Origin of the sequence: Streptomyces yunnanensis (genome assembly GCF_029011865.1) — a bacterium.
GTDB lineage: Bacteria > Actinomycetota > Actinomycetes > Streptomycetales > Streptomycetaceae > Streptomyces > Streptomyces yunnanensis.
This window is the reverse complement of record NZ_CP095749.1, coordinates 6,280,937-6,508,948: the sequence shown is the minus strand read 5'-3', so window position 1 is coordinate 6,508,948 and position 228,012 is coordinate 6,280,937. Positions and strand designations below refer to the sequence as shown.

192 protein-coding genes, 5 tRNA genes and 7 pseudogenes (1 of these 204 running past the window's edge) are annotated in these 228,012 nt (G+C 72.4%); 99 read left to right on the top strand and 105 right to left on the bottom strand.

Translation table 11 applies throughout. From position 1 onward, the window contains the following. From MOV08_RS28385 to MOV08_RS28355, 7 genes are all read left to right on the top strand, one after another. Positions 1-699 carry a TetR family transcriptional regulator gene (locus MOV08_RS28385; RefSeq protein WP_039636888.1) on the top strand — a complete coding sequence of 233 codons (699 nt, stop codon included), beginning with the start codon at positions 1-3 and terminating at the stop codon, positions 697-699. A 172-nt stretch (positions 700-871) separates the two neighbouring features. Continuing rightward, on the top strand, positions 872-2,086 hold the full coding sequence (locus MOV08_RS28380; RefSeq protein WP_275309390.1) for an alpha/beta hydrolase: 1,215 nt from the start codon (positions 872-874) through the stop codon (positions 2,084-2,086). A 200-nt stretch (positions 2,087-2,286) separates the two neighbouring features. After that, positions 2,287-3,165: a DUF4429 domain-containing protein gene (locus MOV08_RS28375; RefSeq protein WP_039636884.1), complete on the top strand. Its 879-nt coding sequence runs from the start codon at positions 2,287-2,289 to the stop codon at positions 3,163-3,165. Positions 3,166-3,292: 127 nt separating this feature from the next. Beyond that, positions 3,293-4,708, top strand: coding sequence for a sensor histidine kinase (locus tag MOV08_RS28370; protein WP_275309389.1), 1,416 nt, complete (start codon positions 3,293-3,295; stop codon positions 4,706-4,708). Continuing rightward, entirely contained in the window at positions 4,705-5,385 is a 681-nt protein-coding gene (locus MOV08_RS28365) for a response regulator (protein WP_067351978.1), read from the top strand. The genes MOV08_RS28370 and MOV08_RS28365 overlap by 4 nt, the downstream gene beginning before the upstream one ends. Before the next feature lie 218 nt (positions 5,386-5,603). Beyond that, positions 5,604-6,770 carry an alpha/beta hydrolase gene (locus tag MOV08_RS28360; protein ID WP_275309388.1) on the top strand — a complete coding sequence of 389 codons (1,167 nt, stop codon included), beginning with the start codon at positions 5,604-5,606 and terminating at the stop codon, positions 6,768-6,770. 46 nt (positions 6,771-6,816) lie between these two features. Then, positions 6,817-8,148, top strand: a complete 1,332-nt coding sequence (locus MOV08_RS28355) for an acyltransferase family protein (RefSeq protein WP_275309387.1) — start codon at positions 6,817-6,819, stop codon at positions 8,146-8,148. 78 nt (positions 8,149-8,226) lie between these two features. Here MOV08_RS28355 and MOV08_RS28350 read toward each other — a convergent pair whose 3' ends face one another. Then, the gene (locus MOV08_RS28350; RefSeq protein WP_275309386.1) at positions 8,227-9,249 is read right to left on the bottom strand and encodes an aldo/keto reductase; all 1,023 of its coding nucleotides are present in this window, start codon (positions 9,247-9,249) and stop codon (positions 8,227-8,229) included. A gap of 5 nt (positions 9,250-9,254) precedes the next feature. Continuing rightward, positions 9,255-9,770, bottom strand: coding sequence for a MerR family transcriptional regulator (locus tag MOV08_RS28345; protein ID WP_275309385.1), 516 nt, complete (start codon positions 9,768-9,770; stop codon positions 9,255-9,257). A 256-nt stretch (positions 9,771-10,026) separates the two neighbouring features. Here MOV08_RS28345 and MOV08_RS28340 point away from each other — a divergent pair, with 256 nt between their 5' ends. Then, positions 10,027-10,848 carry a serine hydrolase domain-containing protein gene (locus MOV08_RS28340; protein ID WP_039636869.1) on the top strand — a complete coding sequence of 274 codons (822 nt, stop codon included), beginning with the start codon at positions 10,027-10,029 and terminating at the stop codon, positions 10,846-10,848. A 43-nt stretch (positions 10,849-10,891) separates the two neighbouring features. On the opposite strand, the gene MOV08_RS28335 is transcribed toward MOV08_RS28340, so the two are convergent. Further along, entirely contained in the window at positions 10,892-11,563 is a 672-nt protein-coding gene (locus MOV08_RS28335; protein ID WP_275309384.1) for a pirin family protein, read from the bottom strand. Between the two features lie 58 nt (positions 11,564-11,621). Here MOV08_RS28335 and MOV08_RS28330 point away from each other — a divergent pair, with 58 nt between their 5' ends. The 5 genes from MOV08_RS28330 to MOV08_RS28310 all read left to right on the top strand — a co-directional run bounded on the left by MOV08_RS28330 (position 11,622) and on the right by MOV08_RS28310 (position 16,630). Next, positions 11,622-12,806: a PucR family transcriptional regulator gene (locus MOV08_RS28330; RefSeq protein WP_039636865.1), complete on the top strand. Its 1,185-nt coding sequence runs from the start codon at positions 11,622-11,624 to the stop codon at positions 12,804-12,806. A gap of 88 nt (positions 12,807-12,894) precedes the next feature. Continuing rightward, a complete protein-coding gene (locus tag MOV08_RS28325; RefSeq protein WP_039636863.1) occupies positions 12,895-13,851 on the top strand; it encodes an ACP S-malonyltransferase in 957 nt (318 codons plus the stop codon). 12 nt (positions 13,852-13,863) lie between these two features. Next, positions 13,864-14,910 (top strand): ketoacyl-ACP synthase III, encoded by a 1,047-nt coding sequence (locus tag MOV08_RS28320; protein WP_275309383.1) that lies wholly within the window; start codon positions 13,864-13,866, stop codon positions 14,908-14,910. A gap of 108 nt (positions 14,911-15,018) precedes the next feature. Then, positions 15,019-15,267 (top strand): acyl carrier protein, encoded by a 249-nt coding sequence (locus tag MOV08_RS28315; protein ID WP_039636859.1) that lies wholly within the window; start codon positions 15,019-15,021, stop codon positions 15,265-15,267. 76 nt (positions 15,268-15,343) lie between these two features. Continuing rightward, the gene (locus MOV08_RS28310; protein WP_039636856.1) at positions 15,344-16,630 is read left to right on the top strand and encodes a beta-ketoacyl-[acyl-carrier-protein] synthase family protein; all 1,287 of its coding nucleotides are present in this window, start codon (positions 15,344-15,346) and stop codon (positions 16,628-16,630) included. Between the two features lie 99 nt (positions 16,631-16,729). Here the strand turns inward: MOV08_RS28310 and MOV08_RS28305 are convergent, their stop codons facing one another. Then, positions 16,730-17,620 carry an NAD(P)-dependent oxidoreductase gene (locus MOV08_RS28305; protein ID WP_039636854.1) on the bottom strand — a complete coding sequence of 297 codons (891 nt, stop codon included), beginning with the start codon at positions 17,618-17,620 and terminating at the stop codon, positions 16,730-16,732. A gap of 143 nt (positions 17,621-17,763) precedes the next feature. Beyond that, a complete protein-coding gene (locus MOV08_RS28300) occupies positions 17,764-18,258 on the bottom strand; it encodes a DUF3145 domain-containing protein (RefSeq protein WP_018088059.1) in 495 nt (164 codons plus the stop codon). A 325-nt stretch (positions 18,259-18,583) separates the two neighbouring features. On the opposite strand from MOV08_RS28300, the gene MOV08_RS28295 reads away from it, so the two are divergent. Further along, on the top strand, positions 18,584-19,522 hold the full coding sequence (locus MOV08_RS28295) for an SGNH/GDSL hydrolase family protein (RefSeq protein ID WP_275309382.1): 939 nt from the start codon (positions 18,584-18,586) through the stop codon (positions 19,520-19,522). A 199-nt stretch (positions 19,523-19,721) separates the two neighbouring features. Further along, positions 19,722-20,423: a DUF4097 family beta strand repeat-containing protein gene (locus tag MOV08_RS28290; RefSeq protein WP_039636848.1), complete on the top strand. Its 702-nt coding sequence runs from the start codon at positions 19,722-19,724 to the stop codon at positions 20,421-20,423. Here the strand turns inward: MOV08_RS28290 and MOV08_RS28285 are convergent. Beyond that, the gene (locus MOV08_RS28285) at positions 20,410-22,965 is read right to left on the bottom strand and encodes a beta-glucosidase family protein (protein ID WP_275309381.1); all 2,556 of its coding nucleotides are present in this window, start codon (positions 22,963-22,965) and stop codon (positions 20,410-20,412) included. The two genes, MOV08_RS28290 and MOV08_RS28285, sit on opposite strands and share 14 nt — an antisense overlap. 157 nt (positions 22,966-23,122) lie before the next feature. On the opposite strand from MOV08_RS28285, the gene MOV08_RS28280 reads away from it, so the two are divergent. Continuing rightward, the gene (locus MOV08_RS28280; protein ID WP_039636843.1) at positions 23,123-23,788 is read left to right on the top strand and encodes a TetR/AcrR family transcriptional regulator; all 666 of its coding nucleotides are present in this window, start codon (positions 23,123-23,125) and stop codon (positions 23,786-23,788) included. A 105-nt stretch (positions 23,789-23,893) separates the two neighbouring features. Further along, entirely contained in the window at positions 23,894-25,315 is a 1,422-nt protein-coding gene (locus MOV08_RS28275; protein ID WP_275309380.1) for a nitrilase-related carbon-nitrogen hydrolase, read from the top strand. A gap of 266 nt (positions 25,316-25,581) precedes the next feature. Here the strand turns inward: MOV08_RS28275 and rbsK are convergent, their stop codons facing one another. From rbsK to MOV08_RS28240, 7 genes and pseudogenes are all read right to left on the bottom strand, one after another. Beyond that, on the bottom strand, positions 25,582-26,493 hold the full coding sequence (gene rbsK, locus MOV08_RS28270; RefSeq protein ID WP_039636841.1) for a ribokinase: 912 nt from the start codon (positions 26,491-26,493) through the stop codon (positions 25,582-25,584). Positions 26,494-26,624: 131 nt separating this feature from the next. Further along, positions 26,625-28,546 (bottom strand): annotated as a pseudogene (locus MOV08_RS28265) (ABC transporter permease/substrate-binding protein). Then, positions 28,536-30,173 carry a sugar ABC transporter ATP-binding protein gene (locus MOV08_RS28260; RefSeq protein WP_275309379.1) on the bottom strand — a complete coding sequence of 546 codons (1,638 nt, stop codon included), beginning with the start codon at positions 30,171-30,173 and terminating at the stop codon, positions 28,536-28,538. The pseudogene MOV08_RS28265 and the gene MOV08_RS28260 overlap by 11 nt, the downstream one beginning before the upstream one ends. 140 nt (positions 30,174-30,313) lie before the next feature. Beyond that, on the bottom strand, positions 30,314-31,315 hold the full coding sequence (locus MOV08_RS28255) for a LacI family DNA-binding transcriptional regulator (RefSeq protein ID WP_039636832.1): 1,002 nt from the start codon (positions 31,313-31,315) through the stop codon (positions 30,314-30,316). Positions 31,316-31,572: 257 nt separating this feature from the next. Further along, positions 31,573-32,001 (bottom strand): organic hydroperoxide resistance protein, encoded by a 429-nt coding sequence (locus tag MOV08_RS28250; RefSeq protein ID WP_039636830.1) that lies wholly within the window; start codon positions 31,999-32,001, stop codon positions 31,573-31,575. A gap of 98 nt (positions 32,002-32,099) precedes the next feature. Next, complete coding sequence (locus MOV08_RS28245) at positions 32,100-32,564, bottom strand: ankyrin repeat domain-containing protein (protein WP_039636828.1); 465 nt, start codon at positions 32,562-32,564, stop codon at positions 32,100-32,102. An 88-nt stretch (positions 32,565-32,652) separates the two neighbouring features. Continuing rightward, a complete protein-coding gene (locus MOV08_RS28240) occupies positions 32,653-33,675 on the bottom strand; it encodes an NADP-dependent oxidoreductase (protein ID WP_275309378.1) in 1,023 nt (340 codons plus the stop codon). An 88-nt stretch (positions 33,676-33,763) separates the two neighbouring features. Here MOV08_RS28240 and MOV08_RS28235 point away from each other — a divergent pair, with 88 nt between their 5' ends. Beyond that, positions 33,764-34,252, top strand: coding sequence for a MarR family winged helix-turn-helix transcriptional regulator (locus MOV08_RS28235; RefSeq protein WP_039636825.1), 489 nt, complete (start codon positions 33,764-33,766; stop codon positions 34,250-34,252). Between the two features lie 161 nt (positions 34,253-34,413). Next, positions 34,414-35,037 (top strand): mycothiol-dependent nitroreductase Rv2466c family protein, encoded by a 624-nt coding sequence (locus MOV08_RS28230; RefSeq protein WP_275309377.1) that lies wholly within the window; start codon positions 34,414-34,416, stop codon positions 35,035-35,037. Positions 35,038-35,039: 2 nt separating this feature from the next. Here the strand turns inward: MOV08_RS28230 and MOV08_RS28225 are convergent, their stop codons facing one another. Beyond that, positions 35,040-36,656: an MFS transporter gene (locus MOV08_RS28225; RefSeq protein ID WP_275309376.1), complete on the bottom strand. Its 1,617-nt coding sequence runs from the start codon at positions 36,654-36,656 to the stop codon at positions 35,040-35,042. A 180-nt stretch (positions 36,657-36,836) separates the two neighbouring features. On the opposite strand from MOV08_RS28225, the gene MOV08_RS28220 reads away from it, so the two are divergent. Beyond that, entirely contained in the window at positions 36,837-37,826 is a 990-nt protein-coding gene (locus tag MOV08_RS28220) for a TetR/AcrR family transcriptional regulator (RefSeq protein WP_039636818.1), read from the top strand. A gap of 148 nt (positions 37,827-37,974) precedes the next feature. Here MOV08_RS28220 and MOV08_RS28215 read toward each other — a convergent pair whose 3' ends face one another. Then, positions 37,975-39,279, bottom strand: coding sequence for a PucR-like N-terminal domain-containing protein (locus tag MOV08_RS28215; protein WP_275309375.1), 1,305 nt, complete (start codon positions 39,277-39,279; stop codon positions 37,975-37,977). 11 nt (positions 39,280-39,290) lie between these two features. Then, on the bottom strand, positions 39,291-39,437 hold the full coding sequence (locus MOV08_RS28210; RefSeq protein WP_203232583.1) for a hypothetical protein: 147 nt from the start codon (positions 39,435-39,437) through the stop codon (positions 39,291-39,293). Between the two features lie 386 nt (positions 39,438-39,823). On the opposite strand from MOV08_RS28210, the gene pgfA reads away from it, so the two are divergent. The 11 genes and pseudogenes from pgfA (at position 39,824) to mreB (ending at position 54,924) form a co-directional block, all read left to right on the top strand. Beyond that, on the top strand, positions 39,824-40,783 hold the full coding sequence (pgfA, locus tag MOV08_RS28205; RefSeq protein ID WP_275311917.1) for a cell envelope lipid trafficking protein PgfA: 960 nt from the start codon (positions 39,824-39,826) through the stop codon (positions 40,781-40,783). 266 nt (positions 40,784-41,049) lie between these two features. After that, positions 41,050-42,231 carry a glycosyltransferase family 4 protein gene (locus MOV08_RS28200; RefSeq protein WP_039636812.1) on the top strand — a complete coding sequence of 394 codons (1,182 nt, stop codon included), beginning with the start codon at positions 41,050-41,052 and terminating at the stop codon, positions 42,229-42,231. A gap of 7 nt (positions 42,232-42,238) precedes the next feature. Then, positions 42,239-42,964 (top strand): class I SAM-dependent methyltransferase, encoded by a 726-nt coding sequence (locus tag MOV08_RS28195; RefSeq protein WP_039636810.1) that lies wholly within the window; start codon positions 42,239-42,241, stop codon positions 42,962-42,964. Continuing rightward, positions 42,961-47,415: an alpha-(1->3)-arabinofuranosyltransferase domain-containing protein gene (locus MOV08_RS28190; protein WP_275309374.1), complete on the top strand. Its 4,455-nt coding sequence runs from the start codon at positions 42,961-42,963 to the stop codon at positions 47,413-47,415. Before MOV08_RS28195 ends, MOV08_RS28190 begins: the two co-directional genes overlap by 4 nt. Then, positions 47,412-49,162 (top strand): annotated as a pseudogene (locus MOV08_RS28185) (condensation protein). The gene MOV08_RS28190 and the pseudogene MOV08_RS28185 overlap by 4 nt, the downstream one beginning before the upstream one ends. Then, positions 49,159-49,968: a class I SAM-dependent methyltransferase gene (locus MOV08_RS28180; protein WP_275309373.1), complete on the top strand. Its 810-nt coding sequence runs from the start codon at positions 49,159-49,161 to the stop codon at positions 49,966-49,968. The pseudogene MOV08_RS28185 and the gene MOV08_RS28180 overlap by 4 nt, the downstream one beginning before the upstream one ends. Before the next feature lie 274 nt (positions 49,969-50,242). After that, positions 50,243-51,346, top strand: coding sequence for a DMT family transporter (locus MOV08_RS28175; protein WP_275309372.1), 1,104 nt, complete (start codon positions 50,243-50,245; stop codon positions 51,344-51,346). Between the two features lie 131 nt (positions 51,347-51,477). Continuing rightward, positions 51,478-51,672, top strand: a pseudogene (locus MOV08_RS28170) (Trm112 family protein); the annotation flags it as partial. A 299-nt stretch (positions 51,673-51,971) separates the two neighbouring features. Next, positions 51,972-52,829: an FkbM family methyltransferase gene (locus MOV08_RS28165; RefSeq protein ID WP_039636806.1), complete on the top strand. Its 858-nt coding sequence runs from the start codon at positions 51,972-51,974 to the stop codon at positions 52,827-52,829. Continuing rightward, the gene (locus tag MOV08_RS28160) at positions 52,813-53,427 is read left to right on the top strand and encodes a hypothetical protein (RefSeq protein WP_275309371.1); all 615 of its coding nucleotides are present in this window, start codon (positions 52,813-52,815) and stop codon (positions 53,425-53,427) included. The genes MOV08_RS28165 and MOV08_RS28160 overlap by 17 nt, the downstream gene beginning before the upstream one ends. 465 nt (positions 53,428-53,892) lie before the next feature. Next, a complete protein-coding gene (gene mreB, locus MOV08_RS28155) occupies positions 53,893-54,924 on the top strand; it encodes a rod shape-determining protein (RefSeq protein WP_039636803.1) in 1,032 nt (343 codons plus the stop codon). 79 nt (positions 54,925-55,003) lie between these two features. On the opposite strand, the gene MOV08_RS28150 is transcribed toward mreB, so the two are convergent. Both MOV08_RS28150 and trxA read right to left on the bottom strand, forming a co-directional pair. Further along, positions 55,004-55,600 (bottom strand): histidine phosphatase family protein, encoded by a 597-nt coding sequence (locus tag MOV08_RS28150; protein ID WP_073442134.1) that lies wholly within the window; start codon positions 55,598-55,600, stop codon positions 55,004-55,006. A gap of 22 nt (positions 55,601-55,622) precedes the next feature. Beyond that, positions 55,623-56,027, bottom strand: a complete 405-nt coding sequence (trxA, locus tag MOV08_RS28145) for a thioredoxin (RefSeq protein WP_275309370.1) — start codon at positions 56,025-56,027, stop codon at positions 55,623-55,625. A gap of 551 nt (positions 56,028-56,578) precedes the next feature. Here trxA and MOV08_RS28140 point away from each other — a divergent pair. The 6 genes from MOV08_RS28140 to MOV08_RS28115 all read left to right on the top strand — a co-directional run bounded on the left by MOV08_RS28140 (position 56,579) and on the right by MOV08_RS28115 (position 63,629). Next, a complete protein-coding gene (locus MOV08_RS28140) occupies positions 56,579-57,370 on the top strand; it encodes an MBL fold metallo-hydrolase (RefSeq protein WP_039636797.1) in 792 nt (263 codons plus the stop codon). A 168-nt stretch (positions 57,371-57,538) separates the two neighbouring features. Continuing rightward, the gene (locus tag MOV08_RS28135; RefSeq protein ID WP_073442137.1) at positions 57,539-58,414 is read left to right on the top strand and encodes a glycosyltransferase family 2 protein; all 876 of its coding nucleotides are present in this window, start codon (positions 57,539-57,541) and stop codon (positions 58,412-58,414) included. Between the two features lie 180 nt (positions 58,415-58,594). Beyond that, positions 58,595-60,277: a nucleic acid/nucleotide deaminase domain-containing protein gene (locus MOV08_RS28130; protein ID WP_275309369.1), complete on the top strand. Its 1,683-nt coding sequence runs from the start codon at positions 58,595-58,597 to the stop codon at positions 60,275-60,277. A gap of 68 nt (positions 60,278-60,345) precedes the next feature. Further along, the gene (locus MOV08_RS28125) at positions 60,346-60,975 is read left to right on the top strand and encodes an SUKH-4 family immunity protein (protein ID WP_275309368.1); all 630 of its coding nucleotides are present in this window, start codon (positions 60,346-60,348) and stop codon (positions 60,973-60,975) included. A gap of 12 nt (positions 60,976-60,987) precedes the next feature. Continuing rightward, a complete protein-coding gene (locus tag MOV08_RS28120) occupies positions 60,988-61,818 on the top strand; it encodes a nucleic acid/nucleotide deaminase domain-containing protein (protein WP_275309367.1) in 831 nt (276 codons plus the stop codon). Between the two features lie 23 nt (positions 61,819-61,841). Further along, entirely contained in the window at positions 61,842-63,629 is a 1,788-nt protein-coding gene (locus tag MOV08_RS28115; RefSeq protein WP_275309366.1) for a WD40 repeat domain-containing protein, read from the top strand. A gap of 374 nt (positions 63,630-64,003) precedes the next feature. On the opposite strand, the gene MOV08_RS28110 is transcribed toward MOV08_RS28115, so the two are convergent. From MOV08_RS28110 to MOV08_RS28100, 3 genes are all read right to left on the bottom strand, one after another. Next, positions 64,004-64,080: transfer RNA gene (locus tag MOV08_RS28110), tRNA-Ile, on the bottom strand. Between the two features lie 179 nt (positions 64,081-64,259). Beyond that, a tRNA-Asn gene (locus tag MOV08_RS28105) sits at positions 64,260-64,332 on the bottom strand. A 5-nt stretch (positions 64,333-64,337) separates the two neighbouring features. Continuing rightward, positions 64,338-64,410: transfer RNA gene (locus MOV08_RS28100), tRNA-Asn, on the bottom strand. Positions 64,411-64,624: 214 nt separating this feature from the next. On the opposite strand from MOV08_RS28100, the gene MOV08_RS28095 reads away from it, so the two are divergent. Both MOV08_RS28095 and MOV08_RS28090 read left to right on the top strand, forming a co-directional pair. Further along, on the top strand, positions 64,625-64,924 hold the full coding sequence (locus tag MOV08_RS28095) for a hypothetical protein (RefSeq protein WP_039636661.1): 300 nt from the start codon (positions 64,625-64,627) through the stop codon (positions 64,922-64,924). 67 nt (positions 64,925-64,991) lie between these two features. After that, a complete protein-coding gene (locus MOV08_RS28090; protein ID WP_275309365.1) occupies positions 64,992-66,461 on the top strand; it encodes an FGGY family carbohydrate kinase in 1,470 nt (489 codons plus the stop codon). A 23-nt stretch (positions 66,462-66,484) separates the two neighbouring features. On the opposite strand, the gene MOV08_RS28085 is transcribed toward MOV08_RS28090, so the two are convergent. From MOV08_RS28085 to MOV08_RS28060, 6 genes are all read right to left on the bottom strand, one after another. Continuing rightward, the gene (locus MOV08_RS28085) at positions 66,485-67,681 is read right to left on the bottom strand and encodes an RNA polymerase sigma factor (protein ID WP_420834305.1); all 1,197 of its coding nucleotides are present in this window, start codon (positions 67,679-67,681) and stop codon (positions 66,485-66,487) included. 298 nt (positions 67,682-67,979) lie between these two features. Continuing rightward, a complete protein-coding gene (gene dnaG / locus MOV08_RS28080) occupies positions 67,980-69,896 on the bottom strand; it encodes a DNA primase (RefSeq protein WP_275309363.1) in 1,917 nt (638 codons plus the stop codon). A 75-nt stretch (positions 69,897-69,971) separates the two neighbouring features. Then, entirely contained in the window at positions 69,972-71,024 is a 1,053-nt protein-coding gene (locus MOV08_RS28075; RefSeq protein WP_039636655.1) for a pyridoxal-phosphate dependent enzyme, read from the bottom strand. A gap of 9 nt (positions 71,025-71,033) precedes the next feature. Beyond that, on the bottom strand, positions 71,034-72,296 hold the full coding sequence (locus tag MOV08_RS28070; RefSeq protein WP_275309362.1) for an NAD(P)/FAD-dependent oxidoreductase: 1,263 nt from the start codon (positions 72,294-72,296) through the stop codon (positions 71,034-71,036). A gap of 224 nt (positions 72,297-72,520) precedes the next feature. Then, the gene (locus MOV08_RS28065) at positions 72,521-73,855 is read right to left on the bottom strand and encodes a deoxyguanosinetriphosphate triphosphohydrolase (protein WP_275309361.1); all 1,335 of its coding nucleotides are present in this window, start codon (positions 73,853-73,855) and stop codon (positions 72,521-72,523) included. Between the two features lie 99 nt (positions 73,856-73,954). Beyond that, positions 73,955-75,022: a sirohydrochlorin chelatase gene (locus MOV08_RS28060; protein WP_275309360.1), complete on the bottom strand. Its 1,068-nt coding sequence runs from the start codon at positions 75,020-75,022 to the stop codon at positions 73,955-73,957. Between the two features lie 161 nt (positions 75,023-75,183). Between MOV08_RS28060 and MOV08_RS28055 the strand changes: the two genes are divergently transcribed. Further along, the gene (locus MOV08_RS28055) at positions 75,184-77,436 is read left to right on the top strand and encodes a molybdopterin oxidoreductase family protein (RefSeq protein WP_275309359.1); all 2,253 of its coding nucleotides are present in this window, start codon (positions 75,184-75,186) and stop codon (positions 77,434-77,436) included. Positions 77,437-77,455: 19 nt separating this feature from the next. Here the strand turns inward: MOV08_RS28055 and MOV08_RS28050 are convergent, their stop codons facing one another. Next, on the bottom strand, positions 77,456-78,466 hold the full coding sequence (locus MOV08_RS28050) for an adenosine deaminase (protein ID WP_052286905.1): 1,011 nt from the start codon (positions 78,464-78,466) through the stop codon (positions 77,456-77,458). A gap of 108 nt (positions 78,467-78,574) precedes the next feature. Continuing rightward, positions 78,575-79,030 carry a gamma-glutamylcyclotransferase family protein gene (locus tag MOV08_RS28045; protein WP_275309358.1) on the bottom strand — a complete coding sequence of 152 codons (456 nt, stop codon included), beginning with the start codon at positions 79,028-79,030 and terminating at the stop codon, positions 78,575-78,577. A gap of 249 nt (positions 79,031-79,279) precedes the next feature. Between MOV08_RS28045 and MOV08_RS28040 the strand changes: the two genes are divergently transcribed. Then, a complete protein-coding gene (locus tag MOV08_RS28040) occupies positions 79,280-79,972 on the top strand; it encodes a SanA/YdcF family protein (RefSeq protein WP_275309357.1) in 693 nt (230 codons plus the stop codon). Positions 79,973-80,014: 42 nt separating this feature from the next. Here the strand turns inward: MOV08_RS28040 and MOV08_RS28035 are convergent, their stop codons facing one another. Together MOV08_RS28035 and cutA are read right to left on the bottom strand one after the other, a co-directional pair. After that, complete coding sequence (locus MOV08_RS28035) at positions 80,015-80,956, bottom strand: trypsin-like serine peptidase (protein WP_107080341.1); 942 nt, start codon at positions 80,954-80,956, stop codon at positions 80,015-80,017. A 226-nt stretch (positions 80,957-81,182) separates the two neighbouring features. Beyond that, complete coding sequence (cutA, locus tag MOV08_RS28030) at positions 81,183-81,557, bottom strand: divalent-cation tolerance protein CutA (RefSeq protein WP_203232580.1); 375 nt, start codon at positions 81,555-81,557, stop codon at positions 81,183-81,185. Between the two features lie 313 nt (positions 81,558-81,870). Between cutA and MOV08_RS28025 the strand changes: the two genes are divergently transcribed. After that, positions 81,871-82,236: a cupin domain-containing protein gene (locus MOV08_RS28025; protein WP_039636643.1), complete on the top strand. Its 366-nt coding sequence runs from the start codon at positions 81,871-81,873 to the stop codon at positions 82,234-82,236. 274 nt (positions 82,237-82,510) lie between these two features. Then, on the top strand, positions 82,511-83,308 hold the full coding sequence (locus tag MOV08_RS28020) for a class I SAM-dependent methyltransferase (RefSeq protein ID WP_275309356.1): 798 nt from the start codon (positions 82,511-82,513) through the stop codon (positions 83,306-83,308). Positions 83,309-83,372: 64 nt separating this feature from the next. Here the strand turns inward: MOV08_RS28020 and MOV08_RS28015 are convergent, their stop codons facing one another. Beyond that, positions 83,373-84,161, bottom strand: a complete 789-nt coding sequence (locus MOV08_RS28015; RefSeq protein ID WP_275309354.1) for a sulfite exporter TauE/SafE family protein — start codon at positions 84,159-84,161, stop codon at positions 83,373-83,375. Positions 84,162-84,267: 106 nt separating this feature from the next. Between MOV08_RS28015 and MOV08_RS28010 the strand changes: the two genes are divergently transcribed. Further along, positions 84,268-85,185 carry an aldo/keto reductase gene (locus MOV08_RS28010; RefSeq protein WP_275311916.1) on the top strand — a complete coding sequence of 306 codons (918 nt, stop codon included), beginning with the start codon at positions 84,268-84,270 and terminating at the stop codon, positions 85,183-85,185. Positions 85,186-85,318: 133 nt separating this feature from the next. Beyond that, positions 85,319-85,630, top strand: a complete 312-nt coding sequence (locus MOV08_RS28005) for a hypothetical protein (protein WP_275309352.1) — start codon at positions 85,319-85,321, stop codon at positions 85,628-85,630. A 38-nt stretch (positions 85,631-85,668) separates the two neighbouring features. Here the strand turns inward: MOV08_RS28005 and MOV08_RS28000 are convergent, their stop codons facing one another. Further along, the gene (locus MOV08_RS28000) at positions 85,669-85,971 is read right to left on the bottom strand and encodes a hypothetical protein (protein WP_039636633.1); all 303 of its coding nucleotides are present in this window, start codon (positions 85,969-85,971) and stop codon (positions 85,669-85,671) included. 211 nt (positions 85,972-86,182) lie between these two features. Between MOV08_RS28000 and MOV08_RS27995 the strand changes: the two genes are divergently transcribed. From MOV08_RS27995 to MOV08_RS27980, 4 genes are all read left to right on the top strand, one after another. Next, entirely contained in the window at positions 86,183-87,013 is an 831-nt protein-coding gene (locus MOV08_RS27995) for a helix-turn-helix domain-containing protein (protein WP_275309350.1), read from the top strand. Beyond that, positions 87,010-87,231, top strand: coding sequence for a DUF397 domain-containing protein (locus MOV08_RS27990; protein ID WP_275309348.1), 222 nt, complete (start codon positions 87,010-87,012; stop codon positions 87,229-87,231). Before MOV08_RS27995 ends, MOV08_RS27990 begins: the two co-directional genes overlap by 4 nt. Positions 87,232-87,243: 12 nt before the next feature. Continuing rightward, entirely contained in the window at positions 87,244-88,434 is a 1,191-nt protein-coding gene (locus MOV08_RS27985) for a M20 metallopeptidase family protein (protein ID WP_275309346.1), read from the top strand. 134 nt (positions 88,435-88,568) lie between these two features. After that, positions 88,569-89,288: a hypothetical protein gene (locus MOV08_RS27980; RefSeq protein WP_275309344.1), complete on the top strand. Its 720-nt coding sequence runs from the start codon at positions 88,569-88,571 to the stop codon at positions 89,286-89,288. Between the two features lie 103 nt (positions 89,289-89,391). Here the strand turns inward: MOV08_RS27980 and MOV08_RS27975 are convergent, their stop codons facing one another. Genes MOV08_RS27975 through MOV08_RS27965 form a run of 3 tightly spaced genes read right to left on the bottom strand, consistent with a single transcriptional unit; the run spans position 89,392 to position 91,524 of the window. Beyond that, the gene (locus MOV08_RS27975) at positions 89,392-89,883 is read right to left on the bottom strand and encodes a hypothetical protein (RefSeq protein ID WP_275309342.1); all 492 of its coding nucleotides are present in this window, start codon (positions 89,881-89,883) and stop codon (positions 89,392-89,394) included. A 40-nt stretch (positions 89,884-89,923) separates the two neighbouring features. Continuing rightward, positions 89,924-91,189 (bottom strand): putative T7SS-secreted protein, encoded by a 1,266-nt coding sequence (locus MOV08_RS27970; RefSeq protein ID WP_052286903.1) that lies wholly within the window; start codon positions 91,187-91,189, stop codon positions 89,924-89,926. A gap of 17 nt (positions 91,190-91,206) precedes the next feature. Further along, the gene (locus tag MOV08_RS27965) at positions 91,207-91,524 is read right to left on the bottom strand and encodes a hypothetical protein (protein WP_275309341.1); all 318 of its coding nucleotides are present in this window, start codon (positions 91,522-91,524) and stop codon (positions 91,207-91,209) included. A 365-nt stretch (positions 91,525-91,889) separates the two neighbouring features. On the opposite strand from MOV08_RS27965, the gene MOV08_RS27960 reads away from it, so the two are divergent. Beyond that, positions 91,890-93,878, top strand: a complete 1,989-nt coding sequence (locus MOV08_RS27960) for a glycoside hydrolase (protein ID WP_275309339.1) — start codon at positions 91,890-91,892, stop codon at positions 93,876-93,878. Between the two features lie 84 nt (positions 93,879-93,962). Here the strand turns inward: MOV08_RS27960 and MOV08_RS27955 are convergent, their stop codons facing one another. Continuing rightward, a complete protein-coding gene (locus MOV08_RS27955) occupies positions 93,963-94,628 on the bottom strand; it encodes a response regulator (protein WP_275309338.1) in 666 nt (221 codons plus the stop codon). A 35-nt stretch (positions 94,629-94,663) separates the two neighbouring features. Then, positions 94,664-96,046, bottom strand: coding sequence for a sensor histidine kinase (locus MOV08_RS27950; RefSeq protein ID WP_275309336.1), 1,383 nt, complete (start codon positions 96,044-96,046; stop codon positions 94,664-94,666). A 109-nt stretch (positions 96,047-96,155) separates the two neighbouring features. Between MOV08_RS27950 and MOV08_RS27945 the strand changes: the two genes are divergently transcribed. The 5 genes from MOV08_RS27945 to MOV08_RS27925 all read left to right on the top strand — a co-directional run bounded on the left by MOV08_RS27945 (position 96,156) and on the right by MOV08_RS27925 (position 103,550). Next, positions 96,156-97,496: an NAD(P)/FAD-dependent oxidoreductase gene (locus MOV08_RS27945; protein WP_275309335.1), complete on the top strand. Its 1,341-nt coding sequence runs from the start codon at positions 96,156-96,158 to the stop codon at positions 97,494-97,496. Further along, on the top strand, positions 97,496-100,126 hold the full coding sequence (gene nirB, locus MOV08_RS27940) for a nitrite reductase large subunit NirB (RefSeq protein ID WP_275309333.1): 2,631 nt from the start codon (positions 97,496-97,498) through the stop codon (positions 100,124-100,126). The genes MOV08_RS27945 and nirB overlap by 1 nt, the downstream gene beginning before the upstream one ends. Beyond that, a complete protein-coding gene (gene nirD, locus MOV08_RS27935; RefSeq protein ID WP_275309332.1) occupies positions 100,123-100,479 on the top strand; it encodes a nitrite reductase small subunit NirD in 357 nt (118 codons plus the stop codon). The genes nirB and nirD overlap by 4 nt, the downstream gene beginning before the upstream one ends. A gap of 40 nt (positions 100,480-100,519) precedes the next feature. Beyond that, the gene (locus tag MOV08_RS27930; RefSeq protein ID WP_275309330.1) at positions 100,520-101,458 is read left to right on the top strand and encodes an oxidoreductase; all 939 of its coding nucleotides are present in this window, start codon (positions 100,520-100,522) and stop codon (positions 101,456-101,458) included. Positions 101,459-101,660: 202 nt separating this feature from the next. After that, complete coding sequence (locus MOV08_RS27925) at positions 101,661-103,550, top strand: APC family permease (protein WP_275309329.1); 1,890 nt, start codon at positions 101,661-101,663, stop codon at positions 103,548-103,550. Positions 103,551-103,711: 161 nt separating this feature from the next. Here the strand turns inward: MOV08_RS27925 and MOV08_RS27920 are convergent, their stop codons facing one another. After that, positions 103,712-104,266: a DEAD/DEAH box helicase family protein gene (locus MOV08_RS27920; protein WP_275309327.1), complete on the bottom strand. Its 555-nt coding sequence runs from the start codon at positions 104,264-104,266 to the stop codon at positions 103,712-103,714. 341 nt (positions 104,267-104,607) lie between these two features. Between MOV08_RS27920 and MOV08_RS27915 the strand changes: the two genes are divergently transcribed. The 4 genes from MOV08_RS27915 to MOV08_RS27900 all read left to right on the top strand — a co-directional run bounded on the left by MOV08_RS27915 (position 104,608) and on the right by MOV08_RS27900 (position 108,880). Next, the gene (locus MOV08_RS27915; RefSeq protein WP_275309326.1) at positions 104,608-105,864 is read left to right on the top strand and encodes an ABC transporter substrate-binding protein; all 1,257 of its coding nucleotides are present in this window, start codon (positions 104,608-104,610) and stop codon (positions 105,862-105,864) included. Further along, positions 105,861-106,784, top strand: a complete 924-nt coding sequence (locus MOV08_RS27910) for a carbohydrate ABC transporter permease (protein ID WP_275309324.1) — start codon at positions 105,861-105,863, stop codon at positions 106,782-106,784. The genes MOV08_RS27915 and MOV08_RS27910 overlap by 4 nt, the downstream gene beginning before the upstream one ends. A 6-nt stretch (positions 106,785-106,790) precedes the next feature. Further along, the gene (locus MOV08_RS27905) at positions 106,791-107,627 is read left to right on the top strand and encodes a carbohydrate ABC transporter permease (RefSeq protein WP_275309322.1); all 837 of its coding nucleotides are present in this window, start codon (positions 106,791-106,793) and stop codon (positions 107,625-107,627) included. A 305-nt stretch (positions 107,628-107,932) separates the two neighbouring features. Then, positions 107,933-108,880 (top strand): TauD/TfdA dioxygenase family protein, encoded by a 948-nt coding sequence (locus MOV08_RS27900; protein WP_275309321.1) that lies wholly within the window; start codon positions 107,933-107,935, stop codon positions 108,878-108,880. Positions 108,881-108,901: 21 nt separating this feature from the next. On the opposite strand, the gene MOV08_RS27895 is transcribed toward MOV08_RS27900, so the two are convergent. The 6 genes and pseudogenes from MOV08_RS27895 to MOV08_RS27870 all read right to left on the bottom strand — a co-directional run bounded on the left by MOV08_RS27895 (position 108,902) and on the right by MOV08_RS27870 (position 115,519). Further along, on the bottom strand, positions 108,902-109,738 hold the full coding sequence (locus MOV08_RS27895) for an ArsR/SmtB family transcription factor (RefSeq protein WP_039636604.1): 837 nt from the start codon (positions 109,736-109,738) through the stop codon (positions 108,902-108,904). Between the two features lie 493 nt (positions 109,739-110,231). Further along, complete coding sequence (locus MOV08_RS27890) at positions 110,232-111,797, bottom strand: MFS transporter (RefSeq protein ID WP_275309319.1); 1,566 nt, start codon at positions 111,795-111,797, stop codon at positions 110,232-110,234. 71 nt (positions 111,798-111,868) lie between these two features. After that, a complete protein-coding gene (locus MOV08_RS27885) occupies positions 111,869-112,636 on the bottom strand; it encodes an SDR family NAD(P)-dependent oxidoreductase (RefSeq protein ID WP_275309317.1) in 768 nt (255 codons plus the stop codon). 111 nt (positions 112,637-112,747) lie between these two features. After that, positions 112,748-113,635, bottom strand: a complete 888-nt coding sequence (locus MOV08_RS27880) for a helix-turn-helix transcriptional regulator (RefSeq protein ID WP_275309315.1) — start codon at positions 113,633-113,635, stop codon at positions 112,748-112,750. Positions 113,636-113,818: 183 nt separating this feature from the next. After that, positions 113,819-114,927, bottom strand: a pseudogene (locus MOV08_RS27875) (radical SAM protein). A 55-nt stretch (positions 114,928-114,982) separates the two neighbouring features. Next, a complete protein-coding gene (locus MOV08_RS27870) occupies positions 114,983-115,519 on the bottom strand; it encodes a class IV adenylate cyclase (RefSeq protein WP_275309314.1) in 537 nt (178 codons plus the stop codon). A 621-nt stretch (positions 115,520-116,140) separates the two neighbouring features. On the opposite strand from MOV08_RS27870, the gene MOV08_RS27865 reads away from it, so the two are divergent. Continuing rightward, positions 116,141-117,403 carry an NsdA family TPR-like regulatory protein gene (locus tag MOV08_RS27865; RefSeq protein WP_275309313.1) on the top strand — a complete coding sequence of 421 codons (1,263 nt, stop codon included), beginning with the start codon at positions 116,141-116,143 and terminating at the stop codon, positions 117,401-117,403. A 10-nt stretch (positions 117,404-117,413) separates the two neighbouring features. Then, positions 117,414-117,992: a GNAT family N-acetyltransferase gene (locus MOV08_RS27860; protein ID WP_205364856.1), complete on the top strand. Its 579-nt coding sequence runs from the start codon at positions 117,414-117,416 to the stop codon at positions 117,990-117,992. Between the two features lie 231 nt (positions 117,993-118,223). Here the strand turns inward: MOV08_RS27860 and ppdK are convergent, their stop codons facing one another. The 3 genes from ppdK to MOV08_RS27845 form a co-directional block, all read right to left on the bottom strand. Continuing rightward, positions 118,224-120,959, bottom strand: coding sequence for a pyruvate, phosphate dikinase (gene ppdK / locus MOV08_RS27855; protein WP_275309312.1), 2,736 nt, complete (start codon positions 120,957-120,959; stop codon positions 118,224-118,226). A 774-nt stretch (positions 120,960-121,733) separates the two neighbouring features. Then, positions 121,734-121,904: a hypothetical protein gene (locus tag MOV08_RS27850; RefSeq protein ID WP_275309310.1), complete on the bottom strand. Its 171-nt coding sequence runs from the start codon at positions 121,902-121,904 to the stop codon at positions 121,734-121,736. 89 nt (positions 121,905-121,993) lie between these two features. After that, positions 121,994-123,538, bottom strand: coding sequence for an MFS transporter (locus tag MOV08_RS27845; protein WP_275309309.1), 1,545 nt, complete (start codon positions 123,536-123,538; stop codon positions 121,994-121,996). A gap of 30 nt (positions 123,539-123,568) precedes the next feature. Between MOV08_RS27845 and MOV08_RS27840 the strand changes: the two genes are divergently transcribed. Beyond that, entirely contained in the window at positions 123,569-124,582 is a 1,014-nt protein-coding gene (locus tag MOV08_RS27840; protein ID WP_275309307.1) for a helix-turn-helix transcriptional regulator, read from the top strand. Here MOV08_RS27840 and dusB read toward each other — a convergent pair. Further along, on the bottom strand, positions 124,528-125,664 hold the full coding sequence (dusB, locus tag MOV08_RS27835) for a tRNA dihydrouridine synthase DusB (protein WP_039636577.1): 1,137 nt from the start codon (positions 125,662-125,664) through the stop codon (positions 124,528-124,530). The genes MOV08_RS27840 and dusB overlap by 55 nt on opposite strands. 65 nt (positions 125,665-125,729) lie before the next feature. Here dusB and MOV08_RS27830 point away from each other — a divergent pair, with 65 nt between their 5' ends. Further along, the gene (locus MOV08_RS27830) at positions 125,730-127,187 is read left to right on the top strand and encodes an MFS transporter (protein ID WP_275309305.1); all 1,458 of its coding nucleotides are present in this window, start codon (positions 125,730-125,732) and stop codon (positions 127,185-127,187) included. Positions 127,188-127,197: 10 nt separating this feature from the next. On the opposite strand, the pseudogene MOV08_RS27825 reads toward MOV08_RS27830, so the two are convergent. Next, positions 127,198-127,869, bottom strand: a pseudogene (locus MOV08_RS27825) (MmyB family transcriptional regulator); the annotation flags it as partial. A 325-nt stretch (positions 127,870-128,194) separates the two neighbouring features. On the opposite strand from MOV08_RS27825, the gene MOV08_RS27820 reads away from it, so the two are divergent. The 4 genes from MOV08_RS27820 (at position 128,195) to MOV08_RS27805 (ending at position 133,579) form a co-directional block, all read left to right on the top strand. Next, positions 128,195-129,619 carry a recombinase family protein gene (locus MOV08_RS27820; protein ID WP_275309303.1) on the top strand — a complete coding sequence of 475 codons (1,425 nt, stop codon included), beginning with the start codon at positions 128,195-128,197 and terminating at the stop codon, positions 129,617-129,619. Between the two features lie 445 nt (positions 129,620-130,064). After that, positions 130,065-130,568, top strand: coding sequence for a hypothetical protein (locus tag MOV08_RS27815; protein ID WP_275309302.1), 504 nt, complete (start codon positions 130,065-130,067; stop codon positions 130,566-130,568). Beyond that, a complete protein-coding gene (locus MOV08_RS27810; protein WP_275309301.1) occupies positions 130,565-131,830 on the top strand; it encodes a DUF3631 domain-containing protein in 1,266 nt (421 codons plus the stop codon). The genes MOV08_RS27815 and MOV08_RS27810 overlap by 4 nt, the downstream gene beginning before the upstream one ends. A gap of 120 nt (positions 131,831-131,950) precedes the next feature. After that, positions 131,951-133,579: an HK97 family phage prohead protease gene (locus tag MOV08_RS27805; protein ID WP_275309299.1), complete on the top strand. Its 1,629-nt coding sequence runs from the start codon at positions 131,951-131,953 to the stop codon at positions 133,577-133,579. 683 nt (positions 133,580-134,262) lie between these two features. Here the strand turns inward: MOV08_RS27805 and MOV08_RS27800 are convergent. Then, positions 134,263-135,486, bottom strand: a complete 1,224-nt coding sequence (locus tag MOV08_RS27800) for a helix-turn-helix domain-containing protein (protein ID WP_275309298.1) — start codon at positions 135,484-135,486, stop codon at positions 134,263-134,265. A 166-nt stretch (positions 135,487-135,652) separates the two neighbouring features. On the opposite strand from MOV08_RS27800, the gene MOV08_RS27795 reads away from it, so the two are divergent. Both MOV08_RS27795 and MOV08_RS27790 read left to right on the top strand, forming a co-directional pair. Next, entirely contained in the window at positions 135,653-135,859 is a 207-nt protein-coding gene (locus tag MOV08_RS27795; RefSeq protein ID WP_275309297.1) for a hypothetical protein, read from the top strand. Between the two features lie 240 nt (positions 135,860-136,099). Further along, positions 136,100-136,681, top strand: a complete 582-nt coding sequence (locus MOV08_RS27790; protein WP_275309296.1) for a hypothetical protein — start codon at positions 136,100-136,102, stop codon at positions 136,679-136,681. Between the two features lie 3 nt (positions 136,682-136,684). Here MOV08_RS27790 and MOV08_RS27785 read toward each other — a convergent pair whose 3' ends face one another. Both MOV08_RS27785 and MOV08_RS27780 read right to left on the bottom strand, forming a co-directional pair. Then, positions 136,685-137,086 (bottom strand): hypothetical protein, encoded by a 402-nt coding sequence (locus MOV08_RS27785; protein WP_275309294.1) that lies wholly within the window; start codon positions 137,084-137,086, stop codon positions 136,685-136,687. A gap of 109 nt (positions 137,087-137,195) precedes the next feature. Further along, a pseudogene (locus MOV08_RS27780) lies at positions 137,196-137,462 on the bottom strand (XRE family transcriptional regulator); the annotation flags it as partial. 101 nt (positions 137,463-137,563) lie between these two features. Between MOV08_RS27780 and MOV08_RS27775 the strand changes: the two are divergent. From MOV08_RS27775 to MOV08_RS27765, 3 genes are all read left to right on the top strand, one after another. Further along, complete coding sequence (locus tag MOV08_RS27775; RefSeq protein WP_275309292.1) at positions 137,564-139,027, top strand: MFS transporter; 1,464 nt, start codon at positions 137,564-137,566, stop codon at positions 139,025-139,027. A 162-nt stretch (positions 139,028-139,189) separates the two neighbouring features. Then, a complete protein-coding gene (locus MOV08_RS27770) occupies positions 139,190-140,194 on the top strand; it encodes an aldo/keto reductase (RefSeq protein ID WP_039636570.1) in 1,005 nt (334 codons plus the stop codon). Positions 140,195-140,715: 521 nt separating this feature from the next. Then, positions 140,716-141,297, top strand: coding sequence for a TetR/AcrR family transcriptional regulator (locus MOV08_RS27765; RefSeq protein WP_039636568.1), 582 nt, complete (start codon positions 140,716-140,718; stop codon positions 141,295-141,297). Between the two features lie 162 nt (positions 141,298-141,459). Here the strand turns inward: MOV08_RS27765 and MOV08_RS27760 are convergent, their stop codons facing one another. Further along, positions 141,460-142,842: a glycine--tRNA ligase gene (locus MOV08_RS27760; RefSeq protein ID WP_039636567.1), complete on the bottom strand. Its 1,383-nt coding sequence runs from the start codon at positions 142,840-142,842 to the stop codon at positions 141,460-141,462. Between the two features lie 221 nt (positions 142,843-143,063). Here MOV08_RS27760 and MOV08_RS27755 point away from each other — a divergent pair, with 221 nt between their 5' ends. The 4 genes from MOV08_RS27755 to MOV08_RS27740 all read left to right on the top strand — a co-directional run bounded on the left by MOV08_RS27755 (position 143,064) and on the right by MOV08_RS27740 (position 146,495). Then, positions 143,064-144,026 (top strand): metal ABC transporter substrate-binding protein, encoded by a 963-nt coding sequence (locus MOV08_RS27755; protein ID WP_039636565.1) that lies wholly within the window; start codon positions 143,064-143,066, stop codon positions 144,024-144,026. A 103-nt stretch (positions 144,027-144,129) separates the two neighbouring features. Beyond that, a complete protein-coding gene (locus MOV08_RS27750) occupies positions 144,130-144,954 on the top strand; it encodes a metal ABC transporter ATP-binding protein (RefSeq protein WP_275309290.1) in 825 nt (274 codons plus the stop codon). A gap of 12 nt (positions 144,955-144,966) precedes the next feature. Then, a complete protein-coding gene (locus tag MOV08_RS27745; protein WP_102924073.1) occupies positions 144,967-145,851 on the top strand; it encodes a metal ABC transporter permease in 885 nt (294 codons plus the stop codon). Positions 145,852-146,051: 200 nt separating this feature from the next. Beyond that, the gene (locus tag MOV08_RS27740) at positions 146,052-146,495 is read left to right on the top strand and encodes a Fur family transcriptional regulator (protein WP_039636559.1); all 444 of its coding nucleotides are present in this window, start codon (positions 146,052-146,054) and stop codon (positions 146,493-146,495) included. A gap of 110 nt (positions 146,496-146,605) precedes the next feature. On the opposite strand, the gene MOV08_RS27735 is transcribed toward MOV08_RS27740, so the two are convergent. From MOV08_RS27735 to MOV08_RS27720, 4 genes are all read right to left on the bottom strand, one after another. Next, positions 146,606-147,424 (bottom strand): isoprenyl transferase, encoded by an 819-nt coding sequence (locus MOV08_RS27735; protein ID WP_039636557.1) that lies wholly within the window; start codon positions 147,422-147,424, stop codon positions 146,606-146,608. A 77-nt stretch (positions 147,425-147,501) separates the two neighbouring features. Further along, on the bottom strand, positions 147,502-148,248 hold the full coding sequence (gene recO, locus MOV08_RS27730) for a DNA repair protein RecO (RefSeq protein ID WP_039636555.1): 747 nt from the start codon (positions 148,246-148,248) through the stop codon (positions 147,502-147,504). Positions 148,249-148,300: 52 nt separating this feature from the next. Beyond that, on the bottom strand, positions 148,301-148,531 hold the full coding sequence (locus MOV08_RS27725) for a hypothetical protein (protein ID WP_052286898.1): 231 nt from the start codon (positions 148,529-148,531) through the stop codon (positions 148,301-148,303). Continuing rightward, a complete protein-coding gene (locus MOV08_RS27720; RefSeq protein ID WP_039636553.1) occupies positions 148,528-148,722 on the bottom strand; it encodes a hypothetical protein in 195 nt (64 codons plus the stop codon). The genes MOV08_RS27725 and MOV08_RS27720 overlap by 4 nt, the downstream gene beginning before the upstream one ends. Positions 148,723-148,826: 104 nt before the next feature. Between MOV08_RS27720 and MOV08_RS27715 the strand changes: the two genes are divergently transcribed. From MOV08_RS27715 to MOV08_RS27680, 8 genes are all read left to right on the top strand, one after another. After that, positions 148,827-149,660: a helix-turn-helix domain-containing protein gene (locus MOV08_RS27715; protein ID WP_039636551.1), complete on the top strand. Its 834-nt coding sequence runs from the start codon at positions 148,827-148,829 to the stop codon at positions 149,658-149,660. Next, positions 149,642-149,854 (top strand): DUF397 domain-containing protein, encoded by a 213-nt coding sequence (locus MOV08_RS27710; RefSeq protein ID WP_039636549.1) that lies wholly within the window; start codon positions 149,642-149,644, stop codon positions 149,852-149,854. Before MOV08_RS27715 ends, MOV08_RS27710 begins: the two co-directional genes overlap by 19 nt. Positions 149,855-150,108: 254 nt before the next feature. Beyond that, on the top strand, positions 150,109-151,602 hold the full coding sequence (locus tag MOV08_RS27705; RefSeq protein WP_275309288.1) for an ATP-binding protein: 1,494 nt from the start codon (positions 150,109-150,111) through the stop codon (positions 151,600-151,602). Continuing rightward, positions 151,599-152,027, top strand: coding sequence for a roadblock/LC7 domain-containing protein (locus tag MOV08_RS27700; protein ID WP_039636544.1), 429 nt, complete (start codon positions 151,599-151,601; stop codon positions 152,025-152,027). The genes MOV08_RS27705 and MOV08_RS27700 overlap by 4 nt, the downstream gene beginning before the upstream one ends. Continuing rightward, positions 152,024-152,386, top strand: coding sequence for a DUF742 domain-containing protein (locus tag MOV08_RS27695; protein WP_039636542.1), 363 nt, complete (start codon positions 152,024-152,026; stop codon positions 152,384-152,386). Before MOV08_RS27700 ends, MOV08_RS27695 begins: the two co-directional genes overlap by 4 nt. Positions 152,387-152,408: 22 nt before the next feature. Continuing rightward, complete coding sequence (locus MOV08_RS27690; protein ID WP_078875905.1) at positions 152,409-152,987, top strand: GTP-binding protein; 579 nt, start codon at positions 152,409-152,411, stop codon at positions 152,985-152,987. Continuing rightward, entirely contained in the window at positions 152,984-154,402 is a 1,419-nt protein-coding gene (locus tag MOV08_RS27685) for a cytochrome P450 (protein ID WP_275309287.1), read from the top strand. Before MOV08_RS27690 ends, MOV08_RS27685 begins: the two co-directional genes overlap by 4 nt. Continuing rightward, positions 154,324-155,550, top strand: a complete 1,227-nt coding sequence (locus MOV08_RS27680) for a cytochrome P450 family protein (RefSeq protein ID WP_275309286.1) — start codon at positions 154,324-154,326, stop codon at positions 155,548-155,550. Before MOV08_RS27685 ends, MOV08_RS27680 begins: the two co-directional genes overlap by 79 nt. A gap of 153 nt (positions 155,551-155,703) precedes the next feature. On the opposite strand, the gene MOV08_RS27675 is transcribed toward MOV08_RS27680, so the two are convergent. Beyond that, positions 155,704-156,423 carry a TerB family tellurite resistance protein gene (locus MOV08_RS27675; protein WP_039636535.1) on the bottom strand — a complete coding sequence of 240 codons (720 nt, stop codon included), beginning with the start codon at positions 156,421-156,423 and terminating at the stop codon, positions 155,704-155,706. 271 nt (positions 156,424-156,694) lie between these two features. Next, positions 156,695-158,452, bottom strand: coding sequence for a 2-isopropylmalate synthase (gene leuA / locus MOV08_RS27670; RefSeq protein ID WP_039636533.1), 1,758 nt, complete (start codon positions 158,450-158,452; stop codon positions 156,695-156,697). Between the two features lie 304 nt (positions 158,453-158,756). Between leuA and MOV08_RS27665 the strand changes: the two genes are divergently transcribed. The 3 genes and pseudogenes from MOV08_RS27665 to MOV08_RS27655 all read left to right on the top strand — a co-directional run bounded on the left by MOV08_RS27665 (position 158,757) and on the right by MOV08_RS27655 (position 161,806). Further along, on the top strand, positions 158,757-159,836 hold the full coding sequence (locus MOV08_RS27665; protein ID WP_275309285.1) for a M4 family metallopeptidase: 1,080 nt from the start codon (positions 158,757-158,759) through the stop codon (positions 159,834-159,836). Positions 159,837-159,903: 67 nt separating this feature from the next. Next, positions 159,904-160,170, top strand: coding sequence for a protealysin inhibitor emfourin (locus tag MOV08_RS27660; protein WP_275309283.1), 267 nt, complete (start codon positions 159,904-159,906; stop codon positions 160,168-160,170). A gap of 101 nt (positions 160,171-160,271) precedes the next feature. After that, positions 160,272-161,806 (top strand): annotated as a pseudogene (locus MOV08_RS27655) (glycoside hydrolase family 1 protein). A gap of 331 nt (positions 161,807-162,137) precedes the next feature. Here the strand turns inward: MOV08_RS27655 and era are convergent. From era to MOV08_RS27625, 6 genes are all read right to left on the bottom strand, one after another. Next, positions 162,138-163,076: a GTPase Era gene (era, locus tag MOV08_RS27650; RefSeq protein WP_039641660.1), complete on the bottom strand. Its 939-nt coding sequence runs from the start codon at positions 163,074-163,076 to the stop codon at positions 162,138-162,140. A gap of 108 nt (positions 163,077-163,184) precedes the next feature. Further along, complete coding sequence (locus MOV08_RS27645) at positions 163,185-163,547, bottom strand: cytidine deaminase (RefSeq protein WP_067358805.1); 363 nt, start codon at positions 163,545-163,547, stop codon at positions 163,185-163,187. Positions 163,548-164,296: 749 nt separating this feature from the next. Continuing rightward, positions 164,297-165,616 carry a hemolysin family protein gene (locus MOV08_RS27640; protein WP_275309281.1) on the bottom strand — a complete coding sequence of 440 codons (1,320 nt, stop codon included), beginning with the start codon at positions 165,614-165,616 and terminating at the stop codon, positions 164,297-164,299. An 11-nt stretch (positions 165,617-165,627) separates the two neighbouring features. Continuing rightward, positions 165,628-166,125, bottom strand: a complete 498-nt coding sequence (ybeY, locus tag MOV08_RS27635) for an rRNA maturation RNase YbeY (protein ID WP_073442199.1) — start codon at positions 166,123-166,125, stop codon at positions 165,628-165,630. A gap of 39 nt (positions 166,126-166,164) precedes the next feature. Continuing rightward, on the bottom strand, positions 166,165-167,166 hold the full coding sequence (locus MOV08_RS27630) for a PhoH family protein (protein WP_039636523.1): 1,002 nt from the start codon (positions 167,164-167,166) through the stop codon (positions 166,165-166,167). Positions 167,167-167,316: 150 nt separating this feature from the next. After that, positions 167,317-168,510 (bottom strand): carbohydrate kinase family protein, encoded by a 1,194-nt coding sequence (locus MOV08_RS27625; RefSeq protein ID WP_039636521.1) that lies wholly within the window; start codon positions 168,508-168,510, stop codon positions 167,317-167,319. Positions 168,511-168,577: 67 nt separating this feature from the next. Here MOV08_RS27625 and MOV08_RS27620 point away from each other — a divergent pair, with 67 nt between their 5' ends. Further along, complete coding sequence (locus tag MOV08_RS27620; RefSeq protein ID WP_275309279.1) at positions 168,578-169,927, top strand: family 4 glycosyl hydrolase; 1,350 nt, start codon at positions 168,578-168,580, stop codon at positions 169,925-169,927. Positions 169,928-170,031: 104 nt separating this feature from the next. Here MOV08_RS27620 and MOV08_RS27615 read toward each other — a convergent pair whose 3' ends face one another. The 3 genes from MOV08_RS27615 to MOV08_RS27605 form a co-directional block, all read right to left on the bottom strand. Continuing rightward, complete coding sequence (locus MOV08_RS27615; protein WP_039636517.1) at positions 170,032-170,661, bottom strand: MBL fold metallo-hydrolase; 630 nt, start codon at positions 170,659-170,661, stop codon at positions 170,032-170,034. Further along, positions 170,661-171,746: an S-(hydroxymethyl)mycothiol dehydrogenase gene (locus MOV08_RS27610; RefSeq protein ID WP_275309278.1), complete on the bottom strand. Its 1,086-nt coding sequence runs from the start codon at positions 171,744-171,746 to the stop codon at positions 170,661-170,663. The genes MOV08_RS27615 and MOV08_RS27610 overlap by 1 nt, the downstream gene beginning before the upstream one ends. 120 nt (positions 171,747-171,866) lie before the next feature. Beyond that, on the bottom strand, positions 171,867-173,174 hold the full coding sequence (locus MOV08_RS27605) for an enolase C-terminal domain-like protein (RefSeq protein WP_275309276.1): 1,308 nt from the start codon (positions 173,172-173,174) through the stop codon (positions 171,867-171,869). Positions 173,175-173,389: 215 nt separating this feature from the next. Here MOV08_RS27605 and MOV08_RS27600 point away from each other — a divergent pair, with 215 nt between their 5' ends. Then, positions 173,390-174,184, top strand: coding sequence for an HAD family acid phosphatase (locus tag MOV08_RS27600; protein ID WP_275309275.1), 795 nt, complete (start codon positions 173,390-173,392; stop codon positions 174,182-174,184). Between the two features lie 41 nt (positions 174,185-174,225). Here the strand turns inward: MOV08_RS27600 and MOV08_RS27595 are convergent, their stop codons facing one another. Then, positions 174,226-175,131, bottom strand: a complete 906-nt coding sequence (locus MOV08_RS27595) for a ribonuclease Z (RefSeq protein WP_275309274.1) — start codon at positions 175,129-175,131, stop codon at positions 174,226-174,228. A 6-nt stretch (positions 175,132-175,137) separates the two neighbouring features. Next, positions 175,138-175,497 (bottom strand): histidine triad nucleotide-binding protein, encoded by a 360-nt coding sequence (locus tag MOV08_RS27590; protein ID WP_039636506.1) that lies wholly within the window; start codon positions 175,495-175,497, stop codon positions 175,138-175,140. 210 nt (positions 175,498-175,707) lie between these two features. Between MOV08_RS27590 and MOV08_RS27585 the strand changes: the two genes are divergently transcribed. Then, positions 175,708-176,139 carry an OsmC family protein gene (locus MOV08_RS27585; RefSeq protein ID WP_275309273.1) on the top strand — a complete coding sequence of 144 codons (432 nt, stop codon included), beginning with the start codon at positions 175,708-175,710 and terminating at the stop codon, positions 176,137-176,139. Positions 176,140-176,239: 100 nt separating this feature from the next. Here the strand turns inward: MOV08_RS27585 and MOV08_RS27580 are convergent, their stop codons facing one another. The 4 genes from MOV08_RS27580 to hrcA all read right to left on the bottom strand — a co-directional run bounded on the left by MOV08_RS27580 (position 176,240) and on the right by hrcA (position 180,479). Then, complete coding sequence (locus MOV08_RS27580; protein ID WP_039636502.1) at positions 176,240-176,983, bottom strand: 16S rRNA (uracil(1498)-N(3))-methyltransferase; 744 nt, start codon at positions 176,981-176,983, stop codon at positions 176,240-176,242. Beyond that, positions 176,980-178,080: a nitronate monooxygenase gene (locus MOV08_RS27575; protein ID WP_275309271.1), complete on the bottom strand. Its 1,101-nt coding sequence runs from the start codon at positions 178,078-178,080 to the stop codon at positions 176,980-176,982. Before MOV08_RS27575 ends, MOV08_RS27580 begins: the two co-directional genes overlap by 4 nt. 245 nt (positions 178,081-178,325) lie before the next feature. After that, entirely contained in the window at positions 178,326-179,462 is a 1,137-nt protein-coding gene (gene dnaJ, locus MOV08_RS27570; protein WP_039636497.1) for a molecular chaperone DnaJ, read from the bottom strand. Next, entirely contained in the window at positions 179,463-180,479 is a 1,017-nt protein-coding gene (gene hrcA / locus MOV08_RS27565) for a heat-inducible transcriptional repressor HrcA (RefSeq protein WP_039636495.1), read from the bottom strand. Positions 180,480-180,798: 319 nt separating this feature from the next. On the opposite strand from hrcA, the gene MOV08_RS27560 reads away from it, so the two are divergent. The 3 genes from MOV08_RS27560 (at position 180,799) to MOV08_RS27550 (ending at position 182,828) form a co-directional block, all read left to right on the top strand. After that, a complete protein-coding gene (locus tag MOV08_RS27560) occupies positions 180,799-181,533 on the top strand; it encodes an MBL fold metallo-hydrolase (RefSeq protein WP_039636493.1) in 735 nt (244 codons plus the stop codon). Positions 181,534-181,614: 81 nt separating this feature from the next. After that, on the top strand, positions 181,615-182,457 hold the full coding sequence (locus MOV08_RS27555; RefSeq protein WP_275309269.1) for a DUF3097 domain-containing protein: 843 nt from the start codon (positions 181,615-181,617) through the stop codon (positions 182,455-182,457). Positions 182,458-182,552: 95 nt separating this feature from the next. Beyond that, on the top strand, positions 182,553-182,828 hold the full coding sequence (locus MOV08_RS27550; RefSeq protein WP_180990171.1) for a DUF1876 domain-containing protein: 276 nt from the start codon (positions 182,553-182,555) through the stop codon (positions 182,826-182,828). Between the two features lie 85 nt (positions 182,829-182,913). Here the strand turns inward: MOV08_RS27550 and hemW are convergent, their stop codons facing one another. The 4 genes from hemW to lepA form a co-directional block, all read right to left on the bottom strand. Continuing rightward, entirely contained in the window at positions 182,914-184,146 is a 1,233-nt protein-coding gene (gene hemW / locus MOV08_RS27545; protein ID WP_039636489.1) for a radical SAM family heme chaperone HemW, read from the bottom strand. 215 nt (positions 184,147-184,361) lie between these two features. Beyond that, positions 184,362-186,488: an ATP-binding SpoIIE family protein phosphatase gene (locus tag MOV08_RS27540; RefSeq protein WP_275311915.1), complete on the bottom strand. Its 2,127-nt coding sequence runs from the start codon at positions 186,486-186,488 to the stop codon at positions 184,362-184,364. A 275-nt stretch (positions 186,489-186,763) separates the two neighbouring features. Continuing rightward, entirely contained in the window at positions 186,764-188,653 is a 1,890-nt protein-coding gene (locus MOV08_RS27535) for an AMP-dependent synthetase/ligase (RefSeq protein ID WP_275309268.1), read from the bottom strand. Between the two features lie 303 nt (positions 188,654-188,956). Then, on the bottom strand, positions 188,957-190,831 hold the full coding sequence (gene lepA, locus MOV08_RS27530) for a translation elongation factor 4 (RefSeq protein ID WP_039636483.1): 1,875 nt from the start codon (positions 190,829-190,831) through the stop codon (positions 188,957-188,959). A 339-nt stretch (positions 190,832-191,170) separates the two neighbouring features. On the opposite strand from lepA, the gene rpsT reads away from it, so the two are divergent. After that, complete coding sequence (gene rpsT / locus MOV08_RS27525) at positions 191,171-191,437, top strand: 30S ribosomal protein S20 (protein ID WP_039636481.1); 267 nt, start codon at positions 191,171-191,173, stop codon at positions 191,435-191,437. A gap of 382 nt (positions 191,438-191,819) precedes the next feature. After that, the gene (locus MOV08_RS27520) at positions 191,820-192,785 is read left to right on the top strand and encodes a hypothetical protein (RefSeq protein ID WP_275309267.1); all 966 of its coding nucleotides are present in this window, start codon (positions 191,820-191,822) and stop codon (positions 192,783-192,785) included. A gap of 97 nt (positions 192,786-192,882) precedes the next feature. Here the strand turns inward: MOV08_RS27520 and holA are convergent, their stop codons facing one another. Beyond that, positions 192,883-193,866, bottom strand: coding sequence for a DNA polymerase III subunit delta (holA, locus tag MOV08_RS27515; RefSeq protein WP_275309266.1), 984 nt, complete (start codon positions 193,864-193,866; stop codon positions 192,883-192,885). 252 nt (positions 193,867-194,118) lie between these two features. Between holA and MOV08_RS27510 the strand changes: the two genes are divergently transcribed. Continuing rightward, complete coding sequence (locus tag MOV08_RS27510) at positions 194,119-194,373, top strand: hypothetical protein (protein ID WP_275309264.1); 255 nt, start codon at positions 194,119-194,121, stop codon at positions 194,371-194,373. A gap of 60 nt (positions 194,374-194,433) precedes the next feature. On the opposite strand, the gene MOV08_RS27505 is transcribed toward MOV08_RS27510, so the two are convergent. The 8 genes from MOV08_RS27505 to MOV08_RS27470 all read right to left on the bottom strand — a co-directional run bounded on the left by MOV08_RS27505 (position 194,434) and on the right by MOV08_RS27470 (position 207,351). Then, the gene (locus tag MOV08_RS27505; protein ID WP_039636479.1) at positions 194,434-195,204 is read right to left on the bottom strand and encodes an arylamine N-acetyltransferase family protein; all 771 of its coding nucleotides are present in this window, start codon (positions 195,202-195,204) and stop codon (positions 194,434-194,436) included. Positions 195,205-195,232: 28 nt separating this feature from the next. Continuing rightward, positions 195,233-198,007: a ComEC/Rec2 family competence protein gene (locus MOV08_RS27500; protein ID WP_275309262.1), complete on the bottom strand. Its 2,775-nt coding sequence runs from the start codon at positions 198,005-198,007 to the stop codon at positions 195,233-195,235. After that, positions 198,004-199,035 carry a ComEA family DNA-binding protein gene (locus MOV08_RS27495; RefSeq protein WP_275309261.1) on the bottom strand — a complete coding sequence of 344 codons (1,032 nt, stop codon included), beginning with the start codon at positions 199,033-199,035 and terminating at the stop codon, positions 198,004-198,006. Before MOV08_RS27495 ends, MOV08_RS27500 begins: the two co-directional genes overlap by 4 nt. A 415-nt stretch (positions 199,036-199,450) precedes the next feature. Further along, the gene (locus MOV08_RS27490; protein WP_275309259.1) at positions 199,451-200,296 is read right to left on the bottom strand and encodes a DegV family protein; all 846 of its coding nucleotides are present in this window, start codon (positions 200,294-200,296) and stop codon (positions 199,451-199,453) included. 399 nt (positions 200,297-200,695) lie between these two features. Next, the gene (locus MOV08_RS27485; protein WP_275309257.1) at positions 200,696-201,481 is read right to left on the bottom strand and encodes a hypothetical protein; all 786 of its coding nucleotides are present in this window, start codon (positions 201,479-201,481) and stop codon (positions 200,696-200,698) included. A 273-nt stretch (positions 201,482-201,754) separates the two neighbouring features. Then, positions 201,755-204,652 (bottom strand): leucine--tRNA ligase, encoded by a 2,898-nt coding sequence (locus MOV08_RS27480; protein ID WP_275309255.1) that lies wholly within the window; start codon positions 204,650-204,652, stop codon positions 201,755-201,757. 321 nt (positions 204,653-204,973) lie between these two features. Continuing rightward, a complete protein-coding gene (locus MOV08_RS27475) occupies positions 204,974-206,932 on the bottom strand; it encodes a S53 family peptidase (protein WP_275309253.1) in 1,959 nt (652 codons plus the stop codon). A gap of 346 nt (positions 206,933-207,278) precedes the next feature. Next, positions 207,279-207,351: transfer RNA gene (locus MOV08_RS27470), tRNA-Ala, on the bottom strand. 216 nt (positions 207,352-207,567) lie between these two features. Between MOV08_RS27470 and MOV08_RS27465 the strand changes: the two genes are divergently transcribed. Beyond that, on the top strand, positions 207,568-208,905 hold the full coding sequence (locus MOV08_RS27465; RefSeq protein WP_275309252.1) for a glycosyltransferase 87 family protein: 1,338 nt from the start codon (positions 207,568-207,570) through the stop codon (positions 208,903-208,905). Positions 208,906-209,217: 312 nt separating this feature from the next. Here MOV08_RS27465 and MOV08_RS27460 read toward each other — a convergent pair whose 3' ends face one another. The 8 genes from MOV08_RS27460 to MOV08_RS27425 form a co-directional block, all read right to left on the bottom strand. Then, entirely contained in the window at positions 209,218-209,451 is a 234-nt protein-coding gene (locus tag MOV08_RS27460) for a hypothetical protein (RefSeq protein ID WP_018538025.1), read from the bottom strand. 979 nt (positions 209,452-210,430) lie between these two features. Then, positions 210,431-210,503 (bottom strand) — tRNA-Ala (locus MOV08_RS27455). Between the two features lie 114 nt (positions 210,504-210,617). Continuing rightward, entirely contained in the window at positions 210,618-211,271 is a 654-nt protein-coding gene (locus MOV08_RS27450; RefSeq protein WP_039641645.1) for a histidine phosphatase family protein, read from the bottom strand. Continuing rightward, complete coding sequence (rsfS, locus tag MOV08_RS27445) at positions 211,268-211,702, bottom strand: ribosome silencing factor (RefSeq protein WP_039636466.1); 435 nt, start codon at positions 211,700-211,702, stop codon at positions 211,268-211,270. The genes MOV08_RS27450 and rsfS overlap by 4 nt, the downstream gene beginning before the upstream one ends. A 207-nt stretch (positions 211,703-211,909) precedes the next feature. Then, the gene (locus MOV08_RS27440; protein WP_275309250.1) at positions 211,910-213,742 is read right to left on the bottom strand and encodes an LCP family protein; all 1,833 of its coding nucleotides are present in this window, start codon (positions 213,740-213,742) and stop codon (positions 211,910-211,912) included. Between the two features lie 24 nt (positions 213,743-213,766). Continuing rightward, positions 213,767-214,378: a nicotinate-nucleotide adenylyltransferase gene (gene nadD / locus MOV08_RS27435; protein WP_275309248.1), complete on the bottom strand. Its 612-nt coding sequence runs from the start codon at positions 214,376-214,378 to the stop codon at positions 213,767-213,769. 52 nt (positions 214,379-214,430) lie between these two features. Then, positions 214,431-214,592 (bottom strand): hypothetical protein, encoded by a 162-nt coding sequence (locus MOV08_RS27430; protein WP_039636459.1) that lies wholly within the window; start codon positions 214,590-214,592, stop codon positions 214,431-214,433. Between the two features lie 131 nt (positions 214,593-214,723). Next, on the bottom strand, positions 214,724-214,873 hold the full coding sequence (locus MOV08_RS27425; RefSeq protein ID WP_203232577.1) for a hypothetical protein: 150 nt from the start codon (positions 214,871-214,873) through the stop codon (positions 214,724-214,726). A 130-nt stretch (positions 214,874-215,003) separates the two neighbouring features. Between MOV08_RS27425 and MOV08_RS27420 the strand changes: the two genes are divergently transcribed. Continuing rightward, the gene (locus MOV08_RS27420; RefSeq protein WP_039636457.1) at positions 215,004-216,098 is read left to right on the top strand and encodes a M48 family metallopeptidase; all 1,095 of its coding nucleotides are present in this window, start codon (positions 215,004-215,006) and stop codon (positions 216,096-216,098) included. Here the strand turns inward: MOV08_RS27420 and MOV08_RS27415 are convergent. From MOV08_RS27415 to proB, 5 genes are all read right to left on the bottom strand, one after another. Beyond that, positions 216,061-217,185, bottom strand: coding sequence for an SCO2583 family membrane protein (locus MOV08_RS27415; protein ID WP_039636455.1), 1,125 nt, complete (start codon positions 217,183-217,185; stop codon positions 216,061-216,063). The genes MOV08_RS27420 and MOV08_RS27415 overlap by 38 nt on opposite strands. Positions 217,186-217,244: 59 nt before the next feature. Next, a complete protein-coding gene (locus MOV08_RS27410; protein WP_275309247.1) occupies positions 217,245-217,874 on the bottom strand; it encodes an SCO2584 family spore wall biosynthesis protein in 630 nt (209 codons plus the stop codon). An 86-nt stretch (positions 217,875-217,960) separates the two neighbouring features. Further along, positions 217,961-219,229 (bottom strand): glutamate-5-semialdehyde dehydrogenase, encoded by a 1,269-nt coding sequence (locus tag MOV08_RS27405; protein ID WP_039636451.1) that lies wholly within the window; start codon positions 219,227-219,229, stop codon positions 217,961-217,963. Between the two features lie 134 nt (positions 219,230-219,363). Further along, positions 219,364-219,852: a hypothetical protein gene (locus tag MOV08_RS27400; RefSeq protein ID WP_039636449.1), complete on the bottom strand. Its 489-nt coding sequence runs from the start codon at positions 219,850-219,852 to the stop codon at positions 219,364-219,366. 234 nt (positions 219,853-220,086) lie between these two features. After that, positions 220,087-221,211, bottom strand: coding sequence for a glutamate 5-kinase (gene proB / locus MOV08_RS27395; RefSeq protein WP_420834221.1), 1,125 nt, complete (start codon positions 221,209-221,211; stop codon positions 220,087-220,089). A gap of 387 nt (positions 221,212-221,598) precedes the next feature. Here proB and MOV08_RS27390 point away from each other — a divergent pair, with 387 nt between their 5' ends. Further along, positions 221,599-223,686: a membrane protein gene (locus MOV08_RS27390; protein ID WP_039636447.1), complete on the top strand. Its 2,088-nt coding sequence runs from the start codon at positions 221,599-221,601 to the stop codon at positions 223,684-223,686. A 124-nt stretch (positions 223,687-223,810) separates the two neighbouring features. Here MOV08_RS27390 and obgE read toward each other — a convergent pair whose 3' ends face one another. From obgE to MOV08_RS27370, 4 genes are all read right to left on the bottom strand, one after another. After that, complete coding sequence (gene obgE, locus MOV08_RS27385) at positions 223,811-225,247, bottom strand: GTPase ObgE (RefSeq protein WP_039636445.1); 1,437 nt, start codon at positions 225,245-225,247, stop codon at positions 223,811-223,813. A gap of 181 nt (positions 225,248-225,428) precedes the next feature. Then, entirely contained in the window at positions 225,429-225,686 is a 258-nt protein-coding gene (rpmA, locus tag MOV08_RS27380) for a 50S ribosomal protein L27 (protein WP_039636444.1), read from the bottom strand. A gap of 14 nt (positions 225,687-225,700) precedes the next feature. Then, positions 225,701-226,021 (bottom strand): 50S ribosomal protein L21, encoded by a 321-nt coding sequence (rplU, locus tag MOV08_RS27375; protein ID WP_039636442.1) that lies wholly within the window; start codon positions 226,019-226,021, stop codon positions 225,701-225,703. Between the two features lie 245 nt (positions 226,022-226,266). After that, positions 226,267-228,012, bottom strand: partial view of an Rne/Rng family ribonuclease gene (locus tag MOV08_RS27370; protein ID WP_275309245.1) — the end only. 2,019 nt of this gene lie beyond the right edge of the window; 1,746 of the gene's 3,765 nt are visible here — the last part of the coding sequence; its start codon lies beyond the right edge, outside the window — the gene reads right to left on this strand; it ends in the stop codon at positions 226,267-226,269.

Here is a 228,012-nt window from a genome sequence, read left to right as displayed (position 1 = left end):
ATGGCGGACCCGACGCCGCAGACAACTCCCCCCGGCGGGCTGCGCGAACGCAAGAAGCAGCGCACCCGCGACGCCCTGATCCGCGCGGCGCTGGAGCTGTTCACGGAGCAGGGCTACGAGGCCACGACGATCGACGAGATCGCCGAGGCCGTGGACGTCTCGCAGCGCACCTTCTTCCGGTACTTCAGCAACAAGCAGGAAGTGACCTTCGCCGTCCAGGACATGGTCGAGGCGCGCTTCCTGGAGGAGCTTCGGGCCCGGCCGGCGGACGAGCCGCCGCTGCCCGCCCTGCGCGGCGCGGTACTGACCGCCTGGGACGAGATCGGCAACGCCATCGCGTCGGTGATCCCGGTGGATCTGTACATGCGCACGTTCCAGATGATCGAGTCGACTCCGGCGCTGGTCGCCGCGCACCTGCGGCGCTTCACCGAACTGGAGGAGCAGATCGCCCAGTTGATCGCCCGGCGGGAGGGGCTGGACGTGGACGTCGACCCGCGCCCGCGGGTGCTGGTCGCGGCGTTCAGCGGCGTGATGCGGGTGGCCGGGAAGGTGTGGGGCGAGGGCCACGACTGCAGCGTGGCGGCGATCCGCGACGTGACCCAGTCCTATCTGGACCACATCGGACCGGCGATCGAGACCGACTGGCGGGGGAAGGGGACCCCTCGCGCCGGGCATGAACACGCCCGCGACCAGGCGTAACGCCCCCCGCCCGGTGCGTGATCGGTTCACGCCTCAATGAGACCGGGCCTGCACAACCGAGCATCGAACGACGATGCAATGTGTCCGTTTTGACACAAATACCCTGCACGAAACGTGAGATGCCTCACGGGGACCCGCGGGCACCCTCCCTCGTCTCCTAGGGTGGCCCGCGGTGACTTCTTTCCCGGGCCTCGCTCCCTCCTCCGGTTTCCTGCAGTCCACTGTCTGGCGTACCGCGCTCGCCCTGCTGGTGGTGTTCGTGATGCTCGCCATCACGGGCTGGACGGCCATCAGAAGCACCAAGGAGGACGCCAACCCCCTGGCCACCGCGAAGAACGCCTGGCGGCACGCCACGTTCCACGGACGGCCGCTGCCCGACCCCGACGCCGCACCGGCCACCGTCCGCGCCTTCTTCGCCTCCCTCGACCGGGCCGAGCGCGCGCAGCTGGCGCACCGCTACCCGCTGGTCGTCGGCAACATGGGTGGCGCCCCCGTCACGCTCCGGTACCGCGCCAACCAGATGGCGATCGACGACGCCCGCGTGATCGAGAAGCGGCGCATGGACGATCACCGGCTCACGCCCGTCGGCCGCCAGGAGGCGAGCCGGCTGATGCACCGCCTCGAATCCCTGATGAGCCCGGGCCGGCAGATCCTGGCGTTCGACCCGGCGGGCGACGGACGGGCCGCGGAGGTCTTCGGCAACCTCGCCACCGCCGACCGGGTCTCCGTGGTGGTACCCGGCGTGGACACCAACCTCTCGACCTTCGAGCGCACCGCCAAGGCGACCGCCGCCCCCGTGGGCATGGCGAAGTCCCTGTACGAAGCCGAGCGGGCGGCCCGCCCCGGCGCCCGTACAGCGGTGATCGCCTGGGCCGACTACACCACGCCGTCCGGACTGGGCGTCGAGGCGGCCACCGGGCAGCTCGCCCGGGCCGGGGCCGTCCGCCTGCGGTCCCTGGTGGACGCGCTGCCGTCCACCGACTCCGTCTCGCTGTTCTGCCACAGCTACGGTTCCGTGGTGTGCGGGGTCGCGGCCCGGGACCTCCCTGCCGACGTCACCGACATCGCGGTGGCCGGCAGCCCCGGCATGCGGGCCGGGAACCTGTCGGGCCTGGGCACGCGCGCCCGGGTCTGGGCGATGCGGGACGCCGACGACTGGATCCAGGACGTGCCGTACCTGGAGGTCGGCGGGCTCGGCCACGGTGCCGACCCGGTCGATCCGTCCTTCGGCGCCCGGATCCTCTCCGCCCAGGGCGCGGCCGGCCACGCCGGCTACTTCGCGCCCGGCACCCAGAGCCTGCGCAACTTCGCCCTCGTCGGGGTGGGCGACCTCGGGTCGGTGGACTGCGCCGCCAGCGACCCCCGCTGCAGCGCGGACCTGGCCTGACGGCCGGCCGCGCCACCGCCGGCGCCCGCGGGTACGGCCCGGCGCCCGGGGACGGGCCGTACCCGCGGGAACCGCGCCCGCGCCGGGTGACGTGAACAGGGCAAGGGCGACGACCGGGCGACCGGGAGCCCTTTTGACACGCGTAGCGCTGGTGTCCGGAAGGGGGACGGGCGGGCAACCACCCGCATACGATGAGCCGCATGGGTGATGTGCTAGTCGGTTTTCACGCCGCCTGGGAGTTCGACTCGGACTCCGTACTCATCCGCTTCGAACGGGGGATCCGCAGGCCGAGGCTGTTCCAGGCGCTCGGCGAGCGACGCATTCCGTACGAGGCGCTGAGATCCGTCGAGGTCTCCGCGGGCAGGCGCGGCACGGTGGTGCTGCACGCCGTGCCGCGGCAGGGCGCCGACCCCCTGATGGAGGCGGCGAACGGACAGCTCAAGGAGGACGCCGACCCCTACCGGCTGGTGCTGCCGGCCGACCGCGAGACGCTGGCCTCGTACTACGCCGACGAGCTGCGCGCGGCGCTGGGCCCCGCCGCCAAGGAACCGGCCGAGCGGCACCTGGTGGCCGCGCCCCCGCCCCCGCTGCACTTCAAGGCGTACGACGGCAAGGCGTCCTTCGACGGCCGGTCGGTGGTCTTCCGCTGGTTCTGGACGGGCGCGTCGTCGGCGAAGTGGAAGAGCGGCGACCAGACCTTCGCGATCGGCGAGCTGGCCGGGGTGGAGTGGCGCTCGCCGGAGATCCTCAACGGCTACTTGCGGCTGCTGGAGCGGGACGCCCCCGAGCGGCCCTCGGGCGAGGCGGACCAGGACCCGGCCGCGGTGGTCTTCGGGCTCGGCTACGGGCCGGTCCACGAGTCCCTGCCGTTCGCGGCCTCCGTCCTCCAGGCCGTGCGGGCCGCCGGGCCCGCGCCGGACGGGCCGGAGCGGGCGACGGTGCGGCGCGCCGGCAGCACCGGCCGGGACCCGGCCGACATCGCCGACCGGATCCGGCACCTCGGCGAGCTGCACGAGGCGGGACTGCTGACGGACGTCGAATTCAGCACGAAGAAGGCGGAGTTGCTGGCGGAGCTGTGAGCGGCGGGTGCTCCCCCGGCGGCCGGCCCGCGGCACCGACGCCCGGTGTCATACCGTGGTACGGGGCCGAAGCCCGCACCACGGTATGACGCCCGGCCGCGTGCGGTCCGCTTACATTGATCCCGCGATGTCCAAACGATCTCTCCTCTCCGAAGACGGGCCGACCGGCGGCGACGGGCGCCGGCCGACCCGCGAGTCCGCGCTGCGCGTCGCCCGCCGGGTGGCCGGGGCCGCGCGGCCCGCGCTGCGGGTGCTCGCCACCGAGCTCGGCACCCCGAACCGCCCCGGCACCCCGCTGTTCGGCAACGTCCAGCGCCGCTGGGTGCGCAACCTGCCGTACGCGGTGGCGTTCGCGTTCGCGGTGTCCCTGCTGCCGTCGGGGGTCAATGTCCTCCACAACGACTACGGCATGGCCGGCAGCCTCGCCGGCGCGCTGGCGACCGCGCAGAGCGTGCCGCTGCTGCTCGCGGTGACCCGGCCGCTGCAGGCGTGGTGGGTGATGTTCGGGGCGAACGTCGTGTGCGCGGTGGTGCTGACCGGCGTCGACGGTGTCGCGGGCCGCCCGTGGCCGTGGCCGCCCACGGTGATCGTCGGCTATCTCGCGCTGATGCTGGCGCTGTCGGTGCGCGAGCGGCGGCGCACCCTGATCGCGGTCTGGCTCACGACCGGGGTGACGGGGATCCTCTTCGAGGCGGTCGCGCCCGACCGCAGCGAGAGCTCCTGGGTGCTGATGTTCGTGCTGTCCGGCGTGGTGCTGCTGCTCGGCGCCGCCCTGCGGGAACGAGGCGACGCCCAGCGGAAGTTGCTGGAACAGGAGACCATCAGCGAAGCCGAGCGGGCCCGCCGCACCCTGCTGGAGGAGCGCGCCCGCATCGCCCGCGAGCTGCACGACGTCGTCGCCCACCACATGTCGGTGATCACGGTCCAGGCCGACAGCGCCCCGTACCGCATCAGCGGGATACCCCAGGAGGCCCAGGAGGAGTTCGGGGCGATCGCGGCGAGCGCCCGCGAGTCGCTGGCCGAGATGCGCCGTCTGCTCGGGGTGCTGCGCAGCGAGGAGACCGAGCGGCAGGACGCCCCGGAGAAGGCCCCGCAGCCCGGGGTCGGCCAGCTGCCGAAGCTGGTCGAGGCGACCGTACGGGCCGGTGTGCCGGTCGAGTTGGCGCTGCCCGGGGAGCCGGTGGCGCTCGAACCGGCGGTGGACCTGTCGGCGTACCGCATCGTCCAGGAGGCGCTGGCCAACGTGGTGCGGCACGCTCCGGGCGCGTCGACCCGGGTGTCGGTGACGGTGACCGCCGACCGCGCGCGGCTGACGGTGCTGGTGGTCAACGAACCGCCCGCCCCGCCGGTGACCGCGCCGCTGGAGACCAGCGGCACCGGACACGGCCTGGTGGGAATGCGGGAGCGGGTGCGCCTGGTGGATGGCACGCTGGACACCGGCCCGCTGCCCGACGGCGGCTTCCGGGTCGCCGCCCAACTCCCGCTCTCCGCACCGCGCACCCCGCCCGACCCCCTCTCCCCGAAGGACTCCGACGCCCCATGACGACCCGCGTGATCATCGTCGACGACCAGGCCATGGTGCGGGCGGGTTTCGCCGCGCTGCTCGCCGCGCAGAGCGACATCGACGTGGTGGGCGACGCTGCGGACGGCGCCGAGGGCGTCCGGCTGAGCCGGCAGGTGCACCCCGACGTGGTGCTGATGGACGTCCGGATGCCGGAGATGGACGGGCTGGAGGCGGCCCGTCAGCTGCTCCACCCGCCGATCGGGGTCACCCACCGCCCGAAGGTGCTGATGCTGACCACCTTCGACGTCGACGACTACGTCTACGAGGCACTGCGGGCGGGCGCGTCCGGTTTCCTGCTCAAGGACGCACCGCCGGCCGACCTGATCTCCGCGGTCCGGGTGGTGGCGGCCGGGGAGGCGCTGCTCGCGCCGTCGGTGACCCGCCGGCTGATCGCCGACTTCGCCCGCCAGCGGCCGGCGCCCCGTACGGACCGCACCGCGCTGCGGCTCAACGGCCTCACCCCGCGCGAGACGGAGGTGCTGGAGCTGATCGCCCGCGGTCTGTCCAATCAGGAGATCGCCGAGCGGCTGATCCTCGCCGAGCAGACCGTGAAGACCCATATCGGCCGGGTGCTAGCCAAGTTGGAGCTGCGCGACCGCGCCCAGGCGGTGATCTTCGCCTATGAGTCGGGGCTGGTCTCACCCGGCGAGCGGTGAGCGGATACCGCCGTTTCGGGTTGTCCCCACCCGGTCTTCGGGGTAGCCCCACCACCCCTGAGGGGGCAGCCCCCGGCTCCTCCTCCCGGGGTACGACCGCCGGTCGGGACCCCCTACCCCGGTATCACCCGGGAGTTGGCTCCGCGGTGTGACGCCGCGTCACGCAGCGGCTTTCTACCTTTCCCTCCGCCACACCGCTGGAAGAGGGAGAGACCACCATGACCGTGCTGCGGAACGCCGCCCGACGCGGCAAGCGGACGCTCGCCGCCGCCGTCCTCGCGCTGGCCGTCGTCGCGGGGACCGGCGGCTGGGCGGCCGGTTCCGCGCAGACCGCGGTCACCGGCCCGGCCCCCGGCGCCGCCGCCTGGCGCGCCGACCACTCGCTCGGGGTGCGCCTGCCGGACCCGGCGAGCGCCTCCCCCGCCGACGTCGCCCGGTTCTTCGCCGGCCTGACCGACGCCCAGCGGCAGGCGCTCGCCGCCCGGCACCCGCTGACCGTCGGCAACCTCGACGGCGCGCCGGTCGCCCTGCGCTACGAGGCCAACGCCCGCGCCCTGCGCGCGGAACGGGACCGCGAGCTGGCCCGCGCCACCGACCCGGCGGGCACCCTCCAGGACCACCGGCAGGCCAGGAAGACGGCCGAGCGCTACACCGCGCTGCTCGCGCCCGGCCGCCGGATCCTCGCCTTCGACCCGCGCGGACGAGGCCAAGTGGCGGAAGTGCACGGCGACTTGGCGACCGCGCAGCGCGTCGCGGTGATCGTGCCGGGCTCGGACATCGACCTGACCACGTTCGACCGCGCCACCGACCCGTACGGCACGCCGACCGGGATGGCCACCTCGCTGCGCCGGCAGATGGCCGCCGAGGCGCCCGGCGTGCGGACGGCGGTGATCGCCTGGGTGGGGTACACCACCCCGGCCGGCCTCGGCCCGGACGCCGTCACCGGACGGCTCGCCGAGGCCGGCGCGCCCCGGCTGACCCGCTTCCTGGCCGGCCTGGCCGCCACCGGGACCCCCGCCCCGGCCGTGCTGTGCCACAGCTACGGGTCGGTGGTCTGCGGACTGGCCGTCCCGCACACCGGCCGCGGCCGGCTCGCCGACCTCGTCGTCTTCGGCTCGCCCGGGATGCGCCGGGACAGCACCGCGGAGCTGCACACCACGGCCCGGATCTGGGCGGCGCGGGACGCCTCGGACTGGATCGGCGACGTCCCGAACGTCGAGCTGTTCGGCCTGGGGCACGGCACGGACCCGACCGATCCGGCGTTCGGCGCCCGCCGGGTGCCCGCCGAGCGGGCCCAGGGCCACACCGGCTATCTCGCCCCCGGCACCGACTCCCTCCGCAACTTCGCCGCGATCGCGCTGGGGCGCTACGCCGACGTGCGCTAGGGCCTGTCGTCAAACTCCCGTCGTTCGCCCGAAGGACCTCCCTCACATGACCACCAAGAGCCACCTCACTCGCACCAGCCCCACCGCCAGCGCGCACCGGCCGCCCGCCGGACGGGCCGCCGGCCCCGCCGCCCCGGTCCGCGCCGTCCGCTCCGTCCGCTCCGTCCGCGCCAGGGCCGGCGCCGCCGTGCGCGCCGTCGACGCCCGCACCCCGGCCGACCGGGACCGGGCCATCGACGGACTGCGCGCCCTCGCCCTGCTCGCCGTCCCCACCGGGCACTGGCTGCTCGGCGGCTTCACCCGGGACGCCGACGGCGCGCTGCACAACGCCAGCCCGCTGACCGCGCTCGGCTTCCTCGCCCCGGCGAGCTGGCTGCTGCAGATGCTCGGCATCTTCTTCCTGGTGGGCGGCCATGCCTCGGTGCTGTCCCTGCGGCGGACCGCCGCACGCGGCGGCTCGACCACCCGGTGGCTGGGCGGCCGGATCGCCCGCCTGGGCCGCCCGGTGCTGGGCGTGACCGCCGTCTGGGCCACGCTGATCCCGCTGCTGCACGGCCTGGGCGTGCCCACCGCGACGCTGCGCACGGGGGCGACGCTGGTCATCCAACCGCTGTGGTTCGTCGGCATCTACGCGGTGGTCACCGCGCTCACCCCGTACTGCGCCGCCGCCGCGCGGCGACTGGGCCTGTGGAGCGCGGCGCCGCTGCTGGCGTCGGTCGCCGCCGTGGACTTCCTGCGCTACGGGCCGTTCGCCGCGGCCATGCCGTCCTGGCTGAGCCTGCTCAACCTGCTGCCCGGCTGGCTGTTCGCCTACCAACTCGGCGTCTGCTGGGGCGAACGGCGGCTCGGCCGGCGCGCCGCCTGGGGCCTGCTGCTGGGCGGCACCGCGCTGTTCGCCACGCTGCTGGTGTTCTTCCACTACCCGGCGAGCATGGTGGGCGTCCCCGGCCAGGACCGCACCAACTCCCATCCGCCGTCGCTGCTGGTCCTGGCGCTGGCCGCGGCCCAGTCCGGGGCGGCGGTGCTGCTCCGGAACAAGCTGGCCGGGCTGCTGCGCCGGCCCGCCCTGTGGGCGCCGGTGGTCGTGATCAACCTGTCCGCGATGACGATCCTGTGCTGGCACCAGACGGCGATGTTCGCGGCGGCCGTGCCGGCGTCGATCGTGGGCGCCGTACCGGGTCTGACGACCGCGCCGGACGCGGTCGCCTGGATCCCGGAGCGGCTGGCCTGGATGCCGGTCCTCGCCGTCCTGCTGGTCCTCATCGGGGCGGTCACCCGCCGCTTCGAGGCGCCCTGGGCGGGCGTCGGGCGGACCCTGCGGACGAGTGCCGCGGTGCTGGCGGCGGCCTTCGCGGTGTTCGCGCTGGGCTATGCGTAGCCGGTGCGGGCGCCGGGGCGCCACGGCGGGTGGACGACACCTGCCCCGGCGCCCCGCGGCGCACCCGCCGGCCGGCGGCTACTCCCGCCCGGCCGAGGTGAACCGCATGTCGGCGTAGCGGTCGCCGGCCACCTTGCCCGCGATCGGCTCCAGCAGCGCCAGTTCCTCCGCGGTCAGCCGGATCCGGGTCGCGCCGACGTTCTCCTCGACCCGCCCGCGCCTGCGGGTGCCGGGGATCGGGACGACCGCCAGCCCGCGCGCGTCGGCCTGCTGCTGCACCCAGGCGAGCGCGATCTGGCCGAGCGTCGCGCCGTGTGCGTCGGCGACCGTGCGGACCGGCTCCAGGAGAGCCGCGTTGGCCGCCGCGTTGTCGCCGGTGAAGCGGGGCTGCTGGCGGCGGAAGTCGTCGGCGGCCAGTTCCTGGTCGGCGTGGACGAAGGAGCCGGTCAGGAAGCCGCGGCCGAGCGGCGAGTACGGGACGAGGGCGACGCCGAGGTCGGCGGCGACCGGGACCACGCCCGACTCGATGTCGCGGCTGAAGAGCGACCACTCGGACTGGACCGCGGCGATCGGGTGCACGGCCTGGGCGGCGCGGAGCTCGGAACCGGTCACCTCGCTCAGGCCCAGGTACTTCACCTTGCCCTCGGCGACCAGCTCGGCCATCGCGCCGACCGTCTCCTCGACGGGGACGTCCACGGCGCGGCGGTGCATGTAGTAGAGGTCGATCTGCTCGACGCCGAGGCGCCGGAGGCTGGCCTCGACGGCCTGGCGGATGTAGGGGCGGTCGTTGCGGATGACGCGCCTGGTGGGGTCCTTCGGATCCTGGCCCAGCGCGAACTTGGTGGCCAGGACGACCTCGTCGCGGTGCGCCTGGACGAAGGGGGCGATGAACTTCTCGTTCTCCCCGTCGCCGTAGACGTCGGCGGTGTCGTAGAGCGTGATGCCCAGTTCCAGGGCGCGCTCCAGGGTGGCCCGCGCCTCGCCGACGTCCTCGGTGGGTCCGTAGGCCCAGCTCATCCCCATGCAGCCCAGGCCCTGGACGCCGACCCGCGGGCCGCCGGTGCCCAGCTGGACGGTGCCGATCTTCGTGTCGTTCGCCATGGAATTCAGAACCTCTCGGACGCCCGCCGGGCGTCGGCGTAGATATCGATCTTGTAGTCGAGAACGTCCAGCGTGCTCTGCAGGTCGGCGATCCGCTGCCGCACGTCCTCGCGGTGCCGGGTGAGCAGTTCCTCACGCTCGGGGAAGGTGCTCTCGCCCTCCCGCACCAGCTCCGCGTACCGGACCATGTCCGCCACCGGCATGCCGGTCAGCCGCAGCCTGGAGACCAGCTCCAGCCAGTCCAGATCGCGGTTGGTGAAGCGCCGCTGGCCGGTGTGCGTCCGGTCCACGTGCGGCATCAGGCCGATCCGCTCGTACCAGCGCAGGGTGTGGGCGCTGAGGCCGGTGTGCTCGGCCACCTCGCTGATCGTGTACCGGTCCTGGCCGGCCGGCCGCGGGTGGGGGGCGCGCGGGGTCGCGCAGCCCGCGGCCGTGGCCGGCCGCGGCCGGGTGCGCACCACCTTCGGCAGTCCCTCCACGACCGTGCCGCCGGTCACCGGTTCGCTCTGCGTCACCGTCATGCCGCGTCCTACCCCCACTCGCTTCCCGGGCGCGCGCCCGGGACGTCATCGCGCCGCCGGTCGTTCCGCCGGGCGCCTGCCGACTTCCTCAACGCTAGAGAGTTGGAGTGCACTCCAAGCAAGCACCGACCGCGGTCGGTCTTGACCGGAATTTGAAGGCCCAGCGCCCTGTCGTCACGCTCCCGCCGTTCGCCCGGACCGCGAGGCAGGCGGGAGGGTGACGACGGGGCCCTGGGCACCCCGTAGGCTCGGGACCATGCAGAGCCTGGGGATGATCGAGAACTGGCCGGTGCCCACCGCCGCGGCCGCCGTCGTACGCGCCGACGGCTCGGTCGCCGGATCGTACGGCCCGCTGGAGCACCGCTTCCCGCTGGCGTCCGTCACCAAGCCGCTGGCCGCCTACGCCGCACTGGTCGCCATCGAGGAGGGCGCCGTCGAGCTGGACGAGCCGGCCGGACCGGAGGGGTCGACGGTCCGTCATCTGCTCGCCCACACCTCGGGCCTGGCGTTCGACGAGGCGCGCCCGATGGCCGTCCCGGGCACCCGCCGGATCTACTCCAACGCCGGCTTCGAGGTGCTCGGCGACCACCTCGCCAAGGCCACCGATATCCCGTTCCCGCAGTATCTGCACGAGGCGGTGCTGGCCCCGCTGGGGATGACGTCGACCGAGCTGGCCGGCTCACCGGCCAAGGACGGCGTCTCCACCGTCGCGGACCTGGTCCGCTTCGCGGCCGAGCTCCAGGCGCCGCGGCTGCTGGCGTCGGGGACCCTCGCCGAGGCGACGCGGGTGGTCTTCCCGGGCCTGGCCGGGGTGCTGCCGGGCTACGGCCACCAGAAGCCCAACGACTGGGGGCTGGGCTTCGAGATCCGCGACGGGAAGGCGCCGCACTGGACGGGCGCGGCCTCCTCGCCGGACACGTTCGGACACTTCGGGCAGTCCGGGACGTTCCTGTGGGTGGACCCGGCGGCCGGGGCGGCCTGTGTCGCACTGACCGACCGGGACTTCGGCCCGTGGGCCGTCGAGGCGTGGCCGGCGCTGACCGACGCGGTCCTGGCCGAGCTGGCCGGGCAGCGCTGAGTCCCGGCCGCCGACCACCGGTGCCCGGAGCCGGCACGCGGGCTCACCCGTACACCGGCTCCGTCCCCATCTCCCACACCAGGCACTCGGCCCCCTCCGGCGCCACCAGCTCCAGCCCGTGCTCCTCACCGATCCGCGCCGCGTCCCCGGCCACCAGGTGCTCGGCGCCCAGCCACACCTCGCCCCGTACGACATGGACGTAGACCCGCGCGGCATCCGGGACGGCGGTGCGCCCGCCCGCCCCGAGGCGGCACACCCGCAGCGCGGCGCCGGCCCGCGGCAGACGGTGGGGCACGCCGTCGGCGACCTCCCGCACCACCTCGTACTCCGGCTCACCGCCGGGGGCGAGCGGCGTCAGCCACATCTGGACGAAGCGCAGCGGCGCCGTGCCGTCGTTGCGCTCGACGTGCCGGACGCCGCCGGCGGAGCTGAGCCGCGCCAGGTCCCCGGGGCGTACGGTCGTGGCATGCCCGGTCGAATCGCCGTGGGTCAACTCGCCCTCGACGACCCAGGTGACGATCTCGGTGTCCCGGTGGGGGTGCTCGTCGAACCCGGCGCCGGGCGCCAGGCGCTCCTCGTTGCAGGCGACCAGCGCGCCGAAGCGCAGGTTGTCCGGGTCGAAGTGGGGCCCGAAGGAGAACGCGTGCCGCGACTCGATCCCGGCGTCCGCGTCGCCGCCCCGATAGCGTTCCTCGCCCCTGCGCACCTGAATCATCGGGCCACCGTAGCCCCACCGCTCCACCCCCTCATCCCGATAGGGCAGGCTTGGTCCCGTGTCTGAACCCGCATCGCGCGACGCGCACCCGCACTCCGCGACCCTCCGACGGCTGGAGAACTCCTCCGGCAAGCTGGCCGCCGCGGCGATCTCCCGCATGGACGCCACGCTGCCGTGGTACCGCGCGATGCCTCCGGAGAACCGTTCCTGGATCGGCCTGGTGGCGCAGGCCGGCATCGCCGCGTTCACCGAGTGGTTCCGGCATCCGGAGACACCGCAGGCGATCAGCACCGACGTCTTCGGCACGGCGCCGCGCGAGCTGACCCGGGCGATCACCCTGCGGCAGACGGTGGAGATGGTCCGCACCACGATCGAGGTGATGGAGTCCGCGATCGACGACGTCGCGGCACCGGGCGACGAGTCCGTGCTGCGCGAGGCGCTCCTGGTCTACGCCCGGGAGATCGCCTTCGCCACCGCCCAGGTCTACGCGCAGGCCGCCGAGGCGCGCGGCGCCTGGGACGCCCGCCTGGAGTCCCTGGTGGTCAACGCGGTGCTCTCCGGGGAGGCCGACGAGGGCGCGGTCTCCCGGGCCGCGGCCCTCGGCTGGAACGCGCCGGAGCATGTGTGCGTGGTGCTGGGCACCGCCCCGGACGGCGACAGCGAGCTGACCGTCGAGGCGATCCGGCGGGCCGCCCGGCACGCCAAGCTCCAGGTGCTGACCGGTGTGCTGGGCAGCCGGCTGGTGGTGATCGCGGGCGGTTCGGACAATCCGCTCAAGGCCGCCAAGGCGCTGATCGGGCCGTTCGCCGCCGGTCCCGTGGTGGCCGGCCCGGTGGTCTCCGACCTGCTCGCCGCGACCCGCTCGGCGCAGGCCGCGGCGGCCGGCCTGCGGGCCTGCGCGGCCTGGCCGGACGCCCCCCGGCCGGTGCTCGCGGACGACCTGCTGCCGGAGCGCGCGATGGCCTCGGACCCGGTCGCGCGGGAGCAGCTGGTGGAGGAGATCTACAGACCGCTCGAAGAAGCGGGGTCGGCGCTGCTGGAGACGCTGAGCGTCTATCTGGAGCAGGCGAGCAGTCTGGAGGGCGCCGCCCGGATGCTGTTCGTCCACCCCAACACCGTGCGCTATCGGCTCCGTCGTGTGACGGACGTCACCGGATGGTCACCGTCCGATGTGCGCTCCGCATTCACGCTGCGTATCGCCCTGATTCTGGGGCGTCTCGCTGACGGTGAGGCGCAACCCTAGACTTTGTCGAACACCAACAATTCCCCCGATGGTTCTTCGTCCCTGTCCCCACGGGCGGGCGGGACCTCCCGCAAGAGAGAGTGTGAGGGTGCTCGTACTCGTCGCTCCCGGCCAAGGCGCTCAGACGCCCGGCTTCCTGATCCCCTGGCTCGACCTCCCCGGAGTCGAGGACCGGCTCCGCGAATGGTCCGAGGCCATCGACCTGGACCTCGTCCACTACGGCACCAAGGCAACCGAAGACGAGATCCGCGACACCGCGGTGGCGCAGCCCCTGCTGGTGGCATCGGCCCTGATCTCCGCGCGGCAGCTGTTCCCGACGCCCGAGGCGCTCGCCGGGCAGGTCGGCGCGGCGGCCGGCCACAGCGTCGGTGAGCTCGCCGCCGCGGCCCTGACCGGCACCCTCACGGACGCCGAGGCGATGGCCCTGGTGCGCCGTCGCGGGCTGGCGATGGCCGAGGCCGCCGCCGTCACCGAGACCGGTATGGCCGCGCTGCTGGGCGGCGACGAGGACGTCGTCCTGCCGCACCTGGAGAAGCTCGGCCTGACCCCGGCGAACGTGAACGGCGCCGGGCAGATCGTCGCCGCGGGCACCGCCGAGCAGATCGCCGCGCTGGTCGCCGACAAGCCTGAGGGCACCCGACGGGTCGTGCCGCTGAAGGTGGCCGGCGCGTTCCATACTCACCACATGGCACCTGCCGTCTCGGCCCTGGAGGCCGCGGTCACCGAGCTGTCCCCGGCCGACCCGTGCACCCGGTACGTCTCCAACAAGGACGGCCAGGTGGTCACTTCCGGCCAGGACGTGGTGCAGCGGCTCGTCGGCCAGGTGGCCAACCCGGTGCGCTGGGACCGCTGCACGGAGACCTTCAAGGAGCTCGGTGCCACCGCGCTCGTCGAGGCCGCGCCCGGCGGCACCCTCACGGGTCTGGCCAAGCGCGCCCTGCCCGGGGTGAAGACGCTCGCCCTCAAGACGCCCGACGACCTCGACGCGGCCCGTGAACTGATCGCCACCGCAGCGGACGCCGCTCCCGCAGCACCGGCCGAATAGGAGTCGTAGCGCATGACCTCGAAGATCAAGCCCTCCAAGGGCGCCCCGTACGCGCGGATCATGGGCGTCGGCGGCTACCGCCCGACCCGTGTCGTGCCCAACGAGGAGATCCTCAAGCACATCGACTCGTCCGACGAGTGGATCCGCTCCCGGTCGGGCATCGCCACGCGCCACTGGGCGGGCCCGGAGGAGACCGTCGCGACCATGGCGGTCGAGGCGTCCGGCAAGGCCATCGCCGACGCCGGGATCGCGCCCGAGCAGATCGGCGCGGTGGTCGTCTCCACCGTCTCGCACTTCAAGCAGACCCCGGCCATCGCGACCGAGATCGCGCACCTCGTCGGCGCGGGCAAGCCGGCCGCGTTCGACATCTCCGCGGGCTGCGCCGGCTTCGGCTACGGGCTGACCCTGGCCAAGGGGATGGTCGTCGAGGGCTCGGCGGAGTACGTCCTGGTGATCGGCGTCGAGCGGCTCTCGGACCTGACGGACCTTGAGGACCGCGCGACGGCCTTCCTGTTCGGCGACGGCGCCGGCGCGGTCATCGTCGGCCCGGCCAAGGAGCCGGCGATCGGCCCGACGGTGTGGGGCTCGGAGGGCGACAAGTCCGAGACCATCAAGCAGACCCTCTCCTGGGACGTGTACCGCACCACCCCGACGCCCGGCGGCGACGGGCCGAAGGAGCGTCCCGCGCCCGAGGCGATCCGCTATCCCGCGATCACCCAGGAGGGCCAGGCGGTCTTCCGATGGGCGGTGTTCGAGATGGCGAAGGTCGCCCAGCAGGCGCTGGACGAGGCCGGAGTCAGCCCGGACGACCTGGACGTCTTCATTCCGCACCAGGCCAACATGCGGATCATCGACTCGATGGTGAAGACTCTGAAGCTGCCGGAGAGCGTCACGGTCGCCCGTGACGTGGAGACCACCGGCAACACCTCGGCCGCCTCGATTCCGCTCGCCATGGAGCGGCTGTTGGCGACCGGGCAGGCCAAGAGCGGGGACACCGCGCTGGTCATCGGCTTCGGGGCGGGTCTCGTGTACGCCGCGACGGTCGTTACTCTCCCCTAGGCAAGATCTGCGCAGTCCGGCACCGAGCACGACGTGCCGGCCACTGCGCGGGCCTTCACCGCTTCACCGTAAAACAAGCATTTTCCCGCTATTCGAAGGAGCGCCATCATGGCCGCCACGAAGGAAGAGATCGTCAAGGGTCTCGCCGAGATCGTCAACGAGATCGCTGGCATCCCCACCGAGGACGTCCAGGTGGACAAGTCCTTCACCGACGACCTGGACGTCGACTCGCTGTCCATGGTCGAGGTCGTCGTCGCCGCCGAGGAGCGCTTCGACGTGAAGATCCCGGACGACGACGTCAAGAACCTCAAGACCGTCGGCGACGCGACCGACTACATCCTCAAGCACCAGTCCTGATCTGGCGCAGCGCATGTCGCCACCCCGCGGTGGCGCCGTCGATTCAGACACCTCTACCCGTGGAGTAAGAATTCCCGTGAACGCGACCAATCGCACCGTGGTCGTCACCGGTATCGGCGCAACCACACCGCTGGGTGGCGACAGCGCTTCGACCTGGGAGGGCATGCTCGCCGGCCGGTCCGGCGTGAGCCCCCTGGAGCAGGAATGGGCAGCCGACCTGCCGGTCAAGATCGCCGCGCAGGCGGCGGTGGACCCCGGCGAGATCCTGCCCCGCCCGCAGGCCCGCCGACTGGACCGCTCGGCGCAGTTCGCGCTGATCGCGGCCCGTGAGGCATGGGCGGACGCCGGCTTCACGGCCAAGGCCGGCGAGCCGGACACCGCCGCCGGGCCGGCCGGTTCGGTCAACCCCGACCGCCTGGGCACCGTCATCGCCTCCGGCATCGGCGGCGTGACCACGCTCCTGGGCCAGTACGACGTCCTGCGCGAGAAGGGCGTCCGGCGGGTCTCCCCGCACACCGTCCCGATGCTGATGCCCAACGGCCCGTCGGCCAACGTCGGCCTGGACGTCAACGCCCGCGCCGGTGTGCACACCCCGGTGAGCGCCTGCGCCTCCGGCTCCGAGGCCATCGGCTACGCCATCGAGATGATCCGTACGGGCCGCGCCGACATCGTCGTCGCGGGCGGCACGGAGGCGGCCATCCACCCGCTGCCGATCGCGGCGTTCGGCAACATGATGGCGATGTCGAAGAACAACGAGGACCCGCAGGGCGCCTCCCGTCCGTTCGACACCGAGCGCAACGGCTTCGTCCTCGGTGAGGGCGCCGGCGTGATCGTCCTGGAGTCGGCCGAGCACGCCGCCAAGCGCGGCGCGCGGGTCTACGCCGAGGCGGTCGGCCAGGGCATCTCCGCCGACAGCCACGACATCGTGCAGCCGGAGCCGTCCGGCAACGGCATCGCGCACGCGCTGCAGAACCTCCTCGACAACAGCGACCTCGCCCCGTCCGAGATCGTGCACGTCAACGCGCACGCCACCTCGACCCCGCAGGGCGACCTGGCGGAGCTGAAGGCGCTGCACAAGGTCTTCGGCGACGACGTGCGGCACATGGCGGTCTCCGCCACCAAGTCGATGACCGGCCACCTCCTGGGCGGCGCGGGCGGCGTGGAGACGGTCGCCACGATCCTGGCGCTGTACCACCGGACGGCCCCGCCGACCATCAACGTCGAGAACCTCGACCCCGAGGTGGACGCGGACATCGTCCGCGACGAGTCCCGCGCGCTGCCGGCCGAGGGCCGGATCGCGGCGCTGAACGACTCGTTCGGCTTCGGCGGCCACAACGTGGTCCTCGCCTTCCGCACGGTCTGAGGCACCGCCGGCGGCCGACGGCCGCCGCGCAGCGGTCACCACGAGGGCCCGCCCGGTCAGGACGACCGGGCGGGCCCTCGTGCTGCCGCCGCCGGCCGGTCAGTCGTCGAAACTGGCGAAGTACGCGGCCGCGCCGTCCTCGCCGCCGTGGCCCTGCTTCTCGGCGCGGCGGAACCGCTCCGCGGCGGCGGCCGCCAGGTCCGTGTGGACGCCGGCCGCCTCGGCGGCCTCGGTGATCAGCCGGATGTCCTTGCGCGCCGCGGAGACCGTGAAGCTGGGCGCGAGGTCACCGGTCAGGATCAGCTCCGACTTCATCCGCAGATACGGCATGTCGAGCGAGCCGCCGGCGACCGCGTCCAGGAATTCCCGCGGGTCGACGCCCAGCCCCTTGGCGAGCCCCAGGGTTTCACCGGTACCGCTGATGACGGTCATCACCCAGCTGTTGACGACGAGCTTGAGTCGGCTGGCGGCCCCGCCCGCGGCATCGTCACCGACCCACTGGGTGCGGCCGCCGACGATGTCGAAGTACCGCCCGGCGCGTTCGCGCAGGTCCCGGTCCCCGGCGGCGAGAACGATCAACTTCCCTTTCTCGGCGGGCGCCTTGGTGCCCAGTACGGGGGCGTCCACGATCCGCAGGTCCCGTTCGGCGGCGAAGCGGACGAGCGGTTCGAGCGCCTCGGGCCCGACGGTGCTCATCTGGAGCCAGAGGGCACCGGGCGCGAGGTCGGGGGCTGCCCGGCGCATGGCGTCGAGGACGGCGGGGCCGTCGAGCAGCATGGTGAGGACCGCGTCGGCGCCGTCCACCGCCTCGCCCGGGGTGTCGGTGACCCGGACCCCGTCGGCGGCCAACGGCTCGGCCTTGGCGCGGGTGCGGTTCCAGGCCCGGACGTCCAGCCCGGCGCGGGCGAGGTTGCGGGCCATCGCCGTGCCCATGATCCCGGTGCCGAGGACGGCGACCGAAGGGGTGTCAGAGGTGTTGTTGTCAGCCATGGCGGCACGCTAGGGCTTGGAGTGGACTCCAGGTCAAGCGTGCGCCGTGTGTCGCACGACGGACCCCGCACAAGGCTCCGTACGGGCGCGTGCGGGGCGTCGGACGACGGCCTGGGGGAGCCGGCAGACCGGCGCCCCACTCCTCATACGACCTGGTGCAGCCAGCGCACCGGGGCACCCTCGCCGGCGTACCGGAAGGGCTCCAGCTCGTCGTCCCAGGGCTTGCCGAGCAGCTTGGCCACCTCGGCGGCGAGTTCGGTCTCGCCGCGCGCGGAGCGGGCGACGGCGGCGCGCAGCCGGTCCTCGGGGATGAGGATGTCGCCGTGGATGCCGGTGACGGCGTGGAAGATGCCCAGGTCCGGGGTGGAGCTGTAGCGCTCGCCCTCGGCGGTGGAGCAGGGCTCGGCGGTCACCTCGAAGCGGAGCAGGTGCCAGCCGCGCAGCGCGGAGGCGAGCTTGGAGGCGGTGCCGGCCTCGCCCTGCCAGGAGAACTCCGCTCTCCAGGTGCCGGGCGACGCCGGCTGGCGGATCCAGTCGAGGTTGACGCGCACCCCGAGGACGCCCGCCACCGCCCATTCGACGTGCGGGCACAGCGCTCGTGGAGCGGAGTGGACGTACAGGACTCCACGTGTCGTCACCGGGACCTCCCGTGCGGATCGAGGTTCGCCTTCCCCAGCGGCCTCGTGCCCGTTCCGGTCGCGGCCGGGACAGCTGTCGACATTCTGCCCCAGTGATCACTTCGGCACCAGCATGCGAGGTGACCTACAGTAAACACCACTAGGCGGAATTTGCCGCAAAAGGGACAGGAAATGACGTGTTGTAATTTGTCTGTGCCGACTGCACATGCCACTTCGGGTCACCGCCCGGCAGGCACGGGGCCAAGCTACCGCGCGGTGCCGGACCGGAAGTGACGTACCGTCGGTACCCGAAGAGATATCACTCGCACGCCGGAGGGGACAGGGTATGACGTCGACCGATCGGCCCGTTCGCCCTCGGCGTCACCGCCTCACGGCCCGGGCCGCCTTGGCCCTCACCACCACTTCGGCGCTGCTGACCACCCTCACCGCCTGTGGTGCCGACTCCGCCCCGCACGGCCGCGGCGCCGCCAGACCCACCGTGAAGCCCGCCCCTGCCTGGCGGACGGACCCCGCCTCGATCGCGGCGCTCGGCGACTCCATCACCGTCGGCTTCGACGCCTGCACGGTGCTCTCCGACTGCCCCGAGGTCTCCTGGTCCACCGGCACCAGCCCCAAGGTCGACAGCCTGGCCCACCGGCTGTTGAAGAAGAACCCGGCCGCGCACAGCTGGAACTACGCCCGGACCGGCGCCCTGATGAGCGACCTGCCGCAGCAGATCACCGCTGCGGCGGCCCGCAGGCCGGAGTTGGTCACGGTCCTGATCGGCGCCAACGACGCCTGCCGCAGCGACGTGGGGGCGATGACCTCCGCGGCGGACTTCCGGGCCGGCTTCGAGCGGTCCATGAAGACCCTGCGGCACAGCCTGCCGCGCACCCAGGTGTATGTCGCGGCCGTGCCGGACCTGCTGCGGCTGTGGTCCGAGGGGCGCAAGAACCCGCTCGGGAAGCAGGTCTGGAAGCTGGGCATCTGCGGTTCGATGCTGCGGGACCCGGACGACCTGACGAAGCCGGCACAGGACCGGCGGGCCCTGGTACGGGACCGGGTGATGGCGTACAACGAGGCGCTGGCGGAGGTCTGCGCCAAGGACACGCTGTGCCGCTTCGACCGCTCCGTCTTCGACTACCGCTTCACCGGGCAGCAGTTGAGCACCTGGGACTGGTTCCATCCGGGGCTGCACGGCCAGCAGCAGCTGGCGGAGCTGGCGTTCCGGACGATCACGCGCAAGGAAAACCCCCTGAAGGGTGAGGCCGCTTCCGGCAACTGAGGCGACCGGGTCCCGGATGCGACGTCAGGGAACCCCCTAAGGGCACGGCGGTGCGGGTCATACCGTGCGGGGACCTGGAACGTCATACCGTGCGGCGACGTCCGCGGGCCGCGGGGCGGGGATGATGATGACCAAGCGGTTCGGCCGGGTACGGCCGTTCCGTACCGCACCGTCACCACTGCCTCGGGGGAATCTCGCCATGGCCCGTCTCCGTGCCGCCCATCTCGTCCTGCCCTGCGTGGCATTGACCCTGCTGACGACCGGCTGCTCCCTGGTCTGGACCGGCTCGCTCAAGTCCGCCCAGCGGACGTACGGCGTCGACGGCACGATCAGCGCGCTCTCGGCGACGACCCACGGCGGCAACATCGAGATCGTGCCGGTGGAGGCCGGCGTCCCGGTCAAGGTGACGGAGAAGTACAAGTACGACGACGCCAAGCCGCAGACCACACACACCGTCAAGGACGGCCGGCTGACGCTGGACTCCGAGGACTGCTCCTCGGGCCACCACTGCGAGGTGGGCTACCGCGTCCTGCTGCCGCGCAACGCCTCGGTGGATCTGCACACCAGCGGCGGCGACGTCACCGTCCGCGGCGCCTCCGGCGGGATCACCGCGGAAACCAGCGGCGGCGACATCACCATCGAGGACACCAAGACCCGTACGGCGAAGGTGAAGACCAGCGGCGGCGACGTGGAGATGTCACTCGGCGCGGTGCCCGACGAGGTGTCCGGCCGGACCAGCGGGGGCAATGTCACGATCCGGGTGCCCAAGGGCACCTACGCCGTCGACGCGGGCACCAGCGGCGGCAGCCGCAAGGTGTCCGTCACGACGGACGAGGGCTCGGCCCACAAAATATCCGCGCGGTCGAGCGGCGGCGACGTCTCGGTGCTCAGCCAGCAGTGATCCGCGCGGTCAGCCGGATGTCGGCGCTGCTGTGGGCCGCCTCGACGGTGTAGGTGCCCGGGATCCGGCGCCAGCCGCCGTCCGGTTCCGACCAGACCTCGAAGGCGCGCCCCGGCAGCGGGATCTCGGTCTCCGCGCTCTCGCCGGGGCCCGCCTCGACGGTGCCGAAGCCCGCCAGCCAGTGGGCCGGGCGCTCCGGTGCGCCGGAGGTGTCACCGGCCGGCGCGAGGTAGATCTGGACGACCTCGCGTCCGGGGCGGTCGCCGGCGTTGCGCAGCCGGACCCGTACGGAGTCGGGGGTGGTGTCCAGCGACTCGTACTCCCAGCGGGTGTAGCCGAGGCCGTGGCCGAAGGGGTAGGCGGGGGCAGTGCTGCCGCGTTGCCAGGCGCGGTAGCCGATGAACACCCCCTCCGTGTAGGGGAGCGCGCCGTCGGTGGGGGTGACGGTGGTGACCGGGGCGTCGGCGAGGCGGGCCGGCCAGGTGGTGGGGAGCCGGCCGCCCGGTTCATGGTCGCCGAGCAGGACGTCGGCCAGCGCGGTCCCGGCCTCCTGGCCGGGGAACCAGCTCAGCAGCACCGCCGGGACCTGGTCGCGCCAGGGCAGTTCCACCGGGGAGCCGGAGTTGACCACCACGACGGTGCGGGGGTTGGCGGCGGCGACCCGGGCGACCAGTTCGTCCTGCCGGCCCGGCAGCCGGAGGTCGGTGCGGTCGAACCCCTCCGATTCGACCTCCTCGGTGGTCGCGACGACGACGATCGCGGCATCCGCGCCGGTCGCCGCGCGGACCGCCTCCGCGATCTCGGCATCCCCGTCCAGCTGCGGCTCCAGGTGGCCGAGGACGACGTTCAGGGCGTCCAGGCCCCCGCCCAGGCCGAGGCTGTGCGGGACGAACCGCAGGGTGAGCGCGAGTTCCTGATCGGCGGCCAGGTCGGTGGTGACCCGGTGCTCGGGGGGATTCAGGAATGCCTCGAAGGGGTCGGTGCCCTCCGGCGCGGCGCCGTCGCCGTCGAAGAGGACGCTCTCCCCGAGGGTCAGCCGGAGCCGTCCGGCGCCGACCAGCGCCAGGGTGTGCGGGCCGGTGATCCGCGGGACGAAGCTGCCGGTGAGTTCGACGGCGTGCAGTTCCTGGCGGGTCACGCCGTCGGGGAAGCTGTCGAGCACCTGGACCTTGCCGTCGAACTGCGGTGTCTCGGCGAGCAGTCGGCCGTCGGCGGCGAGGTAGCGGGCGCGCAGGGTGAAACCCTCGCGCGCGTGCGGGGTGCGGGTGCGCGGGTCGGCGCCGGTCGCGAAGACGACCTCGACGTCGTCGGGGAGCGCGGCGCGCAGACCCGCGAGCGGCGAGACGACCGTTGCGGGGAAGACGGTGGCGGAACCGCCGCCCAGCACCCGGGCGTCGCGGGCGGCCGCGCCGATGACGGCGACCCGGCGCAGCGCGGCGGGGTCAAGCGGCAGGACCGGGCGTGCGCCGCCGGCGGACGCCTCGCCCACCGGTTCGTTGCGCAGCAGGACGACGGCGCGGCGGGCCAGCTCGCGGGCGACGGCCCGGCCGTCGATGCGCTGGGGAGCGTCGGCCGGGGCGGCGGGCGGCACCCCGTCCAGACAGCCGGTCCGGGCGGCCAGCAGCAGCACCCGGCGGACCGCGGTGTCCACCTCCGACTCGGCGATCTCCCCCGCGCGCACGGCCGCCGCCAGCGGGGCGCCGAAGACCGTGCGGGGCCCCGGCATCGCCACGTCCAGGCCACCGCGCAGGGCCCGGACGGTGTTCCGGGCCGCGGTCCAGTCGGAGACGTTGCAGCCGTCGAAGCCCCATGCGCCGCGCAGGACTTCGGTGACGAGGTGGTGGTGTTCGGTCATCGTCGAGCCGTTGACCTGGTTGTAGGCGGTCATGATCCCCCAGGGGCGGGCCTGGGTGACGATGTGCTCGAAGGGCGCGAGATAGAGCTCGTGCAGCGGGCGCGGCGCGATGCGGTTGTCGACCGTGAAGCGGTCGGTCTCGGCGTCGTTGGCCACGAAGTGCTTGACGGTGGTGCCGACGCCGCCCTCCTGCACGCCCCGTACATAGCCCGCGCCCATCAGGCCGGTCAGCAGCGGGTCCTCGGAGTAGCACTCGAAGTGCCGGCCGCCCAGCGGCGAGCGGTGCAGGTTGACGGTCGGCGCCAGCAGGACGTGCACGCCCTTGCGGCGGGCCTCCTGGGCGAGCAACCGGCCGGCCCGGCGGGCCAGTTCGGGGTCCCAGGTGGCGGCCAGGGCGGTGGGGCTGGGCAGCGCCACCGACGGGTCCGCCGCGCTCCAGTGCCGACCCCGGACGCCGATCGGCCCGTCCGACATCACCAGCGACCGCAGTCCGATCGCGGGCACCGCCGGCAGGCTCCACATGTCCTGCCCCGAGAGCAGCCGGACCTTGGTGTCCAGGTCGAGCGCGCCGAGCGCCCGCTCCACCGCGTCGGTGTAGTCGTGGGGGGCCGCTCCGGTGCCGGCGTTCGCGCCGGGGGCGGTGCGGGGGCCGGGCTCGGCGGGGCGGGCGTGCGGCTGATCGGTCATGTGCGGCGCTCCCTCGTGTGGACGTGCGGCCCCCCTGGCCGAATTCTCACCCTCATACCGGACGGAAGGTAGGTATCGTTACTTCTCCGTTATCCACCTTCGCCGACGGTGCGTCGGGGGCGCCGGCGGAGCGGGCCGGGAGGGTTACGCTCGGCCGGTGAGTGCGGAAGAGCGGAGCGCGGCCCGGGGTTCCCGGCGGGCCGGCCACGGCCGGGAGACGCAGCGCGCGGAGCGGCGGGCGGTGATCCTGGAGGCCGCCATGCAGCTCATCGCCGAGCGCGGCTACCGCCGGACCTCGCTCGCCGCCGTCGCCGAGCGGGCCGGGCTGACGCAACAGGGGCTGCTGCACCACTTCCCGACGAAGGAGCTGCTGCTGATCGGCGTGCTGGAGGCGCGCGACCGCTGGGACGCCGCCGCGGCGGCCTCCGGCTCCTGGCGCACCGGCACCCTCGCCCAGCTCGTCGAGTACAACGCCGCCCGCCCCGGCATCGTCCAGGCGTACACCGTGCTCTCTGCCGACAGTGTCACCGAGGAGCACCCCGCGCGCGACTTCTTCGAGGCCCGCTTCCGCGCCGTGCGCGAGGCGCTGGCCGCGGCGCTGCGGGCCGAGTTCGGCGACGCCCTGCCCGGCGGCCTGACCCCGGAGCGGGCGGCCCCGCTCCTGGTCGCGGTGATGGACGGGCTCCAACTGCAGTGGCTGCTGGACCCCGAAGAGGTGGACATGCCCGCGTCGTTCCGCGACTTCCTGACCCTGCTCGGAACCGGGGCGGCGGGGGAAGCGGAGCCGGGCCCGGGGGCGGGCGAAGGGGACCGTGAGGAGTAGGGGGCTGCGCGCGGGCCGGGGCTACGCGGAGCGTCGGGAGCCGGCGGGGTGGGAGTTGTCCACAGGCCGGCACGGGCCGGCTGCGGGAGCGGGCATCATGGGGCAATGATCATTGCTGCCGCACAATTCCCCTCCGTCCCGGGCGATATCGCCGGCAACGCCGCGCGGATGGCCGGGCTGGTCACCGAGGCCGCCGAGCGCGGCGCCGGGCTGGTGGTCTTCGCCGAGCTGGCACTGACCCACTACGACCTCTCCGCGATAGCCGCCGACCCGGCGGGGCTCTCCGTGCTGCCGGACGACCCCCGGCTGACGCCGATACGGGAGGCGTGCCGCGCGACCGGCGTCGCCGCGGTGGTCAACGGTCCCGGGCGCGGCACCGGGGACGACGCACGGCCCACCATCGCCAGCTTCGTGTACGGACCCGACGGTGACCTGCTCACCCGCTACGACAAGCGGCACCTGTTCGAGACGGAGAACGCGGTGTTCGCGCCGGGCAGCGCGCACGGCCGGTTCACCCTCGGCGGGATCCGCTTCGCGCTCGCCACCTGCTTCGACAACTCCTTCCCCGAGGTGCCGAAGCAGGCCGCGGCGGACGGCTGCCGGGTGTACCTGTCCAGTGCCTTCCACGGCGACGCCGAGCGGGTGGCGCGGTACGGCGAGTTGGCCCGCGCGAACGGGCTGCACGTCCTGCTGGCCAACGGCATCGGGGTCGGCAGCCCCGGCCCGGCCGCCGGGCTCAGCGGCTGCTGGCTGCCGTCCGGCGAGCCGGTGGCGGCGGCGTCCGCCGGGCCGGACGGGGCCGGTGCCGAGCTGGCGCTGAGCGACGTCCGGGACGCGATCACGCTGATGGCCGACCCCGCGGTGGCCGCGGTGCCGGTCCGGGAGTGCGGGGAGCCGCTGGTGGACGTGCGCACCGCGGCGCCCGGTCTGCTGGCGGACGGGAGCGCGGCCACGGACGGGGCGGGCCCGGACGGGGCGGGCCCGGACGGCGCATCGGCCCATCTGCGGGAGGGGGTGCTGCGGCGGCTGCTGGCCGCACAGGAGGCGCTGCCGGAGGGGTTGCGGCTCCGGTTCGTGGAGGGGTACCGCCCGCCGGCCCTCCAGCGCCGCTACTTCACGCGGTACGGGGACGAACTGCGCGCCGCCCACCCCGACTGGGACGACGCCCGGGTCCACCGCGCCGCCAGCCGCTTCGTGTCCCCGCCGGAGATCGCCCCGCACAGCGCCGGCGGTGCGGTGGACCTCACACTGGTCACCGCGGACGGCGGAAATGTCGACATGGGGACACCGCTCGACGCGTCCCCGGAGGAGAGCGGCGGCGCCTGCTACACCTCAGCTCCGGACCTGACGCCCAAGGCCCGCGCCAACCGTCGGATCCTGTCCGCCGCGCTGTGCGGGGCGGGCCTGGTCAACTACCCGACCGAGTGGTGGCACTGGTCCTACGGCGACCGCTACTGGGCGCTGGCGACCGGTGCGGAGCACGCGCTGTACGGGCCCCGGGAGCTCGCCGCGGGGGCCGAGCGGTGAGCCGCGGACGGGGCCGACCGGGCGGGGCGGGGCGGCGGGCAACTGCCGTACCGCGCCGGCCTGTTGGTCCCGTCCGCCCCCGCTCGGCCGGCGCGGTCCCGCGGCCGGCGCGGCAGCCCGGCCCGTGCGGCCCGTGCGGCCCGTGCGGCCCGTGCGGCCCGTGCGGCCCGTGCGGCCCGTGCGGCCCGTGCGGCCCGTGCGGCCCGTGCGCACCGTACAGACCGCGCAGACCGTTCGGCTCGTTCGGGCCGTTCGTGCTCCGCCGGTTACGGCAGCTGCGGCAGCTGTGCCAGTTCCTCGGCGGTGGGGTACGACGGCTGGGCGCCCGGCTTGGTGACGGCCGCGGCGCCGACGCGTACCGCGAAGCGGGCCGCCTCGGGGAGGGTGGCGCCACCCGCCAGTCGGGTGGCCAGGGCGCCGGTGAAGGCGTCGCCGGCGCCGGTGGTGTCCACCGCCTCGACCCGCACGCCCGGCACGGCCGTCGTCCCGGAGTCGTCCAGCACCAGCGCCCCGTCGCCGCCGAGCGTCACCACGACCGAGCGGGCGCCCCGCTCGCGCAGTGCCGCCGCCCAGTCGGTGGGGGTGCCGTCGGCGCGGCCGGAGAGCGCTCGGGCCTCGTGCTCGTTGACCACCAGCGGGTCGGCCACGGCCAGCAGTTCACGGTCGAGGTCCTCGGGCGCCGGGGAGGGGTTGAGGACGACACGGGTGCCGGCCTCCTCGGCCGCGGCCGCGGCCGCCCGCACGGTCTCCAGCGGAATCTCCAACTGGAGGGAGACCACCGCGGAGGCCGCGATGACGCCCTTGGCGGCGGCCACGTCGTCCGGGGTGAGGGCGGCGTTGGCGCCCGGCGAGACGACGATGCTGTTGTCGCCGTCCGGGTCGACGATGATCATCGCGGTGCCGGTGCGGGCGTGCTCGTCCACGATGACGGGCGCGACGTCGGTGCCCGCCGCGCGCTGGGCGGCCAGCAGCAGCTCGCCGTAGGCGTCGCCGCCGACCCGGGCCAGCAGGGCGGTGCGCCCCCCGATCCGGGCCGCCGCGGCGGCCTGGTTGGCGCCCTTGCCGCCGGCCGACTCCATCAGGTCCGTGCCGAGCACGGTCTCCCCCGCGCCGGGCCGCCGGGCCACCCGCACGGTCAGGTCCGCGTTGGCCGAGCCGACCACCAGGACGTCGTACATGCGCCGTTCCTCTTCTCTGTCCGGGCGTCGTTCTCTCGTGTCCATACGCCGCGTTGCCTTCTCTTCCTGCTTGTCGCCGCCCGGCGGGCACCGGTGGCGGTGGTCCGCCCCGGTGCCGCCCGGCGGCGCCGTCAGCCGCCGAACGCGGCGGCGTTGGCCGCCGTCACCAGCACCACCGGCACCTTGACCGTCCGCGGCAGCTTCTCCCCGCGGACCGCCTTCAGCGCCCATTCCACGGCCTGCTTGCCGAGCAGTTCGGGTTGCTGGGCGACGGTGGCGGTGAGGGTGCCGGCGCGGACGGCCCGGACCCCGTCCGGGGTCCCGTCGAACGCCACCACCTTCACGTCCTTGCCGGAGCGGGCGCCCAGCGCCTTGGAGGCGCCGAGTGCCATCTCGTCGTTGGCGGCGAACACCCCGGCGATGTCGCGGTGCGCCTGGAGCATATTGGACATCACGTCCATGCCCTTGGTCCGGTCGAAGTCGGCGGGCTGCCGGGCGACGACCTCGATGCCGGGGTACTGCCCGATGCCCTCCTCGAAGCCCCGGCCGCGTTCGCGGGCGGCGGAGGTACCGGGCTGGCCTTCGAGGAAGGCCACCTTGCCCTTGCCGCCGAGCGCCTCGGCGAGGGTCCTGGCGGCGAGCCGGCCGCCGGCGACGTTGTCGGAGGCGATGGTCGAGCCGACCCGCCCGCCGTTGACGCCGCGGTCGATGGAGATCACCGGCACCTTGGCCCGGTTGGCGACGCCGACGGCGGGGACTGCGGCGTCGGCGTCGACCGGGTTGATGATGGCCGCCTTCACCTGCTGGCTGGTGAAGGTCTCCATCTGGTTGATCTGCTGCATGGGGTCGTTCTGCGCGTCGGTGATGTTGATGTGCAGCCCGCGGGCGTCCGCCTCGGCCTGCGCGCCCTTCTTGATACCGACGAAGAACGGGTTGTTCATCGTGGACAGGGCCAGACCGAGGTCGGTGTTGCCCCCGCGGTCGCAGCCGGCCAGGGCGAGGGCGCCGACCGCGAGGGCCGCGCCGAGCAGTGCCGTGCGCCGCCTCATCGCGCGCTCCTGCGCCGCAGGGTGTCCAGGAGGACGGCGAGCGCGATCACCAGACCGGTGGCGACCTGCTGCCAGAAGGCCGAGACGCTCAGCAGGTTGAGGCCGTTGCGCAGCACGGCGAGGATCAGCGCGCCGATCAGCGTGCCGGACGCCTTGCCGGAGCCGCCGGAGAGGCTGGCCCCGCCGATGACGACGGCGGCGATGGCGTCGAGTTCGTAACCACTGGCGGCCTGCGGCTGCGCGGAGGTGAGCCGGGCCGCCAGCACGATGCCGGCGACGGCGGCGAACAGCCCGGACAGCGCGTAGATCACGAGCTTGCGGCGCTTGACGTCGATGCCGGAGAGGCGGGCCGCCTCCTCGTTGCCGCCGATCGCGAACATCGCGCGGCCGGAGTACGTCCGGGCCAGGATCAGCGCGGCGATCAGCCCCATCGCGATCATGACGAGGACGGGGACCGGCAGCCAGTCGCCCAGGGTGTCGCCGAGCCCGTTGACCGCACCGGGGAAGGGGATCGGCGAGCCGCCGGAGACGACCAGGGCCAGGCCGCGGCCGACGGACAGCATCGCCAGCGTGGCGATGAAGGCCGGCAGCCGTCCGTAGGCGACCAGGGCGCCGGAGAGCAGGCCGGCGAGCGCGCCGACCGCGAGGCCCAGCGGCACCGCGAGCCAGACCGGCAGTCCCTGATCGGTGGCGGCCCAGGCGACGACGGTGGCCGAGAGCGCGGCGACCGAGCCGACGGACAGATCGATGCCGGCCGAGACGATCACGAAGGTGACGCCGAAGGCCAGGATCGCGGTGACCGACGCCTGGACGCCGACATTGAGGAGGTTCTGGCCGTTGAGGAAGTCCCGGGAGAGCACGGCCATCACCACGACCAGGGCGATCAGGCCGCCGAGCGGGCCGTTGCGCAGCACGGCCCGGGAGAACCACGCCCCGAAGCCGTCCGGGGCCGTGCCCCCGCCCGCCGCCCGTGGGGCGGCTGCCGTCTTCACCTCAGCGGACATCGGAGCCCTCCATCGCGCTCTCGTCGGTGTGCGTGCCATCGGAGGCGGCGCGCGGGGACTGCAGCGCCAGCTCCATCACGGCGTCCTGGGTGGCCTGCCCGGCCGGCAGTTCGCCGGTCAGCCGGCCCTGTGCCATCACCAGCACCCGGTCGCTCATGCCGAGCACCTCGGGCAGATCGCTGGAGATCATCAGCACCCCGCAGCCGGCGGCCGTCAGCTCGTTGACGAGCTGGTAGATCTCGACCTTGGCGCCGACGTCGATGCCGCGCGTCGGTTCGTCCAGGATCAGCAGCCGGGTCTTCGCCAGCAGCCACTTGCCGATGACGATCTTCTGCTGGTTGCCGCCGGAGAGGGTGCGGGCGTGCTGCCCCAGACCACTCATCCGGACCTTCAACCGCCCGGCGACGTCGGCCGCTTCGCGCCGCTGGCCGCGCCGGTCGACCAGCCCGCCGCGGGTGTCCCGGTCGAGCCGGGCCAGCGTCAGGTTGTCCTGGAGCGAGGCGTCCAGGACCAGGCCCTGGCCCTTGCGGTCCTCGGGCACCAGCCCCAGCCCGGCCCGCATCGCGGCCCGGACGTCGCCGCGGGCCAGCCGCTCGCCGGCCACCTCGACGGTGCCGGCGTCGTAGCGGTCCACGCCGAAGACCGCCCGGGCGACCTCGGTGCGGCCGGCGCCGACCAGTCCGGCCAGGCCCACCACCTCGCCGGCCCGGACGTCGAAGTCGATGCCCTCGAAGACCGGTCGGGCCGGGGCGCCGCCGGTACCCTTGGCGCCGTGCCGGGTCAGGCCCCGTACGCGCAGCAGCGGCGCGCCCGGCTCGTCGGGGCGGCGGCGCGGGTACTGCTCGGCGATGTCCCGGCCGACCATCAGCCGGATGAGTTCCTCCTCGCCGGTGGAGGCGGGCACCTGGTCGACCGAACGGCCGTCGCGCAGGACGGTGACCCGGTCGCCGAGGGCGCCGATCTCGTCGAGGTGGTGGGTGATGAAGATGATGCCGACGCCGGCTTCGCGCAGTTCGCGGACGATGCCGAAGAGGGTCTCCACCTCTTCGGAGGTGAGCACCGCGGTCGGCTCGTCCATGATCAGCACGCGGGCGTCCAGGCTGAGCGCCTTGGCGATCTCCACCATCTGGAGCCGGGCGATGCCGAGTTCGGCGACCGGGGTGTTCGGGGAGACGTCGAGGCGCACCCGGCGCAGCAGGTCGGCGGCGCGGGCGCGCATGGTCTTCCGGTCGATCAGGCCGAGCGCGGTGCGCGGTTGGCGGCCCAGGAAGATGTTCTCGGCGACGGTCAGCCCGGGGACGAGGTTGAACTCCTGGTAGATGGTGGCGATGCCGAGCCGTTCGGCGTCCTGCGCGGAGCGGATCCGCACCTCGCGGAGCCCGTCGGGCGCACCGTCCGGGCCGCCGCGGACGAGGATGCGGCCGGCGTCCGGGCGGTGGGCGCCGGAGAGCATCTTGATCAGGGTGCTCTTGCCCGCGCCGTTCTCGCCGAGCAGCACGTGCACCTCGCCGGCGCGCAGGCTCAGCTCGACGCCGTCCAGCGCACGGACGCCGGGGAACGCCTTGGTCACCCCCTCGACGCGCAGCAGTTCGCGGCCGTCCGGTACGTCGTCGTTGACGCCGGTCATGCGCTGCCCCTCTCTCCTCGGTGTCTTCCTCGGCTGGCGGGTGGTCTGCGGGCGGTGCGCCCGTGCCGGGTCCCGACGGGCGGGCCGGGCCGGGCGGATCGGGCCGGTCCGGGCGGGTCCGGTGCGGCGGGCGGGTGCGGTCAGCGGGCCGGCGCCTCGCCGCAGGAGCGGCGCGGCACCAACCGGGCGGGCAGCAGCACGGAGGCGGCGGGGCGGCCCTCGATCCGCTCCAGCAGGGTCCGCACGGCGGCCCGCCCGAGGTCGCGGGTGGGCTGGGCGATGGCGGTCAGCGGCGGGTCGGTGTGCGCGAACCACGGCACGTCGTCGTAGACCACCAGCGCCATGTCGTCGGGGACCCGCAGGCCGCGGGCGCGGAGTTCGTCCATCGCGCCGAGCGCCATCAGGTTGTCGGTGGCCAGCACGGCGTCCGGCGGTTCGGGGAGGTCCAGGAAGTCGCTCATCATCCGGCGTCCGCCGCTGGGTTGGAGGTCGGGGGTGGCGCCGACCCGCTCGTCGGGGAGCGCGATGCCGTGCCCGGCCAGGGCGTCGCGGAAGAGTTCCAGGCGTTCGTCGCCGGTGGGGGTGCCGGCCGGGGCGACGATGATCGCGGGGCGGCGGCGGCCGAGCGCGGCGAGGTGGGCGGCGAGGTCGGTGAGCGCGGCCCGGCCGTCGGCGCGGACGCAGGGCGCGTCGATGCCGGGGACGGCGCGGTCCAGCAGGACGAGCGGGGTGCCGGAGGCGACCACCTCGCGGAGCATCGCCGAACCGGTGCCGGCCGAGCTGACCAGCAGGCCGTCGATCCGGCGGTCGAGCAGGGTGCGGATGTAGTCGTCCTGCTGGGCGGGGCGTTCGCCGGCGTTGCCGATGACGAGGCTGTAGCCGAGGCCGCGGGCGGCGTCCTCGACGGCGTCGGCCAGCTCGGTGAAGAACGGGTTGGTGAGGTCGCTGATCACCAGGCCGAGCGCGCCGGTCCGGGCGGTGCGCAGGGCGCGGGCGACGCTGTTGGGGCGGTAGCCCAGTTCCCGTACGGCGGCGAGGACCCGTTCGCGGGTCTCGGCGACCGGGCTGTTGCCGTTGAGGACCCGGGAGACGGTGGCGACGGAGACCCCCGCCCGCTCCGCCACATCCTTGATGTTCGCCATGGCTCCGTTGCCACCCCGCCTTGTGTAATCGATTACGTGTGCCGCGCGAGGGCTACGAAATCGATTACACGGGTGATGCGTCAAGACTCCGCGCACGAATGTTGCCTGCGTCACAGCGGGCGCCGGGCGGGGCCGCTGCCGGTGGCGCGGGAACGGCGGAGGGCCGCACCCCGGGGTGGGATGCGGCCCCGGGGCGTGCCCGGGTGCCGGGCGCGGCCCGTCAGGCCGCCCCGGCTCCTTCGGCCGTCCCGGCCGGGTCAGGCGACGGTCAGCGTGACCTCGATGTTGCCGCGGGTGGCGTGGGAGTACGGGCACACCTGGTGCGCCTTCTCCACGAGCTCCTTGGCGGTGGCCGCGTCGACGGTGGGGATCGACGCGATGATCTCGACCGCGAGGCCGAAGGCGCCGTCCGGGGTCTTGCCGATGCCGACCTTGGCGGTCACCCGGGAGCCGGTGACGTCGGCGTTCTCCCGGCGGGCGACGACGCTGAGCGCGCCCTGGAAGCAGGCGCTGTAGCCCGCCGCGAAGAGCTGCTCCGGGTTGGTGCCGGCGCCGCTGCCGCCCTGCTCCTTGGGCGGGTTGACGACGACGTCGAGCTTGCCGTCGTCGCTGGCGACGCGGCCGTCGCGGCCGTTCTCGGCGGTGGCGACGGCGGTGTAGACGACGTCGACGGTCTGGATGGACATACCGGATCCTCCTGTGGTTCGCCGCGACTCGCGCCCACGCATCGCGACGGCTTGCCGCCGAGCCTAACGGGCCGGGGCACGAGGGCGGGAGGCGAGTCTCACACTGCGGAGCCCTCCGTCGCGGCGACCGGGCCGGACGGAGCCCGGGTGGGAACGGCGCCGGCCGCCCGGAGCAGGGCGACCGTTTCCGGGTGCGGACCGGCCAGCGCCCAGTCCAGGGGCGCGAGGCCCGTGCCGTGGTCCTCCCGGAGCCGGGGATCGGCGCCGTGCGCGAGGAGTTCGCGCACCGCCGCCGCGTGGCCCCAGCAGGACGCGGCGCACAGCGGCGTGCCCTCGCTACCGTGTCCGCTCTCGGCGTCGGGCGGCGCACCCGCCGCCAGCAGCACGCGGACGGTGTCGGCGGCGCCGTGCACGGATGCCGCGTACAGCGGGGTGGTGCCGTCGGCGTCGGCCGCCGCCGGATCGGCTCCGGCCCGCAGCAGCGCCGCCACCTGGGCGGCCCCGCGCAACGCCGCTGCCGCGACAAGGCGGTTGGCGAGCTTCTTGCGCTTCCGGTTGTTCATGGACGCGACGCTACGGCCACGGGCCGGTGGGCGGGCGCCCGTGGGGGGGCGGGGCGGCCGGCCGCCCCGCTCCCCCGCGGTGCGGGCCTCAGTCCGCCAGGCTCACGATCATCTTCCCGGTGTTGGCGCCGCGGAGCATGCCGAGGAACGCCTCGACGCCGTTCTCGATGCCGGAGACCTTGGTCTCGGAGTACTTCAGCTCGCCGGAACGGATCCAGCCGGAGACCTCCTCGACGAACTGCGGCTGGAGCGCCTGGTGATCGCTCACCAGCAGGCCCTCCAGCCGGAGGCGCTTGCCGATCACCAGGGCCAGATTGCGCGGGGCGGGGCTCGGCTCGGTGGCGTTGTACATCGAGATCATGCCGCAGATGGCCGCCCGGCCATGGACGTTGAGCGTGCTGATGGCGGCTTCGAGGTGGTCGCCGCCGACGTTGTCGAAGTAGACGTCGATGCCGTCGGGGGCGGCGGCCTTGAGCTGCTCGGTGACGTCGCCGTTCTTGTAGTTGAAGGCGGCGTCGAAGCCGTACTCCTCGGTGAGCAGGCGGACCTTCTCGTCGGAGCCGGCGGAGCCGATGACCCGGGAGGCGCCCTTGAGGCGGGCGATCTGCCCGACCTGGCTGCCCACCGCGCCGGCCGCGCCGGAGACGAAGACGGCGTCGCCCTCCTTGAACCCGGCGACCGCCAGCAGGCCCGCGTACGCGGTCAGGCCCGGCATGCCGAGGACGCCGAGGTAGGCGGTGAGCGGGGCGAGCGAGGCGTCCACCTTGGCGACCCGGTCGGCGCCGAGGACGGCGTGCGAGCGCCAGCCGAGGCCGTGCAGGACGTGGTCGCCGACGGCGAAGCCCTCGTCGCGCGAGGCGAGGACCTCGCCGACCGCGCCGCCGTCCATCGGCTGGTCCAGCTGGAAGGGCGGGACGTAGGACTTCACGTCGTTCATCCGACCGCGCATGTACGGGTCGACGGAGAAGTGGAGGTTCTTGACGAGGATCTGGCCGTCGGCGAGCTCGGGCAGCGCGGCCTCGCGCAGCGCGAAGTCGTCGGGGGTGGGCCAGCCCTGCGGGCGGGCGACGAGATGCCATTCGCGACTGGTCGTCGGCAGCGGTGCGGACATGAGCGTGAACCTCCAAATGCTTCAGTTACTGAAACAATAATGCGCCTGAATATTTCATGCTGTCAAGCAATTGGGTATCCTGGTGTGTATGACAGCGCGCCCAGACCCTCTGACCGTCGAGGTGGTCGACCTCATCGGCACCGTCGTCGCCCGCTACCACGAGGAGTACGAGCGCGCCGCGGCCGAGCACTCCCTCACGGGCGCCCAGGCCCGGCTGCTGCGCCTGCTGGCGATGGAGCCGATGCCGATGCGCAAGCTCGCGCAGTGCCTGAAGTGCGAGCCGTCCAACGTCACCGGCATCGTGGACCGCCTGGAGTCCCGCGGCCTGGTGGAGCGCCGCCCCGACCCGGCCGACCGCCGGGTCAAGCTGGCCGTCCCCACCGACGAGGGCCGGGCGACGGCCGACCGGCTGCGCACGTCGTTGGACTTCGCCCGCCAGCCGCTCGGCCGGTTGACGGTCGCCGAGCGCACCCTGCTCAAGCAGCTGCTCCAGCGGATGCTGGGCGTCGAACCGGAGGTGCCCAAGGCGCCCGGGACGGGCCGGGAAGCCGGGGAGCGCCGCCGAAGCGAGGGGTGAGGAGCCGGCCGGGGTCGAGGGGCGGGCAGGGCCGGGGGAACGGGCCGGCGGAGTGCGCGCGGGCACCGGCCGGCGCCCGCGGCAGGCGACCGAATTGGCCCAGGCCCAGCACGGCCGAGTGTCCCAGATGGCCGGGCCGGTGACGCCTTAACCTGGTCGGCATGACGCACCAGAACCCCAGCCGCCCCACCGTCGACTTCTACTTCGACCCCATCTGCCCGTTCGCCTGGATCACCTCCCGCTGGATCCTGGAGGTGGAGAGCCTCCGGGACATCGATCTGCGGTTCCGGGTGATGAGCCTGTCCGTGCTCAACGAGGGCCGCGAGGACCTCCCCGAGAAGTACCGCGAACTGCTGGACGCCGGCTGGGGCCCGGTGCGGGTGTGCATCGCCGCCGCCCAGGAGCACGGGGACGAGGTGCTGCGCGACCTGTACACAGCGCTCGGCACCCGGATCCACAAGGAGGGCCGGGAGGACACCGCGGCCGTCATCGAGGAGGCGCTCGCCGAGGTCGGGCTGCCCACCGAGCTGGCCCGCGCCGCCGAGCGGGACACCTACGACGACGCGCTGCGCAAGAGCCACCACGAGGGCATGGACCCGGTCGGCGAGGAGGTCGGCACGCCCACGATCCACATCGACGGGGTGGCGTTCTTCGGCCCCGTCCTGATGGCGATCCCCCGGGGCGAGGACGCGGTGCGGATCTTCGACGGGGCCCGCCTGCTCGCCGGCTACGACCGGTTCTTCGAACTCAAGCGGACCCGTACCGGGGAATTCGACTTCAGCTGACGTCAGTTGACAGCGGCGGGTGCGGTGGCCTCATGGGCGCCGTCCGCCGCCGCACCCGCCGTACCGCCCTCGTCCGTCGGCGTGCGCAGGCCGCGCAGCAGCACCACCGCCAGGACCGCGGCCGCGGCCATCACGCCCGCGGCGCACAGGACGGCGGCGTGCAGCCCGTCCATGAAGGCGTCCCGGGCGGCGGACACCAGGGCGTGGCCGACCCGGTCCGGGAGGTGGGCGGCGACCTGAAGGGCGCCGGCCAGGGTCTCGTGCGCCGCGTCGGCGGCCCCCTTCGGGAGGCCGGCGGGCAGCGCGCCCCCGATGTCGTCGCCGTAGACCGCGCTCCCGATGGTGCCGAGGATCGCCATGCCCAGGGCGCCGCCCAGTTCGGTGCCCGACTCCAGGACCGCCGAGGCGGAACCGGCGCGCTCGGGCGGGGCGGCGCCGAGGGCCAGTTCGTTGCCGAGCGACATCACCGCCACCAGGCCGCTGGCGTAGACCGCGGCGCCGCCCAGGACGAACCACAGCGGCGAGGACGCCTCCAGCCGGGACAGCCAGAGGAAGCCGCCGGCCGCGAAGACGAAGCCGGCGGCGACCAGGTGGGCGCGGTCCAGGCGCCGGGCGAGCGCGGCGGACAGCGGCGCGATCGCACCGACGGCGAGGGACGGCACCATGTGCCACAGCGCGGCCCGCAACGGGCTCATGCTCCGTATGGTCTGGAGGTACTGGGTCAGGAACACGGCACAGCCGACGACCGTGAACATCGCCAGCAGGTTCATCAGGACCGAGCCGCTGAACCCACGGTGCCGCAGGAGCTCCAGGTCGAGCATCGGATGGCGGGCGGTGCGCTGCCGCAGGACGAAGGCCGCGGCCGCCAGCACGCCGACGACCAGGGCGGCGACCGGCAGCACGGCCGCGCCGTTCCGGGCGATCTCCTTGATGCCGTAGACGACCGGCAGCATCGCCGCCAGGGAGAGCACCGACCCCAGGAGGTCGAAGCGGCCGGCGGCCGGGTTCTTGAACTCCGGGAGCAGCAGCGGCCCGCAGATCAGCAGCAGCGCCATCGCGGGGGTGTTGACCAGGAAGACCGCGCCCCACCAGAAGTGCTCCAGCAGCGCCCCGCTGAGCACCGGGCCGATGGCGATGCCGCCGGTCACCGCCGCCGACCAGATGGCGACGGCCTTGCCGCGCTGCCGCTCGTCGGGGAAGAGGTTGCGGATCATGGCGAGGGTGGACGGCATCAGGGTGGCGCCGCCGACGCCGAGCAACGCCCGTGCGGCGATGAGCATTTCGGCGCTCTGCGCGTATGCGGCCAGGCAGGAGGCGAGGCCGAAGAGCACGGCGCCGGTCAGCAGCAGCCGGCGGCGGCCGATGCGGTCGCCGAGCGCGCCCATGGTGATCAGCAGGCCGGCGAGGACGAAGCCGTAGACGTCGAGGATCCACAGCTGTTGGACGGCGCTGGGCTCCAGTTGGGCGGACAGGAACGGCACGGCGAAATAGAGGACCGAGACGTCCATCGAGACGAGCAGGCAGGGCAGCAGGAGGACGACCAGGGCGATCCACTCCCGGCGGCCCGCCTTCGGCGCGGGCGCACCCGGCACCTTGGAGGTATACGCAGTAAACGACATGGCGGACAGCGTAAGCACCCGGGGTTTACGGCACAAACACCTTGCCGCAGTTGGGATTTAGGGGTTCGTCACACTAGTGCACCTCGGTGAGGACGGGGGCGCCCGCGGCGCCGCTGCTACGCTCGGCGGCGCGGAAAACCCGGGGAGAACCCCTCGGTGCACTAGTACGGAGGTCGTCGCGTGAACCAGTCCGCACCACCGCCCTACCGACAGATCGCGGACGCCGTCCGGGCCCGCGTCGACGCCGGTGAACTGGCCCCCGGCGACCGGGTGCCGTCGACCCGGCGGATCACCCAGGAGTGGGGCGTGGCGATGGCGACCGCCACCAAGGCGCTCGCCGCGCTGCGCCAGGAGGGCGTCGTCCGGGTCGTACCGGGAGTGGGGACGGTGGTCGCCGCACGGGGCAACCAGGGCAGTGCTCCTGACGGCCGGTCATCCGGGACGGAGGCGGCCCCCGGGGGCGCGTCGCGGGGACGGTCCGCGCGGGAGGGCGACGGCGCGCTGACGCGCGAGCGGATCGTCCGGGCCGGGATCGAGGTCGCCGACGGGGAGGGGCTGCGGGCGCTGTCCATGCGCCGGGTGGCGGCGGAGTTCGGGGTCTCCTCGATGGCGCTCTACCGCCATGTGGGCGGCAAGGACGAGCTGGTGATGCAGATGGCGGACGCCGCGTTCGCCGAGGTGCGGCTGCCGGAACCGGCGCCGACCGGCTGGCGGGACCGGATGGAGGCGGGCGCCCGGCTCCAGTGGGCGCTCTACCGGCGGCACCCCTGGCTCGCCCAGTATCTGTCGATCAGCCGGCCGCAGCCGATGCCGCGGGCGATGGCGGTCATCGAGTGGACCATGGCGCGGGTCGAGGGCATGGACCCGACGACGCTGCTGCACATGTCGGTGACGCTGCTGAACCATGTGCGCGCCACCGCCGCGGTGTTCGAGGACGACCTGGAGGCCGAGCAGCACACCGGGATGGACCGGGACCAGTGGATGGCCGCCATGGAACCGGCCTACGAGCGCATCCTGCGATCCGGCGGGTATCCGATGTACGCGGGGGTGGACGGGCTGGAATCGGACGCGGTGACCCTGGACACCCTCTTCGAGTTCGGGCTCGCGCGACTGCTGGACGGGATGGGGCTGCTGGTGGAGGGGCGGGCGCGAGGGGCGGCGGGAGTTTGACGACAGGCCCTAGGGGGTGGGCGAACACATCCCGTAGGGGACGCGGACGCCCCCTGCGGGGCCACAACGCGGCGCGGCGGGGAGGTATTCCGGCGGAACGCGACGCGGCGGGAAGGTGCGCCGGCAATCCCCCTTCCCCGGGACGCCGTCAGCCGAGTTCGCCGCGTAACCGCTGGGCGCGCAGGACCAGTTCGAGTTCGAACCGGCGGTCGGGGTCCTCGACGTCGTCGCCCCACAGTTCGCGGATCTGGCGGAGGCGGTAGCGGACGGTCTGCGGATGGACGCCGAGGCGGGCGGCGATCTCGGGGGCGCCGCCGCGGGTCTCCAGCCAGGCGAGCAGGGTCTCGGCGAGCCGCCGGCCGTGGGTGGGACCGCAGTGCTCCAGCGGGGCGAGGCGGCGGCGGGTGAGGTCCTCGATCAGTTCGCCGGGCGGCAGCAGCACCAGCGCCTCGGTGTGCTCGGTGCACCGCAGCAGCTCGCCGGCGGGCAGCAGTCCGCGCTCCATCAGGTCGACCGCGGAGGCCGCCCAGCGCAGCGACTTCCCGGCGTCCAGCAGCGGCACGGCGGGCCCGATGGCGCCCGACCAGCCGGCCGCGGCGCGGGACAGCAGCTCGCTGCGGCCGGGGGCGTCCGGGTCCGGCACCACCAGGCGGGGCCGTTCGCACTCCATGTCGAGCAGGATGCCGTCCGCCACCGCGGGCGCCACCGCCTCCCGGTCCGGGCGCAACAGCACCGCCACCGCGACCCGTTCGGGCAGCGGCCAGCCGACCAGCCGGGCCCGTTCGGCGAGCAGCGGACGGGGGTCCCCCGGTTCCGCCGCGGGGGCGGGGAGGGGAGGCTCGCCGGGATCCGGGACGCTCGGCAGGGCGCCGTCCCGGTGGCGGCGACGGCCGTCCCGGGTCGCCGGATCCGGGTCCGCGAACAGCTGGTCCATCAGGCGGCGCTGCATCCGCAGCCGCTCGCCGGCCTGGCGGGCCGCGGCCTCCGCGTAGCCGCGGACGGATTCGGCGACCAGCCCGTCGAGGTACTCGAAGCCGGACTCGGCCAGTTCGTACATGGCGGGCGCGGGGATGGCGACCTCCTGGCCGATCTCCGCCAGCCGCCGCCAGGCCAGGCGCACGCCCAGCCGGTAGATCGCCTGGAGGACGTCCAGGCTGCGGCCCTGGATCACCTCGCCACGGCCGAACTCCTGGAAGACGCGCGGGTGGACGTGCGGCCGGTCCAGGCCGGCGGTGAGGTGCCCGAGGAACTGCTCCAGGGACTGCCGGATGCCGACCAGGGCCCGCGGCTCCCCCGACTCGTCGGGGATCAACGGGAGTCGGGGGTACTCCCGACGGATCTCCCGGAAGATCTCCTGCGCCAGCGCGGGCACTTCCTCCAGTGCCAGGGCGGCGAACCGGTGCACCTGATAGGGCGGCACCTCCCGCCACGCCGAGCGGACCGCGGTCACCACTGCGGCGGCCCTTACGCGCCGGGCCGGCCGAAGGTCACCAGGGGTACGTTCGGCTGCTCGGGCGTGGTCTCCAGGGCGGCGACGATGCCCAGTGCGGCGCCCACGGCCAGGGCGGCGGCGGCCAGTGCGGTCAGCGCGGCGGCGAGCGTGCGGTGCATGGCGCGGCGATCCCTTCGTCGGCAGCCGGTACCGGGAGAGCGGCGCGAGCGGTACCGGGAGAGCGGAACACAGGAGCACGTCGGCAGGCGTACGGGCGCGGGGCGGACGGTCCTGCGGCCCCGCGGCCCGCAGGGACGGGCGGCTCGGAAGACCGGCGGCGGTGCCGCGTTCCCACCGCGCGGCGCCGCTTCGGTCGTGGTGCCTGCCGAGTGTGGAAGGGCATTGACGCGCTGTCAAGGGTTCGCTTACGTTCCCGGCCCATGGCGCCGCGTCGCGGCGCCGCACGTGCACCAGGGCGTGTTCCCCCACCGCTTCCAGGAGTGCTCGTATGCGTCCATCCAGACATCCCGGCTCTTCCACCGCCGACTCCGCTCCCCCCTCCCCCGTGCCCCGCACCGCCTCGCCGCTCTCCCTGGCGCTCCTCGGCGCCGGCGTGTTCCTGCTGGTGCTGGCCCCGCTGCTGATCTGGTACGTGACGCCGCGGGCCGCGGTCACCCCCGTCGACGTGGACGTCACCACGGTCTTCACCGGCACCGGCAGCTACTTCGACACCGACGCGCTGACCACCCGGGACGGGCAGCGGATCACCATCACCCGGCACGTGCTGGGCGACGTCGCGGCGAGCGAGCAGAGCGGGCGGGCGGTCTGGGACGTGTCCACGACGGTCGACACCCCGCGGACGCTGCCCCTGAAGGACCCGCGCAGGGCGTTCCAGTGGACCACCGGCCGCTGGGTCACCGACCGGCGCAGCAACGCCCCCGTGCACTGCTGCGGGGAGAGTCCCACCCGCTTCGACGGGGACGCCTACCTGAAGTTCCCCTTCGCGGTGGAGAAGAAGACCTACCGCTGGTGGGACGACACCCTCGGCGCGGCCGTCCCGCTCCACTTCGCCGGCACCACGCAGCGGCAGGGGATCACCGGCTACCGCTTCACCGGGACCGTGCCGGCCACCCGGACCGGCACCCGGCAGGTCCCCGGGCGGCTGGTCGGTCGCCCGGGGCAGGGCCAGATCCAGGCCGAGGAGTGGTACGCCAACACCGGGATCGACCTGGTCGTCGAGGAGCGCACCGGGCGGATCGTCGACGCGTCGATCTCGCCGGTCAAGACGCTGCGGGCACCCGGCGCCCGGCGGGACGCGGTCGTGCTGCTGCGGGCCCGGAACCTGGCGTTCACGCCCGCCACCCGCCGGGCGCAGATCGCCCTGGCGCGGGCCGACAGCGGGAAGTTGGCCCTGGTCGGGCGGACGCTGCCGACCGCCGCCGGCGCGGCCGGCGGGGTGCTCGCGGTGGCCGGCGGGGTGCTGGTGGCCCGCGGGCGGCGCGGTGGCCGATTCTCAGCGGCGTGAGGACGCAACGGGCGGGAGCGGAGCGGATTTTGTCACCCCGGTGAGTAGCCGCGGGCCCGCCCCGGCGCGAACACTGTGCCTCCCACCGGGAACACGCCCCTGCACGCCCCCGTACCAACCGTCCCCGTACGACCCCGTGACCGACCGACCGTCCCCCGCCCGCTCGCACACCCACCGTCCCCGCACGACCCGCACGACCCGCACGACTCAGCACGCAGTACGTCCCCCACCGCAGGTACCGCACCCTGAGACGAGTTGGATCGCACATGCCCCAGCATGTACCCCCCTCCCCTCCGCTGCCCGTCGCGTCCCCGGCACCGCCGGCACCCCGCGCACCGTCCACGGCCGCCGCTCCGGCCGGGGGCGCCACCCCGCTCCCCCGCCGGATCGTGTTCCTGGCCCGCCGCGACCTGGGCAACCCCGCCGCCGGCGGCTCCGAACTGCTGGTGGACCGGATCGCCGACGGACTCACCGGCCACGGCCACCAGGTCACCCTGCTGTGCGGCGGACCGGCCTCCGACCGCGACTACCGGGTCGTCTCGGCGGGCGGCGACGCCGGCCACTTCCTGCGCGTCCCCCGCCAGGTGGCGCGCCGGGCCGGCGGCTGCGACCTGCTGGTCGAGGTCTGCAACGGCATGCCCTACCTCGCGCCGCTGTGGCACCGCGGCCCGACGCTGTGCCTGGTCAACCACGTCCACACCGACCTGTGGCGGATGCGCTACCCGGCGCCCGCCGCCCGGCTCGGCCGCCGCCTGGAGCACTGGGCGCTGGCCGGCACCCACCGCGGCAACCTGATGGTCGCGGTGTCCGACTCGACCGCCGCCGCCCTCCAGGAACTCGGCGTCGCGCCCGACCGGATCCGGCTCGTCCACAACGGCGTGGAGGAACCCGGTCCGCTCGTCCCCGAGGCCCCCGAGCCGCTGTTCCTGGCCATGGGCCGGCTCGTCGAGTACAAGCGGATCGACCTGCTGCTACGGCTGTGGGAACGGGTCCGTCCGGTCACCGGCGGCCGGCTGGTGATCGTCGGCGACGGCCCGGAGCGCGCCCGGCTGACCGCGCTGGCCGGCCCCGGCGTCACCTTCACCGGCCGGATCTCCGAACAGCGCAAACACCAACTCCTGTGCTCGGCCTGGCTGTTGCTGCACCCCTCCCTCGTCGAGGGCTGGGGCCTGGTGGTGATGGAGGCCGCCGCGCGCCGCACCCCCACCATCGGCTTCGACATCCCCGGCCTGCGGGACTCCGTCGAGGACGGCACCACCGGGCTGCTGGCCCGCGGCGAGAGCGCCTTCGCCGCGCACTGGTGCACCCTGGGCCTGAGCGCCCGCCGGCGGCACGCGCTGGGCGCCGCGGCGGCCGACCGCGCCGCCCGCTTCAGATGGAGCCGGACCGTCCGCAGCTTCCGGGCAGTCGCCGCGGAGGCGTACCTGCGGCCGCTCCCCGGGCGGTGACCGCCCCGTGCGCGACCCCTCGCTGCGCAGGTCCCTGGCCCTCTTCCGGGCCTTCCTGAACGAACCGACCGACCCCGAACACTGCTACCGGCTGCTCGCCCGGGACGCCGCCGACCAGGTCGAACGCCATGTCCCACTGCACGGAGCGGTGGTCGCCGACGTCGGCGGCGGCAGCGGCCACTTCACCGAGGAGTTCCGCCGCCGCGGCGCCCACGGCTACCTCTTCGAACCCGACCCGGCCGAACTCACCGCCCGCGGCCGGACCCCCGACGGCGCGGTGCTCGCCGACGGCTACCTGCTGCCGCTCGCCGACGGCACCGCCGACGTCTGCTTCTCCTCCAACGTCCTGGAGCACGTCGCCGACCCGCAGACCTTCCTCAGCGAACTGGTGCGGGTCACTCGCCCCGGCGGCCTGATCTACGTGGCGTTCACCAACTGGCTCTCCCCCTGGGGCGGCCACGAGACGGCCCCCTGGCACTACCTCGGCGCCGAACGGGCCCGCCGCCGCTACCACCGGCGCACCGGCCGCCCCGCCAAGCACACCCTGGGCGAGAACCTCTTCGCCGTGCACATCGGCCGCACCCTGCGGCAGGTCCGGGCCCGGGACGACGTCGCGGTGGTCACCGCCCGCTCCCGCTACGCGCCGTTCCTCGCCGAGACCATCCCCCGCCTCCCCGGCGTCCGCGAGATCGCCACCTGGAACCTCCTCCTCATCCTCCGGCGGTTGCCATGACCCAGACGCTGAAGATGTCCCCGTCCCCCGGAGCGCCCGACGCCGGCGGCACCCCGGCCACCGCCCCCGCGCCACCGCCCGACGCGCCCCGGCGCCGGCGCTGGCTGCTGGCGTTCTGGGCCGCCGTGCTGGTCGCGTTCCTGGCGCCCTCGCCGGGGAAGATGACGTTCGAGACCAAGCTGGGGGTGGCCGCCGACCCCGGGCGGTTCCTCGCCGACCTCGGCCACATGTGGCACGACCGGGCCGGCTTCGGCGGCCTCGCCGACCAGTACATCGGCTACGCCTTCCCCTCCCTCCCGTATTACGGCGCGGCCCACGTCGTCCACCTGCCCGTCTGGCTCGCCGAACGGCTGTGGATGTCGCTGATCGTCACCACCGCCTTCTGGGGCGCCCTGCGGCTCGCCGAACGGTTCCGCGCCGGCACCCCGCCGACCCGGCTCCTGGGCGCCGCCTGCTACGCCCTGTGGCCCGCCTTCACCCTCGTCATCGGCTCCACGTCGGCCGCCGCGCTGCCCGGCGCGGTGCTGCCCTGGGTGCTGCTGCCGCTCACCGACCCGCGACTCAACCCCCGTACCGCGGCGACCCGTTCGGCCCTGCTGATCCCCTGCATGGGCGGCGTCAACGCGGCCTCCACCCTGGCCTCCCTGCTGCCCGCCCTGCTGTATCTGCTCTCCCGTACGGGACCGCGCCGCCGCGCCCTGCTCACCTGGTGGCTGCCGGGCGTCGTCCTGGCCACCGCCTGGTGGGCGATCCCACTGCTCCTCCTGGGCCTGCACGGCGAGAACTTCATGCCGTTCATCGAACAGGCCGACACCACCACCGGCACCATGTCCGCCACCGAACTGCTGCGCGGCGCCGGCAACTGGGTCGGCTACCTCAACTTCGGCAAACCCTGGCTGCCCGCCGGCTGGACCCTGACCGGCAACGCCGTCGCCGTCGCCGGCTCGGCCCTGGCCGCCGCCCTGGGCCTGGCCGGCCTGGCCCGCCGCGACCTGCCCGAACGCCGCTGGCTGCTGCTCACCGTGCTGACCGTCGCCCTGATCACCCTGGCCGGCTACGGCGGCACCCTCGGCGGCCCCCTGCACGGCCCGTGGCAGGACTGGCTGAACGGCTGGCTGCGCCCGTTCCGCAACATCTACAAGTTCACCCCCGGCCTCGGGCTGGCCCACGCCCTCGGCCTGACCCACCTGCTGGCCGCCGTCCGGTGGACGGGCACCGGGCGGCGCGCCACCCGCCCGGCCGCCCGCCGACTGCCCGCCGCCGTCGCCGCGCTGCTGGTCCTGCCGGCCCTCGCCCTGCCGTACCTCAACGGCAACGTCCTCCAGCCCGGCGCCTTCACCCAACTCCCCACCTACTGGCGGCAGACCGCCGACTGGCTCAAGGACCACACCCACGGCAGCCGCTCCCTGGTCGTCCCCGCCACCGCACACGGCCTGTTCACCTGGGGCTCCCCCATCGACGACCCCCTGGACGTACTCGCCCGATCCCCCTGGGCGCAGCGCGACTTCGTGCCCTTCGGGACCCCCGGCTCGCGCCGCGCCCTGGACGCCGTCGAACAGGCGCTGCTCACCGGTGCCGAGGTCCCCGGCCTGCGCGACTACCTGCACCGGGCCGGCATCCACGACGTCGTCGTCCGCAACGACCTCGACCCCGACCAGATCGGCTACGTCCCCCCGCAGACCGTCGAACGCACCCTGGAGGCGTCCGGCTACCGCAAGGCCGCCGCCTTCGGCCCGCTCACCACCGGCGGCCGGATCCCCGCCGAAGCCCCCCTCCAGGTCCAGGGCCTCTACCCGCGCCAACGCTCCGTCGAGGTCTACCGGCCGCAGGGCGTCCCCGAACCGGGCCCCGTCACCGCCCCCGCCACCGCGGACACCGCCCAGCTCAGCGGCGGGCCGGAAGCCCTCCTCCAGCTCTCCGCCGACCCCGCGCTGCGCCACCGTGCCACCGTCCTGTCCGGCGACCGCCACCCCGGCCTCGGCACCCCGCCGCTCCAGCTCACCGCCGACGGGCTGCGCCGCGCCGACACCCGCTTCGGCCTGGTCAACAGCAACACCTCGTACACCTACACCGCCGACGAGACCAACCTCCCCGGCAGCCTCCAGGACCCCGGCCGCCCACCCCGGCAGATCCTCCCGACCTCCGGCATCGACCACCAGACCACCGCGGTCCTCCGCGGCGCCGCCTCCGTCACCGCCTCCTCCAGCGGCAACTGGCTCTTCCACCTGCCGCAGTACGACCCGGTCAACGCCTTCGACGGCAATCCCGACACCGCCTGGGCGGAGGGCAGCGCCGGCAACCCCGTCGGCCAGTGGATCCGCATCGCCTTCACCCGCCCCACCACCCTTCCCGCGCGCCTCTCCGTCACCCCGCTGCGCGGCGACGGACTCCGCGCCGCCCCCACCGCCGTCCGCGTCCAGACCGACCGCGGCAGCGCCGACAGCACCCTCCGCCCCGACGGCTCCCGCCAGCAGATCAAGGCGCCCCCGGGCAGGGCGACCTGGCTCCAACTCACCATCCGCGGCTCGCAGAACCCGCGCGCCGGCCTCTCCGGCGCCGGCTTCACCGAGATCTCCATCCCCGGCGTCCAGGTCACCCGGCTGCTCCAACTCCCCACCGACGCCACCCGATCCGACTCCCCCTCCCAGGTCATCTCCCTCCACCGCGGCAGCGACCTCGGCGGCCTCTCCCCCGTCTCCGCCGAGATCGGCCTGCACCGCCAGTTCACCACCGGCCGCACCGCCCCCTACACCGTCTCCGGCACCGCGCTGGCCGTCCCCGGCACCGCCCTCGACCGACTCCTGGACAGGATCGCCCCCGAGCAGAAGGACCGCATCACCGCCACCGCCGACTCCACCAGCTTCGGCTTCGGCCAGTCCCTCAGCCCCCGCAACCTCGTCGACGGCGACCTGACGACGGCCTGGATCGCCGGCGACAAACCCACCCTCCACCTGCGCTGGCCCGGCAAGAAGAAGATCGACCAGATCGTGCTGGCCGCCGCCGGCGGCATCTCCACCCGCCCCGAACAGATCCAGCTCAACTCCCCCTACGGCGCGGCCACCGCCGGCGTCGACGAGAACGGCCTGGCCCGCTTCGACCCGATCACCACCGACCGCCTCGACATCACCATCAGCAAGGTCAAGGAACTCACCCTCAGCAACCCCGTCGCCGGCCAGGCCCTGCAACTCCCCGTCGGCCTCAGCGAGGTCTACCTCCCCGCCCTCGACGCCTACCGCACCCCGCGCCCGGCCCCCGACAAGCGCTTCGCCCTCCCCTGCGGCCAGGGCCCGATGCTCGCCGTCGACGGCATCCTGTACGCCAGCCGGGCCAGCGGCTCGATCCGCGACCTCACCGACCGCCGCCCCATCGACGTCCAGCTCTGCGGCCCGGCCGTCACCGACGGTCGGCTGCTCCTGCGCGCCGGCCAGCACCGCGTGGAGGCCGGCGACCAGGGCCCGTTGGCGATCACGGACGTGACATTGGGCCGAGGACCGGCGGCCGAGGCCATGTCACCCTCGGTGAACACCCGGTCGTCCGCCGACGCGCGGTCCTCCACCGGATCGCCGTCCTCCACCGACTTACGGCATCCTGCCGACGCACGGTCCGCCGACGCCCCCGGCACGGCACGGACCCCCGACACCGCACGGACTCCCGACAGCGCACGCGCCGTCGCCGCCAAAGACTGGACCGGCGACCACCGCACCGTCACCATCGGCACCGGCCCGGCCGCCTACCTCCAACTCCACGAGAACGCCAACGACGGCTGGCACGCCACCCTCAACGGCCGGGAACTCACCCCGCTCCGCGTGGACGGCTGGCAACAGGCGTTCCTCGTCCCGGCCGGCGCCGGCGGCACCGTCACGCTCTCCTACGCCCCGGCCACCTCCTACGACGTGGGCCTCGTCGCCGGCGCGCTGGGCATCGTCGCGCTCCTCGCCTCCGCCCTGATCCGCCGCACCCGCCGGACCCCGGGCACCCCGCCCGCCGCACCGCCGCAACCGCCCGCCCCGTCCTGGGTCCTGGGCACGCTGGCCCTGACCGCGGTGGTGGCCCTGGCGGCCGGGCCGTACGCGCTGATCGTCGCGCCGCTGGCCCTGGTGGCCCGCCTCCGGCCGCGGGCACTGGTACCGCTGGCCGGCACCGCGATGCTCGCGGCCGGCATCACCGCCGCCGTCGGCGCTGGCCACCCCGTCGCCGACCACGAGGGCGCCTTCAGCGGGCTCGCCCAGGCCCTGGCCCTGCTGGCACTCGCGTCGGCCGTCGTCACCCTGCCGACGCCCGCGACCGACACCTCGGCCGCGATCGGCGCCCGACCGCCGGACGCTGTCGCCCCACCGCCCGACGCTGTCGCCCCGCCACCGGACGCTGCCGTCCCACGGCCGGACGCCGGCACGGCACCCCCGGCCAGCGGCCGGCCCCCGGCCACCAGCCAGGAGGACACCTCACGATGACCGCCCTGGAACCAGCCCGACCAGCCCGACCGGTCCAACCGGTCCAACCGGTCCAACCGGTCCAACCGGTCCAACCGGTCCAACCGGTCCAACCGGTCCAACCGGTCCAAGACGACCCGCCGGGGAGCCGGGACGTCCACCCCCGCGCCACCGCCCCCACCCGTCCCCACCACCCCGCGCGCATCCCGTTCCCCCTGGTGGACGAGATCTCCCGGCACTGCCTGGAGGACGACGAACCGGAGACCGTCCACATAGAGGTGCACCTCCCCGGCCGACTCGACCACGAACGGCTGCGCACCGCGTTCCACCAGGCCCTCGCCCGCCATCCGCGCGTCCTGATGCGCCAGGTGCCGACCCGCTGGTGGCACCGCCACTACACCTGGCAGCTCACCCCGGCCCCGGATGTGGACCCGGTCGTCTTCCCGCCCCCGGGCCCCGACGCCCTCGCCCACGCCCGGGCCCGCGCGCTCACCGACTGCCCTCCCCTGGACGCCTCGCCCCCCGTCCGCCTGGAGGTCATCGAGCCCGCGCACGCCGCCCCCGTGGACGACCGTCGACCAGCGGTCCCCTCCACCGGCACCGTGCTGCTGCTCACCCTCCACCACACCGCCCTGGACGGCCCGGCCTGCCTCCGCATCCTGGCCACCGCCGCCGAACTGTACGCCGGGTCCACGGGCCCGACCGGGTCAACAGAACCGGCGGGCTGCACAAGCCCATCCGGGTCGGCAGATCCGACCGAGCCGCCCACCCATCCACCTCATCTACCCCACTCACCTCATCCGCCCTATACACCCCATCCGCCGCAACTGCCTGGCCGCTCACCCCTCCCCCACCACTCCCGCCCAGGACTCCTCACCCGCCCGGCCCGCCTCGCCCCCGACCACTCCACGCCAACCACCAACCCGACGACCAGCAATGCCAGCACCAGCGGCAGTAGCAGTAGCAACGGCAACGGCATGCTCCTCGCCGAACTCTCCGTCCCCACCCGCCCCCACACCCCATCGGCGAACGGCCCCCCTACACCGTCAACGACCAACTCCTGGTCGCCACCTACCTGATGGCCGCCCGCTGGAACCAGCTCCACGACCGCCCCGCCGCCCCCGTCGTCATCACCATGCCCATCGACGACCGGTCACGAGGCCCTCACATGCCCATCGGCAACGGCACCCGCCTCGCCGCCGTCCCCTTCCCGTCCACCACACCACCCCTCACGCCACACACCAGCCCGGGCGGTGCTCCCCACACCACCCCGGCCCCCACCCCCCTCACCCCTCTCCTGCACCGGACCTCCGCCCGTACCCGGGCCCGGAAGTCGACCACTCCCCGTTCCCCGCTCGGCCTGCCCGCCGCCGTGCTGACCTCCCTCCCCCTCCCCGTCGGGCCCCGCCGCGCCCTCACCCGTGCCCTCCGCTCCCTCGCCGCCCCCTGGACGCCCACCACCCTCCTCTCCAACATCGGCCGTGTCCCGTATCCCCTGGATTTCGGCGAAACGGGCGGCCGGGCGACCGCGGTGTGGTTCTCCGCGCCGGCCCGGATGCCCCGCGGCCTGAGCATCACCACCGCCGCCACCTGCGACGGGGACCGCATCCACCTCGCCCTCCGCTGGTCCCGCGCCCTCCTCGACGAGGCCGCCGCCGGCCGCCTGCTCGACCTCTTCCGCTCCTCCCTCGCCGCCACCGCCTGGTCCCCGGGAACCGCCCCCGCACCAGGACCCGTCCGCTCGGCGGAAGAAGGCGGCGCCCCATGACCACCACCCCCCTTCGGAGCTTCTACGAGAACCCCGCGGTGCCGGTCGCTTCCGGCGACGCCCGCAGCCGACGGCAGGCCCGGCTCCTGGCGCGCGCCCTCGGCCCCGTACACGCCGGCGCGCCACCCGCCACCGTCCTGGACATCGGCTGCGGCGACGGCACCGCGGCCGCCACCGCCGCCGACGTCCTCACGGGTCACCGCGTCATCGGCGTCGACTGGTCCCAGGACGCCCTCCGCCGCGCCGCCGCCCACATCGGACACGTCGTACGCGGCGAACTCACCGACGGCGGACTCCCGTTCGCCACCGGATCGGCCGACGCCGTCCTCTTCAGCGAGGTCATCGAGCACCTCGTCGACCCCGACGCCGCCCTCGACGAACTCCGCCGCGTGCTACGCCCGGGCGGCCATCTGCTGCTCTCCACCCCGAACCTCGCCGCCTGGTACAACCGCGGCCTCCTGCTGGCCGGTGTCCAGCCCGTCTTCTCAGAGGTCAGCCTGCGCGCCATCCACGGCCGCCCCGGCAGCCAGGTCGTCGGCCACCTGCGTCTCTACACCGCCCGCGCGCTCCGCGCCTTCCTCACCGCGTCCGGCTTCGACGTCATCCGCATCGCCGGCGCCCCGTACCACGACGTCCCCCGCCCGCTCCGCCCCTTCGACCGCGCCGCCTGCCACGCCCCGTCCCTGGCCTCCATCCTCCTGGCCCACGCCCGCCCCCACCCCACTCACCACAACCACCCCGCCCATCCCACCCACCCCACCCGTCACAATCTGCAACGAACCCGGGAACAAAACTACGCTCCGTAATCGTTGCCGAAACAGCAAGGAAGGAGGCCCCCGCAAGGCACACCCACCGGCCCCACCCCGGAACCACCACCACCCAGACCGAACCCCACCCGAGCCACCAAAGAACAGCCCCGAAGGACACCGGACCCGCCCGAGCCGCCAAAGACCGTCCGAGCCACCCGAGCAAGCGAGCCACCCGAGCGAGCGAGTCAAAAGCGAGCCCTCCGAAAAAGCGAGTCACCCGAGCAGGCCAGTCACCCCAGTCACGCGAGTCCCCCGAGAAGGAGGTAGGCCCATGCTCTGGTGGGGCGTGGCGTCCGCACTGCTCGCCAACGTCCTCTACAGCACCGGCTTCGTCCTGGAGAAACGCGCACTCGCCACCCTCCCCGCCCTCAGCACCCGCCGCCCCGCCCGCCTCATACGCCACCTCCTCAGCAGCCCCCTGTGGCTGGGCGGCTCACTCGCCCTGGCCGCGGGCTTCGCCGCCCAACTCGCCGTCTACCGCACCCTCCCCATAGCCGCCGCCCAGGGCATCTTCATCTCGGGGCTGGTCCTGCTCCTGCTCATGTCCTCGGCGCTGCTCGGCGAGCGCACCAGCGGCCGGGAGCGGCAGGGCATAGCGGCGATCCTGATGGCACTCGTACTGGTCGTCGCCTCCCTCCGGAACGACGACGCCCGGGCCATCGCCCGCACCGCCCCGCCCGCGACGCTGCTCGCGATCGCCGTACCGTCCCTGGCCGCGGGGCTGCTGCTGTACCGCTCGGCGGAGCTGCGCGCCCGCCGCCGCCACCGCCGGCCAACCGCCGGCGTCCCCTACGGGGTGGCCGTCGGGCTCCTCTACGGCGTCAGCTCGCTGGCCATCAAGGGCGTCTCCGGCCTGCTCGACTTCCACGACCTCCGGGCCACCGCGTGGGCCGTCCTCCGCTCGCCCTACCCGTACCTGCTTCTCTTCACCGGGGCCACCGGCCTGGTCCTGTCCCAAACCGCCCTGCAACGCTGCCGAGCCTCGGTGATCGTTCCCGTGTGCACCACGGTGACCTGCGTCTTCACCGTCGCCTGCGGCACCGTGGCGTTCGGCGAACCACTGCCCGGCGACCCCCTGCGCCTGGCACTGCGCCTGGGCGGCACGGCCGTGGCCCTCACGGTCCTCCTGGCACTCCCGCGCCACGAAGCACCCCCGCCGTCCCACCGCGACGCGCCCACCCCGCGGCAATACCACCCACCCGCACTTCCACGCGGGGAGACACCCGCACCCTCCGCACCGGGAGCCCCCCTCACACCCGAGCCGGCGGCGACGACCGCCCTCCCGCCGACAGCCCCAAGGGCTGCGACCACAGCTCACCGAACCCCTCAACCACCCGTGACCACAAGCAACGTGACCACCCGACGAAGGGATTGATCAATGGCGAGGCCGAGCGATGAGCCGAGCGAAGCGAGCGAAGCAAGGAGCCATGCGATGAGCCACGCGCGATGCGCGGTGACGAAGTCGAGCGTGAGGGAGTCGAGTGCCGTGCGTGGAGGGAGTGGATCGTGAAGCCTGACGATGCGCTGTTGAAGATTCTGGCGTGCCCGATCGACAAGGGGCCCCTGGTGCTCTTGACCTCCGAGGAGGCGCTCTACAACCCGCGGCTGCGCCGGCGCTATCCGATCCTCGACGGGATTCCGCAGCTGCTCCCGTCCTCCGGGGAGCAGGTCTCGGAAGCCGAACACGAACGCGCAGTACGCGAGAGCAAGGACAGGAACGAGAGCGGGAGCGAGAACAGGACCGAGAACGGGCGCGAGAACGGGCGCGAGAGCGGGAGCGAGAACGGGAGCGAAATCAGCGGCGCGATCGGCGGAACGATCGGGAAACCGGACGAGATCGAGGACGAGATCGAGGAGGTGGGGACGGCGGAGTCAGGAACGGAGGCAGGAACGGAAATGGGAGGCGCGCCAGGTGGAGCCGCGGGAGGAGCGGCAGGAGTCACGGGGCCGGGGCCGGAGAGGGTGGCGTCCGGGTCGGGGCCCGGGGCGGGGGCCGGGTCATGACGTTCGCGGCGCGGGTGGGGCCCTGGTTGCCGGGGCGCATGGTGTCGGCGCTGGCGGCCGGGCTCTACCCGCGGTTCGAACCGGAACTAGCGCGCCTGCCCGACTTCTGTCCGGCAGGCGGTACGGCCGTGGACGTCGGAGGGTGGTACGGCCCATGGACCCGGCGCCTGGCACGCCGCGCGGACCGGGTCGTCACCGTCGAGCCCGTCCCCCATCTGGCTCGCCTGCTCGCCTCGACCACGCCGGCGCACGTGGACGTCGTATCCGCCGCGGCCACCGACCACGCCGGTTGCGCCACGCTCTGGCTCCCTCCGGACGGCCGCGGCGACCGCGGGGTCTCCTCACTCGTACGCCGTGAGGTGCACTCCGCCACCCTGGACGTCCCCTGTCTCCCCCTGGACGCGCTGCGCCTCACCGCCGTCACCCTCATCAAGATCGATGTGGATGGCGGCGAGCTTGCGGTACTACGCGGCGCGGCACGCACCATCGAGCGCGAACTCCCGGCCCTCTTCGTGGAGTTGGAGACCCGCATCCAACCGCTGGCGCCCGTCCTGGAGTGGACGGCCGCCCGTGGATATCGCGGCTGGGTCCTGCCACACGACCACTGGCTGCCGCTGGCCGACTTCGATCTGTCCGCCCATCAGTCCCGTACCTCCCACGTCGCCGAACACGGTCTGCTGCGCCGCTCCCTCGCCCCGCACCGCCGCTACGTCAATTCCGTGCTCTTCCTCCCCGACGGCGTCCGCCCCGGTCCCGCGCACACCGCGGGTCCCGCGCACACCGCGCCGACTGCCGCCTCCGCACCTCCCACGGCCGTCATCCACGACCATGTCCATCATGAGCCCCGCCACTGACAATGCCCCGCCCGCCGGCTCCGGCACCCCCTCCGACCTGCCCGGCCCCCTCGCCTTCCAGCTCGTACTGCTGCGTCGCATGGCCGACCACCAGCCCGTCCTCGTCGAGAACGCCCTCCGCCAACTACGCGTCACCCGCGCCCAGATGCGCGAGGCCAACCGCCGCTGGCAGGCCCGGATGCACAGCCCGCGGGCGCGCGCCGGCGTCCAGCCGTACCGTGCACTGCTCGGTACGCCGGAGACCGTCGCCACCCGCCGCATCGGCGACCTGACCTGCGAGGCGCTGACCTGGCCGATCCTCCTCTGGCCGGACCTGCGGTTCGAGATGCTCACCGCGCCCGGGGGCGGCGTCTGGAACGCCTGGCTCGTACGCGCACCCGGCGCCCCCGGACCCGACCTCCGGACGACCGCGGACCTCGCCCCCTGGTCGTGCACGGTCGACGAGGTCGCCCGCGCCTTTCCCCCGGCCCACCCGATGGAGGGCAGCGCCCCCACCCGCTGGCGCCTGGCCTGCACCGCCCCCGGACCGGACGGCGCGCCCCAGGACGTCGTCACGGAGTTCACCTGGGGCCTTTTCCAGCGGCGAGTGGAGGGGTGAGCGAAAGCGAGGAGGACGAGCGAGGAGGACGAGAAAGAGCAGCGGGAGGATCAACGAGATGAAGTCGACGGCTCACCAAGGGCCCGAACTGACACCTCGTAGAGGACCGGCCGCAACCCCCGCCCCTGAAGTCTGACATTCAGTCAGCCCCCCTCGGAGTCGGCCTCGGAGTCGGCCTCGGAGTCGGCCCCAGACTCGACCCTGGCCTCGGGATCGGGCTGGGACTCGGGATCGGGATCGGAATCGGCCCCGAATGCTCCGAGCCAAGCCTGACTGACGGTCAATCCCCCTCCCCTCACCCCAACGCCGCCCCTCCCACGCCCTCGTCCCCCGAGCGGACGCGCTCAGCGGGCGGGGCCCAGTGGGGGCTCGGAGGATGGCGCACGAGCGCTCACGTGCGGGCGCTCGTGCCCAGTACCGGCCCGCCGGAGACGTTCGCACCGGCCCATCGGGGAGGAATCCACCATGACCATCAGCCTCGCCCAACTGCGCCGCTGCTCGGCCGCCGTCGACCTCGGAGCGGCCCGGACCAGGGTGTACGTCAAGAACCAGGGGCTGGTCGTCGACGAACCGACCGTCGCCGCGGTCAACACCCGCACCGGGTCGATGCTGGCCGTGGGCGCCCAGGCCGAGGTGATGGACGGCCGCACGCCGGACTACATCCGCGTGGTCCGGCCGGTCTCCAACGGGACGGTCGTGGACATCGACCTGGCCCAGCGCCTGCTGCGCCACCTGGTCGGCGACAAGCTGCGCAAGACATGGCGGCGGCGGCCCTCGATGCGGGCCGCGGTCTGCCTCCCGTACGGCAGTGAGCCGCTGGCGCAGCGGGCCGCCGTGGAGACGCTGACCGGGTTGGGCGCCCGTCGGGTCGAGCTGGTCGACACGCTGGTCGCCGCGGCCGTCGGTTGCGGGCTCCCGGTGGAGCAGCCGGAAGCGACCATGATCGTGGTGTGCGGTGCGGGGACCACGCAGGTCGCGGTGCTCTCGCTCGGCTCGATCGTGGCCGCCGAGACCGTCCCCGTGGGCGGCAACGCCATCGACCACGCGGTGATCCAGCACCTTCGGCTGCACCACGAGCTGATGCTGCCGAACCAGTCGGTGCGTCCGCTGCACCTGATGCTGTCCGGGGACGGGGAGCTCACGCCCGGCTCCACCGAGGTGCACGGGCGGGACGTGGTCAGCGGGCTGGCCCGGTCCGTGCATGTGGACACCGAGCGGGTGCGGCGCGCCATCATCACCCCGCTGACGGCGATTCTCGACGGCATCAGTGCGGTGCTCCGCCGCTGCCCGCCGGACCTCGTGGCCGACCTCGGCGAGCGCGGCATCATGCTGGCGGGCGGCAGCGCGCTGATCCCGGGCCTGGAGCCGATGATCCACGAGGCCACGTCGATGCCGGTGCACATCGCGGACCAGCCCAGCACCTGTGCGGTGCAGGGGCTGGGCGCGATGATCGAGGGCAAGGTACAGCCCCTGCACCTCGACCCGATGGCCCCCTGACCCCGGTGGCCTCCTGACCAGGTGCCCTGTCGGCCCGGTGACCCGGTCGGCCCGATGGCCCCCAGGCGTGCCCGGCCGCCTACAGGCTCCGGGCGTTCCAGGCGATCACCGCGGGCCGGTCGTGCTCGGTGCCCAGGACGCCGATCGTGCCGGTGCCGAAGGTGAACAGGCCGCCCGAGGCGGCCGGGAGTCCCAGCCGGCGGGCGGTCAGTACGCGCAGAAAGTGCGCATGCGCCACCAGCGCCACATCGCCCTCGTCGACCTCAAGGTGGGGCGCGATCAGTGCCAGTACGCGGTCGGCGCGCGCCCCGACCTCCTCGGGTGACTCCCCGGGGTGCTCGGCCGGCCCCGGCGCGACGCCGTCGTCGAAGAGGTACCAGTCGGGTCTGCTGCGGTGGATCTCGGCGGTGGTGATCCCCTCGTCCCCGCCGTAGTCCCATTCCCGCAGGTCATCGAGGATGTGCGGGGAGGGGAGCCCGGCCAGTTCGGCGGTGCGCAGTGCGCGCGTCATCGGGCTGGCGTAGACCCGCGCGATCTTCCGCGCCGACAGCAGCGGCCGGAGGGCGCGGGCCTGCTCCTCGCCGTTGGCGGTGAGGGGGAGGTCGGTCCAGCTGGTGTGCCGGCCGTCCCGGCTCCACTCGGTCTCGCCGTGCCGGACCAGCAGGAGCTCGCTCATGCCGCGATCTCGCTTCGCTCGCTCACGCGCCCTGCGCCTGCTCTCCGCCGCCGTTCTGCGCCTGCTGCTCCTGGGCCTCGGCGACCGAGGCGCGGACCTCGCCCATGTCGAGGGTGCGGGCCTGGCCGATGACGTCCTCCAGAGCGGCCTCGGGGAGCGCCCCGGGCTGGGCGAACACCGCGATGTTCTGCCGGACGATCATCAGGGTGGGGATGGAGCGGATGTCGAAGGCGGCGGCGAGTTCGGGCTGCTTCTCCGTGTTGACCTTGGCGAAGAGCAGGTCGCCGTGCTTCTCGGACGACCGCTCGAAGACCGGCCCGAACTGCTTGCAGGGGCCGCACCATTCGGCCCAGAAGTCGATCAGGACGAAATCGTTGCCGGAGACGATCTCGTCGAAGTTTTCCTTGGTGAGCTCCACGGTGCTCATACGCGCTTCCCTGCTTCCGGTTCGTCGAGGCTTCGGCGGCTTGACGCTTCGGCCTCCGGGGCGGCTGTGGTGTGCGGCTGGTTTCCGCTGTTCGGTCGGTGTCCGCTGTTCGGTTGGGTTCGGTGTTTCGGTTGGGTTCGGTGTTTGGTTGGGTTCGGCGTGCGGCGCACCGACGGCCTGCCGGGCGCCGGCGGACGGCCCGCCCGGTGCCCGACTCCCGTCACAGCTTCCCTCACGGCTTCCGTAACAGGACCAACCCGCACGGTATTCCGCATTTCCGCGATTCCGCGCACCGGACCGCCCGGCTCCCCTGCCCACACCGCGCCGTCCTAGACATGCCGTGGCCCAGATCACCCCCTACGGGGAGCGGGGCCGGGCAGCCCATGACGGCTGCCTCAACCTGCGCGGCCGTGAGGGCTGCTGTCGCACCCCGACCGTCGTGGCCGTGACGGCTGCCGTGTCGACCGCCGGCACCGCGAACCGTGCCGCGCCCCGTCCACCCGCCCGCCCTACGATGGACGGGGGGCCGCCCGGAAGGAGGCGTCGGCCCTATGGAGACACGCGTCGACGAGATCGCCGATGGGATCTACCGGATCTCCACCTACGTTCCCGACGTGGCCGCGCCGGCCGGCTTCACGTTCAACCAGTTCCTCATCGACGCGGAGGAACCGCTGCTCTTCCACACGGGCATGCGGCATCTCTTCCCCGCGGTCTCGGAGGCCGTGGGAAGGGTGGTTCCGGTGGCGGAGCTGCGCTGGCTGGCGTTCGGGCACGTGGAGGCCGACGAGTGCGGGGCGATGAACGAGTTCCTGGCCGCGGCCCCGCACGCCGAGGTGGCCCACGGGCTCCAGGGGTGTCTGGTCTCGCTCAACGATCTCGCCGACCGGCCGCCGCGCCCGTTGGCGCACGGCGAGACGCTGGACCTGGGTGGCAAGGAGCTGTTGCGCCGCCGGGTGATGCACCTCAACACCCCGCATGTGCCGCACAACTGGGAGGCGCGGGTGCTGTTCGAGGAGACCACCGGCACGCTGCTGTGCGGTGATCTGTTCACTCATCTGGGCAACGGCCCGCCGATCACCGAACGCGACCTGGTCGGGCCGGCGCTGGACGCGGAGGAGATGTTCCGCCAGACGTCCTGCCTGACGGCGGCGGTGGAGACCATGCGTTCCCTGGCCCGGCTCTCGCCCCGGACGCTGGCCGTGATGCACGGGTCGTCGTACGACGGGGACGGCGCGGCAGCGCTGCGCGCGCTGGCCGACGGCTATCAGGAGCGGTTCGGCCCGGAACTGGCGTTCGCCGCCCGGCCGAGTGCCCTGGCCGGCGCCAACGCCCCACAGGGCTGACCGCGTCCGCGCCGCCGAACCGGGGGCGCGGCCCGCCGATCGGGCCGTTCGCCGGCGCCCCGGGTCGGGTTCCGACGGGATGTCGCGGGGCCTGCGTCGTGGTGCGCAGTGGTCTGCAGCGGCGGCTAGCATCGCTTAAGGAGACCGCCAAGAACGGAGTGTTCATCTGTGCGTCAGCTGCGCCTGGGCGTCGCCATCCTGACCATGGGAAACCGCCCCACCGAGCTGCAGGACCTGCTGGATTCGGTGGCGAAGCAGGATCTGCCCGCGACGCACATCGTGGTCGTCGGCAACGGCTCGCCGCTGCCCCCGCTGCCCGACGGCGTCACCGGTGTGTCGCTGACCGAGAACCTGGGTGTCTCCGGTGGCCGGAACGTCGCCCTGGACGAGCTGCGCAAGCTCGGCGACCTGGACCTGGTGGTCGATCTGGACGACGACGGGCTGCTGATCAGCACGGACGTCTTCAGCCGGCTCGCCGAACTCTACGCGGACGACCCGAAGTTGGGGATCGTCAGCTTCCGCATCGCCGACGAACTGGGCCGCACCCAGCGCCGCCACGTGCCGCGCCTGCGGGTCGGCGATCCGCAGCAGGGCGGGCTGGTCACGACGTTCCTCGGCGGCGGGCACGCACTGTCCGTGCCGATGCTGGACCGGATCGGCGGCTGGCCGGACGAGTTCTTCTACGCCCACGAGGAGACCGACCTGGCCTGGCGGGCGCTGGACGACGGCTGGCGCATCCGTTACGCCCCGGAGGTCGTGTTGCAGCACCCGTACACCTCGCCGACCCGGCACGCGGTGTACCACCGGATGGTCGCCCGGAACCGCGTCTGGCTCGCGAAGCGTCATCTGCCGGCCGTGCTGGTCCCCGTCTATCTGGGGGTGTGGGCGGCGCTGACGGCCGTCCGCGGCCGCTCGGCGGCGGGCATGCGGGCCTGGGCCGCGGGCTTCGCCGAGGGGGTGCGCACCCCGTGCGGCCGACGCCGGCCGATGCGCTGGCGCACGGTGTGGCGGATGACCCGGCTGGGGCGTCCGCCGGTCATCTAAGGGTTGTCCCCCGCCGGCCCACCGCCCGGTCGCTGCGGAAGCGGAACGCTCTCCGGCGTCTTTGCCGCCCTCTTTAAGGAACCGTCAACTTTCTGAGAGCGTCTTCGCGTACGAACTTTACGAACCGGTGGGGAACTGCTCGATCCGGCGAGTGGGGACGGCAGTTAGGGGCGTGTTCGCGTGGGCGTGGTACTTCCGGGTTGGGCCGACGAGATCCTCGACATCATCGGCGTCTCGTGGCCGAATGTGGACGAGGACGACTATCGCGCGATGGCGGATTCCTTGAGGGGATTCGCGAACGACATCGAACACGGGGCGAACCAGGCGCATCAGGTGATCGAGAGCCTGGTGGGCACGGCGGGGGGTTCGCTGGGGGTGGCGGCCCTCAACGCCCACTGGGGCAAGGTCAACGGCAAGCACCTGAAGGGGCTCGCGGAGTGCGGGCGCATGGCGGGGACCGCCATGGACGTCGTCGCCGGCCTCGTCGAGGGCGCCAAGATCGCGGCCATCGCCCAACTCGCCATCCTGGCCGCGGAGGTGATCGCGGCCCAGGCGGCGGCGCCGTTCACCTTCGGCCTGTCCGAAGTGGGGGCGCTGGCGGGTACGCAGGCGACCCGGATCGCCGTGAAAAAGATCATCAAGGAGGTCTGCGAGCAGGTCGTCGAGCAGGTCGTCAGCGTCGCGCTGTCGCCGATCGAGGAGGCGCTCGGGGCGATGGTCGGCGACCTGGTGGTCCAGGTGGGGGCCAACGCCCTCGGGGTGCAGAAGGGCATCGACGTCGGCCATGCGGCCCAGGCCGGCAAGGAGGCGGGGAAGTCCGCGGCCGGTGCGATGCAGTTGCTCAGCGCCGGCGGGGAGGGCGGCAGCGGGGGCGGTGGGGGCGGCGGCTTCACCTTTGATCCGGACGCCCACGACAGTGTGGTCACCGGCCTGCAGAGCGCCGGCGGCACCTTCCGCAGCGGGGCCGGCGGCAAGCTCGGGCGGGCCAAGAGCCATCACGGTCGGACCCGCGGCAAGGACGCCATCGCCAACGCCGCCGCCCCGATGATCGACAAGGCGCTGGAGGGGCTGGAGACCGGCGTCAAGCGGACGGCGGACCATCTCGACGACAAGATGGTCAACGGCGTCAAGAAGATGAAGCTGAACCATCGTGAGAACGACGAAGGTATCGCGTCCGACCTCAAGAACATCGGCAAGAATTCGCACGGCAATGCGCCGATGTACAACGTCAGTGACAAGGGGAAGGTCACCCGTCTCACCACCGAAGGACACAAGGACCTCACCGCCGAGGACCGGAAGCGGCTCACGCCGATAGGACTTCTGAGCGACGACCACGTCCCGCGGCGGGAGGCCGGCAAATATCCGCTGCCACCGGCGGACGAGCGCAAGCGGAAACCCTCCCAGCAGGTTGCGTTCGGGAGTACGGACCTGTCACAGGCCACCCAGCTGGCGCGGCACGCCAACACCGGCGCGGGCAGCAAGCAGGGAGATTACGGGCGGGTCAGCAAGGGGAAATTCTCCAGTCGGAACTACGCCGCGGCACGGTATGGCGAACGTGGCGCCGATGATGAATTCGTGCTCGTCGGCCGCAGTAAATGGCCGGGAATGCACTCCGAACGTCAGGTCGGCATCCCGTTCCTGGACTCCGGAAAATCGAAAGGCATGTCCGAGCTCTATACCGAGCGTGAGCCCTGTACCACCGGGCCCGGCACCAGGGACTGCAGCGCCTGGATGTCGCACCATCTCCCGGGCGACGTCAAGGTTTCGCACACCGTCGAGTACGGCGACACCGCGGAGTCCAAGAAGAAGGGAAACGACGAAATGGAGAAGTATCTCAACGGCATTAATCGGCGCAAGAAGTAGCGATTGACGCGGAGAAGTCACCTCCGATAAGATCACCGGATTCCCGCACCTTACCGACAGGACAGAAGATGCCCCAGCTCACCGACCGGTCGATGATGGAGTCGGTATTCCCTCCGGAAAAGCTCGTCACGCTGGAGGAAGCGAAGCTGCCGGCGGAAATCGATGCGGCGACATGTGCGCTACTGACCGCCACGGGCCTGCCGGACGACCGGAGTTCCTTTTTCGTGCTCGACGGCGGCCTCTTCGTCGGGGAAACTCCCGACCGGTTCCGCCGGTGCGCGCAACTCAGCCATTTCTCCGAGTACCACGACATGCCGGAGGGCTGGGCGGAGTGGCTGGTGCTGGGCGAGATCCACTACGACGTGGTGGTGCTGGACCCGGTCTCCGGTGCCGTCCACGCCCTGCCGGACGGGGAGTTCACGGCCCGTCCGCTGAATCAGAGCCTGGACTCCTTCCTCTATTTCCTCTACCTCCTCGAACTGGAACGCCCCGGCTACGACGCCACGGTGTCGGAGGACCTGCCCGACCCCGAGGCGCTGGCGGAGTCCCTCCGGGAGCGCATGCGCAACGCCGATCCGCTGCCGTTCGAAGGGGTGGAGCCCGTCTGGTCGGAGGAGGCCGACTGGGAGGCCGAGGACGCCGCGCCCGTTCCGACGTGGGACGGTGTCCTCTCAGACGTGTACGAGACGGTGGGTTAGGCGGAGTCGTCCATGACAGTGCCCGAGGGTGAACTGCGGAAGTTCGGACCGGAGGCGGCGGGCGAGCCGTTCGCGGTCCCGGAGAGCGTCCACCGGCTGGCGCAGGTCGCCGTCCCCTGGACGGTCGGCCCCTATTTCTCCACCTCCCCCGACGACCCCGTCGTGCTGGACGCCTATGCGGAGTCCGTCGGGACGGAGGTGGCCCGCGAGGAGCAGCGGCAGTGGGCGCGCCTGGGCACCGACCGCGGCTACGAGCTCTGCGCCGCCCCCGGGGGCGAGGTGCGGGCGGTACTGCTCGGATACCAGGAGCCGTCCCGGTTCGTGAGCTCCTCGCCCGAGCAGTTCGCCCAGTCCCTGCGCGAACTGGACCGGGCGCTGCGCGTCATCCTCGGCACCGACCGGCCGGAGGCCGCCGCGGAGGCGTTCGCCGCGGCGGAGCGGCAGCTGCGCGCCACGGACCCGGCCGCCTTCGCCGACCGGGAGAACTGGTGGCCGCTGGTCCTCGACGACATCCGGGACACCGCCGGCACGGAGTGGTACGCGGCCTTCGAGTACGTCGGCGACGACGGCGAGAAGCAGGTGGTGACCCGCGCCGGGGGCATCGCCCTGCACCCCGAGGAGAGCCTGTGGTCCGCGCTGCGCGGCGCGGGCGTCGAGCCGGCCCAGGTGACGCGGATCCACACGGAGTTGGAGGCGTGCTTCCTGCCCGGCCACTACTGCTCGCTGTGGCTGGCCCAGATGTTCCCGGACGCCGAGTTGACCCACAACTTCCCCTACGGCGAGAGCGCCGAATCCCGGGCAGAGGGGATCCGCCTCCTTCGCGAGGCGGCCGCCCAGCAGTGACAGCGGCAGGGGGAGAACCGCCGATGACGACCACCGCACACCCTGAGAAGGCGCCCGGGACGGCGGCCTGGCCGGCACTGGACGACCGCCACGCGGCGGCCGGTCGGGCCCTGCTCGACTGGGCCGCCGCGGCCGACGGCGAGCTGTCGCGGCTCTGCCTGGTCCGCGGCGGCCGGGCGAGCGGCAAGAGCCATCTGCTCGCCTGGTTCCTCGCCGGGGCGGGCACCGACCAGCGGACCACCGTCCACGCCACGGTCCCCGCCGCCGGGCTCATCGCCGACTCCGTCGCCTGGGAGCTGGGCCGCCAGCTCGGCTACGGCCCGCTGCCCCCGCACCGCCTCCTGGCCCGCGTCGCCGCCGACTCCCGGCCGCTGCTGCTCCTCCTGCCCGATCTGCACCTCGCCGGCCGCGGACCGGCCGACCACGCCCCGGCGGACCCCGGCACGCTCGTCGACGAGCTCCTCGTCCCGCTCCTGGGGCTGCCGCACGTGCGCGCCGTCGCGGAGACCGGCACGACCGCCCTCCTCGACGACACGGAGCCCCACGTCATCGACCTCGGCGAGGCCCCCTGGCCCGACGCCGCGCCCCCGCCCGCCCCGTCCGAGGAGGCCCCGGACGCGGACGCCGCGGCCCTGCTCGCCGCCGTCCCGCGCACCGCCGACGGCAGGGCGCGGTGGGACGAGGCGCCGCCGGCCGCCCGCGAGCACGTCCTCGACGCCGTTCTCGGCACCGAGGACGGCGGCACCGCGGCGGGCTCCCTGCTCGCCGACCCCGGCTTCCTCCTCCACGGCTCCGCCACGGCCATCACCGCGGCACTCCGCGATCCGGCCACCGTCGCCCCCGCGGGCCTACGTGCCATCTGGGACCGCGCCGCGCCCCACCTGTCCGGTTCCGCGGACGACGACCTGGCCCGCGCCGCCGTCCTGCACGCCGCCGCCCTGACCACCAGCGCCACCCTCACCGAATACCTGCGCCCGCTGGCCGAACGGCACCTGTGGACCGCGGTCCGGGCGCACCACGACGTGCCGGCGGCCGCCCACTGCCACCTCCCGCACCAGGACGGCACCCTGCTCGTCGCGGACGCCCTGGGCCGGCTGCACCGCCACGACGCGGGCACCGGCGAACGCACCGGCGTGGTGCCCACCCCCGCGGGGCTCCGTCCCTTCGGCCTGGCCGCCGCCGGCCCGGAGGCGGTGCTGCTGTTCGACGGCAGCGGGCCGCTCTTCCCCCTCACCCCCGACGAGGAGGGCCCGGCCGGCACCGTACTGGGGCACATCGCCGCCCACCACGGCACCGCGGCGCTCGGCTCCGCGCCCTCCCGGCCCACCGCGCTCGGCGCCGACGGCCAGTCGCCGACGGCCGTCGTCGGCGACGCCGGCGGAGCCGTCCACGTGTGGTCCCTGACCTCCTACCGGCCCCTGCCGCACTCCCGCCGTCTGCACAGCGTCCCCGTCACCGCCGTCACCTGCCTGCGGCTGCCCGACGACGTCACCCTCGTCTTCAGCGCCGCGCTCGACGGCTCGATCCGTCTGTGGGAGACCTCCGGGGAACCGATGGCGGGCCCCGTGGAGCAGCGCCCGGCCCTCGTCACGGCCCTCGCCGCCGCCGACACCCCCGCCGGCCCGCTCCTGGCCGCCGCCTGGAACGACGCCGAGCTGCACCTCTGGCACCTCACCAGCGGGGCCGTCCGCACCCTGCCGCTGTTGTACCGCTGCAACGCCCTGACGCTCTCCCCCACCGGCCGTCTGACCCTCAGCGGCCCCGACGGCCTGCACACCCTGCAACTCGCCCTCGACCGCCTCCGGAACTGATCGCACCCGCCCCACGGGTCGGCCGGGGACGGCCATCGGCCCACCCCCGGACCCCAGTTCCCGCGCGGCAGGTCGACGAGCCGTGCAACTCCGGGCCCCCGGCGACCAGTTCCCGCGCCGGCACCGGCGGCTCCTCGCGGGACGACGCCACGCACGAGGTTTCCGGGCCCGTCGGCCGGCCCCGGCGTCGCCGCACACGCTCCGCGACCGCCCCGTGGGCTCCGCGCCCCGGTGCGACCCCGTGTGTGTCCCCCGTATGGCCCTGTGCGGCCCGTGGACCGTTTTCGGGGCCGAAACGACGAGGGCCGCCACCCGGAGGTGGCGGCCCTGCTGCCGTGATGTGGCTGGTCAGACGATCTTGCACTGGCCTGCCGTGGTGGGGCGGGTGGGACTCGAACCCACGGCCGACGGATTATGAGTCCGCTGCTCTAACCGGCTGAGCTACCGCCCCTCACGGCGCGTCGCGCACATTTGTGCGCGCCGTCTGCCGCAGCATAGCCGCTCATACGATCTGCTGCCCGTGCGGGCTGCCGTGCGGCGACCTTGCACGCCCAAGAGGACTTCGACCACCCCGGGTTCGGTTCCCGGACATAAGAAAAAGGACCCCTTCCGGGGTCCTCGTTCCCTCTGCTCCCCCGACTGGACTCGAACCAGTAACCCTCCGGTTAACAGCCGAATGCTCTGCCAATTGAGCTACAGGGGATTGAGCTCCCCCGACTGGACTCGAACCAGTAACCTGCCGGTTAACAGCCGGCTGCTCTGCCAATTGAGCTACAGGGGATTGCTCTGCTTGCCTCGAATGCATCGCTGTCCGGGGCTCCGGACGGCGGGCGCTCGCTGCGACACATACATTAGCGCAAGCAGGGGGGTGCTCCGCCAATCGGTATCCCCGGAGATCGCCACGGCCGGCTCCGGGGCCGGTGGGCAGGTGCCCGCCCGGCGTCCGGTGCCGGCCGGCACCGGACGGGATCGAGCGGCAAGGGAAAGGTGGAGCGATGCGCTACCGGCTCACGTTCATCGCGGGACTGGCGGTGGGATACGTGCTCGGCACCCGGGCCGGGCGGGAGCGGTACGAGCAGCTCCGCAAGAGTGCCCAGCGGATCGCGCAGAATCCCGCCGTCCGCAACACCGCGGAGTCGGCCGCGCTGGGCGGGCGGCAGGCCGCGTCGAAGGCGTTCGCCGCGGTGTCCGACAAGGTCGGGGACCGGCTGCCGGGCCCGGTGGCCGAGCGGGTGCGGTCGCTGCGGGAGCAGCGCGCGGCCGACGAGGACGACTGGGGCACCAGCAATACGTGAGCCCGGAGGCCCGGTGGGCAAACCCTGACTCTCTCCCCATGGCGTGCATGGGGCATCATCTGGGGCCATGGGGATAGTCGCCGGGTTGGACAGTTCGTCCGCGAGCACACGGATCGTCGTCTGCGATGCGGACACGGGTGCCGTCATCAGGCAGGGGTACGCGCCGCACCCCGTCGAGAAGGGGCCCGAGGTCGATCCTCAGGCGTGGCTGATGTCGCTCGGCGAGGCCGCCGGGAACGGGCTGCTGGAGGGCGTCCAGGCGATCGGTGTGGCGGCGCAGCAGCACGGGCTGGTGGCGCTGGACGCCGACGGGAATCCGGTGCGGCCGGCGCTGGTGGGCAACGACAAGCGGGCGCAGAGCGCGGCGGCGGACCTGGTGGACGCGCTGGGCGGGCGGGCGGCCTGGGTGCAGGCCGTCGGGTCGGTGCCGCAGGCGCAGCACGCGGTGACCAAGCTGCGGTGGCTGGCGCGCACCGAGCCGGCGAACGCGGCCCGGGTCGCGGAGGTCATGACGCCGCACGACTGGCTGGCCTGGCAGTTGCTGGGCCGGCCGGCGCGGCGCACGACGGACCGGGGCGGGGCCTCGGCGACCGGCTACTGGTCGGCGGCGACCGGCGCGTACCGGCCGGACCTGGTGGAGCTGGCGCTGGGGCACCAGGTGCGGCTGCCGGAGGTGCTGGGGCCGTCGGGGACGGCGGGTTTCACGCCGGAGGGGCTGCTGATCTCGGCCGGGACCGGCGAGACCATGGCCGCCGCCTTCGGGCTGGGTGTCGGGGTCGGCGACGCGGTGGTGTCGCTGGGTGCCTCGGGGTCGGTGTTCGCCATCCACGACGAGGCGCCGGCGGACCCGTCCGGGACGATCACGTCGTTCGCCGACGCGACCGGGCGGCATCTGCCGGTGGTGCACACCACCAATGCGGTGCGGGTGCTGCGCGGTACCGCGGAGATGCTGGGGACGGATCTGGCGGGGCTCTCGGAGCTGGCGCTGCAGTCGTCGCCGGGCGCGTACGGGATGGTGCTGCTGCCGTATCTGGAGGGCGAGCGGACGCCGCATCTGCCGCACACCGCGGGGTCGTTGCACGGGATGCGGCGCGAGAGCATGAAGCCGGAGCATCTGGCGCGGGCGGCCGTGGAGGGCATGCTGTGCGGGCTCGCGGACGCGCTGGACGTGCTGCGGGCCCGGGGGGTGGCGGTGCGCCGGGTGTTCCTGCTGGGGGCCGCGGCGGAGCTGGGTGCGGTGCAGGCGGCCGCGCCGGGGCTGTTCGGGGCGCAGGTCGTGGTGCCGCAGCCGGCCGAGTACGCGGCGCTGGGCGCGGCCCGGCAGGCGGCGTGGGCGTGGCAGGTGGCGCACGGGACGGCCGTCCCGGCCGCCGGTGGGGACAGCGGTGCGAGGTATCCGGAGCCGCCGCGGTGGCCGGCCGCGGCGAGCCAGGTCTTCGAACCGGGCGAGGAACTGCCGGTGTGGCAGGCCGTGCGGCAGCAGTACGCGGCGGTGCGGGACGAGGCCCATCCGGGGGCGTTCCAGCGGGAGGGCTAAAGTCGCGGGCGACCGGTTCGGCCTCAGTCGAGGTAGCCGCGGAGCTGGTCGGCGAAGGCGTGGTCGCGGAGTTTTCCGAGGGTCTTGGATTCGATCTGCCGGATGCGTTCGCGGGTGACGCCGAAGATCCGGCCTATCTCCTCCAGGGTGCGGGGGCGGCCGTCGGCGAGGCCGTAGCGGAGCTGGACGACCTTGCGTTCGCGTTCGCCGAGGGTGGACAGGACCGCGTCGAGGTGTTCGCGGAGCAGCAGGAACGCGGCGGATTCCACGGGTGAGGCGGCGTCGCCGTCCTCGATGAGGTCGCCGAGGGCGACGTCGTCCTCCTCGCCGACGGGGGCGTGCAGGGAGACCGGTTCCTGGGCCAGCCGCAGGACGTCGGTGACGCGTTCGGGGGTGAGGCCGAGGTGGGCGGCCACCTCCTCGGGGGTGGGTTCGTAGCCGCGTTCCTGGAGCATCCTGCGCTGGACCCGGACGACGCGGTTGATCAGTTCGACGACGTGGACCGGGACGCGGATGGTGCGGGCCTGGTCGGCGAGGGCGCGGGACATCGCCTGGCGGATCCACCAGGTCGCGTAGGTGGAGAACTTGTAGCCGCGGGCGTAGTCGAACTTCTCGACGGCGCGGATCAGTCCGAGGTTGCCCTCCTGGACGAGGTCGAGCATGGTCAGGCCGCGGCCGACGTAGCGTTTGGCGACGGAGACCACCAGCCGCAGGTTGGACTCGATCAGGCGGCGTTTGGCGATCCGGCCGCGGACCACCAACGTGTCGAGGTCGTGGGCGAGTTGGGAGTCGAGGTCGGGGGTGCGGGTGAGTTTCTCCTCGGCGAAGAGGCCGGCTTCGACGCGGCGGGCCAGGTCGACTTCCTCGGCGGCGGTGAGCAGCGGGATCCGGCCGATCTCGCGGAGGTACTGGCGGAAGAGGTCGGAGGAGGGGCCGCCGGTGTCCGGGCGGGGCGCGGGGTCCGCGGTGTCCGTGGGGTCCACGGTGTCCGTGGCGTCCGTCGTGTCGGTCGCGTCGGCCGGGTCCGCTGCGTCGGCCGGGTCCGGGGCGTCGGGGTGCTCCGGGGGGATCTCCGCGGCGAGGAGTTCGACGGCGGGGGGTTCGGCCTGCTGCGGCACCGCGACCGGCGCGGGCAGCAGGCCGGTATCGGGCGGGGCGGCCGGTGCGCCGCCGGCAGGTGCGGCGGGGAGGGTCCGGGTCTGCACGGGGGCGACCTCCAGGTGATCGCGGCTGGGGCGGCACGAGGACCGGGCGGAGGCGGCCGAGCCGCCGGGGCCGCCGCACGGTCACACGCGGCGGCGCGGGGGCTCACGGCCCGCACGGCGGCGCGTACGGGCGGATGTGCCGCGCTCCGGGGACTTACGGCACCGCTCCTCAGTGTGGAGTACGACACATGTCCGCCACGAGGGGCGTGCGAGCACTTTTTGAGTCCGGTCCGTGACCGAATGGCTACCCGGAGGTGGCGGAGGGGGGCGGCGGGGTTCCCGGGGCGGGTGGGGCGGTCGTACGGAGTGGGGCTCAGAGGGCGGCGGCGCCGCGTTCGCGGAGGGACTGGCCGTACTGCTGGAGGACCCAGAGTTCGTTCTGGACGGCGGCGAGTTGCTGGGGGTCGGCGCGCGGGCCCAGCCGCTGGAGGGTGCCGCGGATCTCCGTGACGCGTTGGTTGACGGCGGCGAGGCGGACGGCGACCAACTGGACGCCGGCGTACGCCTCGTCGGGGTCGCGGCGGGTGTGCAGCGGTTCCACGGCCAGCTCGGTGACCATGGCGCGGACGGTGTCGTCGGGGGCGGCGTCGCGCACCCGGGCCAGATAGTCGCCGTCGGCGGATCCGGCGGAGGCGCCGCCGGCCTCCTCGATGCACTGGCGGACGACGGCGTACGGGGGTGCGGTGAACTCGTCGGCGCCGTAGGCGTCGAAGGCCGGGGAGACCAGGTCGGGGCGCTGGAGGGCGAGCTTGAGGAGTTCGCGTTCGACGCGGTGGGCGGGGCTGCGGAGGTTGAGGGCGGGGCCGCCGGCGCCGGGCGCGGGGCGCTGCGGCTCGGCGGCGGGGGGTGCGTCGTGGCGCTGCGGGCGGCCCTGGCCGGGGCCGCCGTCGCGGCCGCGCTCGCGGGCCCAGCGGGCGAGCTGGGAGACCCGGCGGACGACGAACTGGGTGTCCAGGATGCCGAGCATGCCGGCCAGCTGGACGGCCGACTCGTGCTGGATGGCGCTGTTCTTGATGCGGGCGACGATGGGGGCGGCCTCGTCGAGGGCGGCGGCCCGGCCGACGGGGGTGTCGAGGTTGTGCCGGGAGACGACCTGGCGGAGCGCGAACTCGAAGAGCGGGGTGCGGGACTCGACGAGGTCGGCGACGGCCTGGTCGCCCTTGGCGAGCCGCAGGTCGCAGGGGTCCATGCCGCCGGGGGTGATGGCGATGGAGGTCTCGGCGGCGAACTTCTGGTCGTCCTCGAAGGCGCGCAGGGCGGCCTTCTGGCCGGCGGCGTCGCCGTCGAAGGTGAAGACCACCTCGGAGCCGGAGTTGTCCATCAGCAGCCGGCGGAGGATCTTGATGTGGCCCTCGCCGAAGGCGGTGCCGCAGGTGGCGATGGCGGTGGTGATCCCGGCGAGGTGGCAGGCCATGACGTCGGTGTAGCCCTCGACGACCACCGCGCGGCTGCTCTTGGCGATCTCCTTCTTGGCGAGGTCGATGCCGTAGAGGACCTGGGACTTGCGGTAGAGGGGGGTCTCGGGGGTGTTGAGGTACTTGGGGCCGTTGTCGTCGTCGCGGAGCTTGCGGGCGCCGAAGCCGACGACCTCGCCGGCGATGTCGCGGATGGGCCACATCAGGCGGCCGCGGAAGCGGTCGATGGGGCCGCGGCGGCCCTCCTGGGAGAGGCCGGAGAGGACCAGTTCCTTGTCGGTGAAGCCACGGCCGCGGAGGTAGCGGGTGAGGTGGTCCCAGCCGGCGGGGCTGTAGCCGACGCCGAAGTGCTGGGCGGCGTCCTGGGCGAAGCCGCGCTCGGCGAGGAACCGCCGGGCGATCTCCGCCTCGGGGCTCTCCAGCTGGTCGGTGTAGTACTGGGCGGCGGCCTTGTGGGCCTCGACGAGGCGGGTGCGCTCGCCCTGCTGGCGGCCGGGGGTGTAGCCGCCCTCCTCGTAGCGGAGGGTGATGCCGGCCTGGGCGGCGAGGCGCTCGATGGTCTCGGCGAAGGAGAGGTGGTCGATCTTCATGACGAAGTCGACGGTGTCGCCGCCCTCTTGGCAGCCGAAGCAGTGGTAGAGGCCCTTGGCGGGACTCACGTGGAAGGACGGGGACTTCTCGTCGTGGAAGGGGCACAGGCCCTTGAGGTTGCCACCGCCGGCGTTGCGGAGCTGGAGGTACTCGGACACGACGGCGTCGATCGGGACCGCGTCCCGTACCGCCTTCACATCGTCATCGTTGATCCTGCCTGCCACGGGTGAATTCTACGGTGGGGGTCGGACAGTCCCCGGCGGGCGAGTCCCGCCGGGGGCGGGGCGGGGCTGCCGGGCTCAGCCGAGCAGGTCCCGGAAGCGGTCCACGCCGATGTTGCCGCCGGAGACGATCACGCCGGTGCGGGCCGGTCGAGGGTCCCCCGCGGGCCGTCCGGGCGCCGGTGGTGGGCCCAGGCGGCCGGCGAGCAGGGCGGCGAGGGCGCTGGCGCCGCTGGGCTCGATGACGATCTTGAGGCGTTCGAAGGCGAAGGCCATGGCGGCGCGGATCTCGTCGTCGGTGACCAGGACCACGGAGTCGACCAGGCGTCGGTTGATCGCGAAGGTCAGCTCGCCGGGGGTCTCGACGGCCTGGCCGTCGGCGATGGTGCGGGGCACGGGGACGGCGACGCGGTGGCCGGCGGCCAGGGAGCGGCGGGTGTCGTCGCCGGCCTCGGGCTCGACGCCGATCATGCGGATACCGGGGGCCAGGGCGGTCGCGGCGGTGGCGGCGCCGGCCATCAGTCCGCCGCCGCCGACGGGCACCAGGAGGACGTCGAGCGGGCCGGTCTCCTCCAGGAGCTCCAGGGCGGTGGTGCCCTGTCCGGCGATGACGTGCGGGTGGTCGTACGGGGGGACGACGGTCAGGCCGCGCTCCTCGGAGATCCGGCGGCTGATGGCCTCGCGGTCCTCGGTGTAGCGGTCGTAGGTGACGATCTCGGCGCCGTAGCCGGCAGTGGCGTCCCGTTTGGAGCGCGGCGCGTCGGCGGGCATCACGATGACGGCGTGGGTGCCGCGTTCCCGGGCGGCGAGGGCGAGGGCCTGGGCGTGGTTGCCGGAGGAGTGGGCGACGACCCCACGGGCGAGCTGCTCGGGGGTGAGGTGGGAGAGGGCGTGGTAGGCGCCGCGGAACTTGAAGGCGCCGGCCCGCTGGAAGTTCTCGCACTTGAGGAACGCCCGGGTGCCGGTCCGCGCGTCGAGGGTGCGGGAGCGCAGCACGGGGGTGCGGTGGGCCACGCCGGAGAGCCGGCGGGCGGCGTCCCGGACGTCGTCGAGGGTGACGCCCGGGGTGCCGCTTCCGTCGGGGACGGCGCTGCCCTCGGAGCTGGTGGGGCTCGTGTGGCCAGGGGTCATACCTGCACGTTACGGGAGCAACGAGGCCAGCGGAATGGTGGGATCGGCCAGCCGCTCGGGTGCCAACGGGGCACCGGCGCGGATGAGTTGCTGGATCTGTTCGGCGACGTCCCAGACGTTGACGTTCATGCCGGCCAGGACGCGCCCCTCGCGGAGCCAGAAGGCGATGAACTCCCGCTTGCCGACGTCGCCGCGGCAGACGACCTGGTCGTAGGAGCCGGGCGGGGCGTAGCCGGAGTACTCCATGCCGAGGTCGTACTGGTCGGAGAAGAAGTACGGGAGGCGGTCGTAGCTGACGTCCTGGCCGAGCATCGCGCGGGCGGCTGCCGGGCCGCCGTTGAGGGCGTTGGCCCAGTGCTCGACGCGCAGGCGGGTGTCCAGGAGGGGGTGGTCGGCGGCGGCCGCGTCGCCGGCGGCGTAGATGTACGGGTCGGAGGTGCGCAGCGCGGCGTCCACGGCGATCCCGCCGCCGTCGGCGCGGTCGACGACGTCCAGGCCGGCCTGTTCGGCGAGGGCGGTGCGGGGGGCGGCACCGATGGCGGCGAGCACGTCGTGGGCGGGGTGCTCCTCGCCGTCGTCGGTGCGGACCGAGATCACCATGCCGTCCTGGCCGACGATCTCGGTGAGGCGGGCGCCGAAGTGGAAGCGGACGCCGTGGTCGCGGTGCAGGTCGGCGAAGAGGGCGCCGAGTTCGGGCCCGAGGATGCCGTGCAGGGGGGTCGGGCCGGGCGCGACGATGGTGACCTCGGCGCCGTAGGAGCGGGCCGCGGCGGCGACTTCGAGGCCGATCCAGCCCGCGCCGGCGATGACCAGGTGGCCGTTCTCGCGCCCCAGGGAGGCGAGGACGCCGCGCAGTCGTTCGGCGTGGGCGAGGCGGCGCAGGTGGTGCACGCCGGCCAGGCCGGTGCCGGGGATGTCCAGGCGGCGGGGTTCGGCGCCGGTGGCCAGCAGCAGCTTGTCGTAGGCGATGAGGGTGCCGTCGCCCAGGCGGACGGTGCGGCCCGCGGGGTCCAGGTGGACGGCGGGCTGGCCCAGGTGGAGCTCGATCCGGGCCTGGGCGTAGAAGGCGGGTTCGTGGACGAAGACGCTGTCCCGTTCTTCCTTGCCGAGCAGGTACCCCTTGGAGAGCGGGGGGCGCTCGTAGGGGTGGTCGCGTTCGTCACAGATGAGGATCACCCGGCCGGTGAACCCTTCCCCGCGGAGCGTCTCCGCGGCCTTCGCTCCGGCCAGGCCACCCCCGACGATGACGAACGTCTGGTGCGTGTCGACCACTTGCTTCCTCCTCGTTGCGGTGCCGTACGTCCGCGTCCGCGTCCGTGAACGCCCCCGTTGGTGCCCCCCGTTGGTACCCCCGTTTCCGGTGCCCCCGTTTCCCCTCGCTCCCTTGATGTGTTCGACGGATTTCGGGTTCCCGTGCGTTCGTGCGGGGACGAGCGTCCCGCACGGAGCGTGAGGGGGGAAGAGGGGCCGCCCCCCTAGGGTCACCCTGGGTTGCCCTAACCGTTACCAGGGGGACGTGTGAGGCGAGCGTGAAGAGTACGCGCGGAGGCGTCGGTGAGCGCGGCGATCTGGTCGATCACGGCGCGCATCCGGGCCCCGTCGTCGGGGGCCGTATCGAACAGCGAACGGAACTGCGGATCAAGGCCGTCAGGGGCGCGGGCGAGCAGCGCCTCGGCGAGTTCGGCGATCACCACGCGCTGGTCGGCGCGGAGCGCCTCCTGGTCCGGGCGCTGTATCACGTAGCGGTCGGCGACGGCCTTGAGAACGGCGCATTCCAGGCGGGTTTCGGCCGGAACCACCAGCTCCGCCGCGTACCGTGTGAGCCGCCCGCTGCCGTGGCGGGCCCGCGTCGCGCCCTCGGCGGCCAGGCAGAAACGGCCGATGAGTTGGCTGGTGGCGTCCTTGAGGCGGGCCTGGGCGAGCGCCGAGCCGTCGTAGCCGTGCGGCCACCACACCTGCTCCAGGAGGCGGTCCAGGGCGGCGGCGAGGTCCGCCTCGCCGGCGCCGGGGGCGTAGCGCTCCGCGGCGACCGCGAAGATCTCGGCGCGTTCGGGGTCGGCGAGCAGGACGTTGGGGTCCAGGTGGCCGGCGTGCAGCCCGTCCTCGACGTCGTGCACCGAGTAGGCGACGTCGTCGGCCCAGTCCATGACCTGCGCCTCGAAGCTGCGCCGGCCGGACGGGGCGCCCTGTCGGAACCACGCGAACACCGGCAGGTCGTCGGCGTAGACACCGAATTTCACGGCGGCCGGTCCGTCGGGGTGCGCGCCGCGCGGCCAGGGGTACTTGGTGGCGGCGTCCAGGGCGGCGCGGGTGAGGTTGAGGCCGACGCTGACCGGGGCGCCGTCCGGGGCGGGCACGAACCGTTTGGGCTCCAGGCGGGCCAGGAGGCGCAGCGACTGGGCGTTGCCCTCGAAGCCGCCGCAGGGCGCGGCGACCTCGTTGAGGGCCTGTTCGCCGTTGTGCCCGAAGGGCGGGTGGCCGAGGTCGTGCGCCAGGCAGGCGGCCTCGACCAGGTCCGGGTCGCAGCCGAGGGCGGCGCCCAGCTCGCGGCCCACCTGGGCGCACTCCAGGGAGTGCGTCAACCGGGTGCGGGGGCTGGCGTCCCACGCCTGGGTGGCACTGCCGGGGGTGACGACCTGGGTCTTGCCGGCGAGCCGGCGCAGTGCGGCGGAGTGCAGGACCCGGGCGCGGTCGCGTTGGAAGGCGGTGCGCCCGGGGCGTTTGTCCGGTTCGGGGACCCAGCGCTCGGTGTCCGCCGCGGTGTAACCGGGGAGCGCCGCGTGCGGATCCTGGCCGGGGCTGGGAGGAGTTGCCCGTGTTGTGCCCGTCATACCGCGACGGTAGCCGCCCTCGGGGCCTGTCCGGTGGATCAGGGTCGGGGCACGGGCTCCTCGCCTGCCCTTCGGCCGCGGGAGGAGCCGCGAGGGGAGCTATCGGGACGGTGCGGCAACGCGGCGAGGCGCCGTACCGGACGCCGCGGTCCCGGCCGTGATCCGCGGCCGCCGGGCAGGCCATGGGCCCTCGGTGCGGGATCCGGTGCGGGCGCGCAGCGCCTGGTCGTAGCGGTGCAGTACGAGGCGGGCCAGCGCGGGGTGGTCGCCCAGGGGGGCGGCGGCGGGGCCGGGGGCGAGCGCCGCGCACCGGTCGGCGAAGCGGCCGGGGGCGGCGAAGCAGGCGGCGACGGCGATGTCGCGGGGGTGGTGACCGCGGTCGGCCAGCGCGCGGACGGCGTCGGGGACGGTCAGGGCGGCGGCAATCCGGGAGGGGCGACGCGAAGCGTCTCCGTCCGGGGCGGTGGCGGGCGACGGGTGGGCAAAGGCGGGCAGGACGGGGACGCCGCCGAGGCGGGCGGAGAGCAGGTCGGCGGTACGGGCGGTGTCCAGGGCGGAGCGGGGGGCGCGGGAGCCGGCGGCGGCCAGGACGACGGCGGGGCGGCCGGTGTCGTGGGGGCGGGCGGGGAAGCCGGCCTCCAGGAGGCGGTCGTGCAGTGCCTCCGCCAGGAGGGCGTGCGGGCCCAGCGGGGCCGCTATCAGGCCGCTGAGGTGCGGGGCGGCGGCGAGCGCGGCGGGCAGGTCGTGGGTGACGTGGTGGCCTCGGCCGAAGAGCAGCGGCACCAGGACGACCTCGCCGATGCCCTCGTCGCGCAGCCCGGCGAGGGTGTCGGCGAGCAGCGGCCGGTCGAGCTCGATGTGGCCGAGGCGGACGGGGAGGTCGGGGCGGAGCGCGCGGATCTCGGCGAGGAGGGCCCGCACGGTGGGGGCGGCCCCGGGGTGGCGGCTGCCGTGCGCGACGGCCACGAGGGCGGGGGGTGGTGCGGCGGGGCGGCGGCGGGCGTGCAGCCGGACGGTGCGGAGCCGGTTGCTGAGTTCGGCGGTGATCTCGGCGGCGAGGCCGGCGGCGCCCACGGGTACGCAGGGCGCGGGGTGCGGGCCGGGTGCCTGCGGGGAGGTGGCGGGGCTCGGTTCCGGTGCGGGCTGGTTCGCTGTCGACGCCGTCATGGGCCGAGGCTGGCAGCCGGTCGTTGCGGTTCGGTTTCCCGCCGGGGAACTCCGTGTACCGCGGCCCTGCTGCCGGCCTCCCGGCCCGTGGGAGGACTCCGCCGCGCGCCGGAAACCGGGGCGACGCGCCGGCGTAACACGCCCGTTCCACGCTGACCGGCATGACTGCCGCCGACACCGCCACGGTCGAGACCCACTGCCCCTACTGCGCCCTTCAGTGCGGCATGGGACTGCGGCCCACCACCGGGGTGGACGGTCCGGCCGTGGAGGTCGTGGAGCGCCCTGACTTCCCCGTCAACCGGGGCGCGCTGTGCGGCAAGGGGCGGACCGCGTCCGAACTGCTCGCCCCCGGGGCGCGGTTGGTCTCCCCGCTGGTGCGCGACCCGGACACCGGGGAGCTGGTGCCGGCCGGTTGGGACACCGCCCTGGACCGGGTCGCGGAGGGGCTGCGGCGGGCCGGGGCGGTGTACGGGCGGGACGCGGTCGGGGTGTTCGGCGGTGGCGGGCTGACCAACGAGAAGGCATATGCGCTGGGGAAGTTCGCCCGGGTGGTGCTGGGCACCTCGCAGATCGACTACAACGGCCGGTTCTGCATGTCGTCGGCCGCGGCGGCGCAGGGCCGGGCGTTCGGGCTGGACCGGGGGCTGCCGTTCCCGCTGGCCGATGTGGCGCGTACCGGGTGCGTGCTGCTGGTCGGCTCCAACCTGGCGGAGACCATGCCGCCGGCGTTGCGCTACCTGACCGAGCTGAAGGAGAACGGCGGTCGGCTGATCGTCGTCGATCCGCGCCGGACCCGCACCGCCGAGCAGGCCGATCTGCATCTGGCGCCGCGTCCGGGCACGGACCTGGCGCTGGCGTTGGGGCTGCTGCACCTGGTGGTCGCCGAGGGGCGCGTGGACGAGGAGTTCGTCGCCGGGCGCACCCGCGGCTGGCCGGCGGCGCGGGCCGCCGCGATGGCGCACTGGCCGGAACAGGTCGAGCGCCTCACGGGCATACCGGTGCCGCAACTCCGCGAGGCCGTGCGGATGTTCTGCGACGCGCCGTCCTCGATGGTGCTGACCGCGCGCGGCCCGGAACAGCAGGCGAAGGGCACCGACACCGTGGGGGCGTGGATCAACCTGTGCCTGGCCACCGGGCGGGCGGGCCGGGAGCTGTCCGGATACGGCTGCCTGACCGGTCAGGGCAACGGTCAGGGCGGCCGGGAACACGGCCAGAAGGCTGACCAGTTGCCCGGCTACCGGCGGCTGGACGATCCGGCGGCCCGCCGCCATGTGGCGGCGGTGTGGGGAGTGGACCCCGACGCGCTCCCCGGGCCGGGCCGCAGCGCCTACGAGCTCCTGGACGCGCTGGGCGGGGACGTCCGGGCGCTGCTGCTGATGGGGTCCAACCCGGTGGTGTCGGCGCCGCACGCCGCCCATGTGGAGGAGCGGATCCGGGCGCTGGACTTCCTGGCGGTGGCGGACGTGGTGCTGTCCGAGACGGCGGCGCTGGCGGACGTGGTGCTGCCCGTCGCCCAGTGGGCGGAGGAGACCGGGACGACGACCAACCTGGAGGGCCGGGTGCTGCTGCGCCGCCGGGCCCTGGACCCGCCGCCCGGGGTCCGCACGGACCTGGCGGTGCTCGGCGGGCTGGCGGCGCGCCTGGGGCACCCGGTGGGCTTCCCGACCGAGCCGGCGGAGGTCTTCGAGGAGCTGCGGCGCGCGTCGGCGGGCGGTCCGGCGGACTACTCGGGCATCACCTACGCCCGACTCGCGGCGGGGGACGGGGTGTTCTGGCCGTGCCCGGCGGAACGGGCGGACGCGGCGGGGACGGCGCCCGCGCCGGAGGCCGCGGCGCGGGCCGGCGCGCAGGTCGCGTCAGCGGCCACCGCGGCGGCCGCCCCGGAGGCCGCGGCGCGGGCCGTGACGGGGGCACAGGCGGTCGGCGGGGACCCGGTCGGACTCCCGGTCCACCCCGGCACGCCCCGGCTCTTCCTGGAGCGGTTCGCGACGCCCGACGGCCGGGCCCGGTTCGTGCCCGTCACGCACCGCCCGGCGGACGAGGAGGCCGACGCCGGGTATCCGGTGGTGCTGACGACGGGGCGGGTGCTGGCCCAGTACCAGTCGGGGGCGCAGACCCGCCGGGTGGCCGCGCTGAACGCCGCCGAGCCCGGCCCCTACGTCGAGCTCCACCCGCGGCTGGCGGACCGGCTCGGCGTCGCCGACGGCGAGCCGGTCGCGGTGGTCTCCCGGCGCGGCCGGGCGGTGGCGCCGGCCCGGGTGAGCCCGGCGATCCGCCCGGACACGGTGTTCATGCCGTTCCACTGGCCGGGCGAGGGCCGTGCCAACAGCCTCACCAACCCGGCGCTCGACCCGGTGTCCCGGATGCCGGAGTTCAAGGTGTGCGCCGTACGGATCGAGCGGCTGGAGCGGTAGCGGCGTACGGGTGCGCCGGTCAGCAGGCGTCCAGTTCCTTCAGGTAGGCGGCGCGGGTCTCCTCGTCGAGGAAGGACGCCAGGAAGGAGTTGCGGGCGAGCGTCCGCAGCGTCGCGTCGTCCAGGCCGAGGGCGTCCCGCACGGCGGTGAAGTTGTCGTCGGCGTACCCGCCGAAGTAGGCCGGGTCGTCGGAGTTGACGGTGACGAGCAGCCCGGCGTCCAGCATGGCGGGCAGCGGGTGGTCGGCGAGGTCGTCGACCACCCGGAGCCGGACGTTGGACAGCGGGCAGACGGTGAGCGGGATCCGGTCCGCCACCAGGCGGGCGACCAGGCGCTCGTCCTCCATGCAGCGCACCCCGTGGTCGACCCGGTCCACGCCCAGGAGGTCCAGCGCCTCCCACACGTATGCCGCCGGGCCCTCCTCGCCCGCGTGGGCCACGCACTTGAGGCCGGCCTCCCGGGCCAGCGCGAAGACCTCCTGGAACTTCGACGGCGGGTGGCCGACCTCGGCCGAGTCCAGGCCGACGGCAGTGATCCGGTCCAGGTAGGGGCGGGCCGCCTCGAAGGTCGCCAGGGCCGACTCGGCGCTCTCGTCGCGCAGGAAGCACATGATCAGCCGGGTGGTGATGCCGTACGCCTCCGGGGCGGCGTCCAGGGCCCGGGCCAGGCCGCGGATGACCGTGCCGAGGGGGACGCCGCGGGAGGTGTGCGCCTGCGGGTCGAAGAAGATCTCGGCGTGCCGTACACCCTGCTCCTTGGCGCGCGCCAGGTAGGCGTGCGCGAGGTCGGCGAAGTCGTCCTCGGTGCGCAGCACCTCCATCAGCGCGTAGTAGAGGTTCAGGAAGGACTGGAGGTCGCTGAAGGAGTAGGCGCGGCGGAGCTCGTCCTCGGTGGCGTAGGGCAGCGTGACGCCGTTGCGTTCGGCGAGCGTGAAGGCCAGGCCGGGCTCCAGGGTGCCCTCGATGTGGAGGTGCAGTTCGGCCTTGGGGAGGGGGCGGTGGGCGGGGGCGCTCGCGGGGGTGGAGGGCACGGGGTCACACCTGTTCTGCTGTGCTGCCGGACGGGGTTCCTGCTCGGGCCGTGCGAAGCGACGTGCGCCTCACTGGACGAGTCGCCCGTACGGGACGAGTCGTCCAGGTTATCCGGGGGACCTGCGGGCGGCGCGGCCGGTCCACTCTCCGCAGGCGATCGGCGTGCCGGCGGCCCGCAGGCGGGTGGCGAGGGGTTCGGCCGCCAGGTAGACCCAGGCCCGGACGGTCCTGCCGTCCGGGCAGACCGCCTCGGTGGCCACCCGCTCGTAGAGGTTGCCGGCGCCCGCCGGGGAACCCGGGGTGTAGCCCTCCAGCCGGTCCAGCGCGGCGCGGACGGCGTCGTACTCGGCGTCGCGGGGGCGGACCAGCACGCCGTGCACCACCGCGTCGGCGGGCCCGGCGGTGGCGTACGGGTATCCGGGGCCCTCGTAGAGCAGCGCGCCGGCGATCCGGGCCGGTTCCTCGGTGGCGGTCCGGCCGCGCAGGGTGCGGGCGTGGTTGGCCTCGCCCGGGCGCAGCGTTCCGTAGACGAAGAACGGCAGGCGCTCGGCCTCGGTGGCCATCGCGGGCCCTCCACGGGTGGTGTGGGTGTGGTGTCGCCGACGTGGACGTCGGCGCGGGCGGTGTCGTCGACCGGGGTGTCGTCGGAGGCGGTGCGTCCCGCTGTGGCGGCATGTCCCGCTGTGACGTTGTCCACGGCGCTCCCCCACTGCAACCATGCCAGCCCGCGCCACGTCGGAGCTTGCGACATCGATCACGTGAACGGTTTCCGGCGCGCCGGGCGACGGGCACCAGGGGAACGGGGGCACGACATGCGGGGGCTGTGGGCGCGTCTCGGGTGGATACGGCGCGTGCGGCTGCCGCGGAGCCGGCGCGGGCAGCGGCGGGCGTTCCAGGTGCTCGTGGCGCTGACGGTGCTCGCGCTGCTGCCGGCGACCTGGCTGAACGCCACCGCCGGCCCGCGCGTCCGCACGGTCGCCGATGTGCCGGCCGCCCCGGTGGCGGTGGTGTTCGGCGCGGGCCTGTGGAACGGCGAACCGTCGCCGTACCTGGCCCATCGGCTGGACGCCGCCATCCGGCTCTACCAGGGCGGCCGGGTGCGCGCCGTCCTGGTCACCGGCGACAACAGCCGCCATGACTACGACGAGCCGGACGCGATGCGCGGCTATCTGGTGCGGCACGGCGTCCCGGCCCACAAGATCGTCAGCGACTACGCGGGCTTCGACACCTGGGACTCCTGCACGCGCGCCCATCGGATCTTCGGGGTGGACCGGGCGGTGCTGGTCAGCCAGGGATTCCACATCCGGCGGGCGCTGGCGCTGTGCACGGCGGCCGGGATCGACGCGTACGGCGTGGGGGTCGCCGCCGACCACGACGTGACCTGGGCGTACGGCGGGATGCGGGAGATCTTCGCGGCGGGCAAGGCGACCGCGGAGGCGGTGCTGCGGCCCGATCCGCACTTCCTCGGCCCCAAGGAGAAGGGCCTGACGGCGGCGCTCCGTTAGGGCGTCGCCACCCGGCCCTCCTCAGTGGCGGGGGGGAGGCCGCTATCCGCTCGTCCCGCTCGCCCCTTCCTGCTGGGCCTGGGTGGCGCGGTCGTAGAGGTCGAGGATCTCCTTCCCGAAGTACGGGCTGTAGGAGGTCCGGTCGCTGTGCGGGCCGCTGGGGCCGCCGCCGTTGACGCCGCCGATGACGCCGATGACCTGGCCGGTGTGGGTTTGCGGGTCGATGTTGGTCAGCCAGGGGCCGCCCGAGGTGCCGCCGTAGAACCCGTTGCACTCCATGCGGAGTTGGCGGGTGCCCGCCAGGCGCGCGGTGGTGGCGGAGCAGCGCACGGCCCGGTCCTGCGGGTCGCTGTGGACGCTGGGGTAGCCGATGACGCTCACCTGGTTGCGGTAACCGGGCGTCGCGGTCAGGACGTTGCCACCGGTGACGTCCTCGATGCGCCGGCCGGAGTCGTCCGGGGCGACGGTGGCGAAGGCGAAGTCGAGGTCGGCACCGCTGCCGCTGGTGCCGCGGTCGGCGTAGGCGAAGCTGTCCTCGATGGCCCACACCCCGTAAGGCTGGGTGTCCACCCCCGACTGGTACTGGGGGACGAACGCGGCGCGCGCTCCCGGGTTGCAGTGCCCGGCGGTGAGGAGCAGGTTGCCGCGCGGGCTGTGCACCACACTGGCGGTGCAGTGGTGCTCGCGGGCCTCCCCGTCCACGGAGAACAGCACACCGACGGACGGGAGGCCGTCGAAGTGCTCGGCGGTCGGCGCGAGTTGGTTGGACGCGGCGGGCCGCCCGGTGCCCCGCACGGGCGGGGCGGCCTCGGCCATCCGCCGCGGGGTCCAGAACGCCTTGGCGTCCTTGTTGGTCCAGGTGGCACGGGGTTGGGACTCGTGGGTGAAGGTGGACTGGGTGCCGTGGGCACCGGGATCGGTCTCGGCCGCGTGGCTCACCGGGGAGGTGGCGAGGCCGAAGGCCATGCCCAGGGCGATGGTCACCGCCCTGCTCCGCCGGCGCGTCCGGACGTCGGCCCGGTGCCGCCCGCGGGGCGGTCTCGGCGCACCGGCCGCATCCGGCCCGTCAGTTGCCCGCGGCCCGTCAGTTGTCCTCGACACGTCGGTTGCCCTCCGCGGATCGGCCGCCTTCAACTCGCCGGCCGTCCTGGACACGTCGGCCGTCCTCGACACGTCGACCGCCCTCGGCACGTCAGTTGTCCTCGGCACGTCAGCTCGTCTCCTCTGCGACCCAGGCGAGGTATCCGGCTCCACCGTGGGTGACCGGGGTCGCGATGATCTCCGGGGTCTCGTAGTCGTGCGCGTCGAGGAGGTACGCCTCCAGCGCCGCGTAGCGCGCGCTCGCCGTCTTGAACAGCACCTGCCACTCCTGGTTGGTCTCCACGGCGCCGTCCCAGCGGAACACCGAGGTCACCGGCGCGCTGATCTGGGCGCAGGCGGCGAGCCGGCCCTCGATGGCCCCGCGTGCCAGCCGCTCCGCCTTCTGCTCGCTGTCGGTGGTCGTCATCACGGTCAGGAACCGCGCCGCGGGCCCGTCCGGGGCGGATGCGGCGGAGGGTTCGTTCAACGCGGTGGGGTCGGCCACGGTTACACAGCCTTCGCGGTCGGTGTGGGGGTGGGACTGGTGGGTCGCACGATTCGGCCTCCGGCCCGTCGATCTATCAATCTTTCGATCAAGGGATCGCCTCGCATCGTACGGACCGTGGAGATCAACTAGCGCACGGCGGGCCGCCTGTTGCCGGCAAGCACCCGGACGTCCCATTGCGTCCCGGATCCACCGACACCGCCATGGAACGTCCCGGTTGCGCCGTGCGGGGCACAGAGAACGATGGGAGGGGAAGCCCGGCCGTCGGTACAGGCGCGAAAGCCGGCCGGTCCGCATCCGAAAGGCGAGCGCGATGGTGAACCTCGAAACCCTCGTCCGCGACCAGCTCGACGACGCCAGGGCCTCCGCACACGGGCGCAGCGCCCATCTGTTCGTCCACGACGGGCCGCTGCGGCAGACCGTGATCGCGCTGCTCGCGGGCAACTCGCTGGACGAGCACAACACGCCGCCGGCGGCGAGCCTTCAGATCCTGCGCGGCCGGGTCCGGCTGACCGGCCAGGGCGGCGGCCAGGAGCTGATCGCCGGCGATGTCACGGCGATCCCGCACGCGCGACACGGCCTGCAGGCGATCGAGGACTCCGTGGTGCTGCTGACCGCCGTCACGGAGGTGCGCGAGCAGGCACAGGGCGTCACGGTGGGCACGGCGGTCCGCACCTGACAGCGACAGCGACCTCCACGACGACCTACAGGACGTTCTCCGCGACGTTCTCCACAGCAAGATTTTGACCCTTCACGTTTTTCCGAATGTTCCGTACCATCGATTCATGAGCAGCCCGAAGCGACCCGTCCCACCGAACCGACCGGACCCGCCGAACCGGCCGGATCCACCGAGCAGGCCCGATCCACCGAACCGGCCGGATCCGCCAAGTCCGCAGCAGCCACCTAGTCCGCAGCATCGGCACGGGCCGCCGGCGCCCCGCGCCCGGCGCGCCGTGCAGTTGACCGGAGCCAGGGAGACCCTGCTCGCGACGCTCTACGGCCGCGCCCTCGACTGCCGCACGCCGCGGCCGATCCTCGGGGACCGGTTGGCCGTGGACGCAGTGCGGCAGCTCGACTACGACTTCGGGAAACTGCGGGTGGGGCCCGGCGCCGCGGCCGCAGTCGCCCTCCGCGCCCGGCAGTTGGACCGCTGGACGGCCCGCTTCCTCACCGAACACCCGGACGCGACGGTGCTGCACCTCGGCTGCGGCCTCGACACCCGGGTCCAGCGCCTCACCCCCGGCCCCGGGGTGCGGTGGTTCGACGTCGACTTCCCCGAGGTCATCGACCTCAGGGCGCAGCTCTTCACCGCGCCGCCGGGATACACCGCCGTTCCCTCGTCCGTCACCGACCCGGCCTGGGTGGCCGACGTCCCCGCGGACCGACCCGCCCTCGTCGTGGCCGAGGGACTGCTGATGTACCTCACCGAGCGGGACGGCACCGCGCTGCTCCGCCGGCTGATGGCGCACGCACCCGGCGGCGGGCTGGCGTTCGACTTCCTCAGCCGCTTCGCGGTCCGCGCGGCGCGCCTCAACACCGTCATCGCCCGGACCGGAGCGACGCTCCACTGGGGCGGCGGCCCCGCGGACATCGCCCGGCTGCGCCCCGGGCTGGAGATCGTCGAGACCTTCAGCTCCCTGGAAATACCGGACATCGCCGGGATCCCCGCGCGCTATCGGACCGTGGCCCGGCTCGCGGCCCTCATACCCGGCGTGCGGGAGATGTCCCGGCTCTACAACTGCCGCTTCTGAACGCCTCGTTGCCCTGCGCCTCGGGCTGCGGGCCGCCGAGCCGGCTGCGGGCCTCCGCGCCCTCTCAGGCGGCGAGCCACTGGTCGTAGGCCAGCTTGCACAGGAGGACGATGACGACGAGGACGAGCACCCCGCGGACGAAGCCGGTGCCCCGCTTGAGGGCCATCCTGGCGCCGACCATGCCGCCGACGAGGTTGAAGAGGCCGAGCAACGCCCCCAGTTGCCACAGGATCGTGCCCTGGAGGGCGAACATCGTCAGGGCACCGATGTTGGTACAGACGTTGACGACCTTGGCGGTGGCGGACGAGGTGACCAGGTCCATGTGGAGCACCGCGGCGAGCGCGATGACGAGGAAGGCGCCGGTACCGGGGCCGATCAGGCCGTCGTAGAAGCCGATGCCCAGCCCCGCGACGAGGATCGCCGCCAGCACACGGCGCCGGGAGACCGGGCCCGACGGCGCAACGGCGGCCCCGAAGGTCGGGCGGACGAGGACGAAGACGAGCACGCCGAGCAGGACGGCCATGATCAGCGGTCGCAGCACCTGGCTGTTGATCCCGGCCGCGAAGAACGCTCCGCCCAACGAACCGGCCATCGCCGCGACACCGATGCGCAGTGCGGTGCCGATGTCGATCGGCGCCTTGCGGACATAGGTGATGGCGGCCGCGGTGGTGCCGACCACGGCGGTCGATTTGTTGGTGCCGAGGACGAACACGGTCGGCACCTGCGGAAGGCCCACCAGGAGAGCCGGGAGCAACAACAGCCCGCCGCCGCCCACCACCGCGTCGATCCATCCCGCGGCGAGAGCGGCCAGAGCGAGCAGGGCGAGTGTGAACAGCGATATGTCAGTGGGCACCAGGTGATCTTATGAAGGAGTCCCGGTGTCCGTCGGCGTGCTGTCTATGCTCCGGTGCATGGATACGCAGCCGAGCCCCGACGTCCCCACGGGCCCCGAGGCGCCCATGAGCTCCGAGCCGCACGGGGAGCCCGCAGCGGCCGAGAGGGCCCGGGCGGCCTTCTCCCTCGGGGGGACGCTGACCGTGGGGCGGTTGGGGTTCGGGACCGGCGGTCTGGTCGGCCCCGGGTACTGGGGGCCGCGGCACGACGACCCGGAGCGGTCGCTTGCGGTGCTGCGACGAGCCGTGGACCGCGGCGTGACGCTGATCGACACCGCCGACAACTACGGCCCGGACGTGGCCGAGGAGTTGGTGGCCCGCGCCCTGCATCCGTATCCGGCCGGGCTGGTGATCGCGACGAAGGGCGGAGTCGTCCGCACCGGCCCGAACATCTGGCACCTCGCCGGCCGCCCCGAACAGCTGCGCGCCATGTGCGAGGCGAGCCTGCGGCGGCTCAGGACGGACACCATCGACCTCTACCAGCTGCACCGGCTGGACCCCGACGTCCCGATGGCGGACCAGCTGGGCGCCCTGCTGGAGCTCCAACAGGCCGGAAAGATCCGCCACATCGGCCTGGACAGCATCAGCGCAGCCGAGCTGACCCGGGCCCGGGAGCTGGCCCCGATCGCCTCCGTGCAGAACCGCTACAACCTGCTGGACCGCGCCTCCGAGGACGTACTGCGGCTCTGCGAGCGGACCGGGACGGCGTTCCTGCCGTGGTTCCCGCTGGGCAACGGCACACTGACCGGCGGGAACCCCGGCCACCCCGCCACCGACACCCTGGCCTCGATCGCCGCGGCACACGGCGCGACGACCGGCCAGATCGCCCTGGCCTGGCTCCTCCACCACTCCCCCGCCCTGCTCCCGACCCCCGGCACCAGCTCCCCCGCCCACCTCGACGAGAACCTGTCGGCGGCCCGGATCACCCTCACGGCGCACCAGTTGGCACAACTGGACGCGCTGGGCGACGCATCGAATGCATAAGGCGAACAGGATGAAGCCGACTTAACGGGACACCGGGGCAAGGGCGGGCGCCTTACGGTGGACGAGTCCTCCGAGCAACCGGACACCATGCCCGTACGCCCGCACACACCGCACCCACCAGGAGAGACCGACCGTGTCGCAGGAAAACCCGACCCCGCCGAGCACCCCCGAGGAAGCAGTCGCCATCGTCCGGAGCCGCTATGCGGAACCCAAGCTCGCGGACGGCTCCCCGGCGCCGCTGCACGTCCACGAGTTCGACGCCGGCTACCTGGTGTACCCCTCGTACCCCGCGACCGCCGACGCGTCGGGGCAGCCGCAGCCCGCGCCGCCCGGCGGCTCGAAGGTCATCGTCGTGAAGGACACCGGCGAGACGGTCACCGTGCCCAACCTGCCCACCGAATCGGCCATCGCCCTCTTCCGCAGGCAGCGCGAGGCACAGGCGTAGCGGGCCCCGCGGCGACGGTCTCGATTTCGGCGTCGGCGTCAGGTCGGCCGTTCCGCCGGGGCGAGGGCCCGTAGGCGGGCACCGCGGCTCTTGGCGACGCGGCGGACCTCCGTCAGGGACTCGGTCAACTCCACGGTGAGGAGGTGGAGCTCGCCGGAGGTCCAGCTGCGGGCATCGAGCAGCCGCCGGGCGTCCGCGATCAGCCCGCCGGCGAGGACGAGTTGGGCCTCCTCGATGTCGTCGGCCATACGGGACACGCGGCCGGTCCCGTCGCCGACGACGAAGCAGGGCTTGCCGTCGGGGCTCGTCCACGGCAGAAGCCGCGGGACGGCGTCGGTCATGTCGTCAACCTCCAGGGGGTCGGTGGCCACGCCCCGGGCCGACGCACATCGGTTACGGGGTTTCGCTCGTGGCGAGATGAGTACCGGGTGTAGTCAATTGGTCACCCTGGCAACGCAACCGGCAATAGAATTGGTGTGGTTGAAGGGCAGAGTTCAATGTTGCGACCTGCCGTGATGCCGACGTGCGCCCACATGACGAGAGGTCATAGCGTTGGACGAGACGACCGCACCTGAACACTTGAATCCACTCCAGCGCTTCGGCCGTGACATCAAACAGGTCCGCCTGGCGCGCAAGCTCACGCAGAAGCATCTGGCCAAGGCGACGGGCTACACCGACGGCTACGTCAGCAAGGTCGAGTCGGGGACGTTGCTGCCCAGGCCGAGTCAAAGGTTCGCCGAGGGATGCGACAACGCGTTCGGGACCGGCGAGTTGTTCGCGGGGCTGCTGCGGAGGATCGACGAGGGGGACCACCCGTCGTGGTTCGTGCCGTACCTGAATCTGGAGCGCAAGGCGTCGCGGATCCTGAACTATGAGACCAACCTCGTGGCAGGAATGGTCCAGACGGACGACTACGCTCGGGCCGTCTTCCGCGCATCCAACCCCCTGGCAACGGCGGAGGGGATCGAAGACAAGGTTGCGGCGCGACTACGGCGGCGTGAGATGTTCGAGCAGAAAGCTCCACCGCGCCTGTGGGTCATCCTCCATGAAGCCTGCATGCGAACCGTCGTCGGCGGTGCAGAGGTGATGGCCGGGCAGCTTGACCACCTGCTGAAGGTAGCCGCGTCACCACATGTCGAGATCCAGGTCATGCCGTTCTCAGCCGGCATCCCCGCCACGTCGACAATGCCCTTCACTGTGTTGCGTTTCATGCACGCCCCCACGGTGCTCTACACGGAGACACGGGTAGGAGGCAGGATGCATGAATCCGAACAAATGGTCGGCGCCGCCCTGGATGACTACGACCTGCTCAGGGCGCATGCGTTGTCCCCAGATGAATCACTACCCCTGATCAAGACCTTGCTGAAGGAGTACCGCGCATGAGTCCCGCCTTGGACCTCACCAGAGTGCAGTGGATCAAGTCGTCCTACAGCGAAGGAAACGGAGGGATGTGCCTCGAATTCTCCCCCGCCCACACCACCACCCACGGCATAGTCCCCCTCCGCGACAGCAAACTCCCCCGCGGCCCCGTGATCACCGTCCCCGTGGCGGGGTGGTCCTCCTTCATCTCGGCGGTCAAGAATGGGGAGTTCGCCGTCTGAGGAGGAGCACCCGTGGATCTGCGTGACGATGCCCGTGCCCTGTCCGACGAGTTGGTCCGGCTGCGGCGGGCGCTGCACCGGATCCCGGAGACCGGGCTCGATCTGCCCCGGACGCAGGAGGCGGTGCTGGCCGAGTTGGACGGGCTGCCGCTGGAGGTGAGCACGGGCGCGGGGCTGAGTTCGGTGACGGCGGTGCTGCGGGGTGCCGGGTCCGGGCCCGTGGTGCTGTTGCGCGGTGACATGGACGCGCTGCCGGTCGCCGAGCGCACCGGTCTGGACTTCGCCGCGGACAACGGGCGGATGCACGCCTGCGGCCACGATCTGCACACCAGCATGCTCACGGGGGCGGCGAAGCTGCTGTCCGCGCACCGGGACCGGCTCGCGGGCGATGTGGTGTTCATGTTCCAGCCCGGCGAGGAGGGCTTCGACGGCGCCCGGCACATGCTCGCGGAAGGGCTGCTGGAGGCGGCCGGGCGGCGGCCGGTGGCCGCGTACGCGCTGCACGTGCTGTCGGCGGGGCAGGACCGCGGGGTGTTCGGGGCGCGCGGCGGGCCGATGATGTCGGCGTCCAATGTGCTGCGGGTGACGGTGCGCGGGGCGGGCGGGCACGGCTCGATGCCGCACCGCGCCAAGGACCCGGTGCAGGCGGGCTGCGCGATGGTGACGGCGTTGCAGGCGTGGATCACGCGGTCGTTCGACGTCTTCGACCCGGTGATCCTGTCGGTGGGCACGTTCCACGCGGGCACGCAGCAGAACGTGATCCCGGAGACCGCGGTCTTCGAGGCGACGGTGCGGAGTTTCTCGGCCGCGGCCCAGGCCCGGGTCAAGGACGGCACGGTGGAGGTGTGCCGGGGCGTCGCGGCGGCCCACGAGGTGGCGGTGGACGCGGAGTTCGTGGAGACGTATCCGGTGACCGTGAACGACGCGGCGGAGGCGGAGTTCGCGGCGCACACGGTCCGTGAGGCGCTGGGCGAGGAGCGGTTCGCGCCGCGGCCGAATCCGCTGCCGGCGTCGGAGGACTTCTCGCGGGTGCTGAACGAGGTGCCGGGTGCGCTGATGATGCTGGGGGCGCCGCCGGTCGGGGCGGATCCGGAGCGGAGCGCCAACAACCACTCGCCGCTGGCCGAGTTCGACGACGCGGTGCTGGCGGACGGGGCCGCGGTGTACGCGGAGTTGGCGGTGCGGAGGTTGACGAAGGGGTAGCGAAGGCATCCCCGCGGGCGGGTGAAGTGCCGGTAATTGTCGGCTTATTCAGCGTGTTTTCCTGCCGGCTGCACGACCTGGAGAGCAACTCGACAATGTGCGCTGCCTGCTGGCGTACGCCATACTCGTGCGGCATGGACAACGGTGTGTGGGACGTGTTGCTTCCACTCTTCTTTTTTCTGTTCATCGCCGGGTTCTTCGGCCTTGTCGGCTGGATCTGGTGGCACGGACACAAGAGGGACGATCGGAGCGACAAACAGCTTCAGGAACTCATCCGCTTCGCGGAGCAGCGGGGGTGGAGCTATACCGCCTCCGTGCCGGGAGGAGCGGACCGTTACGCCGGCGGGCCGCCGTTTCCGCTCGAAAGCTTCAATATCCCCCTGACGGACTGCATAACCGGCGAGTTCCGGGGGCGTACCTTCTCGTGCTTCGAGTACCACGCACGCGAGATGAATACGGACGGTGCGGACACCTACCGGCACTGGGCGGTGTTCGCGGTGACCATGCCGATGTCCGGTCCCCGCCTGATCGTCACGGGCCAGGGCAAGGTGGCCAAGTTCAACGCGCGCCTGAATGCCCGGGTGTTCGGCGGTGGTGAGGTGCTGAAGCTGGGTGATTCCGCTTTCGACGAGGCGTTTCTGGTCACCGCCCACGACGAGCGGTATGCGCGGCAGGTGCTGACCGGCGAGGTGGCACAGCTGCTCACCTCCGATCCGCGCGCCCAGAAGGCCCCTCTGCGGTTCGACGGGAACGAGCTGATCTCCTGGTATTGGGGGCGACTGCGTCCGGAGCAGATCGACGCGAAGCTGAACTATCTGTGCGACCTGCTCGACCGCCAACAGGCACGGGCCTGACGTCCCACGGCCCGGATGGTGCCGGTCCATGGGTGAGCCCCTCGCGATGACGGAATCGCGAGGGGCTCACCCATGAGCACCGGGGCGCCGAGGCGCATAGGGCTCAATCCGCGGACGGGTCCGCGGGACGCAGCGAGCGGACGAAATCCTTGAAGTCCTCCACGACCAGATCGAGCTGGGTCGGCTTGGCCGTCAGTGCGAGCTCGATCACCGCGCGTCGGGTCGGGTCGTGCACGTCCTGCATGAGCAAGTAGACCTGGCTCTGGACGAGTTCCAGGAGCCGTCCGTGCAGCGAGGTGGAAATGCGCAGCGTCTGGGCCAGCGCGGGCGCTTCCGGATTTCCCACCTCTTTGCGCTCGGCGACGCGCACCGTCGCCGCCTCGCCCAGCCGCTGGACCGACGCGTCGGCCATCGACACCAGATCCGTTTCCTCGTGCAGCTTTCCGGCGATCGTGATATTCGCGGTGAATCCGTCCCGCGACTCGGGGTGGAGCGCGATGAAAGCCACTCCGGGGGCACCCACCTCATCGGGGGGCGCCGGCTGCCAGCCCTCCGGCAGTGAAAACTCGATCTTCACCGGCAGCGTGGTCGCCATGGTGGTTCAACTCCCTAGTGTGCGGAATTCGAGGCTAGTGTCATCCGAAGGGGTTGAGCGATTTCAACCCGTCACCGACCGCGTCGATGCCGTCACCGACCGCGTCCGCGACATCGCCGACGGTCTCCACGACCTTGTGCGGGTCGATCTCGATCTGTGCGCCGACCTTGCCACCGACGCCGAGTCCGACGCCCACCGAGCCGCCGATGACGAACTTGCCGTCCTTCATGCCGGCGTCCAGCTTGGCCTCGGCTCCGGCGCCGGCCCACGCCTCGCCGGTGATACCGGCCCCGATGCCGCCGACGTCGGCGTGCCCGCTGGCGGTCGCCTTGGCGCCCGCGAACGCCTCGGCGCCCAGGTGTGCGCCGTCCTTGCCCACGGAGGCGGTGGCTTTCCCCTCCACACCGGCGAACGCGGAGGCGTCGCCCTTGGCCTCGAAGGCGCCGTACTCGACGCCGCCCTCCGCCGATGCCTTGGCGAGATAGGCCGAACCGCTCACTCCGGCCTGGAGTTTGCCGTCGGTGACGGACGCCCCTATCGAGCCCTCGGCGCCGAGGAGTGTGAGGCCGGCCTTTCCGGAAGCCTTGCCGCCGCCGGCGAGTTGCGTCTCCCCCTTGGCCTCGGCGTTCCACACACTGGCTTCGCCCTTCCGCTCCCAGAGTTTGGCCTCGTAGGAGCGGGGTTTCTTGGCGCCGGGGTCCTCTTCGGGGCCCGTTTCACCGAATTTCCTGTTCTTCGCCTTCTTCCAGCGCTCGCCTTCCTTCTTCTCGGTCAGCGGGCTGGATTCGTAGAGCTTCTTGAGCTCGGCGGTGGTCTTGCCGGATTCCTTCTGCTGTTCGGCGGTCTTTCCCGCTCGGACCAGCCAGTCCGGCGCGTCGGAGGCGCCGCCGGCCAGCTCCTCCAGCTTCTTCGCCGCCGACTCGCCTTCCTCCCGCACCAACTGACGGGCGTTCTGCAAAGTCGTCCGGGCCTGGGCCTCGTTGCCGCCGTCCCACAGCTCGACGGCCTCCGCCGCCTGCTGCTGCGCCCCGCTCAGCGCCGAGGCGTATCTGCTGACCGCCGAGGCCGCGTCGGACATCGCGTCGGACGCGTAGAGCCAGTTCTTCTTCTCGCCGGAGAAGTTCTCCCAGAACTCGTCGCTGGCCTTCCCGGACCAGCCGGGGACGCGGACGGCGCCCAGCCTGCCCCCGACGTCCTCGAAGGTGCCGGAGTGCTTCCGCAGCGCCCCCGCGACCCCTTCCAGGACCCCCGCGTTCCCAGGGATGAGTTCCTTGGGGTCTTTGGTGTCACCAAGCTCCGCTGCCATGTCTCTTCCCCCCGGTCCTACCGGCCCGCGCCGTACGGATGCATGCGCCCGTTCACATAGGCGTCCGTCTGCTCGTAGTTGTGCGCGAACGTCTTGAGCTTCCCCGCCGCGTCGTCCGAGCGGTCACCGAGGACCAGATAGGCCACGTCCCAGGTGTCGCAGAACTTTTCGAACTTGCCGTCGAGGATCACGTCCTCCTGTTCGGAGGATCCAAAATCCTCGTTCAGCGCCCCGAATTCGATGCCTTTGGCCGGCTCCAGACATTTCAGAATGTCCGATGCGCCACCCCTGAGCTCTTCCGGATCGGCCTGAAAGCCGTCGCCATTGATGCTCATGCCTGTGCCACTGCCCCCTGAACGCGCGTTAAGAGCGCGTAAGTTGAAACTCCGTCGGCGGACTTTATCAGCATCTGTTGAGTCGTCAGAACGCGTGGGGCGATTCGACCTCTCCGCCCGCAACTCGCCGCATAAATCCCGGCATTTATGCAGGTGAACCCATCCGACTTCATCGATTGCGCAACAGAAAGACAGTGAAAAGGCGACGCAAAGCAGACGCAAAGGGGATTTCACGACCGAGGCTGCGGGCGCGCGAGCAGGCGGGCGACCCCGCGGCACGGACGGTGCGGACGGTGCGGACCGCACGGAGCCGCGTGCGCCGGGCTCTTAGAAGGTTCTTAAGCCGCCCCACTATCTACAGGGACATGACATCGAAGCTCACACGAGTAATCGCCGCCTCGTTGGCGCTGACGGCCGCGTCCGTCGGGCTCTCCGGGTGCGGGACGGCCGAGGCGGGGACCCTCGACGGCGGCCGGCTGACGCTCCCGGTCGCCGGCGGGACCGCCACCGTCGACACCGCCACGCTGGCGGTCAGCGCACGGGCCGGGGACGGCACACCGCTGGTGCTGTCGGAGGCGGCCGGGAGCGGCCTGGGCGCGCCCGGTCCGGTGACGCGTACCGCCGACGGGGCGAGCTGGACGTATCCGGCCAAGGGCCTGACGGTGACGGCGCGTTCGGACCGGGGACGGCTGCGGATCGGGATCCGGGCGGACCGGGACCAGTCGGTGAGCTGGCCGGTGACCGGGACCGACCGGGCGGCGTCGTCCGTGCAGCTGCCGCGCGGGGAGGGGCTGGACATCCCGGTGCGGGACGCGTTCTGGAACTCCGGGCCGGGCGGGCTGGCCGGGAGCACGGTGGACGTGGGGGCGGATCTGTCGCTGCCGCTGTGGGGGTATGCGATGGGCGGCGGCGGGAGCGGCCCGAAGGGCGGCACCGCGCGGCACGGGGTGAGCTATCTGACGCCCACGGACATCGGGACGTCGTTGGCGTTCGCCACGAAGGGCGGAGCGCTGCGGGCGACGGCCGCGCACGACTTCAACGGCGGGGACCGGACGCGGGACTACGAGGTGTCGTTCGCGCTGACGGACGGCGATCCGGTCGCGCCGGCGGCCGACTACCGGTCGTACCTCGCGCAGCACGGGCAGTTGAGCAGCCTGCGGGCGAAGATCGCGAAGAACCCGGAGACCGGGAAGCTGCTCGGGGCGTTCCACGCCTATCTGTGGGGCGAGGCGCGGACCGCGGCCGGGGTCGAGAAGCTGAAGAAGCTGGGCGTGGACCGGATGTGGCTCGGCTACGACTCGGGGCCGGACCCGATGAAGGCCGATGCCGTCCGGGCCGCGAAGAAGGCGGGGTACCTCGTCGGGCCGTACGACACGTTCGCCAACGGGCAGGATCCGAAGACGGCGGACAGCCCCACCTCGGCGTGGCCGGGGAAGGTCTACCCGGACTTCTGCGTGCGGAAGGCGGACGGGACGCCGCAGACCGGGTTCGGCAACCGGGGCTGCTACCTGAGCTCGCGGGCGTTCGAGAAGGCCGAGCCGGGCAAGCACTACCTCGCGGACCGCACCCGGGCGATGACCTCCAACGGGGCGAACAGCTACTTCCTGGACGTGGACGCGACCGGTGAGGTGTTCCGCGACCACGGCGCGGGCCACCAGATGACCAAGGCGGGGGACCGGGAGAACCGGCTCGCCCGGATGCGGCGGATCGCCGAGCGCTTCGTCCTGGGATCGGAGTCGGCGCAGCCGTGGGCGAACTCGGCGCTCGCCTTCGACCACGGCTCGGGCACGCCGGTCGCCGACGGGCTGTGGAAGCTGGAGCGGGACAAGGAGAAGTGGGGCGGCTACTTCCCGCAGAACGCCCCGAAGAACGCCTTCCAGCCGGTGTCGCTGCCGGCGGACCTGGCCACCGCGATGTACGACCCGAAGTACCGGGTGCCGCTGTACGAGACGGCGCTGCACGAGTCGCTGGTCAACGTGGAGCGGTGGGAGCTGTCCTACGACAAGCTGCCGGACCAGAAGACCACCCGGGCGCTGCTGGCGATGCTGTACAACACCCCGCTGAACTTCGCGCTCAACGGGCCGTCGCTGGAGAAGGACGGCAGGGAACTCGCCGCGCTGCAACGGTACTTCGCGCCGCTGCACCGCGCCGCCGGAACCGAGCGGATGACGTCGTTCCGGTGGCTGACCGAGGACCGGAGCGTGCAGCGGACGGTGTTCGGGGACGGGGTGCTGACCGTCACCGCGAACTTCGGCAGCACGGCGCACGACGGACTGCCGGGCGGCTGTGTGGACGCCCGACTGCGGGGGGAGACGCAGCCGCGGCGGCTGTGCCCGGCGCACGTCAACAACTGAAACAGCTGAAACAGCTGAAACAGCAACAACTGAAACAGCAACAGCTGATCTCCGCACGGAGGTCAGGGGGCGGCGGTCCGGTGGTCAGGACGGCCGGCGGGCCGCCTCCAGGTAGCGCAGGACGGCCAGGACGCGGCGGTGGCCGGCGTCCGAGGGCGGCAGGTCGAGCTTGCCGAAGAGGTTGGCGATGTGCTTCTCGACGGCCCGCTCGGTGACGGTCAGCGCGCCGGCGATGGAGCGGTTGGTGCGGCCCTGGGCCATCAGGGCCAGCACCTCCCGCTCGCGCGGGGTCAGGACGTCCAGGGCGGTGGCGCGGCGGACCGCGCCGAACAGCTGGGTGACCACGTCCGGGTCGAGGGCGGTGCCGCCGGCGGCCACCCGGTGCAGCGCGTCGACGAACTCGGCGATGTCCACCACCCGTTCCTTGAGGAGGTAGCCGACGCCCGCGAAGCCGGCGCCGGAACCGAACAGCCGGTCCGCGTAGGCGGTCTCCACGTACTGGGAGAAGATCAGCACCCCGGTGCCGGGGTGCCGCTGCCGCAGGGTGACGGCGGCGCGCAGGCCCTCGTCGCGGTGGCCGGGCGGCAGCCGGATGTCGATCACGGCGACGTCCGGCCGGTGCTCGTCCACGGCCGCGAGCAGCGCCTCGGCGTCGGCGACCGCGGCCACCACCCGCACCTCGCGCAGCTCCAGCAGCTGGACCAGGCCCTCGCGCAGGATCGCGGAGTCCTCGGCGATGACGACACGCATGGTTCCTGCCTGTGGGGAGGGGGCGGGGCGAGCGGTCACCCGGCCGGGTGGGCCTCGTACGCGGTCGGGTACGGGAGGTGGACCACCGCCACGGTAGGCCCTCCGGGCGGGCTGTCGCAGGTCAGGGTGCCGTCCACGGTGCGGATCCGGCCGAGCAGGCCGGTCAGGCCGCTGCCCGCGCCGATCACCGCGCCGCCGCGCCCGTCGTCCCGCACGGAGAGCCGCAGGGCGCGGTCGTCGCCGCGCACCTCGACGGCGGCTTCGGCGGCGCCGCTGTGCTTGACGGCGTTGGCGAGGAGTTCGGCGGCGCAGAAGTAGGCGAGGGACTCCAGGGCGGGGCTGGGGCGGTGGGAGATCCGGGCGCGCAGGGCGACCGGGAGCGGGGCGTCGGCGGCGAGGGTGGCCAGGGCGGTCTCCAGGCCCTCGTCGAGCGCGGGCGGGTGGATGCCACGGACCAGGTGGCGCAGGTCGGCGATGGCCCGGGTGGCGTTGTCCTGGGCGTGGGTCACGGTCGCCAGCAGACGGTCCCGGTCGGCGTCCCGGGTGAGGAGTTCGCGGATCAGGGTGAGTTGCATGCCCAGGCCGACCAGGCGGGCCTGGGTGCCGTCGTGCAGATCGCGTTCGATCCGGCGGAGGGTGGCGGCGGCGTCCTCGACGGCGTGCGCCCGGGTCTCCTCCAGGGTGCGGATCCGGGCGTCGGCGGCGCTCGGGCCGAGCAGGGCGCGCAGCAGCAGCCGGTGCGGGGCGCCGGCCCACCGCACCAGCCGCGGCGCGAGCAGCACCAGCAGCGCGCCGGCCGCGACCACGGCCGTCCAGCGCGGCCAGCTGTCGAACTCGACGCCGTGGATCAGCAGCCCCACGTGGCGGACGGTGCCGTCCCGGTCGTGGACGGTGAAGTAGTTCCAGTGGCGCAGCACGGGATGGGCCAGTGCCAGCACGCCGTAGACGTAGCCGAGGGTGACGGCGAGCAGCGGCGGGAGGGCGGTGAACGGGGCGAGCAGTGCGGCGGCCACCGCCCGCCAGCCGGCCGGGTCGCCGAGCAGCGCCCGCCGCCAGCCGAAGACGCCGGGCGCGCTGCGCCGCCCGGCCGCCTCCACCGGCTCCCCCGACAGGCGCCCCGCCAGGGCCCGTTGGAGGTCGCCGAGGGCCAGTGCGCCGCGTACCGTCAAGGCCAGCAGCCAGGGGCCGAGCGCCGTCCAGGACAGCACCGCGCCGACGCCCAGCCCGACCAGCACCAGGACGGCGCCCGGCAGCGCGAGCACCGGTGCGACCAGGGCGTGCAGCAGGGCGGCGAGGGCCCGGGGCGCGAAGGGGGCGGCCAGCGCGGCGCGGGCCCGGCGGACCGGGCGGGTGGCGGTCCGGGCCGCCGTGGCGGGCGGGGCGGGCGGGGCTGCCGTGGTGCGGGTGGGGCGGGGCATGCCCCCAGCATTCCCTCACAGTGCGGCCGGCGGGTCGCTGAGGGCCGCGTTCCGCCGGGGAAACGCGGGCGATGCGGGCGGGTAACAGCGGCGACGCAGGCTGTCGGGCATGACGCTGACGGGCATACCGCTCCCGGGCACCGCGCCCCGGGACACCACGCGCACCGGTCCCGCGCCGGCGCCCCCGGCGGCGCGGGTCGTGGTGGTCGGCGGCGGGATGGCCGCCGCCCGGCTCGTCCACCAACTGGCCGCGGCGGCGGACGGGGCGGGGTCGCCGGCTTCCGCCCGCCCGGCCCGCCGTCCGCTCCGGGTGACCGTCCTCGCCGAGGAGCCGCACCCGCCGTACAACCGGGTGCTGCTCGCCGAGGTCCTCGCCGGCCGCTATCCGACGCCGGTGATCGCACTGCCGGCGCCGGCCGCCGGGGTGGCCTGGCACGGCGGCGCCCGGGTGGTGCACATCGACCGGGCCGCGCGGCGGGTGCGGTGCGCGGACGGGCGGGAGTTCGGCTACGACACGCTGGTGCTGGCGACCGGCGCCAATCCGGTGCTGCCGCCGCTGCGCGGCCTGTTCACGCCGGACCGCCGGCTCCCCGAGGGCGTGCACGCGTTCCGCACGATGGACGACTGCCTGGGCCTGTCCCGGGCGGTGCGGCCGGGCGTGCGGGCGGTCGTCATCGGCGGCGGGCTGCTCGGGGTCTCCGCGGCCCGTGCGCTCGCCGCACGCGGCGCGCAGGTGGTACTCGCCCAGCAGGCCGAGCGGCTCATGGAGCGCCAGCTCGACCCGAACGCCTCCCGGCTGGTGCTGCGGCACCTGGCGGACCTCGGCGTGGAGGTGCACACCGAGTGCCGGGTGCGGGACGTGCGGGCGGTCGGCGGCGCGGTCCGCTCGGTGGAACTGGCCGACGGGTACGCCCTCGACGCCGACCTGGTGGTGCTCGCCTGCGGCGTGCGACCGCGCACCGGACCGGCGGCGCAGGCGGGACTCGCCGTGGACAAGGGCGTCCTCGTCGACGACGCGCTGCGCACCTCGGACCCGCACATCCACGCCATCGGCGACTGCGCCCAGCACGACGGCACCGTCTACGGCCTCGCCGCCCCGGCCCTCGAACAGGCCGACGCCCTCGCCGGGTTCCTCGCGGGCGACGACGGCGCCCGCTACACCGGCACCCGTTCCCTGACCCGGCTGACCCTCACCGGCCCCGGGTCGCCCTTCGACCTCGCCGCGTTCGGCGAGACCGAGGCCCGCCCCGGCGACGACGTCGTGCAACTCGCCGACGCCACCCGGGGCACCTACCGCAAGGTCGTCGTCCGCGACGACCGCCTGGTCGGCGGGGTCCTCGTCGGCGAACTCGGCACCGTCGGCGCGCTCGCCCGCGCCTGGGAGGGAGCAGAGCCGCTCCCCGACGACGGCCCCCTGCTCCATCTGCTCACCCACGACGGAGGCTCCTGATGTCCACGACCGCACCTGTCGGGGAGCGGCCCCGCCCCACGATCGTGCTCGTCGGCCACGGCATGGTCGGACAGCGTTTCCTGGAGGCGCTCGCCGAGCGCGGCCTGACCGCCACGCACCGCGTGGTCGTCCTGTGCGAGGAGCCGCGCCCGGCCTACGACCGGGTCCAGCTCACCTCGTACTTCGCGGGCCGGACGCCCGAGGAACTCTCGCTGACCGACCGGGAGTTCCTCGCCGAGCACGGCATCGAGCTGTACGTCGGCGACGCGGCGGAGACGATCGACCGTGCGGCACGGACGGTCACGGCCGCGTCCGGCCGGGTCTTCGCGTACGACGCCCTGGTGCTCGCCACCGGCTCCTACCCCTTCGTGCCGCCGGTCCCCCACAAGGACGCCGAGGGCTGCTTCGTCTACCGCACGATCGAGGACCTGCTCGCGATCGAGGCGTACGCGAAGTCGCGGGCGACGACGGGTGCGGTGGTCGGCGGCGGCCTGCTCGGCCTGGAGGCCGCGGGCGCCCTGAAGGGCCTCGGGCTGCGCGCCCACATCGTGGAGTTCGCGCCCCGGCTGATGCCCGTGCAGGTCGACGACGGAGGCGGCGCCGCGCTGCTGCGCACCATCGAGGAGATGGGCCTGACCGTGCATACCGGCGTGGGCACGCAGGAGATCGTGATCGGCGCGGACGGCGCGGTCAGCGGGATGAAGCTCTCCGACGGCTCCGAACTCGCCACCGACATGGTGGTGTTCAGCGCCGGCGTGCGCCCCCGCGACCAGCTGGCCCGCGACTGCGGCCTGGCGGTCGGCGAGCGCGGCGGCATCACCGTCGACGAGCGGTGCCGCACGGTCACCGACCCGCACGTGTTCGCGATCGGCGAGTGCGCGCTGGCGGCGGACGGCCGGGTTTACGGCCTGGTGGCCCCCGGCTACGAGCAGGCGCAGACCGCCGCGGCCGCCCTCGCCGCCGACGGGACGGAGCGGTTGGCCTTCACCGGCGCCGACCTGTCCACCAAGCTGAAGCTGCTCGGCGTCGACGTCGCGTCCTTCGGCGACGCGCACGGCGCCACCGAGGACTGCCTGGACGTCGTCTACTCCGACTCCCGCGCCGGCCTGTACAAGAAACTGGTCGTCGGCCGCGACGGCACGCTGCTCGGCGGCATCCTGGTCGGCGACGCGGAGGCGTACGGCACGCTGCGGGCGCTGACGGGGTCGGTGCCCCCGGTCTCCGCCGAGTCCCTCGTCCTGCCCGCCGGCGCGGACCCGGGGGCCCAGCTCGGCCCCTCCGCCCTCCCGGACGACGCGACCGTCTGCTCCTGCCACAACGTCAGCAAGGGCACCATCCGGGGCGCGGTCACCGAGCACCGGTGCACCACCGTGCCCGAGGTGAAGAAGTGCACCAAGGCCGGTACCGGCTGCGGCAGTTGCGTGAAGGTGCTCGGCCAGCTGGTCACCGCGGAGCTGGAGGCGTCCGGCGTCGAGGTCGACAAGGGCCTGTGCGGCTGCTTCACGCAGACCCGCGAGGAGCTGTATGAGATCGTCCTCGCCCTGCGCGTCACCTCGTACCGGGAGCTGCTGGACGGCCACGGCCGCGAGGGCGCCCGGGGCGGTGACGGCTGCGAGGTGTGCAAGCCGGCCGTCGGCTCGATCATCGCCTCCCTCGCCCCGACGATCGGCGCGAGCGGCTACGTCCTGGACGGCGAGCAGGCAGCCCTCCAGGACACCAACGACCACTTCCTCGCCAACCTCCAGAAGAACGGCTCGTACTCGGTCGTGCCGCGCATCCCCGGCGGGGAGATCGCACCCGAGAAGCTGATCGTGATCGGCGAGATCGCCCGGGACTTCGGCCTCTACACGAAGATCACCGGCGGCCAGCGGATCGACATGTTCGGCGCCCGTGTCGAACAACTCCCGGTGATCTGGGCGCGGTTGGTGGCGGCGGGCTTCGAGTCCGGGCACGCGTACGGCAAGTCGCTGCGCACGGTGAAGTCCTGCGTGGGCCGGACCTGGTGCCGCTACGGCGTGCAGGACTCGGTCCGTATGGCGATCGACCTGGAGCTGCGCTACCGGGGGCTGCGGTCCCCGCACAAGCTCAAGTCCGCCGTCTCCGGCTGTGCCCGCGAGTGCGCGGAGGCCCAGTCCAAGGACTTCGGCGTCATCGCCACGTCCAACGGCTGGAACCTCTACGTCGGCGGCAACGGCGGCGCGACCCCGCGCCACGCGGACCTGCTCGCCCAGGACCTCTCCGACGCCGAGCTGATCCGCCTGATCGACCGCTTCCTGATGTTCTACATCCGCACCGCGGACCGGCTGGAGCGCACCTCGACCTGGCTGGAGCGGATCCCGGGCGGCCTGGACCACGTGCGGGACGTGGTGGTGCACGACGCGCTCGGCATCTGCGCGGAGTTGGAGGAGCTGATGGCGGCCCACGTCGCGCACTACCGGGACGAGTGGGCCGAGACCCTCGACGACCCCGAGAAGCTCGCCCGCTTCGTGTCCTTCGTGAACGCCCCGGACACCCCCGACCCGGTCGTCGCGTTCGTCCCCGAGCGCGACCAGATGAAGCCGGACCTGCCGCTGCTCGCCATCGGCCGCCGTCCTCTGGAAGACGCACTGGAAGGAAGCACCCCGCGATGACCACGGCACCCGAGACCACCGACCTCCAGGTCCAGCTCCGGCTGGCGGAGGGCTGGTTCACGGTCTGCGACCTGCACCGGCTGGCCCCCGGCCGCGGGGTCGCCGCCCTACTGCCGGACGGCCGCCAGGTGGCGCTGTTCCGGGACCGGGAGGACCGCCTGTACGGCATCGACAACCGCGACCCGTTCACCGGCGCCCCGGTCCTCGCCCGGGGGCTGACCGGCACCGCCGACGGCCGCCCGTTCGTGGCGTCGCCGCTGCTCAAGCAGCGGTTCGACCTGGAGACCGGGGGCTGCCTGGACGATCCGTCGGTGTCCGTCCCGGCCTACCGGGTGCGCCAGCGGGCGGCGTGAGGCGGGCGTACGCTGGATCTCCCCTACCGAGGAGTACGACGTGACCCGGTGGAACACCAGCCACATCCCCGATCAGACCGGCCGCGCGGTCGTCGTCACCGGCGCCAACAGCGGCCTGGGCTACGTCACCGCCCGTGAGTTGGCGCGGCGCGGCGCCCGCGTGGTGCTGGCCTGCCGCAGCGCCGAGCGGGGCGGGGCCGCGCTGGCCCGGCTGCGGTCCGAAGTCCCGGCCGCCGAGGCGGAGTTCCGACCGCTGGACCTGGCCGACCTGGCGTCGGTGCGGCAGTTCGCCGACGACCTGGACGACTTCTGCGGCGACCGGCTCGACCTGCTGATCAACAACGCGGGCGTGATGGCGCTGCCGCAGCGCACCACCGCGGACGGCTTCGAGATGCAGTTCGGCACCAACCACCTGGGGCACTTCGCGCTCACCGGGATGCTGCTGCCCAAGCTCCTGGCGACGCCCGGCGCGCGGATCGTGACGGTCTCCAGCATGCTGCACGCCCTGGCCAACGTGGACCTCGACGACCTCAACAGCACCCGCTCCTACCACCGCTGGATCGCCTACGGCCGGTCCAAGAGCGCCAATCTGCTCTTCACCCACGAGCTGACCCGGCGGCTGGCCGCGGCCGGCTCGCAGATCGTCGCCTCCGCCGCGCACCCCGGCTACGCGCACACCAACCTCCAGACCGCGGGCGTGCGGATGGAGGGCCGCCGGTCCGTCGAGCGCGTGGTGGAGCTGGGCAACCGCCTGATCGCCCAGTCCGCGGACGGCGGGGCGCTGGGCACGCTGTGCGCGGCCACCGCCCCGCACATGCGGCCGGACGCCTTCATCGGCCCGCGCAACGGGCTCCGCGGCGCCCCGGCCCGCTCCTTCCGCGCCCCCTGGACGCTGAAGGACGACACCGCCGCGCGCCTGTGGACGGCCTCGGAGGAGCTCACCAAGGTCACGTACGACTTCACCGTCCCGGGGGCGTGAGACCGGGCGCGGCGGGCGCTCCCGCGGCATGCGCGGGGCGCCCGCGGGCCTGGTGGGGCGCGTGTTCCCGGGGGCGCCGTCAAAATCGCGTGAAGATCGCCCCACCGCCCGCCAAGGGCGCGCCAAGGCCGCTCGCCGTCCGCCGCGACGGCCCCCACGCTGGGCTGGTCCCACCCAGTGCCGCACGGAGGTACGACGAACCATGTCGACGGTGTCGCAGCCCGCAAACCGGCCCGAGCAGCCGCCCCCGGCGACCGACCCCGGCGCCGCCCCGGGCGCGGCCGCCGGTCCCGCCCCCGCCCGTGACCGGCACCGCCTGACCGCCCTCCAGGGCCTGGCCGCCCTCTCCCTCGACGCGATGGCCTCCGTCGCGTACGGGCCGGAGTCGATCGTGCTGGTGCTGGCCGCGGCCGGCGCCTACGGCCTGGGGTTCACCCTCCCCGTCACGCTCGCCATCGCCGCGCTGCTGGCCGTCCTGGTGGCGTCCTACCGCCAGGTCATCGCCGCCTTCCCCAACGGCGGCGGCTCCTACGCGGTGGCCAAGACCCACCTCGGGAGCCGCTCGGCCCTGGTCGCCGCGGCCTCCCTGGTCCTGGACTACATCCTCAACGTCGCGGTGTCGGTGACCGCCGGTGTCGCCGCCCTCACCTCCGCCTTCCCCGGGCTCTATGCCGACCGGGTGTGGATCTGCCTGGCCGTGCTGGTCCTGGTGACCGCGATCAACCTGCGCGGGATCGCCGACTCGGCGCGGGCGTTCCTGCTGCCCACCGCCGTCTTCGTCGCCTCGATCATGGCGATGATCGTGGTCGGGCTGTTCCGCGACGCACCGGCGTCCACCGTCACCGCCGCCGGGCACGCCTCCGTCCTCGGCCAGAACGCCACCTCCGTCGGCGCGCTGCTGCTCCTGAAGGCGTTCGCGTCCGGCTGCTCGGCGCTGACCGGCGTGGAGGCGGTCGCCAACGCCGTCCCGTCCTTCCGCGCCCCCGCCACCCGGCGCGCCCAGCGCACCGAGGTCGCGCTCGGCGCCCTGCTCGGCGTCATGCTGATCGGCCTGTCGCTGCTCATCGGCCGCTTCCACCTCCAGCCGGTCGAGGGCGTCACCGTCCTCGCCCAGCTGGCGGACGCCTCGCTCGGCCACAACTGGGCCTTCTACGTCGTCCAGTTCGCCACCATGGTGCTGCTCGCGCTGGCCGCCAACACCTCCTTCGGCGGGCTGCCGGTGCTGATGGGCCTGCTGGCCCGCGACAACTACCTGCCGCACGTCTTCGGCCTGAAGGCCGACCGCCAGGTGCACCGGCACGGCGTGCTGGCGCTGGCCGCGGTCTCCGCCGCGCTGCTGGTCTTCTCCGGCGGCGACGTCAACACCCTGGTGCCGCTGTTCGCCATCGGCGTCTTCGTCGGCTTCACGCTCTGCCAGGCCGGGATGGTCCGCCACTGGCACTTGGAGCGGTCCGCCGGCTGGCTCGGCAAGGCGCTGCTCAACGGCTTCGGCGCGGTGCTCACCGCCGCCGCCGCGGTGGTCGTCACCGCCACCAAGTTCACCGAGGGCGCCTGGCTGATCGTGGTCGCGCTGCCGCTGCTGGTGCTCGCCTTCGAGGCGGTGCACCGGGCGTACGGGCGGATCGGCGACCGGCTCGGCCTGGGCCGGGTGCCCGAGCCGCCGCGGCGCGCCCGCTCGCTCGTCGTCGTCCCGGTCTCGCACCTGTCCCGGCTGACCGGCGAGGCGCTCAACGCGGCGGTGTCGATGGGCGACGAGGTGATCGCCGTGACCGTCACCTACGGCACCGAGGAGCGCCCGGGCGTCGAGGCGCTGCGCCGCGACTGGGAACTGTGGAACCCGGGCGTGGACCTGCTGGAACTGCCCTCCCCCACCCGTTCCCTGGGCCGCCCGATCGCCTCCTACGTCCGGGACCTGACGGACCGTCGGCCGGACGCCCGGGTCACCGTGCTGATCCCCGAGGCCGAGCCCGCCCACCTGTGGCAGCGGGTGCTCCAGAACCAGCGCGGCGCGGTGGTCGCGCACGCGATCCGGCGCGATACGGATGCGGTGATCTGCCGGCTTCGGTTCCGGCTGGCGCCGACGCGGCCCTGAGGGCCGCGGTGGCCCCCACGTTGTCGGCCGGTCCCGCCGTAGGCGGGCCTTCCCCACGTTGTCGGCCGTCCCGCCGTGGTGGGGGTTCCGCCTTCGGCGGGGGTTTGTGGGGCGGGGCGCCTGTTGTTCGGTGGGTGCCGGGTGTGGGGCTCTTGGGGTCATCAGGTTCGTGGTACCCAGCCCGTCTTGGCGACTACTTCGGCGGCGATGTCCGGTACGGAACGGCCGTCGGTCGCCACCCGTAGCGTGTCGGCCCCCACGCGGCTGTCCAGCATCCGGGCCTTGCGGGCGCTGCTCGCCAACTCCTGGGCCAGTTCGGAGCCACGCTCCCGGCCGGTGAGCCGCTCGGTGGCGGTGGCGTCGGTGGCGGTGAGCAGCACCCGCACGATCCGCACGCCGGACCCCAGGGCCGTTTCGAAGATCCCGGTGCTTTCCGGCAGCACGCTGACGGTGTTGGTGTACACCAGCCGCCGGCAGCCGACCCGGGCGTAGTTCGCCCACACCGCGGCCAGGTTCCGGGTGACGATCCCGGCCCGCGTCGGATCGCCCTGCGGGGCCGGATGGACCTGCCCCATGAAGTCCCCGTCCATGACGGCGTGCCCGACCTCCGCGGCCCGCAACAGGGCCGAGACCTCCCACCCCACCGTCGTCTTGCCGACCCCGGCCCGCCCACCGATCAGCAACACCTCGGCCGCCCCGTCACCGTTCGCCGTCACGTACTGCCCTCCCTGTCGATTCACCCCGACAGGTTGGCAGGACCCGCCGCATACGGGCGACCGGTTTCCCCGCCCGGACCGCCCGTCCCTCTTTCCCCACCGGGGCGGGAGCCGCCGCGGACGACGACGGCGGGGAGGGTGCGGGGCCTCCGGGGTGGGTGGTTCGGACGTAAAGCGCAGCAGTCCGAACCACCCACCCCGGAGGCCCCGCACCCGGCACCCACCACGCACCTGCGGCGACCCCGCCCCACAAACCCCCTCCCGCCGAAGGCGGAGGAAACCACGGCGGGAATGCCGACAACGTGGTGCGCGACCCCGCTAGTTACGGCAAAGTACCGTCCATGACGGTGATCGGCAGAAGACGGCTCCTCGCCGCCGGAGGCGGCATCGCACTCGCGGGCGCGCTGGCGGCGTGCGGCTCCAACACCGGCCGGGGCGGCAGCGGTTCGGGGCCGGCGCTGGCGCAGTGGTACCACCAGTACGGCGAACCGGGCACACAGCAGGCGGTGAAACGCTACGCCGCCGCGTACAAGAAGGCGCACGTCACCGTCCAGTGGCGGCCGGGCGACTACGACCGGCAGACCGCGGCGGCGCTGCTGACCGACTCCGGGCCGGACGTCTTCGAGGTCAACGGGCCGCTGCTGGATCAGATCCAGAGCGGTCAGGTGGTCGATCTGACCGACCTCGTCGCGCCGGTCAAGGACGACTTCAACCAGGCGGTGCTGGCGCCGAAGATCTGGCAGGACAGGATCTGGGGCATCCCGCAGGCCGTCGACACCCAGCTGCTCTACTACCGCAAGAGCCTGCTCAAGGACGCCGGGGTGCAACCGCCGCAGAGCGTCGACGCGTTGGTGGACGCCGCGAAGAAGCTCACCACCGGCAAGGTCAAGGGGCTCTTCCTCGGCAACGACGGCGGGGTCGGGGTGCTCGGCGGGACGCCGCTGTTCGCCGCCGGGCTGAGCCTGATCACCGAGGACGGCAAGGCCGGTTTCGACGACCCGGCCGCCGCCCGGGTGCTGGCGAAGATCCGCCAGCTGTACGTCGATGAGTCGCTGCTGCTGGGGGCGCCCACGGACTGGTCCGACCCGGCGGCCTTCGTCCAGGGGCTGACCGCGATGCAGTGGTCGGGGCTGTGGGCGCTGCCGCAGATCGCGAAGGCGCTGGGGGACGACTTCGGGGTGCTGCCGTTCCCGAAGGACGGGGCGGGCGGGAAGCCGACGGTGCCGGTGGGGGCGTACGCCTGCGCGGTGAGCGGGCGCAGTAAGCAGACCGCGGCGGCGAAGGAATTCGCCAAGTGGCTGTGGATCGACCGGACCGATTTCCAGCAGGACTTCGCACTGTCGTACGGATTCCACATCCCGGCCCGGATTTCGCTGGCGAAGAAGGCCGAGCGACTCCAACAGGGGCCGGCCGCGGACGCCGTGCGGTTCGCCACCGAACACGGATATGCCGAACCGCTGTTGTGGACCAGCGCGGACCGCAACGCCTATCAGGACGCGCTGAGCCGGATCATCAAGGACGGGGCGAATCCGGAGACCGAGCTGAGGGCGGTGCTGCGGAAGGTCGACGCCGAGCTCCAGCGGGTCAAGAAGAAGTGAGCGCGCGCACGGCCCGGTTGCTGGGCCCGCAGCGGCGGAATCTGTGGTTCTGGGTGTTCGTCGGGCCGTTCGCGGTCGGGCTCGGGCTGTTCACCTACGTCCCGCTGCTGTGGAGCGTGTACCTCAGCTTCTTCAACGCGCACAACACGGTGAATCCGACGGAATTCGTCGGACTGGGGAACTACACCGCGATGCTGGGCGACGACGCATTCCTCGGAAGTCTGGGCACCTTTCTCCTCTTCACGGCATTCATCGTGCCCGCCACTTTCGCACTGTCACTGTCGCTGGCATTGATGGTGAACCGACTCCGCTTCGCCCAGGCGTTCTTCCGGTCGGTCTTCTTTCTGCCGACCGCGTGCTCCTATGTCGTGGCGTCGTTGATCTGGAAACTGTCGCTTTTCAACGGGGTGCGGTTCGGGCTGGCGAACACCGTGCTCGGCTGGTTCGGGACGGATCAGACGGCGTGGCTGTCCACGACCAGCCCGCCGTGGTACTGGCTGGTCATCGTGACCGTGCGGCTGTGGCTGCAGGCCGGCTTCTACATGATCCTCTTCCTGGCCGGTCTCCAGCGGATCTCCCCGCAGTTGTACGAGGCGGCGGCGATGGACGGGGCCCGGCCGGGCTGGCAGGTCTTCCGGCACATCACCTTCCCCCAACTGCGGTCCACGTCGGTGGCGGTGCTGCTGCTCCTGGTGATCAACGCCTTCCAGGCGTTCGACGAGTTCTACAACCTGCTGAGCGACGCCCGCGGCTACCCGCCGTACGCCCGGCCGCCGCTGGTGTACCTGTACTACACCGCGCTCGGGCGGGACCAGAACCTGGGGCTGGGCAGCGCGGGCGCGGTGATCCTGGCCCTGATCATCGCGGTGGCGACGGTGGTCCAGGCCCGCTGGTTCGGCCTCGGCCGCAAGGAGGACTGAGCGGAGATGCACGATGCCCTGACCCGGGCCGGCCGGGCGCTGCGGGTGGTGCTACTGGTCGCGCTGGCGCTGCTGTTCCTCGTGCCGTTCTATCTGCTGGTCCGCAACGGACTGGCGAGCGAGGCCGACATCACGGCGCCCACCTGGGCGTTCTTCCCGCGCGAACTGCACTGGTCGAACCTGACCGAGGTGTTCTCCGACCTGGACCTGCCGCTGGCCCGGGCGCTGCTCAACTCGACGCTGATCGCCGTCTCGACGACCGTGGGCACGGTGGTGCTGGCCTCCATGGCCGGCTACGGCCTGGCGCGCATCCCCTACCGTCACGCCTCGGTGGTCTTCTACGCGATCCTGGGCACGCTGATGGTCCCGGCGGCCGTGACCTTCGTCCCCAGCTTCGTCCTGGTGTCCACACTCGGCTGGATCTCGACCCTCCGCGGCCTGGTGATCCCGACGCTCTTCAGCGCCTTCGCCTGTTTTGTCTTCCGGCAGTACTTCCTCGGCTTCCCCAAGGAGTTGGAGGACGCGGCGCGGGTGGACGGGCTGGGGTACTGGCGGACGTACTGGCGGATCGTGGTGCCCAACGCGCGGCCGGTGTTCGCGGCGGTCGGCACCATCGTCTTCATCGGCGCGTGGAACTCCTTCCTGTGGCCGCTGGTGATCGGCCAGGACCAGTCGGCCTGGACGGTGCAGGTGGCGCTGTCCACGTTCACCACCGCACAGAACCTCAACCTGCATGAGCTGTTCGTCGCCGCGGGCGTCTCGATCGTCCCGCTGGTGGTGGTCTTCCTGCTGCTCCAGCGGTACATCGTGGCCGGCGTGGAGCGCAGCGGCATCGACGACTGAGCGCGTCCGCCGGTCCGCGCACCATGGGCAGCGGGCCGGGTATGCGCTACGGTGCGTGCCATGTGCACGTACCTGGTCTTCCGTGAGGCGGCGCCGCGCGATCGCGGCCCTCACGGCGCGTGCGCACCCCGCGGCCTGAGCTTCCTGCGCCGCCGCGGCCGGGTGGGTTCGCCCCCGGCCGACTGTCCCGGCGTGTCCTGAAGGACCCGCGCCCCGGCGCCGTCCCGGGTACCGCCGCGCCCCTCCCGTCCACGGCCGGCGCGCAACCGCGCGCCCCTCCCCGACGCTCTTCGAAGGAGGCCACGTTGACCACCCGTGCCGACGACCCTTCCGCCCGCACGCCCGCACTGCGCCCCCACCGCATCCCCGCCGACGGGCTCCACGAGGGCCGGCGGATCCTGCGCCGCACCCCGGACGGCTGGCGGGACCGGCCCTACGAGCTGTTCGAGGTCGTCCCGCAGGCCGCCACCATCGGGGCGGAGATCCGGGGGCTGGATCTGTCGCGTCCACTGTCCACGGCGCTGCGCGCGGAGCTGAACCGGGCGCTGCTGGAGTGGAAGGTGCTGTTCTTCCGCGGGCAGCATCTGACCTCCGCCTCACAACGTCAATTCGCCGCCAATTGGGGGGAGTTGGAGACCAACCCGCTGCTCGCCCCGGGCGACTCGAAGGAGGTGGTGAGGTTTGACAAGGCGGCCGGAGGCGTGCCGACGTTCGAGAACGTATGGCACACGGACGTAACCTTCCGCACGCGGCCGGCGATGGGCGCGGTGTTGCAGCTCCGCGAGGTCCCGCCGTCGGGCGGGGACACCCTGTGGGCCGACATGGCAGCGGCCTATGACAATTTGCCGCCGAAAATCCGGGCACGGATGAATTACGCGCGAGCGATCCACGACTATCTCCCGGGGTTCTCCCGCTTCTCCTCGCCGGCTCAACTCGCGCGATTCCAGGTGGAGTTCCCGCCGGTGGGGCATCCGGTGGTGCGCCGGCACCCGGAGACCGGGCGGCGGATGCTGTTTGTCAACGCATCCTTCACCACCCGGATCGTGGGGCTGCCGGAGGCGGAGAGCGACCGGCTGCTGCGGCTGTTGTTCCAGCAGGCGCACGTACCGGAGTTCCAGGTGCGGTTCCGCTGGCAGGCCGGGGACGTCGCGTTCTGGGACAACCGCGCCACCCAGCACTACGCGGTGTTCGACTACGGCGCGCGGCGACGGGTCGCGGAGCGGGTGGCGATCGCCGGGGACCGGCCGTACTAGCGGGCGCGCGCCGGCGGCTCCCTAGGACGCCGCCGTCCCGTCCCGTTGGGCGCCGCCGCGCAGCAGGGCGGCGCCCAACGGCGTCAGGGTGTGCAGCACCGCGTTGCCCTGGCGCAGGGTGGACAGCAGGCCGGCGTCCCGCAGGACGGTGGCGTGCTGGCTGGCGGAGGCCAGCGAGACGTCGACCCGGCGGGCGAGTTCGCTGGTGGTGCAGCCGACGCCGATGCCCTGCAGTATCGCCGAGCGGGTCTGGCCCACGAGGCGCCCCAGCGAACGGGCGGCCGGGACCGGCGGGGTCAGGCGCGGGGCCGGATGCTCGACCGGGTACACCAGGACGGGCGTCAGGTCCGGGTTGTAGAACGTGACCGGGGTGCGGCGGCAGAAGTACGAGGGCAGCAGGAGCAGCCCCCGACCGCCGAGGTACAGGTCCCGGTCGACCGGGTACTCGGCCTCCAGCACCGGCGCGCGCCAGCGCATCATCGGCGGCAGCGAGGCCAGCAGCCGGTCCGCGCCACCGTCCAGCAGGGCCCGGCCGCGGGCCGCCCGGTCGGCCTCTATGCGGCTCTGCACGCGGTGCCAGTACGGGGCGACGGCCGCGTCGTGGTACCGCTGGAGTATCCCGGCGAGCCGGCCCAGCGAGCGGGTCTCGCCGTCGGCCATGGCCCGTATCCACGCGGGTAGCGGACGGCCCACGGGCGCCAGCCGGGCGAGTTCGGCGTGCAGCCGGGCGGCCGGCGTCTCGCGCAGCGCGGCGAGCGCCTCGTCCATGCCGAGCAGGCCCTCGGCGGGCGTCAGGAAATCAGGGAAATAGCCCCGACTGGGCACCAGCGGCGCCAGCAGACGCGCTTCGCCATTCAACCTTCCGCGGGTTTCCGATCGCCAACCGCCGAACGTGGAATCGTCACGCCTGTCGCGAAGCCGGTGAAAGCTTAAGACCGTCTCCCACAAGGCATCGGGGCGTGCGGCAATCCGCACGCGGGCCAGATCGAGTCCACTGAAATGGACGCGTAACACCGAACCCCCACTCTTTGGTTATCTCCGTCGGCCCCCGGCACGCCTGAGTATGCACGCCCTCACGCGCGGTCACCATGCCCTTTTGGCCAGAGTTGAAAAGGGTCGCGCGGGGCACCGCCGGGACGGAATGCTGGAGGCAATTCAACGACGGTGTGCACGGCACGGATTGCTCGATCCCGTGGGGGGTGATGGGCAAACAACCGGCCGCGCGAAGCCCCGTTGGAGGCCGCCTCCCACGCCGACTGGGAGGGCGGCAGCTCCCGAGGGGGGAGTCCGGAGAAAAGCGAGGGCGGCACCCGTGCACGGGTGCCGCCCTCGCCGCCGTACGGGCCGGACGCTACCCCGCCCTCCCCGCCGGACGACCGCCCGCGGTGGCAGCCCCGCGCTCGGTCCGGGCATCGGTCCCGGGATCGGCCGGAACCGGTCCGGACGGCACCTCCGCGACCGGTGCCAACATCCGATGGATCACCAGCCACAACACCGCACACAGCACCGCGGCGACGCCGAGCACGAACTGCCAGGCGGTGGTGAACCCCTGGGCGGCGAACGCCGTGAAGCCGGGCCGGACGGCCGCCGGCACCGCCGCGGCCGGGCCGCTCAGATCACCGGCGTTGACGCTGTTGGCGAGGGCCGCGGCACCCTCCCGGTAGGCGGGGAAGCGCGGCAGCCCGTCGTGCAGTCGCAGCCGGGTCAGGCCGGTCAGCGCGGCGCCGGCGGCGGCGATGGCGACCGCCTCGCTGCCCAGCCGGAGGGTGTTGAGCAGGCCGGCGGCGGTGCCGGTGGCGTCCGGTGCGACCACCGTCAGCACCGCCCCGTCGACCAGGCCGAAGTTGAGCCCCAGGCCCACCCCGAGGACGAGCAGCGGCGCGGCCAGCGCGCCCACCCCGGCCCCGGGGCGCAGGACGACGGCGAGCCCGGCGACGCCCAGCGTCAGACAGGCCAGGCTGAGCGTGAACACGGCGCGCTGCGAGAGCCCCCGGGCGATCAGCCGGCCGGCCAGCGGCGGGGCCAGCAGCACGGGCGCGGTCATCAACAGCAGCACCCCGCCCGCGGCCCGGCTGGTCATCCCGTCCACGACCGTCAGGTAGTTGGGCAGCAGCGGCAGCAGGATCACGAAAGAGCAGGAGACCGCCACCGGGATCAGGCACAGCGCCAGGAAGCGGCGGTTGCGCAGCAGCCCCAGGTCGAGCATCGGGTGCCGGCTGCGCCGTTCCACCCGGACGAACACCACCGCCAGCAACACCGCTCCGGCCAGCATGCCCAGCACCCGCGGGCTGCCCCACCCCCACTGCGGCCCCTCCACCATGCCCAGCATCAACAGGAACAGGCCACCGACGAAGGCCGCGGTGCCCGGCACGTCGAGACCGCTCGCGTCCGCCCGGCGCGACTCCGGCATGCCGGGCACCGCGCACAGCACGACCACCATCAACACGCCGTGGGCGGCGAAGAACCAGCGCCAGCCCACCGTGTCGGCGAGGGTGCCGGCGACCGTGGCGCCCAGCGCGAGGCCACCGCCGGTGGCGATGCCGACCGCGGCGAACACCCGGGTGCGGGCGGCGCCCTCGAAGGCGGTGGCCAGGATCGAGCTGCCACTGGTCAGCAGGGCCGCGGCGCCGACGCCGGCCAGCGCCCGCAGTACGTCGAGCAGCAGCACACCCACCCCGGCGGCGCTCGCCAGCGAGGCGCCCGCGAACAGCGCCGCCCCGGCCGCGAACAGCCGGCGCCGGCCCAGGAGATCGGCCAGCGAGCCGCAGGCGAGCATGGCGCAGGCGAAGGCGAGGTTGTAGCCGTGCACCACCCACTGGAGGGTGTCCAGCGGCGCTCCGGTGTCCCGGCCGATGTGCGGCAGCGCCACCCCGGAGCCGGTGACCGAGGTCGGCAGGATCACCAGCGTCAGCAGCACCGCCACCACGGTGACCGCCGGACGCGGCCCCCGTCCGCCCCGTCCGCTCGTCCGCCGTGTCCCGCGCCCCGTCACTTCTCCGCCCCCGTCGGCACCGCCGCCACCAGCCCACCGTCGACGATCAGGTCCTGCCCGGTGATGTACGCGGCGTCGTCGGACGCCAGGAAGGCCACCGCCGCGGCGACCTCGTCGGGGTGGCCCAGAGCGCCCAGCGGCACCTGCGCGGCGTCCCGGGCCTCGGCGTCCGGCTCGGGGTTGGCGGCGCGGTACATCTCGGTGTCGATGTAGCCGGGGCTGACGGAGTTGACGCGGATGCCGGCCGGGGCGAGTTCCGCGGCGAAGGTGCGGGCCAGGTTGTGCACCGCCGCCTTGCTCGCGGCGTAGGCCGCGGCGACCGGCAGCCCGCGGTGCAGGGTCCAGGAGGCGTTGAGCACGAACGCGCCGCCGTCGCCCATCAGCGGCAGCGCCTTCCGGACGGTGCGGAAGGCCCCCTTCACGTTGACGTCGAGAATCCGATCGAGGTCGTCCGCGCTCAGCTGCCCGCTCGGCCCGAAGACGCCGACGCCGGCATTGGCGAAGACCGCGTTCAGCCCGCCGCGCCAGGTCTCGATGCGCCGCATCAGCCGGTCCAGGTCGGCGGGTTCGGCGACGTCGGCGGGGACCGTCGCCACCCGGCCGCCGTCGGCGTCGAGCGCGCGGGCCGCCGCGTCCAGCCGCTCCGGCCGGCGGCCGGCCAGGACGACGTACGCGCCCTCCTCCAGCAGGCGGCGGGCGGTGGCCAGGCCGATGCCGGTGGCACCGCCCGTGATCAGGACGGTCTTGTTGGTGAATCGCTCCATACCGACGATCGTCGGCCGGTACGCGCCCCGCGCGCAGTGCCGGTCACACCTGGGTCTGCCACCACCACCTTCGCGGGACCGGCCGGCACGCCGGCTCCCCGCCGCGGCCCGCTACGACCGCGCCCCGGCCTCCGCGCCGACCGCCCCGCCCGTCTCCAACAGCCGGGCCAGCCGCGCGCCCGTGTCCCCGCCCGGCGCGGGCGTGTAGAGCATCAGCCGGTGCCCCGGCAGATCCGGCAGCGGCAACGTCGTGTACTCGAACACCAACTCCCCCACCGCGTCGTGCCGCAGCGCCTTCAACCCCTGGGCGGCGCTGCCCACTTGGTGCTCCGCCCACAGCTCGGCGAAGGCCGGGCTGGCGGCGCACATGTCGGCGGCGAGCCGACCGAACCACGGGTCGTCGGGGTACCGCGCGGCATCCGCCCGGAACTGCCCGACGATGGCGCGCGCCCCGTCCTGCCAATGGCACAACGACGACCGCGTCGCCGCACTCGTGAAGAAACTGACCAGGCAGTTGTGGTCCCCCACGCCGTACCCGAACACGGCACGCGCGGCGTCGTTGACCGCCACGAAGTTCCAGTGGCGGTCGATCAGATACGCCGGCCGCGGCAGCCACCCGTCCACCACCCGCCGCAGCGCGTCCGGCACCACCGCCGGCCCGGCAGCCGCCCCGGCCTCCACCGGCGGCGGGTTGAGCCCGGCCAGCAGGTACAGATGCGCGCGCTCGGACGGGTCCAACCGCAGCACCCGCGCGATGGCGTCCAACACCTCGCCCGAGACGTTGATCTCGCGCCCCTGCTCCAGCCACGTGTACCAGGAGACCCCGACCCCGGCGAGCACCGCGACCTCCTCCCGCCGCAGCCCGCTGGTACGCCGCCCGCCGCCGGCCGGCATCCCCACCTCGGCGGGCGTCACCCGCGCCCGCCGCGACCGCAGGAACGCCCTGATCTCGGCACGCCGCCGCTGCCGTGCCTCGGTGGGAAGTCGCGAGATGTCCATCCGCCCATGCTAGGCAGCCCCCGCACCCCCACGCCCACCACAAAACCGAGGGCGGCACCTCCGCACAGGTGCCGCCCTCGCGGGTTGACCTGCACAGATGTCGAACTGATCGGCTAGCAGGGCACTCTGGGGGCACATCAGGCCAGAACCGCGTCGATGATGTCCGCGGTGTCGTCCTCACTGTCAGCAGGACACTGCGGCCGTCTTATGGAGAGCCATGAGCCGGGCCGTTTCCTCCTCGCGGAAGTCCCGGACTTCGGCGCACCGCTGGCTCATCACGAACTCGCCCAACGTCAGGCACAGGTCCATGCGCTGAATGCACACGCCGACCATGAACGGGCCGTTCTGCGCCCGGTACATGCGCACGCCGTAGTACCCCTCCTGACAGTCCCGGTCGTTGTTGAACCGGCACCCAGCGCAGGTGTCCGGCAGCCGGACGGACCGGATGCTCTTGGCATACAGCGTCCGGCCGTCGGGGAGTCGGTAGCGGGTGCGCTGATCGGAGGCGCCGGCGGTGACGATGCGGCGGACCGGAACCGCCCCGAGATGATCCACAACCTCTTGCATGGCAGCGAGTGACGCCCCGTCGTCCTCAAGGTTCACAAGCATCCGTACGGTGACGACCCGCCCGTGCTCCTCGATAATGCGGAGCACCCGTGCCACGTGGTCATGGTCCGGGATCACGATGTTCGCCGACACCTTCACCCCGTGCCGGGAGGCGGTGTCGATCGTGGCGGCGAGAGCGTCCAGCTTCCGTGCCGCCAGCTTCGGTGAAGCGAGGCGCGGCGCCTGGACGGCGGCAAGTTCCTCGGGCGTTGTTCCGAATACGGACAGGTTGATCCGGTCAAGCCCGGCCGCCGCACACTCGGGCAGAACGGCCGCTCCGTTCTCGCCGTTGCTGGTGAGTCCCACCGTCAGGCCGAGGCGTCGCGCGATGCGGACGAGCGCCGGCAACTCCGGGTGCAGAGTTGGCTCCCGCCCGTGAAATGAACCTCGGTAGTCGGGAGGCTGCCGCGCACTGCCGCCAGGGCCAGGGCAAAGTCGGAATCGGCCTTGATCCGCTCCGGCAGGAAGCTTGCACTGTTCGTTGCGAGGTAGATCGAGACCCGACCGGATCGGCCGGCCGTCCCGGTGAACTGGCCGGCCTCGCGGCCGAGGTTATCCGTCGTGACCGGGGTGCCTTCGTTGTGACAGAAGGTACAGGCAAGTCCGCAGGCATCAATGATCTTGACGCGCAGGGTCCGGTCCGGCACTACCGTGACCGGTAAGGCGTTCGTGTCAGTGTCGGTCATAGTCGCCTCCTAGCCGGCGGGGCCTGGTGACCCCGCCGACGCGTAGTAGAGAGGTCTAGGCGAATCGGAGTTCGCTGATCGAGTCGAGGTCGATTCCGTACCGTGCGAACACCTTCGTCGTGTTCTCGCCGGTCAGGTCGGATCGGGGGATGGAGAGGCATTCGGCGGTCGCCCACACCTGTTCCTCGGTGTCGCCCTCGATCTCCAGATAGGGCGGGATACGCGGCCATTCGTCGATCTCCAGCCGCACACCGTCCAACAGCCAGGACGAGCGCCGGTTCTCCTGGTAGCTGCGGTGCGTGAGCCCCATGAGCCCGAGCAGCGCGTGCGTGTCCTCGAACGAGCCGACCGTTGTCTCGGTCTCCCGGGTGCCATCGATCGCGTCCGAGCTGATCGTCTTCACGCACAGGGTCACTGCGCCGCCGGAGTCCCGCAGGCGCACCCAGCGCCCGCTCACAGCGGGGACCGTGTCGTACACGTAGCGGCGCATAAGTCGCTCGCCCTGGAAGCTTCCGCCAGCCACCTTGATGCGCTCGGCCATGGCATCCGGATCGATCCCCAGCGCCTTCGCTTCGTACTCGATGGTGTGCATGTATCTCCTTTTCGTATGCCGCGTGTTGTGCGTCAGAGCATGAGCCTGCCGGTAGGGCGCTTACGTGTTGCGGTCGCGCCCGTGTCTCCCTGAGTTGCGTCCCGGCGGATCTGCCTGCGCTCGTCGCCTCCAACCTCATGCATGAGCGCCTTGCGCAGAGCGGCTTCCTGGCCACTGAACCCGATCCGGCGAGCGTCAGCTTTGACCGCCTTGACGACGGAGGGGCGAGGGCGTTCTGATGTGATGTGTCGTCAGCGCGGCATCGGCGGGACGCCGGGCCCTCGGGCGACCGCGGCTGCGGAGCGGTCCCGGCGGGGCACGGCTCCTCCTCAAGCGGTCTCATGGCGCTGACCTCCACGCACCACTCCAACCCGCCGCCCGGCGGGCGCAGCCACACACAGGACGGCTGTTGCAGGTTCTTCTGCTCGACGTACGTGGGGGTGCATCTGCTCACGCCTTGCCTCCTCGATGCCTGGCCGATGAAGCGGTGAGCCTCCAGTCCACTGCGAGTCGGGGCGTTCCCGGCGTCGCGGAGGCGGACGTTCAGGCGGACGTTTTCATCCGCCGCCACGGCCCGCTCGTTACGGTGGGAGGACCAACCGCAGCCGCAAGGGGAAGCGCATGGTGGGCATCGGTGGCAACAGACTGGCGCAGTTACGGCAGTCCGCGGGGTACACGCAGCAGGCGTTCGTCAAAGCGTTCAGGCACGAAGCCCTACGTCTCGGCACTGATGCATCGTTGAGCGTTCGGCAGCTGCGCCGCTGGGAATGCGAGACCCCTCCGCCTCTGCCCCACCCGAGTCAACAGACCGTCCTGGAAGCAATGTTCGGGGTCCCTCTCTACGAGATGGGGTTCGATGTTCCAGACCATCGCCTGTCGGTGTCCGCGCCGATCGGCGATCCTGAAGGGGTGAATCGGAGGACATTCGTCGCCGACGCCGGTGTGCTTGCCGCAACGGCTCTGGTGTCTTCTCGGCCAGGACCTCGGATCGGTGTCGGTGACCTCGGCCTGCTGCGCGAGCGACTCGACGGTCTGTACCAGACAGACCACAGCGAGGGCAGCGTGCCGGCCATGACCAAAGCGCGCCGGATCGAGAACGAGATCACGGGAGCGCTCAGCGCGGCTTCGTACACCAGCCGCGTCGGGCGCGAGCTTCAGACGATGCTGGCCGAGCTGCACGGGCACCGAGCTTGGTACGGCTACGACGGTGGGCGGATCGCCGAGGGGCGAGCGGCATGCATGGAAGCGCTGGCCGCGGCCCAGCTCGTCGACAGCCCCCTCCTTCAAGTCTCCGTCCTGGAAACGCTCGTGCTGCTCGCCATCAGGGCCGAACGGGCATGGGAAGCCGCGAGCGCCGTCGAGAACGCCTACCGGCTCGCCCAACGCGCCGGCGCCGGGCACACCGTGCACCTCGTGATCGCGCTGCGTGCCGCCAACGTGGCTACCCATGTGGGAGACCTGTCCGGAGCGCGCCGTGCCTTGAGCCGTGCCGTCAGCCACCAAGGCCGAGTCGATGCGGACACCAAGGTACCCAACTGGGCCCAGTTCGTCGGACCGTTCGAGGTGGACTACGCCACGGCAGACATGTACGTACGGGCGGAGCAGCCCAAGCGCGCCGTTCCCTTTCTGCGTGCTGCGGTGACCTGTATCGGTGGTGACCTGCTCCGCAACAGCGCCTCGTACCGCGTAAAACTCGCGGGTGTACCCCTTGAGGCGGGGGAAGCCGAGGAGGCATGCGCCGAGATGGCCACCGCACTTCAAGTGTGCGGAGGGATCTCGTCGCCGCGGTTGCTGGACAAGATTCGGAAGTTCCAGCGCGCCGTCGCCGTAATCGACACGGCGGTCGCCCGCGAGTGCGGCGACCGCATCCGCGAGACCGTCTGAGGGGCACCACATGACCCAACCCGAAGGCATCACCGTCGCACGCCTGGACGGCCCGGCCGCGGAGGAGGCCGAAGGTGACTTCACGCTCGTCTACGCCGAGGTATTCGCCGAGCCGCCCTACCGCGAGACCGAGGACGACGTCGTGGCCACCTTCCGGCGTTTCCGCTCCCAGACACGGAAACGCGCCTTCCGGGCTGCCCTGGCCCGCACACCCGACGGCACACCCGACGGCACGCCCGTCGGCATGGCCTACGGCTGCCCCCTCGGGCCGAAGACGGGCTGGTGGGACTCGCTCACCGAGCCCGTGTCCGACGAGATGCGCCGCGAGGACGGCCACCGCACCTTCGGCCTGATGGAGTTGGCCGTGCGCCTGCCATGGCGCGGACACGGCATCGCCCGCCGCCTGCACGAGACTCTCCTCCACGGCATCGAGGCCGAGCGAGTGGTGCTCAACGTCCATCCGGCGAGTGAGGCAGCGGGGGCGGCCTACCGGTCGTGGGGCTACCGCAAGGTCGGTGATGCTCGCCCCTGGGCCGGTGCCGATCTCCACGACGTCATGGTTCTCGACTTGCCCCACCCGCCGGCGTAGGTCGGCACCGCACCTCACCGCACCCGCAACAGATACGCCCCGGCCCGCCGCTCCTCGCGACGGGCCGGGGCTTCGTTTGCCCGCTCTCGGTACCCGCAGCCCACAAAACCGAGGGCGGCACCTCCGCACAGGTGCCGCCCTCGTTGGGGTGCCGGAGTGGTGGCGGGCTTTGAGGGTCGAAGGGCGCCCGCCGCCGGTTCCGGGAGGTTGTGGGGCGTGGGCCCCGGGGGGTCAGCGGCTGTCGCTGCCCTGGGATTCGGCCGCCGCCCGGCCCGCTTCCAGGCGGGCGACCGGGATGCGGAACGGGGAGCAGGAGACGTAGTCCAGGCCGACCTCGTGGAAGAAGTGGACCGAGTCCGGGTCGCCGCCGTGCTCGCCGCAGACGCCGAGCTTGAGGTCGGGGCGGGTGGCCCGACCGGCCGCCGCTGCGCTGCGGACCAGGGAGCCGACGCCGTCCTTGTCGATGGTCTCGAAGGGGCTGACGCCGAAGATGCCCTTCTCCAGGTAGGCGGTGAAGAAGCTGGCCTCCACGTCGTCCCGGGAGAAGCCCCAGACGGTCTGGGTCAGGTCGTTGGTGCCGAAGGAGAAGAAGTCCGCGGACTCGGCGATCTGACCGGCCGTGAGGGCGGCGCGGGGCAGCTCGATCATGGTGCCGAGGGTGAGCTTGAGGTCGACCCCGCGGGCCTGCTCGACCTCGGCGATGACCCGCTCGGCCTCCTCGCGGACGATCTCCAGCTCCTGGACGGTGCCGACCAGCGGGATCATGATCTCGGCCCGCGGGTCGCCCTTGGCGTTCTTGCGCTCGGCGGCGGCCTCGGCGATGGCCCGTACCTGCATGGCGAACAGGCCGGGGATGACCAGGCCGAGGCGGACGCCGCGCAGACCCAGCATCGGGTTCTGCTCGTGCAGCTTGTGCACGGCCTGGAGGAGCCGGAGGTCGTTCTCGTGCGGCTCCTGGCGGGCCTCGGCGAGCGCGACCCGGACCGAGAGGTCGGTGATGTCGGGCAGGAACTCGTGCAGCGGCGGGTCGAGCAGGCGGACCGTCACCGGCAGGCCGTCCATCGCCTCGAACAGCTCGGTGAAGTCGGCCTTCTGGAGCGGCAGCAGCTCGGCGAGGGCGGCTTCCTTGTCGGCGTCGGTGTCGGCCAGGATCAGCCGCTCGACCATCTCCCGGCGCTCACCGAGGAACATGTGCTCGGTGCGGCACAGGCCGATGCCCTGGGCGCCGAACCGGCGGGCGCGGGCGGCGTCCTCGGCGTTGTCGGCGTTGGCCCGGACGCGCAGGCGGCGGACCCGGTCCGCGTACGCCATGATCCGGTGGACGGCCTTGACCAGCTCGTCGGCGTCCTCGGCGCCGGCGTGCATCCGGCCCTCGAAGTACTCGACGACCGGGGACGGCACGACCGGGACCTCACCGACGTAGACCTTGCCGGTGGAGCCGTCGATGGAGACGACGTCACCTTCCTCGATGACGGTGCCGTCCTTGGTGGTCAGCTTGCGGGTCTTGGTGTCGACCTCCAGCTCCTCGGCGCCGCAGACACAGGTCTTGCCCATGCCGCGGGCGACGACGGCGGCGTGCGAGGTCTTGCCGCCGCGGGAGGTGAGGATGCCCTCGGCGGCGATCATGCCGTTGAGGTCGTCGGGGTTGGTCTCGCGGCGGATCAGGATGACCTTCTCGCCGGAGCGGGACCACTTGACGGCCGTGTAGGAGTCGAAGACGGCCTTGCCGACCGCCGCGCCCGGGGAGGCGGCGATGCCGCGACCGATCAGCTCGGACTTGGCGTCCAGGTCGAAGCGGGGGAACATCAGCTGCGCCAGCTGGCCGCCGGTGACCCGCTGGAGGGCCTCGGCCTCGTCGATCAGGCCCTGGTCGACGAGCTGGGTGGCGATCCGGAAGGCGGCACCGGCGGTGCGCTTGCCGACCCGGGTCTGCAGCATCCACAGCTTGCCGCGCTCGATGGTGAACTCGATGTCGCACAGGTCCTTGTAGTGCGTTTCGAGCGTCTCCATGATCTGCATCAGCTCGTCGTACGACGCCTTGTCGATCGACTCCAGGTCCGCGAGCGGGACCGTGTTGCGGATGCCGGCGACGACGTCCTCGCCCTGCGCGTTCTGCAGGTAGTCGCCGTAGACGCCCTGGTGGCCGCTGGCCGGGTCGCGGGTGAAGGCGACGCCGGTGCCGGAGTCGGGGCCGAGGTTGCCGAAGACCATGGAGCAGACGTTGACCGCGGTGCCGAGGTCGCCGGGGATGCGCTCCTGGCGGCGGTAGAGCTTGGCGCGGTCGGTGTTCCAGGAGTCGAAGACCGCGCGGACGGCGAGGTCCATCTGCTCGCGGGGGTCCTGCGGGAAGTCCCGGCCGGTCTCCTTGGTGACGATCTGCTTGAAGCTGTCGACCAGCGCGCGCAGGTCGGCGGCGTCCAGGTCCACGTCGACGGCGACGCCCTTGGTGTGCTTGGCGTTCTCCAGGGCCTCCTCGAAGAGCTCGCCGTCGACGCCCAGCACGGTCTTGCCGAACATCTGGATGAGGCGGCGGTAGGAGTCCCACGCGAAGCGCTCGTCGCCGGCCTGCGTGGCGAGGCCGGAAACCGACGCATCGGAGAGGCCGATGTTGAGGACGGTGTCCATCATGCCGGGCATGGAGAACTTCGCACCGGAACGCACCGATACCAGCAGGGGGTCGTCGGCCTGGCCGAGCTTCTTCCCCATCCTCTGCTCAAGGGCGTCGAGGTGCTCGGAGACCTCGGCACGCAGTGCCGCGGGCTCGCTGCCGCTCTCCAGGTAGACCTTGCAGGCTTCGGTGGTGATGGTGAAGCCGGGCGGGACGGGAAGCCCCAGGTTGGTCATCTCCGCAAGGTTGGCGCCCTTGCCACCGAGGAGGTCTTTGAGGTCCTTGTTGCCCTCGGTGAAGTCGTAGACGAACTTCACGGAAGAAGACTGGCTTACGTGGGGATCTTGTGTTTCCGGCACGGGTCTGACTCCTCGCCGACGGGCTGCCCTGACGGCGAGGAACATACCCAGATCGAAGGCGTATGGGTACGTCCACTTGGTCGACATGTGTGCGTAACCGGGCGTCAGCCAGCAGATCGAAAGTGATCAAGCATTTCGACCATCGTTTACTACCTGAACGCATCACTGCGCACCGCAGTCGAACGGGCAATGATTGCTACGGACCGCTACGTTTCACTTGATGGATTGAACGGATGGAGGGTGGCACCCGGTGCCACCTTTGCGAGAGGTGGAGCCCACCCGTTGGTGCTCATCTGAGCGCAACCCCTATCAGGGGTGGCGAGAATCACGCGCTCATGTGTGAGGTGGTCCCATCATTTGGACCCGCCGCGGCGATGTGATCAAGGAACGCGTCGACCGGAACGCGGGCCCGTTCCCGCGCGGCGGGCAGCGCGGCGCGCGATTCGGCCACCCCCCGCTCCGGGTCGGCGGCGGCGCGGACCGGGAGCACGGGACCGACCCCCTCGAACCAGGCCCGCAGCACCTCCGACGTCGGTTCCGGGTGGCACCGCACGCCCGGCGACCGGCCACGGACGGGGGGGGGTACCTCCCGCTGGAGCGGAGTCGAGAGCGGGGGAACCCGGGAGCCGACCTCGCCGCGGGCCGGCTCCCGGGCACCGGCGGCGTGGGCGGTGCGCGGCAGCGCCGGTTCCGCCTCGGTTCCGGCTCGGTTCCGCCTCGGTTCCGCCACGATCCGGGCGTTGCGGCGGGCCACCGACCCCGGCGCACCCAGCGTCAGTTCAGGCCATAGTTCGCCGCCGGCGGGAACGCCACCTCGGCGTCCGGAGTCGTATACCGCGCGGCCGGCACGACCAGCAGCTCGTCGAGCCGACAGCCCCGCTCGGCCGGCCGCTCGCCGACGTGGCCGACGCCGGGCATGTGGTCGTGCGCGACGACCGGGGGCACGCACGGCCGTCACTTTCCGTCGGTGGCGCGGGACTGACGGCCCGTCGTGGGCGAAGCGGGCTTCCGGTCCCCCGTGCGCATGCCGCCGCTCAGCGGTCCCCGTCCGGAAGGCGCCGGCGCCGCAGCAGCGGCAGCACCGCCAGCCCGGCGAGCAGGCTGCCGACCGCCACCGGGAGCGCGGTCGCACACAGGGCGCCCGCCGAGGCCGCCGCCCGGCCACCGGGGCCCGCCGCCCCGGCCAGGAAGACGCTGCCGTAGCCGGCGACGCCGATCACCTGGGCCAGCTGCGGGACGGTGGTCAGCACCCCGCTGGCGTCGGCGGCGTCGGCCGGGGCGATCCCGGACAGCGCCAGGGTCAGCAGCGGGCTGGTGGTGAACCCCATGCCCAGCCCCCAGAGCAGCTGGAGCAGCGGCACGACCGGGCCGCCGGTACCGCCGCCGCGCAGGGCCGCGCCGAGGCCGAGATAGCCCACCGCGGCCAGGGCGCAGGCCGCGGCGATCATCGGCAGGTGCCACCGGGCGGACAGCCGCTGCCAGGTCAGGCTGCCCGCCGCCACGCCCACCGCCAACGGGGCGAAGGTCAGCCCGGCGTGCACCGCGGACTCCCCCAGGCCCGTCTGGAGGTGCTGGGAGAGGGCGAACAGGAAGCCCGCGTAGCCGGCCATGCAGAAGAACAGGGCCGCCGCGCCGCACACCAGGTCCGGCGAGCGCAGCACCCGTCCGGGCACCAGCGGTGTGCCCCCGCGCCGGGCCACCGCCCGCTCGACCAGGACGAACAGCCCGGCCGCCGGGACCACCGCGGCCAGGCACACCCCGGCCCACTGCGGCCAGTGCTGCTCGCGCCCCAGCACCAGCGGCACCACCAGCAACAGCAGCGTGCCGGTCAGCGTCACCAGCCCCGGCAGGTCCAGTCCCGCGGCCGTCCGGGCCGACTCGCGCGGCAGCAGTCGGGCCGCGGCGGCCAGCAGCGCCACCCCGACCGGCACGTTGATCAGGAAGACCGGGCGCCAGCCGGTGCCGAACAGGTCCGCGCTGACCAGGAGCCCGCCGGCGACCTGCCCGACCACCACGGCCGCCGCGATCACCGTCGCATACAGGCTCAACGCCCGGGCCCGGGCCCGCCCTTCGAAGGTGAGCTGGATCAGGCTGTATATCTGCGGGACCATCAACCCGGCGCCGAGCCCCTGCACCACCCGGGCACCGATCAGCGCCGCCGCCCCCGGCGCCAGCCCGCACGCGGCCGAGGCGAGGGTGAAGACGGCCAGGCCCAGCAGGAAGACGGTCCGGAAGCCGTGCCGGGCGCCGAGCCGGGCGCCGGTGATCAGCAGCGCCGCGTACGCCATGGTGTAGCCGGAGACGATCAGTTGGAGCGCGGAGCCGGTGGTGCGCAGCTCGCGGTGGATGGCCGGGGTCGCGACATTGACGACGGTGGCGTCCAGCAGCGCCATGAAGACCGCGCCGAGGACGACGACGAGAATTCCGGCCCCGCGGTGCGGCGCCGTCGGCGCACCCCGCGGGGTGTCGTCAATTCCCTTGCCGGGGACGTGTGTTGTTCCGCTCATGACGGCGATCATCAGCGGCGGCGGATGCCGGTACCAGGACGCGGTGATCCTGGTACCGGTGGTATCTGGCACGCGCTCGCGGGCGTCCTCGATGATGGTGCGATGTCCGCGCCGCCCACCGCCCGCTCCGCCGTCACCGCCGCCGCCCGGCGCGGTGAACTCGCCGCGTTCCTCCGGCTCCGCCGGGAACGCCTCGCCCCCCAGGACGTGGGGCTGCCCGTCGGCCCGCGCCGCCGCACCCCGGGGCTGCGCCGCGAGGAGGTCGCCGAGCGCGCGGGCGTCGGAGTGGCCTGGTACACGTGGCTGGAGCAGGGCCGCGCGATCAACCCCAGCGTGCAGGTGCTGGACGCGATCGCCCGGGCGCTGCTGCTCGACCCGGCGGAGCGCGCGCATCTGCACCGGCTCGCGGCCGTCCCCGGCGCCGCCTCCGCCGCGCCCGCCCCCGTCGACCCGCCGCCCGGCGAGGGGACGCTCCAGACGATCCTCGACGCGCTGAACCCGCTACCGGCGGGCCTGGTCGACGCCCGTTACGACGTCCTCGCCTTCAACGACGCCTATGCCGCGCTCGATCCGCGGATAGCGCTGCTGCCGCCGTCGGAACGGAACGTGCTGTGGCGGCTGTTCACCGCGGACGAGGAATCCCAGCCGCTGGTGAACTGGGAGCACGAGGTGTCCGCCATGCTGGGGCACCTGCGGAACGAATTCGGCCGCCGGCTCCAGGACCCGTGGTGGCAGGCGTATGTCCACCGGCTCTGTGCGGCCTCCCCGCGGTTCGCGGAGATGTGGGCGCGCCATGACGTCTCCGCGCCGGCCGCGCACCGCAAGACGTTCCGGACCGCCGACGGCCGCCGGGTGGCGATCGTCGCGACCGGCTTCACCCGCGCCGAGGCGCCGGACGCCAAGCTGTGGATCTACACGCCGGCGGACCCGGACGCGGCGCGGGTGCTCGGTGAACTGCTGGCCCGCTATCGGGAGGTCGGGGCGGCCGGCCTGCTCGCCGGGGCGGCGGACCGGGCGCACCCGGAGGTCCGGCCCTCCGCGCAGCGGCCGGCCGGCCCCGGTCAGCCGCCGGAGGTGTCCAACTCGGCGTCCTCGCCGACACCGGCGCAGTCGTAGGGGTCGCGCAGCCAGCCGTCGGGGAGCACCACGCGGTTGTTGCCGGACGTCCGGCCGCGCGGGCCGTCGGCGCCGGCCGGCCAGGGCTGGTCCAGGTCGAGCTCGTGCAGCCCCGCTTCCAACTCGGCCAGCGACGAGCTGATCGCCAGCCGCTTGCGCATCTCGGAGCCGACCGCGAAGCCCTTGAGGTACCAGGCGACGTGCTTGCGGAAGTCGATCACCCCGCGGGCCTCGTCGCCCAACCACTCGCCGAGCAGGGTGGCGTGCCGCACCATGACGTCCGCGACCTCCCGCAGACCGGGGGCCTTGGGGGCGCCGGTGCCCTCGAAGGCGGCCACCAGGTCGCCGAAGAGCCAGGGACGGCCCAGGCAGCCGCGGCCGACGACGACACCGTCGCAGCCGGTCTCCCGCATCATCCGCACCGCGTCCTCCGCCGACCAGATGTCGCCGTTGCCGAGCACCGGGATCTCCGGGACGTGCTCCTTCAGGCGGGCGATGGCGTCCCAGTCGGCGGTACCGCCGTAGTGCTGGGCGGTGGTGCGGCCGTGCAGGGCGATGGCGGTGACGCCCTCCTCGACGGCGATCCGGCCGGCGTCGAGGAAGGTGAGGTGGTCGTCGTCGATGCCCTTGCGCATCTTCATCGTCACCGGCAGCGCGCCGGCGCCGGTGACCGCCTCCCGCAGGATGGCGCGCAGCAGGGGCCGCTTGTACGGGAGGGCGGAGCCGCCGCCCTTGCGCGTGACCTTGGGGACCGGGCAGCCGAAGTTGAGGTCGATGTGGTCGGCCAGGTCCTCTTCGACGATCATGCGGACGGCCTTGCCGACGGTGACCGGGTCGACGCCGTACAGCTGGATCGACCGCGGACGCTCGCCGGCGTCGAAGTGGATCAGCTGCATGGTCTTCTCGTTGCGTTCGACCAGCGCCCGGGTGGTGATCATCTCGCTGACGAAGAGGCCCTTGCCACCACTGAATTCCCGGCACAGCGTCCGGAACGGGGCATTGGTGATCCCGGCCATGGGTGCCAGGACCACGGGGGGCTGCACCGTGTGCGGGCCGATCTGCAGCGAAGTCATGGCTCCCATTGTCCCGCACCTGCCCGGTCCCCCCGCCATGGGCCGCCGGGCCAGGATCGTTGTAGCGTTCAACCATGACCGACCTCAGCCGCCGGCGGCGTCTGCTCGTCCTGGCGATCTGCTGCATGAGCCTGCTGATCGTCAGTCTCGACAACACCGTCCTCAACGTCGCCCTGCCGTCGATGCAGCACGAGCTGGGTGCCTCGGTCTCCGGGATGCAGTGGACGATCGACGCCTACACCCTGGTGCTGGCCTCGCTCCTGATGCTCGCCGGCTCGACCGCGGACCGCCTGGGCCGCCGACGGGTCTTCATGGCCGGGCTGGTGGTCTTCGCGCTCGGCTCGCTGCTGTGCAGCCTGGCGCCCGACCTGGGGTGGCTGGTGGTGTTCCGGATGGTGCAGGCGGTCGGCGGCTCGATGCTGACCCCGGTCGCCATGTCGATCATCACCAACACCTTCACCGACCCCCGGGAGCGGGCCCGCGCCATCGGAATCTGGGGCGGCGTGGTCGGCATCAGCATGGCCGCCGGGCCGGTGATCGGCGGGCTGCTGGTGCAGAGCGTCGGCTGGCGCTCGATCTTCTGGATCAACGTCCCGATAGGCGCCCTGGCCCTCCTGCTCACCTTCCGCTACGTCCCCGAGTCCCGCGCCCCCCGGCCGCGCCGGGTCGATCCGGTGGGCCAGCTGCTGGTGGTCGTACTGCTCGGCTCACTGACGTACGCGATCATCGAGGCCCCGGAAGCCGGCTGGGCCTCGGCGCAGATCCTGGCGTTCGCGGTGGTGTCGCTGGTCTCCCTGCTCGCCCTGGTCGCCTACGAGCGGCGGCGCCGGGAACCGCTGATCGACCTGCGGTTCTTCCACAGCGCGCCGTTCGCCGGGGCGACCGTGATAGCGGTCTGCGCGTTCGCCGCGCTCGGCGGCTTCCTGTTCGTCAACACCCTCTACCTGCAGAACATCCGCGGCCTGTCCGCACTGAACGCCGGTCTCTACATGCTGCCGATGGCCGGGATGACGCTGATCTTCGCGCCGCTGTCCGGGCGCCTGGTCGGCAGCCGCGGCCCGCGGCTCCCGCTGCTGCTCGCCGGCTGCGCCATGGCGGCCAGCGGCATCCTGTTCGCGGCCTTCCACACCGAGACGGCCCCCGCCCTGCTCTTCACCGGGTACGTCCTGTTCGGCATCGGATTCGGCCTGGTCAACGCCCCGATCACCAACACCGCGGTGTCCGGTATGCCGCGCACCCAGGCGGGCGTCGCGGCGGCGGTGGCCTCCACCAGCCGGCAGGTCGGGCAGTCGCTGGGCGTCGCGGTGATCGGCGCCGTACTGGCGGGCGGCGCGCACGCCGGCGCCACCCGCCCGGAGTTCCTTGCCGCCGCCCACCCCGCCTGGTGGATCGTCGTCGGCTGCGGCGCGGCCATCCTCCTCCTCGGCGCCCTGACCACCGGCGCCCGGGCCCGCGCCACCGCCCACCGCACCGCCGCCCTCTTCGAGGACGAGACGGCCCACGACCACAGCCGGGCCGGCACGGGCTCGTGACCGGGCCGCCCTACAGCACCAGCGAGTGGGCCAGCTTCTCCAGCTCCGTCAGACGCTCCCGGGACGCCTCGTCCACCGGCGTGTACGTCAGCACCTTCGAGCCGTGGGAGGGCCCCAACCACATGCTGGTGCTGGTCAGCTGGAGGATGCCGACGACCGGGTGCCGGAAGACCTTGACCGCGCCGGTCGTCCGCTCGACCTCGTGCTGCGCCCACAGCGCACGGAACTCCGGCGACGCCTCGGCCAACCGGGCCACCAGCGCCTTCCAGCCCGGCTCCGCGATGTGCTCGGCCATCGAGGCGCGGAACTTGGCGGTCATCGTGCGGACCGTGGCCTCCCGGTCGACCAGGCTCGCCCGCCATCCGGGGTGGGTGAACGCCAGCCACATGCAGTTGCGGTCCTCGTCGGGCAGCGCGTCCAGGTCGCACAGCAGCTGCCCGTAGGTGCTGTTGTAGGCGAGGATGTCGAACCGGCTGTTCTGGACGACGGCCGGGTACGGCGCGAGCTGGTCCAGGATCTCCCGCAGCGCCCGGGGGACGCCGGCGCACTCCTTGCCCGGCAGCGGATCGACCGCCCCGGCCAGCGCGAAGAGGTGGCTGCGCTCGGCGTGGTCCAGCAGCAGGGCGCGCGCGACGGCGTCCAGCACCTGCGGCGAGACGTGGATGTCCCGGCCCTGTTCGAGGGAACTGTTCACCCCCTAGGACACAACCGGCGTCACACTGCCGGGGCTGTCCGGGGGCAGATCCCTGGGGAATTCGCCGATGTCCACAGCCAGTGTGACCACTTCCGCACCTGACACCCGCGTTTCCGGGAAGTCCTTGCGCTCCAGGGCGAGTGTGAAGACGACCGCCGCCGCCCCCGTCCCGTCAGCCCTGGTCAGCGATGCCGGGCAATCGACTCACAAGACCCCGGGCGTGAAGACCTTCGCCCCTGCCAGGACGCTTGCGCCCCTTCGCGGGGACATGCCGCCCGTCGTGATCAGGCGTTCCACTCCCTCGAACCGTCGTGTGACCGACACTGCTGCCCCTGCCCGTGCTGAGCTCGCGTTCAGCCTCCGTCTGTCCCGCTCGTCCGACGAATCGTCGTCGCTGGACGTCCAGCTTCGCGCCTGCCGTCTCAAGGCTGAGGCGCTGGGCTTCGACGCCGAGACGATCGCCGCCGCTGAGGCGAACGCCTACGTAGACGATGGCGTGTCCGGCGGGTCCGCTCTTGAGGCCCGCAAGAAGGGCATGGCCCGGATCATGGCGGCCTGCCCCGCCGTCGTCATCGCGTGGAAGCTCGACCGCTTCGCGCGGTCCGTGCGTGAGTTCCAGAAGCTCATGGACTGGGCCGACGAGAACGGCGTACGGCTGGTCACATCAGACAGCCTGCTGGACAGCGCCGACAAGTCCGGGACCGGACGGCTGATCGCAACCATCATCGCGGCCGTCGCCGAATGGGAGCTGGGCATCATCACGGACCGCAGCGAAGCGGCCCACGAAGAGCGCCGGGCGCAAGGCCGCTGGATATCCGGCAAGGCCCCGTTCCCGTACGTGATGGAGCGGCGCGACGGCAAGGCGTACCTTGCGGAAGACGCTGACGCGTTCGCCCTGGTCCGCGAGCAGATAGACGTACTCCTCGCGCGTGGCAGGCGGGCCACGCTGGCCGCTACGGCGCGTGCCCTGCCCATCGGCCGTCAGCAGTGGCGCAACCTGCTTCACAGCGTGACCTTGCGGGGATGGCGCGAGTTCAAGGGTGAGCTTGTGACCGAAGAGGACGGCGTGACCCCCGTCCGGTTCGGGCCCGAGGTGATCGACGCGGCGACGTACAAGCGCCTTCAGGACCGTCTCAAGGAACTTGAGGGCGGAGAGCGCGCCGAACGGGAGGACGCGCACCAGCTGTCCGGGATGGTGCTCTGCTCGCAGGGCTGCAAGATGAACGGCGGACTCTCGCGCCGTAAGCAGCGGCTCTACAAGTGCAAGCACGGGCACGGCTCGATCATGGCCCACCTGATAGAGCCCCTGGTGTACGCGGAATTCCGTACCAAGCATGGAGACGAGCCGCTGTATGAGGTCACCTATTCCGGCGGTGTGGACCACAGTGCCGACATGGCAGACCTTGCCGCATCCCGTGAGCGGGTCACGAAGGCCGTGGCGAAGGTGGACGGCCCGGCGCTGGAAACCCTCGTCGCCAAGCTGAACGAGATCGAAGCCACCTACGCCCGTCTGGAAGCTGAGCACGACCCCGAGGTAACCGAGACGTGGACGCGCACTGGCGTGCTGCTGTGGGAGGCGTGGGACGCCACAACGGAGGACACGCGGCGGGGCCTACTCGCCGACTGGGGTTGCACAGTCACCGTCTATCCGAACGGTCACCCCGGCGGACGCGTCGCCATCGACTGGAACACGACGCAACAGGAAGCGGACAGCACTGAGTACGAGGCGGCCGCGTAACCGTCTGCGTGCCGTACGGCCCTGCCCCTCTCCCCTCGGAGGGGTGGGGCTTCTTCAGCTCTCCAGTCACACGTGATGAGCGTCACAAGCTGCCGTGTGCCGCTGAGCCCGTTTTCAGGCAATCGACCCCCTCTCTTATTTCTGAGAGCCAAGCGAAGGCGCCGACGCGCCTTAAGGAAACCCTTGCGCTCCCCCCAGGGGGGAAGGCAACCCGCTCCCCAGATGCCAGGGAGAGGGCAAAGCGGACCACCTACTCAATCCAGCAGGTGGTCCAACCCCGCCCCACTACGCGAGGCGATCCGCCCCCTTGAGCGGGGGTGAAGCGCTACCTGGGACAGGAATGCCATCAGGGGGACACGACACCGCAGGCCAAGAGCCGGTGTCCCCCTGTCCCTGCCTGTCCCGACCACAGGCCGACACCTATCTATGAGAGGGCACAGACCCCATGATGATTACCCATGCCCAGGCGCTCCGGCGCGCTACCGAACGGCTGGACGCTCCGCGCCCGGACGACGAGAAGTGGTCAACAGACTTCTTCCCGCACGACCGCGAAATGTTGCTGAACTACCTAGCCCAGCAAGGCCGTTCGGGCGACTTCGGCAGCCACTTCGAAGACCTCGCCAACCCGCACACCGTACACATTCCCGGGTGCGCCGAGCGGTCCGCGTCCGCGCTGCTGGACGCTGTTGCCGACACCGGCCTATCGGTCGCCGTCGAGACGAAGCCGGGAAAGCCCCCGCGCTTCGGGCTGGGCGGCAAGCACGCCACAGCAGGGCTCATGGACCTTCGTGGCGTCGTCCTGGCCCTTGTGGTCGATTACGCGGAGAACGGCCGTCAGGCGCCCGCTGAGCTCGTTTGTGCGGCAAGCCGTATCAGCATGTCCGGAACGCATGCCGGGGGTGTGGCGTACCGCTTCGGCAGGGCGCTCAAGCGGGCGGTCCGCGCGTGACCAACTCCCTTACAGAAGTCCTCAAGGCTCAGGCCAAGGTGACCCCCGGTGGCGCCGACGCGCTCACGCGGACGGAGGCGGCACTACGGCGCTTCGTGTGGTTCCCTGAGCCCCGACATTTCGATGTGGTGACGCTATGGACGGCCTACACGCACCTGCTCACGCGCTGCCCGGACCTTCCCGTTGCTCCACGGCTTGGTTTCTTCTCGGGCTCGCCTGGCAGCGGGAAGACACGCGCCCTGGAAATCCTCAGCCGTCTTGCCGCGAACGGTCAGGACGTGGGCTCGCTGTCGGCGGCGTCCATGCTCCGCATCATCAGCGCGGCAGCGTCGGCGGATGAACCAGGCGCATATCCGGTGACGCTCTTCCCTGATGAGCTTGACCGCACCTACTCCGCGAACTCCGCTGGAAATCAAGACGACTTGACCATCATCCTGAACTCTGGCTACAAGCGCGGGGCGGTGGTCGTGCGAGCACACAAGGACAAGCAGCAGGAGGTGATCCGTTACCCGTGCTTCGGCCCGGTCGCGTTCGCCGGACTGGCCACGGCCCGGCTCCCTGACGCACTGCTGACACGTACTTTCGTGGTTCACACGAAGCGCGCCCGAAGAGAGGAGCGGCCCGACTCGTTTCTACCCGTGGCGCACGGAACCGAGCTGGACAACGTCCGTACTGCGCTTTCCGATTGGGCGGCAGAGGCGGCAGTCCGGATCGCCGACCCGGCGGACATGCTTGCCCTCTTGCTGGACGACCGGATCACCAGCGTCACGGATGGGCGAGATCACGAGATTTGGTCCTGCCTCTTCCTGACGGCAGTTCTCGCGGGCGGGGTCTGGCCTGAGCGCTGCCTCGCGGCGATTGAGGCAGCCAAGGAAGACGCTGCGGAGCGGGTAGACGGCTCAGCGTCCGCACGGCTTCTTACGGCGCTCAGGCTGCATCACGCGGCCCGCCCTGCCCGAGTCTGGCCGGTCGCCATCAGCAAGGACGACATCGCGTCTGCCGTAATCGACCTGGACCCGCTGACCTTCCAGCGGTTCAGCGGACCGGACGAACTGCGCGCCGAAGACGTTGCCGCCCTCTTGCGCGAGCACGGGCTCAAACAGGTTCGTGTCCGGACGGCACACGGCCGGTCGTACGGCTACCGCTGGTCGGCACTTGCCGATGCGTGGGAACGCGCCTTGCCGCCACTCGTGACTGAGGACGACGAAGAGCACGGCGACGAAGAGGCGGAAGAGGAAGCCGGGTCGCTCTTCCGTCAGTAGGCGGGACAGGCCGGGACACAGGGACGCGGAGCAAAAACAGCAGGCCAACACCTTGCCCCGTGTCCCTTTCCCATGCCCTGTCCCGCTCCGCAACCAGGACCCGACGAGAGGAAAAGGGCTATGCCCAACACAGAGATCCAGAGGCGGACTGCTCCGCTTGCTGTATCGCTCCGAAGTTCCGGAGGCGTAAACACGATCAGTGGTTACGCAATCCGATTCAACGAACTGAGCCACGACCTAGGGGGATTTCGGGAGCGCATCGCTCCGTCCGCGTGGAATCCGGCGACGGCTCGCAACGACGTACTGGCCACGTTCAACCACAGCGTCGACAACGTGCTCGGTCGCCGCAGTTCGGGAACGCTTCGGCTTGTCGCTGACACGGAAGGCGTGCGGTACGAGATCGATATCCCGAATACCCAGGCCGGCCGCGACGTGGCCGAACTGATCAAACGTGGCGACGTAATCGGCAGCTCATTCACCTTCCGGGTGAACCCGGGCGGCCAGAAACGAGCAAGCGACGACGACCCGCAAACCGGCCTGCCCATCCGTGTCGTCACGTCGATGACCGTTTACGAACTCGGACCTGTCACGAATCCCGCCTACCCGACCACGACCGCGAGCGCCCGCGCGCTTGAGGCCCTGTACCCGAATGAAAGTGAGTCCCGCATGACTAGCGCCCCTATCCGTACTGCTGACGGCTTCCTGCCGGTGAACCAGCGTCAGATCCCGAATGGCTCCCAGTGGACGGCTACCGAACCGGCTGCACTGTGGGTCAACATGATCGGCCCGAAGTCCCGGTTTCTGGCGAACATTCCGTCGTCCAACAAACTTCCCATGCATGAGCCTTCGATGATGCTCCCGGCCATCAAGACGGGCGACGGCGGTTACGTGGACGCTCACACCCCGATCCCGGAGCCGGACACGGATATCACGTCTCGGACTTCCCGCGCAGTCAAGTTCGGTGCCCTTGAGCGGGCGTCCTCAGAGGTGCTTCAGGACGCACGCCCGGATCTTGTAGCCGGTATCAACCAGTCCCTTGCCGCTGCCATGGCTCGCGGGATTGACAAGGGCCTTTTTAACGGTGCCGGTCCGGCCGATCCGAACGACAACCGGCGCGTGATCGGCCTGCTTGCTCAGGGCGACACGAAGCACATTGCCCCGTCCGTGGCTGAGATCAGCGCGGCTCTTGCGCGTATGGAAACGACCGGTGCAGAGGCCACAACTCTTTGGGTTGACCCGATAGCCGCGAAGGCTCTTCGTGACGAAGTCCCTGCCACGGAGTGGCCCAAGGGAATCTACAAGCTGACGCCGGTTGTCTCGCAGTATCTCCCCGCCAACACAGCGGTTGTTGCCGACACTTCCCGGATCTTCGTCGGACTGCATAGTGACATTTCCATTGTCGTCTCTCGTCTTGCGCCGGAGGCGTTCAGCGAAGACCGGGTGCTGTTCCGCGCGCTTGCTCGCGTCGCCGGGGTATGGGTACAGGAAGCAGGATCGGTTCAGATTCTGAGCGCCACCCTGCCCGACAACACCCCCGACCTTATGGCGTTCGCGGACAAGGCAGAGCTTGCCCTGAATCACCCGGCAGTGCTTGCTGCTGAGGCTGCCAAGCACGCTGCCGACCTTGAGGCATTCAGGGCACTACCCCTTGAAGAGAAGCGCACCCACGCGGTAACTACCCCTGTCTACACGGATGACGAAGCCCAGCGAATCCGTTCCCGGCGACGGCAGGCGGGGGCCCAGAAGTGAGGGGGGAGCACACGGAAGGGGGCACTCTGAAAAGGTGGGGTGCCCTTATAGCTGGGCACATCCGTTGGCTTGGCCGTTCACCTGAGGACGAGCCAGAGATCATAGCGGCATGTTCTCGTCTCGCCCGGCTGAGAACAGATGTACTCCGCTGTGAACCATGCGATGCGTTCGGGCCGTCCAGGGCAGTCGGGATCGGATGGCGAACGCCAATTCAGCGCGGCGGGAAGCGCACGCGGGAAAACCTGAGCATGATGTGCCGGGGCTGCTGGCTTGAGTCCGGCCGGACCGACTGGCTTCCCGTTCCCTCTGGTGCGCACATCCATGAGAAGGCGACACGAAGCGGCTCGCCGATTTCAGTGATCGAACTCTGATGGGCGACTGAGCTTCAAGAGGCCTACAGGGGAAGGGGTAACCGGTCTCAAAGTTCAGAGAACGGACCTCTTCCCGATCCCGGCCCCAGCTCGACACACGCGCCCTAGGTGTGAACTTTTTTCCACGCCCCCATGCGGCAAATCCCTTGGGAACACTGAGCACTGCACGTTTGACTACCCTGAGAATGACCCCTTTAAGGGGTAGTTAAGCCACTTGAACGTGCTGCGAAAGGGGAGAAAACTCCCGCGAAGCACAATCAGATTCCCCCGATGACCACCCATGCTGGGTGACCGTCGGGGGATTTCTGTGTTCTAGTCTCCCGCGCCTAGCGCTTTGAGCCCCTGGTAAGCCTCTCGGAGGTCCGAGGCTTCCGGAAGCTGTCGCGCTTCAACGACTTTGACGACTTCCAACGCGCGCCAATGGTTAGACGGAACGATTCGACCGGACATTATTGCCCGTTGGGCAGCGTTGCACGCTTCATCTAGACGATCACCACGGAGCAAGGTCAAAGCCAGATCGATATTAGCTGAAGCGACACGACGCGGCCATTTATGAATATCGTCAGCGGGGGCCAGTTGGGCAATTACTTCCCGCGCGTATGTCTCTGCGGCAGGGTCTCCGACCCAAGCCAATGTCGTCGCCGTGTAGGCGAGCGACTTAGCCGGGTCGTATTGGTAATGATGCTCGGTACCTTTTCGTGGAATGAGTACCGCCGACATGCGTTGAACTCTGTCAATCGCCGCGTAGGTCTCCTTCTCTCCTAGGCGCGCCCTTGCCCTGCCTTCTTGAGCTGTTGCTTGGATCGCGACTGAACTTCCCGCCGGGGCGAGTTGTTGCGCGACCTGAGAGAGTTCAAGCGCACGGTTGTACTCCCCTCCCGTAAGAACTCGCCAAGCGTCTGTCTCGAAGCACCATGCTTCGATCTCACGATGTTCGGCGTGACGGGCGAGCGTGGCGGCTGTTTGCAATCGAGCCGTAGCGGCGTGCTCCTGATTCAGGTCGATATGGAGCGTTGCCCCGAAGAGCTGAAACCAGCCTCCGATGACAAAAAGCCTGCGTTGTTCAGCAAGCGTCATCCTCGCGCCCATCAGATGACTGACGTACGCGGCATGTCTCCTCACGCGCTCCAAAAGTTCCTGAGGCGGGGACACCGGATATTTCATAGCCAATTCGTCAAAGGCGTTCTCAAGCCTACTTAGCGTCTCCACCCCGACATCACTTGCCGTGACCCTTCGCGCCAGCTCAAGGGCTTCGAATTCGTCATCAGACGTGGGGGGTGATGCAGACGTCCACCCAACCGGGGGCTGCGGTACGTGGTGGATGTCGGGAGTTAGGAGTGCCTCAAGCTCATTCGCGCTGACATCCAATGCCATGGCAATCTTCGGCCGTTGCCATGGCTGGGGGCCGTACTCTCCCTTTTCCCAGCGCTGCACAGTAGAGCGATCAACCCCGACCGCTTCCGCGAATTCCTCCTGGTTGAACCCGCACGCCTTCCGGCGTTCAGCGAACCTTCGCCGCCTGCTGGGGCTGGTCATCCTGGCCGTCCCTCCCTGTCCGGGTACATCCGCCCTGGTCAGCGTAGCCACTGCGGCCACGCTGCGGCAGGACTGCGGCCTTTCTGCCGTGGCCACCTCCAACTTGGCGCGGTTGCCTGTCAGTTGAGCCCGCCGCCGGGTGCACGTCGTGAGGAGGGAGCGGGAGATGAACAGCAATCTTGCAACGCTCGTGGGTCAGCTCGTGTGCGACGAGGCGACGGGGCGCATAGGCGTGCTCAAGGCGGTGGATGACGAGTGGATCGATCCCGCCGCGCCGTCCTACTGGCGCCGGACGCAGAGCCTCGCCTTCATCAGACCCGAACGTGGTGGTCGGGAGTGGACGACGTGCCCCGAGCAGGTGAGGCAGGCGTGAGGCATGCTGCCGCGTTCGTCGGCCGTTTTGCGGGACCGCTTCTGATCATCGCGGTGAGTTCGTCGTGCGGCTTCGTGATCGGCGTCGGCCTATCGACCGCTCGCTAGAGACTCCCGCCCCCTTGCTTGACGCCTCGGTACCGCCAGCCCCATGGCGGGAGAAGACGGCAAGGGGGTGGGCCAGGCCCCGCTCAACGAGACGGGGCAACGAATGCACACAACCGAAAAGGAGAGTGCGGAAGTGAACGCCACATCCCTCCCCGCACCTGAAAAGGTGGCGGCGCGAGCAACAGAGATCCTGTCGGCCATCCTGGCTGACCCGGAGTTCGACGCCTTCGCCACTGCGTCGCTCAAGTACGACGAGGACTGGGCGTGCTTCGCGGGTGCGCCCGTCATCAGCAAGTACGACCAGGAGTCGGACAAGACCCCGCTTCTCAGCGAGGGGCTTCGCGCCCTCTCCCTCAAGGCGGCCGTCTTCGAGATGACCCGCGACGAGAAGGCATCAGAGATTCCCATCGCGATTCCGGTGGACGAGATGACCCACGCCATGATCGCGCAACCGCGACTGCTGGCACGCATCACGGAGCGGGTCGGCGTCCAGATCATCCACCAGACCGACCAGGAGCACACCGACTACCGGACCGGCGACTACACACACCGGGCGTACGCGCTCGCGTGGGGTGAGCCGTCGGATCGCTATTGGATCGATCACGAGGAGGCACAGCGACGGCTGGGCATCCTTCGCCAGAAGTACGAGGCGGCAGGCTTCCTGAACATGGGGCAGGCCCACGTCATCGACTTCGCGGAACTGGTCGCCGTGTAGCGGCTAGCTGAGTGCGCGGCGCAGCGTCGTGATGACGTCAACGTCCGGGAACGCGCGGGGAATCTCGGCGGTGGCCTGCTCGATGAGCCCTTCGAGCAGTATCGGCGCTGCGCTGTGCAACAGCTCACGCAAGTACGGGACCAAATCAGATTCGGCGGTGGGCAACCGGATCTCCGCTGTCAGCGGGGCGTTCTCGCTCTTGTACCGCCCGGCCGGAATCCCGACCTTCTCCGGATGGACGCAGACCGGCACGCCGTCGGTGGTGTACCGATGGCCGTCCGCTGGGTTGAACGGGCATTCCTTCGTCGGCCGCTCAAACACATCGAACTCACCGAAGGGGAAGCGGCGCGATGGGCAGATGCCGCACGCCCGGTGCCCGTCGCCGGTGACGTAAGCCTCAGCCATGACACCGGAGCCTAGGCCCTTCGCCGGACTGTCCGGGTACCGTCCCGACGCAGGCCAGGGTTCCCGGAGGTCAGGCGAACGCATGTCCTGGCGTATCCCAAGGGGTGTACCGTTCCAGCCAGGTGTACCAGGTGACGCCGACGGCGCCGAGCTGCGCGACCTCCTCGCGGCGCAGCCCCGGAGTGCGGCGGCGGGTGCCGCGCGGCAGCCCGACCTGCTCGGGGGTGATCCGCTCGCGCCGGCTGCGCAGGAAGGCCGCCAACTCCGCCCGCCGGACCGAGTCGTGGGCCCGGCGCCCGGCGCGATCCGCCGGTTCCGTCCCCGCCTCGCCCCGCGTCCCCGTCGCCCCGGCCGCCTCGCGCGCATCCACCGTCATGCGTCCAGCGTGCCGCAGCCCGCAGCCGGTTGCCAGGTAGCGCTCATACCAGGATAAGAACACTCTGGTACCCGGCTGAGCGGGACGGGATTGTCGTCCCCGTGAGTGAAACACCCCTGGCAACCGCCGCCCCCGCCACCCCGTCCACCGCCCCGGCGGCGGCCCGCCCCCGCCCGGCGACCGCCCCGCTGCTGACCCCGCTCGGCCTGCTGACCGTCCTGCTGGGCGCGGCCCTCCCCCTGATCGACTTCTTCATCGTCAACGTCGCCCTGCCGACCATCGACCGCGATCTGCACGCCGGCCCCGCGATGTTGGAGATGGTCGTGGCCGGCTACGGCGTCGCCTACGCCACGCTGCTGGTCCTGGGCGGCCGGCTCGGCGACATGGTCGGCCGGCGCCGCCTGTTCCTGTGGGGGCTGGCCACCTTCGGCCTGACCTCGCTCGCCTGCGGACTGGCCCCGGACGCCTGGACGCTGGTGGCCGCCCGGGTCGCCCAGGGCGCGGCGGCCGCACTGCTGCTGCCGCAGGTGCTCGCCACCATCCAGGCCACGACCTCCGGCAAGCGGCGCGCCAAGGCCGTCAGCCTGTACGGCGGTACGGCCGGGGTCTCCAGCGCCGTCGGCCAGGTGCTCGGCGGGCTGCTGGTCTCGGTGGACCTGGCGGGCAGCGGCTGGCGCGCGGTGTTCCTGGTGAACGTCCCGATCGCCGCCGTGGCCTGGCTGCTCGCGGCCCGCACCGTGCCCGAGACCCGCTCGCCGCACCCCAGCCGGGTGGACGCTCCCGGCACCGCGCTGCTCGCCCTCTCCCTGATCAGCCTGCTGCTGCCGCTGACCGAGGGCCGCGCCGCCGGCTGGCCGTTGTGGTCCTGGCTGCTGCTGGCCGTCTTCCCGTTCGCCGCCGTGGCGTTCGTGGCCGTGGAGCGCCGCGCGGAACGCACCGGCCGCACGCCGCTGGTCCCGCCCTCGCTCTTCCACATCCGCTCCGTCCGCAGCGGCCTGACCATGATCGTCCCGTTCTCGGTGGGCTTCGGCGGCTTCATGTTCGTGGTGGCGGTGGCCCTGCAGAGCGGACTGCACTACGGGCCGCTGGCCGCGGGCGTCTCGCTGGCCCCGCTCTGCGTCGCGTTCTTCCTCGCCTCGCTGGCCGGGCCCCGGCTGGTGCACCGCTTCGGGCGCAAGGTGGTGATCGCCGGCTCGCTGATCCAGGGCGTCGGACTCGCGATCCTGGCGCTGACCGTCCACGCGGGCTGGCCCGACATCCCGGTCGCCGCGCTCGCGCCGAGCATGACGGTCCTGGGCATCGGCCAGGGGCTGGTGCTGCCGGTGCTGCTGCGGATCGTGCTGAGCGAGCTGCCGGTGGCGCAGGCCGGGGTCGGTGGCGGCGTGATGATCACCACCCAGCAGTCGGGCCTGGCACTGGGCGTGGCGACGCTCGGCACGCTCTTCCTCGCCCTGCTCCCCTCCGCCGGCATCCGCGACGCGTTCCTCGCCGCCCTGCTGACCCAGCTGGCGATCGTCGCGGGCACCACCCTGCTGGGCCTCCGCCTCCCCCGCACCATGCGCTGACCCCAACGGAGCCCAAGGAAAGCCCACCCTCCCCACCCTCCCCCATCCGACTGACAGATATTGAAATCTGTCACTCCACATGTCATGGTTGATGCACGGCACGACGCGCCACCGGCCCGTCGACGCCCCTTTCCCCCTCCCTATGCACCCCAGGAGCACGCCGTGCAGACCCGCACCCTCGGCACCACCGGCCCGCAGACCTCCGCCCTCGGCCTCGGCTGCATGGGCATGTCCGCCCTCTACGGCGACGCCGACCGCGCCGAATCCCTCGCCACCGTCCACGCCGCCCTCGAAGCCGACGTCACCCTCCTCGACACCGGCGACTTCTACGGCATGGGCCACAACGAACTGCTCATCAACGAAGCGCTCCGCACGGCCCCCGCAGCCGCCCGCGAAAAGGCCCTTATCAGCGTGAAGTTCGGCGCCCTGCGCACCGTCGAGGGCGGCTTCAGCGGCTACGACGGCCGCCCCGCCGCGGTGAAGAACTTCGCCGCGTACTCCCTCCAGCGGCTGGGCACCGACCACATCGACATCTACCGGATCGCCCGCGTCGACCCCGACGTCCCGATCGAGGAGACCATCGGCGCCATCGCCGAGCTCGTCGAGGCCGGCCACGTCCGGCACATCGGCCTCTCCGAGGTCGGCGCGGAGACCCTCCGCCGGGCCGCCGCCGTCGCCCCGATCTCCGACCTCCAGATCGAGTACTCCCTGCTCTCCCGCGGCATCGAGGACGCGATCCTGCCCACCGCCCGCGAACTGGGCATCGGCATCACCGCGTACGGAGTCCTCTCCCGCGGCCTGATCAGCGGCCACTTCGCCCGCGACCGCAAGCTCGCCGCCAACGACTTCCGCGGGATGTCCCCGCGCTTCCAGGGCGAGAACCTCGACCGCAACCTCGACCTGGTCGACGCCCTCCGCAAGATCGCCGACGAGAAGGGCATCACCGTCGCCCAGACCGCCATCGCCTGGGTCCTCTCCCGCGGCGAGGACATCGTCCCCCTGGTAGGCGCCCGCCGCCGCGACCGCCTCACCGAGGCCCTCGGCGCCCTGGACGTCACCCTGACCCCCACCGACCTCACCGCCATCGAACAGGCCGTCCCCGCCGGCGCCGCGGCGGGCGACCGCTACCCGACGTCGCAGATGGCCCACTTGGACAGCGAACGCTGACCCAGTCCGCCGTGTCCGCCTGACGGCGGGAGATGCGTTGTCCGCTGCGCGGGGCTGTTGGGTGCGGTGACGGGCCTGCGGGGGTGGTGTGCAGGACTGCTGCGCTTTACGTCCTGCACACCACCCCCTCCGACCCGTCCCCTCCCGTGAGTGGGTGGGAAAGACAGGTGCGTCCAGCCTCACGCCGGTGGCCCGGTGACGGTCACCACTCAGCGACGAACCCGCAGGGGCCCACCGGCGCCCGCCCCCACCCACCATCTTCATGACCACCAACGGGAGGGGACGGGTCTGTGGGGTGGGGATGCGGACGTAAAGCGCAGCAGTCCGCACATCCCCCACCCCACAGACCCGGCACCGCACCCGAAAAGCCCCGCGCAGCGGACCCGCCCCGCGCCGCAGGCGCAAAAGCGCGAACCCCCACGGCGGGAACGCCGGCTACGTGGGAAGCCAGCCAAGCGCAGCGAACGGGTACGGTCCATATACGTACGTGCACCGTTCAATCGAAAGGTCGATCCGACCCCATGCCCCCCGAGACGTTGACGCCAGAGCGGATCCTCGAAGCCACCGAGGAGGTGCTGCGCCGGTACGGCCCGGCCAAGGCCACGGTCGTCGATGTCGCGCGGGCGCTGGGCGTCAGTCACGGCAGCGTGTACCGGCACTTCCGTACGAAGGCGGCGCTGCGGGAGGCGGTCACGGCGCGCTGGCTGGACCGTACGAGCGAGCAGCTGGCGACCATCGTCGACGACGAGGGGGCCGCCGCGGACCGGCTGGGTCGCTGGCTGGCCACGCTGTTCGAGGCCAAGCGGCACAAGGCCGGTGACGATCCCGAACTCTTCGCCACGTACATGACGTTGATCGGCGAGAGCGGCGGCGTGGTCGAACGGCACGTCGGCGACCTCGAAGCGCAGTTGGCGAAGATCATCGAGGCGGGGGTCGGGGAAGGCGCCTTCCATGCGGCCTCGCCCACCACCACCGCCCATGCCGTCTTCGCCGCCACCGGCCGTTTCCACGACCCCTGTTACGCCGCCGAGTGGTCCCGCCCGGAGATCACCGCCGACTTCGAGGCGGTCCGCGACCTCGTACTGCGCGGGCTGCGGGGGTAGCCGGGGTAGCGGGAAGCACCCCCGAGGGCGAACACGACGCCGGCCGGTCCCCAACACACAGGGGACCGGCCGGCGTTCACATCGGCGTCCGGCGGGGCGGTCGACGGCCACGGCCCGTGGGCACGGGCCTGGCCGTCGTCGGCGCTCCCGCCGTCAGGCGGTTCAGCAGCCGAGCAGACGCGCGCCCAGGTAGGACTGGATCTGGTCCAGGCTGACGCGCTCCTGCTTCATGGTGTCGCGCTCGCGCACCGTGACCGCGTTGTCGTCGAGGGTGTCGAAGTCGACGGTGACGCAGAACGGGGTGCCGATCTCGTCCTGGCGGCGGTAGCGACGGCCGATGGCGCCCGCGTCGTCGAACTCGATGTTCCAGAACTTGCGGAGGTCCGTGGCGAGCCCCTTGGCCTTCGGGGAGAGCTGCGGGTTGCGGGAGAGCGGCAGGACCGCGACCTTCACCGGGGACAGGCGCGGGTCGAGGCGCAGCACGGTGCGCTTCTCCAGCTTGCCCTTGGCGTTCGGCGCCTCGTCCTCGGTGTAGGCGTCGAGGAGGAAGGCGAGCATGGTGCGGCCGACACCGGCCGCCGGCTCGATGACGAACGGGGTGTAGCGCTCGCCGGCCTCCTGGTCGAAGTAGGAGAGGTCCTGGCCGGACGCCTTCGAGTGCGCGTTGAGGTCGTAGTCGGTGCGGTTGGCGACGCCCTCAAGCTCGCCCCACTCCGAGCCGCCGAACTGGAAGCGGTACTCGATGTCGGCGGTGCGCTTGGAGTAGTGGGAGAGCTTCTCCTTGGGGTGCTCGTACCAGCGGACGTTCTCCTCGCGGAGACCGAGGTCGCGGTACCAGTTCCAGCGCTGCTCCATCCAGTACTCGTGCCACTGCTCGTCCTCGCCCGGCTTGACGAAGAACTCCATCTCCATCTGCTCGAACTCGCGGGTCCGGAAGATGAAGTTGCCCGGAGTGATCTCGTTCCGGAAGGACTTGCCCATCTGGGCGATGCCGAACGGCGGCTTCTTCCGGGAGGTCTGCTGGACCTGCGCGAAGTTGGTGAAGATGCCCTGGGCGGTCTCGGGGCGCAGGTAGGCGACGGAGGCGGTGTCCTGCGACGGGCCGAGGTGGGTGGAGAGCAGACCGGAGAACTGCTTGGGCTCGGTGAAGCCGCCCTTGTTGCCGCAGTGCGGGCAGTTGACGTCGGCGAGGCCGTTCTCGGGGAGCTTGCCGTGCTTGGCCTCGTACGCCTCCTCCAGGTGGTCGGCGCGGAAGCGCTTGTGGCAGGAGGTGCACTCGGTGAGCGGGTCGGTGAAGGTGGCGACGTGGCCGGACGCCTGCCACACCTCGGGAGCCAGGATCACCGACGAGTCGATGCCGACCACGTCCTCGCGGGAGGTGACCATGGCACGCCACCACTGGCGCTTGATGTTCTCCTTGAGCTCGACGCCGAGGGGACCGTAGTCCCAGGCAGCGCGGGAGCCGCCGTAGATCTCACTGCAGGGGTAGACGAAGCCACGGCGCTTGCTCAGGCTGACGATGGTATCGATCTTGTCGGCGGCCACGGTGCTCTCTTCAGTACGACGTCGGACAGTGGATAGGGGGGCGCGATGCGCCGCGATGCGGTGTGGTGATCGCGAGACGGCTGGGCGAATAGTTCAGGGTAGCGGCGGGCGTACCCCCCGGACCAAATCGATTCCGATAGCTTCCGGCCGGTTGTCTTCGCCCTGTGACCTGGCACGCACTTTGTTGACAATCATTTCCATGTTTGTTGAAAATGACTGTCATGAACGTACGCCCTCACATATCCCGCGCGGCCGTCGCCGGAGCCGCGGTACTCGGCCTGCTCGGCCTCTCCGCCTGCTCCACCACCGCCTCCGGGCGCACCGACGACGGCAAGCTGAAGGTGGCGGCGTCGTTCTATCCGATGCAGTTCCTCGCCGAGCAGATCGGCGGGTCGCACGTCGAGGTGTCCAACCTCACCAAGCCGGGCGTGGAGCCGCACGACCTCACGCTCACCCCCAAGCAGACCGGCCAGCTCAGCGAGTCCGGCGCGATCGTCTACCTCAAGGGCCTGCAGCCCGCCGTGGACGACGCGGTCGCGCAGTCCGGGGTGCAGCACATCGCCGACGCGGCGAAGCTGACCCGCATGGAGACGCACGGCCCCGAGGTGGACGGGCACCACCACACCACCGGCGACAACCACGCGCACTCCGAGTCCGAGCCCGGCCAGGACCCGCACGTCTGGCTGGACCCGGTGAAGTTCGCCGAGGTCGCCAAGGGCGTCAACACCACGCTCGCGGAGGCCGACCCGAAGCACAGGGCCGACTACCAGAAGAACACCGACGTCCTGGTGAAGAAGCTGGACGCGCTGAACAAGGAGTTCGCGGACGGGCTGAAGAACCGCGCCTCGGACACCTTCATCACCACGCACGCCGCCTTCGGCTACCTCGCCGAGCGCTACGGCCTGACCGAGGAGGCGATCAGCGGCCTGGACCCGGAGTCCGAGCCCAGCGCCAACCGGATCAAGGACCTGCACACCCTCGCGGAGCAGCACCACGTCTCCACCGTGTTCTTCGAGACGCTGGCCAACCCGGCCACCGCCAAGACCCTCGCCGGCGACCTGCACCTGAAGACCGACGTGCTGGATCCGCTGGAGGGGATCACCGACAAGTCCCGCGGCAAGGACTACTTCTCGGTGCAGCGCGCCAACCTCGCCGCACTCCAGAAGGCGCTCGGCACCAAGTGACCGGCCCCGGGCCCCTCCCGCGTCCCGCGCACCCCGCGCGGTACGCCCCGCACACCCCGCACACCCCGCACACCAGGACGCATCGCACGACGGAGGTCGACAGATGAAGGACACAGGCCAGCCCGTCATAGCCCCGCAGGCCGGTGACCGGCCCGCCGGGGACCGGTCGGCGGTCATCGAGCTGCGCGGGGCGACCGCGTCGCTGGGCTCCCGACCGGTGCTGCGCAGCGTCGATCTGACCGTGCGGTCCGGCGAGGTCGTCGCGCTGCTCGGCGCCAACGGCTCGGGCAAGTCCACCGCCGTTCGCTCGGTGATCGGCCAGGTCCCGCTGACCAGCGGTGACCTCGCGCTCTTCGGGACGCCGTTCCGCCGCTTCAAGGACTGGGCGCGGGTCGGATACGTGCCGCAGCGCACCACCGCGGCCGGCGGGGTGCCGGCCACCGTCCGCGAGGTGGTCACCGCCGGCCGGCTGGCCCGGACGAAGCTCGGCCTGCTCCGCAAGGCGGACCGGGCCGCGGTGCACCACGCGCTGGAACTGGTCGGGATGGCGGACCGGGTCAAGGACTCGGTCAACGCCCTGTCGGGCGGGCAGCACCAGCGGGTGCTGATCGCCCGGGCGCTGGCCGGCGAACCCGATCTGCTGATCATGGACGAGCCGATGGCCGGCGTGGACCTGGCGAGCCAGGAGGTGCTGGCCTCGGCGCTGCGCGAACAGGTCGGCCGCGGCGCCACGGTCCTGCTGGTGCTGCACGAACTCGGCCCGCTGGAGCCGCTGATCGACCGCGCGGTGGTGCTGCGGGACGGCTGCGTCGTCCACGACGGCCCGCCGCCCGAGGCGGTCGGGCAGCACGCCCTGCCCGGCCACGACCACGTCCATCCGCACGCCGACGCCGCCGCGGAGCCGCTCCGCACCGGCCTGCTGAGCTAGGGGCCCGCCACCATGGAAATGCTCGACTTCGCCTTCATGCAGCGGGCGCTGATCGCCGCCCTGATCGTCGGGATCACCGCGCCCGCCATCGGCATCTACCTCGTCCAGCGCCGCCAGGCCCTGATGGGCGACGGCATCGGCCATGTCGCGCTGACCGGCGTCGGCCTGGGCTTCCTGCTCAACACCAGCCCGGTCTGGGTCGCCACCGCGGTCGCGGTCGTCGGTTCGGTGGTGATGGAGCTGATCCGCTGGTACGGCAAGACCCGCGGCGATCTGGCGCTGGCCATGCTGTTCTACGGCGGCATGGCGGGCGGTGTGATGCTGATGAACCTCTCGGACGCGGGCTCCAGCGCCAACCTGGGCACGTATCTGTTCGGTTCGATCACCACCGTCTCGCCGCAGGACATGACGACGATCTACGTACTGGCCGCGCTGGTGCTGGCGATCACGGTGGGGCTGCGCCGCCAGCTGTTCGCGGTCTGCCAGGACGAGGAGTTCGCCCGGGTCACCGGCCTGCCGGTGCGGCTGCTGAACCTGCTGATCGCGGTGACCGCCGCGGTCACCGTCACGGTCGCCATGCGGGTGGTCGGTCTGCTGCTGGTCAGCGCGCTGATGGTGATCCCGGTCGCGGCGGCCCAGCAGATCAGCCGCAGCTTCGCGGTGACCTTCGCGACCGCGGTGGCGATCGGCGTGGCGGTGACCCTCACCGGCACCACCGCCTCGTACTACGTCGATGTGCCGTCCGGCGCGACCATCGTGCTGTTCGCCATCGCCCTGTTCGTGGTCTTCACGGCGCTGGCCACCCCGTTGGCCAGAAGGCGGGCCGCGGCGGCCGGGAAGGGGTGCACCCTGGAAGTACCGGCCAGCCGCACCGCCGAGGACGACGTCCGGGTGTAACGGCGTCACAGGCATCCCGTCGCGCCGGTGCGCAAGGCCGCGCCGGCGCGCGGGGACGGTCCTCGGGGCGGTGTGGGGCGGCCCGTCCGAGGGATACATAAGGGAGTAGAGGTAAGCGCCGAACAGGGCTTCCGGCCATCACCTGGCACAATGGCCAAACGCATGCGCGGGAGAAGTCCTGACGTCCTAGGGAGGCAACGGTGGCGACGAGCGCGGGATCTCCGGTCCGCGGCCGGTCGACGCGGCAGCGCACCGCGGTTTCGGCCGCACTCGACGAGGTCGACGAGTTCCGCAGCGCGCAGGAGCTCCACGACATGCTCAAGCACCGGGGCGACTCGGTCGGGTTGACCACCGTCTACCGGACGCTCCAGTCCCTCGCCGACGCCGGCGAGGTCGACGTGCTGCGCACCAGCGACGGCGAGGCCGTCTACCGCCGGTGCAACAGCGACGACCATCACCACCACCTGGTCTGCCGCGGTTGCGGCAAGGCCGTCGAGGTCGAGGGCCCGGCGGTGGAGAAGTGGGCCGAGCAGATCGCCACCGAGCACGGTTTCCGCGATGTGGCGCACACCGTCGAGATCTTCGGGACCTGCGGCGACTGCGCGTCGAAGGCGGAGGCCGGGGCGAGGAACAGGGGCGTCTGACGCCCCGGCTGCCGGTCCTGCTCACCGTCCCCGAACACGACGGGCCGCCTCCCCCACAGGGAGGCGGCCCGTCCGCCGTTCCACCGGCCCGCCGTGCAGCGGGCCAGCGCTCAGGTCGCCGTCTCGCCCGTTTCCAGCGGCGCCGCGCCGAACCGGCGGTCCCGCTTGGCGTACTCCAGGCACGCGTCCCAGAGGTTCCGGCGGTCGAAATCAGGCCAAAGGATGTCCTGGAACACCATCTCGGCGTAGGCGCTCTGCCAGATCAGGTAGTTCGAGGTCCGCTGCTCACCGGAGGGCCGGACGAACAGATCGACATCGGGCATGTCCGGGTAGTACATGTACTTCGCCACGGTCTTCTCGTTGACCTTGGACGGGTCCAGCTTCCCGGCCCGGACGTCCGCCGCGATGGCCGCCGCGGCATCCGCGATCTCCGCCCGGCCGCCGTAATTGACGCAGAAGTACAGCGTCATCGCGTCATTGTTCTTGGTCTGTTCCTGGGCGATCTGGAGTTCCTGGACGACGGACTTCCACAATTTCGGCATCCGGCCGACCCAGCGGATACGAATACCCAGCGCGTCCATTTCGTCCCGGCGCCGTCGGATGACGTCCCGGTTGAAATTCATCAGGAAGCGGACCTCGTCCGGCGACCGCTTCCAGTTCTCGGTGGAGAAGGCATAGAGCGAGAGGTTCTTCACGCCCATTTCGATGCAGCCCTTGAGAACGTCGAGCACGACGCCCTCGCCCACCTTGTGGCCCTCCGTGCGCGGCAGTCCGCGCTCCTTGGCCCACCGCCCGTTGCCGTCCATCACGATCGCGACGTGGTTCGGGACGAGCTCGCCGGGGATCCTCGGCGGACGCGCACCCGAGGGATGCGGCTCGGGCGTCTGGTATTCACGTCGATTACGCCCCAGAATCCCGCGTACTGCCATGCGCCCCACGTCTCCTATGCAATATCGATGGACGGTGTCTTCACGGTGTCGTCGTGGCCCGGCGGTGCCGCCCCGCGCTATTTCTCCACGTAGCGCAGGGACCGCAGGCCGCGCTCCAGGTGCCAGTGCAGATACGCCGCGACGAGGCCGCTGCCCTCCCGGACATGGCGCGCCTCGCAGGCGTCCGCGGTCTCCCAGTCGCCGGTCAGCAGCGCGCTCAGGAGTCCGATGGCCTCTGAGGAGGGTACGACGCTTCCGGGCACCCGGCAGTCACCGCACACCACGCCGCCCGACCCCACCGAGAAGAACCGGTTCGGACCGGGCATTCCGCACCGCGCGCAGGCGTCGAAACTTGGCGCATAGCCGTTCACCGCCAGCGAGCGCAGCAGGAACGCGTCCAGCACCAGGTGCGGCGCGTGCAACCCGTTGGCCAGCGTCCGCAACCCGCCGACCAGCAGCAGGTACTGCTGGACGGCCGGCTCGCCCTCGTGCTCGGTGAACCGCTCGGCGGTCTCCAACATGGCCGTCCCGGCCGTGTAGCGGGCGTAGTCCGTCACGATCGCGCCACCGTACGCGGCGATCGTCTCGCTCTGCGTGCACAGCGGCAGCCCGCGCCCGATCAGCTCCCCGCCGCGTGCGAAGAACTGCACGTCCACGTGCGAGAACGGCTCCAGCCGGGCCCCGAACTTCGACTTCGTGCGCCGCACCCCGCGCGCCACGGCCCGCACCCGGCCGTTGCCGCGGGTGAGCAGCGTGATGATCCGGTCCGCCTCACCCAGCTTCTGGGTGCGCAGCACGATGCCGTCGTCGCGGAACAGAGTCATACCGCCATTCTCGCCCACGCCCGCCGCGGTCCGGCCCGCGCCCCGTGGGGCCTCAGGCCCGCTCGCCGCGGCTGCGGGCGTTGGCGTAGCGGGTCTCCGCCCGGAGCCGCTCGCCGGCGGTGGCGCACCGGGTGGCCCCGGGGGCGCACTCCCACTCCCGCCCGCCCCCGACGGGTCGCAGCCGGAGGCGTGCCCCCTCCCGACCCATGACCTCCCCCACCCGCCCGTCCCGGGTGTCGATCACATACGCCCCGACATCCGGGATCGCCGTCGCCGTACTCACCGCTCCCCCAGCGCCTTCGCCAGCCGCCGGGCGGTGTCCATATTGCAGCGACCCAATTCCACGAGCGGGGGCATGGTGCGATGCGCGTACGAAACCGGGTCGAGGCCGAGCGACGGCAAAATGATGCCAGCTCGGGCCAGAGCTTCCCGCAATTCCTTGATCACGGTCTCAACTTCGTCGCGATTCTTCATCAGCGGCTCCTTTTCACGATTCGCAGCGAAAGCGTGACGCTCCGGAGCTAGCCTGGGCAACAGGACCGGCACTGCAACTGCCGGGCAGGGAAAGGAAGTAGACGATGGCCAACGCCTCACGCCAAGTGCTCTGGGAGTATTGGGGAACAGAACTCAAGCGACACCGGGAGAACGCCGCCTTAACCCAGGAGATGCTGGGAGAGAAGGTGTTCGTCTCAGGCGGATATATCGGTCAGTTCGAGCAAGCCATCCGCCGCCCGCAGTTGGACGTCGCGATCCGCCTCGACCAGATCCTACAAACCGACGGTTTTTTCGAGCGGACATGGCGCAAGCTCATCGACGACCAGCGGTACGCGGACTACTTCGCGAAGGTGGTGGAGCTGGAGCCGCTGGCCACGAGGATCTGCGACTTCGAGTCGATGGTGATGCCGGGGCTGTTGCAGACAGGGGCGTACGCCCGCGCCATCACCGTCGCGGCCAACCCGTTCGCGCCGGACGAGTTCATCGAGGAGAAGGTCCAGGGCCGACTTGAGCGGGCGAAGATCCTCAAAGAAGGACCTGCGGACGGGTACTGGCCCATCCTTCACGAAGCGGTGCTCCGGATGCCGGTGGGCGGTCCGGCCGTCATGGCGGAGCAGCTGGAGCACATCGCACGCCTGATGCGCGAGCGGAAGATCCTGCTCCAGGTCGTTCCCTTCGCAGCCGGGCCGTGCCCCTTCATGGGCCGGATGGTGACGCTCATGGAATTCGAGGATGCCCCGCCAACGGCCTATACAGAAGGCGTGCGTTCGGGAACTCTGCTGGACGATCCAGCCACTGTGAAGCGTGTGGCTGGAGAGTACGATTTGCTCAGGGCCGCCGCGCTCGCACCGAAGGAATCGCTGGCCCTGATCGAATCGGCAGCGGAGGAATACAGACAATGCGCGAGTACGACCTGAGCGCTGCTCAGTGGTACAAGAGCAGCTACAGCGACGGCCACGGCGGCAGCTGCGTCGAGGTCTCCGACGACCTCCCCGGCCTCGTCCCCGTCCGTGACAGCAAAAACCCGCACGGCCCGGCGCTGGTCTTTCCGGCCGGCGGGTGGTCGACATTCGTGGATGCCGTGAAGAGCGGCCAGTACAAGCCAATCTGAGAGCGCCTCATCCGCGCGCTATCCGCGTCTTCGCCACATCATCTCCACAAGGCCCCGCCATCCGTCCGGATGTCGGGGCCGCATCACGTTACCGACCGGTCATCGACGACTGAATGCGACCTTCCACACTTCTCCGTCCACGCACGTCAAGGACCCTTACGGCGTGTCAGGCGGCAGGTAGCATCCGGTGATGTTCGGCGGCACGGCAGCCGTGGCGGCCGAGACATCCCCGTCCGTCCCAAACGAGGATCTCGATGACATCCATACCGCAGGCGCTGTTGTGGTGCCTCAGCGCAGGTACGGCCGCCGCCGTGGTGCTGGCGGCGCTCCTGGTCCGCGTACGCAAGGAGCGGGCCGGTCTCAGAGCGCGCCTGGCCGCCGCCGAGGAACACAACAGCGCCACGCTCCACAGCAACACGGAGCTGTCGGCGAGGCTGCGGGCCACCGAGGCCGAGATCCGGCACCTGGCCGAGGCCCGGCTGCCCGACCTGACCCTGGCGCTGGCCCATCCGCACGTACCGGTGCGCGGTCTGCTGGACAAACGATTCGGCGGGTCGGGGACCGACGAGGCGCTGGAGGCCGTGCTGACGCAGGTCGGCGAGGCGATCACCAAGGAGCGCACCCGGGTCGACGCGGCGGCGCAGTCCACGCTGCGCGGCGCGACCACCACGATCCAGGCGCTGCTGTACCAGGTGCAGACCTCGTTGCAGACGATGCAGCACACGTACGACGACCCGCAGATCGCGCAGGACCTGCTCGACGCGGACTTCCTCAACGAGCAGGCGCTGCGGCGCGTCCAGGCCACCGGCGTCGTGTGCGGTGCCTGGCCGGGCCTGACCCGCGAGGACTCCTACCTCGCAGAGCTGGTGGTGGGCGCCACGTCGCGGCTGCGCGGCTACGAGCGGGTGCAGGTCAGCAACCAGCTGCGGGACCCGGTCGCGGTGGTGGCGCGGGCCGTCGAGCCCATCGCGATCACCGTCACCGAGCTGCTGGCGAACGCGCTGCACCACTCGCACCGGGAGCTGCCGGTCTCCGTCACGCTCCAGCAGGGCAGCCGCGGCGCGTCGGTGATCATCGACGACTACGGCGTCGGCATGCACGACGACGAGATCAAGCACGCGATGGAGCTGCTGGCGGGCGGCGACAGCCTGCTGCTGACGCAGCTCGGCGACCCGCCCCGGTCGGGCTTCGCCGCCGCCGGCCAGTTGGTGCGGCAGTACGGATTCGGGGTGCACGTGGAGCCGTCGCCGTACGGCGGGGTGCGGGCCGTGGTCTACATCCCGGGCGATCCGCTGCTGACCGTCCTCGACGCGGGCGCGCGGCCGATCTCGGTGATGGCGCCGATGCCGCACCGGGCCCCCGGCGGGCCGCGGGACCGGGCGGCGGTGCCGTCCACGATGCCGACCGGGGCGAGCGCCCCGACCACCCCCGCGGCGGCCATGCCGGCGCCGCACCCCGCGCCGGCCGAGCCCTACGCGGCGCCCGCGCAGTCGGCGCCGCCGGCCGCCGCACCGGAGCCGCAGCAGTCGCACCAGTACCAGGCGCCGGCCGAGGGTGAGTTGCCGCGCCGGCGCCGTCGTCGGCCGCAGTCCGAGCCGCAGCCCGAGTCCCACCCCGACACGATCAACCTGCGCTCCCCGGAGGAGACGGGGTCCCGCTGGGCGGCGCTCCAGCGAGGCACCGAGTCCGGGCGGGCCGCAGCCCATACAGAACCCCCGCGCAGTCCCGAAGGGAACGCCCAGTCATGAACAGCCCCACCCGTCGCCGTGTCACCGAGGACAAGTCCTGGGTGCTGGCTCCCCTGTTGGAGCTGCCGCATGTCGTCCACGCCGCCGTCATCTCCGGCGACGGCTTCATCGAGGGTGCCTCGCCGGGCCTGTCGCGGGAGGCCGCGGAGGGCGTCGCGGCGATGATGTCGGCGCTCCAGGGCGCGGGGCGCGCGGTCACCGCGGCGTTCACCGAGCAGGACGACGCGCGGCTGCGGCAGACCGTGATCGAGTCCGACGAAGGTTTCGTTTTCGCGATTCCGGCGGGTGAGAACACCTGCCTGGCCGTTTTCGCCGACCCGGAGGTGAACATGGGCGTCGTCGCGCACCACATGCAGATCCAGGTGACGACCCTGGGCAAGAAGGTCATGAACAGCCCGGCTCGGGACCTCGGCAGCCAAGCATGACGCCGCGCCAGAGCAGCGGACGGCGCCTCGTACCGGCCTATCTGGCGACCGGCGGACGCGCCCAACCGAGCCGCAACACGTTGGACCGGCTGACCGTGCTGATCAGCGTGGACATGCCGATCACCAGCGAGGTGCGCCCCGAAGAGCACCGGATCCTGGAGCTGCTCCAGCCCGGGGCGCTGACTCTGGCCGAGGTGGCCGCCCACCTTCACCTGCCGGTGAGCGTGGTGAAGGTGCTGGTGGCCGACCTCGTCGATGCCGGGCGCCTGCACGCCCGAGTCCCCATACCCGAAGCCGAGCGATTCGACCGGCAGATCCTGGAGAGGGTTCTCGATGGACTCCGCTCTCTCAAGTCCTAGCCCCGGCGCCGGGACCGGCAACATGTACCTCCGCGGCGAGAACCAGACGCTGGTGAAGCTGCTGATCGCCGGCCCGTTCGGAGTCGGCAAGACCACGCTCATCCGCGCGCTCTCGGAAACCCCGCCGCTGCACACCGAAGAGGTGATGACGCAGAGCGGCGCGATGGTCGACGACCTCGCCGGCGTGCGGGACAAGACCACCACCACCGTCGCCATCGACTTCGGGCGGCTGACGCTGCCCGGGGACCTGGTGCTGTACCTGTTCGGCACGCCCGGGCAGAAGCGGTTCCGCCCGCTGTGGCAGGACATCGCCCGCGGTGCGCTGGGCGCCCTGGTCCTCGCGGACACCCGTCGGCTGGCGGACTCGTTCGAGGTGATGGACATCGTGGAGGAGGCCGGGCTGCGCTACGCGGTCGCGGTCAACACCTTCCCCGACGCCCCGCAGTACGACGTGGAGAAGATGCGCGAGGCGCTCGACCTGCACCCGGACACCCCGTTGGTGCTGTGCGACGCCCGGGACCGGGCGCAGTCCGTCGACGCACTGATCGCGCTGGTCCGACACGTCCTGGACCACACGCCCGAGGAGAACCCGAACCCGTGACTTCCCCGTACGAGCCGGGCGCCGCCCAGCCGCCGTCCTGCCCCGGACAGGCCGTTCCGCCGCCGCAGGCCGCCGCTCCGCCGCCGGGCTGTCCGGCGCACGGGATGCCGCAGGCCCCGGCGCAACCGGACGCGTACGCGCCGGTGAGGCTGTACGGGCCGGAGTTCGCCGCCGACCCGCAGCGGATCTACGCGCATCTGCGGCAGTACGGGGCGGTGGCCCCGGTGGAGATCGCGCCCGAGGTGCCCGCGCTGCTGGTGACGGACTACCGGGCGGCGCTGGAGCTGCTGAACGACGACACCACCTGGTCCAAGGACTCCCGGGCCTGGATGCAGACCGTCCCGCCGGACACGCCGGTCATGCCGATGCTGCACTGGCGGCCGAACGTCTTCTACAGCGACGGGCCGGCGCACGTGCGCTACCGCGACGTCATCGTCGACAGCTTCAAGCTCGTCGAGCCGCACGAGCTGCGGGCCCGGGTGCACGACGCGGCGGACACCCTGATCCGGCGGTTCGGCGACCGCGGCGAGGCGGATCTGATCGCGGACTACGCGCGGCTGATCCCGCTGCTGATGTTCAACTCCCTCTTCGGGCTGCCCGATTCGTACAGCGACCGGCTGATCGCGGCCATCGCGGGAATGCTGGAGGGCAACTCGCCGGAGGAGGCGCAGGCCGCCAACGAGGCGTACACGCAGTACATCATGGAGCTGGTCGGCGCGAAGAAGGCACAGCGCGGGCCGGACCTCACCTCGTGGATGATGGACCATCCCAACGAGCTGGGCGACGAGGAACTGATCCACAACATCATCCTCGTGATGGGGGCGGGCAACGAGCCGCTGGCCAACCTCATCGGCAACGCCCTCTCCCGCATGCTGTCGGACGACCGCTACTACAACACCGTCTCCGGCGGGGCACTGACCGTCCACGACGCCATCCACGAGGTGCTGTGGAACGACCCGCCGATGGCCAACTACTCCGCGCACTTCCCGGTCCGGGACGTCTTCTTCCACGGCACCTGGGTGCGCGCCGGGCAGCTGGTGATGGTGTCGTACGCGGCGGCCAACAGCCAGTTCGACACCACGGGCGCCCAAGGCCCGGGGTCGGGCAGCGGATCACACCTGGCGTGGGCGGCGGGGCCGCACGCCTGTCCGGTGAAGCGGCACGCGCTGCTGATCGCCATCACCGCGATCGAGCGGCTCACCGCCTGGCTCTCGGACATCGAACTCGCCGTCCACCCAAGTGAGTTGGAGTGGCGCAACGGGGCCTTCCACCGGGCCCTGGCCGCCCTCCCGGCCCGCTTCACCCCCATCACCCCGGACCAGGCAGGAGCCACGCCATGGCAGACCAGCGGCCCTTCGTCATCGACCCCGCCGGAACCGACGTCCACGGCGAAGCAGCCCGCCTCCGCGCACTAGGCCCCGCGGCCCGGATCGAGCTGCCCGGCGGCATCCGGGCATGGGGCGTGACCGGTCACGCCCTGCTGAAACAGCTGCTCACCGACGACCGGATCTCCAAGAACCCGCGGGACCACTGGCCGGAGTGGCAGCGTCCGGAGATCCGCGGCAGCTGGCTCCAGTCGTGGATCGGCGTGACGAACATGTTCACCGCCTACGGCCCCGACCACCGGCGGCTGCGGAAGCTGATCGCCCCGGCGTTCACCGCGCGCCGCACGGACGCGATGGTGCCGCGGGTGGAGCAGATCACCCGCGACTTACTGGACGGGCTGGCGGCGCGCCCCGCCGGCGAGGTCATCGACCTGCGGGAGTCCTTCAACCACCCGCTCCCCATGCAGGTAATCTGCGAGCTGTTCGGCTACCCGGAGGGTGCGCCGCGGAGCGAACTGGCCCGCGTCGTCGCCGAGATCATGGACACCACGGCCACCCCGGAGCAGGCGGCGGCGACCCAGCTGGCGGTTGCCGAGCTGCTCGGTTCGCTGGTCGCGGCCAAGCGCGCGGAGCCCGCGGACGACCTGACCAGCCTGCTGGTCGCGGCCCGGGACGACGAGGGCCAGGGGATGACCGAGCGGGAGCTGCTGGACACCCTGCTGCTGGTCATCGGCGCCGGCCACGAGACCACCGTGGACCTGCTGGGGAACGCGGTGTTCGCGCTGCTGACCCACCCCGAGCAGCTGAAGCTGGTGCGGGCGGGCGGCGCGTCGTGGAACGACGTGATCGAGGAGACGCTGCGCTGGTCGCCGAGCATCGCCAGCCTGCCGCTGCGGTTCACCGTCGAGGACGTCGAGCTGCCGCACGGCGAGGTGATCCGCAAGGGCGAGGCGCTGCTGCCGATGTACGCGGCGGCGGGTCGGGACCCCGAGCAACACGGCGCGGACGCCGCCGCGTTCGACGTCCGGCGGGCGGCCCAGGAGCACCTGGCGTTCGGGCACGGGGTGCACCACTGCATCGGCGCGCCGCTGGCCCGACTGGAGGCACGGACCGCGCTGCCGGCGCTCTTCGAACGGTTCCCGGACATCCATCTGGCCGTGCCGGCCGAGGAGTTGGCGCCGGCCGGCGGATTCATCGCGGGCGGGCTGGCGAGCCTGCCGGTGCGACTGACGGCCTGAGCCGGGCGGCCCCGGCAGCATGCGGCCCCGCCACCGGTTGCGTCCGGCGGCGGGGCCGTCCTCGTGCCGGACGACGCCTGGGGGCGGGGCGCCGTGGGCCGGGGTCTCTTCCTGCGTCCTGGGCCGTGTCCGGCCTAGGACGCTTCTGGCGCCCTAGCCGCGGTAGCGCGGCGAGCGGGCCGCCGCGGCCAGCAGGCGGCCGATGTCCTCCGGGCGGAGCGTCAGGGCGGCGCCGGCGGTGCTGAGCACCTCGCGTTCGGCGGGGGTGCAGGGGCCGTCGGCGAGGGCGATCCGGGCGCCCTGGAGGAGCAGCGACTCCCGCCCGGCGGGGGCGAGGTGCGGCGCCAGCGGCTCCAGCGCCTCGTGGAGCTCTATGGCCAGCGCGGTGCCGCACGGGTCGAGGCCCCGGTGTCCGCAGTGGCCGCCGGTGGCGGCCTGGTACGTGCCGGTCATCCGGCCGGTGTCGGCGGCCAGCGCGGCGAGCAGGGTGAGCAGGTGGTCCTCGGTGCAGTCGGCGGAGCCGGCCGCGCGGACGGCGGTGACCGCGGTGTCGCGGACCGCGCGGGAGGCCGTGCCACCGGCCGCCAGCAGGGCCAGGGTCAGGGTGTGGACGGCGTCCCGGAGCATCGCGGAGAACCGGACGGTGGTGGGGTGATCGAGCGCGTCCAGCCCGAAGTGGCCCTGGCAGGCGGAGCATTCGAGGATCGGCCCGGCGTCGCCGCGGGCGAGGACGGGAATGCCGAGGACGGTGAGGCGGCGCCGGCCGGTGCGGCGGAGGTAGTTGCGGTCGCCGCCGCAGTCGGGACAGAAGAACTCGCCGTCGGCGACGGTCCGCCACGATGTGCGCACCCCCACCACACATACGTTGCGCATCACGTCAGCCCTCCGTCATTCCCCACAGCCTTGAGGACATGGGAGGCGCCCCCATCGGCCACTTCGCCTTTCGTTACGTGATGTTAGCCACATCAGTGATGCGTCGTCAGCACCTCGTATCGGACAACGGGCGCTCCGCTGGCCGGAATACAGGCGGGGATGCGTACGGAGTGTGTACGGGACGCGGAACGCCCGCAGGGCGGACGCGGGACGGCCCCGCCGCTCCGGGGTGCGGAGCGGCGGGGCCGTGCGCGAGGTGACGCGAGGGGGGTCAGCGCGCCGCGCGGTTGACGGCGGAGACCACGGCCTTGAGGGAGGCGCGGGTGGTGTTGGCGTCGATGCCGATGCCCCACAGCACCTTGCCGTCGATGGCGCACTCGATGTACGAGGCGGCCTGCGCGGAGGCGCCCTCGCTCATGGTGTGCTCCTGGTAGTCCAGCAGGCGGGCGTCGATGCCCAGGCCCTGCAGCGCGTGGAAGAACGCGGAGATCGGGCCGTTGCCGGAGCCCACCAGGACGGTCTCGACGCCGTCCACCTCGGCCTCGACGGTGAGGGTGTCCACGCCGTCCTTGTCGGTGGTGGTCTGCCCGGCCCTGACCTGGACGCGGCCCCACGGGTTCCGCGGGTTGGGCAGGTACTCGTCCTGGAAGACCGACCAGATGGCGGCCGGGGTGACCTCGCCGCCCTCGGCGTCGGTCTTCTCCTGGATGATCCGGGAGAACTCGATCTGCATCCGGCGCGGCAGGTCCAGCTTGTGGTCGTTCTTCAGGACGTAGGCGATACCGCCCTTGCCGGACTGGGAGTTGACGCGGATGACCGCCTCGTAGGAGCGGCCCACGTCCTTCGGGTCGATCGGCAGATACGGGACGGCCCACTCGATGTCGTCGACGGTGACGCCCTTGGCGACCGCGTCGGCCTCCATCGCGTCGAAGCCCTTCTTGATGGCGTCCTGGTGGGAGCCGGAGAAGGCGGTGTAGACCAGGTCGCCCGCGTAGGGGTGGCGCGGGTGGACCTCCATCTGGTTGCAGTACTCGCTGGTGCGGCGGATCTCGTCGATCTGCGAGAAGTCGATCTGCGGGTCGACGCCCTGGGAGAAGAGGTTCATGCCCAGCGTCACCAGGTCGACGTTGCCGGTGCGCTCGCCCTGCCCGAACAGGCAGCCCTCGACGCGGTCGGCGCCGGCCATGACGGCCAGCTCGGCGGCGGCGACGGCCGTCCCGCGGTCGTTGTGCGGATGGGTGGACAGGCAGACGAACTCGCGGCGCGACAGGTTCCGCGACATCCACTCGAAGCGGTCGGCGTGCGTGCTGGGCGTCGAACGCTCCACGGTGGCCGGCAGGTTGAGGATGATCTCGCGGCCCTCCTCGGGCTGCCAGATGTCCATCACGCCCTCGCAGACCTCCAGGGCGAAGTCCAGCTCGGTGTCGGTGAAGATCTCCGGCGAGTACTGGTAGCCGAAGATCGTCTCGTCGCCCAGCAGCTTCTCGGCGTACTCCACCACCAGCCGGGTGCCGTCCACCGCGATCTGCTTGACCTGCTCCTTGGAGCCGCGGAAGACGACCCGGCGGAAGGTGGGGGCGGTGGCGTTGTAGAGGTGGACGGTGGCCCGGGGGGCGCCGCGCAGCGACTCCACGGTCCGCTCGATCAGCTCCTCCCGCGCCTGCGTCAGCACGGAGATCGTCACGTCGTCGGGGATCGCGCCCTCTTCGATGATCGACCGGACGAACGCGAAGTCCGTCTCACCGGAGGACGGGAAACCTACCTCGATCTCCTTGTAGCCCATGCGGACCAGCAGGTCGAACATCTCCCGCTTGCGGGCCGGCGACATGGGGTCGATCAGGGCCTGGTTGCCGTCGCGCAGGTCGGTGGAGAGCCAACGGGGGGCCTTGGTGATCCGCTTCTCCGGCCAGGCGCGACCCGGCAGCTGCACGGCCTCGAACGGGCGGTACTTGCGGATCGGCATGCCGGAGGGGGCTTGCGCGTGGGTGGCGTTGGTGATCGGGGTGGGGCGGCCGACTGGCTGCGACATGTGCGTAGGGCTCCTCGGGGAGATCCGTATGACGGCCGACGGTCGAACGCAGCACCAGATCCCGCGGGGAGGGGGTCGGCCTACGACTACAGGCCCTCGCCGCGGCAGCTAAGAAGAAGCAGCCCGAAACGCATGATGCACAGTACGTTAGCGGAGGCGCGCAAGATCCGCAGTCGCGTATCAGTATGCGGGATCGCCCGGACGTAGCGCCGAAATTGCGACCAACCACACGTTTTCGGGAACTTCGGCCGCTGCCAGTGACAGACGCATTACGCAGTGCCACCGTTTCCCTATGAAGGAATCCGTGACCCAGACGCGCACCACACCAGCCCCCACGACGCCGGTCTTCTGCACGATCGTGCCGCCGCACATCCTCGGCAGGCTCGCCGAGTCCGACGACCCCGCCTGGCACGAGCCCGCCCGCCGCACCCTGGAGCACGACGCCCTCCACCGCACCCGCCGCACCGGCCTCGCCGCCCAGGCCCGCGCCCCGCAGGAGGCCCGGGCCGCCGCCGACAAGCCCAACCGCACCGTCTACGACGCCGGCCACCAGCAGAACCTGCCCGGCACCAAGGTCCACTCCGAGTCCGACGGCCCCTCCAAGGACGCCTCCGTCAACCGTGCGCACGCCGGCCTCGGCGCCACCTTCGAGCTCTACCTGAAGGTCTACGGCCGCAAGTCCATCGACGGCGCCGGCCTCCCGCTGGACGCCACCGTCCACTACGGCGAGAAGTACGACAACGCCTTCTGGGACGGCCAGCGCATGGTCTTCGGCGACGGCGACGGCCGGCTCTTCAAGGACTTCACCATCCCCGTCGACGTCATCGGCCACGAGCTGACCCACGGCGTCACCCAGTACACCGCCAACCTCGACTACCAGGCCCAGTCCGGCGCCCTGAACGAATCCATCTCCGACGTCTTCGGCTCCCTGATCAAGCAGTACGCGCTGAACCAGACCGCCGACCAGGCCGACTGGCTGATCGGCGCGGACCTGCTCGCCCCGGGCGTGCACGGCCAGGCGCTGCGCTCGATGAAGGCTCCCGGCACCGCCTACGACGACCCGCAGCTCGGCAAGGACCCGCAGCCCGCCACGATGGCCGGCTACGTCCAGACCACCGACGACAACGGCGGCGTCCACCTGAACTCCGGCATCCCCAACCACGCCTTCTACATCGTCGCCAGCGCGCTGGGCGGCAAGGCGTGGGAGCGCGCGGGCCAGATCTGGTACGACGTCCTGACCGGCGGCCACCTGGCCAAGAACGCCCAGTTCGCCGACTTCGCCAACCTCACCGTGCAGGCCGCCCAGACCCGCTACGGCGCGTCCGGCGCCGAGCACGAGGCCGTGGTCAAGGCGTGGTCCCAGGTGGGCGTGGTCGGCAAGTAGCCCGCCGCCCCGGGGAGGGAACGGTCGCCGGCGCGACTATTCCCTCCCCTTCGGGTAGAAGCCCCCCATGCGCATCCACATCCGCCGCACCGGCGGCTTCGCCGGCATCGAGCGCCACGCCGAGATCGACACCGCCGACCGCGCCGACGCCGTCGACTGGCACACCCTCGCCGACCGCGCCATGGCCGCCGCCCACGCCGCCCCGCCCACCGGCGTCCCCGACGGCTTCCGCTACACCCTCACCGTCGACGACCGGACCGCCTACTGCACCGACCCCCAGCTCACCGACGACCAACGCGAACTGATCACCCGCGTACTGAAAGAGGGGGCGTAGGCGGGGCGGGGGCCCACCCTCCCCACCCCCAACACCGTTCCGCACCGGGCGAGTTGCACGCCCCTTGACACCATTACCGACGGTTACCAGTATCCCGGGGCATGACACCGGAGCCCGGATCCGCGCGCCCCTCCGCCCCTGATTCCACGCCGTCGTCCGACCGTCCCTCCCCCCTCCCCCGCTTCCCCCACGACTTCCTGTGGGGCGTGTCCACCTCCGCCGCCCAGATCGAAGGCGCGGTGGACGAGGACGGGCGCGGGCCCTCCGCCTGGGACGCGTTCGCGGCCGAGGCCGGGCGGATCAAGGACGGCTCGACCCCCCGGGTGACGACCGACCACTACCACCGGTACCGCGAGGACGTGGCCCTGCTCAAGGAACTGGGCGTCGGCGCGTACCGGTTCTCGGTGGCCTGGCCCGGGTGGTGCCCGAGGGCCGCGGGGCGGTCAACGGCGCCGGGCTGGACTTCTACGACCGGCTGGTGGACGCGCTGCTGGAAGCCGGGATCGCACCCGTGCCGACGCTGTTCCACTGGGACACCCCACAGCCCCTGGAGGCGGCCGGCGGCTGGCTCGTCCGGGAGACCGCCGAACACTTCGCGGCGTACGCGGACACGGTGGCGGCCCGGCTCGGCGACCGGGTACCGCACTGGATCACCCTCAACGAACCCGCCGAACTGACCCTGCTGGGCTACGGCCTGGGCCAGCACGCACCCGGCCGGCGCCTGCTCTTCGACGCCCTGCCCGCCGCCCACCACCAGCTGCTCGGTCACGGCCTGGCCGTCCAGGCACTGCGCGCCCGCGGCGCCACCGGCATCGGGATCGCCAACTCGCACGGCCCGACCTGGCCGGCGTCGAACTCCCCCGCCGACACCGAAGCCGCCGACTTCTACGACCTGCTGCTCAACCGGCTCTTCGCCGAACCGATCCTGCTGGGCCGCTACCCCGACGAGGGCATCGCCGCGCTGCTCCCCGGCCCGGTCGCCGGCGACCTCAAGACCATCTCCGAGCCACTGGACTGGTACGGCATCAACTACTACCAGCCGACCAGGATCGGGGCACCGGAGGCGGACGACGGCGCCACGGCCTCGGACTTCTCCGGCATCCGGCTGCCCGCCGGCCTGCCGTTCGCCCCACGGGAGATCGAGGGCCGACCACGGACCGGCTTCGGCTGGCCCGTCGTCCCCGAGGCACTCACCGAACTGCTGCTGACCTTCCACCAGCGGTACGGCACCGCCCTCCCGCCACTGATGATCACGGAGAACGGCTGCGCCTACGACGGCATCGACGACCCCGAACGGATCGCTTTCCTGGACGCCCACCTACGGGCCCTGCGGACGGCCCTGGACGCCGGCGCCGACGTCCGCGGCTACTTCGTCTGGTCGCTGCGGTTGGTTGGCTTCCCACGTAGCCGGCTTCCCCGCCGTAGGGGTTCGCCGCCGTTTTTGCGCCTGCGGCGCCTGTCCGCTGCGCGGGGCGGGTCGGCCGCGGTGCCGGGTCTGTGGGGTGGGGGATGTGCGGACTGCTGCGCTTTACGTCCGCACATCCCCCACCCCACAGACCCGTCCCCTCCCGTGGATGGTCATGGAAAACGGGAGGTGAGGGTGCGCGCCGGTGGGTCCCTGCGGGTTCGCTGCTGAGTGGTGACCGTCAGAGGACCACCGGCATCGGCAGTCGCGTGCCTGTCTTTCCCACCCACAACGGGAGGTGGCGGGTCGGAGGGGGTGGTGTGCAGGACGTAAAGCGCAGCAGTCCTGCACACCACCCCCGCAGGCCCGTCACCGCACCCAACAGCCCCGCGCAGCGGACCGGCCCCGCGCAGCGGACAACAACTCCGCGCAGCGGACGAAACAACCCGCCGTCAGGCGGCCCCGCAGCGGACGAAACAACCCGCCGCCAGGCGGCCCCGCGCCGCAGGCGCAAAAACGGCGGCGAACCCCTACGGCGGCGGCAGCCGACAACGTGGGAAGCCTAAAAACCCAGCTTTCGCAGCTGCTTGGGGTCGCGCTGCCAGTCCTTCGCGACCTTGACGTGCAGGTCGAGGAAGACCGGCGTGCCCAGGAGGGCCTCGATGTGCTTGCGGGACTTGGTGCCGACCTCCTTCAGGCGCTTGCCCTTGGGGCCGATGATGATGCCCTTCTGGCTGGGGCGCTCGATGTAGACGTTGGCGTGGATGTCCAGCAGCGGCTTGTCGGCGGGCCGGTCCTCGCGGGGGAGCATCTCCTCGACCACGACGGCGATGGAGTGCGGCAGCTCGTCGCGGACGCCCTCCAGCGCGGCCTCGCGGATCAGCTCGGCGACCATGACCTGCTCGGGCTCGTCGGTGAGGTCGCCCTCGGGGTAGAGGGCGGGGCCCTCGGGGAGCAGCGGGACGAGGAGGTCGGCGAGCAGCGACACTTGGTTGTCGCCCACCGCGGAGACCGGGATGATCTCGGCCCACTCGATGCCCAGTTCCTTGCCGAGCTGGTCGATGGCGATCAGCTGGGCGGCCAGCGCCTTGGAGTCGACCAGGTCGGTCTTGGTGACGATGGCCACCTTGGGGGTCTTCTTGATGTCGGCCAGTTCACCGGCGATGTAGCGGTCGCCGGGGCCGATCTTCTGGTCGGCGGGGAGGCAGAAGCCGATCACGTCGACCTCGGACCAGGTGGTGCGGACGACGTCGTTGAGCCGCTCGCCGAGGAGGGTGCGCGGCTTGTGCAGGCCCGGGGTGTCGACCAGGACCAGCTGGGCGTCGGGGCGGTGCACGATGCCGCGGACGGTGTGGCGGGTGGTCTGGGGGCGGTTGGAGGTGATCGCCACCTTCGTTCCGACCAGAGCGTTCGTCAGGGTGGACTTGCCCGCGTTGGGGCGGCCGACGAAGCAGGCGAAGCCCGCACGGTGCGGTGCGGTGGAGTCTGTACGAACACTCATGACGCCCATTCTCCCCGATCCCCGCCGCGGCTCCGACCATCCGCCGCTCACCGGCCGCCACGGGGCGGGGGCGCACAGGGGTGCGGCGCCCCCGCCCGGTGGTGCGGCTCAGGCCGACGGGCCCGCCGGGACGTTGGCGCGCAGGGTGCCGTCGGGGGCGGCGAGCAGGACGGGGGTGTCCGGGCCGCCCAGGTCGCGGACGGCCGCGCGGTCGGCGTCGGCGGCCTGCTCGGCCTCGCTGACCACGGCCGCGGCCTCCAGGGACGTGGCGCCGCTGGCGACGGCCATCGCGACGGCCGTCTGGAGGGCGCTGAGCTTGAGGGAGTCCAGGGCGACGGTGCCGGCGACGTAGGTCCGGCCGGTCTCGTCGCGGACGGCGGCGCCCTCGGGGACGCCGTTACGGGCCCGCGCCGAGCGCGCGAGCGTGATGATCTTGCGGTCTTCGGGGTCCAACGGTGCGGCTTCGGTCATACGGGCGAGCATATGTGGGGGCCGGGCCGCGGCCTACGGGGGCGGGCCCGTCGACCGTGGCGGAGGCGCGGGCCGTCCCGCTCGCCCGGTGTCGCGTCCGCGGTGCGAACGCACGATGGCTGAAGAGTCCGGTTGCCCCGCTCCCCTGTGCCGGGGCACCCGGCTCTTCAGCCAACGTCGTTTCCGGGTCCGCACCGGGCGGTGCCGCCGTGGGCATGCTGCCCGCGGGGGGCGTCGCCCGGTGCGGAGTCGTGTGTGACCACCGGGTCGCCGGTCACCGTCGTCGATGACCGGCCCCCCTCCCGGTGCCCGTGCTCGCGATGTCCGCGGCCTGGCCGGACGTCATCGCGAATGCTGCGGTGAGTTTTCCGTCACCGCCCGGCGGCGCCTCTCGAAAGGGCCGTGCCGGGGAAATCCGCCGCGATATTCACGGCGCCCCCGGATTCCCCACCTCGGGTCTTTCCGCTCGCGGCGAGGGCACGATTCCGCCCGGGCGGTCCGCCCGCAGAGCTGCCGCGATGGTGGGCACCACCGCGGCTTTTCTTCCACGCATTTCGTTCAGCTTCCCTCTGCCACACAGCACCGACCCCCTTTTCGATGCCGGTTCGAAGATCTTTCCACGGAATTGGCGAGGGAATCCAGGGCTACCGGAAATGGCTTTGAGGATATTTCGGCTGCACTGCGGATCAGTAGCCGGGTGCGGGCGAACGCCCCACAGGTCCGGTGCCGCGAGGGCGGCGGGCCGGCGGTCAGGCGCCGGGGCCGTCACCCTTCGCGGCCGCCGCGCGGACCGGTTCGCAGAGCACCGTGACGATCTTGTTGCGGCGGCCGGCCGGCGACTCGGCGACCAGCCGCAGCGCCTTGAGGTCCGGGTCCGAGGCGTCGTCGGAAAGGTCCATCTCGGCAGTCGCACCGGCGATCGGGACCCGGCCCAGCAGCTTGGCGAGCAGCCCGCCGACCGTCTCGACGTCCTCGTCGTCCAGTTCCGCCAGGCCGTACAGCTCGCCCAGCGCGCCGATGTCCAGCCGGGCGGTGACCCGGTAGCGGCCGCCGCCGAGATCCTGCACGGGCGGCAGTTCCCGGTCGTACTCGTCGGTGATCTCGCCGACGATCTCCTCCAGGATGTCCTCGATGGTGACGATGCCGGCGGTGCCGCCGTATTCGTCGATCACCACCGCGACGTGATTGCGGTCCCGCTGCATCTCACGCAGCAGATCACCGGCGTTCTTGGTGTCGGGGACGAACACCGCGGGGCGCATCGCCGTGGAGACCAGTTCGCTCTCCGCGTCCCGGCTGATGTGCACCTTGCGGGCGAGGTCCTTGAGGTAGACCACGCCGACGATGTCGTCCTCGTTCTCCCCGGTCACCGGGATCCGGGAGAAGCCGGAGCGCAGCGCGAGGGTCAGCGCCTGGCGGATGGTCTTGAACCGCTCGACGGAGATCAGGTCCGTGCGCGGCACCATCACCTCCCGGACGAGGGTGTCGCCGAGCTGGAAGACCGAGTGCACCATCCGGCGCTCCTCGTCCTCGATCAGCGACTCCTTCTCGGCCAGGTCCACCAGCGACCGCAGCTCCGCCTCGGAGGCGAACGGGCCCTTGCGGAAGCCCTTGCCGGGGGTGAGGGCGTTGCCGAGCAGGATCAGCAACTGCGGCACCGGGCCCATCACCCGGGCCAGCGGCAGCAGGACGTACGCCGCCGCGGTGGCGGTGTTGAGCGGGTGCTGGCGGCCGATGGTGCGCGGGGAGACCCCCACGGCGACGTAGGAGACCAGCACCATCACCGCGATGGCGACGGTCAGCGCCTCCCAGGTCTCCTCGAAGGAGCGCAGGCAGGCGTAGGTGACCAGGGCGCCGGCCGCCACCTCGCAGCCGACCCGCACCAGCAGGGCGACGTTGAGGTAGCGGGTGGGGTCGGCGGCGACCGCGGCGAGCTTGGCACTGCCGCGGCGGCCGGAGCGGACCGCCTCCTCGGCGCGGAAGCTCGTCGTGCGGGTCAGCCCGGCCTCCGCGCAGGCGGCGAGCCAGGCGACCACGACGAGCAGTACCGCCACGGCGATCAGGGTGGTCATCGCGCGTCCCGTCAGGTCACGGTCGGGGCCGGCGAGGGACCGGTCATCCCGCGCTCGGTCCGCCAACCGTCGACGATCGCGGCCTGCAGCCCGAACATCTCGGCCTTCTCGTCGGGCTCTTCGTGGTCGTAGCCGAGCAGGTGCAGCACGCCGTGGACGGTCAGCAGCTGGAGTTCCTCGTCCATGCTGTGGGCCGTCGGAGCCTCCGTGCCCTGCTTCTCGGCGACCTCCGGGCAGAGCACGATGTCGCCGAGAAGCCCCTGCGGGGGCTCCTCCTCGTCCTTGGACGGCGGCCGCAGCTCGTCCATCGGGAAGGACATGACGTCGGTCGGGCCCGGGAGGTCCATCCACTGGATGTGGAGCTGCTCCATGGCCTCGGCGTCCACGACGATGACGGACAGCTCGGAGAGCGGGTGGATCCGCATCCGGGCGAGGGCATAGCGGGCGACGTCCAGGATCGCCTGCTCGTCGATGTCCGTACCGGACTCGTTGTTGACGTCGATCGACATGGGGAAGGTGGGTCTCGCTTCTTGGTCGCGCAGCGCGGGCTACTGGCCGTTGCGGCTGTCGTACTTCTCGTAGGCGTCGACGATACGGCCGACGAGCTTGTGCCGGACCACGTCCTTGCTGGTGAGCAGGGAGAAGTGCACGTCGTCGACGTCGTCCAGGATCTCCCGGACCTGGCGCAGTCCGCTCTTCGTGCCGCCCGGCAGGTCGATCTGGGTCACGTCGCCCGTCACGACTATCTTCGAGTCGAAGCCGAGCCGGGTGAGGAACATCTTCATCTGCTCGGGATTGGTGTTCTGCGCCTCGTCGAGAATGATGAAGGCGTCGTTGAGGGTTCGTCCGCGCATGTACGCCAGCGGCGCGACCTCGATCGTGCCCGCCGCCATCAGCCGCGGGATGGAGTCCGGGTCGAGCATGTCGTGCAGTGCGTCGTAGAGCGGGCGCAGATAGGGGTCGATCTTCTCGTAGAGGGTGCCGGGCAGGAAGCCCAGGCGCTCGCCGGCCTCGACCGCGGGGCGGGTCAGGATGATCCGGTTGACCTGCTTGGCCTGGAGGGCCTGGACGGCCTTGGCCATCGCCAGGTAGGTCTTGCCGGTGCCGGCCGGACCGATCCCGAAGACGATGGTGTGCTTGTCGATGGCGTCGACATAGCGCTTCTGGTTGAGGGTCTTGGGGCGGATGGTGCGGCCGCGGTTGGAGAGGATGTTCTGGGTGAGCACCTCTGCCGGGGTCTCGCTCGCTCCGTCGCCGTTCTCCGCCGCGCGCAGCATGGCGATGGAGCGTTCCACTGCGTCCTCCGTCATCGGCTGTCCGGTGCGGAGCACCAGCATCATCTCGTCGAAAAGGCGCTGCACGAGGGCGACTTCGCGGGCGTCACCGACCGCGCTGACCTCGTTGCCCCGGACGTGGATGTCGGTGGCGGGGAAGGCGTCCTCGATCACGCGCAACAGCGAGTCGCCGGACCCCAGGACCGTCACCATCGGGTGCTTGGCCGGGACCGTGAACTGGGCGCTCGCCTGCGCTCGTGTGGGTGTCTGCGTCATGGGTAGGCCGGGTGGCCTGCTACCCCCATCCTTCGCTCATCACAGGTGCGGACCTCCGCGGAGGTGCCGGCACTGGCTCCTTGCGCTACCAGAGTACGACGGGGCACTGACAAGCCGGACGGCTTTTCCGGGGCGACCGCAGGGGCGCGCTCAGGCCGGGCGGCGGAAGCCGATCGTGGGGACCGCGCGGGCCAGCGGCGCCGGTCCGGCGGGACGCGCGGCGTCCGCGGCGCCGGACGGTCCGGCGGTGCCGTCGGGCGCGGGCAGCACGGCGTCCAGGAAGCCGTACTGGCGGCGCAGGCCGGCGGCGGCCCCGGTGTCGCAGGCCCGCACCCGGCTCCACCAGGCGGCGATCTCCGTCCATCCGGGCGCGGAGAGCGAGCCGCCGAACTCCTGCACCGACAGCGCGGCGCTCAGCCCGGCGAAGGACAGCCGGTCGGCCAGCGGCCAGTCGGCGAGGGTGCCGGTGACGAAGCCGGCGACGAAGACGTCCCCGGCGCCGGTCGGGTCCAGCGCCTCCACCGCGATGGCGGGCACCTCGGCGCTCTCGCCGGTGCGGGCGTCCACCGCGTAGGCGCCCTCCGCGCCGAGCGTGACGACGGCGAGCGGGACGAGGTCGGCGAGCTTGCGGGCGGCGGCGCGCGGGCAGTCGGTGCGGGTGTAGCGCATCGCCTCCTCGGCGTTGGGCAGGAACGCCTCGCAGTGCTCCAGGTCGGCGAGGTCGGTGGGGTCCCAGCGGCCGGTGTCGTCCCAGCCGACGTCGGCGAAGATCCGGCTGCCGCGGCCGGCCGCGCAGCCCAGCCAGCCCTCCCGGCGGCCGGGGACGAGCGCGGCGACGCAGGCCCTGGTCGGCGGCGGGCAGCCGGGGGCGTGCCCGCCGTCGAAGGCGTGCTCCGGGGGCGGTGCCTCGTGGCCGTGCGAGACCATGGTCCGCTCGCCCTCGTAGGCCATGGAGACGGTGACCGGTGAGTGCCAGCCGGGGATCTTGCGGGAGAGCGCCAGGTCGATGCCCTCGCCCTGTTCCAGCGCCTCCCAGCAGTACTCGCCGTACATGTCGTCGCCGAACGCGGCGGCCAGGGAGGTGCGCAGCCCGAGCCGGGCCAGCGCGGTGGCCATGTTGGCGACGCCGCCGGGGCTGGAGCCCATGCCGCGGGCCCAGGACTCGGTGCCGCGGACCGGGGCGGAATCCAGGCCGGTGAAGATGATGTCGAGGAAGACGGTGCCGGTGAGATAGACGTCGGTGGGCGGATCGCCGTCGCGGCGCACCGCGGCCAGCGGATCGAGCCCCGGGGGCACGGCGGCCGGCCCCGCGGGCGGTTGGACATCGCGTCGGCCACTGTTCACCGCGCTCGCCCCTCTCGTACGCAACTCGTGCCGCCAGTGTGCCTGATGCTGCGGTACGTTCCGCCCCATGAGGCTCTCCATTCTCGGTGGTGGCGGCTTCCGCGTGCCGCTGGTCTACCGCGCACTGCTGGACGACCCGGCACGCTCCGTCTCCGAGCTGACGCTGTACGACACCGACCCGCGCCGGGTCGCGGTGATCACCGGCGTGCTGGCCCGGCTCGCACAGGGCCGTACCCGACCGGTACCCGTACGAGTGGCGGAAACTCTCGACGCGGCGCTGACGGGCGCCGACTTCGTGTTCTCCGCCATACGTGTCGGCGGTACCGCGGGCCGCATCCGGGACGAGCGGATCCCGCTGTCGGAGGGGGTGCTGGGCCAGGAGACGGTCGGTGCGGGCGGGGTCCTCTACGGGCTGCGCACGATCCCGGTGGCGCTGCACGTCGCCGAGCGGGTCGCGGCGCTCTCCCCGGGGGCGTGGGTCATCAACTTCACCAATCCCGCGGGGATGGTGACCGAGGCGATGGCGCAGGTGCTGGGGGACCGGGTGATCGGGATCTGTGATTCGCCGGTGGGGCTGGTGCGCCGGGCGGCGCGGGCGGTCGGCGCGGACCCGGCGGCCCTGGAGGACCCGGCGCGGTCCGGCTACGACTACGTGGGCCTCAACCACCTCGGCTGGCTGCGTTCGTTGACCCTCGACGGCACCGATGTGCTGCCGGGCCTCCTGGGCGATGCCACGGCCCTGGGTTCCTTCGAGGAGGGCCGCCTCTTCGGCCCGGAGTGGCTCGGGGTGCTCGGCGCCCTCCCCAACGAGTACCTGCACTACTACTACTTCCGCCGGGAGACCCTGCACTCCGTACGGGACACCCGGGAGACCCGCGGGGAGTTCCTGGACCGGCAGCAGGGCGGCTTCTTCGAACGGGCCGCGGCGGCCGGTGCCCCGGACGCGGTGTACGACCTGTGGGAGCGCACCCGGCTGGAGCGCGAGGAGACGTACATGGCGCACAGCCGGGAGGCGACCGGCGGCTGGCAGCGGGACAGCGACGACCTGGAGGGCGGCGGCTACGACCGGGTGGCGCTGGCGCTGATGCACGCCATCGCCGGCGATTCCGGACGGCGGCTGATCCTCAACGTCCGCAACGGGACGACGGTGCCGCAGCTGGCGCCGGACGCGATCGTGGAGACGGTCTGCGAGGTGACCGCCAAGGGGGCCCGGCCGCTGCCCTGCGCGCCGCTGCGCGAGGACCAGTTGGGGCTGATGCTCCAGATCAAGGCCGTCGAACGGGAGACGATGGCGGCCGCCCTCTTCAAGGACCGCGACGCGGCCCTGCGCGCGCTGGCCCTGCACCCCCTGGTGGACTCCCCCGCGGTGGCCGCCCGCATCCTGCAACGAGCGGCCACGGACTCCGGGCGGACGTGAGGCCGGACCACGGGAATTCCCCCCGCCCCCGGCCACGTTGTGGCCCCGCAGGGGGCGCCCGTACCCCCTACGGGATCTGTTCGGCCGCCCCTTAGGGCCTGTCGTCAGTGCCCCCGGGCGATCCACTCCGCGAGGTGCGGGGCCTCGTCCCCGATGGTCGTCGAGTCGCCGTGCCCGGTCCGGACCACGGTCGCCGGCGGCAGGGTCAGCAGCCGGTCGCGGATCGAGTCGACGATCGTCGGGAAGTCGGAGAAGGACCGGCCGGTGGCCCCGGGGCCGCCCTGGAAGAGGGTGTCCCCGGTGAACACGGTGTTCAGGTCGGGGGCGTGGAGGCAGACCGCGCCGGGGGCGTGTCCGGGGGTGTGCAGCACCCTCAGGTCGGTTCCGGCGATGGTCAGTACCTGACCATCCGTCAGTTCCCCGTCGGGGGCGGTGTCCGGGTGGGTCTGCTTCCACAGCGGCAGGTCGTCGGGGTGCAGGAGGATCCGCGCCCCGGTGCGGGCGGCGAGCGCCGGCGCCGCGTCGATGTGGTCGTTGTGCGCGTGGGTGCAGATGATCGCGCGCAGGGTGCGTCCGTCGAGGGCGCGGAGGATGGCGTCGGCGTCGTGGGCGGCGTCGATGACGACCGCCTCCGCGCCGTCGCCGACGATCCACACGTTGTTGTCGACGTCCCAGGTGCCGCCGTCCAGCGAGAACGTCCCTGAGGTGACGAGGTGGTCGACGCGGACGGTCATCACAGCACCACCACCGAGCGCAGCACGTCGCCGGCGTGCATCCGGTCGAAGGCCCGCTCCACCTCGTCGATCCCGATGGTCTCGGTGACGAACGCGCCGAGGTCGATCCGGCCCTGCTGGTGGAGGTCGATCAGCATGGGGAAGTCCCGGGAGGGCAGGCAGTCGCCGTACCAGGAGGACTTCAGGGCGCCGCCTCGGCCGAAGACGTCCAGGAGGGGGAGTTCCAGGGTCATCTCCGGGGTGGGCACGCCCACCAGGACCACCGTGCCGGCCAGGTCGCGGGCGTAGAACGCCTGCCGGTAGGTCTCCGGGCGGCCGACCGCGTCGATGACGACGTCAGCGCCGAAGCCGCCGGTCAGCTCGCGGACGGCCTCGACGGGGTCGGTGGTGCGGGAGTTGACGGTGTGGGTGGCCCCCATGGTGCGGGCCGTCTCCAGCTTCCGGTCGTCGATGTCCACGGCGATGATCTTCGCCGCGCCGGCCAGCCGGGCGCCGACCACCGCCGCGTCGCCGACCCCGCCGCAGCCGATGACCGCGACCGCGTCGCCGCGACCGACCCCGCCGGTGTTGATCGCGGCGCCGATCCCGGCCATCACCCCGCAGCCCAGCAGCCCCGCGACGGCCGGTGCGACGCCCGGGTCGACCTTGGTGCACTGGCCGGCGGCGACCAGCGTCTTGTCGGCGAACGCCCCGATGCCCAGCGCCGGGCTCAGTTCCGTGCCGTCCTTGAGCGTCATCTTCTGCCGGGCGTTGTGGGTGTTGAAGCAGTACTGGGGCCGCCCGCGCAGGCACGCCCGGCAGGAGCCGCACACCGCACGCCAGTTGAGGACGACGAAGTCCCCGGGGGCGACGTCGGTGACGCCCTCGCCCACCGACTCCACCACACCGGAGGCCTCGTGGCCGAGCAGGAACGGGAAGTCGTCGTTGATGCCGCCTTGCTTGTAATGCAGGTCGGTGTGGCACACCCCGCACGCCTGCACCTTCACCACGGCCTCGCCCGGCCCCGGATCGGGCACCAGGATCGTCTCCAGCCGGACCGGCTCGTTCTTCCCCGGCGCCACGACGCCGCGCACTTCCTGTGCCATCGGTACCGCCCCTCTTCGAAGATCACGTACGGGACCACTGTGGCGCACGGCCACCGAGTCGTGCCACACCGTACGGAAAGGGACCGGCCACGGACAGGATCACGGCCGCGCCCGCCCGGGTCACCAGCGGGGCACCGCGGGGGTGGTCCAGCCGGGGTCGGCGCGCCGCATCGCGGCGGCGTCGTCGCGGTCCCGGTAGCGGCCGTCGTCGGCCAGCCAGCGGCGGTGCAGGGCGGCGAGCCGGGCGCGGTCGAGGGTGACGCCGAGGCCGGGGGCGTCGCCGACGTCCAGGTGGCCGGCGCGGAAGGTCGGGCGCTCGGTGAGGACGTCCTCGGTCTGCCAGGGGTAGTGGGTGTCGCAGGCGTGGTCCAGGTTGGGGACGGTGGCCGCCACGTGGGTCATGGCGGCGAGGCTGATCCCCAGGTGGGTGTTGGAGTGCATGGCCAGGCCGAGGCCGAAGGTGCGGCAGAGCGCGGCGAGTTCCCGGGTGGCGTGCAGTCCGCCCCAGTAGTGGTGGTCGGAGAGCATGATCCGTACGGCGCCCCTGGCGACCGCCTCGGGGATCTCCTCGAAGGTGGTGACGCACATGTTGGTGGCGAGTGGGACCGGTGTACGGGCCGCGACGTGGGCCATCGCCTCGGTACCGCTGACCGGGTCCTCCAGGTACTCCAGGACGTCGGCGAGTTCGTCCGCCACCTGGAGGGCGGTCCGTTCCGACCAGGCGCCGTTGGGGTCCAGTCGCAGCGGCCGGCCCGGGAACGCCTCGGCCAGAGCCCGGATCGCGGCGCACTCCTGGTCGGGCGGGAAGACCCCGCCCTTGAGCTTGAAGGACGTGAAGCCGTGGCGGTCGGCGAACCGGCGGGCCTGGGCGACGATGCCGGCCGGGTCGAGGGCGGCGCCCCAGTCGTCCGGCTCGCCCGGCCCGTCGGGGTGTCGCTCCCACCGGTAGAAGAGATAGGCGCTGTAGGCGACCCGTTCGCGCAGCGCGCCGCCGAGCAGGGCGTGCACGGGCAGGCCGGCGGCGTGCCCCCAGGCGTCCAGGCAGGCGACCTCGAAGCCGGAGCGGACCGAGCGCCGCAGTTTGCCGGCGGTGCGGACGCCGCGCAGTCCGGCGGCGTCGACGCCGTCCGGGCCGGCCGGCTGCGACGGGCCGCGCATCCGCTCGGCGAGCGCGGCCAGGCCGTTCAGGTCCGTGACCGACCGGCCGATCAGGGCGGCGGCCAGCGGGCGGGCCAGGTCGAGGTACGCGGTGTCCCCGTAGGTCTCCCCCAGGCCGGTGGCGCCGCCCGCGGTGACCAGCTCGATGATCAGGCGTGGGGTGTACGGCTGGTGCACGCCTTGGGTGTTGAGCAGCGGGGGGTCGGCGATCAGGACCGGGGTGAGTCGGACCTCGGTGACGGCCAGGTCCGCGGGGCGGGGGGCGACCATCGGCGTTCGTCTCCATATGTAGACAACATCCATGGACCGGGATGGAGGCTAGGGAGCGCGCCCGCTCTCCGTCAAGAGCCGTGCGACACCGTCCAGTTGGACCCCCGCACCACCCAACCCTTTACCAATCCTTTAATCTTCGCGCGTAGATACCTCCGCACCACCTCTGTTACACCTACCCGGGACCATCCCCCACGCTTTTCAAGGAGCCGCGCATGCCCCGTCCCGCCCTCTCCCGTCGTGTCCGCCTGGGCGGTGCGGTGGCCGCCGCGCTCGTCGCCGGCACCGCGGTGTTCGGCGCCGGCCAGGCCACCGCCGAGCACTCCGTGCCGCGCACCGACAAGGAGATCCCCAACCTCACCCTGGTGCAGGACAAGATCAAGGCGTACTACGGCGACACGGTGACGGCCGACGGCGAGCACTACGCCTCCCCCACCAGCAACTACGCCCGCCAGGTCCGCGGCATAGAGGCCAAGGCCCGCGCCTACCTGACCGGCGCGCTCGCCAAGAAGGGCACCGGCAAGGCCAAGCCGGCCATCGTCCTGGACATGGACGACACCACCCTGCTGACCTACAACTACGAGCTCAAGGTCGGCTTCAACTTCACGCCCAAGTCCCAGGACGAGTACCTGGAGCACACCGACATGGCCGCGGTCTTCGGGATGAACGACCTGGTCAACTGGGCCCACAAGAAGGGCGCCGAGGTCTTCTTCCTCACCGGCCGCAAGGAGGCGCAGCGCGACTGGAGCGTGCGCAACCTCAAGAACGTCGGCTACGGCGTCCCGCTGGACCGCGCCCACGTCTACCTGCGGGACAAGGAGCACCCGCCCGCCTACCTGCCGTGCGGGAAGACCTGCTCGACCATCGATTTCAAGTCGGGCACCCGCCGGCACATCGAGTCCCTCGGCTACCGCGTCGTCGCCAACTTCGGGGACCAGTACAGCGACCTGGAGGGCGGCGCGGCGGCGCGCACCTTCAAGCTGCCCAACCCGATGTACTACCTGCCGTAGGCGGCGGCCCCCGGCGCCCTCCAGGGGGGCGCCGGGGCCCCTCAGCGCCTCTTGGGGAGCGGCACCCGCAGCAGGTCCGTGGCGATGGTGAGTTCGCCGCCGAAGCCCGCCGCGCGCGCCTGCCGCTCGAAGTCGGCGGGGTCGGCGTAGCGCTGCGAGAAGTGCGTGAGCACCAGATGGCGCACGCCGGCGTCGGCGGCCACCCGGGCCGCCTGCCCGGCCGTCAGGTGCCCGTGTTCCTCGGCCAGTTGGACGTCCTCGTCGAGGAACGTGGACTCGATCACCAGCATGTCCACGCCTGCCGCGAGCGCATGGACGCCGTCGCACAGCCGGGTGTCCATGACGAAGGCGAAGCTCTGGCCGGGGCGGGCCTCGCTGACCTCGTCGAGGGTGACGCCGTTCAGCTCGCCGATCCGCTGGAGGCGGCCGACGTCCGGTCCGGCGATGCCGTGGGCGGCCAGTTTCTCGGGCAGCATCCGCCGGCCGTCCGGCTCGGTGAGGCGGTAGCCGTACGACTCGACCGGGTGCGAGAGCTTGCGCGCCTGGAGGACGTATCCCTTGGCGCGGTCCAGTTCACCGTCGGCGGAGACCGGCCGCTGGGCGATCCGGACCGTCTCCCGGTAGGCGGTGGCGTACCGCAGCCGCTCGAAGAACCGCTCGCCGCTGGCCGGGTAGTGGGCGGTCACCGGATGCGGCACCCGGTCGAGGTTGATCCGCTGGATCACCCCGGCCAGGCCCAGCGAGTGGTCGCCGTGGAAGTGGGTGATGCAGATCCGGTTGATGTCGTGGGCGGCGACCCCGGCCCGCAACATCTGGCGCTGGGTGCCCTCGCCGGGGTCGAAGAGCAGCCCCTGACCGTCCCACCGCAGCAGATAGCCGTTGTGGTTGCGGTGCCGGGTGGGGACCTGGCTGGCGGTCCCGAGGACGACCAGTTCGCGTACCGACATGGCTCGTTATCCGGGGGGCCACTGGAGGCCGCGGCCACCGAGGACGTGCAGGTGGGCGTGGAAGACGGTCTGGCCGGCGCCGGAGCCGGTGTTGAAGACGACCCGGTAGCCGGTCTCCTCGATCTGGTCGTCGGCCGCGACCTCACGGGACTCGGACAGTATGTCGGCGATCACCTTCGGCTCGGCGGCGGCGAGCTCCGCCGCGTTCGGGTAGTGGGCCTTGGGGATCACCAGGACGTGCGTCGGGGCCTGGGGGTTGATGTCGCGGAACGCGACGGTGGTCTCGGTCTCGCGGACGATCGTCGCCGGTACCTCTCCCGCCACGATCTTGCAGAACAGGCAGTCGGCCTGCGGTTCTCCCGCCACCGGTGGGCTCCTCCCGGGTCGCGCGGCATGCGCCGTACGCACCCTGCGTACGCCCTCCGGATGCTAGCCGATCACCCCGGCACGTCCCGGGGCGGCCCGTGACGGCCCTCCCCGGGGTCGGCCCCGGGGGCGGTCTCCCGAATCGCGGCCCGGCAGAGCCTAAGCTGATCTCTCAGACCGCATTGGCCCCACAAACGGGAGTTATGCACCATGGCAACCACGCGCACCGCCACCACCCACTGGGAAGGCAACCTCCTGCAGGGCAAGGGCACCGTCGCCCTGGAATCGTCCAAGATCGGCACCTACGACGTGAACTGGCCCGCCCGAGCGGAGCAGCCGGGCGGCGTGACCAGCCCCGAGGAACTGATCGCGGCGGCCCACTCCTCCTGCTACTCGATGGCCTTCTCGCACGGCCTGGCCGGCAAGGGCTACACCGTCGAGGCGCTGGACACCCGGGCCGACGTCACCTTCCAGCCCGGTGAGGGCATCACCGGCATCGTGCTGACCGTCAAGGCCCGGGTCCCCGGCCTGTCCGAGGCGGACTTCCAGGCCGCGGCCGAGGACGCCAAGAAGAACTGCCCGGTCAGCCAGGCACTGGCGGGCGTCAAGAACCTCACGCTGCACGCCGAACTGCTCGGCTGACGGACCAACGGCGGCGTGCCGGCCGGCCTTTGGGGCGGCCCGGCACGCCGTGACGTCCCGTCGCCCGCGCCCGGCGGGCGCACGACGGGACGTTGCGGACCTAGCTCCAGCGGCCGGTGCGGCCCAGCAGCAGGGCGGTCGCCGCGGTGCCGGCCGTGGACGTCCGCAGCACGGACGCGCCCAGGCGGTACGGCTTGGCGCCCGCCTCGGCGAAGGCCGCCAGCTCCTCCGGCGAGACCCCGCCCTCGGGGCCGACGACCAGCACGATCGAGCCCTCGGTGGGGAGTTCGGCGGTGGCGAGCGGGGTGCTGCCCTCCTCGTGCAGGACGGCGGCGAAGTCGGCGTCGGCGAGCAACTGGGCGACCTGCTTGGTCGACAGCGGATCGGCGACCCGCGGGAAGGTCAGCCGGCGGGACTGCTTGCCCGCCTCGCGTGCCGTGGCACGCCACTTGGCCAGCGACTTGGCGGCCCGCTCGCCCTTCCACTGCGTGACGCAGCGCGCCGCGGACCACGGCACGATGGCGTCCACCCCGGTCTCCGTCATGGTCTCCACGGCCAACTCCCCGCGGTCGCCCTTGGGCAGCGCCTGCACCACGGTGAGGGTGGGCACCGGCGGCTCCTCGGTGCGCAGCCCGCTGACGGCGACGGTCAGCCGGTCCTTGCCCTCGACGGCGGCGACCGTGCCCTGCGCACCGGTCCCGGCGCCGTCGGTCAGCACGACCTCCTCGCCGACCCGCAGCCGCCGCACCGACACCGCGTGCCGGCCCTCGGGGCCGTCCAGGGTCAGCGTGCCCCCGGCCCGTACACCGGCGAGCGACTCGACGAGGAAGACGGGCGCGGTCACACCGCACCGCCCGGTCCGTAGCCCGGGCCGCCCAGGCCCAACGAGACGCGGGCGGCGTCGAGTTCGGCGGCCAGCACCCCCACCAACTGCCCGGCGGGCATCTCCCGCGCCAGCCGATGCCCCTGCCCCGCCCAGAGGTTGAGCCCCTGCGCGTCGCCCGCCTTGGCGGCGGCCTTGCGGACCGGGGCGGTGAGGTAGTGCACGGCGGGGTAGACGGCCGGGGCGTACGGGCCGTGCTCCCTCAGGAAACGGTTCACCAGGCCGCGGGCCGGCCGCCCGGAGAACGCCCGGGTCAACTCGGTATGCGTGAAAAGGGGGTTGGTCAGCGCCTGCTTGTGCAGCGGGTTGGCGCCGGACTCGGGAGTGGCCAGGAACGCGGTGCCCAGCTGCGCCATCGAGGCTCCGGCGGCCAGCACCGCCGCGATCTGCGCGCCGCGCATCAGCCCGCCGGCGGCGATCACCGGGATCTGCACCGTCTCCCGGACCTGGGCGAGCAGCGCCAGCAGGCCCAGCCCGGAGCCCGTCCCGTCGGCGTGCGGATCGTCCCGGTGGGTGCCCTGGTGGCCGCCCGCCTCCACGCCCTGTACGCACACCGCGTCCGCGCCCGACCACTGTGCGGCCTGCGCCTCGGCGGCGGTGGTGACCGTGACGACGGTGTACGTGCCGACCTCGGCGAACGCGTCGAGGACCGCCCGCGAGGGGCAGCCGAAGGTGAAGGAGACCAGCGGCACCGGGTCGTCGCGCAGGATCGCGACCTTGGCCTCGTAGCCGTCGTCGGTGGGGCCGTTGACGTCGCCGAGCTCGGTCTCGTACCAGGCGGTCTCGCCGGCGAGTTGCTCGCGGTAGACCTCGACGGCGGAGGTGTCGGTGAGGGCGGGCTGCGGCATGAAGAGGTTGACGCCGAAGGGCCGGCCGGTCAGCCCCCGCAGCTGTTTGATCTCCTGGTACATCCCGTCGGCGGTTTTGTAGCCGGCGGCCAGGAAGCCGAGGCCACCGGCCTCACAGACGGCGGCGGCCAGCTCGGGTCCGGAGCCGCCGCCCGCCATCGGGGCCTGCACGATGGGGTGACGGCAGAAATCGGTGAGCGCGGTGGGCATGCCCACATCGTGTCACGCCCGGCGCCCCACCCAGAACCGGGGCGGCGGTCACGGGAAACGCCCGGACCGCCGCCCCGGTCGAGGTGGCTCCTGCTTCGTGCCGCGCTCGCCCGGGGAACGATCCCGGGCGGGCGGCCGGACGACTACCGCCCGTTGAACGCATCCTTCAACCGCGAGAACAGCCCCTGCTGCCCCGGCTGGCTGTGCCTGCCCGGGGGACGCCCCCCGGACCCCCGGCCGAACAGCTACCGCCCGTTGAACGCATCCTTCAACCGCGAGAACAGCCCCTGCTGCCCCGGCTGAAACTGGCCCTGGGGGCGCTCCTCGCCGCGCAGCTTGGCCAGTCGGCGCAGGAGTTCCTCCTGCTCCGGGTCGAGCTTGGTCGGGGTCTGCACCTCGACGTGGACGATCAGATCGCCCCGGCCGTTGCCGCGCAGGTGCGTCACGCCGCGGCCGTGCAGCGGGATCGACTGGCCGGACTGGGTGCCGGGCCGCACGTCGACGTCCTCCATCCCGTCCAGCGTCTCCAGCGGGCATTTGGTGCCCAGCGACGCCGCGGTCATCGGGATGGTGACCGTGCAGTGCAGATCGTCGCCGCGCCGCTGGAACACCGCGTGGGGCAGCTCGTGGATCTCGACGTAGAGGTCGCCGGCGGGGCCGCCGCCGGGGCCCACCTCGCCCTCGCCGGCCAGCTGGATCCGGGTGCCGTTGTCGACACCGGCCGGGATCTTGACCGTGAGGGTGCGGCGGGAGCGGACCCGTCCGTCGCCCGCGCACTCGGGGCACGGCGTCGGCACGACCGTGCCGAAGCCCTGGCACTGGGGGCAGGGCCGGGAGGTCATGACCTGGCCCAGGAAGGACCGGGTGACCTGCGAGACCTCACCGCGACCGCGGCACATGTCGCAGGTCTGCGCCGAGGTGCCCGGCGCCGCGCCCTCGCCGCTGCACGTGGTGCAGACGACGGCGGTGTCGACCTGGATGTCCTTGGTGGTGCCGAACGCGGCCTCGCTGAGCTCGACATCGAGGCGGATCATGGCGTCCTGGCCGCGGCGGGTCCGCGAGCGCGGGCCGCGCTGCGAGGCCGTGCCGAAGAACGCGTCCATGATGTCGGAGAAGTTGCCGAAGCCCGCGCCGAAGCCGCCCGCGCCGCCGGCACCGCCGGACTGCGAGAGGGGGTCGCCGCCGAGGTCGTAGACCTGCTTCTTCTGCGGATCCGAGAGGACCTCGTAGGCGGCGTTGATCTCCTTGAACCGCTCTTGGGTCTTGGGGTCCGGGTTCACGTCCGGGTGCAGCTCGCGCGCCAGCCGCCGGAACGCCTTCTTGATCTGGTCCTGCGAGGCGTCCCGACCGACACCGAGGACCGAGTAATAATCCGTGGCCACTTACGACTCCGCGAGGATCTGTCCGACGTAACGTGCCACTGCGCGTACCGCTCCCATCGTTCCGGGGTAGTCCATGCGGGTCGGTCCGACCACGCCCAATTTCGCGACGGCCTCGTCGCCAGAACCGTATCCGACGGTGACGACCGAGGTGGACGTCAGGCCCTCGTGAGCATTCTCATGCCCGATGCGCACGGTCATGCCCGAGTCCTTGGCCTCCCCGAGCAGCTTGAGCATCACCACATGCTCCTCAAGGGCTTCCAGCACCGGCCGGATGGTCAGGGGAAAATCATGCCCGAAGCGCGTCAGATTGGCGGTGCCGCCGATCATGAGCCGCTCTTCGGTCTCCTCCACCAGAGTCTCCAGCAGTACCGACAGTACTGTCGAGACGGTCGCCCGGTCGTCCTGTTCGAAGGATTCCGGGAGATCCTGCACCAGCTGCGGGACGTCCGTGAAACGGCGGCCGACGATCCGGCTGTTGAGCCGGGCGCGCAGATCCGCCAGGGACGTCTCGCCGAACGGCGTCTGGCAGTCGATGAGCCGCTGCTCGACGCGGCCGGTGTCGGTGATCAGCACCAGCATCAGCCGGGCCGGGGCCAGCGCCAGGAGTTCGACGTGCCGGACCGTCGACCGCGTCAGGGACGGGTACTGCACCACCGCCACCTGCCGGGTCAGCTGCGCCAGCAGGCGCACCGTGCGGCCCACCACGTCGTCCAGGTCGACGGCGCCGTCGAGGAAGTTCTGGATCGCCCGTCGCTCGGGGACGGACAGCGGCTTGACGCCGGCGAGCTTGTCGACGAAGAGGCGGTAGCCCTTGTCCGTCGGGATCCGGCCGGCGCTGGTGTGCGGCTGGGCGATGTAGCCCTCGTCCTCCAGGGCCGCCATGTCGTTGCGGACGGTGGCCGGGGAGACGCCCAGCCTGTGGCGCTCGGTGAGCGCCTTGGAACCCACCGGCTCCTCCGTCCCGACATAGTCCTGGACGATGGCGCGCAGCACTTCGAGCCTGCGTTCACTGAGCATTCCGCCACCTCCAGTCGGCCGTCCCGCCGTGTCGTCTCTTCTCCTGGCACTCGCACGGGCCGAGTGCCAGACCCGGAGCCAGTGTACGGCCGGGTAGCACGGATGCGGCAAGGGCGGGCGTACCGAGGGCTTACCCACCACCGCGGAATCCGACCCCCGGGTCGCCCCTGAGAGCCCCCTGATCGCACCCCGAGGTCCCCCTGATCCCGCCCCGCCACGGCCCCGGGCAAAAGCCCCGGGCGGTAGCCGTACTGCCCGCAGTGCGTGCCGGACGTCGGACGGCAGGCGGGAGTTCGACGACAGGGGCTAGCGTCTCGGTATGCGCACCACTTGGGAAGAGGCGGGCTGGGAGCGGCTCGGCGAGGGTGTCGTCCGGCGCCGGATGCCCGGCTGGGACGAGACGATCGGCGTGATCGCCGGCTCGGACGGCGTGCTGATCGTCGACACCGGCCCGACGCTCGGTGCCGGGGCCGAACTGCGCCGGACGGTCCGCGCGGTGCTGGGCCGCGATGTGACGCATGTCGCGCTCACCCACGCGCACTTCGACCACGTCCTGGGCACCGCGGCCTTCGCGGGGGTGGAGGTGTTCGGCGCGACCGGACTGGCCGAGCTGCTGCGGCACGGCAAGGAGGAGCTGCGGGACTCCGCGGTCCGGCACGGCGTGGACCCGGACACCGCGGCGGAGGCCGCGGACCTGCTGGTCGCCCCGCACCACCACGTGCACGGGGAGCTGACCGTCCGCCTCGGGGACCGGGAAGTGCTGCTGGCCAACGTCGGCCCCGGTCACACCGCCCACGACCTGGCCGTCCTGGTGCCGGGCCGGGCCGGTGAACGGGAGATCGTGTTCTGCGGCGACCTCGTCGAGGAGTCCGGCGAGCCCCAGGCGGGCCGGGACGCGCTGCCCCGGCTCTGGCCCGCCGCGCTGGACCGGCTGCTGGCGCTGGGCGGCGAGGACGCGGTGTACGTGCCCGGCCACGGCGCGGTGGTCGACGCCCGCTTCGTACGCGCCCAGCGGGACGCCCTGGCCGCCCGCTTCGGCGCCGACTCGCCCTGATCCGCCACCCCGTCGACTGTCGCCCCGGCGCCCCGTGCACCGGGGACCACCGCCCCGCCGATCCCCAGGAAGCAGACCCGCATGCACAGCAGGCACTACAGCCCCGACCTCACTCCCCCCTGGAAGAAGCCGAAGCCGGTGCCCGAGGTGCCGGCCGATCCCGGGCTGGTCGTGGAGGAGGTGGTGACGGGCTACTGCGGCGCGGTCCTGCGGTGCGAGAAGACCGCCGAGGGCCCGACGGTCACATTGGAGGACCGCTTCGGCAAGCAGCGGGTGTTCCCGATGGTGCCGCGCGGTTTCCTCCTGGAGGGCAGGACCGTCACCCTCGTCCGGCCGCAGAGCCGTCCGGCGCCGAGCGGCCCGGCGCGCACCGCGTCCGGCTCGATCGCGGTCCCCGGGGCGCGCGCCCGGGTCGCCCGCGCCGGTCGCATCTACGTGGAGGGGCGGCACGACGCGGAGTTGGTGGAGCGCGTCTGGGGCGACGACCTGCGGATCGAGGGCGTCGTCGTGGAGTACCTGGAGGGCGTCGACGACCTCCCGGCGATCGTCGACGCGTTCGCCCCCGGTCCGGACGCGCGCCTGGGCGTCCTGGTGGACCACCTCGTCCCCGGCTCGAAGGAGTCCCGGATCGCGGCGGCGGTGACCGGTGAGCACGCGCTGGTCGTCGGCCACCCGTACATCGACGTCTGGGAGGCGGTGAAGCCGTCCTCGGTGGGCATCCCGGCGTGGCCGCGGGTCCCCCGGGGCCAGGACTGGAAGACCGGGGTGTGCCGGGCGCTGGGCTGGCCGGAGAACACCGGTGCGGCCTGGCAGCGGATCCTGTCGCGGGTGCGGTCCTACAAGGACCTGGAGCCGGCGCTGCTGGGCCGGGTCGAGGAGCTGATCGACTTCGTGACGGCGCCGGAGGGGGCGGACGGCCGCTGAAGGCCCGTCCCGCACGGCGTGCGCCCCTGGTGCACGCCGTGCGCCGGACCGGCGGTGAGCGCACTCTGGTAGCAGCGATTCCGGAGGTGACCGCCATGTTGAAGACCGCTGTCGGATGGCATGTCGAGCTGGAATTCGAGGAGGACACCCACCGCACCCGGGCCGCCGCGCTGGTACGGCTGCCCGACGGGACCGAAGTGCGGTCCCATGGTTATGCCAGCCGCCACCCGGCCGACGGGAACCAGCCCCGGGTCGGCGAGGAGGTCGCGGGGGCAAGAGCCCTCAACGATCTTGCGATGCAGTTGCTGACCAAGGCGCACGACGAGATCGACTCGGCATCGGGGCGGATGTCGCGGCCGCTGACCCACTGAAGTCCCCCGGCCGGTCGGGCCGTTGGACCGCTGGGCCGCTAACGCCGCGCCGGCCCGCCGGGAGGCGCCGGCCCGTCACGAGGCGTCAGTCCACCAGATCGCGGACCACCGCGTCCGCGAGGAGGCGACCGCGGAGCGTCAGCACGGCCCGCCCCGCCTCGTACGGGCCGGGCGCCAGGAGGCCGTCGGCCACCGCGCGGGCGGCGGCGCGGGCCCCCGTGGGGGCGAGGAGGGAGAGCGGGCAGCCGGCGGCGAGGCGGAGTTCCAGGAGGATCCGCTCGACGCGGCGGTCCTCGTCGGCGAGCAGTTCGCGGCCGGCCCCCGGGGAGCGGCCCTCGGCGAGGGCCTGGGCGTAGGCGGCGGGGTGCTTGACGTTCCACCAGCGGACGCCGCCGACGTGGCTGTGCGCGCCGGGGCCGGCGCCCCACCAGTCGGCGCCGGTCCAGTACAGCTCGTTGTGGCGGCAGCGGGCGGCCTCGGTGGTGGCCCAGTTGGAGACCTCGTACCAGGAGTAGCCGGCGGCGGTGAGGCGCTCCTCGGCGATCAGATAGCGGTCGGCGTGCACGTCGTCGTCGGTCATCGGGATCTCGCCGCGGCGGATCCGGCGGGCCAGCTGGGTGCCCTCCTCGACGATCAGCGCGTAGGCGGAGATGTGGTCCGGGCCGGCGCCGGTGGCGGCGTCGAGGGTGGCCCGCCAGTCGTCGTCGGACTCGCCGGGGGTGCCGTAGATCAGATCGAGGTTGACGTGCGCGAAGCCGGCCGCCCGGGCCTCGGCGACGCAGGCTTCGGGGCGGCCCGGGGTGTGCGTGCGGTCCAGGATCTTCAGGACGTGCTGCCGGGCGCTCTGCATGCCGAAGGAGACGCGGTTGAAGCCGGCAGCGCGCAGCTCGGCGAGATAGCGCGGATCGACGGACTCCGGGTTGGCCTCGGTGGTGATCTCGGCGTCGGGCGCCAGCCCGAACTCGTCGCGCAGCGCGGCCAGCATCCGGCCGAGGTCGGCGGCCGGCAGCAGGGTCGGGGTGCCGCCGCCGACGAAGACCGTCTCCACCGGGCGGGGGTCGTCGCCGAGCACCTTGCGGGCCAGCCGGACCTCCTCGACGAGGGTGTCGGCGTAGTTCTCGCGGGAGGCCAGGACGCCGCCGGGGCCACGCAGCTCGCCGGCGGTGTAGGTGTTGAAGTCGCAGTAGCCGCAGCGGGTGGCGCAGTACGGCACGTGCAGATAGAAGCCGAGGGGGCGCTCGGCGGCGCCGGTCAGCGCATGGCGGGGCAGCGCCCCGTCCTCGGGCATCGGCTCACCATCTGGCAGTGCGGAAGGCATGGGGTCCATTGTCCGTCATGCCGAGTGGTTCCGGAGCGGGGCTCCCGGAGAGCGGGCGGCGGCCCCTGGGCAGCCGGGGCGGTGGGCCCGGGGCGGCTGTGGCGGCGGGCCCGGGGCGGCCCCCGGGGCGGCCGGCTGGAATACCGCCCCCGCCCGCCCGGTTGTGGCCCCGCAGGGGGGCCGCGCACCCCCTACGGGATCCGTTCGCACCTCCCCTACGGGCGCCCGCCCGCCGCCTGGAGGACCATCAGCGCCAGGTCGTCGTCGGGCGGCGTGGGGCCGAAGGCGTGCACCGTGCGGCGGATGTGCTCGGCGATGGCCTCGGCGCTCCGCCCGGCCGCCGCGGCGAGCGCCGAGGCCAGCCCGTCCTCGTCGTCGAAGAGCCGCCGGCCGCAGCGACGCTCGGTCACCCCGTCGGTGACGCACAGCAGCGTCTCCCCGGGGCAGAGGTCGAAGGACTCGCTGACGTACGACGCGTCCTCGACGACGCCGAGCAGCATCTGCGGGGCCGCCGCGACCCGGACCGCGCCGTCGGCTCCCAGGACCAGCGGCAACGGATGGCCGGCGCTGGCGAGGGTGCAGCGGGCGCCGCCGTCGCCACCGCGGTACGGGACGATCTCGCCGTAGAGCAGGGACAGGAAGCGGGCCTGTTCGCCCTCCTCGCGGATCTCCACCGGGGCCTCCGCGCCCGCGCCGGCCGCCGCCACCGCCGCCGCGACCGCGGCGACGGAGTCCGCGGCCTCCCGGGCCATGGTCTTGTTGAGCCGGTCCAGGACCTCGGCGACACCGAAGCCGTCGCGGGCCAGCAGCCGCAGCACCGGCCGGGCCAGCCCGGTGACCGCGGCGGCCTCGGGCCCGGAGCCGCAGACGTCGCCGAGCGCGAAGCACCAGCGGCCGTCGCCGGCGTCGAAGAGGTCCCAGAAGTCGCCGCCGGCCCAGGCGCCCTCGCGCGGCTCGTAGACCACCGCCGACGCGACCCCGGGCACCCGCGCCCGTCCCTGGGGCAGCAGCCGGCGCTGGAGGACCCGGCTGATGCGTTCCTGGCGGCTGTAGGCGCGGGCGGTGGCCACCGCCCGGGCGGCCCGGCGGCACAGGTCCTCGGTCAGCGCGACCACCTCGCCGGGGAAGCGGCGCAGCCCGGCCCGGCCGAGCAGCAGGGTGCCGTGCCGCCGGCCGCCGGCGACCAGGGGGCAGGCCAGGGCCGCGCCGCCGGTCTCACGGCCGGCCGGCTCGTACGGCCAAGGCCAGGGCACCGGGACCGGCCGGCTGTCGGTACTGCCGTCGTCGCCCAGGCCCGGCGGCGCCTTCTCCAGGGAGGCCCGCAGCGAGTCGATCCGGCCCTCGGACAGGTGCCAGACCCGGGCCAGCCGCGGCACCTCACCGTCCTCGCTGAGGCCGCGCCCGGGGGCGCCGCCGTCGCCGTCGTGCAGCCATACCGCGCACCAGTCGGCGAGCCGCGGAACGATCAGCTGGCAGGCCAGCGAGGCGACCTGGTCGGCGTCCAACTGCCCGGAGAGCAGGTCGGACGCCTCCGCGAGGAAGGACAGCGCGCCGTTGTCGACGCCGCCGCGGTCCCGTTCGGGGCGGTCCTCGGGCGGCGCGGGGCGGCGCGGCACCGGGGCGAGGAGCTCGGAGGCCCGTAGTTCGCGCCGGAACGTCCGGTCGTCGAGGACTCCGTAGGCGCCGAGGGCGTCGGCGGCATCGGGGGCGCCGGCGGCATCGGCGGTGCCGAAGGCGTCGTAGGTGCCGTAGCTGTCGTAGGGGTCACAGGTGTCGTAGGCGTCGTAGGTGCCGTCGGCGGTGTCCGGTTCGGGCCAGGCGGCGTCCGGGCCGCCGACCGGCAACCGGAACCACACCGTCTTCATCGCCCGCCGGTAGGTGACGCCCCAGGCTTCGGCCACCGCGCTGATCAGCCGGAGCCCGTGGCCGCCGCCCTCGTAGGCCCCGGTGTCCTCGCGGGCCCGGACCGGCTGGGTGGGGTGCCGGTCGGAGACCTCGACGACCAGGCCGGGGCGGGGTGGCTCCTCGGGAACGGCGTCCGGGGGGTCGTCGAGGTGCGGCACCGGCTCCTCGGCGGGGTCGAGCCGGCAGAGCACGTCGACGGTGGTGCCCGCGTGCACCACCGCGTTGGTCACCAACTCGCTGACCAGCAGCACCGCTTCGTCGGCCAGCCGGTCGGTGAGCCGGTCGGCGCCCGGCAGCCGGCGCGCGGTCCAGTCGGCGAAGGCGGCCCGGACGAACCGCCGCGCGGCCGCCGCGGCCCGTGGGTCGCCGGGCAGCGTGGCCCGCAGGGAGCGGGCGGCGGCCCCGGTAACGTCGTCCCGTCCGACCGAAGTTGTCATCCTCATTGAGCAACTCCCGAGCAGTTCCCCAGCGACGCCGGATGCGCCACCGCCAGAGTGACAGAACGAGCCCGCACATAAGCGGTGAGTCACGGAAGTGCGTGGTCAGAGGGGTCAATTCGGCTGACGCGGCGCGGCAGTTGGCCGGCGCGCCACGGCACCCCGCAGGGCCCGCCCAGAGCGCGCCGGACCGCCGGCCGCCGGACGGGCACGAGGGTGCGGCGCGGGGCGCCCCGGGCACTCCCGGGGCCCGCACCGCACCGCGCCCGCCGCCGCTACGCCTCCCGCGCGCCGGCGTACATCTCGTCGAGCAGGTCCTTGAACGCCCGCTCCACCACCGGCCGCTTGACCTTGAGGCTGGGGGTGATCTCGCCGTGCTCGATGTCCAGGTCGCGCGGCAGCAACCGGAACTTGCGGATCTGCTGCCACCGCTGGAGCCCCTCGTTGACCCGCTCCACGTAGCCGTCGATCAGCGCGCGGGCCTGGTCGGTGGCGACGACCTCGGTGTAGCTCCTGCCGCCCAGGCCGTGCTCCTCGGCCCACTTGAGGATGGTCGGTTCGTCCAGTGCGATCAGGGCGGTGCAGAAGTTCCGGTTGGCGCCGTGCACCAGCACGTTGGAGACGAACGGGCAGATCGCCTTGAACTGGCCCTCCACCTCGGCGGGCGCGATGTACTTGCCGCCGGAGGTCTTGATCAGGTCCTTCTTGCGGTCGGTGATCCGCAGATAGCCGTCCGGGGACAGCTCGCCGATGTCGCCGGTGTGGAACCAGCCGTCCTCCTCCAGGACCTCGGCGGTCTTCTCGGGCAGGCCGTGGTAGCCCTGCATGATGCCGGGGCCGCGCAGCAGGATCTCACCGTCCTCGGCGATCCGGACCTCGGTGCCGGGCAGCGGCTTGCCGACCGTGCCGGTGCGGTACGCCTCGCCGGGGTTGACGAAGCTGGCGGCGCTGGACTCCGTCAGGCCGTAGCCCTCCAGGATGTGGATGCCGGCGCCGGCGAAGAAGTAGCCGATCTCGGGGGCGAGGGCGGCGGAGCCGGAGATCGCGGCGCGCAGCCGGCCGCCGAACGCCTCCCGCAGCTTGGCATAGACCAGGGCGTCGGCGACCTTGTGCTTGGCGGCCAGCGCGAACGGCACCGAGGCGTTGCCGGTGTGCCGGAAGTTGTCCTGGGAGACCTTGGCGTACTCGCGGGCCACGCCGGCCGCCCACTGGAAGATCTTGTACTTGGCCCCGCCGCCCTCCCGGGCCTTGGCCACGACGCCGTTGTAGACCTTCTCGAAGATCCGTGGGACGGCCGCCATGTAGGTCGGGCGGACCACCGGCAGATTCTCGATGATCTTGTCGACCCGGCCGTCCACCGCGATCACGTGGCCGACGGAGACCTGCCCGGCGGTCAGCACCTTCCCGAAGACGTGCGCCAGCGGCAGCCAGAGGTACTGCACGTCGTCCGCGGTGACCATCCCGGTCGCCTGGATGGCGCGGGCCATGTACGCCCAGCAGTCGTGGGCCAGCCGGACGCCCTTGGGGCGGCCGGTGGTCCCCGAGGTGTAGATCAGGGTGGCCAGTTGGTCGGCGCGGAGCGCGGCGACCCGCTCCTCGACGCACTCGGGGTGCTGCTCCAGATAGGCGGTGCCGCGCTTCTCCAGCTCGGCGAGGGAGAGCACCCAGTCCTCCGGGTCGTCCTCGGCGGGCCGGGCGTCGGCCCCGTCGATGACCACGACGTGCGCCAGCTCGGGCAGCTCGGCGCGCTTCTCGCGGGCCTTGGCGAGCTGTGTGGCGTTCTCCGCGATCAGCACCCGGCTGCCGGAGTCGGCCAGGATGAACGCGGTCTCGTCGGTGTTGGTGGAGGGGTAGACGGTGGTGGTGGCGGCGCCGGAGCAGAGCACGCCGAGGTCGGCGAGGATCCACTCCACCCGGGTGTTGGCGGCCAGTGCCACCCGCTCCTCGGGGTGCACGCCCAGCGCGATCAGCCCGGCGGCCACGGCGAGCACCCGCTCGGCGGCCTGGCTCCAGGTCAGCACCCTCCAGTCGTCCGGTCCGGTGCCGGTGGAGGACGGGACCGGATAGCGGTATGCCTCGGTATCCGGGGTGGCCGCGACCCGCTCCAGGAACAGGGTCGCCACCGAAGGCGGCCGGTTGTCGATCAGCGTGTGGGTGTCGGTCACGGCGTCCTCCGGGGCCCGCTTCGTTGCTGGTGACTCGCGAGTAACCTTGAGCAGTGATCAGAGTAGAGCGCGTGACGCCGCCACGTAAGGGGCTGCACCCGACTGGTTCACGATGTGACCCGAGCGATAAGTGCACATGACACGCGCTTGACCGATGGGCCCCGAAACGTCGTTCGACCGGCCCCGCCGCCCCGAGGAACGCCGCCGCCCCGAGGGGCCACCGGGAAACGGCGCGGGGCGCCGGCTCCCTGAGGAACCGCCGCCCCGCCCTGCGTCCCGCGCCCGCCGCGCGTCCCGCTTCCGCTACTTCTTCGCCTTGCTTTCGCCCTCGGAGTCGGAGGACAGCACCGCGATGAACGCGTCCTGCGGGACCTCCACGTTGCCGACCATCTTCATCCGCTTCTTGCCCTCCTTCTGCTTCTCCAGCAGCTTCCGCTTACGGGAGATGTCACCGCCGTAGCACTTGGCGAGGACGTCCTTGCGGATGGCGCGGACCGTCTCACGGGCGATGACCCGGCTGCCGATGGCGGCCTGGATCGGCACCTCGAAGTTCTGCCGCGGGATCAGCTCGCGCAGCTTGCCGACCAGCCGCACGCCGTACGCGTACGCCTTGTCCTTGTGGGTGATCGCGGAGAACGCGTCGACCTTGTCGCCGTGCAGCAGGATGTCGACCTTGACCAGGTCGGCGGTCTGCTCGCCGGTGGGCTCGTAGTCCAGCGAGGCGTAGCCGCGGGTCTTGGACTTGAGCTGGTCGAAGAAGTCGAAGACGACCTCCGCGAGCGGCAGGGTGTAGCGGATCTCGACCCGGTCCTCGGAGAGGTAGTCCATGCCCAGCAGCGAACCGCGCCGGGTCTGGCAGAGCTCCATGATCGCGCCGATGAACTCGCTGGGCGCCAGGATCGTGGCCCGGACGACCGGCTCGTGCACCACGTCGATCTTGCCGGTGGGGAACTCGCTGGGGTTGGTGACGGTGTGCTCGGTGCCGTCCTCCATCTCCACCCGGTAGACCACGTTGGGCGCGGTCGCGATCAGGTCGAGGCCGAACTCGCGCTCCAGGCGCTCCCGGATGACCTCCAGGTGCAGCAGGCCCAGGAAGCCGACGCGGAAGCCGAAGCCCAGGGCCGCCGAGGTCTCCGGCTCGTAGACCAGCGCGGCGTCGTTGAGCTGGAGCTTGTCCAGCGCCTCGCGCAGCTCCGGGTAGTCCGAGCCGTCGAGCGGGTACAGGCCCGAGAAGACCATCGGCTTCGGGTCCTTGTAGCCGCCCAGCGGCTCCTCGGCGCCCTTGTTGAGCTGGGTGATGGTGTCGCCGACCTTGGACTGGCGGACGTCCTTCACGCCGGTGATGAGGTAGCCCACCTCGCCGACCGAGAGGCCGTCGGCGGCGGTCATCTCCGGGGAGTTCGTACCGATCTCCAGCAGCTCGTGGGCGGCGCCGGTGGACATCATCTTGATGCGCTCGCGCTTGGAGAGCGTGCCGTCGACGACCTTCACGTAGGTCACCACGCCGCGGTATGGGTCGTAGACCGAGTCGAAGATCATCGCGCGGGCGGGGGCGTCCTTGACGCCGACCGGGGCCGGCACCTCGCGGACGACCTTGTCCAGCAGCTCGGGCACGCCGACGCCGGTCTTGGCGGAGACCTTCAGCACGTCCTCGGGCTCGCAGCCGACCAGGTTCGCCAGCTCGGCGGCGAACTTCTCGGGCTGCGCGGCCGGCAGGTCGATCTTGTTGAGGACGGGGATGATCGTGAGGTCGTTCTCCATCGCCAGGTAGAGGTTGGCGAGGGTCTGGGCCTCGATGCCCTGGGCGGCGTCGACGAGGAGGATGCAGCCCTCGCACGCGGCCAGCGAGCGGGACACCTCGTAGGTGAAGTCGACGTGGCCCGGGGTGTCGATCATGTTCAGGATGTGGGTGGTCCCACTTGCCTCTTCGCCCTCGGAGGGGCTCCAGGGCAGCCGGACCGCCTGGGACTTGATCGTGATGCCGCGCTCGCGCTCGATGTCCATGCGGTCGAGGTACTGCGCGCGCATCTGCCGCTGGTCGACGACACCGGTCAGCTGGAGCATCCGGTCGGCGAGCGTCGACTTGCCGTGGTCGATGTGCGCGATGATGCAGAAGTTACGGAGGAGCGCCGGGTCGGTACGGCTCGGCTCCGGCACGTTCGTAGGGGTCGCGGGCACGCAGGGTCCATTCAGTGAACGCGGGTAGGCGGGACTCGGTCTTGTGATGTCCCCCCATCGTCCCATGACCGGCGGCGGTGGGGCGGTTCGGGCATCGGGGACGGGCGGGGCGCCCCCGGCGCCGACGGGACGGGGCCCGGAGCGCGGAGGCGGGCGGCATCCACGGAGGATCCACGGGGGAGCCACGGAGGCGAGGCGGCGAGGGGCCCCGGCGCTCCCCCGCCCGCGGCCCGGTTTGGGAGCGCTTCGGGCCTGCTGGTAGCCTGGTCCACTGCGCTTCGTGCCCTCTCTCGTGCGCGGCGCAACTCGAAACTCCAACGAACCTGAAAAGGCTCTTTCGTGGCGAACATCAAGTCCCAGTTGAAGCGGATCAAGACCAACGAGAAGGCTCGTCAGCGCAACAAGGCTGTCAAGTCCTCCCTGAAGACCGCGATCCGTCGCACCCGCGAGGCCATCGAGGCCGGTGACCTGGAGAAGGCCACCGCCGCGCAGGCCCTGGCGGCCAAGAAGCTCGACAAGGCCGTCAGCAAGGGTGTTCTGCACAAGAACAACGCCGCCAACAAGAAGTCGGCGCTGGCCAAGAAGGTCGCCGGCCTCAAGGGCTGACCCTCTGCCCGACCGCGCCCGTCGCGGTCACCCTGCCGATCGGGGATCCAGCGGCCCCTCTCTCCGCTCCCTGTCGGTGCACCACCGCGCCGCACACGGCCTGCGTTCGCCACGCGGGTGCGGCGCACCCGGCTCCTCCGCGGCCCCAAGCCGCCGAGCAGCCACCCAAACTGGATACGAACGACCCCACCTGTGCCCCTTTGGGGCGGGTGGGGTCGTTCGTTTGCGGTGGAGTCGTTCGTTTGAGTGGAGGGCGCGGCGCCCGGGGCTCCTGCCGCCCGGCAGACATCGTCCGGGTGGCCTGCCGTCCGGCAGACATCGTCCGGATTTCCGAGTGCCCCGGGCAGGTTCCGGCGCCGGAAACGTCCACTACTCTGCCGTCATGTCCAATACGGGGGACCAGAACAATCCCTTCTCCGTGCCGCAGCCTCCTCCCGGCTACGGCCCGCCGCGCGCCCAGCAGAACCCCTACGCCCGGCCGATCCCGCAGGGCACGCCGCCGGGAGCACCGCCCGCGGCACCACGGGGACCGGGCGGCTACGGCTACCCGGCGGCCGGCAGCCCCGGCATGCCGGGTGTGCCGCGCGTGGCGTACGGGGCGCCGAGCGGCGGCACCCCTGGTGGGGCGGCCCGGCAGGGTGTCTCCGGCTGGCTGTGGGCCCTCGGCGGTGCGGTGGCCGCCACCGCGATCGGGGCCTCCGTGATGTTCGCCACCGGAGCCTTCTCCTCGACGCCCGCCCCCGAACTCAAGGGCTACGCGTTCCGGGACGACCTGTGCGCCGCGACCTCCCTGACTCCCTTCGAGAACGCCCACTACAAGGCGAAGCCGAACACGGGCGGCAGCACCGGCTCGGGGTCGGGGGCCGGCTCGGGGTCGGGTTCATCGGGTCCGTCGTCCCCGCCCAACCCGCAGCACAGCGGCTCGCGGATGAACTCCATGGACTCGATGTGGTGCAACATCTCCCTCACCCCGGAGACCACCGGCACCCACGACTACTCCTCGACCTGGGTCTACAACTCCGTCACCCTGCACAAGAAGGCCGACCCGGGCCCGGAATTCGCCGACACCTACCGCTCGTACGAGAAGCAGCAGACCTCGATCTCGTACAAGGTCGAGCCCGTCAGCGGCATCGGTGACGAGGCGTACCTCGTGACCCGCAGCGACACCCCCGGCAGCAACAACAGCACGTATGTGATCCTCGCCGTCCGCGACGGGTGGATGACGTACCAGTCGACGTGGTCCAGCTACACGCCGAGCGGCGGCAGCGGGAAACCGCCGAGCTCCGCCGAGATCGCCACGATGCTGGAATCCAGCGCGAAGGAGACCTTCAAGCGGCTGCGGGGGTGATCCGCGGTTCCCGGGGTGTGAGGTGCGGTTCCCGGGCACCGGTTGCCGGTTGCCGGTTGCCGGTTGCCGGTTGCCGGTTGCCCAGCGTCTCGGCCGCCTACCGCGAGCGGGCCGCCCGCGCGATCGTCACCACGGCCTTCTCCAGGGCGTATTCCGGGTCGTCCCCGCCGCCCTTCACCCCCGCGTCGGCCTCGGCCACCGCGCGCAGCGCCGTGGCCACGCCGTCCGCCGACCAACCGCGCATCTGCTGCCGGACCCGGTCGATCTTCCAGGGCGGCATGCCCAGCTCGCGGGCGAGGTCGCCGGGGCGGGCGCCGCGCGGGGCGGAGGCGAGCTTGCCGATGGCCCGGACGCCCTGTGCCAGCGCGCTGGTGATCATGACGGGGGCGACCCCGGTCGCGATCGCCCAGCGCAGCGCCTCCAGCGCCTCGGCGGCCCGGCCCTCGACCGCCCGGTCGGCAACGGTGAAGCTCGACGCCTCCGCCCGGCCGGTGTAGTAGCGCGCGACCACGGCGTCGTCGATCGTGCCCTCGATGTCGGCGGCCAACTGCGCGCACGCCGACGCCAGCTCGCGCAGGTCGCTGCCGATGGCGTCCACCAGTGCCTGGCAGGCTTCCGGCGTCGCCGAGCGGCCGGACGCCCGGAACTCACCGCGCACGAAGGCGAGCCGGTCGGCCGGCTTGGTCATCTTGGGGCAGGCCACCTCGCGCGCGCCCACCTTGCGCGCCGCGTCCAGCAGCCCCTTGCCCTTGGCGCCGCCGGCGTGCAGCAGCACCAGGGTGATCTCCTCGGCGGGCGAGCCGAGATACGCCTTGACGTCCTTGATGGTGTCCGCGGACAGATCCTGGGAGGCGCGCACCACCACGACCTTGCGCTCGGCGAAGAGCGAGGGACTGGTCAACTCGGCGAGGGTGCCGGGCTGGAGCTGATCGGGGGTGAGGTCGCGCACATCGGTGTCCGCGTCGGCCGCCCGGGCAGCGGCCACCACCTGCTGCACCGCGCGGTCGAGCAGCAGCTCCTCCTGCCCCACCGCGATCGTGACGGGAGTAAGGGGATCGTCGTTAGCTGTCTTCCTGGCCATCGCGTCCCAGCATCCCACGCCCCACCGACAACCCCCTCCGCGCGCCGGCCCGACCGCCCACCAGGCCCCTACGTCCGCGCCCGCTCGATACGTCCGGGCCCGCTCGATCCCGAGCTGATCCCGGCCTGATCCCGCCGGCCGGCGTTCGGGGCGAGGGGCGGGGCAAGGGGCGGGGCCCGTCCCGTGGTGCTCAGCCCCGCGGTGCCCCGTACCCCGGTGCCCCGCCTGGCGCCGCTGCCCGACAATGGACCGGTGAACGACACCCGCCATCAGCGCCACGTACTCGTCCTCCCCGACCGCGACGCCGCCGAGGAGGTGGCCGAGGCCCTGACCGACCGCTTCGGCGTCGCCGAGGAACCCCAGGTCGTACGGGACGCCCTGGCCGGCGAGGACGACGCCGAGGACGCGCAGTGGCTCGTCGTTGTCGAGGACCCCGAGGCCGCCTACGACGCCGCCCGCCTGGACGCCCTCGCCGCCGAATACGAGGGCTGGCGCGAGGCCGAGTAACCCCACCCCGGGCAGAGAACCACCGAGGAACGCACCGCTCCTCCCCCACCTCCTCGCTCGCTAGCTCACGAGGACCGGCTCCCGTTCCAGCTCGATGCCGAAGTGGGTGCGGTACGCCGGGAGGATCTCGGCCGCGTCCAGCACGCGCTCCTCCCGGGCGCCATCGGCGTCGCTGATCACCAGCGTGCGCCCGGAGAGCGTCACCCGACCGGTCTCCGTGAGCTGCGAGCAGACCAGCGACCTCCTGAACAGCGATTTCGGCGACGTACGCTGCCACCAGCAACCGGCCTCGAAGTCCCTGAGCTCACACGGGCGTTGTTCCAGGCGGTACTGCGGCTCCCCGTTCCGGTAGACGTCGAGGTCGCCCTGCGGCGTCTGCGCTATCCGGAAGACGCCCCCGGGATTCTCCTGGTCCTCGGCACTGTCCAACCGCAGCGGGTGGTGGCTGTTCCGCCCGAAGCCGACGTCCACGAGCCAGGGACCGGTGGGCAGGTGCACCCGCAGCGCGAGATGGTCGTACGGAATCCCGAGCCCATCGGGCCCGCACACCCGCGCCGACAGCAACTCGACCTCGTAGCCCAGCGTCCTGAGAAGTGCGGCGAAGGCACCGTTGAGCTCGTAGCAGAACCCACCCCGACGCGCCCCGACGATCTTGTCGAGCAGCGGCTGCTCCTCCAGCACGATCTCCTCCCCCAGATGGATGGCGAGGTTCTCGAACGGCACGGCCCGCAGATGACTCAGTTGCAGCGCACACAACGCCTCGGCGTCGGGCGCGGCCGGCCGGACAGTGGCTATCCGGCGGAGATAGGCATCGGCGGTGACAACGTCCATGAGGTGTGCGTCCTCTCCATTCCCTCTGTCATGTCGCGCGGCTCCCCACGCGCAGCGTGGCTCTCGGCGCCACTCTCACCCCAGCGTGCCGTACGTGTCTTCGTATTCGTACGAATCTCCGTGTACCGCACGATCCGTCCCGTGTGTCGCACGGCCGGAGGGCGCCGCCCGGCTCCCGGCCGTCGCTCCGGCCGCTGCCCCGGCCTGTGGGCCGTGTCGCCAACCGTCTCCTGGACCGGCGCCCGCCGACCACCGCGGACAGCCTGTCGGGGGTGCCGACGACCGCGATGGCGCCATCGGTGTCGGTACGCAGCACCCGCGTGCCCCCGGCCCGCAGCGCGGCGACGGTACGAGGAGCGGGGTGCCCGTAAGGGTTTCCGGCGCCGCACGAGATGAGGGCCAGACGCGGTATCAGCCGCCGCATCAACTCGGGGTCCTGATAGGCGGAACCGTGGTGCGCCACCTTGAGGACGTCGACGGCGGCCAGCTCCGGGTGGGCGGCCAACAGCGCCTGTTGCGCGGGTGGTTCAAGATCACCGAGTAGCAGGACCGTCAGCCCGCCCGTCCGTACGAGCACGGCAACGCTGGCGTCGTTGGGCCCGGAGAACTCACCGTCACCGGCCGACGGCAGCCACGGGGATGCGCCCGGCCACAACACCTCCCAGGTGAGGGGACCCAGGTGACGCCGCTCGCCCGGTGCCGCGCGGAGCACGGGGACCCCGGCCCCGGCCGCCGCCTCCCGCACGAACTTCGCCTGCCCGTAAGGCTCTTGCAACGTGGTCGTCTCGACCGCGCCGACCGAACGGCCGCGCAGCACCCCGGGCAGGCCGTCCACATGGTCGGCGTGGAAGTGCGTCAGGATGAGGAGCGGGATCCGGTGGATGCCCAGCCCGGTCAGGCAGCGGTCGATGGCACGGGGCTCGGGCCCGGCGTCCACCACCAGCGCGGTGCCGTCGCCGGCCGCCAGCACCAGTCCGTCCCCCTGTCCGACATCGCAGGCCACCACCCGCCAGTCCGGCGGCGGCCAACCGGTCAGCACGCGGGTCAGCGGCGCGGGGCGGCACACCGCAAGCACCAGGGCCAGCGCGGACAGCGCGCACAACCAGCGGCGGCGCAGCACCCGGCGGCCGACCGCCAGCAGCACTACTGTGGTGACGGCGAGCATCAGCCCGCCCACCCAGCCGCCGGGCCAGCCGACCTCCGCGCCCGGCAGCTCCGCCCCCGTGCGGGCAACGGCGGCGATCCACTCGGCCGGCCAGCCCGCGCACCACGCCAACGCCTTGGCGACCGGCAGGGCGACCGGCGCGGCGGCGAGCGCCGCGAAGCCCAGGATCGTCGCGGGTGCCACGGCCAGCTCGGCGAGCAGATTGCAGGGCACGCCGATCAGCCCCACCCGCGCCGCGAGCACTGCGACGACGGGTGCGCAGACCGCCTGGGCGGCGGCCGCGGCGGCGACCACCTCGGCGAGCCGGGGCGGCACCCGGCGGCGCTGGAGGGCCGCGCTCCAGCGGGGCGCGAGCAGCAGCAGCGCGCCGGTCGCCAGGACGGAGAGCAGGAAGCCGTAACGCCGGGCGAGCCAGGGGTCGTAGAGGACCAGCAGCAGGACGGCGGCGGCGAGCGCGGGGAGCAACGAGCGGCGGCGGCCGGTGCCGATGGCGAGCAGGGTGATCAGACCGCAGGCGGCGGCCCGCAGCACGCTCGGGTCAGGGCGGCACACGACCACGAAGCCGAGGGCGAGCGCTCCGCCGACCAGGGCGGTTCCGCGCAGCGAGAGCCCCAGGCGCCGGGCCAGTCCGCGGCGTTCGGCCCGGGCGGCGAGGTGGGGTGGGCCGATCAGCAGGGCGAGCACGATGGTCAGGTTGCTCCCGGAGACGGCGAGCAGGTGCGTCAGGTCGGTGGTGCTGAAGGCGTCGTCGAGATCGGGCGGCACTCGTGACACGTCGCCGACGACGAGTCCGGGCAGCAGCGCGCGGGCATCCGGAGTCAGCCCGTCGGTCGCCCGGCGCAGCCCGGTGCGCAGGCTCCCGGCCAGCCGTTGCAGGGCGGACGGCGGCGCCACCTCGTTCGGCGGCCCGTCGGCGGTGACCCGCAGTACCGCGGCCGTCCGGTCCGCCGCCGCCAGCGGCGGTGCGGCCCGCGCCACCACCCGGATCCGGGTCGACGGCAGCAACCCGCGCCACTCCGGTGGCGGCGACGGCGGCTCACCCGCGGCTTTCCCGTGCTTCGCGGCGCGCTGCTGCACGACGGCCAGCACGGGGGTGCGGGCGGTGGTGACCCGCCCGTCCGGCGTCGCGATGCGAACGGCCTCGGCGGTGAACACCAGCGCCGACGGCATCCTCTCCGAGCCGTGCACCTTGGGGCGGGTCACCCGTGGATCGTCGGTCACCTCCAGCTCCACGGTGAGCCGTGCGTACCGGTGGGCCCATGTGGGCAGCGGCCCGCGCCGCACGTCCGCGGCGTGCAGCGCGGCGGACGCGGCCCCCGCTGCGGCGCAGAGCAGGACCGCCGCCAGCGCCACGAGCGCCCCCGCGGACCGACCGGGTGCGGAGTCGTACCCCCGGGCGGCCCGGCCGCCCTTGGCCCGGGCCCGCCACAGCGCGAGTGCCGCGAGCGCCACGGCCATGGCGCAGCCCGCCGCCACCATGCCGCCCGGTGCGCCCAGGGCAGCCGCTGCCGCCGCCCACGCCGCCCCCGCGGGGCCGACGAGTCGCAGGTCGGCGGGGCCGTCCCGATGCGCGTCTGCCCTGCCGTACGACGGGTCGGCCCGGCCGGCAGGGTTCTCGTCCTCCGGAGTCGACGTCATGGCGTCACCAAGGGGCGCAGGTCGGCCAGGCGGCGCTCACCGATGCCGGCCACCTGTCGGAGCTGGTCCACCGAGGTGAACCCGCCGTGCCGGGTGCGGAATTCGATGATGTGGCGGGCCAGGACCGGCCCCACTCCGGGCAGGGCATCGAGCTGCTGCTCCGTCGCCGAATTGAGGCTCAGCGGCCCACTCGTCAGCCCCGACGTCCCGCTCCCGGCGCCGCCTCCGCCACCCGTCGCACCACCGGCCCCGGGCGGTCCGCCCGCGCCCGCGCCGCCCGTGGCGCCGGCACCCTCCGCAGCGACCAGGATCTGTTCGCCGTCGGTCAGCAGCCGCGCCCGATTCAGCCCCCGGAGATCCGCCCCGCGCAACACCCCGCCCGCGGCCTGCAGTGCATCCATCACCCGGGAGCCCGCCGGCAACCGGTGCACCCCGGGTCGGTGGACCTTCCCCGCGACATCCACGACCAGCATCCGGCCCGCCCCGCCCGGCGGCCCATCCGTCGCCGGACCGCTGGGCGAGGAGTGCGCCGACGACCACGGCGGAGCCGGCGAGCGGGCGCCGGGGCCCGGCGCCGGAACCGTACGCTCGACACCCGGCGCACGCACCGGCTCCGGGCGCCCCGCCCAGAAGTGCTGGACCGCGAAGCCCACGGCCACCACGAGCACCAGGGCCAGCGCGCCCAGCGCCTTCGGGGTCGTACCGCACCGTAACTGCACCCAGAGCGGCAGCCGTTCATGCACCGCCGACCACCAGCGTTCCTGCCGGCGGGCGCCCGGCGGGTCGTGCTCCCGGGGCGGCGGCGCGCGGTGCCCGTACGACGGTTTCGCCCCCGCGTCGGACGGACGGCGGCCACCGCCGGGACCCCTCGCCCCCGGACCCGTACGTCCCTCGGCGCTCCCGTCCTCCCTACCGCCGCTGTTCCCCGTACCGCCGCCCCGTGCCGCCTCGGCGCCATGCCCCTCCTGGTCGGCGCCGAAGATCGCCGCGGCTCGGGCCCGCGTCCGTTCGCGTTTCCACTCCCGCACGCGGTCCCGTTCTCGCCGCCCCCAGCGCGCGGTCGGCACAGCGGAGGTCCAGGAAGCAGGGGGCACAGCGGGCGGGAGGGACGGTCCGGCCGGTGACTCCGGCGCGGAAACGGAGACCGATACTGACGTCGCATCCGGCAAGGAAGCCGTTCGATAAGTGCTCATAGCCCTCGACGGTAGGCACCTCGCGCGGATCCCGCCGATCTGCGTCAAATCCCGTGGATATCCGGGGAGTTGTGGATAACTCCGTCACCCACACGGGCATCCGGAACCCGGCGTCGTCACCGCCGCAACAGCCGTCACGCAGGGGTCGGAAAGGTGTCGACCCCACGGCCGCCACCTGCCGCACCACGGCTCATCGCAGTTCACCGCGACTCACCACAGCTCATCGCGGCTCGTCCCGGCTCACCGCAGCTCATCGCGGCGAGACCACGACCCCCAGCAGCCCCGGCCCCGTGTGCGCACCGATCACCGCGCCGACCTCGCTGACGTGCAGCTCGTTCAGCCCCGGCACCCGTTCCCGGAGGCGTTCGGCCAGCGCGTCCGCCCGCTCCGCCGCCGCGAGATGGTGGACCGCGATGTCGACCTGGCCCTCCCCCGCCCGCTCCGCGGCGATCTCCTCCAGGCGTGCGATGGCCTTGGAGGCCGTGCGGACCTTCTCCAGCAGTTCGATGCGCCCGTCGTCGAGTTGGAGGATCGGCTTGACCGCGAGCGCGGAGCCGAGCAGCGCCTGCGCGGCGCCGATCCGGCCGCCGCGCCGCAGATAGTCGAGGGTGTCGACGTAGAAATAGGCGGCGGTGCCCGAGGCGCGCTTCTCCGCGGCGGCCACCGCGTCGTCCATGTCCCCGCCGGCCTCCACCGCCTCCGCGGCGGCGAGGGCGCAGAACCCGAGGGCCATCGCCACCATCCCGGTGTCCACGACCCGTACCGGTACCGGGGCTTCCTTGGCCGCCAGCACCGCCGCGTCGTAGGTGCCGGAGAACTCCGACGAGAGGTGGAGGGAAACGATGCCGCTCGCCCCGGCCTCCGCGATGGCCCGATAGGTGTCAGCGAACACGGCGGGGCTCGGCCGCGAGGTGGTCACGGGTCGACGCTTCTGGAGCGCCTGGGCGACCGATCTCGCGGAGATCTCGGTGCCCTCTTCCAGAGCCTGGTCCCCCAGGACGACGGTCAGCGGTACGGCCGTGATGTGGTGGCGTGCGACAGCCGCCCGCGGCAGGTAGGCCGTGGAATCGGTGACGATCGCGACATGGCGGGACATGACTGGGAGGTTAGTCGGGGACGCAGGCGCCCGACAGTGCGGGCCCCTCCCCAAGATTTTCCAGGTTGTACCAAGGCTCTGCCAAGTCCGCCCAGGTCACGGCCTGTCGGGACGGGGAAAGAGCCGAAACGGAATGATCGCACAGCAGTTGGCTGATCGAATGGGCGCTGCGCGGGGACCGGGGATGCCGCAGCCCGGGGGCTTGAGGTGCCGCATCACACAGACCGAGACGGCCGGACCACACGGACCGAGGCTGCCGGACCGCACGGGCCGAAGCTGCCGCACCACGCCCAGTCACCGGCCCACGAACCCGTCGTCCCATCGGGCCATGGCCCGATGGCCCCCCAGGCCACCGAGCAGTCGCCCCACCCTCCCCCCGCAGGGAAGGCGAACCAGCGCCTACCCCGCTATCCCGCCACCGCCGCCCTTCCCCCAACGGGACGGCTCCCGTCGCGGGCTCTTCTCCCACGGATACGTCGGCCGGGTGCGGGGATCCTGGGCGGTGATCGCAGGCGCCTCGTCCTCCGCCGGACCCCGGGAATGCCCGTTCCCGCCCGCGCCCGAACCGGCCCCGGGTTCTCCGCCCGCGCCCGGCGCCCCAGGCTGCTCCCGCTCGTGCTCCTGCTCCCGACCCACCGGGGCGTCCGTCCAGTGCCGCAAGGCCCCCGCCTCCACGTCGATCTGGTCGCTCAGGGCGGCCAGATCGTCTTCGGCGAACTTGCGGGCCCGGTCGCGGGCGGCCCAGCGCAGCGACTCGGCGGAGTGCGTGATCCGCGCCAGCCGCTCCCGGAGCTCGGGGAGGCGGTCCGCGATGCTGGCCTTGCTGGGTTCGCTCTCCAGGCGGCGGAGGTCGTCGTCCAGCTCCCGGCCGTGCGCGCTGAGGCGTTCGAAGAGCCGGACCGCCTCGTCGAGCGAGGCGTCGTCGGAGGAGCCGGTCCGCAGGACCTCCTGGGTGGCCCGCATGGACGTGCGCAGCGAGAGCCGCAGTTGGGCCAGTTCGCCGACGACTCCGGGCTGGGTGAACTGCCGGGCCCGCAGGGTGGTGTCCTCGACCGTCCGTCGGGCCTGGGCGACCTTGCGGTCGACCCCGCGCTTGGCTGCCTGGACCGCCCTGACCGTGAGGAACACCCCGGCGACGACGAACAGCACGAAGAGCAACCCGAAGATGGCGACCGCGACTTCCATGGGCACTCCCCTGAGGTGTCGGCGGCGCCGGTTCTGTGCCGGCGCCCGTACCTCCACGGTAAACGCGTCGGGCAGGCCAGGGGTTCCAAACGAACCCCCAACCTGCCCGTAGGGGAAACCACCTATACGCGCGCGGGACACCGCTCCCGCCCACCGCTCCGACCCACAAAAGGCCAGTTCAGAGGCGGTTGCAGTGCGTTCGTGCGGTCAGGGCCGCGGCCGGGTGGGGGCTGCGCGGGGCACCCCTCACCCGGCCGGCCGGGTGCTTCCTGATCACGCCGGGACGATGTTCACCAGCTTCGGTGCCCGGACGATCACCTTCCGGACGCCCGCGCCGCCCAGCGCCGCGACCACCGCCGGCTCGGCCAGCGCGGCCGCCTCCAGGTCCGCGTCGGAGATCGACGGCGCGACCTCCAGGCGGGCCTTGACCTTGCCCTTGATCTGGACGACGCAGGTCACCGCCTCGTCCACGACGTAGGCGGGATCGGCCACCGGGAAGTCCGCGTGGACGATCGTGTCGGTGTGGCCCAGCTTGCGCCACAGCTCCTCGGCGATGTGCGGTGCCAGCGGGGCGATCAGCAGCACCAACTGCTCCGCGACGGTCCGCGAAACGGCGCCGCCGGCCTTGGTCAGGTGGTTGTTCAGCTCGGTGATCTTGGCGATGGCGGTGTTGAAGCGCAGGTTCGCCATGTCCTGGGTGACACCGTCGATCGCCTTGTGCAGCGCCCGCAGGGTGGCCTCGTCCGGCTCGGCGTCGACGACGGTGACCTCGCCGGTCGCCTCGTCCACCACGTTGCGCCACAGCCGCTGCAGCAGGCGGTACTGGCCGACGACGGCCCGGGTGTCCCAGGGCCGGGAGACGTCCAGCGGGCCCATCGCCATCTCGTACAGGCGCAGGGTGTCCGCGCCGTACTCGACGCAGATCTCGTCCGGCGTGACGGCGTTCTTCAGGGACTTGCCCATCTTGCCCAGCAGCCGGGAGACCTTGCCGCCCTCGTAGTAGAAGACGCCGCCGTCGTGCTCCTCGACCTCCGCCGCCGGGACGGCGATGCCGCGGGTGTCCCGGTAGACGTACGCCTGGATCATGCCCTGGTTGTACAGCTTGTGGAACGGCTCGGCGGAGGAGACGTGCCCCAGGTCGTGCAGCACCTTGGACCAGAAGCGGGCGTACAGCAGGTGCAGCACCGCGTGCTCGGCGCCGCCCACGTACAGGTCGACGCCACCGTGCGGCTGGCCCTCGCGCGGGCCCATCCAGTACTGCTCGACGGTGGGGTCGACCAGCGCGTCGCCGTTGTTCGGGTCCAGGTAGCGCAGCTCGTACCAGCACGAACCGGCCCAGTTGGGCATGGTGTTGGTCTCGCGCCGGTAGCGCCGCACCCCGCGGCCGTCGCCCAGGTCCAGCTCGACGTTGACCCAGTCCTCATTACGGGACAGCGGGGTCTCGGGCTGGGTGTCGGCGTCGTCCGGGTCGAAGGTGCGCGGCGAGTAGTCGTCGACCTCGGGCAGCTCCAGCGGCAGCATCGACTCGGGCAGCGAGTGCGCCGCACCGTCCTCGTCGTAGACGATCGGGAACGGCTCGCCCCAGTAGCGCTGGCGGCTGAACAGCCAGTCGCGCAGCCGGTAGTTGACGGTGCCCTCGCCGATGCCGTTGGCGGTCAGCCACTCGGTGATCTTCGCCTTGGCCTCGGTGACCCCCAGGCCGTCCAGCGAGATGGTGTCGTCGGCCGAGTTGACCAGCTTCGCTTCGTACGAGGCGAACGCGTCGTCCCAGGTGGTGGTGTCGGTGCCGCGGCCGTCGCTCGGCTCGACGACGCAGCGCATGGGCAGCTCGAAGGCACGGGCGAAGGCGAAGTCGCGGGTGTCGTGGGCCGGGACCGCCATGATCGCGCCGGTGCCGTAGCCCATCAGGACGTAGTCGGCGATGAAGACCGGGATCCGCTCGCCGCTGACCGGGTTGGTGGCGTGCACGCCGGTGAAGACGCCGGTCTTGTCCTTGGCCTCGGCCTGCCGCTCGACGTCCGACTTGGCGGCGGCCTGCTTGCGGTAGGCGGCGACGGCCTCGGCGGGGGTGGCGTGCCCGCCGGTCCACACGTCGTGGGTGCCCTCGGGCCAGGCGTCGGGAACGATTGAGCCGGTGCCGTTGTCGGAGCCGGCGATCAGCGGGTGCTCGGGGGCCAGGACCATGTAGGTCGCGCCGAACAGGGTGTCCTGGCGGGTGGTGAAGACCGTGATCCGGTCGGAGTCGCCGACCGGGAAGTCGACGCGGGCGCCCTCGGAGCGGCCGATCCAGTTGCGCTGCTGCAGCTTGATGGCCTCGGGCCAGTCCAGCGCGTCCAGGTCGCGCAGCAGGCGGTCCGCGTAGGCCGTGATGCGCATGTTCCACTGGCGCAGCTTGGCCTTGAAGACCGGGTAGTTCCCGCGCTCGGAACGGCCCTCGGCGGTGACCTCCTCGTTGGCCAGCACCGTGCCCAGTCCGGGGCACCAGTTGACCGGGGCGTCCGAGGCGTACGCCAGGCGGTACTCGCCCAGGACGTCGGCCCGCTCGGTGCCGGACAGCTCGGCCCAGGGCCGGCCGTCGGGGGTGGGCCGGGTGCCGGCCTCGAACTGGGCGACCAGGGTGTCGATCGGCCGCGCCTTGTCGGCCTCCGGGTCGTACCAGGAGTTGAAGATCTGCAGGAAGATCCACTGGGTCCACTTGTAGTACGCCGGGTCGATCGTCTCGATCGAACGGCGCTGGTCGTGGCCCAGGCCCAGGCGGCGCAGCTGGCGCCGCATGTTGACGATGTTGGCCTCGGTGGAGACCCGCGGGTGGGTGCCGGTCTGCACGGCGTACTGCTCGGCGGGCAGGCCGAAGGCGTCGAAGCCCAGGGTGTGCAGGACGTTGTGGCCCGTCATGCGGTGGTAGCGGGCGTAGACGTCGGTGGCGATGAAGCCCAGGGGGTGGCCGACGTGCAGTCCCGCACCCGAGGGGTAGGGGAACATGTCCATGACGAACTTCTTGGGGCGGGCCACCGCCTCGGGGTCGCCGCCCAGATCCCCGTTCGGGTTCGGGGCCTCGTAGGTCCCCTCCGCCTCCCAGAAGTCCTGCCAGCGTGCCTCGACGTCTGCGGCCAGCGCGGCCGTATAGCGGTGCGGCGCTGCCACCTCAGCAGCGGTAGTCGTCTCGCTCATCGTCCTCAAAGCTCCATCGATCGTCTCTGCCTGCGGCTGCTGCGGACACGGTTTCTGCGGAAACAAAAATGCCCCTCACTCAGGAGGGGAAGCCGCGCCGATACCGACCCGGGCGACCACAGCGAAGGGCCCGGTCGGGACTGATCAGCGCGGCCCGCTAAGCAGAAGGCGTACGGCACACATGGCGTCAGGGTACCGCAGGGCACACAGGGCCCGCGCCCGGGATTCGCCCCGGGCGCGGGCCCTGCCCCGTTGTCCCCGTCCCCCCGCGGCGTGCCCATGGGGTCACGGGGCGGCGGAGGGGCGGGGCGGGGCCCTGCGTCAGGGACGGTAGGAGCTCACGTATCCGGCGCCCGGGCTGCCGACGCCGGTGACGTCGTCATAGCCGACGGTGGCCTGCAGGGAGCTGTCCTTGCCGAGGCTGCGCAGCGAGGTGACGGTGCCCTTGGCCGCGTCGACGCCGTTGGCGAAGTCGACCCGGACGACCGCCAGGTCGCGGCCGGCACCCAGCGGGTGGTCGGTCACGTCGTGGTAGGCGGCGGTGCCGTAGCGCTGGTAGATGGCCGGGTTGGCGAAGCCGATGGCAACGCCGTGCCGGGCCTGCTGGGCCAGCGCCTGGACGCCCGCGATCACCGGCGCGGCCAGGGAGGTGCCGCCGATGCGGTACTCGTCGTAGCCGAGCTTGCCGTTGGGCAGCGTCTGGGTCTGGCCGACCAGGAAGCCGGTGTTGGGGTCGGCGACCGCCGAAATGTCCGGAACGGTGCGCATGGCGTTGCCGCCGTTGGCCTTGGCCAGCGCGTCCGGGACGACCCCGCGCTGGTAGAAGGGCTGCGCGACGGCCTTGCTGGTGCCGCCGCCCGCGCCACCGTTGAAGGCGCCGGGGAAGTCGGTCCAGTCGTTGCCGTCCTTGGAGAGCACCGCCTTCTGGGTGCCCCAGCCGGTCTCCCACAGGTAGCCGTTGCCCTTGCCGACGGCCAGGGAGGTGCCGCCGACCGCGGTCACCCATGCGGAGTTCGCGGGGGTGTCGACCTGCTTGGTGCCGGTGTTGGCGACCTCGTCACCGTTGTCGCCGGAGGAGAAGTAGAAGCCGATGCCCTCGACCGCGCCGCGCTGGAAGAGCTGGTCGTAGGCGGCGGCCACGTCCGGGGTCTCGTTGGCCTCGACGTCGCCCCAGGAGTTGGAGACGATGTCGGCCAGGTGCCCGTCGACGACCTTGCCGAGCGAGTCCATCAGGTCGTCGTCGTTGCAGGAAGCGGCGCCGACGTAGACGATGCCCGCGTCGGGGGCGACCGCGTGGACGGCCTCGACGTCGAGGGTCTCCTCGCCGTACCAGCCGGCCGCCTTGCAGTCGTCGATGTGCGTGTAGCCCTTCGGCAGGACCTGCGACAGCTGACCCTTGCGGTAGCGGGGGTCGCCGTTACGGGCGGCGTAGGTGTCCGCGTCCTTGGCGATGGTCGGCGAGGCGTAGGCGTCGGTGATCGCGACGGTGACGCCCTTGCCGGTCCACTTCTTCGCCCCGTAGGCGGCGCGCAGCTGCTTGCCGGTGTAGCCCTTGATCGCGTACGGCGCCTTGCCCCCGTAGGCCGACGGCAGGCTCTCGTTGGTCCGCGACCCGTAGTACGTGGAGAACGGCCCGGAGTTGCGGAAGACGGGGGACGGCGGCGGCAGTTCGGCGGAGTGGTGCCGGGCCAGCCGGGGCGCGTTGTCCAGGCCGGTGACCGTCAGGACCGCGTCGGAGACGGACGCGGGCGCGGAGGCGGTGGCCGACGGCGCGTGGTACGTGTGGCCGTTCTTGCGGTAGTTGTGCAGGTCGGTGGCGAAGGCCCGCTCGGCGGCGGCGACCTCGCCGGTGACCGTGACATAGCGGTCGGTGGTGCCGGTGACCGTCAGGCCGGACTTCTTCAGCCAGGCGGTCACCCTGGCTATCTGGTCCTGGGTGGCACCGTAGCGGGCGCTCACCTGGGCCGGGCTCAGGTACTTCCCGTACGCGGCGGAGTGCGGGTCGGCGACGGCCTTGGCGTAGTCCGCGAGGCCCTTGGCGTCCCGGCCGGCCAGGTAGACCCGGGCGTTGACCGCGGTGGAACCGGCGGTGGAACCCTGGTCGGCCTGCTCGGTGGCCCATCGCGGCTTGGTGCCCTGCAGTGCGTGCCGACCCCCGTCGTGGCCCGCGGCGTCGGCGGCCGGTGCACCGAGCGCGAGCGCTCCGGCGACCAGCGGCAGCGCCGCTGCCCAGGCCAGACCCGCGCGGGCGCGCAGTGATCTGGTGCGGCTTGCTCTCATGTAACCCCCTGCTGTGGCGATGCGGTGCGCTGCGTGGTGACGCCGCGCCGGTGCGCCGGTGCGCGACACCTCATCAGCGGTGAATGCGTCGGATGTGACGCTCACGCGATTCGCCACTCTTTCGGTGAACCGTTCATGTCAGGGTTATGCGATCACCAAGAAGAGCCCAAGGAACCACAAGGAACGAACAGAACCAGTCACGAGGAGTGCACTCAACTCGCCACATCAGACAGGTTGTTGACCGAATATCAGGGCAACCCAGGGAGATCCGCGTACTGCGGACTCGCTGCCCCTGAATGCACAACAGAGCGGGCCGCCCTTGACGGACGGCCCGCTCTGTCTTCTGTGGAGCTAAGGAGAATTGAACTCCTGACCTCCTGCATGCCATGCAGGCGCTCTACCAACTGAGCTATAGCCCCAGGTCTTGTCTCCGCTGCGGTTTCCTTCCGGCTCCCCGCCGCGGCATCGCCTACATTACACGGACCCCCCGGCCTTCTGCCAAATCGCCCGCCCGTCACCCGGCCACCACCCCTGGACGAGGCCCTTCGGGCCGCGGTGCCCCCGCGGGCCCTCCGGCGAGGCCCAAGGTACTGTCGGCGAGCCGTGCCCGATTCGTCCCTGGGGAGCCGTACGCCGTGACCGCGCTGGATCCACACCGGCCCACCGAGCCTCGCGGCCCACGCCCCGGCTCGGGCGTGATCCGCCGCCACCCGGTGTGCGCAGCGGCGCTGACCTGCCTGGTCTCCTTCACCGCCTTCTGGATCGCACAGCGGCTGGCGCACGTCTCGATGGTGGACCTGATGGTCTACCGCGCCGAGGGCGAGACCGCCCGCGCCGGCAAGGACCTCTACGACATGGTGGCCACCTCCGCGCGGCTGCCCAACACCTATCCCCCCTTCGCCGCGCTGCTGTTCGTCCCGCTCACCTTCTTCGGCGTCCCGGTGATGCGCACCCTGGCCACGGCCGGGAACCTCGTCCTGCTCGTCGCCGTCGTCCACCTCTCCCTCCGCCTGGTCGGCCGGCCCCGGCGGATGCCCCCGCTCGCCGCGACGCTGGCGCTCTCCGCCCTGCTGGTGTGGTGCGAGCCGGTCTGGACGACGCTGCGCTACGGCCAGATCAACCTCCTGCTCGCCGTGCTGGTGCTCTGGGACCTGACCCGCCGGGACACCAACCGCTGGGCCGGTATCGGTATCGGCATCGCGGCCGGCATCAAGCTGACCCCGGCGCTGTTCGCCGTCTTCCTCGCGCTGGCCGGCGCGGTCCACGCCGTCCGACGGCTGCGCTCCGGCGCCGGCTGGCGCGCCGCCTGGAACCCCTGGCTCCGGCAGGCCGCCGTCGCCACCGGCACGTTCGGCGCCACGGCCCTCCTCTCCGCGATCGTGCTGCCGCGCGACTCGCACCGCTTCTGGACCGAGATCGTGTTCGCCGCCGACCGGGTCGGCGAGGTGGAGATCACCGCGAACCAGTCGCTGCGCGGCGTCCTGGCCCGGCTGCTGCACACCCACGACCCCGGCACCGCCTGGCTCGTCCTGGCCACCGTGGCGGCCGCCGCCGGGCTGGCGCTGGCCGCCGCGGCACTGCTGCGCGGCGAGCGCGCCTGGGCGACCCTGTCCTGCGCGGCCACCGCCCTGCTGATCAGCCCGATCTCGTGGTCGCACCACTGGGTGTGGAGCGTCCCGATGCTGATCCTGCTGGGCTCCGAGGCGCTGCGGCACTCCGGGGCCGGAGCCCGCCGCTGGTGGACGGTGACCGGGGTGGTGGGGCTGCTGTTCTGCTCGTTCGCGCTGTGGTGGGTGCCACACCGCTGGCACCAGCACGAGGAACTGCACCAGAACGCCGGGCAGATGCTGCTCTCCGCGGTCTATCCGCTGGCCGGGCTCACGCTGCTGGCACTGACCGCGGCCCGACTCCGGCGACCGGCCGGGGCCACCGCGATATCCCCGCCCGAGCCGGACTCCGCGTCCATGACCTAGGGTCTATCCGACGGGTCAGGGTCCCCGCCCGATCGCTCCGGGCCGCGCCGCCCGTGGTCGTCCCCGTCGTCGCTCGTGCGTCGCCGACCGCCGTCATGTCCGCCCCCGTCGCGCCGCCGCCTCCGGCGTGCTGTCGCGGTCCCGCCGCCGGCCGTTCCGGCAGCGGTTCCGAGGCGTGAACGCCCCGCCGTTCCACGGGAGTTCCGGGTCACCGGAAACGATCGAAAATGCTCGCAATCGCCCAACACGGCTCGAAAGATGACCGCTTGGTGAGATTCGGGACCGCCCCGGTCTCACCCGGGGGCGCCCAACTCAGGCCGTGGCGAAGGAATAGAACCGTTTCAGCGTGCAGTGCTCGTCGAGCAGTCGTCCGTAGATCGGCTCCCCCTCGAGCTCGCGGTAGGTCTCGATGGGGTCGCCCTTTATGACCAGGGCGCGCGCGCATTCCTCGCACCAGTACTGGTAGTCGGCGTTGACCGGTTCCATGTCGCGGACGATCGGCGTGCCGCTGCCGCACCAGTCGCACTTCCTGCTGTGGGCGCCCATCCATCAGCTCCAACTGTGGCCGCAGGCCGTACAGACGAAGGAAACACCGCCGTTGTCGCCCAGCACCTGCGCGACATGGGAGGAACCGCACGAAGGGCACTGGAAAGCCACGCCCCCGGTTGCGCACGCGGAGGGCGGGCCGAGCAGGTCGTCGACCTCCCCATGGATGCACGTGGGCATCGCGATCTCTCCTCCCCTGGCGGCGCCGTCCGATTCTGCCACGGACCGACCACCAGGTCAGGTCCGCCCACGGAGCAGCCCGGCCACCCCACCGGGCGCCGCCGCGCCGGGCGGCGCGAGAACACTCCCCCGCGGCACCCTTGACACCCCGCCCGCGTCTTGCGCCGCCCGACAATCGGGGAAGAACATCCCGAAAGGCGAGCTTGCCGACGGGACCGCCCACGGCCCCAACCCCCCGACCGGCAGCACCAGTCCGGGCACGCCCACGCCTGCTCCGCGGCGTCCTCCCCACCCGCGCCCGCGCGCTCGCCCACAGCCCGCCCCCGCCCGCGAGGCCCTTGTGGCGGCGGTTCACGAGGCCCCATGTCGCGGCCCGCCCCGCGACCATGACGGGGAGTTCCCGATGCCGGCAGCCCAACTCCGCGGCGCCCACGGGCGGCACCGCACGTCGACGGGCCCGCCGGAGAGTCCCCGATCGCCCGGCCGGCGCGGGCCGGCACGGAGTACGCGCGCCCGCGGGCCGCCGGCCGCTCCTCGACCGCCCGCCCATCCGCGGCCCGTCTCCGGGACCGCGCGGAGTCGGGACGGCAGTGTGCAGGCGAAGGCGGGCGGGGGCGGCAGGGCCGGGCGCGAAGAGCCGCGCATCCCCGTGGGGTGACGTGCCCCACAGTCCCGTGAGTGGTGGGGGACTTCCGGCGTGACGCCACACCACGCGCCGGTGAGAGCGGGCCGCGGCACCGCATCCGTCCCCAACGCGAAGATCCCCACCTCTTGAGGGAGGCGGGGATCTTCCGGGCTGTGGAGCTAAGGAGAATTGAACTCCTGACCTCCTGCATGCCATGCAGGCGCTCTACCAACTGAGCTATAGCCCCGGGTCTTGTTCCGTTCCCCCGGGGTTTCCCCCGGCGGCGCCGCGAACAAGATGAACTTTAGCCTGCGACCTGCCCAGATGTGAAATCCGGTCCGGGCGCCCCCGCTCCGGGAGCTCAGTCGTCGTCGCCGAGCACGGGCTCCGGCAGGGTGCCGGCGTTGTGCTCCAGCAGCCGCCAGCCGCGTGCGCCCTCGCCCAGCACGGACCAGCAGCAGTTCGACAGACCGCCCAGGCCCTCCCAGTGGTGGGCCTCCAGGCCGAGCAGCCGCCCGATGGTGGTGCGGATGGTGCCGCCGTGGCTGACGACGACCAGCGTGCCCTCGTCGGGCAGCTTGTCGGCGTGGTGCAGGACGACCGGGGCGGCCCGGTCGGCGACCTCGGTCTCCAGTTCGCCGCCACCGCGGCGCACCGGCTCACCGCGCTTCCACGCGGTGTACTCCTCGCCGTACCGGGCGAGGATCTCGTCGTGCGTCAGGCCCTGCCAGGCGCCCGCGTAGGTCTCCCGCAGCGCGGCGTCGTGGGAGACGTCCAGTCGCGTCAGAGCGGCCAGCTCGGCCGCCGTCGCCATGGCCCGGCGCAGGTCGGACGCGATGATGGCGTCCGGCCGCAGCGCGGCCAGCAGACGGGCGGCCCGACGGGCCTGGGCGAGACCGGTCTCGGTCAGCTCGATGTCGGTCGAGCCCTGGAAGCGACGCTCAAGATTCCAGGCCGTCTGGCCGTGCCGCCACAGGACGACACGGCGGCCCCGACCACCCTTGCTGCCGTTCAGCGCAGGTCTCCGTCCGCGTCGCCTCCGGTGGTCCGGGCGTGCTCCGCGGCCTTGCCGCGGGTGGCCTTGGCCTCCTCGGGGAGGTCGATCTCCGGGCAGTCCTTCCACAGGCGCTCCAGGGCGTAGAACACCCGCTCCTCGCTGTGCTGGACGTGGACGACGATGTCGACGTAGTCGAGGAGCACCCAGCGGGCCTCCCGGTCGCCCTCGCGCCGGACCGGCTTGGCGCCGAGGTCCTTGTTGAGGCGTTCCTCGATCTCGTCGACGATCGCCTTGACCTGGCGGTCGCTGGGCGCGGAGGCCAGCAGGAAGGCGTCGGTGATCGAGAGGACGTCGCTGACGTCGTACGCGATGATGTCGTGCGCGAGCTTGTCGGCCGCCGCCAGGGCGGCGGCGTTGATGAGCTCGATGGAGCGGTCCGTGGCGGTCACAAGCGGCTTTCCGGGTCGAGGGGGCCGCTCCGGCCGGGACGCAGGACGCGCGGCACAGCCGTGGCGCACCGGCAGTCCTGGGCGGCCGGATCGGCGGTCAGGTACCCCTCAAGGGTCTCACGGACCACCGACACTCCCGGCGGGGATTTCCACCCCACCGGGAGGTACCGGCATCCTGCCTGGTCAGACCCACGGTCCGCGGTCCCGTCAGCCCTTGTAGCCCTGACCCAGGACCACCGCGATGTCGGCGTTGGCGGCGACCTTCCCCTGCTGGACGGCGCTCGCCGGCAGGCCCAGCGTCTTGGCGACCTCGGCGGCCTTGGCCCGCTGCGCGGCGTCCGCGTACGTCACCTGGGAGGCGGTCGCGGTGCCGCCGCTGCCGCCGTCGACGAAGGTGTAGCCGGCGTTGAGCAGCGCGACCTGGGCCTTGCCGGTGGCGGCCTTGTCGCCGGTGCCGTTGCGGACCGCGACCCGGGGGGTCGCGCCCGGGTCGGTCTTCTTGACCGTGCCGCCCAGGATGTCCTTCACGACGCCGGCCGCGGTGCTCTGGCCGATCGTCCCGTCGGCCTGCACCGGCAGCACCTGGGTGGTGTACTTGTCGGTCTTCGCCAGCTCGGCCCGCTGTGCCAGCGAGCTGCCGAGCTGGGCCTCGGTGAGCGGCGGGTCGAGGATCTGGAGCAGCGCCTTCACGGTGGCGGTGGCGCCGTCCGCGTCGCTGGAGACCTTCTTCAGGGTGGCCTGCATGACCTGCCCGAACCGCTCCAGCTGCTTGGCCTGGGTGTCTCCCGGGCCCTGATAGGTGGCGTAGGCGACGGCCGCCTGCCCGTTGAGGAGCTGGCCGGCGCCCTGTTTGACCGCCGGGGCGTCGTCCTTCTTGCCACCGGGGACGGAGGTGTCGGTGTCGACGGTGATCCCGCCGACCGTCTCGACGAGGTTCTCCAGATAGGGCGTGTCCAGCCGCCAGCTGGCCTTCAGGTCGGCGCCCAGGAGGGTGTTGAGGGACTCCCGGGTCGCGTCGGTGCCGTCGTCCTTGACGGACTTGCCGAGCGTCGTGGTGGTGCCGTCGTCCTTGGTGACGATCAGGCTGTTGGGCAGGAGGAGGGTGGTGCCCTTGTGGGTGGTCTCGTTGTCCACCAGGAGGGCGGTGGAGCTGTTGCCGGTCTTGGTGTCCCGCAGGTTCACCACCAGGACGTCGCGCTTCTGCCCGCTGGCCTCGGCAGCGGCGCCGCCGGCCCCGCCGGACAGGCCCGGCAGCTTCCCCGCCCACCACAGGTAGCCGACGCCGCCGGCCACCAGGAGGGCCAGCACGACCGACAGCGCGATCAGCCGGCTGCGGCCGCGCCGCTTGGCCTCCTCGCGCCGCTCAGTCCGGCTCTCGGTGAACTTCAGCCAGTCGATGACGTCTTCGGATTCCTCGTCGGGATCCTCGATGAACGCGAACTGCTCGGTGTGGTAGTTCTCGGCCGGCCCGCCCTTGGGGCCCGCCGCGCCCTTGGCCCCGACGGGCGCGGGCGGCTCCTCGGGGGCGGCCGACGGCGCCGCACCGGTCCGCCCCTGGGGCGCCTGCTCGTACTGCGGCTGCCCGGGGTGCGGCTGCTGCTGTCCGTAGGGGTCCTGCTCGTACGGGGGCTGCTGGGCCTGCTGCGGGATCCAGTCCGCCTGGTGGGGCTGCTGCTGGGGCTGGGTGTACGGGTCGTACTGCTGCGGGTAGCCGGTCTGCTGCTGGACCTGCTGGCGGCCGTAGGCGTCGTAGTACTCCGACTGCCCCTGGTACGCCTGCGGGGCCGGCGGTGCCTGGCCGCCCTGCGCCCCGTATGCGTCATAGGGGTCGTAGGGGGACTGCGTGCCCGGCTGCCCGTAGGCGTCGTACTGCTGCTGCCCGTACGGTTGCTGCGCTTCGTACTGCTGCGGCGCCTCCTGGTGCACCGGTCGGCCGTACGCGTCGTAGGTGTAGCCCTGCCCCGGCTGCCCGTGCTGCTGGGCGTACGGGTCCTGGGCATATGGGTCCTGCGGCCCGTACGGATCGTGTCGGTCGCTCACCGGTGCCCCTTTCCGTCTGCCCCGTCAGCGGTCGTCGCGGTACAGCTGCTTTTTGTCGATGTAGCGCACCACACCGTCCGGTACGAGGTACCAGACCGGATCCCCCTGGGCGACGCGCGCCCGGCAGTCGGTCGAGGAGATGGCCAGCGCGGGCACCTCGACCAGGGACACCGCTCCCTCGGGCAGCCCGGGGTCCGCGAGGACGTGGCCGGGCCGGGTCACCCCGATGAAGTGGGCCAATGAGACCAGCTCCGCCGCGTCGTGCCAGGTCAGGATCTGGCTGAGGGCGTCGGCGCCGGTGATGAAGAACAGATCCGCGTCACAGTGTTGTGCGCGCAGTTCACGCAGCGTGTCTATGGTGTACGTCTTGCCGCCGCGGTCGATGTCGATCCGACTGACGGAGAACTGCGGGTTCGACGCGGTCGCGATGACCGTCATCAGATAGCGGTCCTCGGCCGGTGACACCAGCTTGTGGCTCTTCTGCCACGGGTGCCCCGTGGGCACAAAAACGACCTCGTCGAGGTGGAACTGGCTGGCCACCTCGCTGGCGGCGACCAGGTGTCCGTGATGGATCGGGTCGAATGTGCCGCCCATCACGCCCAGCCGCCGCTTCACGGGCCCTGTGTGCTCTCCCATGCGTGCAGACCCTACTTGGCGGGACGCAGTGCCGGGGGCCGGGTCCGCGGGCTCAGCGGTCGCGGTTGAAGCGCGTGGTGATCCAGAGCAGGAGAAGCAGGATGAAAAGGGCGCTGCCGCCGGTGAGGTACGGGCTCAGGCTTTCGTGCTGGCCGCCCTTCTGCCCGGCTTCGGCGAGGGAGACCAGGGACTGTGCGGCAGAGTGCAGACTCATCGTTGGCAGGACCAATCCGGGCGGGGTTCGGACAGAATCTTCCGCCACATCGTAAGCGCCACGTCACCGCGGGCTCACGCCGACTCCGCCCGAAGGGGCCCGGCCGGCGCCCCGGCCCCTCCCGGTCGGGATCAGTCCTCGTTGCGGTAGCCGCGCAGCAGGATCCAGGCGAGCAGCGCGGCGCCCAGCACGCCGGCGATGATCACGGTGCGCAGAATCCAGCCGGGGCCGCTGTCCTTGGAGGTCTCGGCGACGGCGAGCAGCAGGCTGGAGTGCGGCATGGCGGTGGCTCCCTTTTGTACGGGCCTGACGGGCATCGGTCCGCTCGCCAGCGTACGCCCGGGCATCCATTCGCCTGTCAGTGGCGTCCTCTAGTCTGAATCACACGCAGTCGAACAGGGGGAGGCCCCAATGACGGAGAGCCCAGACGGCGGCGCGCAGGTACCGGGCCGGAACCGCAAGCGGTTCCCCGGTATCTCGTCGCGGTCCTACGAGCACCCGGCGGATCGCTCGGCGCTGGTCGCGCTGCGCAAACTGAGCGGGTTCGACACCGTCTTCAAGACGCTCAGCGGTCTGCTGCCGGAGCGCAGCCTACGGCTGCTCTTCCTGTCGGACTCGGTCCGCGTCGGCGACCAGCAGTTCGCGCATCTCCACGCGATGCTCCGCGACGCCTGCTACATCCTGGACCTGGAGAAGGTCCCGCCGATGTACGTCAATCAGGACCCGCAGCCCAACGCCATGTGCATCGGCCTGGACGAGCCGATCATCGTGGTGACGACCGGCCTGGTCGAGCTGCTCGACGAGGAGGAGATGCGGGCCGTCATCGGCCACGAGGTGGGCCACGCCCTCTCGGGTCACGCGGTGTACCGCACCATCCTGCTGTTCCTGACCAACCTGGCGACCAAGGTCGCCTGGATCCCGCTCGGCAATGTCGCGGTCATGGCGATCGTGACGGCGCTGCGCGAGTGGTTCCGCAAGTCGGAGCTGTCGGCCGACCGGGCCGGCCTGCTCGTCGGGCAGGACCTCCGGGCGTCGATGCGCGGCCTGATGAAGCTGGCCGGCGGCAACCACCTGCACGAGATGAACGTCGACGCGTTCCTCAAGCAGGCCGAGGAGTACGAGTCCGGCGGCGATCTGCGCGACTCCGTGCTCAAGATCCTCAACGTGCTACCGCGCAGCCACCCGTTCACCACGGTCCGCGCCGCCGAGCTGAAGAAGTGGGCCGAGAGCCGCGACTACCAGCGCATCATGGACGGCCACTACCCGCGCCGCGAGGAGGACAAGGACGCCTCGGTCTCCGACTCGTTCCGGGACTCCGCGGCGCACTACGCCGAGTCGGTGCGCACCAGCAAGGACCCGCTGATGGGCCTGGTGCGCGACATCGCCGGCGGCGCCGGGGACCTGGGCGGCAAGCTCCGCGACACGGTCTTCGGCTCGCGCGCCAACGGCGCCGGCGGATCCGACGGCGCTAATGGATCGGATGGCTCGGGGTCGGCTGGGAAGTAGCCGAAAGCTGGCCGCAGAGCGAGGCGTTGGTCCGGCTCCGGGCGTAGGGGTCGGTGCCGGCGGGTCGGTCCGGGCCGGCGTGCTGCCCGGCGAGCAGCGGGCGCAGCACGTCGGCCGGGTCCGAGGAGCAGTTCAGCGGGCCGGCCTGCAGGCTGCTCTGCGTGACGGTCAGGCGGTGGTCGGCGAGGTCGTCCCGGCCGATCCGGAAGTGCAGTTCGCGCCGGACGGTGACGAGCGAGGCGGCGCCCGGGGTCGGTGTGCCGGTGTGCTGCCCGGCGTCGTCCGGCGGGGCGCCGGGGGCCGGCCGGACGGCGTAGACGAAGGTGTAGTCGGCGGTGATGTCGAGGGTGTCCGCGCTCAGTTCCGTCGCGCTCAGCGTGCCGTCGACGCGGACGTCGCGGTCGGCGAGTTCGACCCGCTTCGGGTCGAAGCGGACCAGCCAACCGGTCGCCGCGTAGCGGCCGTTGTCGTCGGGGTGCGCCAGACTCCGGTCGAACTGGTCGAGTTGGCCGGTGTCCAGCAGCAGCCTGACGGGGCGTACGGCGCCGCCGGTGAGGGTGGCCGGATCCACCGACGAGCGCACGAGGTAGTCCTTGGCGATGGTCATCGCGGTGACGATCTGGCCGTCGGAGAAGTGCGCACTGCGCTGGACGGCGGGGAGGTTGATGCCGGCCGCGCCGATCCGGTAGTCGGCCGCCGGGCTGTGCGAGAAGAGGTCCTCGGGGGTCGCGCCCGGCACCGTTCCGGGCGGCGCCAGCGGCACCACGGAGGACCGCAGCGGCTGGGACCGGGCCGGCTCGGGGGCCTTGTACGGGTGGCGTACGCCCATGTAGACGGCGGTGCCGAAGGCCAGCACGATCAGCAGCACCAGCAGGACCGCCTGCCGGGATCCGCCCAGCCGCAACCACGCGTGGCGGGTCTTCACCGCCGGGGCGTGATGCTCGCCCAGCCGCTCGTCGGCGGAGAACTCCTGCAGCCGCGCCGCGCGGATGAACCGCTCGTCGAAGACCACGGATCGGTACTCGTCGTCACCGCCTCCCGGGGCGCCGTCAGGCATCCCTTCAGGAGGGTCACCAGGCCCGGTCATACAACAAGGGTAGGTCTGAGCGGGCCCACGTAAACGCCGGAGGACGCGGCAACTTCGGCTCAGCGCGTCCCGGGGCCCGCGGAGAACGACGGACGCAGTCGTTCGGCGGGGCCGGCCGTGGGCACGCCGGGGTTCGGCACTCCGGGACGGGGGGTGCCGAGGTCGTCCTGGCCGCCCCTGACCGGCGCGCCGGGGGACGGCGCGTCGACGCCGCTGGAGCTGGCCGGCGGCGCGGGGCTCTGGCCGCGGCCGGAGGCGCCCCGGTAGACGGCGCTGAAGGCCAGCGCCACCAGCCCGACACCCATCACCACGGCCAGCACCCAGGCGATGGGACGGTGCCAGCGGACGGCGCCGTGGTACGGGCGCAGGGAGCCGCCGTAAGGGCCGTACGGGCCGTAGGCGTCGCGATTACCGGGGTGGTCGTCGAGCTCCCCGTGGTCGTGGTCGTAGTCGTCGTCCGGGCCGAAGCCGCCGCCCGGTCGGGCGGCCGCCTCGGCTTCCGCACGCGCCTCGGCGGCGGCCAACATCCGCTCGACCGCCGAGGGCTCGTGGACCGTCGCGGCCCGTACGAATTCCTCGTCGAAGACCACGGAAGCGAACTCCTCGTCCGCTCGTCCGTGGCTCCCGTGGTGGTGCTCGTCGGGCTCTTCGCCGTCCGGGAACGGCGTGCCCCCCGCGTCGTCCGGCACCCGTCCAGGGTAGCCCCGGCCGGCCCGTTTGGGCAGGGAGAAGAGCGGCCGGATACCGGGCGGAACGGGGCCCTCCGCGAGGGGCGTCAGCGGGTGTGGCCGTCGCCGGTGACGATGTACTTCGTGGACGTCAGCTCCGGCAGGCCCATGGGGCCGCGGGCGTGCAGCTTCTGGGTGGAGATGCCGATCTCGGCGCCGAAACCGAACTGGCCGCCGTCGGTGAAACGGGTCGAGGCGTTGACCGCGACCGTCGTGGAATCCACCAACTGGGTGAAGCGGCGGGCGGCGGCCTGCGAGCCGGTGACGATGGCCTCGGTGTGGCCGGAGGTCCAGCGCCGGATGTGCGCCACCGCCGCGTCCAGGTCGGGCACCACGGCGGCCGCGATGTCGTACGAGAGGTACTCGGTCGCCCAGTCCTCGTCGGTCGCCGGGGCGACCAGGCCGGGGCCGGCCTGCTGCCAGGCGGCGTCGCCGTGCACCACCACGCCGGCCTGGGTCAGCGCCTCCAGGGCGCGCGGCAGGAACTTCTCGGCGATGCCGGCGTGCACCAGCACCGTCTCGGCGGCGTTGCACACACTGGGGCGCTGGGCCTTGGAGTTGACCAGGATGTCGATCGCCATGTCGAGGTCGGCGGCCTCGTCGACGTACACGTGGCAGTTGCCGGTGCCGGTCTCGATCACCGGGACGGTGGACTCCTCGACGACCGTGCGGATCAGGGCGGCGCCGCCGCGCGGGATCAGCACGTCGACCAGGCCGCGGGCGCGCATCAGCTCGCGCACCGAGTCACGGCTCTCGCCGGGGACCAACTGGACGGCGTCGGCCGGCAGTCCGGCGCTCTCCACGGCGCCGCGCAGGACCTCCACCAGGGCGCTGTTGGAGGCGTACGCGGAGGACGAGCCGCGCAGCAGGACGGCGTTGCCGGACTTGAGGCAGAGGGCGGCGGCGTCCACGGTGACGTTGGGCCGGGCCTCGTAGATGATCCCGATCACGCCGAGCGGGACCCGGACCTGGCGCAGGTCGAGGCCGTTGGGCAGGGTCGAGCCGCGCACCACCTCGCCGACCGGGTCGGGCAGCGCGACGACCTTGCGGACGTCGTCGGCGATGGCCGCGATCCGCTCGGGGGTGAGGGTGAGCCGGTCCACGATCGACTCGGCGGTGCCGGCGGCCCGGGCCTTCTCGATGTCCTGGGCGTTGGCCGCCACCAGTGCGTCGGTCTGTGCCACCAGGGCGTCGGCGATGGCGAGCAGCGCCCCGTCGCGGGCCGTGCGCGGCAGCGGGGCCAGGACGGCGGCCGCCTCCTTGGCACGGCGGGCGGTGTCGAGGACGGGCGAGGACTGGGATGCGCTGCTGGTCATGGCCGCAGCCTAGCGCCGCGCCGGGCGGCGACCACGACCGATTCCACAGAGCGGGACGCCGGTCACACCGGCGGCCGGGCCTGTGGACGCCGCCGCGGACCGCGCCCTGACCCGTAGGACACGGCCCGGGAGCCCTAGTAGGGATGCACCCCGACCGGCGAGGCCGGTGGCGGCCCGTAGCCCTCCGCGACGCGCTGGTGGTACGTCTCCCGGTCGATGACCTCCAGGCCGACGATCTCCCAGGGCGGCAGTTTGGCCGTCGAGCGGTGCTCGCCCCACAGTCGGAGCGCGACCGCCGCCGCGTCGTGCAGGTCCCGGGCCTCCTCCCAGTAGCGGATCTCGGCGTGGTCGTTGGCGTAGCGGCTGGTCAGCAGGAAGGGGTGGTCGTGGGCGAGCTGTTCGAGCGCCCGGCGGACCTCCTTCAGCGGGGCCTCGGCACCGGAGACGCTGAGGGTGACGTGCCACAGCCGGGACACCTCCCTGCGCTCGCCCTCTCGCGCCCGCGGTGCCGTCCGGTCCCGCTCCGCCCGCCGGTCGTCCGCCGGCCGGCCGGCGCTCCCGACGCTGGTCAGTGTGCGCTCCGCCGTCCCTCGGGCCGGAGCCCCTGGGCGCCCTCGTGTCACCGGCGGCCTCCTGTGATGCGAATCGCTCCGCCCCCCTGGGGTGCGGAGCCGAATGGTGCGGTCGTCCTTCGGCGTGAAGCGCTCGCGCGCTGCGGGCGCCGCTCCCGCGGCGCCCCCGCAACAAAGTTGACCAGCCCGCGGCCGCTCGCGGGGTCATTTTGCCGAAGGTCCCCGGTGAAAGGCTGATGAAGGCCGCTCCCGTGGTGACCCGCGCGACGGTCCCCGACAACCGGGTCAGTGGTGCAGCAGCACCAGGTCGTCGCGGTGCACGACCTCGCGCTCATACGCCGGTCCCAGCTCGCGGGCCAGATCCCGGGTCGAACGACCAATCAATCGGGGGATTTCGCGGGCGTCGAAGTTGACGAGCCCCCGAGCGACCGCGTGACCGCCCGCGTCCCGCAGCTCGACCGGGTCCCCGGCGGAGAACTCGCCCTCGACGGCGGAGATCCCGGCGGGCAGCAGCGAGGAGTTCCGTTCGACGACGGCCCGCACCGCGCCGTCGTCCAGCACCAGGGCGCCCTGCGGTGTGGAGGCGTGCGCGAGCCACAGCAGCCGGTCGGCTGAGCGGCGGCCGGTGCGCAGGAAGTGGGTGCCGGTGGTGGCGCCGGCCAGTGCGTCGGCGGCGTGCACGGCGGAGGTGAGCACGACCGGGATGCCGGCCGCGGCCGCGATCCGGGCCGCCTCCACCTTGGTGACCATGCCGCCGGTCCCGACGCCGGACTTCCCGGCGCTCCCGATGGAGATGCCCGTCAGGTCCTCGGGCCCGCTGACCACCTCTATCCGCGAGGTGCCGGGGGTGGCCGGGTCACCGTCGTAGAGGCCGTCCACGTCGGAGAGGAGGACCAGCAGGTCGGCGCGGACGAGGTGGGCGACGAGGGCGGCCAGCCGGTCATTGTCGCCGAAGCGGATCTCGTCGGTGGCGACGGTGTCGTTCTCGTTGACGATCGGCACCGCGCCCATGGCCAGCAGCTGGTCGAGGGTGCGGCAGGCGTTGCGGTAGTGGGCCCGGCGGCTGGTGTCGTCGGAGGTGAGCAGCACCTGGCCGACCCGGCGGCCGTAGCGGGCGAAGGAGGCGGTGTAGCGGGCGACCAGCAGGCCCTGGCCGACGCTGGCGGCGGCCTGCTGGCGGGCGAGGTCCCCGGGTCGGCGCTCCAGCCCCAGGGGGGCGAGGCCGGCGGCGATGGCCCCGGAGGAGACCAGCACGATCTCCTTGTCCTGGTACTTGGCGAGGACGTCCACCAGGGCGTCGACCCGGTCCGCGTCCAGTCCCCCGGTGGCCGTGGTCAGCGAGGACGAGCCGACCTTCACCACGATCCGGCGGGCGTCTTCCACGTCCTGCCTGTGCCCTGCCACCTGCATACCCCTGTGTTCGCCCGTGCTCGTCCGTGTTCGGCTGTGCCAGCCGATGCATTTAGCCGTACGGAATCCGTACAGCGGCAATCTACGGCAGCACCCCCTGCGGATGCCTCGTCATATCGCCTGGCGGACGCCCCCGCGGACACCGGGATCCGTGAATTCCGAGTTGAGGCTGAAAAAATTAAGACGGATATTGGCGCTCGAAGGTTGCGTTCGATTGGTCCGTTTCGCGGTGAAGAGAGCCACATCAGATTGGCACCAAGGCCAACGAGGTCATACGGTCGGGTGTCCATCGGTCCCGTTTCGTCGCCTCGGCGGCGTCGCAGCGCGGGACCCGGCCGCCGTCCCCGGCCTCCCCCATGACCTTTCTGCTGCCAGGAGCCCTCTCCCGTGCCTTCCGCCGGAATCGCCCCCAGACGAGCCGTCCAGCTCGCGGCGCTCTTCGCGATGATGGTCGCGTTCACCGCCCAGCTGATCGGCGCGCTGCTGCCCGTCATTCCGCTGTTCATCGCAGCGTCAGTGGTCAACCTGGGGCTTGACCTGGTCCTCCAGCACCAGCAGCCGGCCCTGCTCGCCCTGCTCGGCCGGATCCGCTTCGACGTGACGGTACGTCAACTGCTCCGGGACATACTGATGTTGGTCGGCCTGCTGCACATCGACGGCATCAACCCCCTGGAGGAGCAGGCCCCCCTCACCATCACCCTGCTCGCCTTCTACGGCACCCACTTCGTGTGCCAGGCGGTCGCGGTCCTGGTCCGCCGCTCCCGGAGCCTGCCGTTCGTCACCCGCAACATCGACGCGAGCGCGCTGGGACTCGCCGACGCCCCGCCGCGGCTCCTCTACCGCCAGACGGGCCGGCGGCTGCTGCGCTTCTCGGTGCCCACCACGACCGGAATGATGATCACCGCGGTCACCGGCAACGTCTTCTGGGGCGGCATCGGCATCGGCGTCGCCCTGCTGCTCTCGGCCGGCGGCACCCTCTACTTGAGCAGCTGGCTGCTGCCCGGCAAACAGGTCGTCGGCGAGCAGCGCGCCCTGGCCTGGCTGGACAACTGGCTGGCCGCCTACCGGCCGACGGTCGGCATGTACTTCTCCGGCGGCGTCACCTCCGCCTACCAGGCCAACATGTGGCTCGACACCCTGGCCGGGCTGGACGGCAAGCCGATCATCATCCTCCGCGAGCGGTTCATGGTGCAGAAGATCGAGGCCACCGACATCCCGATCGTCTGCATCCCCAAGGTCGCCCACCTCATGCGGCTGGAGCACTCCACCCTCAAGGCACTGCTGCACCCGGCGAACTCCGGCAAGACCTCGCAGATCCTGCGGATCCCCTCCATCAAGCACGCCTTCATCAACCACGGCGAGAGCGACAAGCTCTCCTCCTGCAACCCCTACGCCAAGGCGTACGACGAGGTGTGGGTGGCCGGCCAGGCGGCCCGGGACCGCTACCAGCTCGCCGACATCGGCATCGAGGACAAGGACGTCGTGGAGGTCGGCCGCCCCCAACTGACGCCGATCCGGCCCTACGAGGGCGCCCCGATCGGCCGGTACACCACCGTGCTCTACGCTCCCACCTGGGAGGGCTGGGACGGCAATCCGGGCAACACCTCGGTGATCCTGGCCGGCGAGAACCTCGTCCGCGCGCTGCTCGCCGACCCCTCGGTCCGGCTGCTCTACAAGCCGCATCCGATGACCGGCTCGGTGGACCCGCGGGCGGGCGCCGCCGACATCCGCATCCAGGCCATGATCGCGGCGGCCAACGCCCGGCGCGGCGGCGCGCTGCCCGGCCCGGAGGCCACCGCCGAACTGGCCCGCCGCACCGCCGAACTGGACCGGCTGACCACCGCCGACTTCCGCAAGAGCGCCGACGAACTGGAGCGGATGCGGCTGCAGGGCACCCCCGAGCAGGGCCACGCGGCCGCCGTAGAGGCCGCGGTCACCGCCTGGGAGGAGGCGTACTGGGACGCCTTCCCGGAGTGGGAACACCGCGTCATCACCACCGTGCGCCCCGGCATCTTCGCCTGCTTCAACGAGGCGGACCTGCTGATCAGCGACGTCTCCAGCGTGGTCTCCGACTACCTGACCAGCGAGAAGCCGTACGCCGTCGCCAACACCTCCGGGATGGCCGAGGACGACTTCCGCGCGCAGTTCCCGACCGTGCGGGCGGCCACCATCCTCACGCCCGACGGCTCCGGGGTGCCCGCGCTGCTGGAATCGGTCCGCGACCCGGAGCGGGACGTCCTGGCCGCGGCCCGCGCCGAGCTCAAGGAACACCTGCTCGGGCCGTCCGACCCGCCCTCGACGGTCCGCTTCAACGAGGCCGCGGTGGAGCTGTGCGCCCGGGCCGACGAGCGGCGCCGGCGGATGGAGAACCGGCTGTCCGGGATCCCCGTCCAGCGCTCGCAGCAGGCCACGACCGCCGCCGGGACGGCCCGGCCGGGCTCCGGTGACGCCTCGGACTCCCCCGCCGCCGTCTAGCCCGCAGCGGGCCTTCCACGGCCCCGCACACCGCACGCAGGCCCCGGGAGAAGCACTCCTCCCGGGGCCTGCGTGCGGTGTGCGGCTCCGGCCCGACGGGTCGGAGCGCGCCTGCGGACACTGCCTAGAACGGCGAGAAGCCGTCGTACTCGCCCTGCGCGTCGTCGCGCGCCGCGTCGCGGTCGCGGCGACGCTGGGAGGCCGGGCGCGGGGCCTCGAACCGGTGGTCCTCGCCACGGCGGCCGAGCATCTCGGCGCCGGCCGACATCGACGGCTCCCAGTCGAAGACCACGGCGTTGTCCTCGGGGCCGATCGCCACGCCGTCCATGGCGCGGGCGCCCGCCTTGAGGAGCGCGGCCTCCACACCGAGGCGGTTGAGCCGGTCGGCAAGGTAGCCGACGGCCTCGTCGTTGTTGAAGTCGGTCTGGCGGACCCAGCGTTCGGGCTTCTCGCCGCGGACGCGGAAGAAACCGTCGCCCTCCTGCGTGACCGTGAAGCCCGCGTCGTCGACCGCCTTGGGGCGGATCACGATCCGGGTGGCCTCCTGGACCGGCTTGGCGGCGCGCGCGGTGGCGACGATCTCCGCCAAGGCGTAGGACAGCTCCTTGAGGCCCTGGCGGGCGACCGCGGAGACCTCGAACACGCGGTAGCCGCGCGCCTCCAGGTCCGGGCGGATCATGTCGGCGAGGTCCTTGCCGTCCGGGATGTCGATCTTGTTCAGCACGACCACCCGCGGCCGGTCGCCGAGGCCGCCGTACTGGCCCAGCTCCTCCTCGATGGCGTCGAGGTCGGAGACCGGGTCGCGGTCCGACTCCAGCGTGGCGGTGTCCAGGACGTGGACCAGCACCTCGCAGCGCTCGACGTGCCGCAGGAACTCCAGGCCCAGGCCCCTGCCCTGGCTGGCGCCGGGGATCAGGCCGGGGACGTCGGCGATGGTGTAGACCGTCGCACCGGCGGTCACCACGCCGAGGTTGGGCACCAGCGTCGTGAAGGGGTAGTCGGCGATCTTCGGCTTGGCGGCCGAGAGGACCGAGATCAGCGAGGACTTGCCGGCGCTCGGGTAGCCGACCAGCGCGACGTCCGCGACGGTCTTCAGCTCCAGCACGATGTCCCGGCCCTCGCCGGGCTCACCGAGCAGCGCGAAGCCGGGGGCCTTGCGGCGGGCCGAGGACAGCGCGGCGTTGCCCAGGCCGCCCCGGCCGCCCTGGCCGGCCACGAACCGCGTGCCCTGGCCCACCATGTCGGCCAGCACCTCGCCGTTCCCGTCCAGGACGACCGTGCCGTCGGGCACCGGCAGGATCAGGTCCGTGCCGTTCTTGCCCTCGCGGTTGTCGCCCGCGCCCGGCTGGCCGTTGGTGGCCTTGCGGTGCGGGTGGTGGTGGTACTCAAGGAGCGTGGTGACGTCCTGGTCGACGACCAGGATCACATCACCGCCGCGGCCGCCGTTGCCGCCGTCGGGGCCGCCGAGCGGCTTGAACTTCTCCCGGTGTACGGAGGCGCAGCCGTGGCCTCCGTTACCCGCGGCGACGTGCAGCTCGACGCGGTCCACGAAGGTGGTCATGGTGAGGATGCCTCCAGATCAGCGGGGTTGTCGTGCGTGGCCGTGCCGGTGATGACGTGCGCACGGCGGATGTGTCTTGTTCTTGTTCATAACGCGCAAGGGCGGACCGGTCTTCCCGCGTGACGCGGGAAGAGGCGGTCCGCCCCTGACGTGCTGTCGACGTGTGTCGTCTCCGGCCGAATTACTCGGCGATCGGGACGATGTTCACGACCTTGCGGCCGCGGAAGGTGCCGAACTGCACCGCACCGGGCTGCAGGGCGAACAGGGTGTCGTCGCCACCGCGGCCGACGCCCGTGCCCGGGTGGAAGTGGGTGCCACGCTGGCGGACCAGGATCTCACCGGCGAGGACGGCCTGACCGCCGAAGCGCTTCACGCCGAGCCGCTGAGCATTGGAATCGCGACCGTTCCGAGTGGACGATGCGCCCTTCTTGTGTGCCATGTCTCCTCAGTCCCTTACTTCGCCGGAGCGTCGATGCCGGTGATCTTCAGCGCCGTGTGGAGCTGGCGGTGGCCGATCCGCTTCTTGTAACCGGTCTTGTTCTTGTACTTCTGGATCCGGATCTTGTCGCCCTTGTGGTGGTCGACGACCTCGGCCTGGACCTTCACGCCGGCCAGGACCCACGGGTCGCTGGTGACCGCGTCACCATCGACGACCAGCAGCGTGGAGAGCTCGACGGTGTCGCCGACCTTGCTGGTGGACATGCGGTCAACTTCGATGACGTCGCCAACAGCAACCTTCTGCTGGCGCCCGCCGGTGCGCACGATCGCGTACACGCGGAACTCTCTCTCGCTAGGTTTCGATCCTCTGATGCCAGCTGCTCTCACGGGCTCAGGGACGTCCCGTGGAATCCGACCCGTGCATGACGAGTGGGACGAGCGGCCTCCCTCGGCAGGGCCGAGAGGTGTGTGCTCAGAAGGGGTGGTGTCACACAGACACCGACGGTCAAGGTTACGGGGCCTCGACCAGGGGGTCAAACCGGCCCCGGACCGCCTCGCGACGGTCCGGGGCCGGGCACTGCTCAGTCCTCCGCGGAAGCGGACGAAGCTGCGGTCTTCTTGGCCGCCGCCTTCTTCGTCGTCGTCTTCTTCGTGGTGGTCTTCTTGGCCGCGGCCTTCTTGGCGGTGGTCTTCTTCGCCGCCGTCTTCTTGGCCGTGGTCTTCTTCGCCGCGGCCTTCTTGGCCGTGGTCTTCTTCGCCGCCGCCTTCTTCACGGTCTTCTTCGCCGCGGGCGCCGGCTCGGCGACCTCGGCGGCCTCAGCGACCTCGACGGGCTGCTCGGGGGCCTCGGCGACCGCCTCGGGCGTCGGCTCGGCGACCGGGGCGCCGATCACGATCGTCCCCGCGGCCTCACCCACCACGGCCTCCGGCGAACCTGCCGGAGCGGACGCCCGACGGGTGGCCCGACGACGCGGACGGGACGGCGCGGGCTCCGCGGCGGGAGCGGGCTCCGCCGCCGGCGCCTCGGCGACCGGCTCCGGAGCGGGCTCCGGCTCGGCGGCCGGCAGCACGATCGCGGCGGCCTCCTCGGCGGCCTTGGGCGCACCCGCCGGCGCCGACACCTTCCGGCTCACCCGGCGGCGGCCACGGCCCCGCCCGGTGGCGGCGGCCTCGGCCTCCGCGGCACTGCCGAACCACTCGTCGGTGCCGTCCACCGACGGCTGCAGCTGCGCCTCGGTCACCGCGACCGGCTCCAGCTCCGGCATCGCCTCCTCCTCCGGGGCGGCCTCCGCGGCGACCTCGACGGGCTGCTCCGGCTGGGCACCGTTCGCCCCGGCCTTGCCCTTCTTCTTGCGCTTGCCACCGGCCGACGGCTGGTCGACGTGGACGATCACGCCGCGGCCGTTGCAGTGCACGCACTGCTCGGAGAAGGACTCCAGCAGGCCCTGGCCGACCCGCTTGCGGGTCATCTGGACCAGGCCCAGCGAGGTGACCTCGGCCACCTGGTGCTTGGTGCGGTCCCGGCCCAGGCACTCCAGCAGGCGCCGCAGCACCAGGTCCCGGTTGGACTCCAGGACCATGTCGATGAAGTCGATGACGACGATGCCGCCCAGGTCGCGCAGCCGCAGCTGGCGCACGATCTCCTCGGCCGCCTCCAGGTTGTTCCGGGTGACGGTCTCCTCGAGGTTGCCGCCCTGCCCGGTGAACTTCCCGGTGTTGACGTCGATCACGACCATGGCTTCGGTCTTGTCGATCACCAGCGAACCGCCGCTGGGCAGCCAGACCTTGCGGTCCAGCGCCTTCATCAGCTGCTCGTCGATCCGGTACGTCGCGAAGACGTCGACCTCGGAGGTCCACCGCTGGAGCCGGTCCACGAGGTCCGGCGCCACGTGCGAGACATAGCCGTGGATGGTCCCCCAGGCGTCGTCACCGCTGACGATGACCTTGGAGAAGTCCTCGTTGAAGATGTCGCGGACGACCCGGACGGTCATGTCCGGCTCGCCGTAGAGCAGGCTCGGCGAGCTGGTGGAGGCCGCCTTCGCCTTCTTCTGGATCTCTTCCCACTGGGCCTGCAGCCGCTCGACGTCCCGGCGCAGCTCGTCCTCGCTCGCGCCCTCCGCTGCGGTGCGCACGATGACGCCCGCGTCCTCGGGGACGATCTTCTTGAGGATCTGCTTCAGCCGGGCCCGCTCGGTGTCCGGGAGCTTGCGGCTGATACCGGTCATCGAGCCCTCGGGCACGTAGACCAGGTAGCGGCCGGGCAGCGAGACCTGGCTGGTCAGCCGGGCGCCCTTGTGACCGATCGGGTCCTTGGTGACCTGCACCAG

What these genes read in the sequence shown, in the direction of transcription:
- MOV08_RS28075 (WP_039636655.1), bottom strand. Translation starts at nt 71,024, where the DNA reads ATGACCCCTGGCCACACGAGCCCCACCAGCTCCGAGGGCAGCGCCGTC.
- MOV08_RS28250 (WP_039636830.1), bottom strand. Translation starts at nt 32,001, where the DNA reads ATGTCCATCCAGACCGTCGACGTCGTCTACACCGCCGTCGCCACCGCC.
- MOV08_RS27960 (WP_275309339.1), top strand. Translation starts at nt 91,890, where the DNA reads ATGACATCGAAGCTCACACGAGTAATCGCCGCCTCGTTGGCGCTGACG.
- MOV08_RS28025 (WP_039636643.1), top strand. Translation starts at nt 81,871, where the DNA reads ATGGTGAACCTCGAAACCCTCGTCCGCGACCAGCTCGACGACGCCAGG.
- MOV08_RS28210 (WP_203232583.1), bottom strand. Translation starts at nt 39,437, where the DNA reads ATGCACCGCACGCTCGCCGCCGCGCTGACCGCACTGGCCGCCGCCGCC.
- MOV08_RS28165 (WP_039636806.1), top strand. Translation starts at nt 51,972, where the DNA reads ATGACGTTCGCGGCGCGGGTGGGGCCCTGGTTGCCGGGGCGCATGGTG.
- MOV08_RS27485 (WP_275309257.1), bottom strand. Translation starts at nt 201,481, where the DNA reads ATGGAAGTCGCGGTCGCCATCTTCGGGTTGCTCTTCGTGCTGTTCGTC.
- MOV08_RS28090 (WP_275309365.1), top strand. Translation starts at nt 64,992, where the DNA reads ATGGGGATAGTCGCCGGGTTGGACAGTTCGTCCGCGAGCACACGGATC.
- MOV08_RS27520 (WP_275309267.1), top strand. Translation starts at nt 191,820, where the DNA reads ATGTCCAATACGGGGGACCAGAACAATCCCTTCTCCGTGCCGCAGCCT.
- leuA (WP_039636533.1), bottom strand. Translation starts at nt 158,452, where the DNA reads ATGTCGCAGCCAGTCGGCCGCCCCACCCCGATCACCAACGCCACCCAC.
- MOV08_RS28180 (WP_275309373.1), top strand. Translation starts at nt 49,159, where the DNA reads ATGACCACCACCCCCCTTCGGAGCTTCTACGAGAACCCCGCGGTGCCG.
- MOV08_RS27800 (WP_275309298.1), bottom strand. Translation starts at nt 135,486, where the DNA reads ATGACCAGCCCCAGCAGGCGGCGAAGGTTCGCTGAACGCCGGAAGGCG.
- MOV08_RS27905 (WP_275309322.1), top strand. Translation starts at nt 106,791, where the DNA reads ATGCACGATGCCCTGACCCGGGCCGGCCGGGCGCTGCGGGTGGTGCTA.
- MOV08_RS27830 (WP_275309305.1), top strand. Translation starts at nt 125,730, where the DNA reads ATGACCGACCTCAGCCGCCGGCGGCGTCTGCTCGTCCTGGCGATCTGC.
- MOV08_RS28355 (WP_275309387.1), top strand. Translation starts at nt 6,817, where the DNA reads ATGACCACCAAGAGCCACCTCACTCGCACCAGCCCCACCGCCAGCGCG.
- MOV08_RS27805 (WP_275309299.1), top strand. Translation starts at nt 131,951, where the DNA reads ATGCCCAACACAGAGATCCAGAGGCGGACTGCTCCGCTTGCTGTATCG.
- MOV08_RS28350 (WP_275309386.1), bottom strand. Translation starts at nt 9,249, where the DNA reads ATGGCGAACGACACGAAGATCGGCACCGTCCAGCTGGGCACCGGCGGC.
- MOV08_RS27880 (WP_275309315.1), bottom strand. Translation starts at nt 113,635, where the DNA reads ATGGACATCTCGCGACTTCCCACCGAGGCACGGCAGCGGCGGCGTGCC.
- MOV08_RS28345 (WP_275309385.1), bottom strand. Translation starts at nt 9,770, where the DNA reads ATGACGGTGACGCAGAGCGAACCGGTGACCGGCGGCACGGTCGTGGAG.
- mreB (WP_039636803.1), top strand. Translation starts at nt 53,893, where the DNA reads ATGACCATCAGCCTCGCCCAACTGCGCCGCTGCTCGGCCGCCGTCGAC.
- MOV08_RS27475 (WP_275309253.1), bottom strand. Translation starts at nt 206,932, where the DNA reads ATGAGAGCAAGCCGCACCAGATCACTGCGCGCCCGCGCGGGTCTGGCC.
- MOV08_RS28140 (WP_039636797.1), top strand. Translation starts at nt 56,579, where the DNA reads ATGGAGACACGCGTCGACGAGATCGCCGATGGGATCTACCGGATCTCC.
- MOV08_RS28370 (WP_275309389.1), top strand. Translation starts at nt 3,293, where the DNA reads ATGTCCAAACGATCTCTCCTCTCCGAAGACGGGCCGACCGGCGGCGAC.
- MOV08_RS28200 (WP_039636812.1), top strand. Translation starts at nt 41,050, where the DNA reads ATGCCCCAGCATGTACCCCCCTCCCCTCCGCTGCCCGTCGCGTCCCCG.
- nadD (WP_275309248.1), bottom strand. Translation starts at nt 214,378, where the DNA reads ATGGGAGAGCACACAGGGCCCGTGAAGCGGCGGCTGGGCGTGATGGGC.
- MOV08_RS27715 (WP_039636551.1), top strand. Translation starts at nt 148,827, where the DNA reads ATGGCCAACGCCTCACGCCAAGTGCTCTGGGAGTATTGGGGAACAGAA.
- MOV08_RS28000 (WP_039636633.1), bottom strand. Translation starts at nt 85,971, where the DNA reads ATGACCGACGCCGTCCCGCGGCTTCTGCCGTGGACGAGCCCCGACGGC.
- dusB (WP_039636577.1), bottom strand. Translation starts at nt 125,664, where the DNA reads ATGGGAGCCATGACTTCGCTGCAGATCGGCCCGCACACGGTGCAGCCC.
- MOV08_RS27505 (WP_039636479.1), bottom strand. Translation starts at nt 195,204, where the DNA reads ATGGACGTTGTCACCGCCGATGCCTATCTCCGCCGGATAGCCACTGTC.
- MOV08_RS27965 (WP_275309341.1), bottom strand. Translation starts at nt 91,524, where the DNA reads ATGAGCATCAATGGCGACGGCTTTCAGGCCGATCCGGAAGAGCTCAGG.
- MOV08_RS28315 (WP_039636859.1), top strand. Translation starts at nt 15,019, where the DNA reads ATGGCCGCCACGAAGGAAGAGATCGTCAAGGGTCTCGCCGAGATCGTC.
- MOV08_RS27710 (WP_039636549.1), top strand. Translation starts at nt 149,642, where the DNA reads ATGCGCGAGTACGACCTGAGCGCTGCTCAGTGGTACAAGAGCAGCTAC.
- MOV08_RS27765 (WP_039636568.1), top strand. Translation starts at nt 140,716, where the DNA reads ATGCCCCCCGAGACGTTGACGCCAGAGCGGATCCTCGAAGCCACCGAG.
- MOV08_RS27430 (WP_039636459.1), bottom strand. Translation starts at nt 214,592, where the DNA reads ATGAGTCTGCACTCTGCCGCACAGTCCCTGGTCTCCCTCGCCGAAGCC.
- MOV08_RS27925 (WP_275309329.1), top strand. Translation starts at nt 101,661, where the DNA reads ATGTCGACGGTGTCGCAGCCCGCAAACCGGCCCGAGCAGCCGCCCCCG.
- MOV08_RS28045 (WP_275309358.1), bottom strand. Translation starts at nt 79,030, where the DNA reads ATGGCCACCGAGGCCGAGCGCCTGCCGTTCTTCGTCTACGGAACGCTG.
- MOV08_RS27555 (WP_275309269.1), top strand. Translation starts at nt 181,615, where the DNA reads ATGCACAGCAGGCACTACAGCCCCGACCTCACTCCCCCCTGGAAGAAG.
- MOV08_RS28060 (WP_275309360.1), bottom strand. Translation starts at nt 75,022, where the DNA reads ATGACGGCGTCGACAGCGAACCAGCCCGCACCGGAACCGAGCCCCGCC.
- MOV08_RS27415 (WP_039636455.1), bottom strand. Translation starts at nt 217,185, where the DNA reads ATGACCGGGCCTGGTGACCCTCCTGAAGGGATGCCTGACGGCGCCCCG.
- MOV08_RS28175 (WP_275309372.1), top strand. Translation starts at nt 50,243, where the DNA reads ATGCTCTGGTGGGGCGTGGCGTCCGCACTGCTCGCCAACGTCCTCTAC.
- MOV08_RS27660 (WP_275309283.1), top strand. Translation starts at nt 159,904, where the DNA reads ATGCGCATCCACATCCGCCGCACCGGCGGCTTCGCCGGCATCGAGCGC.
- MOV08_RS28285 (WP_275309381.1), bottom strand. Translation starts at nt 22,965, where the DNA reads ATGACCGATCAGCCGCACGCCCGCCCCGCCGAGCCCGGCCCCCGCACC.
- MOV08_RS27700 (WP_039636544.1), top strand. Translation starts at nt 151,599, where the DNA reads ATGAACAGCCCCACCCGTCGCCGTGTCACCGAGGACAAGTCCTGGGTG.
- MOV08_RS28065 (WP_275309361.1), bottom strand. Translation starts at nt 73,855, where the DNA reads ATGACGGGCACAACACGGGCAACTCCTCCCAGCCCCGGCCAGGATCCG.
- MOV08_RS28225 (WP_275309376.1), bottom strand. Translation starts at nt 36,656, where the DNA reads ATGTCGTTTACTGCGTATACCTCCAAGGTGCCGGGTGCGCCCGCGCCG.
- MOV08_RS28365 (WP_067351978.1), top strand. Translation starts at nt 4,705, where the DNA reads ATGACGACCCGCGTGATCATCGTCGACGACCAGGCCATGGTGCGGGCG.
- MOV08_RS27705 (WP_275309288.1), top strand. Translation starts at nt 150,109, where the DNA reads ATGACATCCATACCGCAGGCGCTGTTGTGGTGCCTCAGCGCAGGTACG.
- MOV08_RS28290 (WP_039636848.1), top strand. Translation starts at nt 19,722, where the DNA reads ATGGCCCGTCTCCGTGCCGCCCATCTCGTCCTGCCCTGCGTGGCATTG.
- MOV08_RS28245 (WP_039636828.1), bottom strand. Translation starts at nt 32,564, where the DNA reads ATGAACAACCGGAAGCGCAAGAAGCTCGCCAACCGCCTTGTCGCGGCA.
- MOV08_RS27885 (WP_275309317.1), bottom strand. Translation starts at nt 112,636, where the DNA reads ATGGAGCGATTCACCAACAAGACCGTCCTGATCACGGGCGGTGCCACC.
- MOV08_RS27690 (WP_078875905.1), top strand. Translation starts at nt 152,409, where the DNA reads ATGTACCTCCGCGGCGAGAACCAGACGCTGGTGAAGCTGCTGATCGCC.
- MOV08_RS27755 (WP_039636565.1), top strand. Translation starts at nt 143,064, where the DNA reads ATGAACGTACGCCCTCACATATCCCGCGCGGCCGTCGCCGGAGCCGCG.
- MOV08_RS28360 (WP_275309388.1), top strand. Translation starts at nt 5,604, where the DNA reads ATGACCGTGCTGCGGAACGCCGCCCGACGCGGCAAGCGGACGCTCGCC.
- MOV08_RS28240 (WP_275309378.1), bottom strand. Translation starts at nt 33,675, where the DNA reads ATGTCCGCACCGCTGCCGACGACCAGTCGCGAATGGCATCTCGTCGCC.
- MOV08_RS27795 (WP_275309297.1), top strand. Translation starts at nt 135,653, where the DNA reads ATGAACAGCAATCTTGCAACGCTCGTGGGTCAGCTCGTGTGCGACGAG.
- MOV08_RS28235 (WP_039636825.1), top strand. Translation starts at nt 33,764, where the DNA reads ATGACAGCGCGCCCAGACCCTCTGACCGTCGAGGTGGTCGACCTCATC.
- MOV08_RS27645 (WP_067358805.1), bottom strand. Translation starts at nt 163,547, where the DNA reads ATGACCGAAGCCGCACCGTTGGACCCCGAAGACCGCAAGATCATCACG.
- MOV08_RS27630 (WP_039636523.1), bottom strand. Translation starts at nt 167,166, where the DNA reads ATGACGCAGACACCCACACGAGCGCAGGCGAGCGCCCAGTTCACGGTC.
- MOV08_RS28125 (WP_275309368.1), top strand. Translation starts at nt 60,346, where the DNA reads ATGCCCCAGCTCACCGACCGGTCGATGATGGAGTCGGTATTCCCTCCG.
- MOV08_RS27405 (WP_039636451.1), bottom strand. Translation starts at nt 219,229, where the DNA reads ATGACCAGCAGCGCATCCCAGTCCTCGCCCGTCCTCGACACCGCCCGC.
- MOV08_RS28385 (WP_039636888.1), top strand. Translation starts at nt 1, where the DNA reads ATGGCGGACCCGACGCCGCAGACAACTCCCCCCGGCGGGCTGCGCGAA.
- MOV08_RS27785 (WP_275309294.1), bottom strand. Translation starts at nt 137,086, where the DNA reads ATGGCTGAGGCTTACGTCACCGGCGACGGGCACCGGGCGTGCGGCATC.
- MOV08_RS27585 (WP_275309273.1), top strand. Translation starts at nt 175,708, where the DNA reads ATGGCAACCACGCGCACCGCCACCACCCACTGGGAAGGCAACCTCCTG.
- MOV08_RS27610 (WP_275309278.1), bottom strand. Translation starts at nt 171,746, where the DNA reads ATGGCACAGGAAGTGCGCGGCGTCGTGGCGCCGGGGAAGAACGAGCCG.
- MOV08_RS27980 (WP_275309344.1), top strand. Translation starts at nt 88,569, where the DNA reads ATGGACAACGGTGTGTGGGACGTGTTGCTTCCACTCTTCTTTTTTCTG.
- MOV08_RS27540 (WP_275311915.1), bottom strand. Translation starts at nt 186,488, where the DNA reads ATGACAACTTCGGTCGGACGGGACGACGTTACCGGGGCCGCCGCCCGC.
- MOV08_RS28115 (WP_275309366.1), top strand. Translation starts at nt 61,842, where the DNA reads ATGACGACCACCGCACACCCTGAGAAGGCGCCCGGGACGGCGGCCTGG.
- MOV08_RS27425 (WP_203232577.1), bottom strand. Translation starts at nt 214,873, where the DNA reads ATGCCGCACTCCAGCCTGCTGCTCGCCGTCGCCGAGACCTCCAAGGAC.
- MOV08_RS27915 (WP_275309326.1), top strand. Translation starts at nt 104,608, where the DNA reads ATGACGGTGATCGGCAGAAGACGGCTCCTCGCCGCCGGAGGCGGCATC.
- MOV08_RS27575 (WP_275309271.1), bottom strand. Translation starts at nt 178,080, where the DNA reads ATGCCCACCGCGCTCACCGATTTCTGCCGTCACCCCATCGTGCAGGCC.
- MOV08_RS27840 (WP_275309307.1), top strand. Translation starts at nt 123,569, where the DNA reads ATGTCCGCGCCGCCCACCGCCCGCTCCGCCGTCACCGCCGCCGCCCGG.
- era (WP_039641660.1), bottom strand. Translation starts at nt 163,076, where the DNA reads ATGAGTGTTCGTACAGACTCCACCGCACCGCACCGTGCGGGCTTCGCC.
- holA (WP_275309266.1), bottom strand. Translation starts at nt 193,866, where the DNA reads ATGGCCAGGAAGACAGCTAACGACGATCCCCTTACTCCCGTCACGATC.
- MOV08_RS28160 (WP_275309371.1), top strand. Translation starts at nt 52,813, where the DNA reads ATGAGCCCCGCCACTGACAATGCCCCGCCCGCCGGCTCCGGCACCCCC.
- nirB (WP_275309333.1), top strand. Translation starts at nt 97,496, where the DNA reads ATGTCCACGACCGCACCTGTCGGGGAGCGGCCCCGCCCCACGATCGTG.
- MOV08_RS27600 (WP_275309275.1), top strand. Translation starts at nt 173,390, where the DNA reads ATGCCCCGTCCCGCCCTCTCCCGTCGTGTCCGCCTGGGCGGTGCGGTG.
- ybeY (WP_073442199.1), bottom strand. Translation starts at nt 166,125, where the DNA reads ATGTCGATCGACGTCAACAACGAGTCCGGTACGGACATCGACGAGCAG.
- MOV08_RS27990 (WP_275309348.1), top strand. Translation starts at nt 87,010, where the DNA reads ATGAGTCCCGCCTTGGACCTCACCAGAGTGCAGTGGATCAAGTCGTCC.
- MOV08_RS28150 (WP_073442134.1), bottom strand. Translation starts at nt 55,600, where the DNA reads ATGAGCGAGCTCCTGCTGGTCCGGCACGGCGAGACCGAGTGGAGCCGG.
- MOV08_RS28320 (WP_275309383.1), top strand. Translation starts at nt 13,864, where the DNA reads ATGACCTCGAAGATCAAGCCCTCCAAGGGCGCCCCGTACGCGCGGATC.
- hemW (WP_039636489.1), bottom strand. Translation starts at nt 184,146, where the DNA reads ATGCCTTCCGCACTGCCAGATGGTGAGCCGATGCCCGAGGACGGGGCG.
- recO (WP_039636555.1), bottom strand. Translation starts at nt 148,248, where the DNA reads ATGACTCTGTTCCGCGACGACGGCATCGTGCTGCGCACCCAGAAGCTG.
- MOV08_RS27870 (WP_275309314.1), bottom strand. Translation starts at nt 115,519, where the DNA reads ATGCACACCATCGAGTACGAAGCGAAGGCGCTGGGGATCGATCCGGAT.
- rpmA (WP_039636444.1), bottom strand. Translation starts at nt 225,686, where the DNA reads ATGGCACACAAGAAGGGCGCATCGTCCACTCGGAACGGTCGCGATTCC.
- MOV08_RS28340 (WP_039636869.1), top strand. Translation starts at nt 10,027, where the DNA reads ATGCAGAGCCTGGGGATGATCGAGAACTGGCCGGTGCCCACCGCCGCG.
- MOV08_RS27550 (WP_180990171.1), top strand. Translation starts at nt 182,553, where the DNA reads ATGTTGAAGACCGCTGTCGGATGGCATGTCGAGCTGGAATTCGAGGAG.
- MOV08_RS28375 (WP_039636884.1), top strand. Translation starts at nt 2,287, where the DNA reads ATGGGTGATGTGCTAGTCGGTTTTCACGCCGCCTGGGAGTTCGACTCG.
- MOV08_RS27735 (WP_039636557.1), bottom strand. Translation starts at nt 147,424, where the DNA reads ATGGCAGTACGCGGGATTCTGGGGCGTAATCGACGTGAATACCAGACG.
- MOV08_RS28040 (WP_275309357.1), top strand. Translation starts at nt 79,280, where the DNA reads ATGCGGGGGCTGTGGGCGCGTCTCGGGTGGATACGGCGCGTGCGGCTG.
- MOV08_RS28095 (WP_039636661.1), top strand. Translation starts at nt 64,625, where the DNA reads ATGCGCTACCGGCTCACGTTCATCGCGGGACTGGCGGTGGGATACGTG.
- MOV08_RS28190 (WP_275309374.1), top strand. Translation starts at nt 42,961, where the DNA reads ATGACCCAGACGCTGAAGATGTCCCCGTCCCCCGGAGCGCCCGACGCC.
- MOV08_RS27815 (WP_275309302.1), top strand. Translation starts at nt 130,065, where the DNA reads ATGATGATTACCCATGCCCAGGCGCTCCGGCGCGCTACCGAACGGCTG.
- MOV08_RS28275 (WP_275309380.1), top strand. Translation starts at nt 23,894, where the DNA reads ATGATCATTGCTGCCGCACAATTCCCCTCCGTCCCGGGCGATATCGCC.
- MOV08_RS27860 (WP_205364856.1), top strand. Translation starts at nt 117,414, where the DNA reads ATGACCCAACCCGAAGGCATCACCGTCGCACGCCTGGACGGCCCGGCC.
- MOV08_RS27605 (WP_275309276.1), bottom strand. Translation starts at nt 173,174, where the DNA reads ATGGTCGCCCCCCGCCCCGCGGACCTGGCCGTCACCGAGGTCCGACTC.
- MOV08_RS28230 (WP_275309377.1), top strand. Translation starts at nt 34,414, where the DNA reads ATGACGCACCAGAACCCCAGCCGCCCCACCGTCGACTTCTACTTCGAC.
- MOV08_RS27945 (WP_275309335.1), top strand. Translation starts at nt 96,156, where the DNA reads ATGACGCTGACGGGCATACCGCTCCCGGGCACCGCGCCCCGGGACACC.
- trxA (WP_275309370.1), bottom strand. Translation starts at nt 56,027, where the DNA reads ATGAGCACCGTGGAGCTCACCAAGGAAAACTTCGACGAGATCGTCTCC.
- MOV08_RS28010 (WP_275311916.1), top strand. Translation starts at nt 84,268, where the DNA reads ATGAGCTCCGAGCCGCACGGGGAGCCCGCAGCGGCCGAGAGGGCCCGG.
- proB (WP_420834221.1), bottom strand. Translation starts at nt 221,211, where the DNA reads ATGCAGGTGGCAGGGCACAGGCAGGACGTGGAAGACGCCCGCCGGATC.
- nirD (WP_275309332.1), top strand. Translation starts at nt 100,123, where the DNA reads ATGACCACGGCACCCGAGACCACCGACCTCCAGGTCCAGCTCCGGCTG.
- MOV08_RS28335 (WP_275309384.1), bottom strand. Translation starts at nt 11,563, where the DNA reads ATGATTCAGGTGCGCAGGGGCGAGGAACGCTATCGGGGCGGCGACGCG.
- MOV08_RS28255 (WP_039636832.1), bottom strand. Translation starts at nt 31,315, where the DNA reads ATGGCGAACATCAAGGATGTGGCGGAGCGGGCGGGGGTCTCCGTCGCC.
- MOV08_RS27975 (WP_275309342.1), bottom strand. Translation starts at nt 89,883, where the DNA reads ATGGCGACCACGCTGCCGGTGAAGATCGAGTTTTCACTGCCGGAGGGC.
- MOV08_RS27720 (WP_039636553.1), bottom strand. Translation starts at nt 148,722, where the DNA reads ATGAAGAATCGCGACGAAGTTGAGACCGTGATCAAGGAATTGCGGGAA.
- MOV08_RS27745 (WP_102924073.1), top strand. Translation starts at nt 144,967, where the DNA reads ATGGAAATGCTCGACTTCGCCTTCATGCAGCGGGCGCTGATCGCCGCC.
- MOV08_RS27970 (WP_052286903.1), bottom strand. Translation starts at nt 91,189, where the DNA reads ATGGCAGCGGAGCTTGGTGACACCAAAGACCCCAAGGAACTCATCCCT.
- MOV08_RS27695 (WP_039636542.1), top strand. Translation starts at nt 152,024, where the DNA reads ATGACGCCGCGCCAGAGCAGCGGACGGCGCCTCGTACCGGCCTATCTG.
- rbsK (WP_039636841.1), bottom strand. Translation starts at nt 26,493, where the DNA reads ATGTACGACGTCCTGGTGGTCGGCTCGGCCAACGCGGACCTGACCGTG.
- MOV08_RS27640 (WP_275309281.1), bottom strand. Translation starts at nt 165,616, where the DNA reads ATGACCACCCTGATCGCCGTGGCGGTACTGCTCGTCGTGGTCGCCTGG.
- MOV08_RS27680 (WP_275309286.1), top strand. Translation starts at nt 154,324, where the DNA reads ATGGCAGACCAGCGGCCCTTCGTCATCGACCCCGCCGGAACCGACGTC.
- MOV08_RS28295 (WP_275309382.1), top strand. Translation starts at nt 18,584, where the DNA reads ATGACGTCGACCGATCGGCCCGTTCGCCCTCGGCGTCACCGCCTCACG.
- MOV08_RS27955 (WP_275309338.1), bottom strand. Translation starts at nt 94,628, where the DNA reads ATGCGTGTCGTCATCGCCGAGGACTCCGCGATCCTGCGCGAGGGCCTG.
- MOV08_RS27480 (WP_275309255.1), bottom strand. Translation starts at nt 204,652, where the DNA reads ATGAGCGAGACGACTACCGCTGCTGAGGTGGCAGCGCCGCACCGCTAT.
- MOV08_RS27620 (WP_275309279.1), top strand. Translation starts at nt 168,578, where the DNA reads ATGAGGCTCTCCATTCTCGGTGGTGGCGGCTTCCGCGTGCCGCTGGTC.
- MOV08_RS27595 (WP_275309274.1), bottom strand. Translation starts at nt 175,131, where the DNA reads ATGTCGGTACGCGAACTGGTCGTCCTCGGGACCGCCAGCCAGGTCCCC.
- MOV08_RS27500 (WP_275309262.1), bottom strand. Translation starts at nt 198,007, where the DNA reads ATGACGTCGACTCCGGAGGACGAGAACCCTGCCGGCCGGGCCGACCCG.
- hrcA (WP_039636495.1), bottom strand. Translation starts at nt 180,479, where the DNA reads ATGCTCAGTGAACGCAGGCTCGAAGTGCTGCGCGCCATCGTCCAGGAC.
- MOV08_RS28055 (WP_275309359.1), top strand. Translation starts at nt 75,184, where the DNA reads ATGACTGCCGCCGACACCGCCACGGTCGAGACCCACTGCCCCTACTGC.
- MOV08_RS27460 (WP_018538025.1), bottom strand. Translation starts at nt 209,451, where the DNA reads ATGGGCGCCCACAGCAGGAAGTGCGACTGGTGCGGCAGCGGCACGCCG.
- MOV08_RS27750 (WP_275309290.1), top strand. Translation starts at nt 144,130, where the DNA reads ATGAAGGACACAGGCCAGCCCGTCATAGCCCCGCAGGCCGGTGACCGG.
- MOV08_RS28260 (WP_275309379.1), bottom strand. Translation starts at nt 30,173, where the DNA reads ATGACCGGCGTCAACGACGACGTACCGGACGGCCGCGAACTGCTGCGC.
- MOV08_RS27490 (WP_275309259.1), bottom strand. Translation starts at nt 200,296, where the DNA reads ATGTCCCGCCATGTCGCGATCGTCACCGATTCCACGGCCTACCTGCCG.
- MOV08_RS27560 (WP_039636493.1), top strand. Translation starts at nt 180,799, where the DNA reads ATGCGCACCACTTGGGAAGAGGCGGGCTGGGAGCGGCTCGGCGAGGGT.
- MOV08_RS27615 (WP_039636517.1), bottom strand. Translation starts at nt 170,661, where the DNA reads ATGACCGTCCGCGTCGACCACCTCGTCACCTCAGGGACGTTCTCGCTG.
- MOV08_RS28305 (WP_039636854.1), bottom strand. Translation starts at nt 17,620, where the DNA reads ATGGCTGACAACAACACCTCTGACACCCCTTCGGTCGCCGTCCTCGGC.
- MOV08_RS27950 (WP_275309336.1), bottom strand. Translation starts at nt 96,046, where the DNA reads ATGCCCCGCCCCACCCGCACCACGGCAGCCCCGCCCGCCCCGCCCGCC.
- MOV08_RS27420 (WP_039636457.1), top strand. Translation starts at nt 215,004, where the DNA reads ATGACGGAGAGCCCAGACGGCGGCGCGCAGGTACCGGGCCGGAACCGC.
- MOV08_RS27675 (WP_039636535.1), bottom strand. Translation starts at nt 156,423, where the DNA reads ATGCGCAACGTATGTGTGGTGGGGGTGCGCACATCGTGGCGGACCGTC.
- MOV08_RS28120 (WP_275309367.1), top strand. Translation starts at nt 60,988, where the DNA reads ATGACAGTGCCCGAGGGTGAACTGCGGAAGTTCGGACCGGAGGCGGCG.
- obgE (WP_039636445.1), bottom strand. Translation starts at nt 225,247, where the DNA reads ATGACCACCTTCGTGGACCGCGTCGAGCTGCACGTCGCCGCGGGTAAC.
- MOV08_RS27865 (WP_275309313.1), top strand. Translation starts at nt 116,141, where the DNA reads ATGGTGGGCATCGGTGGCAACAGACTGGCGCAGTTACGGCAGTCCGCG.